We start from the raw sequence: 228,439 nt of genomic DNA on the forward strand, positions 1-228,439 counted from the left end.
CCTTTGGCGCGCCCTCGTCCACTTCGGGCAGCCTGATGCCGCGCTACTTCCTGCTGCAGGACGGCATCAACCCCGAAAAAGACTTCAAGACGGTGGCCTACTCCGGCGCGCATGACGCCACCGTGGCCTTTGTGGCCGCAGGCAAGGCCGAGGCCGGTGTGCTCAACACCTCGGTATGGGACAAGCTGGTCGAATCCAAAAAGGTGGACACCAGCAAGGTGCGCGTGTTTGCCACCACCCCCACCTACTTTGACTACAACTGGACCGTGCGCGGCGATCTGGATCCGGCCCTGGTCAAAAAGCTGACCGATGCCTTCCTGGCGCTGGACCCAAGCAAGCCCGAGCACAAGGCCATCATGGAGCTGCAACGCGCCTCCAAATTCATCCCCACCAAGCCGGAGAACTACGCAGGCACGGAAACCGCCGCCAAGTCGGCCGGCCTGCTGAAGTAAGCCGGTCTGCTGAAGTAAGCCGGTCTGGCTCCTTCCCCTATCGGGTGAAGGTGGGGATGGGGGCAGCTCCCAAGCCGCAGGCCCCCACCCCAACCCTCCCCCGAAAGGGGAGGAAGTTGATGACACATTGAGCTGCTACAGCCTTTCTGCACAAGCGCTGGCAGCTATTGTTTTCAGAGTATTCCATCCCATGAGCTTTACGCTGGACGATGTGGGCCTGACCCACGGCAACGGCTTCACCGCCCTCTCGGGCATCTACCTGTCGGCCGCCCAGGGTGAACACATCGCCCTCATCGGCCCTTCGGGCGCGGGCAAGACCTCGCTGCTCACCACCCTGGGCACGGGCCATCTGCCCACGGCCGGCCGCATGCAGCTGCTGGGCCAGGCCGTCAGCACCCAGCTCACGGCCCAACAATTCAAGACCTTGCGCAGCCGCATTGGCACGGTGCACCAGGCCGCTCCGATTCCGCTGCGCCAGCGCGTGGTCACGGCCGTGCTGGCCGGCAGGCTGGGGCAATGGCCGCTGTGGAAGGCCCTGGCCTCACTGGCCTATCCGCAAGACATTGCCGGCGCCCGCGAGGCCCTGGCCCGTGTGCAGCTGGAAGACAAGCTGTTTGCCCGCTGCGACCAACTTTCCGGCGGCCAGCTGCAGCGCGTGGGCATTGCCCGCGTGCTCTACCAGCAGGCCGAGCTGGTGCTGGCGGACGAGCCCGTCTCCGCGCTGGACCCGGCGCTGTCGCTGGCCACGGTGCAACTGCTGGTGCAAGAGGCCACGGCCCGCCAGGCCACGCTGGTGGCCAGCCTGCATGCGGTGGACCTGGCCCTGTCCTGCTTTCCCCGCATCGTCGGCCTGCGCGAGGGGTGCATGGTCTTTGACCTGCCCGCCGCCCAGGTGAGCCAGGCCCAGTTGCAAGCCCTGTACGCCCATGCCGATGGCAGCGCCCAGCCGCTGCCCACGCTGCAGCAGGGCGCGGTCGCCACAGCGTCCGCCCTGCCCATGGGGATGGCATGCCGTTGACCCCTTGGGCCGCAGCCACGCGCCGCCCCCCGCCCCATCACCGCGATCCGGCCGCGCGCGGGCGCCTCACCGGGCTGCTCATCGCCCTGGTGCTGCTGTGGCCGCTGCTGCAAACCTCGGGCTTTTCGCTGCAGCCGTTTTTCGATGCCAACAACTTCCGCGTCATAGCCGGGTTTCTGGCCGGCTTTCTGCCGCCCGAAACCGGCAGTGAATTCCTGGGCTATCTGGGCCAGGCCACGCTGGAGACTTTGGCCATTGCCACGGCCGGCATGGCCCTGGCCTTTGTGCTGGCCCTGCCCCTGTCCTATCTGGCCAGCAGTGCAGCGCGCGAGCGTGTCCGACTCAACCCCGTGGCACGCGGCCTGCTCACCGTGCTGCGCGGCATTCCCGAGCTGGTTTGGGCCCTGGTGTTTGTGCGCGTCTTCGGCCTGGGCCCGGCGGCCGGGGTGCTGGCTCTGGGCCTGACCTATGGCGGCATGCTGGCCAAGGTCTACGCCGAGATTCTGGAATCCACGCCCCCAGCACCCGCCCGCGCCCTGCGCGCAGCGGGTGCGGGCCGGCTGCAAGCCCTGCTCTACGGTCTGCTGCCCCAGGCGGCCAGGGAGCTGACCTCCTACACCGTCTACCGCTGGGAATGTGCCATCCGCGCCTCGGTGGTCATGGGCTTTGTGGGTGCGGGCGGCCTGGGCCAGCTGCTGTATTTCGAACTGTCACTTTTCCACTATGCGCAAGCCAGCACAGTGATTATTGCTATGCTTTTATTGAGTATCGCGGTGGACTGGGGCAGCGCCTGGCTGCGGCGGGCCATGCGCTGAACCGCACTATCCACGCTCGCTATACTGCGCCCCACTCTCGGCTTGTTTTTCGGTATGCGTATGAAAAAAGCATTATTTCGCCTGCTGGCCTGTGCGGCAGCGCTGGGCCTGACCGCCTGCAACAGCAACCCTCCCCGCCCCAATGTGCCCGCAGCGCCGGTGCAAGCCGGCACGGCGCCGGTGAAGATCGGGATTGCCCTGGGTGGCGGTGCCGCCAAGGGCTTTGCCCATATCGGTGTGATCAAGATGCTGGAGGCCAATGGCTTCACACCGGCCGTGGTCTCGGGCACCAGCGCCGGCAGCGTGGTGGGCGCCCTCTATGCCAGCGGCATGAATGCCTTTGAGCTGCAGGAAAAAGCCGTGGCCCTGGATGAATCCAAGATTCGCGACCTGCAGCTTTCCTCGGGCGGCCTGGTGCTGGGCCAGAAGCTGGAGGACTATGTCAACGAGCTGGTGCAGCGCAAGCCGCTGGAGCGCCTGGCCAAGCCCTTTGTGGCCGTGTCCACGCGCCTGGAAGACGGCGAGCGCACCGTCTTCGCCCGGGGCAATACCGGCCAGGCCGTGCGCGCCTCCAGCAGCATTCCCGGCGTGTTTCAGCCGGTCACCATCGGCAAGTACCACTATGTAGATGGCGGCATTGTCAGCCCCGTCCCCGTGGATGCGGCACGCCAGCTGGGCGCCGACATCGTGGTGGCCGTGGACATCTCCAACAAGGCCCGGGGCAAGACCCCGGAGAACATGCTGGGCGCACTGAACCAGTCCATTGCCATCATGGGCCAGAAACTGGGCCAGGCCGAGCTGGCGCGGGCCGACATCATCATCCACCCCAAGGTGCTGGACATTGGTGCGGCCGATTTCAGCCAGCGCGCGAATGCCATTGTGGAGGGCGAAAAAGCCGCCATGGCCGTGATGCCCCAGTTGCGCGAACGCGTGGCCAAGCTCCAGGCCGAACGCAGCAAGGCCGCCCAGTTGGCCCAGCAGCAAGCCAGCCAGGCCCAGCACCAAAGCTGCCTGGAGCAGCGCTCCAGCCTGCAGAAAATGGCCGGCATGGCGGGCCTGGACAGCAGCTGCCCCAAGCCTGAAGGCAAATAACAGCGACCACGGCGCAGCGGCAAGCAAGGCTGCCGTTGCGCACGCGCTCCCTGGCAAACACACGCAGCAGCCCCGAATGGGCTGTGTCGAGCTCGCGGCATCGGCAGCTTCCCGGCATTCACAGCGCTGTCATTCGCCGCTGGTAATTTGGACTGTCTGACGCCGCCCTGGCATGGGGGCAACCTGCCCGGCATGCCCCGCCCCATACCGCCCTCCGCCCTCCGCCCTCCGCCCTCCGCCCTCCGCCCTCCGCCCTCCGCCCAGGAGATGCCATGAATCCGTGGCTGGTTTTAACGCTCTCCATCGCCTCAGAGGTGGCAGGTACCCTGTTGCTCAAAGCATCGTACGGTCTCAGCCAATGGGCGCCGACTGCGGGAATGGGCCTGTGCTACGCGGCGGCCATCTGGCTGATGGGCCTTGCCAGCAAGCAAATGGAAATCGGCATGGCCTATGCCGTCTGGGCAGGGGCCGGCACAGCGCTGATTGCCCTTTTGGGTGTGGCACTTTTCAGTGAGAGCGCTTCATGGGGCAAGGCCCTGGGCGTGGGCTGCATTGTGCTGGGGGTGCTGTTGCTCCACCTGAACCAGGCGGCGCCTGCCTGAGCACCTTTCCAGCCCGCCAGCATCGCCAACACCAACCGCCAGCACGGTTGCGCCTTGATGCATCTGGCACAGGCGCTGGCCGCGCTGCTGCTGCCCGGCCGGTGCTAGTCCAGCAAAATCCACAACCACCAGCAGGCGACCAACAGGCCTGGCAGCATGGTGTCCAGGAGGCTGGTTTCGGCAATCGGTTCGTAGCTCATGCGGTCCTCCTCGCAAGAATGGGTAGGTCAGCACATGCTGCCCCCAGCCGCAGAGGCAGTGTGCAAGTCTTCTGTAGTAAATGTAGGTGTCTGCATCGGCATCACGCCGCAGCCTCTCCACCGCGAAAGAGATCAGCCCTGTGCCGCAGCGGCCTGGCGCACGGGGTGTGCAGCGGCCCACCGGTAGCAGCCCAGGGCCAAGGCCAACATGCCCATCTGCGTCAGCGCACAGGCAATGGCCGGATCCTGGCCGTAACCCACCAGCAGCGTGCCCAACGCCCCCATGGCCATCTGGGCAAAGCCATACAGGCCGGCGGCAGCGCCGGTGAGCCAGGGCACGGCCAGCAGCGCCCGCGCCAATGCGGCCGGGCTGGACAGGCCGGCGCCAAATGTCATCACCAGGGTGATGCCCGCCAGCATGGGGCCATCCAACCAGCCCGCCAGTTGCACCAGCAGCAGCAATGCGGCCATGGACAGGCTGATACCGCCGCCGACGAACAAAAAACGTTCGGCCGCATAACGTCCGCCCAGGCGCCGCGTGACCAGCGTGCCCAGGCTGGCGCCCACGATGGTCAGGGCCGCAAACCAGCCCACCATGGCAATCGGGTAGCCCAGCTGGCCATGCACGATATAGGGAGCCGTGGCCAGATAGGGGTAAAGCGCCGTGGTGGAGCAAGCGCCCCCCAGCATGAAACCGGCAAAGCGCGGCGTGCCCAGCAGGCTGCGATAGTCGCGCGCAATGCCGCCCACGGCCATGGGGCGGCGCTGGCGGTTGGTTTCCGGCAGCATGCGCCAGGTGCACCACACCATGGCCGAGCCCATGCACACCAGAAACAAATAAATGGAGCGCCAGCCCAGATGCTCGGCCAGGTAGGAGCCCACAATTGGCGCCAGCCCCGGCCCTACCAGGGTCAGCAGATTCAACAGCGCCAGGTCTTTGGTCACGCGATCGGGCGCCGCGATGTCGCGCACAATGGCGCGGCCCAGCGTGATGCCGGCCGCGCCCCCCAGGGCCTGCACCAGGCGCGCGCCCAGCAGCCAGGGCAGCGACGGCGCACACAGGGCCACCACGCTGGCCGACAGATACAGCCCCAGGCCCAGCAGCAGCGCGGGGCGCCGCCCCCAGGCATCCGACACCGGCCCATACACCAGCTGGCCCAGGGCCAGGCCAATCACATACCAGGTGATGGTTTGCTGCATGCTGGCCGGCTCGGCCTGCAAGGCCGCACCCGCCACAGGCAGCGCCGGCACAAAGATATGCATGGCCATGGTGCCGCTGAGCGTGACCAGTACCAGCAGCCACAGCGGTACACCCAAGGCCGATGGCCCGCCCTGTAGCCCGCCCTGTGGCCCTACCGGCTTTGCATGGGCTGCTCCCAGCTCGGGTGCCGCATGCCGGTTTTGCGTGCGCGGGTGCTCGCCCGTAGCCTCTCCCTCATTCAACTGCCGCATTGCTTGTGTTTTTTCTCCGTGGTGTGCTCGGGCCCGCCGGCACCGTGGTGCGGCCGCAGGGCTTGGCAGACAAGTTTGCAAGAAAACACCAGGCGCAGACTGTGCGCAGCACATCGCCCTGCGGCATGCAAGGGGTCGCTATCCACGCAGACAGGCGCGAGCGCGGGTGAGAACTTCCGAATCCGATCTGCGCCAACGGCATATACCGCAAGCGATGAATGCTCTGCTTTCAAGAGCAACCACCAAATGCGGCTCAGGATGCGGCATCTGCAGCCAGGCCCTTGGCCTGCAAGACCTGCACAGCGGCGTCGCGCTGCAGGCCGCCCTGCACGCTCACCTGAGGCTGGGCGCTGCCCAGCACCTGGGCGGCCGTGACAGGCAACACCGGCCCGCCCAGGGAGTGGGCAATGTCTTCGGTGCTGGCGGCATAGACCACGCGGCGCACGCCGGCCCAGAACAGCGCGCCGCTGCACATGGCGCAAGGCTCTCCGCTGGCGTGCACCGTGGCACCCTGCAAGGCCTGCGGACCCAGCTCGCGCTGCACCTGCTGAACCAGCACGGTCTCGGCATGGGCCATGCAGTCCTGTGTGCTGATCTGGGCATTGCGCGCCACCCAGAGCACCTGGCCGTCGGCGCTGGACAAGGTGGCACCAAAAGGCATGTCACCGGCCGCCAGGGCCTCGCGCGAGGCGGCGATGGCCAGGGCCATGGCATGGTGGTCGGCGGGGGAGAAAACAGCATCCATAGGGAATCACTCCGGTCATCAGGCTGTGCCCAAAGCCGCATCTTGGCATGCCGCCGGGCATGCCCAGCTGCACGGCCAGGCGAGACCGGAGCGCCGCCCCTGGCCCGCGCCCTTACTCGGGCGAGGCTTCTGCCCAGGCCAGCTGGCGCGAGGCGTTGGCGGGCTGCGCATGGGCCATGGAATAGGCCCCCGCACTGCCCTGCCCCTGGGCAGACAGCTGGAACACCGAAACCGCCTGCACCAGGTCTTGCGACTGGCGCTGCAGGCTGCTGGCTGCGGCGGCCATTTCCTCGACCAGGGCCGCGTTCTGCTGGGTGCTGTGGTCCATGGAGGTCACGGCCTCTTCCACCTGCGACACGCCCTGGCTTTGCTCGCTGCTGGCGGCGCTGATCTCGCCCATGATGTCGGTCACGCGGCGAATGCTGCCCACCACCTCGTTCATGGTGGCGCCGGCCTTGTCAACCAAGGCCGTGCCCTGGGAGACGCGCTGCACGCTGTCATCGATCAGCGCCTTGATTTCCTTGGCCGCATCGGCGCTGCGGCTGGCCAGGCTGCGCACCTCGGTGGCCACCACGGCAAAACCGCGTCCCTGCTCACCGGCTCGGGCGGCCTCCACGGCGGCATTCAGCGCCAGGATATTGGTCTGGAAGGCGATGGAATCAATCACGCCGATGATTTCGCTGATGCGGCGGCTGGCATCGTGAATGCCCTGCATGGTCTGCACCACCTCGCCCACCACCACGCCGCCCTGCTCGGCCACGGTGGAGGCCGCCATGGCCAGCGTATTGGCCTGGCGTGCGTTGTCGGCGTTGTGCCGCACCGTGGTGCTCAGCTCTTCCATGCTGGCGGCCGTCTGCTCCAGCGCGCTGGCCTGCTGCTCGGTACGGGCGCTCAGGTCCTGGTTGCCCTGGGCAATTTCAGCACTGGCATTCGCCACCGACTCCGCGCCCCCGCGCACATGGCCCACCACCTGGGCCAGATGGCTTTGCATGCGGTCCAGCGTGGCCATCAGCAGGCCCAGCTCGTCTTTGCGCTGCACCGTGATGCGCGAGGTGAGGTCGCCCTCTGCCACGCGCTGCGCCACCGCCGAGGCCTGCGCCAAAGGCTTGGTGATGGAGGACGACAGCCGCCATGCCACCCAGGCGCTCAAGACTACGCTCAGCAGGCCCAGCGCCAGCAGCAAGCGGCTGCTGGAGGCGCGATTGTCCTGAATGGCCTGCGCCAGCGCATTGACCTGCTGGCGCTGGTTGTCCAGCAATTCCTCCATCTTGCCGGCATAGGCCGCAGACTTGGGGATGAATTCCTTGTCCAGCAAGGCATTGGCCTCGGCCGTCTGCCCTTCTTTCTTCAGGCCAAAAATAGCGTCGCGGCCCTTGAGGTAAAAGCCCCGCTGCACGCCAATTTCCTGGAACAGCTGCTTTTCGGTGTCGGAGGACATCAGGGCCTCGACCGCTTTTTGCAACTCGGTGGAGCGCCTCGACGACTCCTTGGCGTCGGCGGCAAAAAAGTCGGCCAGTTCCGGATCGCTGCTGCGTGCCACCGCCACCGTCCGCGTAATGCCCGAGGCCAGATTGCGCGCCCAATCGCTGACCAGGCGCTCGGCCTGTATCGGCTTTTGCATCATGGTCTGGGTGGCCTCTGCCAGAGCGTTCAGACGCATGATGCTGATGCCTATGACCACCATGGACAGCAAGAGCATCAGTGCAAAACCAAGCGAAAGCCGCTTGGACACGGTGAGGGTGGTGAGCCGGGACATAAGACGCCTTTTCTTCAGAGCGTGTTCACGCTCTCAGGTAGCCAGTGAAAATCAACATGTTCTCGGAACGTTTTTTACGCGCTCAAGACTTGCTCGCTGGCTGAAGACCATAGCAAGTTCCCTCCTCGGCTAGGCTTGCATATAGCGCGTCGTTCTACCACTTATGGCGCCATCCCTGGCCTGCATTGCCCATTCCTTCAGAGCGTGTTCACGCTCCAGCACGGGCGCTGCCGGCCTTAGAACGTGTTCAATGTCTCTACGCAGGCGCGTTGGAACGCAATCGGGATGAGTTCGAAGCGATGGAGCGCAGCTTGCACCTGTGTGCAAGCAAGCTTCAGCGCGAAGAAATCGCCCGATTTCGCTCCAACCCGAAGGGCCAGTGGCTTTGCGGGCGGTCTACGGTGTTGCGAATCCTCGCAATAGCGCGGCTATTGCTGCGGTATCGCGCCTTGTATCCCATCCCGCAAAGACGCTGGCGCGCCGCGAGGAGACTTTGAACACGTTCTTAGAACGTGTTCAAAGTCTCTACGCAGGCTGAAGATGTGGCGCCACCGCGCCTCAAAACGCCTCAACCGGCATGTCCGCGCAGGTCATATCGCGGGCGTTGACCACGTTCAGCCAGGCAGTGATCTTGGGCAGCTCATAGTGGAAGAAATACTGGCAGGCGCGCATGCGGCCTGCGTTGGCCGCTATGGAAAGTGATGCATCGCGGGCCAGCACGCGCTGCGCCACATCCAGCCACACCCAGGCCAGCACCATATGGCCAAAGGCCTGCAGATAGGGCACGGCATTGGCCAGGGCCTGGCCGGCATGCTCGGTGGCCCAGGCCGCCTTGGTGGCAGCGCCCACCTCCTGCAAGGCCTTGGCCAGCTGGTTGGCATGGGCCGCCAGCTGCGGCTGCTGCAGCGCTTGCTGGATGGTGGCGTTGATGGTGGCCGCCAGCAGCTGCAGGCCGGCGCCGCCCTGCATGCGCACCTTGCGGCCCAGCAAGTCGGCCGCCTGAATGCCATGCGTGCCCTCGTGGATCATATTGAGGCGGTTGTCGCGCCAGTACTGCTCCACGGGAAAGTCGCGCGTATAGCCATAGCCCCCATGCACCTGGATGGCCAGGCTGTTGGCCTCCAGGCAGAACTCGCTGGGCCAGCTCTTGGCAATCGGCGTCAGCACCTCCAGCAGCAGCTGGGCGCGGGCCGCGTCCTCGGCCGTGCCGGTGCGGCCCTCGTCCACCAGGCGGGCGCAGTACAGGTTCAGCGCCAGCGCGCCCTCGCCATAGGCTTTTTGCGCCAGCAGCATGCGCTTGACATCGGCATGTTCGATGATGGCCACCTGGGGCTGGCTGGCGTCCTTGCCGCCCTCGCCCACGGGCCGGCCCTGGGGGCGGTTCCTGGCATAGTCCAGGCTGGCGTAGTAGCCCGCCAGGCCCAGCATGGTGGCCGCCATGCCAATGCCGATGCGGGCCTCGTTCATCATGTGGAACATGCATTTCAGCCCCTCGTGCGGGCGGCCCACCAAATAGCCTATGGCTCCGGCCCCGCCGCGCACAGCGTGCTTGCCTTCACCAAAGTTCAGCAGCGTGTTGGTGGTGCCACGCCAGCCCAGCTTGTGGTTGAGGCCAGCCAGGGCCACATCGTTGCGCTCGCCCGTCAAATTGCCTTCGCTGTCCACCAGCTGCTTGGGCACGATGAACAGCGAAATGCCCTTGACGCCGGGAATGGGCTTGCCATCCGGCCCGGGAATCTTGGCCAGCACCAGGTGGACGATGTTTTCCGTCAACTCATGGTCGCCGGCGCTGATCCACATCTTGTTGCCCTTGAGGCGGTAGCGCGGGCCCAGGGCATCGCTTTCAAAGTCCGCCCCATCGGGCAGGGCGCGGGTGCTGATGTCGCTCAGCGAGGAGCCGGCCTGCGGCTCCGACAGCGCCATGGTGCCGGCCCACAGGCCCTCCAGCTCCTTGACCGCAAACACCTGTTTTTGCCGCTCGCTGCCATGCACCAGCAGCAAATTGGCATTGGCGCTGGTCAGCAGATTCGAGCCCATGCTGACCGAGGCACAGGCAAAAAAGCTGTTGGCCGCAGCTTCCACCAGATAGGGCAGCTGCATGCCGCCCCACTGCGCATCCTTGCCCGCAGCCAGCATACCGGTGTCGGCATAGGCCTGGCGTGCGTCGTAGGTGCACTGCGGCAAGATGACTTTCTCGCCATCGAACTGGGGCTCTTGCGTGTCCACCGTGCGGTTGAAGGGCGCGTACTTCTCGCGCGCCAGGCGTTCGCAGGTGTCCAGCACCGCATCAAAGGTCTCGCGGCTGTGCTCGGCATAGCGCGTGCGGGCCGTCAGGCCGTCGGCCTGCAGCCAGTCGTAGACAAGGAAATCAAGCGTGGAGCGCAACTGGGACATGGCAATCAATGCAAACGCTGAAAGCACGGCATACGCAAAGCGCATGCGCAGCTACAGCTATGGTTTTTGGGTGGTGGTGAATGCCAGCGCAGGGATGGCACAGCCGCCACGGTAGTGCCTGTGCCCGGGCCGGGCTGTCACCTGCGCGCCGCAGGGGCAAAAGTGACAAGAGGGGTTGGCAGCAACGGCTGCGGCCTTGAGCGGGCCCATATGCTTATGCCGAAAAATGCTTGGGCGCAGGCTGCCTGAGGCTCTACCATAGCGCCCGCTGAGAGCCGTCTCTCACATGGGCAGGGGTTTTCCGACTGCCCTCGATGGCGCACCACCGCATCCACTTCGCGATAATCCCTCCATGCACGCCCTGCGCAACGCCCACCACCTCGCCCGCTGGGTGATGCTGTGGTTCGCCTTGACGCTGGGGGTGGCCATCGCGTCACCCTGGGTCAGCCCGCGCACCATGGAGCTGGTCTGCACCACCGGCGGCGTGATGAAGATGGTGGTGCTGAGCGACCAGGGCGAAGCCGTCACCAGTCTGCATTCCAGCCTGGATTGCCCGCTGTGCCTGGGGCTGGCGTTGCCGCCAGCATCCCACTGGAGCACAGCACCACAGCCTGTGCCCCTGGGTCCGACGCTGCAGCCCATTGTGGCCCGATACCTGCCCGCCGCCACCGGTGGGCCACTGCCGCCACGCGGACCGCCTGCGGCGGTGTAAAGCCTCTTTCGCTCTTCAGCAACACAAGAGTCTGCATGCCACATACGTGCAGGCAGGCTCTGCTTTACACCGCCCTCTCATGTCTTATTTCTCCCCGCTGGCAGCCGTCGCTGCACCAGCCCGCTTTGCCCTGCGCGCGCCGCGCAGGCCCGTGGCTCTGGCCATTTCCACCTTGCTGGCCTGCGCAGGCGAGCTGGCCTTGGCACAGAACACGGCCGGCACGGCGGCCGATGAGGCCCAGCTGCCCACCGTCCAGGTGCAGGCCAGCACGGACCAGCCCGATACGCCCAATGGCGTGCTCCCGCTCGACATCCCCAGCAGCACCGCCAGCCGCCTGGGTCTGAGCCTGCGCGAAACGCCCGCCGCCGTGACCGTGGTGGACCGCGCCACCATCGAGGCGCGTGGCGCCAGCAACACCCAGGAGATGCTCCAAAGCGTTCCCGGCATCACCGCCCACGACGCCCCCGGCAGCATAGGGGTGAGCTACCGGGGCTTCAGCGGCAGCTCGCTGAACCAGCTGTTCAATGGCATCAATGTGCAATACGGCATTGCCGCAAGACCGGTGGACAGCTGGATTTACGAGCAGATGGAGGCCATAGGCGGCGCCAGCAGCTTTCTGTATGGCGCAGGCGGTGTGGGTGGCACCATCAACTACATCACCAAGCTGGCACAGCGCCAGGACTTGACCGAAGCCCAGCTGCGCCTGGGCAGCTATGCCACCAAGGAGGCCTCTTTCGGCATCAACCGGCGCATTGCCGGCGATGGCAAAGGTGCTGGCAGCCATTACCTGCGGCTGGACCTCAACCACAAGGACGGCAACAGCTGGACCCAGGGCACACACAGCAAGGCCACCCAGCTGGCGGCCTCGCTGCTGTCGGATTTCGGTGGTGGTGTGAGCCACACATTGGCCTATGAATACCAGCATGAGCGTGTGGACAGGCCCTACTGGGGCACGCCGCTGCGCAACCCCGTGGGCGGCGCCCTGCAGATTGACGAGGGTACGCGCTTCAAAAACTACAACAGCCAGGACGGCATGTATGCCCAGAAGGTGCAATGGCTGCGCTCGCTGACGGACTGGCGTGTGAACGAGCAGCTGCAGTTCAAGAACACCTTCTACGCCTACAACGCGTTGCGCGACTATCGCAATGTGGAGGTCTACAAGTTCACGTCCGACAACAGCCAGGTGGTGCGCTCCTCCGCCCTGCTGCAACGCCACCAGCAGCGCCTGGTGGGCAACCGTATCGACGGCCAGTACCAGGGCCTGTTGGCCGGCCTGCGCAGCGACTGGTCTTTTGGCCTGGATGTCAGCCTGAACAAGCAGACCCGCTTCCCCAACAGCCTGTCTGGCACCGTGAGCACGGTCGACCCTTACGACTTCGACCCCGGGTATTTCTACGACACACCCGGCATGACGCCTGGCTTTCGCCCGGACCGCGAAAACAAGGTCACCACCATGGCCCTGTATGCCGAGAACCGCACCAGCCTCACACCCCGGCTGCACCTGGTCAGCGCCCTGCGCCATGAACGCATAGACCTAGAGCTGACCAACCGCCGCGACATCACCGCTACCAGCCCCGCCAGCTTCTCGCGCAGCTACCAGCCCACCACGGGGCGGCTGGCGCTGGTGTGGGATGTGGCCCCCGGCGCCAATCTGTATGCCCAGTACGCCACGGCCGCCGACCCACCTTCGGGCGTGCTGACCACGGCCTCGTTTGCCGATGTGCGCAACAACAGCGCACTGACCACGGGCCGCCAGCTGGAGCTGGGCAGCAAGCTGGACTTCTGGCAGGGCAAGGGCTCGGCCACCGTGGCGCTCTACCAGCTGCAGCGCAAGAACTTCTCCACGCAAGACCCGAGCAACACCAGCCAGACCCTGTTGGTGGGCCAGCAGACCTCACGCGGCCTGGAGCTGGCCATGGGCCTGCAGCCCACGCGCCAATGGTCGCTGCAGGGCAATGTGGCGCTGGTGGATGCGCAGTACGACGAGTACATGCAAAACGGTGTCTCGCTGGCCGGCAAAACGCCCACCAACACCCCGCGCGTGGTGGCCAATCTGTGGACCAGCTATACCGTGAACGCCCAGTGGCAGCTGAACGCCGGCCTGCGCCATGTGGGCAAGGTCTATGCCGACAACGCCAACACCCAGACCTGGGGCGCTTACACGCTGCTGGATCTGGGCCTGCGCTACCAGCTCAGCCGCAACGCCACGCTGACGGCCCGGGTGCGCAATGTGACGGACAAGGTCTACGCCCTGAATGTGGGCACCCAGGCCTATCTGGGCGCCCCTCGCACGGCGGAGCTGGCGCTGCGCCTGCGCTTTTGAGGGAGCGATCCATGCGCCATTCACTCAAGCGCTGGTGCTACCTCACCCACCGCTGGCTGGGCATTGGCCTGTGCCTGCTGTTTGCCATGTGGTTTGCCTCCGGCGTGGTGATGATGTACTCGGGCTACCCCAAGCTCACCGTACAGGAGCGGCTGCAGCACCTGCCTGCGCTGTCCGAATCCTCCACGCCCGAGGCGCTGCTGTCACCCCAGCAGTTGCTGGAGCGTGCAGGCTGGCAGCAGCCGGTACAGGCCCTGCGCCTGGCCAGGCTGCGCGGCGGCCAGCCCGTCTACCTGCTCATGCCCGTGGCCGACGCGGCCACCGCAACCGGCAGCAAACGCCGCCAGCCCAGCGCTGTGGTGCTGGATGCCCGCAGCGCCGCGCTGCTGCCACCCGCCGATGCCGATGTGGCCCTGGCCAGCGCCGCGGCCTGGGCCGGTGACGCCCAGGGACTGACCTATCTGGGCCAGTTGCAGGAGGACGCGCACACCCATTCGCGCGCCCTGGATGTACACCGGCCGCTGCACCGCGTGGCACTGGCTGATGGCAGCTGGCTGTATCTCTCCAGCCGCACGGGCGAGGTGGTGCGTGACGCCAGCCGCAGCGAACGCGGCTGGAACTATGCCGGCGCCTGGCTCCACTGGCTCTACCCGCTGCGTGGCGGCGTGCTGGACCGCTACTGGGCCGACATCGTCAACTGGCTGTCGATACTGGGCATTGCAGGGGCCATCACCGGCACGGTGGTGGGCATTCTGCGCTGGCGCTTTCGCGCGCCCTACCGCAGCGGCCGGCGCACGCCCTACCCCGGCCGGCTGATGCGCTGGCACCATGTCTGCGGCCTGCTGTTTGCGGCCATCACCCTGAGCTGGATCTTCAGCGGGCTAATGTCCATGAACCCCTGGCGCATCTTTAGCAGCGCCACTGCCCCTGTGCAGGCCGGTGCCCTGCATGGCGCAGCGCTCACCGGGCTGGAGGGCGGCACATCACCCCAGCAGTTGCTCCAGGCCGCAGGCCCTGGCACGCGGGAGCTGCGCTGGACCATGGTGCTGGGCCAGCCTGTGGTCATGGCCTATGGCAGCCTGCCCACACCCCAGCTGCTGGACGCCCAGGCCAGGCCTTATGCCGTGGATGCTGCGGCCTTGCGCAGCGCCATCCCCAGCCTGCTGCCCGCGCCCCTGGAACGCATAGAGACGCTGCAGACCTACGACTTCTACTACTACGCCCGGACCGCACACAGCATGACCGGGGGCGGGGACAAGCCGCTGCCTGTCTGGCGTGCGGTGTTTGGCGATGCCCAGCACACCTGGGTGCATATCGACCCGCACACCGGTGCGGTGCTGGACAGCCTGGACCGCCACCGCCGCACCAGCCGCTGGCTGTTTGCCCTGCTGCACAGCTGGGACTGGCTGCCGCTGCTGGAGCGCCGCCCCTTGTGGGATGCGCTGCTGATCACGCTGAGCCTGGGCGGCCTGCTGCTCAGCCTCAGCGGCGTGGTGATGGGCTGGCGCCGGCTGCGCACCAGCCTGCACATTCCCCGCCCTCTGCGCCCACCGCGCTCACGAAGGTGACTGTGGGGGCCAAGCACCGGGGCCGTCCTGGGGCTGCCCCGGTGCGAGAATGGCGCGGTTTGCGCCCCGCCTCCTCCACCGCGCCACCTGCACCAGCCATGCCCACGACCCACATCCTCTCTCGCTTTCCCTTCCACGCCCTGCGCGCCGGCGCACTGGCCGCGGCAACCTGGGCAACCACTGCCGGTGCAGCCCATGCACAAAGCCCAGCGACCGCCGCACCCATACCGGTGAAGGTCTTTATCGGCGCCATGTTCGAGATCGGCAAGAACACCGGCGACCGCGCCGGCGAGTTCCAGATGTGGTTTGAGCGCTACTGGAAAGATGCCCAGCCCATCACCGTCCCCGGCGCACTCGGCCCCGTGTTCTGCAACGCCGACGGCGTATGTGGCAGCGTGCTGGGCATGGGCAAGGTCAATTCCTCGGCCTCGGTACAGGCCATCGTGCTCAACCCGCAGTTCGATTTTTCCAAGGCCTATTACGTGATCTCCGGCGTGGCCGGCACGCCGCCAGCGCGCGGCACCATCGGGGATGTGACCTGGGGCAGCTGGCTGGTGGACTACGACCTGGGCCACCGCTGGGCACCGGAAGAAGGCAAACCCGGCGCGCCCGTATTCATGCCGCGCAAAGGCTATGAGGAATACCGCCGCTTCCAGCTCAATCCCACGCTGGTGCAGTGGGCCCTGCAACTGACAAGGGACAGCAAGCTGCAGGACTCGGAATCCGCCCAGCGCTACCGCCTGCGCTACCCCGAGGCCCAGGCACGCCGTGCGCCACATGTGGGCGTGGGCACGCATATGACGGGTGACACCTTCTTCCACGGCCCAGGTCTCTCGAAAGAGGCGCAATACATCGCCAAAAGCTATGGTGCAGATGACTATGTGGCCACGGAAATGGAAGCCGCCGCCATCGCCCTGGTGCTAGCCCGCACCCATGGCACCAGCCGCATCATGAGCCTGCGCGGCGCCGTCAACTTCGACCAGGGCAACCCCCAGGAAACCACACTGGCCCACCTGGACCCCGCGCCCGGCGAGACCGCAGGCGGCTTTGCCGAAACCGTGGCCAATATCACCCAGGTCGGCGCCATCATGGTCGACACCATCGTGCGCGACTGGACCCACTGGCAAAACGGCGTGCCTGCGCTGAAGCCATAAGAACGTGTTCAAAGCACTTTCACCACCGCATCCAGCACCCGCTGCCATGCCAACACCCCGCACCAGGCATGCCCTGCACGGGGTGTTTTGCTGTGGGGCTTGCACCAGCCCTTTCCCGCAAGGCCCTCTCGCCATCGCACCCCATGTTGCAGCGGGGTTGTGAGAAATCGAAAGTGTGCTGGTGGTCTGGGATAGCTTGGTCTAAAACAGCGACCTCAACATATCGCAGCTGAAGACACCGTGGAGGTTTGCTGAAGTGGGCTCGAAAATTCATGTGACTGCCATCATTGAAGACGGTGCCGTGATCGGTACAGATTGCGTCGTTGGGCCCTACTGCCATATCGGCAAGGATGTGCAACTGGGCGATGGCAACCTGCTTCACTCTCATGTATCGCTGATGGGGTCTACGGTCGCCGGCTCAGGCAACGAATTTTTTCCCTACGCATGCATCGGCGGGCGCACGGAAGACATGAAGTTCAAGCCAGGCGCCACGGCGTATGTCGAGATCGGCGATGGCAATGTCTTTCGTGAATATTGCACGGTCAATGCAGCCACCGATGATGGCGCGACAACGCGAATTGCCGACCACAACATGTTTCTATCAGACAGCCATGTGGGCCACGACTGCCAGATCGGCAGCCACATCGTACTGGGCTGCGGCTCCAAGCTGGCTGGGCATGTACACATCGATGACTGCGCCACTGTCAACGGCATGACCGGCGTCATACAGTTTGTGCGCCTGGGCAAATATGCGTTCATAGGCGCCACCAACAAAGTCACCAAAGACATCCTGCCCTTCATGATTGCGGAGGGTAATCCGTCAGTGATCCGCATCGTCAACACCATAGGACTCGAGCGCAAAGGTTTTGATGCCCCACGCATACGCCGAATCCAAAGTGCAATGCGCCAGCTGTCCAAATCGCCAGAGTCGCTGCAAGCGGCCGCGCAAGCCCTGCACGCAACGCACGCTGACGATGTGGACCTGCGCGAGATTGCCGAATTCATCGCTGGCTCACGCACAGGCATTGCCAAGATGGGTCATTGACCGCCACTGCGGCCCGCATTGGGCTGCCATGCCTCCAGCCGCTGAGCCCATGTGCTGCATCCCGAACGAATACAGGTATGCACCCTGTATGCGATTGGCAAGGGGAAATTCAGCCCCTGAACCTATCGAAAAACAAAATCAACCTTTGATAATTCATGCGCTATCTCCACATCGAACTGACGCCTGAAAAATTGAGCGAAGCATGGATAAATTGCAACATCAGACTTTTTCCAAGAACTGCAAAAAAAGCCCGCAAAGCGCGGGCTTTTTTATGGGTATCCAGATCAAACTCTGGCCCATTCAAAAACATCACATTCATTCGTGGGCTGCCATCTTTGAGTTTGTGTTGCTCTTTTTATGGTCTTTTCCCTGGCTAGCATCAGATTCTTTCTGTTTTTCTTTTTCAGCGCTGGAGGCATTTTTATCCCCAGAGCTGAAAAAATCAGTGACAGAATCCAGGAAGTTATGCCATTGAGAAAGCGGATGTTCAAACATATTCATCTCCAATTGCCTGCCAGGCACGGTTCTCAGAAAGGTCTGAATCCAGCAGGAGGTGCTGCCGGTTCCACAGACGACCAGTGTGGATTTTGGGGTGGGGAGTACCGAGGGTTTCTGCGTCGTCGCCATCCCATAAAAAATGACCTTCAACATCCGGCAATCCGGGTTTCCGGCTGCGAATGCTGTAAAAGGTGTTTTCTGTTAATTGCATATGGACCTCCGGTCCTTTACTCCAGTCAATACTGACCGGGTTTTTGCCATATTTTTTAGAATAAATGGATATTGGCAGCGAGACTGAGCCTGGTATAGGCTCAGGTGCGGAATAAAGAATCCGCTTCAGCTTCTGCGCTGCTTCAGGTTTTCCACCTGTACAACGCTTTGGAGCGCTTGTTGCCCCATAAAAACCGGGGATACTTCTTTCTGAAGCTGATGAACAAAATAACCACCAGGATTTTGAGGGTCTTTCATTCCTGTATGGACTTGCTAGAGCCCGCCAATGAGAGCGGCGGCTCTGCTGAGGATCGATATTCCAACTTCCGTCTCGTCACGGAAAAATCGACTGCCGATTTGCACACTACTCTCTTATGAGCACAAAAACCGTTTTTTGAAAAAAATTTACATCAATGTAGGCTTCGCGCTATAAAAATAGAAGCATTCTTTCAAGATAAACATTCGCTCTCTCGATTCTTGCTGGCCGTCGAAGCCTTGGTTCAAATTCCGGGCCGGGCGCGGCCTCAGCATAATGCCCCTGTTACTCGGCCGGTTTATCAAAAGGCATCGTGGCACCAGCCACGAATCCATGCCGGAAAAAGGGTGAGCCGCTGCCCAACGGTTAATGTGTTTCTGGCAATTTAAAGGCCGACACCATATGTGCCAGTTGCTCGGCTTCCTGGTTCAAGACCTGCGTCCGGGCAACGGCGTCGTCAATGAGCGCCGCGTTCTGCTGCACGGTGTTGTCCATCGCGGATACGGCCATCGTCATCTCGGCCAACCCTTTGCTCTGCTCTTCGCTGGAGACCCGGATATCGCCCATCAGCTGCCTTGCGTGGAGCACATTCTTGACCAGCCCTTGCAACGCTTCGCCCGCCTTGTGCACCTGGCGGCTGCCCACGCCCACATTCAAGGCGGATTCATCAATCAGGGCTTTGATTTCGCGTGCGGCCTGTGCGCTGCGCTGCGCCAGGGTTCTGACCTCCGATGCCACCACGGAAAACCCCCGGCCTGATTCACCTGCCCGGGCGGCCTCCACCGCGGCATTCAATGCCAGGATATTCGTTTGGAATGCGATGCTGTCGATGACAGAAATAATTTCGACCATCCTGCCAGAAGACAGGCTCACATTATTCATTGTCGAAATCACCTCCTGCATCAGGCCGCCACAGCCGCTGGCCGTTTGCGCGGTGCTTTCCACCAACTCATCCGCCTGGTGGGTGTTTTCCGTATTTTGGCGCACGGTTGCATTCAACTCTTCCATGGCGGCAGCGCTTTGCTCCAATGCGGCTGCCTGCTGCGTCACCCGCTCGGACAGCTCCGCATTATTTTCGGCCAGATTGGCCGTATTCCCGGCAACAACCTGGCTGCTATGGCGCACTGCCAGCAACATGGATGAAATCTTGTCGGCAAACAAATTGAATGCCTGTGCAATCGCAGAGATTTCATCCCCACCCCGCACCTCCATCCGGTGGGTCAGGTCACCGTCTCCCTGTGCAATATCGTCCAGTGCCTTGCGCGTGGCTTCCAGCCTTGTGATCAATCTGCGCGCCAACAGCCAGACGCCCAAGAGCAGCAGCGCCATGGTGGGCAGCAGCACTCCCAGCACATCCTGCATCATGGCTTTCGCCAGGCCGGTGATGCGGCTTTTCGGAGTGACCAGCCCAATCATCCAGCCCGTATCCGCCATAGGGAACAGCATCGCCTCCGAAGCGCCGTGCAGCAGTTGATCGTTGTCGAGGGGAATGCTGTCCACCTCTGCGGGAGCACCATGTGGTTTTTTCAGCCTGGCTGCAACCGGCCCAAGCCAGCCGTTCTGGGCGGCCAGTTCATCAAAGGTTTTGAATTTTTTGTTCTCGTCACCGGGAAAATAAATCAGCTGCCCCTGCCTGTCCGCCACAAAGGCGTAGCCACCGGTACGGTCGCCATACTGCTGCATGATGGTGGCAATGCTATCCAGCCGGATATCGGTGGTGGCAACACCCGCGAATCTTCCATCTTTTTGGTACGCCACGCTGCAGGTCACCATGTTCACGCCAGAAACCGGGTCTTGGTAAACATCAGACCACCAGCAGCTGTCTGCGATACGCTCACGGACATCTTGATACCAGCTTTCTTTGTGGTAATCCACCGTGGCGTCCATATTGTATTCATCGGAGAATATCAACGCTCCCGCCGCATTTCTGGCCCAGAAAAAGCTTCGCTTTTCAACCCCTGGGGTAAACGCACCGGGCTCCGGCCAGATACCGCCCCCGGTAATAATGGTGTTGCTGCCAATCAAATGCGGCGGAATATGGCGGTACAGCGTCTCCTCATTGGGCAGCACTTCGGCCAGTCGTGCCAGGCTGACGGTTTTTCCATCCGTGTGCGACAAAATGGTGCTGAGCCGGGCTGTCAGGCCTCTGCCGGTCTCCTCGATCAATGCGGTATTGACTTCCACCACCCGTGGCTGCCCGCGCCACAGCATGACAAAAACAATAATCGCCGTCGTGATGGCCAGCAGCAATACCCCCCCGATCGTCAGTCGCGGGGAGATTCGGGACGGATACCAGAACATATCAACCTCCTAGGAGCATGCTTGGAGTACCGAGTGGTATGGCTTGATGTGGTTTACGCGCCCGCCTGCGGTGTATGGGGCGGTTGGAGCGCACGGTCGCCCCCGTAATTTCCAGCACAAGCCAAGCCATAGCTAGGGGACAATCCCCTGCGTCGGCAGCCATGCCGCCGCCGCCCGATTACGGGCCCTGTTTTTTCCACCACCGCCATGCCCATCACCACCCGCCCCGCCCAAGCCACCGACCTCCCAGCCGTTGCGGCCTTGTTCGACCTCTACCGCCAGTTCTACCAACAGCCCGCCGACGCGGCCCTGGCGCTGGATTTCATTCAGCAGCGCTTTCACAAGGCCGAGTCCGTGATTCTGGTGGCCGAGTCTGCGGACCAGTTGCTGGGCTTTTGCCAGCTCTATCCCAGCTTTTGTTCGGTGGAGGCCCAACCCATTTACGTGCTCTACGACCTGTTTGTGCAACCCGCTGCCCGCCAGATGGGCGCCGGCCGCGCACTGCTGCTGGCCGCTGAGGTCCAAGCCCGCAGCCAAGGCAAGGCACGCATGGACCTGACCACGGCCAAGACCAACCTCAACGCACAGGCCCTGTACGAATCCTTGGGCTGGGTGCGGGACGAGGTGTTTTTTGCCTATAACCGCAGCATTGCCGCTACGGCCTGATGGGCCTGGTCAGCCTGCCCACAAGCACCATGCCCCGCCAGCGCAGGCCCTCTGCGGCCAGACCGGCCCGTCGCCCTTCTCACCGTCCTTATCCGCGTGCCCGTATCGCACAGGCCGCGCGCAGCGGCCTGCTGTTTGCGGCGGACACCATGGCCCACAGCCTGGACTTTGCCGCCGCTGCCCTGGGCCTGCAAGCAGCAACCCTGCGCTGCACCAGCCGCATGCTGGGAGTGGATGGACCTTTGCTATGGCAGCTGCACCAGGCCCACGGCCTGCATGGCCAGCTTGGCACCGCAGACCGCAACGGCCTGATAGCGGGCTACCGCAGCGGCCCACAGTTTGCGGCGGATATACCGAGCAGCAGCCTGGCCACAACGCCGCTGCGCTTGCCGGATGCGGAGCAAGCACTGGAGAGCCTGGTGGACAGCGGCGATATGCCAGCGCTGCATTGGGCCTACGCGGCTTTTGCCGAACATGCCAGCGACCTGGACCAGTACCTTTTTCTGGTCCACCAAACGAGCCCGTCGGCCTTGGTGTGCGCCATCAGCATCCAGCCCATTGTGCTGGACTGGATGAACCCTTATGAAAACATTGATTGCAGCCGCCCCTGGTTTAACGGCAGAACGCTGATCGTGCAGCGCCAGGACTTGCAGCTGCTGCAAGACATAGGCCACGGGCGCGATTGAGCATGTATCTCCGGGCTGAGAGCGGGAGGTGGGGAGTGCCCGGATTTTTTGCTTGTAACCGCCACATCTCCGCTGGATTGCTTCTCCCAATCAATTCGCTGTAAACGCTGATGCTGCAGCATGCAGCTGCTATCAAAATAAACCCTCCTCACTCTCGCCATGCAACGCCTTCCTTGCACCCGCTGTGGAGACTCCATCCACCCCGACACCGCCCAGCAAAACGCCGGCCTGTGCATGCCCTGCGTGCGCGGCAATCGGCTGAGCATCGAACAACGCAATGCGCAGCGCCAGCAACAGCGCGAGGAGGAGCGCGCCTACCGCGAATCCCCCGCCTACTGCTACTGGACTGCGCTGGTGCACCGCGTCTACGACGCTCCCGATGGATTCGATGCACTCCCGCATGGCGACAGGCTTTACTACCTCATCAACATCTTGCAAGGCGAGGTGCACAACGGCGGCTTCGAGCAGTTTTTCTCCAACTCCAGCGGCGACCGCTATGCAGAAACCGTGGCGGCGCTCACCGAGGTGGAAGACCATGCCAGCCTGCGACTGCTGCAGGCCGCCAAGCTCGCCCTCTTCGCCGACCACGAGGTGCCCACGGACCAGGCCGCGCGTTTTGACCTCATGCCCACGGCCGCCGAAGAGCACCCGGCCCACGAGGCCACATGGCAGGCCCTGGAGGCGCTGGACACCCAGTTCTACGCAGACAGCAGCAGCCTGGATGCGGCACTGGACAAGCTCGTCACCCACTACAAGCTGTACGCGCTGGCCTAAGAACGTGTTCAAAGATAGGTGCGGGCAGCCTGGCTTGGAATAGCAAGGTAAATCGGCCTTTATCACTGATGGATACAGCACATGCCGCTATCTATACGGAAGCAAAAACCATGATCACCCATATGGGCCTGGGTTGGTGACCGTGGCCGCATCGCAGCAGCACCTGTATTTTTTACCAGTATCATCTGGACATCACGGCCAGCCCCACAAACAGGCGCTGAGGCAGTGCCCTCCAGCCTCTCCAACCCCCGCTCTGCATCCTCTTCCGTGCCCTCCCCCCCACGCCAAGGCTTTATCCTGACCCGCAACTGGCGCGACACGCCAGCGGGCACCGAGATCGAGTACTGGCTGGCGACGGATTCCGGGCCTTTGAAAGTGCTGCTCACGGCCCAGACCTCGGTGGCCTTTGTCGAGGCCAGGCACCAGGAAACCGTGCAAGCCCAGCTGCGCAGCATGGCCGGCGTGGAATTGCGGCCGCTGGAACTCAAAAGCTTTCACCAACAGCCCGTGCTGGGGGTCTACGCCAAGCAGTTCCGCCAGTTGGGCCGGCTGGCACGCGCCCTGCAGCAGCAAGGGGTTTCGCTGCTCGAGGCCGATGTGCGCCCGCACGAGCGCTATCTGATGGAGCGCTTCATCACCGCAGGCGTTGTGCTGGAAGGCGGCCGCCTGGAAAACGCCGCGCTGCTGGACTGCAAGCTCTTGCCTGCACCCACTTTCAGGCCGGCGTTGAAGCTGGTGTCGCTGGACATTGAAACCAGCCAGCACCAGGAGCTGTATTCGATTGCCCTCGACGGCATGGCCGAGCGCGTGGTGTTCATGCTGGGCGAGCCACCTACAGAGCCCGTTGAAGCGGCAGAGCCCAGCGACGCTGCAGGGCCGCCGGGCTTTGCCCTGGTCTATTGCGAAAGCCGCAAGGCCATGATCAGCCAGCTCAACGACTGGTTTGTGCGCAATGACCCCGACGTCATCATCGGCTGGAACGTCATCCAGTTCGACCTGCGCGTGCTGCAAAAAACCGCCGACGACTGCGCCACGCCGCTGCTGCTGGGCCGGGGGCGCACGCCCATTGCCTGGCGCACCCACCCTGGCAAGCAAGGCTATCTGTTCGCCCCCATGCCAGGCCGGGCCGTGATCGATGGCATCGAAGCCCTGCGGGCAACCATGCGCAACTTCTCCTCTTTCAGCCTGGAAAACGTCTCGCAGGAGCTGCTGGGCGAAGGCAAGGAGATTGGCGACGAGTACGACAAGATGGCGGAGATCGAACGGCGCTACCAGCACGACAAGCCGGCGCTCGCCAGCTACAACATCCAAGACTGCGCGCTGGTGCTGCGCATCTTCGAGAAGGTCAAGCTGCTGCAATTTGCCATGGAACGCGCCCACACCACGGGCCTGCAGCTGGACCATTTTGGCGGCTCCATCGCCGCCTTCAGCCACCACTATCTGCCACGCATGCACCGCCAGGGCTATGTGGCGCCCAATGTGGGCGATGTGCTGGGCAAGTCCTCCCCCGGCGGCTATGTGATGGACTCCCGGCCCGGCTTTTATGACTCCGTGCTGGTGCTGGACTACAAAAGCCTCTACCCCTCCATCATCCGCACCTTTCTGGTAGACCCCGTGGGCCTGGCCGAGGGCATGCATGCCCCCGATCCGGAGCGACAGATCCGGGGGCCTGGCGGCATCCTGTTCTCCCGCGAAAAACATTGCCTTCCCGAAATCGTGACCACGCTGTGGCACGCCCGTGACAAGGCCAAGCGCGCGCGCAACGAGCCGCTGTCCCAGGCCCTCAAGCTGGTGATGAATTCCTTTGCCGGCGTGCTGGGTGCCTCGGAGTGCCGCTTCTTCAACCCTGCCCTGATTTCCGCCATCACCCTGCGCGGCCATGAGATGGTCAAGCGCACCCGCGATCTGGTGCAGCAGCGCGGCTACGAGGCTATTTACGGCGACACCGACTCCATCTTCATCTGGCTCAAGCGCACCCACAGCAACGAAGAAGCCCAAGCCGTCGCGGCCGAGCTGGTCCAGGACATCAATACCTGGTGGGCCCAAGGCCTGCGGCAGGAGCAGGACCTGGAAAGCTTTCTCGAAATCGAGTTCGACACCCACTACAAAAAATTCTTCATGCCCACCATCCGCGGCTCGGACGTGGGCAGCAAAAAACGCTATGCCGGCCTGAGCGTCGACGCGGCAGGCAAGGAAGCCATGGTCTACCGCGGCCTGGAAATGGCCCGCAGCGACTGGACACCACTGGCGCGCCAGTTTCAGGAAGGCCTGCTCTCCCGCGTCTTTCAAGGTGTTCCCTACCGGGACTATGTGATCGACTACGCCCAGGCCACGCTGGCCGGCCAGAAAGACGATTTGCTCATCTACCGCAAACGCCTGCGCCACCGCCTGAATGAATACGTCGCCAACCTCCCACCCCAGGTGCGCGCAGCCCGCATGGCCGACGCCCACAACGAGCGCCTGGGCCGCCCGCTGCAATACCAAAGCGGCGGCTGGATTCGCTATGTGATGACCCGCAACGGACCGGAGCCGCTGGAAGCACGGCGTTCTGCGATGGATTACCAGCACTATGTGGCCAAGCAACTTCAGCCGATTGCGGACTCGATCTTGCAGCCCCTGGGAGAGAGCTTTGCGGCGTTGGTATCGCCGCAAGGGGAGTTGTTTTAGCGGCACAGAGCGATAGACCTCGTTGGTCTATGCCGGGCCTTGGGAAAGTATCTGGTCGAGGTTCGCGATACCACGCCTTTCATTCAATCGATGTAGTTCAGCCAAGATGCCTTCGCGGCTCAATTTTTTCTTTCTCTCCTGGCTGGTCTTCGAGCGGCTGCAAATTTTTTGAGTTTCAGAAATTGTTGGAATTAAACCTGCAAGCATGGCATGAATTAACTCAGAAGGGATGTCCCATTCAACTTCGCTGGGCAGCGCATCCAACAACCAGTCGACGATAAAGATAACATGCCTTCGATTTGGCACATCTCCGTCATAGACATGAGCGAGTAAAGACCAGGCAAGAAATTGTGGGCCCGATCCTCTATATCCCCACCTATAACCTCCTATAGAGCCGAACAGGTCTCGACGAGGCTCTAACAGTTCTTGATTTCCAGTTTCCGAATTCTCAGTAATACACACCGCCACCCCTTCGATCCAACGAAATAGGTAGCGGGTTGAATAACCATGGTTCCGACCTGCATTGATCGTATTAAAGAATACTGTTCGAACTAATTGATTTGTCCTGTGTGCTTTCGTCTCCAAAATCCCCTTCTCAATGGAGTCCAATATTAATTTCGCTGGTAGATTTTTGCAGCTCTCGTATTTTTCACCAGCTCCAATATAAAGCTTGTATGCGGCCTTCTCTTCATCAAAAGGAAGAGAATTTACGATATCTTCTGCGGTAAAGAAATAACTGTGCCTTTCCTCTTTATCGTCTAGCATGTGACAAAGTAGAAAAAAATGCTTTGCAGGATTTCCGTCTGACTCCGTACAATAGTGCTGCTTGACGTAGGCAGATGATCCAACTTGAAGGAATTTTGACTGTACGATTCCGAGAATAAATAACTCAGGCTTTCGAGAGTCCATCGACTCAAGCGAGTCAGATCGTATTTGAACCAGAAAATCTCCGCCCTCAATATCCACAGAGCGCCAGAGATACCAGAAACGACGACTGAGTAACTCACCAGTTGCTGCCTCTCCCTGGCGACCATGGAACTGCTGAATTTCACCTGGAATTGGCACCACTTTCCCTAAAAGGATTTTTCATTACTTCGAGTTTTCCAGCTATCGTCAGCCAGACTAAGGGTTAGTCTGGCTGACATTGGCCAGTACGCGATCACAACACCTCAAACACCCCCGCCGCCCCCATGCCACCGCCTATGCACATGGTCACGCAGACGCGCTTGGCACCGCGGCGCTTGCCCTCGATGAGGGCGTGGCCGGTGAGGCGCTGGCCGCTGACGCCATAGGGGTGGCCCAGGGCGATGGCACCGCCGTTGACGTTGAGGCGGTCGGCCGGAATGCCCAGCTTGTCGCGGCAGTAGAGCACCTGCACGGCAAAGGCTTCGTTCAGCTCCCACAGATCGATGTCGTTCACCGTGAGGCCCAGCTTTTTCAGCACCTTGGGTACGGCAAACACCGGGCCAATGCCCATTTCATCGGGCTCGCAGCCGGCCACGGCAAAGCCCAGAAAGCGGCCCAGGGGTTTGAGCCCCTTCTTGGATGCGTAGTCCTCGCTGGTCAGCACGCAGGCGCCGGCGCCGTCAGAAAACTGGCTGGCATTGCCGGCGGTGATCAGGCCGCCGGGCAGCGCGCTGCGCAGGCCTGCGATGCCCTCCTTGGTCGTGCCTTCGCGTGTGCCTTCGTCGCGGCTGACGGTGACTTGCTTGGTGATCAGCCCCAGGGCCTTGTCGGCCACGCCCATCACGGTGGTGATGGGGGCGATCTCGGCGTCAAACAGGCCGGCGGCCTGGGCGGCGCAGGCTTTTTGCTGGCTGCCGGCGCCATATTCGTCCATGGCGTCGCGGCCAATGCCGTAGCGCTGGGCCACCTGCTCGGCCGTTTGCAGCATGGACCAGTAGATCTCGGGCTTCATCTTCATCAGCGCCGGGTCTTGGGCCATGTGGCGGTTGGCCTCTTGCTGCACGCAGGAGATGGACTCCAGGCCACCGGCCACTTGCACATCGCTCTCGCCGGCGATGATGCGCTGGGCCGCCAGGGCAATGGATTGCAGGCCCGAGGAGCAAAAGCGGTTGAGGGTGAAGCCCGAGGTGGTGACGGGCAGGCCGGCGCGCACTGCGATCAGGCGGGCCACATTGCCGCCGGTGGTGCCTTCGGGCAGGGCCGTGCCCATGATGACGTCGTCCACATCGGCGGCATCAATGCCGGCGCGTTGCACGGCGTGCTGCACGGCATGGGCGCCCAGCGTGGCGCCATAGGTCATGTTGAAGGAACCCTTCCAGCTCTTGGCCAGAGGGGTGCGTGCGGTGGAGACAATCACGGCGGAAGTCATATGGCAATCCTTTGCGCAAGGGGCAGCGGGCCAGGCAGAGGCTGGCGCGCTGCGCGATCATTCGGAAATGGCGGGCAGCCCGTGTTCAAGAAAAAGACTTGCCTTCGGCAGCCAGGCGCGCCAGCAGCGGCGCGGGCTGCCAGAACTTGGCGTCGTCATGCGGGTTCTGCGCAAAGCGCTCCATGGCACGCACCACGTTGCCCAGGCCGGTTTCGCTGGCGTAGTGCATGGGGCCACCGCGGTAGATGGGAAAGCCATAGCCAGTCAGGTACACCATGTCGATGTCGCCCGACTTGCCGGCAATGCCGTCTTCCAGAATATGGGCTCCCTCGTTGACCAGGGCGTAGACCAGGCGCTGCACGATTTCTTCGTCAGCAATCTTGCGCGGCGTGATGCCCAGCTCCTTGCGGTGGTCCTCGATCATCTTGACCACCAGCGCCGAGGGAATGGCGTCGCGCTTGCCTGCCTGGTAGTCATACCAGCCGGCGCCGGTCTTCTGGCCAAAGCGACCCAGCTCGCAGAGCTTGTCTGCCGTGCGGCTGTACTTCATGTCGGCGCGTTCCACGGCGCGGCGCTTGCGGATGGCCCAGCCGATGTCGTTGCCGGCCAGGTCGCCCATGCGGAACGGGCCCATGGCAAAGCCGAACTTCTCGGCCGCCTTGTCCACCTGCTGGGGCGTGGCGCCTTCGTCCAGCAAAAAGCCGGCCTGGCGCGAGTACTGCTCGATCATGCGGTTGCCGATAAAGCCATCGCACACGCCGGAGACCACGGCGGTCTTTTTGATCTTCTTGGCGATCTGCATCACCGTGGCCAGCACGTCCTTGGCCGTGGCCTTGCCGCGCACCACTTCCAGCAGCTTCATCACGTTGGCGGGGCTGAAAAAATGCATGCCCACCACGTCCTGCGGGCGCTTGGTGAAGGCCGCGATCTTGTCCACGTCCAGCGTGGAGGTGTTGGAGGCCAGAATGGCGCCGGGCTTGGCCACGGCATCCAACTGCTTGAACACGGTTTCCTTGACGCCCAGCTCCTCGAACACAGCCTCGATGATGAGGTCGCAATCCTTCAGCGCGTCATAGCTCAGCGTGGTGGACAGCAGCGCCATGCGCTGGGCGTATTTGTCTTCCTTGAGCTTGCCTTTTTTGACCTGGGCCTCGTAGTTCTTCTTGATCGTGGCTACGCCACGGTCCAGCGCTTCCTGCTTGGTTTCCAGAATCGTCACCGGAATACCGGCGTTCAAGAAGTTCATGCTGATGCCGCCGCCCATGGTGCCGGCGCCAATCACCCCTATCTTTTGAATAGCACGCACCGCAGTATCGGCGGGCACGTCAGCGATCTTTGATGCTGCACGCTCGGCCATGAACAGATGGCGCAGCGCGCGGGACTCGGGCGTCCACATCAGGTTTACGAACAGCTCGCGCTCATACTGCAGGCCGTCGGCAATTTTGCGCTTGGTGGCGGCTTCCACCGCGTCCACGCATTTCAGCGGTGCAGGGTAGTTCTTGGCCATGCCACCCACCATGTTGCGGGCAAAGCCAAAGTAGGCATCACCCAGCGGGTGCTTACAGGGCAGGTTGCGCACCAGGGGCAGCGGCTCGTTGCCTGCGGCGTGGCGCTCGCCCACTTCCTGGGCCAGGGCCAGGGCCTCAGCAGCCAGGCTCTCGGCCGATGCGGCCAGCTTGTCGAACAGCTTTTGGCCCGGGGCCTGGGCCAGCAGCTCGCTTTTCACGGCTTCGCCGCTGACGATCATGTTCAACGCGGCTTCGGGGCCCAGCACGCGCGGCAGGCGCTGCGTGCCGCCGGCGCCGGGCAGCAGGCCCAGCTTCACCTCGGGCAGGGCCACGCTGGTACCGGGGGCAACGATGCGGTAGTGGCAGCCCAGGGCCAGCTCCAGACCACCGCCCATGCACACGCTGTGGATGGCGGCCACCACGGGCTTGTTGCATTGCTCCAGCGCCGCAATCACGCTGTGCAGATTGGGTTCCTGAATCGATTGCTCGGTGCCGAACTCCTTGATGTCGGCGCCGCCCGAAAAGGCCTTGCCCGCACCGGTGATGACGATGGCCTGCACGCTGGCATCGGCCTGGGCCTGCTTGAGGCCATTCACCACAGCGCGGCGGGTGCTCAGCCCCAGCCCGTTGACGGGGGGATTGTTGAGCGTGATCACGGCCACTGCACCGTGGACCTTGTATTCAGCCGTCATGCCTGTGTCTCCTGTTTTGGAATGGAATAAAACGGTCGTTCGTTTTCCATTCTAGGAAGATGGTTGCTGCAAGGCCATGGTGGCAGCCCCCCAATCTGACACGCATGGGACAGGCTGCGCGCTGGCGCGCTTTCAGCGCAGCTGTTTTTGCAGCCGCGCCATCAGCTCCCAGGGCGCGGCATGCTGGGCCAAAGGCACGGGAAGCCGCAGCATGCTGCCCGGCACCTGGCGCGGCGAGAACAGCACGCCCGGCGCCAGCAGCAGGCCTTGCTCGGCCGCGCGGCGCGCCAGCAATTCGGAGTCCATGCCGCAGTCCGCCCAGACAAACATGCCGGCCAGAGGCTCTTGCGGCACCTGCCAGCCCAGCGCCTCCACCCGGCGCAGGCATTGGGCGCGCGCCTTGTCCACGCGCTCGCGCAGGCGCTCCACATGGCGGCGGTACTGGCCTTCGCTCAGGATGCGGTGTACCACCATCTCGCCCAGTTGGGCCGAGGTCAAACCCGCCAGCAGCTTCAAGTCCAGCAGTTGCTCGATGCGCTCGGCCTGGGCGGCGATATAGCCCACGCGCAGGCCCCCGGCCAGGGTCTTGGAATAGCCGCCCACCAGCAGCACGCGCTGCAGCCGGTCCAGCGCGGCCAGGCGCGTGGGCTGGCCGGGGTGAAAGTCGGCATAGGTGTCGTCTTCCACCAGTAAAAAATCATATTGCTCGGCAACCTTCAGCATGGCATGGGCCACGCCGGCCGACAGCGTCTGCCCCGTGGGGTTGTGCACTGCCGTGTTCACGATGAACAAACGCGGCCGGTGCTGGGCCGCCAGCGCCGCCAGCGCGGCAATGTCCGGCCCGTCCGGGCCGCGCGGCACACCCACCAGTTGGGCGCCCAAGGCCTGCAAATGGCCAAAAATCAAAAACCAGGCCGGGTCTTCCACCAACACCACATCGCCGGGGCGCACCAGCAAGCGTGTAATCAAGTCCAAACCATGGGTCACACCGGCCACCGTCAGCAGATTGCGTTCCGGGTGCACCGGCACATCCTGGGCCTGCAAATGGGCCGCAATCTGCTGGCGCAGCGGCGCATAGCCCTGAGGCAGGCCATAGCCCGACAGGCTGAGCCCGGCCGAGCGGCCCACGCTGCGTATGGCGCCGGTGAGCATCTCTGGCTCCAGCCACTGGGGCGGCAGCAGGCCAGCGCTGCCGGAAGACTCGGGAGCTGCGCCCTGCTGGAACATGGTGCGCAGCAGATAAGGCGTGTCTATCGCTCTGTCGGTAGGCCGATCCACCGCCGCCGAGGTCTGGGCGGGAAACGGCGTCTCCAGCGCATCCACCTTGCGCAGCGCGCTCACAAAAAAGCCAGCACCGCGGCGGGAATGGATGAGCGACTGCGCGGCCAGCCTGTCATAGGCCTGGACCACGGTATCGCGGCTCACACCGCTGTCCTCGGCCAACTGGCGTACCGAGGGCAGGCGCATGCCGGCGCGCAGGCCATGGCTGCGCACCAGGCCTTCCACATGCAGCGCCAGTTGCTCCACCAGGGGCACACCGCTGCCGCGCAAGGGCTGCCAATGCCAGGGGGCACTACGGGAAGCACGCGGCGCGGGCTTGGCCTCGGCGCCTACCTTGGGCTCGGACTCTGGAAGCGAGGAAAGTGTCATGGCAAAACCAGCAGGCCAGTTGATGAAGTGACATGATGAAGTGTACTGCTACTGTACTGATTTTTAGCCGCACAATGGCCACACCCTCCTTGTTTTACACACCACCATGGACGCCCTGGCCCCCACTCTGACCGTCGCCACCCTTGTGCCACTGGCCATGTTCTCCTTTGTCAGCTCCATCACCCCGGGGCCCAACAATGTGATGCTCACCGCCTCGGGCGCCACCTTTGGCTTTCGCCGCACCCTGCCCCATTTGCTGGGCATCAGCCTGGGTTGCGCCTTGATGATGCTGCTGGTGGGCTCCGGCCTGGGCTCGGCCTTCAGCACCTGGCCCTGGCTGTACACCCTGCTGCAAATAGTGGGTGGCGCCTATCTGCTGTGGCTGACCTGGAAGATCGCCCACGCCACCGGCGTGCAGCAGGGCCAGGCCGGCAGCAAGCCGTTTTCTTTCTGGCAGGCGGCCGCCTTTCAATGGGTGAATCCCAAGGCCTGGCTGATGACGGTGGGCATCATCGCCGCCTACACCCCGCAGGACAGCTTTGTGGCGAACTTGCTGCTGGCAACGGTGGTGCTGACGCTCATCAACCTCCCCTGTATCAGCGTCTGGGCCTTGTTCGGCAGCGCCGTGGGCCGGCTGCTGCGCACGCCCCAGGCACTGCGCTGGTTCAACTACGGCATGGCGTTTTTGCTGCTGCTGTCGCTCTACCCCATGGCCAAAGAATTACTCGGCTACTGAGCAAGACCGTGCGGGGGCTTCAATCCCAGCGCGTGCGCCACACGGCCCAGACGGTTCCCAGGCCATAGACCAGCATGCCGGCCGTGACCACCCAAAACAGCGACTGTGCCGTGGCACCGGCCTGCTGGGTCAGCCAGGCGCCCAGGCCCGCCACCACGGCCAGGCGGGCCGTGCCAGCCACGATGGGCCCCAGAATGCGCCCCGAGCCCAGGGCCGCAAAATACAGCGCCAAGCCCATGCCGAAGAAGGCAAAGCCCGGCCCCGCAATGCGCAGGTAGAGATCGGCATGCGCCAGCACCTGGGCGTCGGTGGTGAAAATGCCCGACCACAGCCGCGGCCACGCCACCACCACGGCGCCAATCCCCGCCAGCGTGAGGGCGGCCACCCCGCCCGCGGCCCAGGCCACCTGCCGGGCGCGCTGCACCTGGCCTGCGCCCATGGCCATGCCCACCATGGGCACCGATGCCACGCCCACGCCAAAGGCAATGGGGATCAGCAAAAATTCCAACCGCTGGCCTATGCCATAGCCCGCCAGCGCCTGCGGACCCAGCCGGGCCACCAGGCCGGTCATGACCAGGGCCGTCAGCACGGACTGCAGCGGTGACAAGCAGGCCAGCGCCCCCACGCGCAGAATGTCGCGAAACATGGGCCAGGACAGGCGCACACCGCGCCAGGGAAGGCGCAACCGCTGCTGCCCCCACTGGAGGTAGGCCAGCAGCACCAGCACGCCCGCCCCCATGGCCAGCAGATTGCCGATGGCCACGCCCGTCATGCCCCAGCGCGGAAACGGCCCCAAACCCAGGCCCAGGGCGCCACCCACCATGATTTGCAACGCAGCCGTCACGAACACCACGGTGGAAGGCACGCGCATATTGCCGGTGCCGCGCACCACCGATGCCAGGGTGTTGCACAGCCACACCAGCATGGCCCCGCTGAACAGCACCTGGCCATAGTGGCTGGCCACGGTCAGCACCTCGCCCCGGCCGCCCAGCCAGGCAAAGAACACCGGCCCCAGCCACACCAGCAATGCGGCATAGACCAGGCCCGCGCCAATCCCTATGACCACGGCATGCAAGGCCAGCGTGCCGGCCCTGACCTGATCGCCCGCGCCCAGCGCCCGGCTGATGGCCGAGGACACGCCGCCGCCCATGGCGCCGTTGCTCATCATCTGCGTGAGCATGGCAAACGGAAACACCAGGGCCATGGCCGCCAGCGGCACCAGCCCCAGCTGGCCCACGTAATAGGTCTCCGCCACACCCACCAGCATGGCCATCACCATGGCCAGCACATTGGGAACCGAGAGTTTGAGCAGCGTGGGCAGAATGCGGCCCTGCAACAGCGGCGAGACTGCGGCGGCCCTGCCTCCAGAAGCTGCGGCGGGTATCACCGCGCTCATGCAACGCTCCCTTCCGCTGCGGCCTGCAGGCGCTCCAGCATCAGGTCCACCACCTGCTCCAGCTGGGCCACCACCTCCTCCCCACAGACCGCACGCACCTGCTGCTGGGCCTTGCGCCAGTACTGCAGTCCCTGGCGAAAAGCCTGTTCGCCCGCAGCGGTCACCACCACGCAGCGGCTGCGGCCATCACTACCTGCCACCACCTCCACCAGCCCCTGGCCTTGCAGCGTCTGCAGATTGCGCGTGAGCGTGGTGCGATCGGTGTGCAGCAGCTCGGCCAGGCGCGTGACCGTCAACGGCTTTTGGCCGGCCTTATGGGCCCGGCGGGCCTGGACCAGCACATTGAACTGCGTGCCGCGCAAGCCGCTAGGGGCCAACATATCGTCATAGAACTGCGACATCTTGCGCGACAGGCTGCGCGCCGTGAAGCTGGTGCAGCGTGCATCGGGGGAACGTGGGGGCATGCGGGGTCTCCAGTGGCCACCTCGGCGCGCACAGGGCGGCAGCGGGCAGCTTGTTCTAGGAATACGTGTAGCTACACGCTATTCGAGCAGTGTAGTTACACGTATTGCATCGCGCTGTCCTGCACGCGACGCGGGGCAGGCGCCTGGCCATATCCGGGCCATATACAGGGCATATCCAGGCCTCTCAGTGCGACATAGGGCATGGCGCCAGCAGGCGCCGCCTGCGCCGGCCACCATTGCCGGTTCTTTGTTTGTCAGGTCTCCCGCTTTTTGCATGCACACCATCCGCCGCCTTGCCCCTGCCGACATGCCCGCTTTTCGCCAGCTGCGCCTGGCGGCCTTGCTGGATTCACCCACCGCCTTCAGCGCCACGGTGGACAGCGAGCAAAGCCTGAGCAACGAGCAGGTGCTGGCCCGCATGGATGGCCCTTCACACAGCGGCGTCTGGGGTGCCTGGAACGCCGCCCAGGTGCTGGTGGGTTGCGTAGGCCTGCTGCACCTGCCCCAGGCCAAGCTGCAGCACAAGGCTGCGCTGTACTCGGTCTATGTAGCACCCTGCGCACGAGGCCTTGGCCTGGGCAGGCGAATGCTCAAGGCCGTCATTGCCCACACCCGTGTGCTGACCAGCCTGCGCCAGCTGACCCTGGGCGTGACGGCTGGCAATATGGCCGCGCTGCGGCTCTACCAGTCGCTGGGCTTTACCGAATATGGCTGCGAACCCAGCGCGCTGTGCGTGGAAGGCCGCTGCCATGACGAAATCCTGATGCAGCTGCGTTTGCGCGACTGAGCCCGGCGCATCACCTCAAACCGCTGCGCCCCACACCAGGGTGGCGCAGCAGGCAGCGCAGAAGGTGTTTTGCCTCACACCTCCAACCATTCCTGGCGCACGCGCTCGTTGTCCAGCAGCTGCGCAGGCGTGCCGTCGTAGACGATGGCGCCATGGCCCATGACCAGGGCCCGGTCGGAGATGCGCAGCGCAATGGTGAGCTTTTGCTCGATCAGCAGCACCGACACCCCGCGCTCGCGCAGCCGGGCCAAGTAGTCGCCCACCAGCTCCACGATCTGGGGGGCCAGGCCTTCGGTGGGCTCGTCGATCAGCACCAGGTCCGGGTCCCCCATCAGCGTGCGGCACAGCGTCAGCATCTGCTGCTCGCCACCGGACATCACGCCCGCCTCGGTGTGCTGGCGCTCCTTGAGACGCGGGAACATGGCGTACATATCGTCCAGGCTCCAGCGGCTGCCCTTGCCCTTGCCTTTTTGGCCCAAGAGCAGGTTTTGCTGCACCGTCAGATTGGGAAACACATCCCGGCTCTCGGGCACATAGCCCAGGCCCAGCTGGGCAATCTCATAGGTCTTGCGCCCCGTCAGCGGCTGGCCCTTCCAGGTGATAGCGCCCTGCCAATCCACCAGCCCCATGATGGCCTTGGCCGTGGTGCTGCGCCCCGAACCGTTGCGGCCCAGCAGCGCCACGATTTCGCCCGGAGCGACCTGGAAATTCACGCCATGCAGCACATGGCTCTTACCGTAATAAGCGTGCAATTGCTCAATCTTCAGCATTTCAAATCACCCATTCCTATGATGTGCTGCTTCGTTTTGAGGCGCCCATACAGCGCTTCATGCTTTGTTGCTGGCCCTTGCCGTACCAAAGTACTGTCTGCGGGCCAGCGTCGCGCCTGAAGCGCTGTATGGGCGTTGTGGAGGTCAAACGAAGCCCCGCTGTGCTGCGCACGCTCGCTCCGGCCGACATGAAAGCAACCCGAAATTTCCCGGTCTTCCACAGCGGCATGCAGTGCCCCATTCGCCAGGACACCGCGCAAGGGCCGCCCCGCAGCGCCGGTGTCGTCCCCCTCCCGCGCGTAGCGCGAAGAGAGGGGGGAAGGCGCGCAGCGCCTCAGGGGGAGCATCAAATTCAGGGGGTGGCCCCCAGATACGCGGCCTGCACGCGCGGATCTGCCCGCACCCGCTCCGGCGTATCAAAGGCAATCACCTCGCCATAGACCACCACGGCAATGCGATCGGCCAGGCCAAACACCACGCCCATGTCATGCTCCACCGTCAGCAGCGTGCGGCCCTGGGTGACTTCGCGGATCAGCTCGATGAAGCGGCCGGTTTCGCTGCGGCTCATGCCGGCCGTGGGCTCGTCCAGCAGGATCACGCTGGCGCCTCCGCCAATGGTGATGCCGATTTCCAGCGCCCGCTGCTCGGCATAGGTCAGGTTGGTGGCCAGGGTGTCGCGGCGGCGCTCCAGCCGCAGCTGAACCAGCAACTGCTCGGCGCGGGCATTCACGTCCTGCATGCCCGACAGAAAGCGCAGAAAGTTGTAGCGCCAGCCCATGCTCCACAGCACGCTGCAGCGCAGGTTCTCGAACACGCTGAGCTTGGGGAAGATGTTGGTGATCTGAAAGCTGCGCGACAGACCGGCGCGGTTGATGGCAAACGGGGGCTTGCCGTCGATGCGCTGGCCATGCAGATAGATCTCACCGCTGCTGGGCGCAAACCGCCCGCTGATGAGGTTGAACAAGGTGCTCTTGCCCGCACCATTGGGGCCGATCACGGCCACGCGCTCGCCCGGGCGCACGGCCAGTTGGGCGCCACAGATGATCTCGGCCTTGCCAAAGCGCTTGCGCACATCGCGCAGCTCCAGCGCGTAGTTGCCGGCCTGGGTGGCGGTGTGCTGTGTCATACGCCCTCCCGCTGAATGATTTGTTCGATGTCGTCCTGCGCCTGCTCCCAGTCGCGCACAAACTGGCGGCGCACCAGCTCAAACAGAAACAGCCCGGTGAGCAGCAAGCCGCCCGCACCCAGCCAGCTGGCGGGCTTGCGCACATCCAGCACCATGCCGGCAAAGCGCAGGCTGTCGCCCAAGGCGGCATTGAGCTGCAGGTGGTAGACCATCTCGATCATGGCGGCCGCCCCCAGCAAGGCCGTCAAGGCCGTGCCCGCCAGCGCCAGATAGGCCGGCGCAATGCGCCCCAGCCTGCCGTACCTGGCCAGGCGAAAATTCATCATGATGAGACTGGCAATGCCGCCCGGGGCATACATCACCATGAAGAGGAACACCAGGCCCAGGTACAGCATCCAGGCCTTGGTCAGCTCGGACATGAGCACCATGGCCAGCACCATCAGCACGGCACCGATGATGGGGCCAAAGAAGAAGGTGGCCCCGCCCAGAAAGGTGAACAGCAGATAGGCTCCCGAGCGCAACATGCTCACGCTGTCGGCGGCGGTGACGATCTCGAAATTGATGGCCGCCAGCCCGCCCCCCACACCGGCAAAAAATCCGGCAATCACAAAGCCCATATAGCGCACGCGCTGGGGGTTGTAGCCCACAAAGGCCACGCGCTCGGGGTTGTCGCGCACGGCGTTGAGCATGCGGCCCAGCGGCGTGCCGGTGAAGGCAAACATGGCGGCCGTGCAGACCAGGCAGTAGGCGGCAATGAGGTAGTACACCTCGATGGCCGGGCCAAAGGTAATGCCCAGCAGCGGCGTTCCGTAGACGCGGTCGGTGGTGATGCCGCCCTCGCCGCCAAAGAAGCCCGGGAACATCAGCGCCATGGCCGCCACCAGCTCGCCCATGCCCAGGGTGATCATGGCAAAGGTGGTGCCGCTTTTGCGCGTGGTGACCCAACCCAGCAGCGCGGCAAAGAACATGCCGGCCAGGCCGCCCACCACGGGAATCAGCGGCAGCGCAATGGGCCAGCCGTCCTGGCTGGCCAGGTTCATGGCGTGGATGGCCACAAAGGCCCCCAGACCGGTGTAGACCGCATGCCCGAAGCTGAGCATGCCGCCCTGGCCCAGCAAGATGTTGTAGGACAGGCAAATGATGATGGCATAGCCCATCTGGCTGAGCAGGGTCAGCGCCAGGCTGCTGCTGAACACCAGAGGTGCCACCACCAGCAGCAGGGCAAACAGGCTCCAGACCAGGATGCGGCCTATGTTCAAGGGGCGAAATCGGTAGACAGCGCCGTCCCCATAAGCTGCGGCAGCTATCGCTTGAGGCGCATGTGACATGGTGGAAGCAGCAGGGTTCACGGCAGAGATGGCGGAGGAAGTGGGAGTGGATCGCTGCATGGTCTCAGTCCTCCCGCGTGCCCAGCAGGCCCTTGGGGCGGAAGATCAGCATCAGCACCAGGAACAGATAGGGCAATATGGGCGCCACCTGGGCCACGGTGAGGCTGAGCACCGGCCAGCCAAAGCTCTCGGGGGTGGCGGGCAAGCCCACCGCAGCCAGCAGGTCGGCCCCCGACCAGTCAATGGCCACGGCAAAGGTCTGCACCACGCCGATCAGGAGCGAGGCCAGAAAGGCCCCGGCCAGAGAGCCCAGGCCGCCCACCACCACCACCACAAAAATGATGGAGCCCACCGACATGGCCATGGCCGGCTCGGTGATGTAGGTGTTGCCACCGATCACCCCCGCCAGCCCGGCCAGTGCGCAGCCACCGCCAAACACCAGCATGAACACGCGCGGCACGTTGTGGCCCAGGGCCTCCACCATCTGCGGCTGCTTGAGCGCGGCCTGAATCACCATGCCGATGCGGGTGCGCGTCAGCAGCAGCCACACGGCCGCCAGCATGCACAGCGCCACCAGCATCACAAAGGAGCGTGACTTGGGAAACTGCGTGCCATACAGCGTAAAAAGCGGCCCCTGCAACTGCGGCGGCAGGCCATAGGGCACGGTGCCCCGGCCCCAGAGCAGCTGCACCACTTCCAGCACCAGGTAGGACAGGCCAAAGGTGACCAGCAGCTCCGGCACATGGCCGAACTGGTGCACCCGGCGCAGGCACAGCCGCTCGAACAGCGCGCCCAAGGCGCCCACCAGCAGCGGCGCAATGAACAGCGCCGGCCAAAAGCCGATGAGGCCCGAGAGCGTGTAGGCGAAATAGGCACCCAGCATGTAAAAGCTGGTGTGGGCGAAGTTCAGCACACCCATCATGCTGAAGATCAGCGTCAGGCCCGAGCTGAGCATGAACAGCAGCAAGCCGTAGCTCACGCCATTCAACAAGGAGATGGTGAAAAATTCCAGACTCATGACATCCAGTGGCCCGCGCCCGCTTGTGATTCACCGGCCCCCAGGAGCCGGTGTTGCCATGGACACAGCAGCCATTGCGGACTGCCGCGCCCCCGAGAAACCGCGCCCCATGGCGAGGGCGGTTGTCAGCTCGGCCGCTTCATCTGGCAGGACGTGGGCGTGCTGGCCACATAGGGCTCGAAATACTTCACCGGCGCAAAGGTGTAGCCGGTGTTTTCCGAGTCTATAGCGTATTTGCCCCCGGCTTTTTCCCAGCGGGTGATGAACAGCCCCTGCTGCAGCTGGTGGTCGGTTTTGCGCATTTCCACCTCGCCGTTGAAGCTGTTGAACTTCATGCCCTCCATCACGGCTGCCACCTTCACCGGCTCGGTGCTCTTGGCGCGGGCCATGGCCTCGCTGAGCATGGCAAAGCCGTGGTAGACGGAGGCGGTGTACATGTCCTCGTTGAATCGGGCCTTGAAGTCCTTGACGATCTTGTTGATCGGGCCTTCGACGTTCAGGTGGCCATAGCCCACCATATACACCTTGCCCGCAGCGGCCGCCCCCATGGCCGTGGGCGCGCCGGTGGCAACGCCGTAGTAGGTGTAGAACTTGACGTTGTTCAGCCCGGCGTCGTTGGCGGCCTTGATGAGCAGGGCCAGGTCCGAGCCCCAGTTGCCGGTGATGACGCTGTCCGCCCCCGACTGCTTGATCTTGGCGATATAGGGCGAGAAGTCACGCACCTGGGCCAGCGGCGCCATGTCGTCACCCACGATTTCCACATCCGGGCGCTTGCGCTTGAGCATCTCCTTGGCGTATTTGCTCACCTGGTGGCCGTGGGCATAGTTCTGGTTGATGAGGTAGACCTTTTTCACCTCGGCCTGGTCTTTGAGGTAGGTGGTCAGCGCCTCCATCTTCATGGAGGTGTCGGCATCCAGGCGGAAATGCCAGTAGCTGCATTTGCTGTTGGTGAGGTCGGGGTCCACGGCCGCGTAGTTCAGGTAGAGCACCTCCTTGCCCTTGTTGCGGGCGTTGTGCTTTTCCAGCGCGTCGATGATGGCCAGCGCCGGGCCCGAGCCATTGCCCTGCACCACATAGCGCACGCCCTGGTCCATGGCCGAGCGCAGTGCGCTGGCGGTCTCTTGCGGACTGAGCTTGTTGTCGATGGCGATGATTTCGAACTTCACACCGGCCGCATTCTTCTTGCTGAATTCCTCGGCCAGGAACTGCCAGCTCTTCATCTGGTTGCTGCCCAACGCCGCCATCAGGCCCGACAACGGGTCCAGCCAGGCGATCTTGACGGTCTCGCCCTGCTGGGCTGCAGCGCTGGCGGCAGCGGCCAGGGTCAGGGTGGCAAACGTGGTCTTCAACACAAACTGCATGTGGGTCTCCTGGGTGGACTGCGCGGAATGGACAAAGTGGTTTCAACCCGAAACAGACCCAAGCCTAGCCCCCCACATGCGGCCTGCATCCTGGGACTTCTACGGCAGGGAATGCCCCTTGTACCTTGCAGAAAAAAAGAGCACTCCCTGCAGATACCGCCAGGGTTTCAAGGCAGCTCCTGCCTGAAACCCCGCGCTTATCCGCACAGAGTGCTCTCGTTTTTCAAGGGCTGCGCCCGCTGCGCAGCCCAGGGGATTACAGCCCCGGCAGCTGGTAACCCGTCAGTTGCTCGCGCAGCCGGGTCTTGAGCATCTTGCCCGTGGCACCCAGGGGAATGGCGTCGACAAACACCACGTCGTCGGGGATTTGCCACTTGGCCGTCTTGCCCTCGAAGAAGGCCAGGATCTCCTCGCGCGAGACCTCGGCGCCGGCCTTTTTGGCCACCGCCACGATGGGGCGTTCATCCCATTTGGGATGGGGCATGCCAATGCAGGCCGCCATGGCCACGGCGGGGTGGCCCATGGCGATGTTCTCGATGTCGATGGAGCTGATCCACTCGCCGCCGGACTTGATCACGTCCTTGGTGCGGTCGGTGATCTGCATATAGCCATCGGGGTCTATGGTGGCCACGTCGCCCGTGGGGAACCAGCCCAGGCCCTCCTCGTCTTTCACCAGAGGGCTGCTGCCCTTGTAGTAGCTGTCCAGAATCCAGGGGCCGCGCACCAGCAGGTCGCCATAGGCCTTGCCGTCCCAGGGTTGGTCCTTGCCATCATGGTCAACGATGCGCATGTCCACGCCAAAAATCGGGCGGCCCTGTTTTTGCAGAATCTTGCGCTGCTGCTCCTTGGGCAGGGCCAAGTGCTTGTTCTTGAGCGTGCCCAGGGTGCCCAATGGGCTCATCTCGGTCATACCCCAGGCGTGCAGCACACGCACGCCATAGGTGTCTTCAAAGGCGTCGATCATGGCCGGCGGGCAGGCCGAGCCACCAATCACCGTGCGGTTGAGCTTGCTGAACTTCAGGCCGCCCTGCTGCATATGGGTCAGCAGCATCTGCCACACCGTGGGCACACCGGCGGCAAAGGTCACGCCCTCGGCCTCGATCAGCTCGTACAGCGATTTGCCATCCAGGGCCGGGCCGGGGAAGACCACCTTGGCACCGGTGAGCGCGGCCGAGTACGGCAGGCCCCAGGCGTTGACGTGGAACATGGGCACCACGGGCAGTACGGCGTCGCGCGCGGACAGGTTCATCACATCGGGCAGGGCCGCGCCATAGGCATGCAGCACGCTGGAGCGGTGGCTGTACAGCGCCGCCTTGGGGTTGCCCGTGGTGCCGCTGGTGTAGCACATGCTGGACGCCGTGTTCTCGTCCAGCTGCGGCCAGCGGTAATGCTTGGACTGGGAGCCAATCCAGGCCTCGTAGCTGACCAGGCCGGGAATGCCGCTGTCGGCTGGCAATTTGTCGGCATCGCACAGCGCCACCCAGTGCCGCACCATGGGGCAATGCGTGTGCACGGCCTGGATGATGGGCAAGAACGTCATGTCAAAGCACAGCACCTGGTCTTCGGCATGGTTGACGATCCAGGCGATCTGCTCGGGGTGCAGGCGCGGGTTGACGGTGTGCAGCACCCGGCCCGAGCCGCTGACGCCGAAATACATCTCCATGTGGCGGTAGCCGTTCCAGGCCAGGCTGGCCACACGGTCGCCATGGGCCAGCTTCAGGCCGTCCAGTGCGTTGGCCAGCTGCTTGGCGCGGGCCGTCAAATCACGGTAGGTATAGCGGTGGATGTCACCTTCCACGCGGCGCGAGACGATTTCTGCGTCGCCATGGAAACGGTTGGCGAATTCGATCAGCGAAGAGATCAGCAGCTGCTGGTCCTGCATCAAACCTTGCATACGGGGTGTACTCCTTGGGTCCGGTCGTCCGGTGTTTATGGCTTTTTCTTGCGAAGACATGGTAGCCCAGGCCGCATTGGGCGACTTTCCGTGCTTTCCAGCATGCATGCCTGACACCTGGGTGACGCATGTCTTACCCATCTCTGTGTGAAGCATTTGGTACAGATGCAGATACAGATGCAGGTGTAGCTACATGCGCGGCGCTGTGGCCCTGCACTGCTCCGGGCTTGCCCCGCCCCCTGCAAGGACAAGGCCAAGCTCCAACAATGGCCCCATGCATGCTTCTTCTTCGCCGTCTGCTGTCCCATCTGCCTGGCAGCCTTCCTGGCACAGCAACGGCTTTGCCAGCCTGGGCCCTGCCTTTCTGACCCGGTTGCAGCCCACGCCCCTGCCCCAGGCACAGCTGCTCACCCACAGCCCCGATCTGGCCGCGCAGCTGGGCATTCCTGCGGCCTGGCTGGCCAGTGATGCCGCCGCCCAGATGCTGACGGGCAACCAGTTGCTGCCCGGCAGCCAGCCCTATGCCAGCGTCTACAGCGGCCACCAATTTGGCGTCTGGGCCGGCCAGCTGGGTGACGGCCGCGCCATCATGCTGGGCGAGCTCCAGGATGGCAGTGACCCCGCTCAGGGCTGGGAGCTGCAGCTCAAGGGCGCAGGCCCCACGCCCTATTCGCGCCGGGGCGACGGCCGCGCTGTGCTGCGCTCCTCCATCCGCGAGTTTCTGTGCAGCGAGGCCATGCACGCCCTGGGCATTCCCACCACGCGGGCGCTCAGCCTCACATCCAGCCCGGCGCCGGTCTACCGCGAGGAGGTGGAAACCGCAGCCGTGGTCTGCCGCGCCGCGCCCAGCCTGATCCGCTTTGGCCATTTCGAGCATTTCGCCGCGCGTGACCAGCAGGCCGAGCTACGCCAGCTAGCCGATTACGTCATCGACCGCTACTACCCCGACTGCCGCAACGCAGGCACCCAGAGCAGAGGCAGCCCCTACGCCGCCCTGCTGCGCGCCGTGGCCGAGCGCACGGCCGAGATGCTGGCCCATTGGCAGGCCGTGGGCTTTTGCCACGGGGTGATGAACAGCGACAACATGTCCATCCTGGGCCTGACCATCGACTACGGCCCCTTCCAGTTTCTGGATGGCTTCAACCCCGGTCATATCTGCAACCACAGCGACACCCAGGGCCGCTACGCCTTTGGCCAGCAGCCGCAGATTGCCTACTGGAATCTGTTCTGCCTGGGCCAGGCCCTGCACCCTCTGATTGGCGAGGAAGACGCCACCGTGGCCGCCATCGAGGCCTACCGCCCCCACTTCAGCCAGGCCTTTGCCGCGCTGATGCGCCGCAAGCTGGGCCTGCCGGCGCTGGCGGCAAATTCGGACGAGAGCGCCGACCCGGCCACCGCCGTGGTGGGCCAGTTGCTGCAGCTGCTGGCCAGCGAGCGTGTGGACTACACCATCTTCTGGACCCGCTTGAGCGAGGCCGCAGCCAGCGCCAGCTACGATGCGGTGCAAGACCTGTTTGTGGATCACAGCGCCTGGCAGCGCTGGCTGCTCTCGTATCAGGAGCTTCTGCAGCGCCTGGGTGCTGCGCCAGACGCTGATTTGATGCAAAAATCCAACCCGCGCTTTGTGCTGCGCAACCACCTGGGCGAGCAAGTCATACGCGCCGCCCAGGCCGGCGATGCACAACCGCTGCGCCAGTTGCAGACCGTGCTCGCCACTCCTTACGACGCCCACCCGGCCCACAGCGACTGGGCGGGCTTTCCGCCCGACTGGGCTGCCTCCATCTCCATCAGTTGCTCCTCATGACCTACCCCATCCAGAAGACCGCTGCCGAATGGCAGGCCCTGCTGCAAGCCAAAAAGGCCGAGGCCGTGGCCTACGAGGTCACGCGCCATGCCGCCACCGAGCGCGCTTTTACCGGCAAGTACGAGCAGCATTGGGCCGACGGCAGCTACCACTGCATGTGCTGCGGCGCCAAGCTTTTTGATTCCGCCACCAAGTTCGACGCCGGCTGTGGCTGGCCCAGCTTCCACCAGGCCGAACCCGAGGCCATCACCGAAATCGTGGACCGCAGCCACGGCATGGTGCGCGTGGAAACCGTGTGCAGCCGCTGCGGCGCCCACCTGGGCCATGTGTTTGAAGATGGCCCCCAACCCACCGGCCTGCGCTATTGCATGAACTCCGCTTCTCTGGAATTCCTGGATGACAGCGAGCTGCCTCCCGAGCTGAAGCAAGGCTGAAGCCTGCCCCGCCCCGCCCTGCCCTGCCCACACCAAGCCAGCCATTGCAGCGCCGGCAAATCCCCGTCACGCATGAGACATGGCTGCAGGGCTTTTGGACTGTGGCATGCTGCAGTGTTTTGTAATGTGCCCCTCTGGCGCTCCCGCATCGTTTCATGAAACTGCTGCTCGACTTCTTCCCCATCATCCTGTTCTTTGTGGCCTTCAAGGTCTGGGGCATTTACACGGCCACGGCCGTGGCCATCGTAGCCACCGTGCTGCAGATCGGCTATTTGCGCTTCAAGACCGGCAAGGTCGAACCCATGCAATGGATCAGCCTGGGCGTGATCGTCTTATTCGGCGGATCTACGCTGCTGACGCACAGCGAAGCTGTCATTCAATGGGTGTCGCAATATGACGCGGCGACAGCAGAAACGCTGCACAGAAACAGTGAAAACTTCATCAAATGGAAGCCCACGGTGCTGTACTGGCTCATGGGCGGCGCACTGTTGGTGGGCCAGCTGTTCTTCAAGAAGAACTTCATCAAAAGCCTGATGGGCGCGCAAATGCAGCTGCCCGACGCAGCCTGGCGCGGCATGTGCTGGAGCTGGACCGGCTTCTTCGCCGCCATGGGCGTGCTCAATCTGTGGGTGGCCTATAACTTCGACACCGACACCTGGGTCAACTTCAAGCTGTTTGGCGGCATGGGGCTGATGCTGGTCTTTGTGCTGGGCCAGGCCCTTTATCTGAGCCGCCACATGAAGGACGCGACCTCCGACTCCAAGCAGGATCCGCAGCCATGAGCGCCCCGTCCTTTACCACCGCAGCGCTGGAGCAGCGCCTGCGCCAGCACCTGACGCCCACGCAGTTGGAAGTCATCGATGAAAGCCACCAGCATGCCGGCCACGCCGGCGCCAATGGCACGGGCTTTGGCACGCATTTTCGGGTGCGCATTGCCAGCCCGCTGTTTGATGGCAAGAGCCGCGTGACACGCCATAGGCTTGTGTATGATTCCCTGCAAGACTTGATGGACCAGGGCCTGCATGCCCTGGCCATCGAAGTGTTGTAGTTGCCGGCATTTCACCCTCCAAGCCCCGCTGCGCTGCCGGCCGGCGGGCTCATTTTTTTCCTTTGTGGAACCCGCATGAAAAAACAGCTCTTGTCCAGTCTTGTGACCGCGGCCCTGTTGGGCACGATGGCCTTTTCGGCATCGGCCCAGAACCTGGCCGTCGTCAACGGCAAGCCTGTGCCCAAGGAGCGCGCCGAAGTGCTCAAGCAGCAGCTGGAACGCTCCGGCCGCCCGGTGCCCGCCGAAATGGAAGACCAGATCAAGGATGAAGTGATCGCCCGCGAAATCTTCATGCAAGAAGCCAACCGCCGTGGCCTGGCTGCTTCGCCCGAGTACCGCCAGCAGATGGAACTGGCCCGCGAGACGATTCTGATCCGCGAGCTGTTCACCGACTTCCAGAAGAAGAACCCCGTCACCGACGCCGACATCAAGGCCGAGTACGACAAGTTCGCCTCTGCCAGCGAAGCCAAGGAATTCCACGCCGCCCACATCCTGGTGGAGTCGGAAGACCGCGCCAAGGCCATCATTGCCGAAGTCAAGGGCGGCAAGAAGTTTGAAGACATCGCCAAGAAGGAGTCCAAGGACCCCGGATCCGGCGCCCAAGGCGGCGACCTGGGCTGGGCCAATGCCTCCACTTATGTGCCCGAGTTCAACGAAGCCATGGTCAAGCTGGACAAGGGCCAGATGACCGATGCGCCGGTCAAGAGCCAGTTTGGCTGGCATGTGATCCGCGTGCTGGAAACCCGCCAGGCCCAGCTACCTGCGCTGGAAGAGGTCAAGCCCCAGATCGCCCAGCAACTGGAACAGCAAAAGCTGATGAAGTTCCAGGACGATCTGCGCGCCAAGGCCAAGATCCAGTAAGCAAGACTTCTTGCTCGCACAAAAACGCGGCCATGGTGCCGCGTTTTCTTTTGCCGCATTTTTTTGCCACGTTTGTGATGGGCTCCACGCAGCCGGCCCAACGGCGGCCCTGGCCGCCGCGCAGCTTTCTAGCATGCAGGCATGCGCACCACCCTCACCGCCTTGCTGGCCCTGCTGGTCCATGTCTTGCCGCTGCAGGCACAGGGGCAGACGATTTACCGCTGCGGCAACAGCTACTCCCAAACGCCTTGCGCCGGCGGCCATGCCGTGGACGATGTGCTCAGCACCTTGCATGGCAGCACCCAGGCCGCACCGGGCCAGGCCACGGTTTATCTGTGCCAGGGCCAGGGCGGCGGCCAGTTCTGGTCACACGCGCATTGCGCCCAGCACCAGGCGCTGATCGAGCGCATGGAAACCGTGCCCGCCAGCCTGCCCTGGCCACAACAGGTGCAGCAGGCCCAGCGCCAATGGGAGCAAGCCCTCAAGCTGACCGCCACCGCCACGCCAGGGCCGCACCCCGGCAGCCGGCGCGGCAGCGAAGCGGCCCATGCCAGCCGCGTGGCCCAGCAGTCCAGCCAGCGTGAAACCCGCCACGCTGCGGCCTGCAGCAAGCTCCAGGCCCGCATGGCGCAGCTGGACAGCCAGACCGCGAGCAGCGCCGCCAGCCAGGACAGGCAACGCAAGGCACGCCGCAAGGCGGAGGATGCCTACCGCCAACAAGGCTGCTAGAGCCGCTCACACAAGCCTCGATACGTCGTTGCTCAGCCTTGTCGTACCTCTGTACCTCTGTACCTCTGTACCTCTGTACCTCTGTACCTCTGTACCTCTGTACCTCTGTACCTCTGTACCTCTGTACCTCTGTACTGCCAGCGGCCTCACGCCTCGTCTCGACCGCAAACCTACGGTTTACTGGCTCATGGGAGCGGCTCTAAAACGCACTGCACCTGCCGTGTTCTGCCCTGCGGAGCAACCCGCGATTGCACTGACAAGGGCATTCCCCACTCGCGCATGCCATGCGCCTCTCCAGAATGGGGCTCCACCTGTTGAGGCTTTCTCTGGAGACACCATGCAGCTTTCGAAGATCACCTGGTGCGTTTGTTTGAGCCTGGGCTTTGGCCTCGGCCTGATGGCCACCAGCGGCGCACAGGCGCAGACCACGATGCGCATCAGCATCTCGGTGGCGCAGAACTCCCACCAGGGTGTGGCCATAGACACTTTTGCCAAGGAGGTGGAGCAGCGCACGGGTGGACGCTACAAGGTGCAGACCTTCTACAACGGCTCTCTGGGCGGCGAGCGTGAATCCATAGAGGCGGTGCAGCTGGGCACCCAGGAGCTGGCCTTCAGCTCCAGCGGCCCGGTGCCCAATTTCGTGCCCGAAACCAAGATCCTGGACGTGCCCTTTCTGTTCCGCGACAAGACCCATGCCCGCGCCGTGCTCGACGGCCCCATAGGCCAGGAGTTGCTGGCCAAGTTCGACAGCAAGGGCTTCAAGGCCCTGGCCTGGGCCGAGAACGGCTTCCGCCATGTCACCAACAGCAAGCGGGCGGTGAACACGCCCGAAGACCTCAAGGGCCTGAAGCTGCGCACCATGGAGAACCCGGTGCACATCCAGGCCTACAAGGCCCTGGGCATCATCACCACGCCCATGGCCTTTCCCGAGGTGTTCACCGCCCTGCAGCAGGGCACGGTGGATGGCCAGGAAAACCCCCTGCCCGTCATCACCTCGGCCAAGTTCGACCAAGTGCAAAAATACCTGTCGCTGACCGGCCATGTCTACTCGCCCTGCATTCTGGTGATGAACAAGGCCAGCTTCGACAAGCTCAGCGCGGCCGACAAGCAGGCTTTTGCCGAAGCCGCCAAAGTGGCCACCAAGGCCAACCGCGCCCGCGTGGACGAGGATGACGCCAAGGGCGTGGCCGAGTTGCGCGCCAAGGGTATGCAAGTGGTGGAGAACGTGGACAAGGCCAAGTTTGTGGCCGTGCTGGCCAAGACCAATGCCGAGTTTGAAAAGCAGTTCGGCAAGGCCAATATGGACCGCATCCGCGACTACAAGTGAGGACTGATGGCGGGGCACGGGGTCTTTCTTCCCTGTGCCCCGCCTGCTCTTTTTTCGCCCAGCGCCTCTGTTTTGATAGCTGCCCACGCAGACACGCCAAGCGCTTGCGACCTGTTTGACTGCACATCCATGAAAAACGCCCTGCTTTCCCTGGAGCGCTGGACCACGGCCTGCGCCATGGCCGGCGCCTGCGCCATGCTGGCCCTGGCCGCGCTGCTGGGCATGTTCCAGATCCTGATGCGCTTTGTACTGGAGCAGCCCGCAGAGTGGACCGAGGTGCTGATCCGCTTCAGCCTGATCTGGATGGTGTTTCTGGCCATTCCCATGGCCTTTCGCCAAGGTGCCATGGTCAGCGTGGATGTGCTGCACCGCTGGAGCCCGCCCCGTATACGCCGCCTGCTGGAATACCTGGTGTGCACGGCCTCGCTGCTGTTGATGGCGGTGCTGATGTACTGGGGCTGGGACTATGCCCAGCGCGGCAGCGTGCAAACCATGGCGGGGCTGGAATCGGTCTCCATGTTCTGGGCCTATGTGGCCGTGCCCGTGGGCGCCCTGTTCAGCGTGCCTGGGATTCTGGGCAATCTGCTCGATCCCCAACGCAACGAGCTGGAGACCGCGCAATGACCCCTGTGATGCTTCTCACCATGGTGGTCTGCTTTGCGCTGACCATCTCTGTGGCCGTCTCCATCGGCCTGGCCTCCATCTTCGGCATACAGGCCAGCGGCGCGCCCATGCTGATCTCGGCCAAGGAGATGTTCTCCGCCATCAACCGGTTTCCGCTGGCCGCCATTCCGTTTTTCATCCTGGCTGGCAATCTGATGGAAACCGGCGGCATTTCGCGCCGGTTGGTGGAGTTTGCCAAGAGCATTGTGGGCGGCGTGCAAGGCGGCCTGCCCATGACCTGCGTGCTTACCTGCATGATTTTTGCCGCGGTCTCGGGCTCGTCCGTGGCCACCACCTTTGCCATTGGCGCCATTTTGATTCCGGCCCTGATCAAGCATGGCTACCCCACCAGCTATGCGGCCGCGCTGCAGGCCACCAGCGCCGAGCTGGGCGTGATCATTCCGCCCTCCATCCCCATGATTCTGTACGGCGTCAGCGCCGAGGTCTCGATTGGCGAGCTCTTCATCGCCGGCTTTGGCCCCGGCATTTTGATCAGCCTGGCGCTGATGGCCTTTGTCTGGGCCTATTGCAAATACAAGGGCTGGGGCAAAAACGACGGCGTGGGTCGCATGCCTTTTGGCCGTGCCCTGCTGCAGGCCGGCTGGGCGCTGCTGATGCCCGTCATCATTCTGGGCGGCATTTACGGCGGGGTGTTCACGCCCACCGAGGCCTCGGCAGTGGCGGTCTTCTACGCCCTGGTGGTGGGCATGGGGATTTACCGCGAGATCAGGCCGCGCGATCTGTATGCCATCTTGCGCAAATCGGCCATGTCTTCGGCGGTGATCATGTTCATCATCGCCAACGCCGGCCTGTTTGCCTTTTTGATCACCCGCGCCGGCGTACCCGAGGCCATAGGCCATTGGCTGCAGCAGGTGCTGCAAAGCCCGGCCATGTTTTTGCTGGGGGTGAATGCGGCGCTGTTCATCATCGGCATGTTCATCGAAACCAGCGCCGCCATCATTGTGCTGGCCCCCATACTCGCCCCCGTGGCTGCGCATTTCGGTGTGGACCCGGTGCATTTTGGCCTGATCATGGTGGTGAATCTGGCCCTGGGCATGATCACCCCGCCCTTTGGCGTCAACCTGTTTGCGGCCTGCACGGTGGCCCGCATTTCGCTGGACCGCATCATTCACCACCTGCTGCCTTTTGTGGCGGTGATTTTGCTGTGCCTGATGGTGATTACCTATGTGCCTGGCATCTCCCTCGGCCTGCGTGATCTGGTTTATGGCAGATAACGCCAAGCAAGACTCTTCGTTTTCAGGCGCCCATACAGCGTCTCATGCGGTGTTGCTTGCCCTTGCCGTACAAATGTACTGTCATCGGGCGCGCGCCTAGCCTGAGACGCTGTCTGGGCGTTGGGGCTGTGTATTCCGCGCCCGCAGCGCTGCGGAGGCCCACTCCGGCACCCACTCCATCCCATCAGGATTTTTATGCTGGCGATGCCATCACGCCACGCACAGATCGGGTTGGCACAGCAAATGCTTCTGGATTTTTCCGCTGGTGGTCTTGGGCAGCTCCTGCACAAAGTGGTAGGCGCGTGGGCGCTTGTAGCCGGCCAGGCGATCGCCGTGAACCAGAAAGCCATCGAGCTGTTCGGCGGTGAGCGCCGCACCGGGCTTGGCCACCACATAGGCGGCCACCACCTGGCCCCAACGTGCGTCTTTCTCGCCCACCACCGCCGCTTCGAATACATCGGGGTGTTCGATCAAGGCGTCTTCCACCTCGCGCGGGTAGACGTTCTCGGCGCCGGAATTGATCATGTAGTCGATGCGGTCGCGTATCCACAGATAGCCGTCGCCATCGATATGACCCAGATCGCCCGTGTGGTACCAGCCATGGGCCAGGGCCTTGGCATTGGCCTCCGGGCGGTTCAGATAGCCAGCCATCATGCAGGGGCCTCGCACCAGGATTTCACCCACCTCGCCCACGGCGCAGGGCTCCAATGGGTCGCTGGGCGCACCGTCCTCACGCACGCGGGCCACCAGCAGGTCATGGTTCAACGAGGGCAGCCCGGCCGAGCCGGCGTGGCTCAGCTGTTCATGCGGGTACAGCACCGACATGCAAGGCCCCATCTCCGTGGTGCCAAAGACCTGCACCAGGCCCGAGCCCACCTGGCGCGTCCATTCGCGGATCAGGTGCGGGGCCATGGAGGCACCGCCGTATTCCACCAGCCGCAGCGATGTCAGCTGGCGCTGGGCCAGCGCGGGCTCGTTGAGCAGCATGGTGACCATGGTGGGCGCGGCAAAGAAAAACGTGACCTTTTCCTGCTCGATCAGGCGCAGGGCATCGGCCGCATCAAAGCGGCGCTGCAGCACCTGGGTGGCGCCCACCTGCAGCCGTGGCAAAAAGCTGGTGTGCAGCTCGGCCGTGTGATTGAGCGGCGCCAGGGACAGGCCCACATCCTCGCGGCGGAACTGCATCACCTGGTGCATCATGGCGTTGTGCGCCAGCTTGCTGCGGTGGGTGTGCAGCACGCCCTTGGGCCGGCCGGTGGTGCCGCTGGTGTACATCAGAATGCAGGGCTCATCCTCGCCCACCTGCACAGCGACCGGCGTCGCGGGCTGCGGGGCTGCCAACGCATCCAGGCGGGCCGTGGCAAAGCCGGGCGCCATATCCGGGTCGGCATAAATCCAGTGCGGCAGCTGCGGCAGCAGATCCCGGGCTTTTTCCACCACGGCCGCGCCCTCTTGCTCAAACACCAGGGCCTTGGCGCCACCGTCTTGCAAGATAAAGGCCAGCTCCTGGGCCGCCAGCCGATAGTTGATGGGATTGAAGATGGCGCCCAGCCGCGCCGCAGCCAGCAGGGTGAAGACAAAGGCCGGCGTGTTGTACAAAAACGCGGCCACCACATCGCCCCGGCCAATGCCCAGCTGCTGCAGGCCATGGGCATGGCGGTTGACTTCGGCGTCGAGCTGGGCATAGCTCCAGGCCCGGCGGCCCTGGGCATCCGAGACCACGATGGCCTCTTTGTGCGGCAGATAGCGCGCCGGCCAGGCCAGCGTATTGCCCAGTGTCAATGCACTGCGTTGGACCTGGCCTTGAGAAATTTTTTGTGTATTCACCAACTTCGTCTCCCTGAACTCTTCGAAATTGGTATCCGAGTATAGGGAGCGTTTCAGAGCGTTTGCATCTATGCATATGCCGACCGCCCCCCGCAAACACCCGGTAGGCGGCCGGCCAGCGCCCGGATATACTGCGCCGGATTCGTCAGGAGAGCGCACCCGGCCGCAGGCCCAGCTGGTGCCGCCGAAGGCGCAGGGGCAACCCCAAACGCTCAGGCAAAAGGACTGACAGCCGCCCGCCGCATTGCCTGCGGGCGTACCTTGTTGGAGAGAGACGCGGGTGGTGGCACCCCGTCCACCGAAGGAGCAACCCCAAGGCCCAGAGGCTGCGGGCGAATCTCTCAGGTAAAGCGGACAGCAGGGCCAGGCGCTGGTGGCAGAGCCACCGGCATTCCCATTGGCTTTGCATTCCACCTCCTTCATGACCGCTGCCACCACCGACTTGCTGACCACGCCGCTGCATGCCCTGCACCTTGAAAAGGGCGCGCGCATGGTGCCCTTTGCCGGTTATTCCATGCCGGTGCAATACCCCGCCGGCCTGATGGCCGAGCACAAACACACGCGCGAGGCGGCCGGCCTGTTCGATGTCTCCCACATGGGCCAGTTGCGCCTGGTGGGGCCGGACGCCGCCGCCGCACTGGAAGCCCTGATGCCCGTGGACGTGCAAGGCCTGGGCCTGCACAAGCAGCGCTATGGCCTGCTGCTCAACGAGGCCGGCGGCATTCTGGATGACCTGATGTTCGTCAACCGCGGCGAGGATCTGTTCCTCATCGTCAACGGCGCCTGCAAGCAGGCCGACATCGCCCATATCCAGCAGCACATAGGCCAGCGCTGCCAGGTCATCCCCATGCCCGAACAGGCCTTGCTGGCCCTGCAAGGCCCGCAGGCCGCGGCCGTGCTGCGCCGGGTGGCGCCTGCTGCGCTGGAGCTGGTGTTCATGACCGGCAAGGCCGTAGAGATTGCGGGCATCCCCTGCTACATCACCCGCAGCGGCTACACCGGCGAAGACGGTTTTGAAATCTCCGTGCCCGGCCAACAGGCCGAGTCCCTGGCCCGCTTGCTGCTGGCCCAGCCCGAGGTGGCGCCCATAGGCCTGGGCGCGCGCAACTCGCTGCGCCTGGAGGCCGGTCTGTGCCTGTATGGCAACGATATGGACACCGCAACCACGCCGGTGGAGGCCGCGCTAACCTGGGCCATTCAGAAAGTGCGCCGCAGCGGCGGTGCACGTGCCGGCGGTTTTCTGGGTGCCGATGCGGTGCTGGGCCAGCTCGATCACCCCAGCACCCTCACCCGCCGCCGCGTGGGCCTGATCGCCACCGAGCGCGTGCCTGTGCGCGAGCCGGCCGTGCTGGAAAACCTGGACGGCCAGCAGGTGGGCATCATCACCAGCGGCCTGCTCAGCCCCACACTGAACCAGCCCATTGCCCTGGGCTATGTGCAGCCCGACTATGCCGATGCCGACACCGAGCTGTTTGCCATGGTGCGCGGCAAGCCCGTGCCCATGAAGGTGGCGGCCACGCCATTTGTGCCTACCCGTTATCACCGCGGCTAACGCCCAAAGTACCCCAAAAAACCATAGCTGCCCATGCAGATGTGCTGCGCAACTGGCATAAAAACCTGCCGCAAAGCCTTGCTGCATGCGCTGCTGCCGCTACAGTCGCGTTCGACCTGTTCCCCCGCCCGCATGGTTGATGCGGTCGGTTTATGAGATTGCCAACTTCCCAACGGAGCCTGCCATGAGCATCAAGTTTTCCAAAGAGCATGAGTGGATCAACACCGCCGACACCAACGCCGCCGTGATCGGCATCACCGTCCACGCACAAGACGCGCTGGGTGATGTGGTGTTTGTGGACCTGCCCGAGGTCGGCGCCAGTTTCAATGCCGGTGATGTGGCCGGTGTGGTGGAGTCCGTCAAGGCCGCCGCCGATGTCTACATGCCCGTGACCGGTGAAATCGTGGAAGTCAACGAAGTCCTGCGCGCCGACCCTTCCCTGGCCAATACCGACCCGCTGGGCGCCGGCTGGTTCTTCAAGGTCAAGCTGGCCGATGTCTCGCAGCTGGATGGCCTGATGGAAGAGACCGCCTACAACGCTTTCGCCCAAAACAACTGAGCCGCATGATCGGCCCACACAAGGGCCGTTTTTGCATGCTCCCACAGTCACCATGCCTACCTCTTTGTATTTCGACGATCCCGACGAAGGCCTGTCACCCAGCACCAGCCACCCGGTTTTTGTGCGCGTGGCGGCCGACGATTTCTATTACGACTGCGGCGACGACTTCAGCCCCTTTGGCAACGATGACGGCAGCGACACCCTGGCCGCCTTGCAGGACTGGTACCAGGAGCAGGCCGGGGGCAAGCCTCCCCAGGTCATGGTGTTCTTGCGCCAGCATCTGAGCGACTGGGATCTGCCCGTGCCCGAAGACATGCTCTCGCGCGATGAAGCCGCCAAGGCCCAGTGGCTGGCCCAGGACGATATGCACCACCGCTATCTGCAGTCCGTCTGCCGCGCACGCGTGGCCGTGGCTTTTGGCCAGCTCAAGATTGCGGGCGCCATCGACGCCGATGTGCAGCAGCAAGCCCGGCTTGCCCTGGCCTGCCAGCAATGGCTGAACCAGGTGGCACGCCGCCAATACCCGGATTGGGAATACGCTGATCAGGACAGCCAGCGTCTGGCCCTGATGCATGGCGCGCTGGAGCACGCCAACGCGCCTTGAAAAAACCGGCCCTGCGCCACCCGGCACAGGGCCTTGCCATGCATGCCCCGCATGCAGCCCGCCAGTCACAGTGTTTGAGAACAGGTCCCTCCCATGCTGATGTCGCACCCCGCCCCCACCGCCTCACTTGCCTCGCTGGAAAACAGCGGCGAGTTCATTCCCCGCCATATAGCCATTTCGCCGCAGGACGAAGCCCATATGCTGTCCGTGATCGGCGAGGCCTCGCGCGAGGCGCTGATGGCCTCCATCGTGCCGGCCGCCATACGCCGCAGCCAGCCCATGCAGCTGCCGCCGGCCGTGACCGAGGCCCAGGCGCTGGCCGAACTCAAGGCATTGGCCGGGCAAAACCGCGTGCTCAAAAGCTTTATCGGCCAGGGCTACTACGGCACGCACACGCCGGGTGTGATCCTGCGCAACATCCTGGAGAACCCGGCCTGGTACACGGCCTACACGCCCTACCAGGCCGAGATTTCCCAGGGCCGTATGGAGGCCCTGGTGAACTTTCAGACCATGGTCTGCGACCTCACCGGCATGGACGTTGCCAATGCCTCCATGCTGGACGAAGCCACGGCCGCGGCCGAGGCCATGACGCTGGCCAAACGCTCCGTCAAATCCAAGAGTTCCACCTTGGTGATTGCCGGTGGCGTCCATCCCCAGACCCTGGAAGTCATACAGACCCGCGCCGCACCGCTGGACATCCGCGTGGTGGTGGCCCAGTCCAAGGCGGAATGGGACGCGGCACTGGCCGGCGAGCTGTTTGCCGCCCTGATCCAATACCCCGCCAGCAACGGCTGGCTGGTGGACTGGCAGGCCGATGTGCAGGCCATCCACGCCAAGCAGGCCGCCGCCATCTTCGCCACCGACCTGCTGGCCCTGACCCTGCTGACGCCGCCGGGTGAATGGGGCGCCGACATTGTGGTGGGCAGCAGCCAGCGCTTTGGCATGCCCATGGGCGCCGGCGGCCCGCACGCCGCCTTCATGGCCTGCCGCGACGCGTTCAAGCGCAGCCTGCCCGGCCGCCTGGTGGGCGTGAGTGTGGACGCCCATGGCCACAGCGCCTACCGCCTGGCCCTGCAAACCCGCGAGCAGCATATCCGCCGCGAAAAAGCCACGTCCAATATCTGCACGGCCCAGGTGCTGCCGGCGGTGATTGCCAGCATGTATGCCGTCTACCATGGCCCGCTAGGCCTCACGCGCATCGCCCGCCGCGTGGCCCGCCTCACCGCCATTTTGAGCCGTGGCCTGGCCCAGCTGGGCTTTGCCAACGGCCCTTTCGGCACGGCTTTTGACACCCTCAGCCTGCACACCCAGACAGCCACAGCCACCATCGCTGCACGTGCCATGGCCCAGGGCGCCAATCTGCGCAAAGTGGGGAGCGACTACCTGTGCATCAGCCTGGACGAGACCAGCACCCGCGCCGATGTGCAGCTGCTGTGGTCCATCTTTGCCAAGGACGGCCAGGCACTGCCCACCATAGAGGCCATGGACGAGGGCGCGCCCTCGCTGATCCCCGATGGCCTGCAGCGCAGCAGCAGCTTTTTGACCCACCCGGTGTTCAACACCCACCACTCCGAAACCGCCATGCTGCGCTATATCCGCAGCCTCTCGGACAAGGATTTGGCGCTGGACCGCAGCATGATCCCCCTGGGCTCGTGCACCATGAAGCTCAACGCCACCAGCGAGATGATTCCCATCACCTGGCCGGAGTTTGCCCATATCCACCCCTTTGCACCCGCAGACCAGCAGCAAGGCTATGCCCAGCTGGACGCCCAGCTGCGCGCCTGGCTGTGCCAGGCCACGGGCTACGCCGGCGTCAGCCTGCAGCCCAATGCCGGCAGCCAGGGTGAATACGCCGGCCTCCTGGCCATACGGGGCTGGCATGCCAGCCGGGGCGAATCCCACCGCAACATCTGCCTGATCCCCAGCAGCGCCCATGGCACCAACCCAGCCAGCGCCCAGATGGTGGGCATGCAGGTGGTGGTGACGGCCTGCGACGAACAGGGCAATGTGGACCTGGCCGACCTGCAGGCCAAGTGCGAGCAGCACAGCGCAAAATTAGCCTGCGTGATGATCACCTACCCCAGCACCCACGGCGTGTTCGAGACCCAGGTGAAGGAACTCTGCGCCCTGGTGCACCAGCACGGCGGCCGCGTCTATGTGGACGGCGCCAATATGAACGCCCTGGTCGGCGTGGCCGCGCCCGGCGAGTTTGGCGGCGATGTCAGCCACCTGAATCTGCACAAAACCTTTTGCATCCCCCACGGCGGTGGCGGCCCCGGCGTGGGCCCGGTCTGCGTGGTGGAGGACCTGGTGCCTTTTCTGCCCGGCCATGCCACGGGAGGTATTACTTCCAAGACGGGGGCCGTGAGCGCGGCGCCTCTCGGCAATGCGGCGGTGCTGCCCATCAGCTGGATGTATATCCGCATGATGGGCGCGCAAGGCCTGCAGGCCGCCACCGAAACGGCCATATTGAGCGCCAACTACATCAGCGCCCGCCTCAAGGACCACTTCCCCACGCTCTATGCCTCCAGCAATGGCCATGTGGCGCATGAGTGCATCCTGGACCTGCGCGGCCTCAAGGACAGCAGCGGCGTCATGGCCGAGGACGTGGCCAAGCGCCTGATCGACTATGGCTTTCACGCGCCCACGCTGTCCTTTCCCGTGGCCAATACGCTGATGGTGGAGCCCACCGAAAGCGAACCCCTGGCCGAAATCGAGCGCTTTATCGCGGCCATGATTGCCATCCGCGAGGAAATCCGCCAGATCGAGGCCGGCCGCTGGGACCGCGAGGACAACCCGCTGAAAAATGCCCCGCACACGGCCGAACAGGTGGTGGGCAATGACTGGGCCCATGGCTACAACCGTGAGACTGCGGCCTATCCGATCCCAGCCCTGCGCCGCAGCAAATACTGGAGCCCGGTGGGCCGTGTCGACAACGTCTACGGCGACCGCAACCTGTTTTGCAGCTGCGTGCCGGTGGGCGACTTATCCGAGTAAGCCACCCGCCCCTGCCGGGCTGCGCTTGTAGCGTTCCCGGCAAGGGGCTTACACTGCCCGTCCCTGTGGCCTTATGCGCTGCGGCAACTGACCACCGATGAGCCGCCCGGACCTTTCCTTTCTGCTGCACCACGAAGACCCCGACGCTGTACAGGATCTGCTGCCGGCGGCCCCGTCGATGGCACCCGCTCCCCCTCTGGCACCGAGCTTTCCCCATCTGGAAGCCTGGGAGGCACAGGACATCGACGAGGGCGACCCGCTGAGCGCCCTGATTGCCGAGCTGCGCAACTACCAGGCCGAGCTGGAAATCCAGAACAAGGTGCTGGACTACAGCCAGGCCGTGGCGGAAAGCGCCTCCGAGCGCTTCGAGGCCCTGTTCTCCAGCGTGCCCCTGCCCTTGCTGGTCATTGACGAGCACGATATGGTCATCCAGGCAAATGCCATGGCGCACACGGCCTTCCAGCCGCCCTCCCAGGACCGGCTGCTGGCCTGCTTCATGCCTTTTGTGAATCCGGTGGACACGGAGCGCGTCGAACGCGCCTTCCGCAATGCCCGCCACAACGGCCGCAGCGAAGTCCATGAGGTGCTGTTCGCCGTGGCCAGCGGCCAGACCATGCAGGGCGATCTGCACATTGCCTGCATCGAGATTCCCCAGCGCGAGGGGCCGGCCTCGGCCCAGTTCATGTGTGCCGTGGTCGACCAGGGCCCGCTGCTGGCCGAACGCCAAGCCCTGCAGGAGCGCAACACCCAGCTGCACGCCAGCGAGCGCCGGCTGGAAGCCGTGATCAACACCTCGCAAGATGCCATCATCTGCGTGGACAGCCAGCGGCGCATCACCGTCTTCAACCCCACGGCCGCCACGCTGTTTCTCTGCCCCATGCAAGAGGCGCTGAACAGCCCGCTGGAACGCTTTCTACCCGACGCGGCCCAGGCGCTGGAGCTGGCCCCGCTGACCACCCAGGCCGTGCTGGGCGAAATGGATGGCCGCACCGCCACCGGCCGCACGGTGCCAGTGGAGGTCAGCATCTCCTTCGAGCGCTATGGCGAGGGCGAGACCACCACGGTCTTCGCCCGCGACCTGTCCAGCCGCAAGCGCGCGGAAAGCCTGCGTGGCGAGCTGGAAGCGCAGCTGCGCGAATCGCACAAGATGCAGGCCCTGGGCACCATGGCCGGCGGCATCGCCCACGACTTCAACAACATCGTCGGCGCCATTCTGGGCAATGTGGAGCTGGCAATGGCCGACGCGGCCTCCAACCCCCAGCTGCAGGAAAGCCTGCACGAGATCGAAAAAGCCGGCAAGCGCGCCCGCGATCTGGTGCGTCAGATCCTGACCTTCAGCCGCAACCAGCCCCCGCAGCGCCACCCGGTGCGTGCGGGCGAGGTGCTGCGCGACACCGAGCGCCTGCTGCGCGTGTCGCTACCGCCCGCCATCGAGCTGCACACCCATATCGACGTCGACCTGCCCGCCCTGCTGGCCGACTCCACCCAGGTGGAGCAGGCCCTGTTCAACCTGGCCAGCAATGCCATCCACGCCATTGGCGAAGTGCGCGGCATGGTGCACATGGCGGCCACCCTGGCCGAGCCCGAGCCGCGCCTGTGCGAGCGCCTGGGCCTGCCGCCCGCCCCCTACATCACCTACACGGTGCAGGACAACGGGCCGGGCATGTCCACCAGCACGGTGCAGCGCATCTTCGAGCCTTTTTTCACCACCAAGCCCGTGGGCCAGGGCACCGGCCTGGGCCTGGCCGTGGTGCATGGCGTGATGCGCACCCACGGCGGCGCGGTCGACGTGCAAAGCCAGCCCGGCCTGGGCAGCCGCTTCACGCTGTTCTTCCCGGTGGCGCAAGGCATCAGCCTGCCCGAAGCCGCGCCCAAGGTGCGCCGCGCCTCCGTGGTGGCGCAAGCCCCCGCCCCCGCCGCCTGGCAAGCCAGCTGCCATGTGATGTATGTGGACGATGACGAGGCCATGGTCTTCCTGGTCAAGCGCCTGCTCAAACGCCGTGGCTACCAGGTCACCGGCTTTTGCGACCCGCACGAAGCCACCACCGCGCTGCACAACGACCCGCAGCGCTACCAGCTGCTGGTGACCGACTACAACATGCCGGGCTATTGCGGCGTGGACCTGGTGCGCGCCGCGCTGCAGATACGCCCTGACCTTCCCGTGGCCCTGGCCTCGGGCTATATCACCGCTGAAATCGAGCAGGAAGCCCTGGCCGCCGGCGCCAGAGCACTGATCCACAAGCCCAATGACGTGGAAGAGCTGTGTACCACGGTGGATCAGTTGTTGAAGTCTTCCCCCTGAGTCGCCTGCGGCGCCTTCCCCCTGAGGGGGACGACGGCCTTTGCTGCGGGGCGGCCCTTGCTGGCCGTCTCGCGCTTGGGCTGCGCCGGTTTTATATGCTGCGCCCTGGCTTCACTCCCTCGCCCCTCAGGGGAGAGGGCTGGGGTGAAGGGCAGTCCGAGGCGCAACCGGTGCACCGCACACCCTCTCCATCACTGTTTTTCTTGATCTCCCATGCTTCCCCCCTCCCCCGCAGCGCCGCTGCACTGCCTGTATGAAGACGCCTACCTGCTGGTGCTGGACAAGCCGGCCGGCCTGCTGTGTGTGCCCGGCAAGGGGCCGGACAAGCAGGACTGCCTGAGCGCCCGTGCCCAGGCGCGGTGGGCGGATGCCCTGGTCGTGCACCGTCTGGACATGGCGACTTCCGGCCTGGTGTTGATGGCGCGCAGCGTGGAAGTGCAGCGTGCACTGAGCCTGGCCTTCGAGCAGCGCCTGGTCCACAAGAGCTATGAGGCGGTGGTGGCCGGCATGCCCCAGGCCCAGCCCGGCCATTGGCAGCTGCTGGACGCGCCGATTGCTGCCGATTGGAGCCAACGCCCACTGCGCCATGTGGGCCCCGAAGGCAAGCCCAGCCAGACCCGCTGGTGCGTGCTGGGCCCCTGGGGCGATGCTGCCCATGGCGGTGGCCCGGCCACACGCCTGGCTCTGGAGCCCGTCACCGGCCGCACCCACCAGCTGCGGGTACATATGCAGCATCTGGTCCACCCCATGCTGGGCGATGCCCTGTACGCCCCGCCCGCGCTGGCGGCCGCCGTCCCACGCCTGCTGCTGCATGCCTGCCAGCTGCGCTTTGCCCATCCGGTGACGGGCGAGCTCCTGGATCTGCACAGCCCGGCCCCGTTTTAATCCTGCGCGCCGCCACAACCCAGGGTATTCACGGCCCTCTCAACCCTGCGCGGCACTCTGCTACTTGCGGCGCTGGCGCAGCAGTGCATCCCGCCGCAACGCAAGACTTCCAGCGCCACCACCTCCCCATGTACAAAAAACTGTAGCGTCGCAGTACATTCGCCACATTTACGCAATATTCCTGCAAATCAAAACCAGTACAGAACCGCTTCAGGCGCTACAAAGTTGAAAGCAGCGCATCCATAGGAATAAACCCCATTGTTGTAGGAGACCCGCCCGATAAGCTTTACAACTTGCCAATTTTCCCGCCTTGTATTTGGCACGGACATTGCAAACCATCAGCACGCTTTCTCGAACACTTCACCACAACAGAGAGGATTCCCATGCGCATTCCGTTCCGTATGCATACCTTCGCCTGCGCCCTCGGTCTTGCAGGCGCTGCCTTCCTGGGCACGGCCCACGCCCAGGCCATCAAGATCGCCCTGGTCATCCCCACGACCGGTCCTCTGACGCAATACGGTGACATGGTCAAGGAAGGTGCGACCACGGCCGTGGAAATGGCCAATGCCGCCGGCGGCATCAATGGCAAGAAGATCGAACTGGTGCCGGTGGACGACGCCTGCGAACCCAAGCAAGGCCCTGTGGCCGCCAACCGCGTGGTCAACAGCAAGATCGGCTATGTGATCGGCCCCGTCTGCTCCGGCGCATCGATTGCCGCCGCCCCCATCTACAACAACGAAGGTGTGGTCGTGGTCACCCCTTCTGCCACGTCGCCCGCGCTGACCGATGGCAAGAACTACCACTTCATCTTCCGCACCATCGGCCGTGACGACCAGCAAGGCCCGGCTGCCGCCAAGTTCATCATCGAACAGGCCAAGCCCAAGAAAGTCGCTGTTCTGCACGACAAGCAATCCTACGGCCAGGGCATTGCAGCCTCGGTGCGCGACGACCTGAAGAAGGCCAATGTACCCGTGGCCCTGTTCGAAGGCATCAATGCCGGCGACAGCGACTACTCCGCCGTCATCACCAAGCTCAAGGGCGCGGGCGTGGACTTTGTCTACTTCGGGGGCTACCACCCCGAAATGGGCCTGCTGCTGCGCCAGGCCGCCGAGCAAGGCCTGAAGGTCAAGATGATGGGCCCCGAAGGTGTGGGCAACCCCGAAGTCAACGCCATTGCCGGCAATGCCGTCGAAGGCATGCTGGTGACCCTGCCGGCCGACTTCTCTGCCAACCCCAAGAACGCCGCCGTGGTCAAGGCCTTCAAGGATGCCAAGCGCAATGCTTCGGGCGCCTTCCAGCTGACCTCGTTTGCCGCCGCCCAGACGCTGCTGGAAGGCATCAAGGCCGCGGGCGACAACCCCGCCAAGGTGGCCGACCACCTGCACAAGGCCACGATCGACACCGTGATCGGCCAGGCCTCCTGGGTCAAGCAAGGTGACCTGAAGTCCTTCGACTTCCAGGTCTTCCAGTGGCACAAGGACGGCAGCAAGACGCTGGCCAAGTAATCCACGCCAACCACTCGGGGCAGGACTGCCGCTTACCACCGGCTTCCTGCCCCGTTTCTTTAACCAGGGCCTCCCGCCATCACTGCCAGCGGCCCTCAACGGCGGAAAAGACAGCATGTCTGACTTGTTGCCCCAGCTGATACAACAGCTTTTCAACGGGCTCTCACTCGGAGCCATCTACGCCCTGATCGCCATCGGCTACACCATGGTCTACGGCATCATCGGTATGATCAATTTCGCCCATGGCGACATCTATATGCTGGGCGCCTATGTCGGCCTGGTCACCTTGTCGGCCGTGGGCACACAGGGCGCCCTGCCCATCTGGGCCATCATCGCCCTGATGCTGGTGGTCGCCGCCGTCATCACCGGCGTCTACGGCTTTGCCGTGGAACAGGTCGCCTACAAGCCCTTGCGCAACAGCCCGCGTCTGGTGGCCCTGATCTCGGCCATCGGCATGTCCATCTTCTTGCAGAACTGGGTGGCCCTGGGCCAGGGCGCGCGCGACATGGCCGTGCCTGCGCTGCTGCCCGGCGCCTTCAATTTCCACATGGGCAACAGCTTTGAAGTGTTCGTGCCCTATGCCCGCGTGCTGATCATCGTCGTGGCCGTGGTGCTGATGCTGCTGCTGACCCTCTACATCAAGCATTCCCGCATGGGCCGTGCCTCCCGCGCCTGCGCACAAGACATGCACATGGCCAGCATGCTGGGCATCAACACCAGCCGCGTGATCTCGTTCACCTTTGTGCTGGGCGCCATCCTGGCCGCCGTGGGCGGCGTCTTGATTGCGCTGGCCGTGGGCAAGCTCAACCCCTTCATCGGCTTTATCGCTGGCATCAAGGCCTTCACGGCTGCGGTGCTGGGCGGCATAGGCTCCATTCCCGGCGCCATGCTGGGCGGTGTGATCCTGGGCGTGGCCGAGACCTTTGCCGCAGCCTATATCTCGTCGGAATACAAGGACATCGTGGCCTTTGGCCTGCTGGTGCTGATCTTGCTCTTCCGCCCCACCGGCCTGCTGGGCAAACCTGAAGTGGAGAAAGTCTGATGCACCGCCTACGCCTTCAATTCGGGCCGGCGTTGCTGGCCACCGTCATCACCGCGCTGCTGATCATTCCCATCTTCGGCCTGCACCTGGAGCGCGCCGGCATGCGCACCTATCTGGTGGCGCAATGGGACTATGTGATCTGGGCCTGCGCCATCGTCTTTTGCTGGCAGCTGGTACGCCCCGCCCTGCGCGGCGCCACCCGCAGCTGGCGCCTGCCGGCCCTGCCCTCGGTGCCTGCACGCCACCGCAACGGCCTGTTCCTGGCCGCTTTGCTGTTTGCCGTGTCCTGGCCCTTCTTTGCCGGTCGCAGCGCGGTAGACATCGCCACCCTGGCCATGATTTATGTGATGCTGGGCCTGGGCCTGAACATCGTCGTGGGCTTTGCCGGCCTGCTGGACCTGGGCTTTGTGGGTTTTTACGCCGTTGGCGCCTACACCTACGCCTTGCTGTTTCACTGGGCGGGCTGGAGCTTCTGGCAGGCCCTGCCGCTGTCGGGTGCCATGGCGGCCCTGTTCGGCTTTGTCCTGGGCTTTCCGGTGCTGCGCCTGCGCGGTGACTATCTGGCCATCGTGACGCTGGGCTTTGGCGAAATCATCCGCCTGCTGCTGGTGAACCTGACCGACTGGACCGGTGGTCCGGACGGCATTTCCAGCATCCCCAAGCCCACCGTGATGGGCCTGCCCATGACGCGCTCGCCACTGACCGAGGACGGCACCACCTTCCACCAGTTCTTCGGCCTGGAGTTCAACTCCATGCACATGGTGATCTTTCTGTATTTGATGGCCTTGCTGCTGGCCGTGGTCACGCTGCTCATCAGCAACCGCTTGATTCGCATGCCGATAGGCCGCGCCTGGGAAGCCCTGCGCGAGGACGAGATCGCCTGCCGCTCGCTGGGACTCAACCCCATGAAGATCAAGCTCTCGGCCTTCACGCTGGGCGCCATGTTCGCCGGCTTTGGCGGCGCGTTCTTCGCGGCGCGCCAGGGCATCGTCAACCCCGAATCCTTCACCTTCATCGAGTCCGCGCTGATCCTGGCCATTGTGGTGCTGGGCGGCATGGGCTCGCAGCTGGGCGTGATCGTGGCCGCCATCTTGCTGACCGTGCTGCCCGAGCTGGCCCGCGAGTTCTCCGAATACCGCATGCTGATTTTTGGCCTGGTCATGATTTTGATGATGGTCTGGCGCCCCCAGGGCCTGCTGCCCATGAAGCGCCACCATGTGCAAGTGCCGGCATCCAAGCAAGGAGATGCCGCATGAACCCCATCCTGGAAGTCAAAAACCTGAGCATGCGCTTTGGCGGCCTGCTGGCCGTTGACGGCGTGGAGCTGTCGCTCAAGCCCAAGGAAATCTTCGCCATCATCGGCCCCAACGGCGCCGGCAAGACCACGGTGTTCAACTGCATCAGCGGCTTTTACAAGCCCTCCACCGGCCAGGTGGCGCTGGAGGGGCAGTCGATTGCCGGCCTGGGCAGCCACAGCGTGTCCCAGCGCGGCGTGGTGCGCACCTTCCAGAACGTGCGCCTGTTCAAGCGCATGACGGCACTGGAAAACCTGCTGGTGGCCCAGCATCGCCGCACCAGCGCTTCGGTGCTGGGTGGGCTGTTCAACACCAAGGCCTACCGCCAAAGCGAGCGTGACGCCATAGACCGCGCCCTGCACTGGCTGGACTTCATGGGCCTGCGCGAATTCGCCAACCGCGAGGCCGGCAACCTGGCCTATGGCCACCAACGCCGTCTGGAAATCGCCCGCTGCATGATCACCGCCCCCAAGGTGTTGATGCTGGACGAGCCCGCCGCCGGCCTGAATCCGCAGGAAAAGAAAGACCTGCAGGCCCTGATCGACCGGCTGCGCAACGAGCACGGCGTGGCCGTGCTGCTGATCGAGCATGACATGGGCCTGGTGATGGGCGTGTCCGAGCGCATCATGGTGATGGAATACGGCAAGCCCATTGCCGAAGGCACGCCCGAGGCCATACGCAACAACGAGCGGGTCATCAAGGCCTATCTGGGAGAGGCATGATGAGCAAGACCATGTTGGAGCTGGAGAAGGTCTCCACGCATTACGGCGCCATCTGCGCGGTGAACCAGGTCAGCCTCAAGGTGAACCAGGGTGAGATCGTCACCCTGATCGGCAGCAACGGCGCGGGCAAGACCTCGCTGTTGATGACGGTGTGCGGCAACCCGCGCGCCAGCAGCGGCACCATTCACTTTGAGGGCGAGGACATCACCTCGCTGCCCACCCACCACATCATGCGCCGCGGCATCGCCATCTCGCCCGAGGGCCGCCGCGTGTTCTCCGACCTCACCGTCACCGAGAACCTGCAAATGGGCGGCTTCTTTCTGAACAAGCAGGAAATCGAGGCCGGCAAGGAGCATGTCTTCAAGCTGTTCCCCCGCCTGCGTGAGCGTGCCAATCAGCGCTCGGGCACCATGTCCGGCGGCGAGCAGCAAATGCTGGCCATTGGCCGCGCGCTGATGAGCCAGCCGCGTTTGCTGCTGCTGGATGAACCCACGCTGGGCCTGGCCCCGCTGATCATTGCCCAGATCTTCGAGATCATCCAGATGATCCGCGCCGAGGGCGTGACCGTGTTCCTGGTGGAGCAAAACGCCAACCGCGCCCTACAAATTGCCGACCGCGGCTATGTGCTGGAAACCGGTTCCGTGGTGCTGGAAGACACGGGCGCCAATCTGCTGAAGAACGACCAGGTGCGCAAGGCGTATCTGGGCGGGTGAAAGAAAACGCCCCCTGAGCCGCTTCGCGTCTTCCCCCTCTCTGGCGCTATGCGCCGGAGGGGGACGGCACCGGCACCTAGTCGGGATACAAGGCGGCCCTTGCGCGGTGCCCTGGCGTGGGCAGCGCCAGTTTTGTGCGATGCGGGCAGTGCGTGCGGCGCACTGCTTTTTTTATGCCTGCAGAGCGCTGTCGGCCATAGCCTGCACCAGCTGGGCCTGGGTGCTGCGCGCCTGGCTCAGCTTGTCGCGCAGCTGCTGGCTCAGCGCTCGAGAACCTGGGGGTGATGCTGGATGTTCAGCGAGAAGGTGAGGCATACAGATAGATAGCAGCCTATGCACTCCCCTCAAGCGCCAGAACCGTTTTTGGCTAGCATATGCATCACAAGGCGAATCAGCACATCTTTGTGCGCGGGGTCGGACTCGGCCACCAGCAAGGCCAGCGCAGCCAGGCCCATGTCGTTGATCACGGGCTGGCCATCGGCCCCCAGCAAACGGCTGTTGCGGTGCAAAAAGTCCACAAACAAAAATGCGCCACTGCGCTTGTTGCCATCCGCAAACGGGTGGTTTTTGATGACGAAGTACAGCAGATGGGCCGCTTTGGCTTCGATGCTGGGGTAGGCAGGCTCTCCGAACACGGTTTGGTCCAGATTCCCCAGCAGAGCCGCCAGCCCATCTCCACGCTCCTTGGCAAACAGTTCCGTGGCATCGCCGCGCCGCATCAAATCGCCCTTGAGGCCTGCCAGTGCATGGCGCGCCTCACTCACCGTGGGCAGGCGGCCACCGGCCTCGGCGGCAGGCTCGGTGAGCAGGCCTTCGTCATAGCGCTGCAACCACAAAAAAGTGTCGGCATAGCGGGTGACGATATCGACCAGGCCACGCCCGGTCTCTACCGTCAGCTCGGGTGTTTGGGCGGCCTTGCGCACCAGCTCCAGTGCGGCGTGCAGCTCTGCAGCATTGGTTTCCAGCCTGTGGCGATTGAGGGTGTAGCCCCGTGTGAGATGCTCACGCAGCAGGCGGGAGGCCCATTGGCGAAACCTTGTGCCTTCTACCGAGTTCACCCGGTAGCCCACCGAGATGATGGCGTCGAGATTGAAATGCTCGACTTGATAGGTTTTGCCGTCCGCAGCAGTTGTTGCATTTTTTGCAACAACTGCCTCACGTTGCAGTTCTTCGCTCTGGAAAACGTTGCGCAAGTGTCGCGAGATCACGGATTTGTCCCGACCAAACAGGTCCGCAATCTGCTGCAAACTGAGCCAAATCGTGTCATCAGACAAGCGCACAGCCACTTCACCATTGGCGCTTTGGTAGATGGCTATGCGCGGGTTGTCGGTCGTGGTGGCACTCATGCCCTGCCCTCCAAGCTGTGTGGCAGCATGATTTTCATGCTGCTCACGCCGGACCTGGGCATCTTTTTGCAAGGCGATATATTGAACTTCGCACCAATATCGGCTTCGCTGAGCTGCTTCTTGTCCATGCCATCCCTATCTCTTTGAGCCACAGATTATGGCGGCGGCGCATTGGCTTCTACATATTGGTAATGCACTCCGCAGCCATGGGACCGGGCCTGTCCACCGCTTTTTTCCACGCCCGCAACTTTGCGGAATGCCGCACTGCAGCCGCTACCATCAGCCGCATGCAAAAACGCCCCCTCACCCTCCTCACCGGCGCCTCGCGCGGCATGGGCCTGGCCATGGCCGAGCAACTGCTGCAGCAAGGCCACCAGCTCATCACCATCGCACGCCAGCGCAATGCCGCGCTGGATGCGCTGGCCGCCCAGTTGAATGTGCCGCTGCAGCAGTGGCAGCATGACCTGGCCACGCCCGCCGCAGCCGCGGCCGCGCTGCGCGACTGGCTGCAAAGCCAGGACGCCACCCAGTTCACCAGCGCCACGCTGATCAACAACGCCGGCATGATTCCGCCCATTGCCCCACTGGCCCACAGCGATTGGAGCGCCGTTGCCAATGGCCTGCGCGTGGGACTGGAAGCGCCCATGCTGCTGACCAGCGCCTTTTTGCAGGCCTCCGAGGCCTGGACGCAGCCGCGCAAGGTGCTGAACATTTCCTCCGGCCTGGGCCGCCGCGCCATTGCCTCGCAAGCCACCTACTGCGCCGCCAAGGCGGGCATGGACATCTTCTCGGCCTCGGTGGCGCTGGACGAAGCAGCCAAGCCCCACGGTGCCCGCATCTGCTCGCTGGCACCCGGCGTGATCGACACCGATATGCAGGTGCAGCTGCGCAGCAGTGATGCCGGGCAGTTCCCGGATGTGGAGCGCTTTGCCCAGCTGCATGCCACGGGCAGCCTGACCTCGCCGCGCGATGCTGCAGCCCGCGTGCTGGCCTGGCTGGATCGACCCGACTTTGGCCAGGCCGTGGTGGCCGATGTGCGCCAAGCCTGAGCATCGTGGCATCCTGGCAATGGGGAAGCCGCACACCGCGACCTACCCCATCGCCATTCACGATGCAAAGCCAGCCGCCCTGCCACCACCACCGGCCAGGGCGGCAGCCAGTGTGCAGAGCCACCAAGCTGGGCTGAATCTATAGCCAGATATTCAGCCCGGCAACGCTCTCATAGCGAATCTCACGCCCTGCCCAGACTGTGGCTGCAAGGCCCCGCAGCCATGGCCCGCAAGGCGCATGCACTTTTGAGGTGCGCTTGCTCAGCACGCCGGGGAATGCGGGCTACTATTTGTTTTTCCCCACGCAACCGCGTGCCTTGTGGGCCTTGCAGTCTTTGCTCCCGATCGGAGAAAGGCCGCCAACCATTGCCATGCCGGCCACCCCGGCAGGCACAGCGCGCTGGAGCACGGGAGACGGCTTCGGCATTGCTGCCGGGGCGCAAGCGCTCCGAAACCCGGAGCAAACCCTCTTGATGGGCGGCCTATCCTTGCCCATCATCGAAACAGCCCACTCTGTGATGGCTCTGCCGTGCCCCCTGGCCACGGCAGTCCCGATCTGACCTTTGTCTCCGGAGCTTTTCCCCATGTTTCGCCAACTGATCACCTGCACTTCCATGGCCTTGGCCCTGGGCGCCACTGCCACCCATGCCTTTGCCCAAGGCGACGCCAAGGACTATCCAAGCAAGCCCGTGCGCCTGGTGATCCCCTTCCCACCGGGCGGCGGCACCGACATTCTCTCGCGCGTCATCGCCAACAAGCTGACCGAGACCACGGGCTGGGCCATCGTGCCCGAGAACAAGGGTGGCGCCGGCGGCACCATAGGCATCAGCGACGCCGTGAAGGCCCCTGCCACCGGCTATGACATGGTCATGGGCCAGAAGGACAATCTGATCCTGGGCCCCTATCTGTACAAAAGCCTGCCCTGGAACCCGGTCAAGGACCTGACGCCCGTGGCCCATGTGGCCTATACGCCCGTCATCATTGCCACCAGCGTGAACTCGCCCTACAAGTCGATTGCCGATGTGGTCAAGGCCGCCAAGGCCACGCCCGGCAAGATCACCTATGGCTCGCCTGGCAACGGCACCAGCATCCACATCGCCGGCCATATGTTTGAAAAGGCCGCTGGCATCGAGCTGACCCATGTGCCCTACAAGGGCTCCAACCCGGCGCTGATGGATGCCATTGCCGGCAATGTGGACCTGCTGGTGTCCTCCATTCCCTCGGCCATTGGCCAGATCAAGGCCGGCAAGCTGCGCCCGCTGGCCGTCACCTCGGCCAAGCGCTCCTCCTCGCTGCCCGACGTTCCCACCATGCAGGACGCCGGCATGAAGGGCTTTGATGTCAGCACCTGGTATGGCCTGTTCATGCCGGCCGGCACCCCCGCCCCCATCGTGCAGAAGATGAATGCCCAGGTGAACAAGCTGCTGGCCATGCCCGAGGTGAAGGAAGCCATTGCCGCCCAGGGCGCCGAGCCCCAGGCCATGTCCATCAAGGAATTTGATGCCATGTACAAGGCCGACTTCAGCGCCTCCAAGGCCCTGGTTGAAGCCTCGGGCGCCAAGATCCAGTAAACACGCCCCACCCCAGCGGAACCAGCGCCACGCTGGGGGTGAGCAAGGCGCTGGGGGCTGTTGCTGAACGAGGCATGCCCAGTGGCCGTCACGGCGGTCTTGGGAGGGGCGTGCCCCTTGAAACCCTACCCTCGGTTGCCACCATGGACATGCCATGCAAACGGGCGTGCAATACCGGGTCAGCGCGGCCCAGGTGCTACGCCCCATGTCAGCTGTCATGCCTGTGTCACCCGGACTGCGCACAGTCAGCCCTCTCACACCCACGGTGCGCACCATGAAACCCTTCTGCTTCAGTCTCGCTGTGGTGGCTGCGGCCACTGCCCTGTTTGCCTCGCCCGCTACCGCGCTCAACATCCTCATCACCAACGACGACGGACTGACCAGCAACGTCAAGGCGCTGTATGACACCCTCCGATCTGCCGGGCATGATGTGCTGGTGTCGCTGCCCTGCAGTCCGCAAAGCGGCCGCAGCGGCGCCATTGTCATGTACAGCAGCAGCACCATCGACGCGGAGGCAGACCCACAGATCCGCACCGAAAACGGCTGCCACAACGGCGCCGCCCCAGTGGGTGCGCCGGCAGCCGGCCCCTTTACCAAAGCGGGCTACACCCAGGGTGACTGGCACTATGTCCATGGCACACCGGTCACCGCCACTTTCTACGGCCTGGATATCGTGGGCAAGCAGCGTTGGGGCAAGGCCCCAGACCTCGTGCTCTCCGGCCCCAACGAGGGCCAGAATATTGGCGCGGTCATCATCCACTCGGGCACGGTTGCCAACGCACAGGCGGCCCTTGGCCGTGGCATTCCCGCCATGGCGCTGAGTGCCGATGCCGACACCGCCGACGACACCGGCCTGGCCAACCCGCGCTCCAAGCTGGTGGCCCAGCTGACCCTCCAACTGCTCGATCGGCTGATCGCCCAGCGCGGCAACGGCCCCTTGCTACCCCAGGGCATGGCCTTGAACGTGAACTTTCCCGCCTCGGTCACCAGCCATACCGCTTTTGCCTTTTCGCGCATAGGCAGCTACCAAGGCTACGAGATCGGCTTTAGCGTGGAGCGTGGCGTGTATGGCCTGAGCTTTGCACCCAACCGCAACAAGCCGACTTCCGAGCAAATGGAAGACGAGTCGGCCGTGGCGCGCCACAAGGTGGCGGTCTCGGCCATGCAGTTCGCCTATGAACAGCGCCCTGCCGCCCAGGAATGGCTGCGCCAGCGTCTGCAGTCGACCAGGTAATCGCCGCTCCCATACCTGTCCTGCCTCAGCCCATCGGGCAGCAGGCAGAAGAAAACCGCGATCAAACCGGCTTCTTGCACAGACATGCATTACATCAGCAGCTATGCTTTTGCAAGCACGCGGCAAGGCAGTCATGCTGATGGGCTCTCTTGGCTGTCAGCCTTGTCCGGGCTGATGATCCTCATCGGTGCTACCGTGGAGGGCTGCGCTTGGCAGGCTATTTTTTCGCAACAGAATGACGCTATGAGAACCTGGCAGTCCCTGAGGGTGGTGGTGCTGGCCTGCTGGGCGCTGGCATGGGTCTGCGCGCCTGCACAGGCGCGCGACGCATCGGATTACAGCACGCAGGAATTGGTGGAGGCCCTGACGCAGCGCCTGAGCAAGACGTTGCGTGCCGGCCCCACACGCGATGCGCCGGGCAATGATGCCGCCATCGTGCTGCTGGAGGGCAAGGCCCTGGCACTTCAGCCTCGGCTGCGCTCCGTTCCCGGCATGCGCGTGCTGACCCAGGCGCAGCTGGTGCAAGAGCAAAGAGCGGTGTTCCTCATCATCTCGCAGCTGGGCATGCAGGGGCCGGACATATTGATCGACTTTGAGACGCCCAGCAATGCCTCTTTCGGCACGCTGCGCGTGCAGGACCAGGCGGGTAAGTTGGTGTTCAAGAACGAAGACCGCTACCGCTCCAGCAGCGGCGCACGCGCCACCTATGCGCGCCTGTATGGCGGCCTCCCCTGCCGGGCTGGCTCCGAAATGGCCTACCACTTCGGCTACCGCCCCGGACCGGCCGGGGAATGCCCGGTGCAGCACTTTCCCAGCAGCGACTCTGCCTTCGACTGGTAATCCACAACATGCACTGCCGGCAGTGCATATAGCACCCGGCCGGTTTCATGGCAGCGGCTTTTCCCCGGCGCCGCAGTTCCATGCGGCCCCCAAGGCCTGCATCTGCTCGCCCAATGCGGCGCGCAAATCGCTGCGCATGGCATCACGCGTCAAGCGCTCCTCGGCATAGAGCGCAGCCCAATCCAGACCCACGCCCACTACAGCCCCTGCCACCGCGCCGGCGATGGCTCCGGCCGCAGTGCCCACACCGGGAACGACCGAACCTAGGGCCGCGCCCGCCACCGCCGCACCGGCCTTGCCCAGCCCTTGCTTGGCGGCAGCCTTGGCCAACACCTTGCTGGCGGCTTTCATCGAGGTCTTGGCCATGGCCTTGCCCGCCACCACAGCCGCAAAAGCGCCCGCGCCCGTTCCGGCCACCGCACTGGCCGTCAGGCGCTGTTGGGCCTGGCCCAGCAGTTGCACAGCGGGCAGCTCGGCCACCTCGGCACGCAGCAGGCATTGGCCGGCATCCAGCGCCAGGTGGTGGCGCTCCAGCGTCTGGGCCATGCGCTGCTGCGCCGTCTGCAATGCGGCGCTGTCCCGTGCGCTCTGCTGCTGCACAGAAGATAGCCAGGCCTCCAGCCCCGGTGTGGTTGACAGCGTGGCGGCCAGTTGGTCTTGCAAAAAGTCCTCCACATTGCCGGTCAGCAGGCGCAACATACGCCCCCATTCCGCACCCAGGCTGAAATACCAGTCCAGATAGCGCTCCACGGCCGCATCCATCTCTTGCTGCACGCCCTGCAAGCCCGTGCACAAGGCCGGCGTAGCCTGCATCTGCCCCAAGGCCTGCAAGGCAATCTGGCGCGTGGCCTCCAGCGTGCCCAGGCGGTAGCGCTGCTGGCCTATGCGCTCGCACTCCGGCATGCGCTGCAAGGCCAGCGGATTGGCATGCGTGCGCAGCCAGGCATCCACCTGAGCCGTGGTCTGTACCAGCACGCCGGCCAGCAGCACCCCCACCAGACCCAGCCACCATGCGGCCGCAGCCGACGGCCCCTTCCCGGCGCGCGCTGCGGGCCATGCATATCCCCGCACCGCACGGTTGCTGGCTGCGCCTTGCAGCACCTGGCCCAGACACAGCAGCACACCCACCGGGCCACACAGGGCCAGCAGCAACAGACGCAGCGCCGGCCCCTGCGGTAAATCAGCCATCGCCCCGCCCGCCACCTGCAGGGTGAGCAAGCTGTCCAGCCCCCAGCGCACCAGGCCCGAGGGTGCGGACTGAATGTGCGCCAAGGCGGCATCCAGTGCGGCCGGATCCATGCCGGGCGTCAGCGCCCTGCCCCAGTCGCTGCTGCGCGCCATGCCATACAGCCAGACACCGCCCAGCAGCAGCACCAGCAGCCAGCGGGCACCACGCTGGCTCCATGCCCAGGTCCAGCCCGGGCTGGCAAACTCCGAGGCCAGGCGGGCGTGCAGCCACATGCTCAACGCCGCATACAGCGCCGGCGCCAGGGCCAGCAGCCCCCATTCCCAGGCGGACAAAAACCAGGCCTGCCACAGCGTGACGCTACACAGCAGCAAGCTGCCCGCCAGGGCTTTGCAGGCTGGCCACCAGCCCCCGGCCAGCCAGCGCCCCAGATGCCCCTGCGGCGCAAACTGCAGCCGCCGCAGCTGCTTGCCCAGCATCAGCGCCAGCCACATGCCCCAGGCAGGCAGCGCCAGCAAGGCCACGATGGCCAGCAGCCAGGCCCAGGGCGGTAAATCGGTCAAAAAATAGCGCACGCACCAGAGCAGCGCCAACCACAACCAACCCGCCATGGCACAGCGCAGCGCGCTGCGCCAGGGGAAGGCGCCAGCGGCCGAGCCAGGCAGCACATCGGCACTGCGCCCACCCGGTGCGGCTGCGGGCTGGGTCATGGTGCGGCGGTATCGGCCGTGGAGGTGGCACCGCGTGTAGCGGCCGGAATGCCGCGGGCCACACGGGCGTTGTAGACCGTCAACCGGGACAGGCCCAGTTGGGCGGCTACCTTGGCATCCGATGCCGTGCCCAACAAAGCCACGGCCTCTGCCGTCCAGTCAAAAGTGGTCGGCGCCCCTGTCGCCGCCGCAATGCCCAACTCGGTGCGCTTGGCCACCACGCTGGCCTTGCTGATGCCCAGTTGCTGGGCCAGGGCCGCATCCGGCCGGGTGCCCAGCAGGGCTATGGCCTCAGGCGTCCATTGGAAATGGCCAAAGGCCGGAATGCCCAGCGCGTTGCGCTTGAGGTTGACTGTCTTGGCCGATGTGCCCCAGCGCTCGGCCAGCACAGCATCTTTTTCCCGGCCCAGTTGGGCCAGCATTTCATCCGTCCATTGCAATGCAGCCTTGCCCATGCGGTGTCCATTCTTTTTCAGCGCTTTTTGTGCACATCCTGCCAGCGCAGCATATCGCTGATGCGGGCGGCCTTGGCCTCGTCAAAGCCCAGGTGCTGCACACGCTCTGCCGGATTGGCCCAGGTGCCGAACAGCAGATCCCAGAGGGGCAGGCCGTAGTTCTGGGCATGGTGGCCGTACTGGTGGTGCACGGTGTGCATCTCGGGCCGCTGGACAAAGTAGCCCAGCCAGCGCGGCGTGCGGATGTCGGCATGCAAAAACAGATCGAATGCCCCGGTCAGGCCAATGGCAAAAGCCGCTGCCAGCGGGCTGGCGCCCAGCACCCAATAGCTGGAAAGCGCACTCATCAGCACGGCCGCCGCCGTGTCCATGGGGTGGGCGTAAAAAGCGGTCAGCGCCTCCACCCGTGGTGCGCTGTGGTGCAACTGGTGAAAGATGCGCCACAACCCATCAAAGCGGTGCGTGGCGCGGTGCCACCAGTAAAAGACAAAGCTGGTAAGCCCGAAGCTGGCCAGCCCCACCAGCGGTGCGGGCCAGCGCCCTCCCACATCGAACAGCGCCACCGAGCGAATATGTTCGGCAAACACATGGCCCACCAACAAGGTCACGGCCAGCGTGGCCACCCCCAGCAGGGTGGACATCAGCAACCAGCGCCGATCGCAATGGTTGCGCGACGCAGGCGCCACCACCTCGCGGGTAAAAATGCCCACAAACAGCAGCGCCAACAAGGGATAGGCCGCAAATTCCCACATGTTCCGAATATGCCTCTCAGTGAATCAAGCGCTGCACGCTACCGGGTAGCCCCGCACAAAAAGGGTGGGGAAACCAGGCTAAGGGCATGACGTACAAAACTGGCGCGTCCCCAACAAGGGCACCGCGCAAGGGCCGCCCCGCCGCGCTGGTGCCGTCCCCCTCCATCGCGTAGCGATAGAGAGGGGGAAGACGCGAAGCGGCTCAGGGGGTGCTTCAGATCAAAGATGCCCCCAGTAGATCAACGCATCGCGCCCTTCCACCGACAGCGACACCTCGGCACCCACGGGCAGCAGCACCTTGGTGGCCACATGGCCAAAGGGCAGGCCTTGCAGCACCGGGCATTTGACTTGCATGCGCAACCAGTCGATCACAGTCTGCAGCTTGAAGCCCTTGTCATGGCTGTTGAGCTTGAATTCCGTGAACTGCCCCAGCACCACGGCTTTTTGCTTGGCCAGCACACCGGACAGCAGCAGCTGGGTCAGCATGCGCTCTATCTTGTAAGGCGGCTCGGCCACGTCTTCGAGAAACAGAATGCCGCCTTCCACCTGGGGAAAGTAAGGCGTGCCCAGCAAGCTGGTCAGCACGCAGAGATTGCCCCCCCACAAGGTGGCGCCACCGGGCACATAAAAGTCCTTGAGCTGGGGCTTGCCATTGGGCAACACGCCAATCTTGGGCATATGCCAGCCCGCACCCTCGCCCTGGCCGCTGAGCAAGTCGGCAAAGCAGTCCAGCATGATGTCGTCCACCTCGGCGCCGTCCTTGGTGTCCACACCGAAGTCGGCATTCAGCACCGGGCCGGCCCAGGTGGTGGCGCCGGTCTGGGCCAGCATGGCCAGCTGGAAGGCGGTGAAGTCGCTCAGGCCCACAAACTGCGTGCCCTTGGCAATGGCCTTGGCCACGGTCTTGTACTGGATGCCCGGCAGGATGCGCGTGAGGCCATAGCCGCCGCGCGAGACCAGCGCCACATCGGCGCCGCTGGCGGCCGCACGGTGGATGGCGGCCAATCGGGTGGCGTCGTCACCGGCAAAGCGCTGGCTGCTGGCCAGGGCATCGGGGTCAATCTCCACCTGGTGGCCCATGGCCTCCAGGCGCTTTACGCCGCGCTTGAAAGCTGCCTTGTCGCGCACCGCGCCCGAGGGCGAATACACATAGATATGCTTGGGACCATGGCTGTGGTCGTGGCCGCAGCAGCTGCCATCCGCCGTGTGCACATGGTCGGCGTGCTCATGATCCTCGTGGTGGGCACCATGGCCGTGATCGTGCGCATGGTCATGGGTGCAATGTTCCAGACCGCAATCCTGTGGAGCGGCGGCAGCGGTCGAAGCGTTTTTCTTGCTGGGGGATTTGCGGTTGGTGGCCAAAGCTTGTCCGCACCGCAAGCCTGCGGCGCGCTCCGTAGATGGAAGAAATCAAGACCCATGGACTGGGCAAGCGGCCTGCAGGCTGGGCCTGCAGGCTATGGGCAGAAGTATTCCACAGCGCGGCGCGCACCGTTGGCGGCGGCCGCGGCACCCCAGCTCAGATCGGGGTTGCATTGCCAGGCATCTGGGTGCTGCGCCAGGGCCGGCAAGGCCTGCAGCCAGGCCGCGTGCAAAGCCTTGGCGTTGCACAAGGGCTGGAGGGGGACGGCATCCGGGGTGCTGCCAATCCAGCAGCGGCCCTGCGCCAGCCAACCCTCCAGCAGCGCGCAGGGAATGGCGGGCCGCTTTGATTGCAGCTGCGGCGCGGCCTGCAACGCGGCACGGTGGCCGGCCGCCGCGAAAGGGGCATCCAAGGCCGCCTGCTCGGCCGCCGTGGGCGCCAGCCCCCAGGCCTGCTGCAGCTGCGCGCCCACAGGCCACTGCGGCTTGCGCCCGGCCTGCTGCTGCCATTGCATCCAGGGTTGGGGCAGTACGGATGCCGGCCCTGGCCAGACATCGTGCAGCCAGGCACCGGCAAAACGCTCCGGTAACTGCTGGGCCACGGCCAGGCCCAGCTGTGCAGCATCGCCCTGGCCCACCAGCACGGCATTCTCTACGCTCAAGCCCTGCAACCATTCGGCCAGCAACTGCTGCTGCCAGGCCGCGTCATGGGCCTGGGGCTTCTTGGGTTGGTCGCTGCGGCCGTAGCCCGGCAGATCGGGCACCAGCACGCGGTGGCCGGCGGCCAACCAGACCGGAATCAAATGGCGAAACACATAGCCCCAGCCCGGGCTGGCAGCCAGGCACAGCCAGGTCTGCGGGGCCTGGCGTGGGCCTTCATCCACGGCGGCCAACCGCAGTCCGCGGCCACTGGGCAGATCGCTGCGGTAATGCGGCTGCCAGGGCCAGCCGGGCAAATCCGTGAATGCTGCGTCAGAGTTGCGCAGCGCGGTGTCGGGCAACGGGTGAGGCGTGGCCGCCTTGCGGGCCTGGCGGCGCTGCTGAAAAAACCGGGCCAGCAGCGCCCCGCATTCCTGCGCCAGCACGCCGCGCACCACCTCGGTCTGGTGGTTGATGGCCGCATGGCCAAACACATTCAGCACCGAGCCGGCCGCGCCGGTCTTGGGCTCGGCCGCGCCATACACCACCCGGGCCAGGCGGGCATGCAGCATGGCGCCGCTGCACATGGTGCAAGGCTCCAGGGTCACATAGAGCGTGCAGCCATCGAGCCGGTAATTGCCCACAGCGCGCGCGGCAGCGCGCAGCGCCAGCACCTCGGCATGGGCCGTGGGGTCGTCGCTGGCAATGGGGGTGTTGCAGCCCTCGCCCACAATCTGGCCGTCTTTGACCACCACGGCACCCACGGGCACTTCGCCCGCGTCCGCGGCCTGCTGCGCCAGGCGCAGGGCGTGGCGCATCCAATGCTGGTCTTGCTCGCTTGGCGTCATAAGGTCTTGGTCAAAATTTCAGCCTTATTCTCGCAGGCCTTTTGCACCGGCATAGGCTCCAGCGCAGGTCATTGGGGCGCTACAATCCGCGCCATGTCGCGTGCAACCCTGAGACTTTCTCGGCGGAGCGCATTGCTGCTGCTGATCATGGTGGCGCAACTGCTGATTCCGCTGCTGCACGGCCACTTCGGAACCCCGAACCAAGATGGCCTGCATGTGCACCAGACGCCTTCGAGAATGGCTGATTCTCATTTCCAGCCACAGGCTGTCCAAGCCGCTGCCCAGGATTTGCTGGGGCTCCAGGCCTTGCCCGCCGAGACAGAGCCTTTTGAAGTCGATGTGCAAGATGCGCTGCAACCCCTGAGCCTGCTGCCCATGCCGCTGCTGGCCGTCATCGGCCTGACCCTGCTGACCGTGGGCCTGCGCGCCGCACATATGCGCTGCATTACCCCCCGCCCCACGCCACGCCCCGAACCCGCTCGCAGGGTGTCCCTCTGGCGTGGCCGCGTGATACGGCCGTCTCCGGCCCAAGCCCCTCCCCTGTTTTCCTGAGCTCCCTCAGCCTTTCACAGGCTGTCCAAGCTCCATGCTCTTGCATGGAGTGGCATCCGTGCGCCTGCACGGATGACTTCCCTTTTTTCTCCGGAGTCAGGAATGTTCTTCCCACAATGGCTGTTGGCTGGCGCACTCGCGCTGCCAGCCGCAGGCATGGCCGCCGAGGCCCTGTCCTTGTCCCCCGAACAGGCGCGCACGCTGGGCGTGCGCTTTCAAACCCTCACCGCCGCGGCCGCACTGGAACTCTCGGCCCATGCCCGCGTGGTGCTGCGGCCCGATGCCCAGGCCGTGATCGCTGCCCCTTATGCCGGCGCCGTGCCGCGTCTGCTGGTGGCCCTGGGCCAGTCTGTGCGCGCCGGCCAGGCCGTGGCAGCTTTTGCCAGCCCCCAGTTCTATGAAGCCCGGCGGGCGCTGGCCGAAGCCGAGTCCCAGGCACGCCTGGCCCGGCAATCCCTGGCCCGCGACCAATCGCTGTATGACGAGGGCATCATCGCCGCCAGCCGCTGGCAAGCCACCCAGGCGCGCGCAACCGAAGCCACCGCCATGGCCCAGGCCAGAAGGGCCGAGCTCACCGCCAGCGGCCTGCAACTCGCCGGCAACGAGACCCTGCTGCTGGCGCCCCGCGCCGGCGTGGTGACCGAAGTGCTGGTGCAGCCCGGCGCCCGTGTGGAGGCATCGGCGCCGCTGCTGCGCGTGGCCGACCCCAAGGCCCTGGAGCTGGACCTTTTGCTGGGCCGTGAAGTGCCGCTGCCCCGCGTGGGCGACCGCGTGCAGGTCAGCACCCGCAATGCCATAGGCCAGGTGGCGGGCATGGCGCCCGTGGGCGATGGCTCGGCCGGCATGCGCGTGCGTGTGGCGCTGAGCCAAACGGGCGCGCTGCGCCTGGGCGAAAGCGTGACCGCCACGCTGCAGCTGGCCCAAGACAAAGCCGACAACAAGGCCCAGCCCACCGCAGGCGAACGCCAACGCATCCCGGCGGCGGCCTTGGTGCACTGGCAGGGCCAGACCGGCGTGTTCCTGGCCACAGACCAAGGCGTGCACTTTGCCCCGCTGGCCGTGGAGGCCAGCGACGAGGCCACAGCCGTGGTGCGCGGCGCACTGCCTCCCCAGGCCCGCATTGCCGTGACCGGCATTGCCGCGCTCAAGGGCTTGCTGGCTGGAGGTGAGTGATGCTGGCCAGGCTGATTGATTTTTCGCTGCGCCAACGCGCCCTGGTGCTGCTGGCCGCCCTGGCCTTGGCGCTTGCCGGTGCCTGGGCCTATGTGCAGCTGCCCATCGATGCCTTTCCCGACATCTCGCCCACCCAGGTGAAGGTGATTCTGAAAGTGCCGGGCATGACGCCCGAAGAGGTGGAGCAGCGCGTCTCCACTCCCGTGGAGCAGGAGTTGTTGGGCCTGCCGCACAAGACCATGGTGCGCTCGGTGTCCAAATATGGCATCAGCGATGTGACCGTGGACTTTGCCGAAGGCACGGACGCCTACTGGGCCCGCCAGCAGGTGTCCGAGCGCCTGGCCGGCATACAGCGCGAGCTGCCGGCCACGGCCGAAGGCGGGCTGGCCCCCATCACCACACCGCTGGGTGAGATGTTCATGTTCACCATCGAGGGCGATGGCTACACGCTGGCCGAGCGCCGGCGCGTGCTCGACTGGGTGATACGCCCTGCCCTGCGCTCCGTGCCAGGGGTGGCCGATGTGAACGCCCTGGGTGGCGCGGTGTGCAGCTACGAGGTGGTGCCCGACCCGGCCCGGCTGCGTGCGCGCAGCGTGACGCTGGAGCAGCTGCGCCAGGCCCTGGAGGCCAACAACCGCAATGACGGTGCGGGCCGGCTGGACCGCGGCGAAGAGCATTGGGTGGTGCGCGTGGAAGGCGGTGTGCGCGGACTCGACGATTTGCGCGCCATCGTGGTCATACCGGCCCAGGGCGACCGCGTCGCCGCCACCGTGGGCGATGTGGCCACGGTGCGCCTGGGCGAGGCCACGCGCAACGGCGCCGTCAGCCGTGACGGGCAAGGCGAAGCCGTGCAAGGCCTGGTGCTGGGACTGCGCGGCGTGGATGCGCGCAGCCTGGTCGATGCCGTGCAAACCCGTTTGAGCGAGCTGGCACCGCGCCTGCCTGAGGGCATGCACACCCAGGTGTTCTACAACCGGGGCGAGCTGGTCTCGCGCGCGGCGGGCACCGTGGTGCGCGCCCTGGTCGAAGCCAGTGTGCTGGTGGTGGTCACGCTGTATCTGTTCCTGGGTGGCCTGCGCGCCGCCCTGGTGGTGGCGGCTACGCTGCCGCTGTCCATGCTGGCCACTTTCCTGCTGATGCGCTATGTGGGCCTGACGGCCAATCTGATGAGCCTGGGCGGCCTGGCCATTGCGCTGGGCATGTTGGTGGACGCCTCGGTGGTGGTGGTGGAGAACATCGAGCGCACCCTGAGCTACGCGGGCGATGAGCTGCCCGGCAGCACGCAGCCGGTGGACCGCCTGGCCTTGATCCAGCACGCGGTCGCAGCCGTCTCCGCGCCCATGCTGGCCGGCGTGTCCATCATCGCCATCGTCTTTCTGCCCCTGCTCACGCTGCAGGGGCTGGAGGGCAAATTGTTCGCCCCGGTGGCGCTGACCATTGTGCTGGCCCTGGGCGCTTCGGTACTGATTGCCTTTACCGTGGTGCCGGCCCTGGCCTCGTTGCTGCTGCGCGCCCATGCCAGCGATGCACCCTGGCTGGTGCGCAGGCTCAACCGAGGCTTTGCGCTGCTGCAGGACTGGAGCCTGGCACACCGGCGCACGGTGTTCGGCCTGGCCGCGTTGGCACTGGCCGGCGCGACGGCCCTCTACCTGTCCGTGGGCAAGACCTTTATGCCCACCATGGACGAGGGCGACCTCATCGTGCAGTTGCAAAAAGCGCCGTCGATTTCGCTGGCCGCCTCGCTGGACATGGACCAGCGTGTGCAGCAGGCCTTGCTCCAGGAGGTACCGGAAATCCACTCCATTGTGGCGCGCACGGGCTCTGACGATCTGGGCCTGGACCCCATGGGCCTCAACGAAAGCGACGCCTTTCTGGTGCTCAAGCCCCGTGCCACATGGCGCGGCAGCAAGGAGGACATTGCCGACGCCATACGCCGCGTGCTCGAAGGCTTTCCCGGACTGATCTATGGCTTTACCCAGCCCATCGAAATGCGGGTGTCCGAGATGCTGACCGGCGCACGCGGCGACGTGGCCATCAAGATCTTTGGCAGCGACCTGGCCCAGATCGACGCGGCCGCCCAGTCCATTGCCGCCCGCATGCGCGCCGTGCCGGGCGCGGCCGAAGTGATTGCCCCCAGCAACAGCGGCGTGCAATACCTGCAGCTGGTGCTCAACCGCGCCGCGCTGGGCCAGGCCGGTTTTTCCGGCGATGCCCTGCAGGCCCAGCTACGCGCCCTGGTCGAGGGTGAGCACCTGGGCATCGTCCCCGAAGGCATGGTGCGCACCCCGTTGATTCTGCGCGGCGGCGCGGCGCTGCGCCATTCGCCCGAAGGCCTTGCCGGCCTGCTGGTCACTGCCCCCGATGGCAGCAGCTGGCCGCTGAGTTCGCTGGCCACGCTGGCGGCGCAAGACGGCCCGGTGCGCATAGACCACGAGGACGGCGCCCGTTTTGCCGTGGTGCAGGTCAATGTCGAGGGACGTGACCTGGCCGGCTTTGTGCAAGAGGCCCAGGCTTCCGTGGCTCAGGATGCCAGCCTCAAGGAGCTGCGCATTGTCTGGGGCGGCCAGTTCGAGAACCAGCAGCGTGCAACCGCACGCCTGGCCCTGGTAGTGCCGCTGGCGCTGGCGGCCATTTTTGTGCTGCTGGTGATCACCTTCCGCTCGCCACGGCAGGCGGTGCTGGTGATTGCCAACATCCCGTTTGCCCTGGTGGGCGGCATGGCGGCGCTGCGTGTGGCGGGCGAATACCTGTCGGTGCCGGCCTCGGTGGGCTTCATCGCCCTCTTGGGCATTGCCGTGCTCAACGGCGTGGTGCTGGTCTCGCATTTCAACGCCCTGATGGCGTCGGGCATGGCGCTGGCCCAGGCCGTGCACCAGGGCGTTCGCGACCGCTTGCGGCCGGTGCTGATGACGGCCTGCATCACCGCCCTGGGCATGGTGCCCCTGCTGCTGGCCAGCGGCCCGGGCTCGGAAATCCAGCGCCCACTGGCCGTGGTGGTGGCCGGCGGCCTGCTCAGCTCCACCGCGCTGACCTTGCTGCTGCTGCCGCTGCTGTTCGAGCGTTTCGGCCTGCCCCGCACGGCCAAGGAGATTCAAAAATGAGAGCTACCCACGCTTTAACCCCAAGGTTTACAGGCGGTTTTCATCAAAAATCGCTGTATTCCGCCCTGGCCTTCTCCGCCCTGCTGTTGGCGGGCCCAGCCCAGGCCCAGCACTATCTGCCGCCCGAGTCGGCGGTGCGCCAGGCCGTGGCGCAGTCGCCCGCCGTACAGGCCGCCGATGCGCTGCTGCGCGGCAGCCTGGCCAGGGCCGATGGCCTGCGCGCCGGCCCGCATGAAACCGTGGTGCGTGCCAGCGGCCAGCGCCGCTGGGTGCGCGATGGTTCTGGTGAGCGCTTTGCCGAGGGCCAGATTGCCGTGGAGCGCCCACTGCGCCTGTGGGGCAAGTCCGAGGCCGATGCCGCGCTGGCCGATGCCACCCAGACCACAGGCCGCGTGGCCGCGCAAGACGCCCGCCATGAAGCCGCGCGCCAGTTGCTGGCCCTGTGGTTTGCCAGGCTGCGCGCCGGCCTGGCGCGCCAGGCCGCACAGGACAATGCCCATGCCGCTGCCGAGCTGGCCCGCATCGCCGAGCGCCGCCTGCGCGCCGGCGATGCTGCCCTGCTGGAGGCCGAGCTGGCCAGGGCCGAGCAGGCCCGCATGCAAGCCGGCCTGGCCGTGGCACAGGCCCAGGAGCAGGCGGCCCAGGCCGAGCTGCAGGCCCGCTTTCCCGGCCTGTGCGCTGTGCCCTGCACGCCCGACCTGGCGACCACCACCCTGCCCGAGCTGCCGGACGAATCCCCCGCCGATTCGGCAGCCCCGCTGCGCCAGCGCTTCATCACGCACAGCCATGAATACCTGCTGGCCCAGGCGGAGGAGGCCCTCGCTCTGCAGCAGGCCAAGCGCAGCGATCTGGAGCGCCGCCCCGACCCCACGGTAGGCCTGTTCGCCACCAGCGAACGCGGCGGTGCCGAGCGCATTGCCGGCGTCAGCTTCAGCCTGCCGCTGGGATCGGTGCATCGCAAGGCCCAGGCGGATGCCGCCCTGGCCGATGCCGACGCTGCCCTGTCACGCCGCCTGGCTGCTGCGCAGCGCCTGGGCGCGGAGTTTGATGTGCTGTGGAACCAGCAGGCCGGCAAGCGTGCCGCCGCCCAGGCCCAGGCCCAGTCGGCCGCGCTGCAGCGCAGTGCTGCCGAGCGCACGCTGCGCGCCTGGCGTGCGGGCGAGACCAGCCTGGCCGAGCTGCTGGCCGTGCGCCGCATGCTGGCCGATGCACAACTGACCGAGCGCCTGGCACACAGCGAGGCGCTGGAGCTCAGCAGCCGCCTGCGGCTGGATCTGCACGCGCTCTGGGACTTTGACGAAGACTGAGTCCAAAGCGGCCCGGGGTACACAGCGCCCCGGGCTGGCTGTCTATGGCTTCGGCAGATAGACCTCTTTCCACAGTTTGACCTTGCCCTCGGTGTCAAAGCGCATCAGCAGCATGGCGATGAAGTGCTCCTGACGCCCATCGGTGTGATTGATTTGCACCGCCATGTCGAACAGCACGCTGTCCCCGTCGGCCACGGTGTGCAGCACCTGGTATTCAATCCCCTGCATGCCGGACTTCATGCCGTTCAGAAAATCCAGATAGGCCTGCCGGTCCGCCGCATAGTGGCGCCCATTGGGCTCCACCACAAAGCGCTCACCAAAGCATTGCGCCACATCGGCCACGGTCAGCTGCGTGTCATGCCTCAGGTTTTTGCGGTTCCAGTCCAGCACGGCCCGTGCCAGTTGTAGATGGGTTTCTCGTTGGGTAAGCATGCGCCCAGCATAAAGCGGGTGCACAGACATCTACCCCAAACGCCTTATTTTTCTACGCCACGGCGGCTGCCCGCCCTGCCTGCCACGCCCAAAAAAAAGAGGCGCCGCAAGGCGCCTCATCAAGCTTATTGAAAGGGGACAACAAGCACACAGACACAAGGACAGCATTGGGGCTGGAGCATCTCCTCCCTCCCTGGCTCTTTGGACTGAAGGCAAGGCCAGCAGTCCAAAGCCCCCGGGCACTCCCTTGGGCGTCCAACTCCCCGCTGCCCTTGCAGATCTGGTTCCTGTTGTGCTGCCCCGACTGGCAGCGCTTGTCACTGTAGAAGCTTTAAACCGGCTTGCACATCACTGTAATTAGGTATTTTTTCCCCAAAAAGAGTAGCCAATGAAGCTTTACGGCAGGAATTTGAGGAAAGTCTGAATCGCTGCCGCGTTCACCAGGTCGATAAAGAAGGCGCCCACCATGGGCACGATGAGAAAGGCCTTGTGCGAAGGGCCGTACTGGTTGGTGATGGCCTGCATATTGGCCACGGCCGTCGGGGTGGCCCCCATGCCAAAGCCGCAATGGCCGGCCGACAGCACGGCCGCGTCGTAATCGCTCCCCATCACGCGGAAGGTGACAAAGGCCGCGTACAGCCCCATGACCACGGCCTGGGCCGCCAGAATGACCACCAGCGGGCCTGCCAGGCCGGACAGCTCCCACAGCTTGAGCGACAGCAAGGCCATTGCCAGGTAGATGGACAGGGCCGCGTTGCCAAACACATCGATGGCGCGGTCAAACACCTCGAAGCGAAAGACATAGTCCAGCGCATTGCGGATCAGCACGCCACCGCCCAAGGCCCAGACAAAAGTGGGCAGCTGCAGCGCCGAGCCGGCGGTGAGCTTTTGCATCAGCTCGGCAAAGGCCAGGCAGCCGGCAAACAGGGCCAGGGTTTCGATGGCGGCGTCGGCCGTGATCAAGCGGGTCTTGTGTGGAAACTCGAAGTTGGGCGTCAGATGGTCGACACCAGCCAGGGCCTGGTCTTCGTCCTTGGGGCCTTGCAGCTTGTGGCGCTGAATCAGCCACTTGGCCAGCGGGCCACCAATCAGTCCCCCCATCACCAGGCCAAAGGTGGCGCAGGCAATGCCCAGCGTGGTGGCACCTTGCACGCCATGGTCGTTTTCCAGCACCGCGCCCCAGGCGCCAGCCGTGCCATGCCCGCCCACCAGGGTGATGGAGCCGGCAATCAGGCCAATCAGCGGGTCCAGCCCCAGCATGGAAGCCAGGGCAATGCCCACGCCGTTTTGCACCACGATGAAGACCACGATCACCAGCAAAAACACCACCAGGCCCATGCCACCGGCACGCAGCTTGGCAAAGTTGGCACTCAGGCCAATGGAGGAGAAGAACACCAGCATGAACGCGGTCTGCAGGCTGCCGTCAAAGGACAGGCGATAGCCCGTGAAAACATTGAGTGCATAAATCAACACCGCCGCCACCAGGCCGCCCGCCACAGGCTCGGGGATGTTGAAATCGCTCAGCCAGCGCAGCTTCTGCACCAAAAGCTTGCCAACCAGCAGCACCAGCGCTGCGAGGATCAGGGTGAAATATGTGCTGAAGTGAATGTCCATATGGGAGTCTTTCTGAGGAGCAACGCCGCGCGACAGTGCCCAAAGCACCCGTCGCACGGCCCCATGCACGGCCGCCAGGGCGCAATCCGCGAGGGAGGCGGAGTATTCACTAACAAAGAATAACCCCTAGTAACCATCGTGAATTTTACCCATCCCGTATCGCCAAACGCGATGACAAACCCCGCTGGCTGCACGCCCACAGGCGGGGAATGCCCCTTTCACTCCCTGGGCATGAGGCTGCGCAAAGGGATCTTCCACATGAAGTCTGGGCCCCGCAAGGCGCCTTCAAAGCGGTCCAGCGCGGTCATGGCTGCTCTCGCAACTGGGCCCGCGCGGCCATCAGCGCAAAGCCCAGCAGATTGAGGCCGCGCCACTGCCGGGGCTGCTCCGCCGCCGGATTGGCTGCGCCCAGGCCAATGCCCCAGATGCGGTCGCGGGGACTGGCCTCGACCAGGACGCGCTCGCCCGTGGCCAGCAGAAAATCGCGCATCCCCGGGTTCTGGCCAAACTTGGCCACATTGCCGCGCACCACGATGTCAAAGCGCGCTGCATTCCAGCGGGCCTCGTCAAAATGGCGCACGCCTCGGCCCAGGGCCTTGGCTGCCGCTGGCGAGGCCGCCGCCAGCACGGCCACGCGAGCCTCCTCATCGCCAAACATGCGGGCCTTTTCGGCCATCATGAAATGCTCGGCCGTGGCAAAACGGTCCCCTTCCACGCTGAAGGGCGCATGAAACCACTGGCTCAAACAGCCCTTGCCTACAGAGCCATTTTTTTCGGGCTGGTGGCCCCAAAAGCACAGATATTTGGGGCGGAGACCGGTGTCAAGCTGGGCCACCAGATCGCCCACGGTGTAGATGTTGTTCTTGTTCATTTTGGAGTTCTTTCAGTTTCTTATTGCGGCTGGTTTTCCAGCCACCAATCAACAAATTCAGCCAAGTAACCATGGGTGGAATCAATGGCCTGCATGCCAGGCCCCGTATTCGGGCTGCCTTGCGGCTCGCGCAAAACCAACGCTTTGTGGATATGCGCAGACACGCCCTGGAAATAAGGCAGGTAGTCGTCCACAAAGGCCGCAGGTGCCAACTCGGCCAAGGCCCGGGCCTTGGGGCTGATGCTGGAGCCACCGGGGACTGCGCCGCTGGTGGCAATCACCCGGCCTATGGGAAAGCCCAACTGGCTGAGGTTGTCCTGGCGCGCCTGCGCAAATTCGGGCTTGAGGGCGGAGACGCAGACCAGCTCCCAGCCCGCGGCCACCAGGCGGTGACAGGCTTGTACGGCACCGGCCATGGCGGGCACGCTGGACCAGAAATCCCGGTCAAAGCTGGCGCGAAAGCGCTGCAGTGGCTCGCCTTCCAGATGCTGCACATCCCAGCGGTCCACTGCCCAGTAGGCCTGAGCATTCTTCAGTGCGGGGGCAAGGCCAAAGGCACGTTCCCAGGCTGCGGCATAGGCCAGGTTGTAGTTGAGCAGCACGCCATCGGCATCCAGCGCTATTGTTTTTGAGAGCTTCATGTGGTGATTTTGGCCAGATAGCCCACGGGCACGGCATCCACCAGCCACACGCCGTTGTCGGAGCAGTAAAAGACATGGCCGTCGGCCGCCATGCGTGCGGCATCCACCCGCAGCAAGGCCAGCTTGCCATGGCGGCGCCCCACGGTGCTGGCAACCTCTACGCTGGCCGAAAGATGCACATGGTGCCGGTTCTGCCGCGTCAGGCCCTGTTGAAAGATGGCGTCCAAAAAGCGCGTGGCCGTGCCGTGATAGAGCTCGGCCGGCGGCTGCCGAGGTGTCAACGCCAGCTCCACGGCAATGGAATGCCCCTGGTTGGCCCGAATGCGGCTGCCGTCTTCGCTGAAGGCAAAGCGCTGCTTGTTGTCCGCCGCCACCACGGCCTGCAATTCCGAAAGGCTCATGCTGCGCCTGGAGCGCGCCAGGCAGGAGAGCAGCTCCTGGGTCTGCGCCCAGCCTGCGTCATCGAGCTTCAGGCCAATTGTCTGCGGGCTGTGGCGCAGCACCAGGCTGAGGAATTTGCTGCGGACGGTAGTGATGTTGTTCTTGTTGTTCATATTGTTTTTTTGAATGGAATTAGGGAGAAAGTGGCGGGCTCTGAAAGCTTTGGTGCTGGCCCTTTATATAAGTTGCCCTAAACAACTTATGCAAGTTGTACAATACAACCCATACAAGACCGCGTCAAGCATTTTTTGTTTGCCCCATGAAAAACAACGCCCCCGCATCTCCCGCCATTCCCGATTTCCCACGCCCCTACACCACGGTGGATGTGGTCATCTTCACGGTGATGGATGCGGCCTTGCAGGTGCTGCTGGTGCAACGCCCTGCCGAGGCGCAAGACCCCTTCCCGGCGCTCTGGGCCTTGCCCGGCGGTTTTGTGAACGTCGATCTGGACGCCGACCTGGAGGCCTGCGCACGCCGCAAGCTCAAGGAAAAAACGGCCGTGGACAGCCCCTATCTGGAGCAGCTGGGCAGCTGGGGGGGCAAGGCCCGCGACCCGCGCGGCTGGTCGGCCACCCATGTGTATTTCGCCCTCATCCCGGCCCAGCACCTGACGCTCACCAAGGGAGCCAATGCGGCGGATGTGGCCTGGTTCGAGGTGGATGCGCTGCTGGCCGATAGCCAGTTGGCCTTTGACCACAGCACCATCTTGCACACCGCCGTGGAGCGTTTGCGCGCCAAGGTGGAATACACCTCGCTGCCGGCTTTTTTGCTGCCCGAGCCCTTCACCCTGCCCCAGCTGCAGCAGACCTATGAGACCGTGCTGGGCCGGCCCGTGGACAAAAGCGGCTTTCGCACACGCATGCTGGCCGCGCAGTTTCTGCAGGAGGCCGGCCATGTCGACGGCAGCTCCAACCGGCCGGCCATGGGCTACAAGCTTTCGGACCGTAGTGCGCCCGTGGTGTTTCCCCGCACCTTCAGCCCACGTGCAGGGGGCTGATGGCAATCAGTCACCGGGGATAGCCCCCGACTGTACGCACGCCCTGGGCTCCTGGGATAATCCGCGCCCTATGTCCCTCCTGCCCCACCAGCTCGAACTCCTCTCCCCGGCCCGCGATGCCGATATCGGCATTGAAGCCATCAACCATGGGGCCGACGCCGTCTACATCGGCGGCCCGGCCTTTGGTGCGCGCGCCACGGCGGGCAACGACATCCGCGATCTGGAGCGGCTGATCCAGCATGCCCACCGCTTTGGCAGCCGCATCTTTGTCACGCTCAACACCATCTTGCGCGATGACGAGCTGGAGGGCGCACGCCAGATGGCCTGGCAGATCTACAACGCCGGCGCTGATGCGCTCATCATCCAGGACATGGGCCTGCTGGAGCTGGATCTGCCGCCGATTCAGCTGCATGCCTCCACCCAGACCGATATCCGCACGCCCGAAAAAGCGCGTTTTCTGCAGGATGCCGGCCTGTCCCAAATCGTGGTGGCCCGCGAGATGGACCTGAAGCAGATTGCCGCCGTGCGCGCCGCCACCGACCCGGCGCGCACCACCATTGAATTCTTTGTGCATGGCGCACTGTGCGTGGCCTATTCGGGCCAGTGCTACATCACCCACGCGCACACCGGCCGCAGCGCCAACCGCGGCGACTGCAACCAGGCCTGCCGCCTGCCCTATGAGGTGATGGACGACAAGGGCCGCATCATCGCCCACGAAAAGCATGTGCTGTCGATGAAGGACAACAACCAGAGCGACAACCTGCGCGCCCTGATCGATGCCGGCGTGCGCAGCTTCAAGATCGAGGGCCGCTACAAGGACATGGGCTATGTGAAGAACATCACCGCCCACTACCGCAAGCTGCTGGACGAGATCATCGAAGAGCGCGAGTTCTCCGAGCAGCCGCTGGCGCGCTCGTCTTCGGGACGCACCACGTTCAGCTTCGAGCCCGATCCCGACCAGAACTTCAACCGCGAGTTCACCGACTACTTCGTCAACGGCCGCAAGGACGACATCGGCGCCTTCGACACCCCCAAGACTCCGGGCCGCGCCATTGGCTGGGTGACGCAGGTGGGAGATAAATGGTTCGAGATCGAGGCCAGCGACAAGGCCACCGAGCTGCACAACGGTGACGGCCTGTGCTACTACGATCTGCAAAAAGAGCTGGTGGGCGTGCACATCAACCGTGCCGAATGCATACATGCCAAGAAAGGCATCTGGCGCGTCTTCCCCAAAAACGAGATCGCCAGCTTCAAGGACTTGCGCAAAGGCCTGGAGATCAACCGCAACCGCGATATGGACTGGGTGCGCATGCTGGACAAGAAGTCCAGCGACCGCCGCATCGCCCTGTGGGCCGAGTTCCACGAAACCACTGACGGCTTTGCGCTGACGCTGACCGACGAAGACGGCTTCAGCGCCACCGCCACCATTGCCCAGGAACACCAGAGCGCCACCGACGCCGCCAAGGCCGAGGCCACGCTGCGCGAGCAACTGGGCCGCTTTGGCGCCAGCATCTTCGCGGTCAACGACATCGCACTCAAGCTGTCCCAGCCCTGGTTTGTGCCGGCGTCCAGCCTGAACCAGCTGCGCCGCGATGCCCTGGCCGCACTCGAAGCCGCCCGCGCCGACGGCCTGGTGCGCCTGCCCCGCGCCAAGCCCGTGGAGCCGCCCGCGCCCTTCCCCGAAGACACGCTCACTTATCTGGCCAATGTCTTCAACCAAAAGGCCCATGACTTCTATGTCAAGCATGGCGTGAAGGTGATTGATGCGGCCTACGAAGCGAAGGAAGAAGAAGGCGAAGTCTCGCTGATGATCACCAAGCACTGTGTGCGCTTTTCCATGAGCCTGTGCCCCAAGCAGGCCAAGGGTGTGATTGGCGTCAAGGGCACCATCAAGGCCGAGCCGCTGCAGCTCATCAACGGCAAGGAAAAGCTCACGCTGCGCTTTGACTGCAAGCCCTGCGAGATGCATGTGGTGGGCAAGATGAAGAAGTCGGTGATGAACCAGCATGCCAAGGAGATGCTGGAGCAGCCTCTGCAGTTCTATCGCACGAGGCCTCTCACCCCCCCCTGAGGCGCTTCGCGCCTTCCCCCCGCTCTCGCATCGCACAGCGATGCGGGCAGGGGGACGACAGCCTCGCTGCGGGGCGGCCCTTGCTCGCTGTCCCTGAGCTAGGCCGCGCCTGATCTTGCGCCCTACCCTGAATCAGGCACCGGCTTTTGCAGAGCATCACCCGGGGTGGCGCCAGGCGATACGCAGCGCACCTGGTCTACTCCCTCGCCCCTTCGGGGAGAGGGTTGGGGTGAGGGGCTGGCAGCCTGCAGTGCCTGCACTGCATCCATGCCTGGACTGCGCCATGACGCCCCGGGATGGATCCAGCCACGTCCTGTCATGGCCCCTACAATCCCCGTTTTTTGTCCTCTGGGTTTGCCATGCACATTCTGATTGTTGAAGACAGCTCCCTGGTGGCCAGCGGCATCAAGGCAGGGCTGGAGCTGCATGGTTTTACCTGCGACATTGCCGCCAGCCAGTCGCTGGCTGAACAGCATCTGGCCTCCTGCCATTTCGATGCCTGTGTGCTGGACCTGGGCCTGCCCGATGGAGATGGCCTCCAGCTGCTGCGCAAATGGCGGGCTGCCGGCCAGGATTTGCCGGTGCTGATCCTGACCGCACGCGGCACCATGCAGGACAAGGTGGCCGGTTTTCAGACCGGCACCGACGACTATCTGACCAAGCCCTTTGACCTGCAGGAGCTGGTCATGCGCCTGCACGCCCTGTTGCGCCGCGCTGGAGGCCGGGCCACCGACCTGGTGGCCCTGGGCGACTGTCAGGTCAACGCCAGCACCGGCGATGTGCTGTGCGGCGGTGAGCGCGTGGAACTGTCGCGCCGCGAATGGGCGCTGCTGTCGGCCCTGCTGCAGTCCAAGGGTCGGGTGCTCAGCCTGGCCCAGCTGCATGACAGCCTGTATGGCTTCGATCTGGAAGTGGGCAGCAACACGGTGAACGTGCATGTGCACCACCTGCGCAAAAAGCTGGGCAGCGACATCATCGACACCGTGCGCGGCGTGGGCTTTCGCCTGGGTGCGCGCTACTGCGGCCCCAGCGCATGAGCCGCGGCACGGCCAAGAAAAGCCTGCGCCTGCGCCTGGTGCTGGGCCTGAGCCTGACGCTGTGCCTGCTGTGGGGCAGCATCGCGGCCTGGATGTTCGGCCATATGCAAAGTGAGCTGCGCAGCATGCTGGATGATCGCTTGATCGCTTCGTCCAAGACCGTGGCCAGCATCGTGCAGCAGTTCCAGCCCGCGCAGACCGAGGCCATCCACATGGCCAACCAGTCGGCCCTGACCTCGGTGATCGGCCGCGACGGCGTGGCCTGCGAGGTCAGCCTGGTGCGCAGCGAGGTGGAAATCCTGCCCCTGGCCAAGACCCACAACAGCCCCAACTTCACGCCCCTGACCCAGACCGGTTTTGGCCGCATTGAAAAAGGCGGCAAGATCTGGCGCACCTATGTGCTGGAAGAAAACGGCATACGCATTGCCATGGCCGACCGGCTGGACGTGCGCGAGCAGCTGATCCAGTCCTTTGTCTACACCCTGGTGCTGCCCTTTGTGCTGGCCTTGCTGGGCGGCCTGCTGCTGACCTGGTGGATTTGCACCCTGGGCCTGGAGCCGCTGCGCCGCCTGCAGGCCGAGCTGCGCCAGCGCCCGCCGCAAAACGCCACGCCCATACAGACGGGCCGAGACACCAAGGAGCTGGCCCCGCTGGTGGACAGTCTGAACCAGCTGCTGGGCCGCATGGATGCCGCCATCGAGCATGAACGCCGCTGGACTTCCGACGCCGCCCACGAGCTGCGCACCCCGCTGACGGCCATCAAAACCCATGTGCAGGTGGCCCAGCTGGTGCTGGAGCGCGGCCAGGCCTGCACCCAGCCGGCCCAGGCAGCCCAGGCCCTGACCCAGGCCAGCGAAGGCATAGACCATTTGCACGCCACCTTGGAGCAGTTGCTGCAACTCGCCCGGGTGGAAACCGCCGAGTCCGGTGCCGCCCCCGTCACCTGCGGCACTGGCATGGCTGAAGCCTTTGACCTGGCCTGCCGCCAGTCGCAGCAGCGCGCGGCCAAGTCCGGTCTGTCGGCCCAGCTGGACACGGTGGTGGGCAGCGCCATCACCCAAGGCAGCCCCTGGACATTGCCCGTGGCCCCCGCCCTGCTGACCTGCGCCATCACCAACCTGACCGACAACGCCCTGCGCCACCACCAGGGCCCAGCGCCGGTGCATGCCCTGCTGGACATAGAAGCCAGCACCGCAGCCAACGCTGACAGCGCTGCCGCCCCTGGCGACTGGGAGCTGGTCGTGCGCGTGCAGGATCGGGGCCCGGGCATGAGCGAGCAGGAATGTGCCCAGGCCTTGCAGCGCTTCTGGCGCAAGCACACCCATACCCCTGGCAGCGGTCTGGGCCTGACCATCGTGCAGCGCATTGCCGAGAGTGCGGGCGGAAGGCTGTTGCTGCGCCCCAGTCCACCGGGGCAGGCCACAGGTTTGGTGGTGGAGCTGCGCCTGCCGCTGCGACAAAACGCCGCTTGAGCGGCGGCGCCCCGGTCATGGAGCCCTGGCGTGGGCAGTCACCGCTTTGTGCATCGTGGATGCCGCGCAGCGCCATGGCTCACTGCCCGCCTTGACGCCAAGACAGGGCTACAAAGCGCTTCATGGCGGCACCAGGCGCTATCAAACTTACGAATCACGCACAAAAAAGCCAGCACCGTGGCGCTGGCTTTCGGGGTGACGGAGGCGCTTGCGCCCTGCTTTCAAACTCAGGGCAGCTTGCCGTCGCGCAGCAAGGCCTGGACCAGGGCCACCCAGTAGCGCATGCCCAGGGGCAGGTTGGCGTCGTTGAAGTCGTACTGGGGGTTGTGCAGCGAGGCACTATCCTCGCCATTGCCCAGCCAGATATAGACACCTGGGCAGGCCTGGGCCATGAAGGCGAAGTCTTCCGAAGCCATGCTGGGCTGCATGTCACGGCGTACCTGGCCTTGGCCCAGCACATCGTTCAGCACCTGGGCACAGACCTCAGCGTGCTGCGCATGGTTGATGGTGGCGGGGTAGCTGACGCGATAGTCCAGCTGCGCCTCCAGACCATGCAGGGCGCAGGTGGCGGCAATGGCGTCGCGCAGGCGCTGCTCGATGCGTGCGCGCTGGGCCATGTCAAAGCAGCGCACGGTGCCGCGCAGCTTGACCTGCTCGGGCAGCACGTTGTAGGTGTCGCCGGCATTGAAGCTGGTCACGCTCAGCACGGCGGGCTTGTGCACCTCCTGCTCGCGCGCAATCAGTGCGGGCAAATGGGTCACCAGCTGGCAGGCGGCCAGCAGCGTGTCCTTGCCCAGATGGGGCATGGCACCGTGACAGCCCTTGCCGGTCAGCGTCAGGTCAAAAATATCAAAAGCTGCCATCACCGCGCCGGCATGCACGGCCGCCGTGCCCACGGGCAGGCCGGGCCAGTTGTGCATGCTGTAGACGGCCTGCATGGGAAAGCGGGTGAACAGGCCGTCTTCGATCATGGCCCGCGCCCCACCCTCGTTCTCCTCGGCGGGCTGGAAGATGAAGTACACAGTGCCGGCAAAGTCCGGGCTCGCGGCCAGCGCCTTGGCCGCGCCCAGCAGCATGCTGGTGTGGCCGTCATGGCCGCAGGCATGCATGCGCCCGGCATGCTCGGAGGCATGTGCGCAGCCGCTGCGCTCCTGCACATGCAGGGCGTCCATATCAGCACGCAGGCCAATGCTGGGGCCATCGCCCCGCAGGCCCTGGAGTACTGCCACCACGCCGGTGCCGGCCAGGCCGGTATGCACCGCAAGGCCAAAGCTGCTCAGCAGCTCGGCCACGCGGGCACTGGTGCGAAATTCCTGGAAGGCGGTTTCAGGATGGCGGTGAAAGTCATGGCGCCAGGCTTGCAGCTCTTGCTGGCCCGGCCATTGGATGGTGTTCATGGCGCAGTCCTCAAGCCATCACAGCGTGTGCACAAAAGTCTGGGCGATCATGGTGGCGGCCAGAAACACGCCGGCGTTGGCCAGCAGCGACACCACCACAATGCGCCAGCCCAGGCGGCGGAAGGCCGGGATGTCCTTGGCCAGCGACAGGCCGGCAAAGGTCAGCATGGGCGTGATCATGGCCAGAAAGCTGACCTTGCCCGTCAGGGCTGCCACCTCGGCCGCATAAGGCGTGTGCGGAAAGGTCAGCGCCATGGCGATAAAGGAAATCCAGCACACGGCGGGCAGCTTGCGCTTGGTGCCCACATAGATCAGGTCACCCACCAGCACGGCCAGGATGATGATGAGCACACCGGGCAGCGCAGCAAGCATCGGCACGCCATAGCCAATGCGGTTGCCGATCAGCACCATGGCGCCCACCAGCAGCCAGGACGCCAGGCGCATGCCCAGGCCCAGCACCGGGGCGTGGACCACAGCCTCGGATGCATTGGGTACAGCGGCCGCCTTGGCGTCTTCCACCACCTGGGCCTTGCGCTTGCTGCCCAGGATGGGCTCCAGCACGCGGTAGGCGTAGACCGCCACCGGCAGCGAAATGAACAGCGTCAAATAGGTGCCCACGGTGGTGGCAATCAGATTGGCAGCCGCTGCAAACGTGGCCACCTGGTCGGCCATTTCGGGGTGCTGGGCCGCAATCGCGCCCACGGCGGCTGCCGTCATGCTGCCCGAGCCCACGCCGGCGCCCATGCCCAGGGCCAGCGGGTGGAAGATGTTCAGGCTGGAGACAAAGCCCGCCAGCAGCGAGATGAAGATGGCGCCCACCAGGGTGCCGGTGATGTATTCGGCCAGCACGCCACGGCCTTCGGGTGAATCCATGCCAAAGCGCTCGCCGATGATGGCCAGGCCGGGCTCACGGCCTATGGAAAACGTGGCGCCCACGGCCTCGCGCTTGATACCCAGCAGCAGCGCCACCGGCATGCCCAGCATGATGCAACCCACCAGATTGCCCAGCTCCTGCAGCACCAGGCCCCAGCCCACCTGGGCCAGCTGCGGCAGCGAACCGCCCACCAGCAGGCCCAGCTTGGCGATGAACAAAAACAGAGCCGACGACAAAATGGCCGCCGCCAGATGCTGGCTGTGCAGGCTGAGCCGCAGGGGCGCCGGCACGCGCTTGGCGCACAGGCCCAGCACCAGGCCAATCAGCAGCGCCCAGATCATGGGCAGCAACACCACCTTGCCCACGCCCAGGCTGATGGACAGCGGACCCAGCCATTCGGACAAGGCGGCAATCACCAGCGCCAGCGCAAAGATTTGCACCACGCTGCCCATGTTCATCGCTGCCTTGGAAGGCCGCATCGCTGTCGTCATCGGAGTCTTTCTCAGCGCCAGCGCACAAGGCCGCGACGCCGTGGATTGGAGGAAATGGCGGGGTCCAGCCAGCACCCCGGCCCACCTATACGGGCGCCGAATATAGCAATGCACTTATTGCATGCAATTTATTTTTCTGTTCTAAAAAAAAGAACACTAGTATCAGTACGTATCACCGCATCCCCTCCTCCGACGCCTATGCAAGCCTTTCAAGACTCCCGTGCCCGCTATCTTTTTGAGGCGGTAACCTGTGGCTCCGTGCGCGCCGCAGCCGAAAAGCTGTCCATCGTGCCCTCGGCCGTCAGCCGCCAGATCAGCCTCTTGGAGGAGGAATTAGGCCTGGTCCTGCTGGAGCGCCACCGCACCGGCGTGGTGCCCACCGAGGCCGGCCAGCTCATCCTGGCCTACCACCGCCAGCAGACCGCCCACCAGCACGACATGCTGGCCAAGGTGGACGCGCTGCGCGGCCTGCACAGCGGCAGCGTGAGCGTGGTCAGCGGCGAAGGCTTTGCGCAGGAGCTGATGGAGGGGCCCATACGCCAGTTTCGCCAGCAGCACCCGGGGGTGAGCGTGTCGCTGGAGATTTACGGCACCACCGAAATCATGCGCCGCGTGCGCGAGGACGCGGCCGAGATCGGCCTGGTCTACTACCCGCCGGCCGACAGCCACATCACCGCACGCGGTACCGCGCGCCAGCCCATGCATGCCATCGTCCACCCCCAGCACCCGCTGGCCGATGTGCCCCAGACCACGCTGCAGGCGCTGACGCAGTGGCCCATCGCCCTGCTGCAAGGCGTGTACGGCATACGCCAGCTGGTGGAATACGCCGAGCAGGCGGACAAGATCCGCCTCTCCCCGGCCCTGACCAGCAATCTGATCAGCGTGCTCACCCGCTTTGTCACCACCGGCCAGGGCGTGAGCCTGCTGCCGCCCTGCGCCATCACCGCCGAGCTGGCCCAGGGCAGCGTGCGCGCCATCCCCGTGGACAACGCCGCCTTCCAGGACGCGGAGATGCAGCTCATCACCCGCACCGGGCGCTATCTGTCACCCGCTGCCAACCGTTTTTTGCAGTACTGCATGCAGGGGCTGCAGGCTTTTCACACCAAGCCGGCCGAGCAGGAATAGGCATTCAACAGGCCTGCAGAGCGCTCAGTCATTGCATAGAGCGCTCTGCTTTCAGGAGCCCAACAAGAAAAAACCAGCCTCCAGGGGCTGGTTTCGATGCGGCGCGCGCGGCGCTTCACGCCGCACGGGATGGGTCCATTCACTTCGCCATGCAGTCCGCTTGCGCCAGCGTGGGGTAATCGTTGTAGCCCGTGGCGTCGGGGCTGTAGATGGTGGCTGCGTTCAGCGCATTCAGCTCGGCGCCCTGCACCAGGCGCGCCGGCAGGTCAGGGTTGGCGATAAAGGCGCGGCCAAAGGCCACGGCATCGGCTGCACCGCTGGCCAGCACGGCCTCGGCCTGTGCGGCCGTGAAGCCGTCGTTGGCAATAAAGGTGCCATGGAAGGCCTTGCGCATATGCTGGCCAATGGGCAGCACGCCATCCACCAGCGACTCGCGCGAAAAGATAAAGCCCAGCTTGCGCGCGGCGATCTGCTCGGCCACATAGGTGAACAGCGCCACCGGATTGCTGTCGTGCATGCTGTGCGTGTTGCTCATGGGATTCAGGTGCACGCCGATGCGCTCGGCCGGCCATTCCTGGGCCAGGGCATCCAAGGTCTCCAGCAGAAAACGCGCACGGTTTTCCATGCTGCCGCCGTACTGGTCCATGCGCTGGTTGCTGCCGTCGTGCAGAAACTGGTCGAACAAATAGCCGTTGGCGGCATGCACTTCAATGAAGTCAAAGCCTGCTGCCTTGGCATTGCGTGCGGCCTGTACAAAGTCCTGCACGATGCCGGCGATCTCGGCCGTCTCCAGCGCGCGCGGCACGGCATAGGGGCGCTTGGGGCGCAGCACATTCACCTCGCCCTCAGCCGCAATGGCGCTGGGTGCCACGGGCAGTTGGCCATCCAGCAACTCGGGGTCGGAGATGCGGCCCACATGCCACAGCTGCAGCGCAATGCGGCCGCCTTCGGCGTGCACGGCCTCGGTCACACGCTTCCAGCCCGCGACCTGCTCGTCCGACCAGATGCCCGGCGTATGGGGATAACCCACGCCCATGGGCGTGACCGAGGTGGCCTCGGTCAGAATCAGGCCCGCAGCGGCGCGCTGGCGGTAATGCGCCACCTGCAAATCACCGGGTGCACGGCCCTGGAAGGCCCGCATGCGGGTCAGCGGGGCCATCACCACGCGGTTGGACAGAGTGATGGAGCCAATGTGAAAGGGCTTGGAGAATTGGGACATGGGAAGATGCGGACAGTGGACAAACAGCTTGAAGAAAACGGTCCGGCACGGGGTCGGGCCACAGATAAACGCCGTGAAATGTGAGGCATCACACGCTGCGGTCTGCTGCAGATAGTGACGGCGCAGCCGGCTTCAAGCCCCTGCCGGCACAGATTCCGCACCTCGGCTCTGCGCCAATGTGCAAGTTGTACGCTTATGGCTTTTGGTTTTCAGACAAAGGCCCTCTCTTGACCGACTCCACCCTGCCCGCTTGCCCCCAGTGCGGCCTGGACAACACCTATCCCGACGGTGAGCTGCTGATCTGCCCCGACTGCGCCCACGAGTGGTCGGCCCATGCCCCTGCCAGCGACGAAGACAGCGGCCCCCGCATCATCAAGGACGCCCATGGCACGCCACTGGCCGACGGCGACAGCGTGCTGCTGGTCAAGGACTTGAAGGTCAAGGGCAGCTCTACCGTCATCAAGAAAAGCACCAAGATCAAGGGCATACGCCTGGTGTATGACAACGGCGACCACGACGTGGACTGCAAGACCGAGCAAGGTCCGTTCATTCTCAAGTCGGAGTTTCTGAAAAAGGCCTGAGCGCCTGGGCCTGCTTACACGGCGGCCCACATACCCAAAGCGTATTTACATAGCTGTAAAGCTTTGTTGTCGGCAAGCCCCATGGCTTTGGATACTGCAAGTCCTCCACATAGAACCGGACTTGCACCATGCTCAAGCGCGACTTTCTCCGCACTTCCGCCGCCTTTTTACTCCCCGCAGCTGCCGGCACTTTCTCCTCCCTGAGCGGCGCTGCCACGGCCGCCTTGCCTACCACCCCATCGGTGATCCGCGTCGGCATTCGCGGCGGCATAGGCGAAGAGATCTGGGCCGAAGTGGCCAAGGCAGCCAAGGCCAAGGGCCTGGATGTGCAACTGGTGGTGTTGGGCGGTGCCGTCAGCCCCAATGAGGCGCTGAACAACGGCGACCTGGAGGCCAATGCCTTCCAGCACCTGCCCTTTCTGCAAGACCAGGTGCGCCAGCGCGGCTACCAGATCGTGTCGGCGGGCAACACGCTGATTGCGCCCATTGCCTTTTACTCCCGCAAGCACAAGTCGCTGAAAGCCCTGCCCGCCAAGGCACGCGTGGGCATTCCCAACGACCCCAGCAACCAGACGCGGGCGCTGGTGATCTTGCGCGACCACGGCCTGATTCAGCTGCGAGAGGGTTTCGATCCTTTCTCCAGCACGGCGGGCCTGGCCGACATCACGGCCAATCCGCGCCAGCTGCAGCTGGTGGAGGCGGCCTCCAATGTGCTGGCCCGCTCCATCCCTGATCTGGACGCCACGGCCGTCATCAACACCTTTGCCTACCAGGTGGGCCTGATCGCCACCCGCGACGGCATCGCCGTGGAAAGTCGCGAGCACAACCCCTACGTCAACATCATTGCGGTGCGCAGCAAGGACCAGGCTGCACCCTGGGTCAAGACGCTGGTGGACGCTTTTCAGACCGACGCCATACGCCGCTTCATCGAGACCCAATACCAAGGCACGCTGATTCCGGCGTTCTGATTCCCTGCATGACCCAATCCCCTCCTACGGTGCCTGGGGCACCGCATATTGTTTTTGACGGCGTGGCCAAGACCTATGCGGGCCGCAGCGGCCAGGTGCAAGCGCTGTCGGCCGTGGATTGCGAGATCCGCCACGGCGAGGTCTTCGGCATCATCGGCCGCAGCGGCGCCGGCAAGTCCACGCTGCTGCGCACCATCAACGCGCTGGAGCTGCCCACCCAGGGCCGGGTGCAGGTCCATGGCGTGGACCCGGCCCAGCTGGACGAAGACGCCCTGGTCGCGCTGCGCCGGCGCATTGGCATGATTTTTCAGCATTTCAATCTGCTGTCTGCCAAGACCGTGCGCGAGAACGTGGCCCTGCCGCTGCGCGTGGCCGGCGAGCGCCCTGCCATCATCAAGACCCGGGTGGACGCGCTGCTGCACCTGGTGGGCCTGGCCGACAAGGGCGATGTCTACCCCGCCCAGCTCTCCGGCGGACAAAAGCAGCGCGTGGGCATTGCCCGGGCACTGGTGCATGACCCCGAGGTGCTGCTGTGCGACGAGGCCACCAGCGCCCTGGACCCCGAGACCACGCAGTCGATTCTGGCCCTGCTGCGTGACATCAACCGCCAGCTCGGCCTGACCGTGGTGCTGATCACCCACGACATGGCGGTGATACGCGCCATCTGCGACCGCGTGCTGGTACTGGACCAGGGCCAGGTGCAGGAGATGGGCGAGGTCTGGCGCGTATTTGGCGCCCCCCAGGCCGCCGCCACCCGGGCGCTGTTGCAGCCGCTGCAGCAAGGCCTGCCCCCCGATCTGCAGGGTCAGTTGCAGCCGGCCCCCACAGGCCCGGCAGACCGCGCCGTATTCAGTCTGCGCTTTGCCGGCGAGCAACACCCGCAAGGCCTGCCGCTGCAGGCGCTGGCAGCCGTCCAGGCCAGGCTGCTGCACGGCGGGCTGGACCGTTTGCGCGGCCATCCGCTGGGACAGTTGCTGCTGTCCGTTCCCGCAGCTCCGCTGCCTTCGCTTGACCATCTGCGCCAATCCACCGGCGCCGACCACCTGGAGCTTTTGGGCTATGTCCGCGCCAATTGACAAATACCTGCAGGCCTTTGCCGAAACCCTGTTGATGGTCGCTGCCTCCTCGCTGATCGCCCTCAGCCTGGGCCTGGTGCTGGCCGTGGTGCTCACCGTCTCCGGGCCGCGGGGCCTCTACGCACGGCCCCGCTTTTACCGGGGGCTGTCGGTCACGGTGAACATCTTCCGCGCCATCCCCTTCATCATCTTGCTGGTGGCCTTGCTGCCGGTCACACGCAGCATTGTGGGCACCACACTGGGCACCTGGGCCGCCGTGGTGCCGCTGTCGGTGAACCTGATTCCCTTCTACGCCCGCATTGCCCAGGTCAGCCTGAACGATGTGGACCCCGGCCTGGTCGAGGCCGCCCGTGCCATGGGCTGCAAGCGCTGGCATATCGTGCGCCATGTTCTGCTGCCCGAAGCCCTGCCAGGCATCATCGGCGGCATGACGGTGAGCGTGATCGCCATGGTCAACGCCTCGGCCATGGCCGGCGCCGTGGGCGCCGGCGGCCTGGGCGATCTGGCCATTCGCTATGGCTACGAGCGCTACGAGACGCGGGTGATGTTCGAAGTCATCGTGATGCTGGTGGCCCTGGTGTCCATCGTGCAGTTCGCCGGAGAGTCGCTGGCGCGCAGGGTCAACCACCGCCGTTGAGCCTTGCCCCTCTTCTTATTCTGCTCAAAACCGCTTCAAACGCTGACACCATCAGCGCTGACAGCTCATCTATCCATAGCTTTCACCGCCTGCCCGCTGCGCAAGGGCGACGGCCACGGTATTTTTTATATATCTTTTGATTATTAAAAAGTAAATAAACATTTATTGTGTTTATATAAAAGCTTTTTTATAGTGGCCCTCACCCGCTCCATGGCGTGGCAGCAGGGCTTGCATTCCCACCGCAAGGTGGTGTGTGCACTGGCCACCAGCGCCATGGGCCAGCCCTGCTGGGGCGCCGCGCGGCCCTGCAGACAGCGCCGGACTGCACCAGGCCGCAACAGGTCACCACATCCTGGGCATGCCGATCTATGAACATCACCACCATCCACCATGTCCATTTCCACTTCCCGCCCCAGTCCCGGGAAGAGGTCCGATTTTTCTATGCCACGGTGCTGGGCGCCCAGGAGCGGCACAGCCCCGAGCGCAAGCAGCTGCTGCAGTTCGAGCTGGGCCAGCAGCTGCTGTGCTTCACCCCCCACAGCCAGGCGCCCCGGCATGGCGCTGCCCAGCATGTGGCCTTCAATGTGCAGGACATAGACGACCTCAAGCACCGCCTGCATGCCTTTGACCAGGTGTTTATCGCCAACCATTCCGCCCTGCAGACCCAGCAGGTCTATGTGAAAGACCCGGCTGGCAACCAGCTGGAGTTTCTTGAATACCCCGCCTGACCACGCTCTGCCGCGCACGACGCTTTCACCATGAACTTTCAGCAACTGCGCTCCATCCGCGAAGCCGCACGCCACAACTACAACCTGACCGAGGTCGCCGCGGCGCTCTTCACCTCCCAGCCCGCCATCAGCCGGCAAATCCGCGAGCTGGAAGAGGAGCTGGGCATAGAGATCTTCACCCGCGCCGGCAAGCGCCTGACCGGCCTGACCGCGCCCGGCCAGACCCTGCTGCCCATCGTGGAACGGCTGCTGCTGGAGGCCGGCAACCTCAAGAGCGCCAGCCGTGACTTCAAGGAAAAAGACAGCGGCGTTTTCTTTGTAGCTGCCACCCATTCCCAGGCCCGTTACGCCCTGCCCGCCGTGGTGCGGGACTTTCGCCAGATGTACCCCGGCGTCACCTTGCACCTGCGCCAGGGCTCGCCACAGCAGATTGCCGACATGCTGCTCACCGGCGCGGCCGATATCGGCGTGGCCACCGAGGCCCTAGCCGATTACGAGCAACTGGTCACCCTGCCCGGCTATCGCTGGTCACACAGCGTGATCGTGCCGCCGGGCCACCCCTTGCTGCAGCAAAACCAGCCCGTGTCGCTGGAAGACCTGGCGGCCCATCCCATCATCACCTACGAGCATGGATTTACCGGGCGTGCGCACATTGACGAGGCCTTTTCCCGCGAAGGCCTGGCGCCGGAAATCGTGCTCACCGCCATGGACGCCGATGTGATCAAAACCTATGTGGAGCTGGGCATGGGCATTGGCATCGTCGCCTCCATCGCCTTTGACCCCGAGCGCGACCGGCTGCTGCACGCCATAGACGCCCGCCACCTGTTTGAAGTCAACCTCACCCGCATCGCCCTGCGCCGCGGCATCTGGCTGCGCGACTACGCCTACCGCTTCATTGAAAGCTTTGTGCCCACGCTGACCCCGGAGGTGGTGCGCGAGAAGCTGAATGAGGGCTTGGAACGCTGAGCTTTTTCGGGCAGCCCCTCACCCTGGCCCTCTCCCGCAAGCGGGCGAGGGAGAAAAGCCAGTGGCACAGCGCACAAAACTGGCGCGCCCCAAGTCAGCAGACAGCGAGCAAGGGCCGCCCCTTACGCTCCGCTGTCGTCCTCCTGCCCGCATCGCGCAGCGAGCGAAGAGCGGGGGGAAGGCGCGCAGCGCCTCAGGGGGTGTTTCATTCACCGATGCACCCGCCCGCCCCGCACATAGCCCAGCGGCTCGGCATCCATGCGCCGCAGAATACGGGTCAGAGCGTCTTCTGCTGCAGCAGCCTCCTCCTCTTTGCTGTCCGTGGTGCGGCACAGCAGATCCTCATCGCTCCAGCTTCCGGCATCACGGTTGTTGCGTGCCCGCAGCCAGCCGGCCTTGTCGGCCAGCAGCTGCACATTGCCCAGGGTCTCATTGCTTCCTGCTTGCACCCAGCCCAGCGCCTGCTGCGCCACCGTCCCAGAGGTGACCACGCAGTCCACCTGCTCCGGAATCGCGCGCACTGCCATGCCTGGCGGCGGCAGCCACAGCGTCACCATGCGTGGATCGGGCAATAGGTCCTGCGGATGGGGCGTGCTGGCCAACCGCAGCCGCTGGCCCTGCCAGTCGCTGACCTGTTGCTTGTCCGGCCGGTGGCAGCGCAGCGGCATATCGGGCAGGGCAACGGGCTGGCCCCAGTTGCCGCTGACCCGCAGCAGCTCGCCCGCAGCCTGGGCACGCAAAAAATGCAGCAAGGCCCAGCTCTGCTCCAGCGTCAGCTGTTCGGCAAAACCGGGCATGGTCTGCCTGCCCTCGCGGTCCTGCAGGCCATGGCGCACGGCATGCAGCAGCTCGCCATCGGCGCGGCGCCACAGCAAGGGGCCGACAAAGCTCGGCGGCCATACGGGCTGCCGGGCCGCATCCACCCCCTGGCCGTTGCCGGCCGCGCCATGGCAGTGCAGGCACAGGCGCTGGTAATGCCCCGCGCCCTGAACAATGGCCGCATCGGAAAAAGGCAGGGGGTTGCGGTGAAAGCTGGAGGGCATGGCAGGTGCAAGCAACAGCTGCGGCGCGGGCCAGGGTGCCAGCAGCACGGCGGCCAGCGCCCCCAGCAGCAGCCAGGGCCGGCCACGCCGCCACCCGCAGGCCAACAGCAGCAGGACCACGGCAAGCGCCAGCGCCACCAGGCTCCAGAGCAACTGGCGCGCCAACCCCAAGTCCAGCAGCAGGTTTTCGCCGGCCATGCGCTGCGCCCAGGGCCAGGCGGGCTGGCCATCTACCTCGGCCACCAGGCCCAGCACATACAGCAGTTGCAGCAAGCCGGTCTGTGTGCGGTGCAGCCCCTCCAGCAGCCAGAACAACCAGGGCGCGTCTGATATCCGCTCAGGCATCAGGCCGCGTCGCTCAGGCCAAGGTATTGCAGCGCCTGCTGGCGCAGGGCCACAAAACCAGGCTGCGTGCGATGGCGGGGATAGGGCAAGTCCACCTTCAGCTCCGCCACCAGGCGCGCCGGCCGGTGCGAGAACACCAGCACGCGGTTGGCCAGGAACAAGGCCTCCTCGACATCGTGGGTGACCAGCAGCACCGAAAAGCCCGCGCGCTGCCACAGCTTGAGTAGCTCGGCCTGCATGGACAGCCGGGTCAGCGAGTCCAGCTTGCCCAGGGGCTCGTCCAGAATCAGCAACTGAGGCTCGTTGACCAGGGCTCTGGCCAGGGCCGCGCGCTGGCCATGCCGCCCGAGAGCTGGTGGGGGTAGCTGTCCGCAAACTCGGACAGGCCCACCAGCGCCAGCGCCTCGTCCACACGGCCCAGTTGGTCCTTGGCCACCTTGCGCGCCTGCAGGCCCAGGGCCACGTTGTCGCGCACCGTGCGCCAGGGAAACAGCGTGGGATCTTGAAACACCACAATGCGCGAGGGATCGGGCCGCACAATGGGCTGACCGTCCTGGGTGATGTGGCCGCTGGCGGGCGCTTCCAGCCCGGCCACCAGGCGCAGCAGCGTGGACTTGCCGCAACCACTGGGCCCCAGCAAGGCCACAAATTCACCCGGCTGCACCTGCAGGCTGACCTGGTCCAGCACCGGCAGCGGCCCTCCTCCAGCCTGCTCGAAATGGTGGGACACCTGGGCAATGTCTATGCGCGCCCCTGTGGATGGATTTGCCTGCGAAATCGCCCGTGCAGGCGCTTGCAGACTGCGTGCGATGCTCACCATTTCACAGTCCCTTTCTGCCAGCCCAGCAGGCGGTCACGCAGCGCAAACAGCAAGGTGATCAGGCCCGAGCACAGCGCTGCCATCACCAGCAGCGCGCCATACATATTGGCGTAGGCGGCCCAGCCCTGGGCCCATTGCAAATACCAGCCCAGGCCGGCCTTTACCCCCATCATCTCGGCCGTGATCAGCACCGAGAACGAGGCACCCAGGCCCATGAACAGGCCCACAAACACCTGGGGCAAGGCGGCCGGAATGGCCACCCGCAGCACCAGAAACCACTCGGAAGCGCCCAGCGTGCGGGCCACGTCGTAATAGCTTTTGCTGACATTGGCCACGCCCGACCAGGTGAGCACCGCCACCGGGAAGAAGGTGGCCAAGGCAATCAAAAATACCGCCGCGCTATAGCTGCTGGGCGCAAAAAAGAAGGCCAGCGGCAGCAGGGCCGAGGCCGGCACCGGCCCCAGAAAGCGCAGCAGCGGATGCACCCAGTAACCCGCTACCCGCGACCAGCCCACCCAGACGCCGGTGGCAAAGCCCACCACGCTGCCGATGGCGATGCCATTCACCAGCAGGCGCAGCGAATGCGCCACCGACAGGCCCAGCCGGGGCGCATCGTCCAGATAGACCTCGATCAGGCTTTGCGGCGGGGCAAAAAACGGCGGTGGCAACAAACCCAGCTTGGCCGTCACCAGCTCCCACAGTGCCAACAGCACGGGGGCGGCAATCAGCCAGGCGCCGGCAGGACGCAGCCCGCGCAGCAGCCGCCCCAGACGCGCTCCCACCACGGCCACCAAGGCCAGCGCCACAGCCACCAGCGCGCTGAGCAGGGCAAACTCCGTGGTGTAGGCCCAGTCGCTGAAACCGATTTCCCGGTTGGGCCACAGCCAGGTCAAGGCCCCCAGCAGCAGCCAGGCCAGGGCTGCGAACAGCCCCTGGCGCCACAGGCCGGAGCCTGGCACAGACTGCGCAATGTGCTCTGCAACCGGCAGGGCCGCTGCCGGGCTGGCAAGCTGCGCCTGCAGCCCCAATGCAACTGGAGCGCCACTCATGACAGCACATCCTGGGCGATATGGCGCGCAAAGCGGGCCGGGTCGGTGCTCTTTTTCAGAATGCCGGCCGTGCGGAAATCCGCGGCAAAGTCCCGCACCTCATCGTGCAGGCGACCGCCATGCGGATGGTGCTTGTAGGTCAGCTCGGCAATCAGGCGCTGCAGATCGGGCAGCTCGAACTTGGGCGTGTATTTGGCAAAAATCCTGGCGGCCTCGTTCGGGTTCTCGGCCACATAGTCCGAGGCCTGGGCCAGGGCCCGCACCACGGCGGCAGCGCTCTTGCGGTCTTCACGCACAAACTTGGCGCCCGCGCCCAGCACGCAGCAAATCTTCTCGGCGTACTCGCCCTTGGCGCTGTTGCCCAGCTCAGTGAACACACCGGGGTTGCGTTTTTCGATCAGGTAGAGGTTGGGGTCGCCATCGGCAATGGCATGGATCTCCCCCTTTTTCACCGCCACATCCAGCAGATCGGGTGGGTAGACGCGCCACTCCACGTCCTTGTCGATATCCAGCCCTCTCTTGGCCAGGTGAATACCGTAGAACTGCTTGGCCGGGCTGTTCAGATCGGACACCCCAATCACCTTGCCCTTGAGGCTTTTCACATCCTGGCCCACACCGGCGGCATTCACGCCCACCAGGCGCAGGCAGCCGCCGTGCACGCTGCCCACAATCTTTGCGTCCAGGCCTGCCTCCAGCGGCTTGATCCAGCGGTGGATCAGGCCCACGCCCACCTCGGCCTTGCCGGTGGCCAGGGCCTCGAGCAGCTGGTCGGCCGAGCCCGACCAGTTCAGCACCTCCACCTGCAAACCGTTTTTCTCAAAAAAACCGCGCTCCAGCGCAATCGGCACCGGCACCTGGCAAAAGCTGGCCTGGCTCCAGGCCAGGGTGATCTTGCGCGGCTGCGAATGCACCGCCAGCGGCAGCAGGCCCGTGGCCCCCACGGCAGCGGTGGCGGCAGCGGCACCCAGAAAGTGGCGGCGCTCCCATGCGCGGCCTGCGGTCAAACCAAGTTGCTTCATCTCGTCCCTCCAGAACACTGTGAAAAGTGGGGCAACGATAGGTCGGCATGCACAGCGGGGCCAAGTGACGAATCCGCGCATGCATATGCAAAAACTGGCGCAGATACTGGCGCACAGACGGGCACCCGCCCCCTATGCACAGCGCGCATATGCAAGCACAAAAAACTTCGTAGCCGGCGCGGGCCGCTTGTTTGAGCATGGAGGCATTCCAACTGCATCCCAGGGAGGCACCGCATGAGCCTGAACGATTACCTCAACCACAAACGCCGCGCCGTGCTGGCGCGTGAGCAACGCATTGCCGAGGGCCAAGCCCAGGCCACGGCCTTGCATGCCCATGTCAGCGCCGAAGGCCGCAGCGGCATACGCCGCCTGCGCATCCGCGAGCACCAGGTCATCAGCGACAGCCCTTATGACTTTGCCGGCTTCAACCTGGGCCCGTCCTCGCCCGAGCTGCAGCTGGGCGTGCTGGGCAGCTGCGTCACGCATATCTTTGAGATCCAGGCTGCGCTGCTGCAGGTGCCGCTGGACAGCGTGGAGGTCGATGTGCACGGCAGCATAGACCCGCGCGGCGGCCGCCCCGGCCATGAGTCCACCCCCATCTGGCCGCATGACATTCGCTACGAGGTGCAGGTGCGCTCCAGCGCCACGGATGCCGAGCTGCAGACCCTGTTCGCCGCCGTGGAAAAAACCTGCCCCATTCTGAATCTGCTGCGCAACCCGCAAACCATCACCGGCACCCTGGTGCGGGCCGCAGCGCCAGCTACCGCCTCGCAGGCCGGCGCTCTTCACGAGGCGCAGCCCGCATGAGCCAAGCCCCCTCTCCCACCGCCCCGGCCGCCACACTGCCGCCGCTTCCAGCCTGGCAGCCCGACACCTTGGTGCTGCATGCCGGCTACAACGGGCTGGAGCACCAGCGCAGCGCCGCCGTACCCATCTACCAGACCAGCTCGTTTCTGTTCGAGGACGCACAGCAAGGCGCCGAGCTGTTTGACCTGGTGCAGGAAGGCCATGTCTACGCCCGCACCGGCAACCCCACGCAGGCCGTGCTGGAGCAGCGCATCGGCCAACTTGAAGGGGGCACGGCGGCACTGGCCGTGGCCTCGGGCATGGCCGCCATCGACATCGCTCTGGCCACGCTGGCCCAGGCGGGCGAGCATGTGGTGCTGGCCTCCACCCTCTACGGCGGCAGCCACAACCTGTTGGTGCATGTGCTGAAAGGCCGGGGCATTGCCAGCACCGTGGTGGCCCGTGGCGACAGCCAGGCCCTGCACGCGGCCATCACGGCGCAAACCAAGGCCGTGTTTCTGGAGTCTGTGGGCAATCCCTCGGGCGATGTCGCCGACCTGAGCGCGATTACTGCCCTGGCCCATGCCCGGGGTGTGGCCGTGGTGGTGGACAACACCTGCGCCACGCCCTTGCTGATCCAGCCGTTTGCGCATGGCGCCGATGTGGTGGTGCACTCCGCCACCAAATACATAGGCGGCCATGGCGCTGTCATCGGCGGCCTGATTGTGGATGGTGGCCGCTTTGACTGGAACGCCCAGCAGGCCCGCTACCCACAGCTGACGCGCCCGGACCCGGCCTTTCACCAGGTGGTGTTCAGCGAGCGCTACCCCGATGCGCCTCTGGTGGCGCGCGCACGCTGCGTCATGCTGCGCAACGCCGGGGCCACGCTGGCCGCACATTCGGCTTTTTTGTTGCTGCAGGGACTGGAGACACTGGCCTTGCGCATGGAGCGCATCAGCCGCAACACCCGCACGGTGCTGGACTGGTTGCAGACCCAGCCGCTGGTGACGCGCATCCACCATGTGGGCCACCCCAGCCATCCCGACCACGCCCATGCCCAGCGCTATCTGCGCGGCGGTCTGCTGCCCGGCCTGCTGTCCTTCGAGCTGCGCGGTGCCCGGGCTGCAGCCCAGCGTTTTTACGACGCGCTGCAGCTGTTTCAACGCCTGGTCAACATTGGCGACAGCAAGTCCCTGGCGGCCATCCCGGCAGAGACCACCCACCATCTGCTCAGCGATGCCGAGCTGGCACGCGCCGGCATTGCGCCTGGCCTGGTGCGCCTGTCGATCGGCATAGAGCACCCCGATGACCTGCTGGCCGATCTGCGCCAGGCTTTCCACCACGCTGCCGCCGCCCCTCCTGCAGGCTCCGCCCATGTGCAGGCTGCAGACAGCTCTCACCCCATCCCGTCTGAAGTTCCCCTGGAGTCTTTATGAGTGCCACAGCACCCACGTTCCACCCCGTCTCACCGTCCTCCCACGCACCGGTCAATGCACTGCCCGTCATCAACCTGGCCGAGCTGGGCGATGGCGTGCAGCACACGCCGGCCCATGCCCGGCTGGCACGCATTGCGCGCGACATCGGTTTTTTCTACCTGGAGGGGCATGGCATAGAGAGCGCACAAATCGCGCAGCTGGAGGACATTTCCCGCCAGTTCTTTGCCCTGCCTGCCGAGGCCAAGCAAGGCATTGCCATCCACCAGACCCGGCATTTCCGTGGCTATACCGGTGTGGGCGGTGAAATCACCCGCCTGCAACCTGATCTGCGCGAGCAGATCGACTTTGGCGAGGAGCTGCCCGCCGTGGAGACGGGCCCGGACACGCCCAGCTGGTGGGGTTTGCAAGGCCCCAACCAGTGGCCGGATGCATTGCCTGCGCTGCAGCCCCAGATCCTGTCCTGGCTGGAGCACACACGCGATGTAGCCCAGCGCCTGCTGCAGGCCTTTTTGGTGGCGCTGGAGCAGCCGGCCACGGCCTTGAATCGTCTGGTGGCACCACCGCACAACCACCGCATGAAGATCATTCACTACCCGGGCCAGGCCCAGGGCCAGTCCGACCAGGGCGTGGGCGCCCACAAGGACGGCGGCCTGCTGACCCTGCTGCTGCAGGATGAGGTGGGCGGCCTGCAGGTGCAGACCCCGCAGGGTTGGCTGGATGTGCCACCGCGCAAGAACGCCTTTGTCGTGAACATTGGCGAAATGCTGGAGCTGGCCACCAATGGCTATCTGCGCGCCAATGTGCACCGCGTGCTGTCGCCCCGCCCCGGCGTCAGCCGCTATTCGATTGCCTACTTCTTCTCGCCCAGCCTGCATGCCCAGGAAGTGCCCCTGCTGGACCTGCCCCCGCATCTGGCGCAGCAGGCGCGTGGCCCGGAAAGCGACCCGCACAACCCCTTGTTCACCCACATCGGCACCAATGCGCTCAAGGGCCGGATTCGCTCCCACCTGGATGTGGCCCAGCGTTTTTATACCGACATCCCCCAGCCCTCAGAACGTGTTCAAGGTCTCTACGCAGGCGTGAGGAAGCCCTGAACACGTTCTAAACGCCACGAACGCCAAAACGCCGCAAAAGTCAGCTACAATCGCAGACTTTACGGAGCGTAGCGCAGCCTGGTAGCGCATCTGCTTTGGGAGCAGAGGGTCGCGAGTTCGAATCCCGCCGCTCCGACCAAAGACTCAAGGACTTAGCCTCTAAAGGGCTAAGTCCTTTTTTCGTTGCAAAGGCCTGCATTCCATCGCACGCTTCGCCGTACTGGCTTTCGTTCGACCGCGAATCAATCGTCCGCAGCAGGCCCGTGCCAGCTTGCGCCTGGACTGCCAAGGAGCTGAACCATGAACCAAGCACTCGTGAGCGTGCTTTCTCAGCAAGAAGCCGAGTTGCATCGCCCCGAAGTTCGGGCTGATGTGCAAAGAGTCAAAACCCTGCTGCATGCCGAGTTTGAAGAAATTGGCCGATCCGGACAGCGCCATACGCTCCACGCCGTCCTGGCCGCCCTCCAGAACGAGACACTGCCACACGAGATTGCCGCCGATGCCTATGTAGCGACAGAGATCAGCACCGGCGTTGCACTGCTGACCTACCGGTCGGCCTATCGGCAAAAAGATGGTGCTTTGACGCAGCACACATTGCGCTCATCGCTGTGGGTGCGGGTCGAGGGACATTGGCAGTTGCGCCATCACCAAGGCACCCCGACCATTCACGTTTGGTAGAGCGGCCCACCGCGCTTCGCACGCCGATGGAAATGCCAAGGCCAAAGTGCACAAATGCGGCAAATAGGGCGCAAGGCTCAAAACAAAAAAGATACCGGAGGCCCAAAAAGACAAAAGGGGTTAGCCCATAGAGCTAACCCCTCGAATCATTGGTCGGAGCGGCGGGATTCGAACTCGCGACCCTCTGCTCCCAAAGCAGATGCGCTACCAGGCTGCGCTACGCTCCGACAAGCTGTTGATTATATGCGCTTGTCACGCGGTTTTTGGCTTCGTTGGTGCTGCATCCACTTTTTTATGCAGCATCCCATGCTTTAGCGCGAGCTGCTGGGGCCTGGACCCCGGCCTGCCAGGTGGCGGAAGGTGATCCGGCCCTTGGTCAGGTCATAGGGCGACATCTCCAGCGACACCTTGTCGCCCGCCAGAATGCGGATGTGGTGCTTGCGCATCTTGCCGCCGGTGTAGGCGATCAGTTGGTGACCGTTCTCCAGAGTCACCCGGAAACGCGAGTCGGGCAGCACTTCGGTCACCGACCCTTGCATTTCAATCAGTTCTTCTTTAGCCATTTTTAAAAGCTCTCAATTCAATCTGCGTCTGTGGCCGCCCATGCAAGGCGGGTCACAGCCACCTGCCAGGCCATGCCAACACGGCCTCTTCTTTCTTCAGACAGGCGCCAACCACGGCGCAGACCGGGCGGCATGCGCCCAAGCTCCTGGCACCAAGCCAACCGGGCAAGGCAGAGCACTGCTTGAGGAAAATCGTGAAATTGTACTTGTGACGCCAGGCGCTGTCCTTTGCTGCACGCGCTCTTTTTTCACAGCCGGGCGGGCGGTGCAGCGGCAGCTGTCTGGCATAGAACACGCTTGCCCGCTCAGCCACCCGAGCCTATGGTTTTGCTCAGGGTGCGCACCAGATCGGTCTGCGTGACGATGCCCACCAACCGCTGCTGCCCATCGACGATGGGAATGTGGTGGTGGTTTCCAGCCTCTGAAAACAAAGGGATCAGCGCCGTCACCAGGCTTTCCTCCTCGGCCACCTGCACTGTTTGCGACATGATGTCGGCCACCACGCCCTGGCTGTTCGAGCGCCAGGACACCAGCTGTTTGAGGCGCTGCCCCAGGCCGTCGCGCACATCCAACTGGGCCAGGCGCATGAAGTCGGAGACAGAGACGATGCCTTGCACTTGGTGTTGCGCATCCACAACAGGCAGGGCTTTGACCTGCTCTTGCTTCATCAGCGCCCAGGCCTCCTTCAGTGGCACACCGGGCTCCACCGCAAACACCGGCCGCGACATGATGTCCGCACAACGCAGCTCGCCCAGGGTGCGCTGGAACGCGGCCTTGCCCGCCATGTGCAGCAGCCCTTCCAGATCGGCGCGGCTGATGTCCAGCACCTGGTTGTAGTGCGACAGGGCCGCATCCAGGTCGGACGAGGTAAAGCGTGCATGCGCCCCGTCCACGCCCTTGTGGCTGTGCTGCGGATGGGGGTAGCGCTTGCCCGTGAGGGTGTTGTAGAGCACGGCGCACAGCACCAGCAGCACCACATTGAACAGCACCGGAAAGGCCACCAGCGCCACGCCGTCGGCATGCTCCAGCACCACAAAGGCGGCAAAGCCGGCGCCCGGAGGGTGCATGCAGCGCAGCGGCACCATCAGCAAAATACTCAGGCCCACGGCCAAGGCGGCCGCCACGGCCAGATCGGGCACCAGGCGCTGGCACGCGGCCCCCGCCAGAGCGGACACCACCGTGCCGCCCAACACCGGCCAGGGCTGGGCCATGGGACTGGCCGGCATGCCAAACAACAGCACCGCGCTGGCGCCCAGCGATGACACCAGCCAGGTGCTGCCGGGCACCGCTATCCACCAGCGCGACAACACTCCCGTGACCAGCAAGCCCAGCGCCACCCCCAGGGCCATGCGCAGCAGCTCCTTCGCATCAATGCGCACGGGCGCCGGCCAGAAATTGCGCAGCCACAAGGCCCAGCGCGTCAGCTGGGCATGCTGGGCCCCCAATGGGGTGGGCGACATCTCTGCCGCCTCCAGTGCTTTCGGCAAAGCAGGTGGCACTGCAGCCGCAGGCTTCGTGGGGGCTTCTTGCTCAGACATCAACAAATACCCCGCAGCAGGCGCGTGTTTTCGCATAAGACATGATGAAAATCATAGCAACCGCCGCGTAGCCTTGCGCACGGCACCGATAGAATCGCGCCCATACCGGCCTCGCGCCCCACACTCTCTGTCCCACCGCCCTCTTCTGGAGCTCTCCCTCAGTGTCCGACCGCCTTGCCGTACTTCCGCAATACCTGCTGCCCAAGCAGGCTCTCACCATGCTCATGGGCCGCTTGGCCACCAAGCAGGCCGGCTCGCTCACGACATCGGTGATCCGCTGGTTCATACAGCGCTACCAGGTCAATATGCAGGAGGCGGCAAATCCGGACCCTGCGGCCTACGCCACGTTCAACGAGTTCTTCACCCGCCCGCTGCGCGAAGGTGCCCGCCCGCTGAGTGACAGCCGCTGGATTTGCCCGGTCGATGGCGCGGTGAGCCAGATCGGCCCGATTGCGGGCGACCAGATCTTTCAGGCCAAGGGCCACCACTATTCCAGCCAGGCACTGCTGGGAGGCGATGCAGCCCTGGCACGCCAGTTCGACAACGGCCATTTCGCCACCATCTACCTCAGCCCGCGCGACTACCACCGCATCCACATGCCGCAGACCGGCAGGCTGCTGCGCATGGTCTATGTGCCGGGCGATCTGTTCTCGGTCAACCCCACCACGGCGCGTGGCGTGCCCGGCCTGTTCGCCCGCAATGAGCGCGTGGTCTGCATCTTTGAAGGCGAATCCGGTCCGTTTGCCCTGGTGCTGGTGGGTGCCACCGTGGTGGGCAGCATGGCCACCGTGTGGCATGGCGTGGTCAACCCGCCGCGCAGCCCGGACATCCGCAGCTGGAGCTACGAGGACCAGCAGATCACGCTGCAAAAAGGCGAGGAAATGGGCCGCTTTTTGCTGGGCTCCACCGTCGTGATGCTGATGCCAAATGATGCGCTGAAAGCCTTCAACAGCGGCTGGAATGCCGCCACGCCGGTGCGCCTGGGTGAACCCATGGCGGATTGACAGCGACACCCCGCCGCCACGGAGAAAACACAACGCGCAGACTGCTTGAGGCAGCCTGCGCGTTTTTTCAATGGCGGAATGGAATCCTGACTTCCGCTGCCTGCCGGCAGCGGGCCTGAAAAGCTCAGCGGGCGCGAAGGCCAATAGAAAGTTGAGCTGGGTTTACAGAAACCAGTTCAGCACTTCGGGGCGGCGCTCGGTGGTGAATATGGTGGGGGTGAGTGTCAGGCGCTCGGGCTTGACCGGGTCGTCACGACCCACCAGATGCACCACCATTTCGCGACGGCGCAGCACTACATGGCTGACGGTCTCGGAGCGGCCTGCATGCATGACACGCACGCCGGGCTTGAACACCGGCATCTGGAAGGTGTGACCGCGCGTTGTGGCGGCCTGCTGGCCGTCGGCCTGACCTGGGTTGATGACCAACATGGCATTCCTTTTTTCAGATGTGATGCCAAGCTATCGGCAGCTTTTTGCCAAAGTTTAGGAATTGTTTTCCAACATGCGGCCGGGGCCTTGTCGCGCCCCACAGTCTCCTGTTGCACAGACGCTGCCAGCCTTTTCCCCCACAATGGCCGGCTTGCCTGCTTGCACCCACGCCTTTTCATGCCCCGCCCGCGCTTTCTCCCCGACAACTTCACTCTGATGCTGATGGCCACCGTGGCCCTGGCCAGCTTTCTTCCTGCTTCGGGCACGCCTGCGCAATGGCTGGGCAAAGCCACCAGCGCCGTGATCGTGCTGCTGTTCTTTCTGCACGGCGCCAAGCTGTCTCGCCCGGCTATTTTGGCGGGCATAGGCCATTGGCGGCTGCACCTGGTGGTGACCGCCATCACGTTCGTGGCCTTCCCTATTCTGGGCTGGGCCTTGCGCCCGCTGCTGCAGCCCCTGGTCACACCAGATCTGTACCTGGGCATTTTGTTTCTGTGCACCGTCCCCGCCACCGTGCAATCGGCCATCGCACTGACGGCACTGGCCCGGGGCAATATGCCGGCCTCCATCTGCAGCGCCTCGGGCTCCACCTTGCTGGGCATTTTGTTCACCCCCCTGCTGGTGGGCCTGCTGCTGCAGCTGAATGCCACGGCCTCCGACCCGCTGGCAGCCATTGGCAAGATTGCCCTGCAGCTGCTGCTGCCCTTTGTCGTCGGCCATCTGATGCGCCCCTGGGTCGCCCCTGTGATCCAGTGGATGGGAAGCTCCATCAAGATCGTGGACCAGGGCTCCATCTTGCTGGTGGTGTATTCGGCCTTCAGCGGCGCCGTGGTGGCAGGCCTGTGGGCGCAAATGCCGCTGCCAGCCATGGCGGGCCTGCTCGTGGTGTGCGGCCTGCTGCTGGCCTGCTCCATGGGCCTGTGCGTCTTCGCCGCCCGGCGCCTGGGGTTTTCCACGGAAGACGAAATCGCCATCTTGTTTTGCGGCGCCCAGAAAAGCCTGGTCAGCGGCGTGCCCATGGCCAAGATTTTGTTTCCCGCCAGCATGGTCGGCAGCATCGTGCTGCCCTTGATGCTGTTTCACCCCCTGCAGTTGATGGTGTCCGCCGTGATTGCGGGCCGTTATGCCCGTCGCCAGGCCCAGAACAGCGCCGTGGCGCACAGCGACTGAACACCTGAAACGGCCACGCCAGGTGGCCAGCAGCGAGAGCGCCTCCCCCCTGGCGCAGGCGCTGGCAGGGCGGGACAGGCCTGCAGATGGCGGCCTCGTCAGCAAGATTGCCATGTTTTCGCGGGGCAATGCATGACCAATGGCCTGCAGATGCTCAGGTTTTCATAGCAGCTTGGCAAAGGCTTGCCCGTAGAATAAAAAAGCCCATGCCCCTGATCTCACTCGTCCTCCTGCCCTTCATCGGCAGCCTGATGGCTGCGGTGCTGCCCGCCAACGCGCGCAATACCGAGTCCACACTGGCTGGCCTGATCGCCCTGACCTGCTTTGTGCAGGCCGCATTGTTCTTTCCGGAAATCGCCCATGGCGGTGTGTTGCGCCAGGAGATTCCCTGGCTGCCTACGCTGGGACTGAACTTTGTGGTGCGCATGGACGGCTTCGCCTGGATGTTCTGCATGCTGGTGCTGGGCATTGGCGCGCTGGTGGTGCTCTACGCCCGCTACTACATGTCGCCGGCCGACCCGGTGCCGCGCTTTTTCTCCTTCTTCCTGGCCTTTATGGGGGCCATGACCGGGGTGGTGCTGTCGGGCAATGTGATTCAGCTGGCCTTTTTCTGGGAGCTGACCAGCCTGTTTTCGTTCTTGCTGATCGGCTACTGGCACCACCGCCAGGACGCGCGCCGCGGCGCGCGCATGGCGCTCACCGTGACCGGCACGGGTGGCCTGTGCATGTTGGCCGGCATGATTTTGCTGGGCCATATCGTGGGCAGCTATGAGCTGGACAATATTCTGGCCGCCGCCCAACAGGTGCGCGACCACGCACTGTATGTGCCCACGCTGCTGCTGATTTTGCTAGGCGCCTTCACCAAGAGCGCGCAGTTCCCCTTCCAGTTCTGGTTGCCCCACGCCATGGCGGCCCCGACACCGGTTTCGGCCTATCTGCACTCGGCCACCATGGTCAAGGCCGGCGTGTTTTTGCTGGCGCGGCTGTGGCCTGTGCTCAGTGGCACGGATGAATGGTTTTGGCTGGTCAGTGGCGCCGGTGCGACCACGCTGCTGCTGGGCGGTTATCTGGCCATGTTCCAGCATGACCTCAAGGGGCTGCTGGCCTATTCCACCATCTCGCACCTGGGCCTCATCACCTTGCTGCTGGGCATGAACAGCCCACTGGCCGCCGTGGCCGCCGTGTTCCACATCATGAACCACGCCACCTTCAAGGCCTCGTTGTTCATGGCGGCCGGCATTCTCGACCACGAATCCGGCACGCGTGACATCCGGCGCCTGTCCGGCCTGCGGCGCATGATGCCCGTCACCGCCACCCTGGCCTGCGTGGCCAGTGCGGCCATGGCCGGCGTGCCCCTGCTCAACGGCTTTCTGTCCAAGGAAATGTTCTTTGCCGAAACCGTGTTTGTGGACGCGGCCCACTGGGTGCGCATTGTCCTGCCGGTCATGGCCACGCTGGCGGGCATTTTCAGCGTGGCGTATTCGCTGCGCTTCACCATCGATGTGTTCTTCGGCCCCAAGGCCACCGACCTGCCGCGCAAGCCCCATGAGCCGCCCCACTGGATGCGGGTGCCGGTCGAGCTGCTGGTGCTGGCCTGCCTGGTGGTGGGCATCTTCCCGGCCTGGTCGGTCGCTCCTTTTCTGAATGCGGCCGCCACACCCGTGGTGGGCGGCAGCTTGCCCGAGTTCAGTCTGGCCATCTGGCATGGCTTTACCACCCCGCTGATCATGAGCATCGTGGCCTTGATCGGGGGCATCACGCTCTACACCGCGCTGCGCGTGCTGCGCCAGCATGGCAGCATCGATGACGGTGTGCCCGTGCTGCAAGGCCTGAGCGGCAAGCGCATCTTCGAGAACCTGCTGGCCCGCGTCAGCCTGCTGGCCAAGCACCTGCGCCGCGCCCTCACCACCCAGCGCCTGCAGTGGCAAATGCTGTGGCTGGTGTCGCTGGCCGTGCTCGCTGGCGTGCTGCCGCTGTGGGCGCGCGGGCTGGAGCTGGGCGGACGCACGCCGCTGCCCCTGTCACCGGCCTTTGTGCTGCTGTGGACCATTGGCTGCCTGTGCGCCCTGGGCGCGGCCTGGAAGGCCAAATACCACCGGATGGCGGCGCTTATCATGCTGGGTGGTGCCGGCCTGTGCGTGGTGCTGACCTTCCTCTGGTTCTCTGCCCCCGACCTGGCCCTGACCCAGTTGGTGGTGGAAGTCGTGACCACCATCCTCATCCTGCTGGGCCTGCGCTGGCTGCCCAAGCGCGACAAGAATCTGCACATCCCTGCGCTGTCCACCGAGCTGCGTGCCCGCAGCCGTCGCCTGCGCGATCTGCTGCTGTCCCTGGCGGCCGGCGGCGGCATGGCCTGGCTGGCCTTTGCCATGATGAGCCGCCCCTTCTCGCAAAGCACCTCCACCTTCTTCCTGGAACGCGCCGTGCCCGAGGGCGGCGGCAGCAACGTGGTGAACGTGATGCTGGTGGACTTCCGCGGCTTCGACACCTTTGGCGAAATCGTGGTGCTGGGCGTGGTGGCACTGACGGTGTATGCGCTGCTGCGGCGCTTCCGCCCTGCACGCGAGACCATGGATCTGCCCGAGCAACAGCGCTTTTTGGCGGGTGACCTGCAAACCGACTTGCTCAACCCCCGCAATGCCAGCGACACGGCCGTGGGCTATCTGATGGCGCCCGCCGTGCTGGTGCGTCTGCTGCTGCCTTTTGCCACGCTGGTGGCGGTCTACATCTTTTTGCGCGGCCACAACGAGCCCGGCGGCGGCTTTGTGGCCGGTCTGGTGTTCTCGGTGGCGCTGCTGATGCAGTACGTGGTCTCCGGCACGCAATGGGTGGAAGCGCATATGCCGCTGTTCCCGCGCCGCTGGATTGCGGCGGGTCTGCTGTTCGCTTTGGGCACAGGCCTGGGCGCCATCTATGCCGGCTACCCCTTCCTGACCAGCCACACCTTCCACTTCACCTTGCCCGTGGTGGGGGCCATCCACCTGGCCAGTGCCACCTTCTTTGATATCGGGGTGTTTGCGCTGGTGGTGGGCTCCACCTTGCTGATCCTCACGGCCATTGCCCACCAATCGGTGCGCGGCCACCGTTACCACGCACGTTTGATGGAAGAACAAGAACAAGCCGAAACCGCGGCCACCATTGCCGCCCTGAAGGAAGGGATTCGCTGATGGAAATCGTGCTGACCATCACCATCGGTGTGCTCACCGGATCGGGCGTGTGGCTGCTGCTGCGCCCGCGAACCTTCCAGGTCATCATCGGCCTGTCGCTGTTGTCATACGCCGTGAATCTGTTCATCTTCAGCATGACCCGCGAGGGCCTGGCCATCGACAAGGAGCCAGTCATGCAGCCCGGTGTGGCCGAGACACTGGCCAGCTATGCCGACCCCATGCCCCAGGCTCTGGTGCTCACGGCCATCGTGATCGGCTTTGCCATGACGGCGCTGTTCCTGGTGGTGCTGCTGGCCCTGCGCGGCATGTCCGGCACCGACCATGTGGACGGCATCAACTCCCGTGACGAGCAGGAGATGCCGTAATGCTGCAGTGGCTGAATTCTCTGATGCCGCACCTGATGCTGGCGCCCATTTTGCTGCCCATGTTCACCGCAGCGCTGATGCTGCTGCTGCGCGAGGAGTTCCTGCGCACCAAGGTGGCATTGAACATCGCCTCCACCGCCCTGGGGCTGGTGGCATCCATGGCCTTGCTGGGCTGGACCGACGACCACAACAGCGCCAGCAGCATGGGGGTGTACCTCGCCGCCAACTGGCAGGCGCCCTTCGGCATTGTGCTGGCCCTGGATCGGCTGTCCGCCATGATGCTGGTGCTGACCTATACCGTGGCCCTGGCAGCGTGCCTGTTCGCCATGGCACGCTGGCACAAGGCCGGGGTGCACTTTCACCCCCTGTTCCAGTTCCAGCTGATGGGCCTGTCGGGCGCCTTTCTGACGGCCGACCTGTTCAATCTGTTCGTGTTCTTCGAGATCATGCTGGCCGCCTCCTACGGACTGCTGCTGCATGGCTCGGGCCGGCTGCGCGTGCAGTCGGGCCTGCACTACATTGCCGTCAACCTGGCAGCCTCCTCGCTGTTCCTGGTGGGTGTGTCCATGCTCTACGGCATCACCGGCACGCTGAACATGGCCGACCTGGCCCAGGCCATCCCCCAGGTCCACCCCGCCGACCGGGGACTGCTGCACACCGCAGCCGCCATTTTGGCCGTGGCCTTTTTGATCAAGGCAGCGGTCTGGCCGCTGAACTTCTGGCTGGTGCCTGCCTATAGTGCGGCCTCCGCCCCGGTGGGTGCGCTGTTTGCGCTGATGACCAAGGTGGGCGTCTACACCTTGCTGCGCCTGTGGACGCTGTTGTTCTCCAGCGAGGCCGGAGACTCCGCCCTCTTTGGCGGCCAGTGGCTCACCATTGCCGGCATGCTGACCATGGCCTATGGTGCCTTTGGCATGCTCAGCTCCCAGCGCCTGACCTATCTGGCCGGCTACGCCGCCATCCTGTCCTCGGGCACGCTGCTGGCCGCCACCGGCTTTGGCCAGAATATGCTCACCGCAGGCCTGCTGTATTACCTGCCCAGCTCCACGCTGGCCGTGGCCATGCTCTTTATGCTGGCCGACATCATGGACCGCTGGCGCAACGCGGGGGCCAGCCGCGTGGACATCGACGACGAGGATGCCCCCTTCCTCAATCCAGAGCTGGTGCCGACCGAATCCATGAACCTGGACGAGCATGAAGAGGTGCTGATCGGCCGCGTCATTCCCGCGGCGGCCGCCTTCCTGGGCATTGCCTTCATCCTGTGCACGCTGGTGGTGACCGGCCTGCCGCCGCTGTCCGGTTTCATCGGCAAATTCGCCATGCTGACCACCCTGGTCAACCCCGTGGGCCTGGGCCAGTCGGCCGGCTACCAGGCCGGCACGCTGGGCTGGGTGCTGGTGGCCCTGCTGATTACCACCGGCCTGTGCGCTCTGGTGGCGCTGACACGCGCCGGCATCCGCCATTTCTGGGCCACCCACGGCCGCGCCACCCCCGAGCTGCGGATTGTGGAAGGCCTGCCGATTGCGGCCCTGATGGCCTTGTGCGTGGTGCTCACCCTGCAGGCCCACACCGTGATGGAGTTCACCCAGAACGCGGCCAATGCCCTGCACTCGCCCTCCACCTACATCCGCGCCGTGATGCAGCAGCGCCCCGTGCCCAATCCCGTGCCTGCTGCTGCCGCACCCGCTGTCCCCGCATTTACGCCTTCCGCCATCGTGGTGCCCACCGCAGAGGCCGCCCCATGAAGCACATTCTTCCCGCACCGCTGCTGTCGGTGATTTTGTTCGTGGTCTGGCTGCTGCTCAACCGCTCGTTCAGCGCAGGCCATCTGGTGCTGGCCGCCGTGCTGGGCATTGCCATTCCGCTGCTCACGCGCGGACTGCGTCCGCTGCCCGTGCGCATACGCCACCCCTGGACGGTGATCAAGCTGGCAAGCACCGTGGTCAAGGACACCACCATTTCCAATCTGGCGGTGCTGCGCCTGCTGCTGCGCCCCGCAAAACGCCAGCATCCTCCGGGCTTTGTGCATATTCCGCTGGATATGCGCGACCCCAATGCCCTGGCCGTGCTGGCCATGATCGTCTGCATCACCCCCGGCACAGCCTGGGCGGAGCTCTCGCGTGACCGCTCCATGCTGATGCTGCATGTGCTGGAGGTGGACGACGCCGCCAAGATCGCTGCCCATGTCAAGCGCTGCTACGAGCGCCCCCTGATGGAGATTTTCGAATGAGCCTGTGGCTGACCTATGCGCTCACCCTGGCGCTGTTTCTGCTGGCCGTGGCCATGGTCTGCTGCCTGCTGCGCCTGCTCAAAGGGCCCTCTGCGCAAGACCGCGTGCTGGCCCTGGACTGCATGTACATCAACGGCATGCTCTTGATGCTGGTGCTGGGCATTACCTATGGCTCCAGCGCCTACTTCGAGGCGGCCTTGCTGATTGCGCTGTTCGGCTGCGTCAGCTCCACCGCCATGGCCAAGTTCCTGCTGCGCGGCGAGGTGATCGAATGAGTGATGTCATGCTCCCACTGTGGGCCCAGGTGGCCATTGGCGTGCTGGCAGTCTGCGGCGCACTGGTTGCGCTGATGGGCTCGCTGGGGCTGCTGCAACTGAAGACGTATTACGAGCGTGTGCATGCGCCCTCCATCGTGGCCACGCTGGGCTGCTGGCTGATCATGTGGGCCTCCATCATCTTCTTCTCGGTCTCCAACCATGGCTTTGCAGCCCACCCGCTGCTGATTGCGGTGTTCATCGCCGTGACCGTGCCCATCACCACCATTTTTCTGATGCGCGCTGCCCTGTTCCGCGACCGACGTGCCGGTCGCAACGTGCCGCCCAGTGTCAGCGGCCTGGTGCGCAACGAACCCCTGACCGAAGAAGAAGCCGCCAGCGCTATCAAAGACTGAGCGCATGATGCGCTCTGCATCTGCGCCAAAGCACTTTTTCACCTGAAGTTCGCAGACCCGACACCCTCGGGCCCTCATTGCGCCAGTGCGGCTGCCATCCCACCGCGTGCCTGCGCCACACCGGCCTGTCTTGCACCCTCTACACTGGCGGGCATGCAACAAGTTCTTGCCATCTGCCTGGGCGCCTGCCTGGGCGCCCTGTCCCGCTGGAAGCTGGGCCTGTGGCTCAGCGTCCCGGGCGCCCTGCCCTGGGGCACCTTGGCAGCCAATGCCATTGGCGGCTATCTGATCGGCGTGTGCGTGGCGTTCTTCCAGACCCACTCTGGCATAGACCCCGTATGGCGGCTGCTGCTGGTCACCGGTTTCCTGGGCGCACTGACCACTTTCTCCAGCTTCTCGGCCGAGGTGGTGGAACTGCTGCAGCAAGGCCGCTGGAGCATGGCCGCCGGCTGGGCTGCTACGCACCTGGCGGTATCGCTGCTGCTGACCATCGCGGGCATCGCCACGGTGAGGTAACGCTTGCGCCAGAGCATGCCCATACCGCCCAGTCAAAGAATTCCGCGCAGTTGCTGCAGAGGGGCTTGCAGTTCTGCGAAGATGCCCTTCTTGATCACGGAGTTTTCTGGAAATCTATGGACGCATCGCTCTCCCTGCACGACCGCTCTTTGGCTGAATCCCTGGCTGATCTGGAAGCCCCCACCCAGGTTGCCGACAGCGTGGATCTCACCCAACCCGACGCCCACCGCCTTGCGTTTGCCGATCCCGAATTCATGGCCCGCCGGGAAACCCGGGGCATACGCTTCCAGCTGGAAATGCTCAAGCCCGATATCGGCCAGTCCGAGTTCGGCATCGAACACACCGTGGTGGTGTATGGCAGCGCCCGCTTTGCTGCACCCGAAGCCGCGGCCCAGCAGTTGCAAGAAGCCAAAGCCAGCGGCGATGCGCAGCGCATTGCCAAGGCCGGGCAGGCCGTGCGCAACGCCCATCGCTACGACCAGGCCCGCGCCTTCGCCAAGCTGGTGGCCGAGCACAGCCTGCGCCAGCCCCAGGACCAGCGCATGTACATCTGCACCGGTGGCGGCCCCGGCATCATGGAAGCCGCCAACCGCGGCGCCCATGAAGCCGGTGCGCCCAATGTGGGCCTGAACATCCTGCTGCCGCACGAGCAATCGGGCAACCGTTTCATCACGCCGGGCCTGAGCTTCAAGTTCCACTACTTCGCCCTGCGCAAGATGCACTTCATGATGCGTGCCAAGGCGCTGGTGGCCTTCCCTGGCGGCTTCGGCACCATGGACGAGCTGTTTGAGGTACTGACCCTGGTGCAAACCACCAAGGTCAAACCCGTGCCCATCATCTTGTTCGACTCGGCCTTCTGGAAAAAGCTCTACAACTTCGACATGCTGGTCGAGGAAGGCATGATCTCGGCCAAGGACCTGGAGCTGTTCCACTACGTGGACGACCCAGCCCAGGCTTGGGACATCATCAAGAAGTTCTACAACCTGCCGGACTGAGGTTTTTCTTCTTTTCTGCCAAGCCCGTGAGCCACCAAGCCACGGGCTTTTTTACTGCTTGGTCCAGCTACATCTTTGCCATACTCTGGCTTGCTTGTACCCACGCCGTAAAAATCGGCGCGGCCCACGCCAGGGCACCGCGCAAGGGCCGCCTTGTATCCCGATTAGGCGCTGGTGCCGTCCCCCTCCACGCGTAGCGATAGAGAGGGGGAAGATGCGCAGCGGCTCAGGGGGTGCTTACATGCTCCGGCAAATCATCCCGCCCAATCAGCCAGGGCAGGCGCGCGCTGCCGCCCACCACGGCGCCCACGGCCCAGAACAGTGCCGACACACCGACCACCGCGCCCAGGGTGCCGAACAGCATGGGCATGACCACGCTGGAGCCGTTGATGGCCATCATGCGCAGGCCCAGGGCCTCACCGTGGCGCTGGGGTGGCGTGATCTGGTGGATCATGCTCATCACCATGGGCTGGACCGAGCCCAGCACCAGGCCCAGCAGCACCGAACAGGCCCCCATGCTCCAGGCCCCCGGCATCAGCGGATAGAGCATGAACAGCAGCGCCGCCAGCACCATGGCGGTGAACACCACCTGCCATTCGCTGATGCGTTCGGACAGCAAAGGCACCAGCAGGCGGATGGCGGCGGCGGCAATGGCAAACGCGCCCAGGATGGAGCCGATCACCGAGGCCGACAGCCCACGCTCGTGGCCCAAAATGGGCACGACAAAGGTGTGCACATCCCAGCAGGACGACAGCGCCCAGTTCATCAGCAGCAGGCGGCGAAAGCCCCGGTTCTGGAACAGATCCCAGGCCGTGGCCTGCTGGGCCGCAGCGGGTGCCGCGTCCTGTGGCGACTCCTGCACCGTGCGCGACAGCAGCCAGGCCGCCAGTGGCAGCAGGGCCAGCAGCACAAAGGCGGCGCGAAAACCCGTGGTGCTGGCGGCCTGGCCACCGGCATAGTCAATCAGCAGGCCGGCCGCAAACGGCCCCAGAAAATTGGACACCGCCGGGCCAATCGCCAGCCAGCTGAACACCTTGCGCAGCTGGGTCTTGTCATGTGCGCTGCGCCCCACATGGCGCTGCAGCGCGATGATGGCCGCGCCCGAGGCGCCCCCGGTCAGCAAGGCCGCCGCGCACAGCACGGGGTAGAGGGGAAAGACCGCAGCCGCGCCGGCGCCCAGCATGGCGGCCGCCACACTCCAGGCCAGCGGGCGTTTGAGGCCATGGCGGTCGGCATAGCGGCCGGCAGGCAGGGACAGAAACACCTGGGTCAGGGCAAACAAGGCCAGCAAAAAGCCCACGGCGGCGGCCGAATAGCCTTCGCGCAGCGCCAGCAAGGGGGTGGCCATGCGCATGCCCGTCATACAGGCATGGATGGAAATTTGCGCCCCAATCAGGCGCAGCAAGGCAGCATTCACGCGTTCACATCCTCATCATCCAGTCCTGCTCCGCCCGGCTGCGCAGGCGCTTCTCCAGGCGGCAATGCAGCAACCGCCATGGCGGCCCCCAGGGCATCTGCCCCTGGCGCAGGCAGCTCCTGCACGCCGCGCAGCCTGCGCTGTATGGCGCGGGTGCGCACATCCACCTGCTCAAAGCGGCGGGCGGCGGCATCAATCGATTTGCGCGTGGCCTCCACCACCTCACCAAACTTGGCGAACTCGGTCTTGACCTGGCCCAGCACCGCCCAGACCTCGGAGGAACGCTGCTCGATGGCAAGGGTCTTGAAGCCCATTTGCAGACTGCTGAGCATGGCCGCCAGATTGGCCGGCCCCGTCACCACCACGCGGCTGTCGTTTTGCAGGGCCTCGACCAGACCGGGCCGGCGCAGCACCTCGGCAAAAAGGCTTTCGCTGGGCAGATACATCACGGCAAAGTCCGTGGTGTGGGGCGGTGCCAGGTATTTGGCGGCGATTTTTTTGGCCTCGGCACGGATGGAGGATTCAAAGGCATTGCCGGCCGCGGCCACCTGGGCGCGCTCACCGGCGTCCAGCGCATCCTGCAGGCGCTGGTAATGCTCCACCGGGTATTTGGCGTCGATGGGCAGCCACACTGGCGCGTCGTCCACCCCGCCCTGGCCCGGAAGGCGGATGGCGAACTCCACCAGCTCGTCGCTGCCCGGCAAAGTCTTCACGTTCTTGGCGTACTGGGCGGGCGTGAGCACGTTGTCGATGATGGCGCCCAGTTGCACCTCGCCCCAGGTGCCACGGGTCTTCACATTGGTCATCACGCGCTTCAAATCACCCACGCTGCCGGCCAGGGTCTGCATCTCGCCCAGGCCTTTGTGCACCTGCTCCAGCCGGTCGCTGACCAGCTTGAAGGACTCGCCCAGGCGCTGCTCCAGCGTCTCATGCAGCTTCTCGTCCACCGTGCGGCGCATGGCTTCGAGCTTGTCGGCGTTGTCGGTCTGTATGGCCGCCAGCCGCTCGTTGAGCGTGCCGCGCAACTGCTCGGCGCTGTGCAGATTGCCCTGCTGCAGCCGGTGCAGCTGCTGGGCCAGGGCCTCTTGCAGCTGCTGAAAATGCTGCTGCAGCTCCTGGCGGCTGGCCCGGGCCTCGGCCAGGCTTTGGGCCATGCGCCCTTCCACCAACTTGCGCAGGCTGTCGCTGGCGGCCTGCTGGTGCTGGTTCAGGTGGTGAGAGAGGCCCAGCAACTGCTGGGTCATATGCTCCAGCGCGCCGTCGCTCTTGGCCAGGGCCAGCTGGGTCTGCTGCGCGGCTTGCTGCAAGGCCTGCAGCGGCTGGGCCAGGCCGGCATCCACACCGCCGCTACGCGGGCGCAACACCAGCCACAGCTGCAGCAGCAACACCGCCAGCAGCAGCCCCAAGGCCAACCAGATCATCCATGTCTGCAGCACAAGCGCTCCTTACCTAAAAACAATAGCTATCTCTGCAGCATTTTCGCCAGTTGCAGATAACAACAGCATCCAAAGTGGCGCTGTATCTGCACAGAAAGCTCACTTTTTCTCAGGCACTGCTGCCAGCCGGAGCGGGCCTGAGCAGCCCAGCAGGCGTGGCACCAAAGCCCACAACGGCCAGGCAGCGCTTCAGGCGCGGCGTCTCGCCCGCAGACAGTATGTCGGCGAGCAACAAAGCATGAGGCGCTGCATGGCCGCCTCAACACGAGGCGGCAGCGAGCCGCAAGGCGAGGACATTCCGCCAATCGCGCTCACTGCACCAAGGTCGCGGCTTCATGCCGCACCCCGAAATTGCACGCAAGTTTTTCAAGACCAGCGTGGTGCTCGGGCTGTGGCGTTGGGCTGGTTGACGGGGGTCAGCGGCGCCTTACCTCCCAGCACGGCCACCAGGTTGTCCGCCGCCAACTGCGCCATGGCGCGGCGCGTGCCCATGGTGGCGCTGGCGATATGCGGGGTCAGCACCACATTCGGCACAGTGAGCAGATTGGGGTGGACAGCGGGCTCGCCCTCAAACACATCCAGGCCGGCGGCCGCAATGGTCTTGGCGCGCAGGGCCTGGGCCAGGGCCGCATCGTCCACAATGCCGCCGCGGGCGATATTGATCAGCGTGGCCGTGGGCTTCATCTGCGCCAGCTCGGCCGCGCCAATGGTGTGGCGGTTTTCGGGCGTGAAGGGCAACACCAGCACCACATGGTCGGCGGTCTGCAGCAACTCGCCCTTGCCCACATAGCGGGCCTTGCATTCGGCCTCCAGCGCAGGCGTGAGACGGGAGCGGTTGTGGTAGATCACCTGCATGCCAAAGCCATGGGCGCCACGTCTGGCAATGCCCTGGCCTATGCGACCCATGCCGATGATGCCCAGCGTGCTGCCATGCACCTCGGCGCCGGCAAACAGGTCATAGCGCCATTCCTTCCACAGTCCGGCACGCAGGTAATGCTCGCTTTCGGTGATACGACGGGCCGTAGCCATCAACAGCGCAAAGCCGAAGTCGGCCGTGGTCTCGGTCAGCACATCGGGGGCATTGGTGGCCTGCACGCCGGCCGCCGTGATGGCGGGCACATCGAAGTTGTTATAGCCCACGGCCATGTTGGAGACCACCTTGAGCTGGGGGCAAGCGGCCAGCAGCGCGGCATTGATGGTCTGCGAGCCCGTGGTCAGCACGCCGTCCTTGCCCTGCAGCTGGCGGGCCAGTTCTTCGGGGCTCCACTGCACGTCCTCCTGGTTGGCCTGCACATCGAAATGCTGGCGCAAAAAGTCCACCACTTCGGGCGAGATGGCACGGGCAATCAGAATGCGGGGGGCTGGCATGGCGGGGGAGTCTCCATTGGGGTTGTGTGGTTCAAATCCGCGCCGGCATCAAGCCTGCGGCGCGGTCGTGGCGGCATCCGCACGACCTTGCTCCAAGGCTTTGCGGCTGCTGTGTATCCAGGTCCACAGCGCCCGCTCCACTTCGGAGGGCGAGCGCTCGTTGGGGGGCCAGCGGCGCTGGCAGGTGTGCATACAGCTGTCGAGCTGCCACAGCACTTCGCGGTGAATCAGGCCCAGCTCGGCCGCGCTGTCGGGCATTTGCGCCAGGATGCGCTGCCAGTCCTCCTGGGGGCGTGGGTGGGCACCGGACTCGGCCAACGACACTTCCAGCGCACGCATGCGGGTGTCCATCCACATCAGCGCGCGGCTACCGGTCTGTGCCTGCCATTGCGCGGGCAGCACGCGCTTGCAGGAGGCCCAGTAACGCAGCACGGTGGCCACGGTCTGGCAGTCGCGCAGCACATCGTCCGGTGACACCGCAGGCGCCGTGCTGCTGGCGTGCTGCAGCAAGCTGAGCACCGAGGCCACATGCTCGGCGGGATAGCGGCCTGCATGCAGGCGCAGCATCAGCGACAGGCGCTGCCCAGCTGCGGCCAGGTATTTGCCAAAAAAGGCGGACACCACTTCGGCCACCATCAGCACGCGGCCCATGGGCGATATGGCATCGCCCATCAGATGGCGTGGGTAGCCGCTGCCATCCATGCATTCATGGTGTTCCAGCACCGCGTCTTCCACACTGAAGGGGTAGGCCCCCATGGCCTGCACCACCATGGAGCCGGTGATGGAGTGCGCCGCCAGCTGGGCGCGCTCGCGGTCGGAAAGCTGGTAGTTCGCATCCGTCCAGACGTTGGACATATAGAGCATGCCCACATCGTGCAGCAGAGCGGCCGCTGCCAGCCTGGCGCACTGCCCCTCTTCCCAGCCGGCGCGAATGCCCAGGAACAAGGCCACCATGGCCATCAGCAGGCTGTGCTCGAACAGCGCGGGCAGTTGGTCCTGCATCAACGTCATCTTGAAGCGTGCCTGCGCCGGCCAGTGCATCAGCCGCAAGGCCCGGCCCAGCAAAGCACCTTCGGTGCCCAGCTCGGCGGCCAGCAAACGGCCCAGGGGGTGCTCCTCCATCAGGCGCATCACCTCCGCATACAGCGCGGTGATGTCCACCGGATCGCTGACCGTGAGCTGCGCATCCAGCGGGGCAGGCAGGCGGTGCGCGCCCAGCAGCTGCAGCAAATTGCCATCCAGCACGCGGCCAGGCTCCAGCAAAGGCACGCCCAGCGCCGAGACCACGGGCTCCGCCACCACCACCTCGCGCCGCGCTGCCATGCGCGCTACGGCGTTCAGATAGTGGCGATTGCTGTGTAGCGATGCCATGGCCGTGGCCAAGGTGTCTGCGTCATCTAGCGCACTGCCCATACACACTCTCTTGCTGCATTCCACTTGCTGCGTTGCATTGCCATGGATGCGCCAGCACATCCATGGTTTCTTCGGCTCAGTACCAGATGAAGGTCATCACCACGAACAGCGGCAGCAAAATGCCGAACGACCAGGCCATATAGCCAAAGAAGCTGGGCATGCGCACGCCACGGTCTTCGGCAATGGCCTTGACCATCAGATTGGGGGCGTTGCCGATATAGGTGTTGGCGCCCATGAACACGGCGCCGGCCGAAATAGCCCCCAGCGTGGCCGCCATGCTGGTCATCAGCAGCTGGGCATCGCCTCCGGCCGTGTTGAAGAACACCAGGTAAGTGGGTGCATTGTCCAGGAAGGACGAGAGCGCACCTGTCGCCCAGAAGTACATGGCGGGATTGGGCGAGCCGTCCGGGTTGGTCACGGCCCGCACGATGGCGCCGAATGGGCCATCCGTGCCGGCCTTGAGCATGGCAATGACGGGGATGATGGTCAAAAAGATGCCAGCAAACAGCTTGGCCACCTCCTGCATGGGGCCCCAGCTAAACTGGTTGCGCTCGTGCACGGCGCGTGGCGTCAGCACCAGGGACAGCAGGGTCACCACGATCAGACCCACATCGCGCACCAGGCCCGGCAGGCCCACCTGGGTACCGGCCAGATCAAAGAAGGTCTCCGAACGCCACATGCCGCTGAGCAGCACCAGGGCCACGACCACGCCCAGCAACAAGAAGTTGAGCTTGCCGTCAAAGCCCAGCTGGGTGGGCGTGGCGTTGTCGGGTGTGGGGTCCACCAGGCGACGCTCGCCATCGCGGCGGCTCAGCCAGCTGTCCAGTGCAAAAAAGATGGCCAGCAGCACGCCCACCAGGAACAGGGTTTCGGGGAAGAGCTGGCGCAGCGTCCAGCTAAAGTCCACGCCCTTCAAAAAGCCCAGGAACAGCGGCGGATCTCCCAGCGGCGTGAGCGAGCCGCCAGCGTTGGAGACGATGAAGATGAAGAACACCACCACATGGGCCACATGCTTGCGGTTGTCATTGGCGCGAATCAGCGGGCGAATCAGCAGCATGGACGCTCCCGTGGTGCCCATAAAGCTGGCCAGCACCGCGCCCACCGCCAAAATCCCGGTGTTCAGCAGCGGCGTGCCATGCAGATTGCCGCGGATATAGATGCCGCCGGCCACGGTGTAGAGCGCGGTCAGCAAGATCACAAAGGGCAGGTATTCGGCCACCAGCGCATGCACCAGGTTCACCAGGGCCGCATGGCCTCCAAAGACGGCGGCAAAGGGCAGCAAAAATGCCAGCGCCCAGGCGGCGGTGACCTTGCCGAAATGGTGGTGCCAGAAGCTGGGCGCCAGCAGCGGCATCAGCGCAATCGACAGCAAGATACCGGCAAAAGGCACACCCCAGAGCACGGACAGCGTGGCGCCATCGATGTCGGCCGCCATGGCAGCGCCGGGCAGCAGGGCCAGCGATATCAGCACAGCGGTACTGCGTGAAAGCTTCATGGGGGAGTCTCCTTGTTCTGATGAGGCCAGGCGCCGCTCATGCAACGTGGGCAATGTCAAACACCTGGCGCAGATAGGCCAGGTATTTCTCGTCCTCACACATGCTTTTGCCGGGCGTGTCGGACAGCTTGGCCACGGGCTGTCCGTTGCAGCGTGTCATTTTGATCACGATCTGCAGCGGCTCATAGCCCAAGTCATTGGTCAGATTGGTGCCAATGCCAAAGGCCAGCAGGCAGCGGCCGTGAAAGCGCCGGTACAGCTCTATGGTGCGTGGAATGGTCAGCGCGTCGCTGAAGATCAGCGTCTTGGTCAGCGGGTCCACGCGGTTGGCGCGGTAATGCGCCAGCAGGCGCTCGCCCCAGGCAAAGGGGTCGCCGCTGTCGTGGCGGGCACCGTCGAAAAGCTTGCAGAAATACTGGTCGAAGTCGCGCAAAAAGGCGCTCATGCCATACACATCGGACAGGGCGATGCCCAGGTCGCCCCGGTATTCACGCGCCCAGGATTCAAAGCCGTAGATCTGGCTGTCGCGTAGCCGGGGGCCCAGGGCCTGGCAGGCCTGCAGGTATTCATGTGCCATGGTGCCCAGGGGCAAGATGCCCAGCTGCTTGGCAAACAGCACATTGCTGGTGCCGGCAAACTGGCCAGGCCCGTGGCCGGGTGCCGGCCGCTGCTCGCCCGCGCCCAGGTCGCTGCACAGAGTGCGCAACACCTCCTCATGCCAGCCGCGGGAAAAGCGCCGGCGCGTGCCGTAGTCGGCAATCTTCAGATGCTCCAGACTGTCCCCGCGCATCTGGCCGATCTTGGCCTGCAGACGCTCTCGGCCTTCGCTCCAGTCGGGCTGGGGCTGGGTATTGCGGAAATACACCTCGTTGACGATGGCCAGCACCGGGATCTCGAAAAGAATGGTGTGCAGCCAGGGCCCCTGGATGGTGATGTCGATCTCGCCACTGGCCCGTGGCGTGAGCTCGATGTATTTTTCATTGAGGCGAAACAGCCCCAGAAAATCCACGAAATCGCTCTTGATATAGCGCAGCGAGCGCAGGTAGTCGAGCTCATCCTGCGCAAAGCCCAGGCTGCAGAGATGGCGGATTTCAGCGCGTATCTCTTCCACATAGGGGGCCAGTTGCACGCCGGGGTTGCGGCACTTGAACTTGTACTCCACCGTGGCACCCGGGAACTGGTGCAGCACGACCTGCATCATCGTGAACTTGTACAGATCGGTGTCGAGCAGGCTGTGGATGATCATGAAAAGGCTGCCGCGCGGCGGCGCGATCGAGGCGAAAGGGCAAGTGTAGGCCAAGCCGTCCGCTGCACCGCCCAAATTCCCTACCCACAAACCCATGGCCCAAACGGGCTTGCAAGCAGATGTAGCGCACTGCGGCAGCTATCAAAAAGACTGCAGGGGCGGACAACAAGCCAGGCCCACACCGGAGCACAAGGACTCAGGAAACCGCCAATGCTTCCAGCACAGCGCGCAGGGCTTCGGGCAAGGGCTTGGGCCGGCGCGTGGCGGCATCCACATAGACATGGACAAAGTGGCCGGCCGCGGCCGTGCTGTCGCTGCCCTCGGCAAAAATACCCACCTCATAGCGCACGCTGCTGCCGCCCAGACGGGCCACGCGAATGCCGGCCTCCACTTTTTGCGGATAGGCCAGCGATGCAAAATAGTTGCACTGCGTCTCCACCACCAAGCCTATGGTGTCGCCGCCCTGAAAGTCCAGCACGCCCTGCGCTATCAGATGGGCGTTCACGGCGGTGTCGAACCAGCTGTAATAGATGACGTTGTTCACATGGCCGTAGACATCGTTGTCCGACCAGCGCGTGGTGATGGGAAGAAAGACGCGGTAGCTGCTGCGCAGCTGGGCCTCGGGGCGGACCGAGGTGCGGGGAGATGGCGAAGAAGTCATGGCCGGCATTGTGGCGCCGTGGACAACGCCGTCTATCGGGGCAAACATGGCCGCCACGCGGCCATCCATCCGGGCACTGTGGGCAAAAACACGCCTGGAAGCAAATTATTTGATGCAGCGCAACAAAAACACTTGCACGAAAACTGGCACTGCATAGAATTGCCGATGCTGCAGCGCAACATTATCTGCCGCAAGTACGACGCAATTGGCCAGCGTATTGGCCACACCCAACCGGAGAACCACTATGTCCCTGACCGCTGACCAAATCCTGAGCGCACAAAAAACCAACTTCGAGACCCTGTTTGGTCTGACCGCCAAGGCCTTCGAAGGCGTGGAAAAGCTGGTGGAGCTGAACATCACCGCCACCCGCGCAGCACTGACCGAAGCTTCCAGCCACACCCAGTCGCTGCTGAGCGCCAAGGATGCACAGGAACTGCTGTCCCTGCAGGCCAACCTGTTCCAGCCCCTGGCCGAGAAGACCGCTGCCTACAACCGCCACCTGTACAACATCGCTTCGGCCACCAGCAGCGAATTCACCAAGGCTTTTGAAGAAAAGGCCGGCGAACTGCAAAAGAACTTCACCAACCTGGTGGACAGCACCGCCAAGAACGCTCCCGCCGGTTCCGAAACCGCTGTGGCCGTGATGAAGAGCGCCGTGTCTGCCGCCACCAACGCCTTTGACAGCATGCAAAAGGCCGTCAAGCAAGCCTCCGACATGGCCGAAGCCAACATCAACGCCGTGGCCAGCACCGCAGCCAACGCTGCCCAAGCCTCCACCACCCGCAAGCGTTGATCCACAAAGCAACACTTCCGAAGTGGTCATTGGCAAACTCTAGGGTATTCCCTATAATCACGCCATCGTCTTGATCACTTCCGCTTCAAGACACCAGTTGTCTCCTTGGATCCTCTCGAAACCCCCGTTTCTTGGATCCTTTTAAAGCCCGGTTTCTGACCGGGCTTTTTTTTTCGCCCGCTCTCCGCCCGCACTGTTGCACCCACGGGACAGCGACCGAAGCAACCGTCCCTGCATAATTGACGTTTACGTCAACCAAGTACACAGGAGACACCATGGACATTCAAGGCAAGGTTTTCATCGTCACCGGCGGGGCATCCGGTCTGGGCGAAGGCACGGCACGCATGCTGGCAGCCAAGGGCGGCAAGGTCGTCATTGCCGACATGCAACAAGACAAGGGTGAGGCCGTGGCCCAATCCATTGGCGGCGCTTTCGTGCGCTGCGATGTCAGCAACGAGGCCGATGGCCAGGCCGTGGTCGACAAGGCCGTCTCGCTGGGCAAGCTGATGGGCCTAGTCAACTGCGCTGGCGTGGCACCTGCCGAGAAAACCGTGGGCAAGAACGGTGCCCACAATTTGGCGCTCTACCAGAAGGTGATCACCGTGAACCTGGTGGGCAGCTTCAACATGATCCGCCTGGCGGCCGCCGCCATGTCGGCCAACGCCCCCGAAAGCACGGGCGAGCGCGGCGTACTGATCTCCACCGCCAGCGTGGCTGCCTATGACGGCCAGATGGGCCAGGCAGCCTATGCTGCCTCCAAGGGCGGCGTGGTGGGCATGACCTTGCCCATCGCCCGTGACCTGGCCCGCAACGGCATCCGCAATATGACGATTGCCCCCGGCATCTTCGGCACACCCATGCTGTTTGGCATGCCCCAGGAAGTGCAGGACGCACTGGCCGCCGGCGTGCCCTTCCCCAGCCGCCTGGGCACTCCAGAGGACTACGCCAAGCTGGCCTGCCATATCTTTGAGAACGATATGCTCAACGGTGAAGTGATTCGCCTGGATGGTGCAATCCGCTTAGCCCCGCGTTGAAAACTGCACCCCACAAGCAAAAAGCCAACCTACAGGTTGGCTTTTTTCCATGCATCGCGAAACTGCACGACGAGGCATCCAATGTGGATGGCATGCCGGAGCGGGCTTGGCAAGCACAGTGGGCCTTGATGCACAACCCCAACGGACGACTTGCCCATCCTTATGGATGCTGTTATTCCGGCTTGAGACTCGGTTGGTCTTCCTGGGGCGTGGCCGAATGGTTGCGACTCTTGAGCGCCGGGGCAAAGCTGATTTCCGGATTCTTCAAGGTCTTGTTGATCTCCACGCCCTTGCGGTAGTAGTCCTCATCCACCACGGGATCGGGGTTCTGCACCGCAATCCAGAACGTGGCGCAAGCGGCCACCACCACGATGGCGGGGCCGGCGATCACCAGCCACACATGGGGAAACGTCCACCAGGGCTTGCTGGGTTGTTGCATGGCGGGTTGTTGCATGGCGGTTTGTGCGCTTGCTGCTGTCATGGTCATCACTCTTTTCTTCTGGCGCACCAGGCGCCCTTGATTGGAAACAGCAGGGGATGTGACGCCCCTGCCCCAGGTTTAGCGCGGCACGATGAAGACCGACTTCTCGCTCACCTTGCCCTGGCCGCTGACCGCATCAATGTCGAACAGCAGCGCATGCGAGCCTGTGCCAGCCGCACCGTACGGGATCTGCACCCGCACGGCCACGCCCCGTGTTTCGGCCGGCAGCACCTGCACTTCGGTTTCCGATGCTACCTCGGCACCGTCCAGACCATGCACGCGAATGCTGTATGTCTGAGGAGATTCCGTGGCATTCATCACCTGCAGGCGGTAGACGTTCTCCAGCTTGCCACCAGCCACAATGCGGGCCAGCGAGGCACGGTCACGGATCACGTCCACCTTCAGCGGCTGGCGCATCGACATGCTCACCACCATGGCCACGGCCAGTGCCAGCAAGATACTGGAATAGATCAGCACACGCGGGCGCAGCACACGGCGCAGGATCTGCGCGTGCTTCCAGCCCTTGGCCACACCGTTTTGGGTGGTCAGGCGGATCAGGCCACGCGGGTAGTGCATGTTGTCCATGATGCTGTTGCACGCGTCGATGCACAGGCCACAGCCAATGCACTCGTATTGCAGACCATCGCGAATATCGATGCCCACGGGGCAGACCTGCACGCACAGCTTGCAGTCAATGCAGTCGCCCAGGCCTTGTGCCTGGTAGTCGATGCCTTTTTTGCGCGGGCCACGGCTCTCGCCGCGCACCGGGTCGTAGCTGACGATCAGCGTGTCCTTGTCGAACATGGCGCTTTGAAAGCGCGCGTAAGGGCACATGTATTTGCACACCTGCTCGCGCATATAGCCGGCATTGCCATAGGTGGCAAAGCCATAGAACAGCACCCAGAAGATCTGCCAGCCACCCTGCAGGGCCAGCAACTCCACACCCAGCTCGCGGATGGGCACGAAATAGCCCACAAAGGTGAAGCCGGTCCACAGCGCCACGGCAATCCACACCAGCTGCGTGCAACTCTTCTTCCAGAGCTTTTCAAAGGTCCAGCCGCCCTGGTCCAGGCGGATACGGGCACTGCGGTCACCTTCGATCTTCTGCTCTATCCACATGAAGATTTCGGTGTACACGGTCTGCGGACAGCTGAAGCCGCACCACAGCCGCCCCGCCACCGCGGTAAATAGGAACAGCGCCAAGGCGCTCAGAATCAACAGCCCCGTCAGGTAGATGAAGTCCTGCGGGTACAGCACCAGGCCGAAGAGGTAGAACCTGCGTGCACCCAGGTCAAACAGCACCATCTGGCGCTGTCCCCATTCCAGCCACGGCAGGCCATAAAACACCAGTTGGGTCAGCACCACCAGCGCCCAGCGCCAGCGCATGAAGACGCCGCGGATGGAGCGGGGATAAATGCGCTTGTGCGCTTCATAGAAGCTGCGCGTTTCGGTCGGTTCCGGCTGAATGGGGATGACCTTCTTGGGGGTCTTCTCCTCGTTAACAGAAGTCATGGGGCAACTTTCTTTCTTAGAACATCTTCAATGCCTCTACGCAGGCGCGCCGCGAGGAAACGTTGAACATGTTCTCAACTCACCAATGAAAAAAGGCGGCACTCTCATGCCGCCTCGTTCATCAAACGGATCAGTTAGCCGATCCCTGCTTGTTGGAGAAACTCCAGACATAGGCCGTCAGCACATTGATCTGTGCAGGCGTGAGCTTGGCTTCCTGGGCAGGCATCTGGTTCATCTTGCCGTTCGTGATCATGTCCACGATGGCTTGTTCACCCCAGCCATGCAGCCAGTTGTCGTCGGTCAGGTTGGGAGCACCCAGCATCTGATTGCCCTTGCCGTCTGCACCGTGGCAGGCTGCGCAAATCATGAACTTGGACTTGCCCAGCGAGGCCTTCAGCGAGTCGTGCGGGCTGTTCGACAGGCTCAGCACGTAGTGGGCCAGGTTGCGCACATCTTCCGGCGTACCCACGGCCTCTGCCTGGGGCGGCATCATGCCGATGCGACCCTTGGCAATGGTTTCGTGGATTTGCTCAGGCGCGCCACCGTGCAGCCAGTCTCCGTCCGTGAGGTTGGGGAAGCCCTTGCTGCCGCGTGCGTCAGAGCCGTGGCACTGGGCGCAGTTGTTCATGAACAAACGCTCGCCAATGGCCATGGCCTTGTCGTCCTTGGCAATGTCCTGCGTGGTCATGGTCGTGAAGCGGGCATACAGAGGCTCTAGCGCCTCGTTGGCCTTTTCCATTTCCTTTTCATAGGCGCCGATCTGGCTCCACTGCAGCTTGCCGGCGTACGAACCCATACCGGGATAGACAACCAAATACAGCAGGCTGAAGACGATGGTGATGACGAACATCCACATCCACCAACGTGGCATGGGGTTGTTCAGCTCGCGCAGGTCTTCGTCCCACACGTGCCCGGTCGTGTTGTCATTGTCAGACACCACCCGTTTGCGGGCAGTGAGCACCAGCAAAAGCAGGCAAGCCAAGATGCCTACCAGGGTGATACCAGCGACATAGACCGACCAGAAATTGTTTACGAAATCGCTCATGGGATGTTCTCGTTCTGGTGGAGAAATCAGTCTTGATCAAAAGGCAGCATGGCTGCCTCATCAAATCGGGCCTGGTTGCGGCGGGCATACGCCCACCACCAAATGCCCAGGAAACACGCCAACGACGCCAGCGTGGCCAGGATGCGCATGGTGGTGATATCCATATACAGCCCCCTTACTTCAGCGCGGTGCCCAGACCTTGCAGATAGGCCACGACAGCCTCCAGCTCGGTCTTGCCCTTGACTTGCTCTGCAGCGCCGGCGATTTCCTCGTCGGTGTAGGGCACGCCTACCTTGCGCAGCGCGCTCATGCGCTGGGCCACGACGGTGTCATCCACCATGCTCTTTTCCAACCAGGAGTAGGCAGGCATGTTGGACTCGGGCACCACATCGCGGGGGTTGTTCAAGTGCACGCGATGCCATTCATCGCTGTACTTGCCACCCACACGGTGCAGGTCGGGACCGGTACGCTTGGAGCCCCACTGGAAGGGGTGGTCGTACACGAACTCACCCGCCACCGAGTAGTGGCCGTAGCGCATGGTCTCGGCGCGGAAGGGGCGAATCATCTGCGAGTGGCAGTTGTAGCAACCTTCGCGCAGATAGACGTCGCGGCCCATCAGCTGCAGGGGTGGGTAGGGCTTGACGCCCTCCACCGCCTCCGTCGTGGACTTCTGGAAGAACAGCGGCACGATTTCCACCAGGCCACCCACCGCCACCACCAGCAAGATCAGAACGATCAAGAGGAAGTTGTTGGTTTCCACCTTCTCGTGGGTAAAGCCTTTGTTATTAGATGCAGACATATTGGTTCCTCAAACTCAGGCGTGAGCGGGGTTCACGGTGACCACGGGCACCTTGACGGCGCGACCCGACATGGCGGTCATCCAGACGTTCCAAGCCATCACCAGCATGCCGGCCAGGTACAAGAGACCACCCACCACACGGATCACGTAGAAGGGATAGGTCGCCTTCACGCTTTCCACAAAGGTGTAGGTCAACGTGCCGTCGGCATTGATGGCGCGCCACATCAGGCCCTGCATCACACCGGCAATCCACATCGCGGCGATGTAGAGCACGATGCCGATGGTGGCCATCCAGAAGTGCAGCTCAATGGCGGGCACGGAGTGCATTTTTTCGCGGCCAAACAGGCGCGGCACCAGGTAGTACAGCGAGCCCATGGTGATCAGACCCACCCAGCCCAGCGCACCAGAGTGCACGTGGCCCACGGTCCAGTCGGTGTAGTGCGACAGCGCGTTCACGGTCTTGATGGCCATCATCGGGCCTTCGAAAGTGGACATGCCGTAGAACGACAGGGACACGATCAGGAAGCGCAGGATGGGGTCGTCGCGCAGCTTGTGCCAGGCGCCCGACAGGGTCATCACACCGTTGATCATGCCGCCCCAGCTGGGAGCCAACAGAATCAGCGAGAACACCATGCCCACGGACTGGGTCCAGTCAGGCAGCGCGGTGTAGTGCAGGTGGTGAGGACCGGCCCACATGTAGGTGAAGATCAGGGCCCAGAAGTGCACGATCGACAGGCGATACGAGTACACGGGGCGGCCAGCCTGCTTGGGCACGAAGTAATACATCATGCCCAGGAAGCCTGCGGTCAGGAAGAAGCCCACGGCATTGTGGCCATACCACCACTGCACCATGGCGTCCTGCACACCGGCATAGGCCGAGTAGCTCTTCATCCAGCCAGCAGGAATCGAGGCGCTGTTCACAATGTGCAGCAGGGCCACAGCAATGATGAAGGCACCGAAGAACCAGTTGGCCACATAAATGTGCTTGACCTTGCGGATACCGATGGTGCCGAAGAAGACGATGGCATAAGCCACCCACACCACGGCGATCAGAATGTCGATAGGCCACTCCAGCTCGGCGTATTCCTTGCCCTGGGTGTAACCCATGGGCAGCGAAATCGCAGCAGCCAGAATCACCAGTTGCCAACCCCAGAAGGTGAAGGTCGCCAGCTTAGGCAGGAACAGCGCTGTGTGGCAGGTTCGCTGCACCACGTAGTAGCTGGTCGCAAAAAGCGCCGAACCACCAAACGCAAAAATCACCGCATTGGTATGCAGTGGACGCAAACGGCCAAAACTCAGCCAGGGAATACCGAAGTTGAGTTCAGGCCAGGCCAGCTGGGACGCGACAAGCACGCCCACAGCCATACCAACCACCCCCCATACCACGGCCATGATAGAAAACTGCCGTACAACAGAATCGTTGTAGTGGGCAGTATTGATTTTTAGAGAATCCATCGGGCACCTCTTAATTAGCACTGAAAGTGTTCATTGAATCGTTTTTTTGAGTGTTGACGATCATCAATCGTCTCGAAGAATGCGCTCGCCCTCCTGCTCCACGCTTTCGAACTGCCCTCGGTAGACTGCCCACCACAAGGCCGCCAAGATCGCCAGCACCAACACCACAGACAGCGGCACCAGCAAATACAAAATATCCATTACCGCACTCCCAGAAGCGGGGCCGCGCCAGCGGCGTCGTCCCCTTGGCGGACGGCAGCACCGCCCTGCCCCTGCTGCCCTGCGGCCACAGGCAAAGGCTTGGCCAGGCGTGCCGCATTGAGCACCACCAGCAGCGAGCTCAGCGCCATGCCCAGACCCGCCAGCCAGGCTGGCATCCAGCCCATCACCGCCAGCGGAATGCTGACGGCGTTGTACGCCGCGGCCCAGGCCAGGTTCTGGCGCACGATGCGCATGGTTTTGCGGGCCAGCAGCACGCTTTGCGCAATCAGGCCCAAGTCATCGCCCAGCACCACAAAGTCCGAGCGCGACTGCGCCAGCGGCACGGCGCGGCCAAAGGCAAAAGACACATGGGCCCCCGCCAGCACCGGGCCATCATTCAAACCATCACCCACCATGGCCACACGGCGGCCCTGGGCCTGCAAAGCCTGCAGGGCCTCCAATTTGTCCTGGGGTGTGCATTCGCTGCGCGCATGGGCAATGCCAGCGGCCTGGGCCATGTGTTGCACGGCGGCATCGCGGTCACCAGAAAGCAGGTGCAGCGTCATGCCCGCCTGGCCCAGCGCAGCCACCACGGCTCGGGCCTCGGGGCGCAGGCCTTCGCTCAGGCGCACACTGGCCCAGGGAAGCAGGCCCGCTTCGGTCTCTTCGGCCAGGTACACGCGCTGCAGCCCATCCACGGCCTGGTCCTGGCCCGCAAAGCGCCAGGAACCCAGGCGCAGCACATGCACGGCGCCTTGCGCATCCAGCAGCTGGGCGCGCAAGCCGGCGCCCGCGGTTTCTTCCACGCTTTGCAGCTGCCAGGCCACTGCTGGCGCTGCCAACCCTTGCGCAGCCAGCGCCAGCGCCCGTGACACCGGGTGGGCCGACTGCCCGCCCAACAGGCCGGCAAGTGCCAGTGCGGCATCGGCCGATGCCGCGGGGCTACCGGGAGCCAGGTCCACACCCATGATTTGCATACCGTCCTGCGTCAGCGTGCCGGTTTTGTCGAACACCAGGGTGTCTGCCTCGGCCAGCGATTCCAGGGCCTGCAGATTGCGCACCAGCACACCCTGCCGGGCCATAGATCCTGCAGCCGACAGCATGGCCACCGGCGTGGCCAGTGACAGTGCGCAAGGGCAGGTCACAATCAAAATGGCCACCGCCACCATCATGGCGTGGCTGGGGTTGCTGGGCCACCAGTACAGGCCAGCTGCCAGCGCAGCCAGCATCACCACCAGCAAAAACGGCTTGGCCACGCGATCGGCCAGCTGCGCCAGGCGCGGCTTTTGCAGCGCGGCGCTTTCCATCAGGTCCACGATCTGGGCAAAACGGGTCTGGCCGCCCACCACATCCACGGCCACTTCCACCGGATTGCCCAGGTTGTAGCTGCCTGCGGTCACGGCATCACCCTCGGCCTTGCGCACCGGTGTGGATTCGCCCGTCAACAGGGCCTCATCGGCATGGGTCTGGCCCTGGACCACCACACCATCGGCGGGAAAGGCCTCGCCCGCCAGCACCCGCACCACATCACCGGCCTGCAGGCGGCGCACGGCCACGCGCTCCCAGCCGCCCTCTGCCAGGCGCCGCTCCACGCTGTCGGGCAGGCGGTTCATCACGGCTTCCAGGGCACCCGCTGTTTTGTCGCGCAGACGCAGCTCCAGCCAGCGCCCGGACAGCAGGAAGAAGGCGAACATGGTCAGCGAGTCGTAGAAGACTTCTTTGCCAAAAGGACCATCCGGGTCGAAGGTCCCCATGGAGCTCACCACAAAGGTGATCAGCATGCCCACGGCCACAGGCAGGTCCATGCTGATGCTGCGCGTGCGCAGATCACGCCAGGCGCTGCGGAAAAATGGCCCGCAGGCAAAGAGAATCACGGGAATGCTGATGACCCAGGAGGCCCAGCGCAGCAGGGTTTCCATCTCCTGCGTCAGATCGCCCGGCCTGGCCTCGTAGGCAGGCCATGCGTACATCATCACCTGCATCATGCAAAAACCTGCCACCAGCCAACGCCACAGTGCACGGCGGTTTTCGGCCTGGCGCAGCTCGCGGGCATGCGCGTCGCGCGCGGGGAGCACGCCGTAACCCACCTGCTGGATGGCCGCCATCCACTGCGAGGGGCGTACCTGCTCCGGATCCCATTGCACCTTGGCACGGTGGGTGGCACCGCTGACATCGGCGCGCTGCACGCCTGGTACGGCGTTCAGCGCCGCCTCGATGGTCAGCGCGCAGGTGGCGCAGTGCATGCCGTCGAGCACCACATGCGACTCCCATAGCGGAACTTGCAAGGGGTCGACGACCTCGGTTTGAGCGCGGTCATGGGACGCAGCAGCAGGACGCCCGAACGAGCCCCACTCCAACGGATCATCGAGCAGCGAAACACTGCCAGAGTCATCCAGGCGGCCCGAATCAAGCGCAACCCGCTCGCGCGCCCGCGATGGACTCAGGGTTTCGTGGGACATGGCTGAAGCGTAACGGGCGCGATGATGAACGTATTGATGTGCATCAAGATCGATGCCAGCAACCGCTCTAAGCTTTGACCTGTCCGCTTGCAAATTAGGAGATAACACATGTACGAACGCATTCTGGTTGCCACCGACGGCTCCCCTCTTTCCGACAAAGCCGTGGCCAACGCCCTGGCCCTGGCCAAGCTCTGCGGCGCCACCGTGGTGGCGCTCAAGGTGGTCCCGCGCTATCCCCGCAGCTATCTGGAGGGTGGCGTGACGGTGGACAACACCGAGATCAAGCGCATCGAAGCCAAATGGTCCGAGCTGGCACAGGCCATGCTGGACAAGGTCAAGGAAGAAGGCCAAGCCGTGGGCGTGAAGGTCAAGACCAGCATCGCCAAGTCGGACCTGGTGGCCGAAGCCATCATGTCGGCCGCCACCAAGCAAAAAGCGGATCTAATCGTCATGGCCTCGCATGGCCGCAAGGGTCTGAAGCGCCTGTTGCTGGGCAGCGAAACACAGCATGTTCTCACGCACTCGGAGATTCCAGTACTGGTGCTGCGCTAAGCCGCTGCAGCCCACTCGGCTGCTAATGCTGGCTTAATCCCGGCAGGGCCTGATGGCGCTGCCCACGCATGGCGGCGCTTGAGGCGCCGCTTTGCTTTTAAGAGCACCCACAGCGCACCCCATATACGCTAGCGCCCATATAGCCCCAAAGCACGCGGCGCCGACTCCCGCTCTCACAGCGCCGAGAAAACCAACGCAGCCCCTGGCATGAGCAGCCTCCACCCACGGAGCTTTCTGTCTGCGTGTAAAGACCTGGGCTGACTCCAGAAACCACCAAAGCCGACACGCCCCATGTCAGAGGCACCACGCAAGGGCCGCCCCGACGCGTTGGTGCCGTCCCCCAGGGGGGGGATCAGAAAACCGCCGTACGCTTTTCCAGGAAGGCCGCAATGCCTTCACGGTGCTCGCGTGAGTCGGCATAGGCATAGGGCTGCGCCACAGCCTGGGCACCACCGGCCGCAATGGCGCGCAGCGCCTGCTTGTTCAGCCTTGCCGCCTGGGGCGAAAGCTGGGCCACGCGCTCGGCCGTGCGCTGCACCTCGGCCTCCAGTTGTGGCGCATCCACCACGCTGCCGATAAAACCCTGCTGCGCCATTTCAGCCGCATTGAACACAGCAGCCTCCAGCAGCATGCGCCGCGCCAGCATGCTGCCCAGCTCGCGCCCCACCAGCTCCAGCTCGCGCGGCGCCATGGGAAAGCCCAGCTTGGCAATGGGCGCGCCAAACTTGGCCTGCGCCGTGGCCAGACGCAGGTCACAGCAGCTGGCCATCTCCACGCCCGCCCCCATGCAGGCGCCGCGTATGGAGGCAATCAAGGGCACCGGGCAATCCAGCATGGCCTGCAACCCGCCCCATACCTCGGCCTCGTGAAAATGAGCGAGTGCAGCGGCATCAAAGCGAAAGCCCGGGTACTCGGCAATGTCGCCGCCGGCGCAAAAAGCCTCGCCCTCACCCTGCACCACCACGCAGCGTAGGTCAGGGCGCCGGGACAGCTCGGTGAACACCGTCTTCAGCTGCACCCACATGCCGCGCGACATGGCGTTGAGTTTTCCGTCGTGCTGCACGGTGACGCGGTAAATGCCTGCATGCGCGGGCTGCGCGCTCCAGGGCTGCAGCGTGATGTGTCCAGTCATGGGAGATATCCAGAAAGATCGAACGGCCACCGAGGTGGCCCAAGTGACACCGCAAGAAGATGCTTCACGGCCGCGCAGCAGCGCCGGTCTGGCGCACGATGCCGGCCCAGTGCTTCATTTCCTCTTGCAAGAAACGGGCGAAGTCCGCCCCGTACAAACCGGGCCAGCGCGTGCCCACGGCCTGCCAAGCCTGACGCACCGCAGGCGCCTGGGACATGGAGCGAAACACCTCGATCAGCTGGGCCTGCACGGCCTGGGGCGTGGCCTTGGGCGCGAAGATGCCATACCAGGCCAGGGTCTGAAAATCCGTCAGCCCCAGCTCGCGTGCGGTGGGCACATCGGGCAGCAACGGCGAACGCTCGGCGCTGGTGACAAAGGCCGCACGCAGCCGGTCGGCCTGCAGATGCGGCAGGGCCGAACCCAGGCCATCGATCATCAGCTCCGCATTGCCCTGGATCACATCCAGCATGGCCGGCCCGGACCCCTTGTAGGGCACATGCTCCAGCAAGGCTCCGGTTTCATGCTTGAACCATTCCCCCACCACATGGTTGGATGAGCCCACGCCCGCCGACGCATAGCGGTAACGCTGGGGCCTGCGCCGCAGCTCGGCCAGCAGCTCGGGCCAGCTGCGGGTGTTCAGACGGCGCGGATTGACCAGCAACACCAGCGGCATTTCGGCCACCAGGGCCAGGGGCGCAAAGTCCTCGTACAAATCCACATCCAGCTGCAGCAGCAAGGCACGGGAGACCAGCATGCTGGAGCCCCCCATCAGCAGATGCAGGCCATCGGCCGGTGCCTTGGCCACATAGCCCGCCCCCGCCGTGCCGCCCGCACCACCGCGGTATTCCAGGCGCATGGCCTGGGATGTTTCCTTGCGGAACTGGCGCACCAGCGTCTTGGCCAACAAGGCCGAATTGCCCCCGGCCGGAAAGGGCACGGTCAGCTCCAGCTCACCCGGCGGAATGCGGCCGGCAGCCGCTGGCCTCTGCACCCAGGCAGGCAGGGCCATACCCAGACCGGCAGCCCCCAGCAGCGCACCCATCTGCCTACGCTGCATCGGTGCTCCCAAATGCCCCGTCGGCACAGCGCGCAGGCACCCACAGGGTTGCCTGCAGTGCCGCAAGCACCTGCTTGCAACCCCGCCGTCTAAAACCGGCGCGCCTCCATGCGAAAGACACCGCGCAAGGGCCGCCCCGCCGCGCTGGTGTCGTCCCCCTGGGGGGAAGGCGCCACAGGCGACTCAGGGGGGAGCTCATTTCATCTTGCACAACGCCTCCATCTCACCCGAGAGCGGCAGCTTGCCCTCGGCCAGCATCGCGCGGTGCTTGTCCAGACGCTTCAAGTCATAGAGGTAGTTGACCATCAAGCCAAAGGACTGCTTCAGCCCCTTGTTCGAGGGGTCGCCCCCCCAGTTCAGCCGCTCCACGCGGGCGCCATTGCCCAGGTGAAAACGCGCCACGGGGTCTAGCGGGCGGCCTTCTTTCAGCTCCCGCCCCAGGTATTGGGCGGCACACCAGCTCAGGGCCTTGCGCAGCACGGCGTCTTCCTTCCATTCCAGGGCGCCGTCGGCAGCGGCCACCAGATCGGCCACCTTGACGGGGGCCTGTGTCTTCAAGGCCTTGGCCACTTCCTGGTGGCGTTTCTCGTCCCATTGCGAAAGCAGCTTGTCGCCCTGCTTGTTCAGCCAGCCACGCAGGCCCGGGATGGGCGAGAGGGTGGCGAAATGCTTGAGCTTGGGGAACTCCTGCAGCAAGGTTTCCACCACATGCTTGATCAGCGAATTGCCAAAACTCACACCCCGCAACCCGGTCTGGGTGTTGCTGATGGAGTAGAAAATGGCCGTGGTGGCCTTGGCCAGGTCTTCGGGTGCGGCATGCTCGTCCAGCAGCGGCGTGATGCCGGCGGCCATATGGTCGAGCAGTGCCACCTCCACAAAAATCAGCGGCTCGTTGGGCAATCGGGGATGGAAGAAGCCATAGCAGCGGCGATCGCAGTCCAGGCGGTTCTTCAGATCGGCCCAGCTGCGGATGTCGTGCACGGCCTCGTACTGGATCAGCTTTTCCAGCAGCGAGGCCGGGGAGTCCCAACTCAGCCGGCGCAGCTCCAGAAACGCCATATCAAACCAGGTGGCAAACAGCGACTCCAGCTCGGCATCCAGCACCACAAAGCGCTTGTCGGCCTTGGGCAGGGCCAGCAGTTCGGCACGCAGGTCGACCAGAAAACGCATGCCCCCTTCGGGCACGGAAAAACGCTGCAGCAGCCGGGTGCGCTCCGACACCAGCGCACGGCGCAATGCGATCTCGGCCTGCGCCTGCTCACCCGGCGACTCGGCCTTCTCACATTGCGCAAGGGCAGCATCCAGGCGCTGGGCATCCGGGCCAAACAGCTCGCACAGCAGCTGCCACAGGTCCTGGCGCTGTGCTGCGGTGGCCGTGGCATACCAGACCATCACTTCCTTGGCATGGCGCGCGCCCTCCACCTCGCTGACCCGCTCGTTGGCGGCGGCACGCAAGTCCTCCAGCAATTTGCGCAGCACATGTGGGGGATTGGCTTCGGCGCCACGGCGCAGCGTGGACTTCAGTCGCTGCGCCAGCGGGCGTATCGCCTTGCTCGCTTCCTCTGCAGGGCTGGCCTGTTGGGAGTTACGCAGCAGGGACATGCTGCGGGCAAACCATTCGGAAGCAACGTTCATGAAGAGGATCCTGCAATCAGGGTCGGCCACCATGCGGGCCGAACCACCCGAAAAAAAGAGGCTGCAGCAGCGCTGCGGCCACTATGGCAAAGATAGCATCTTATGCAGACCGCAAGCCCTTCGCAGGCCTCACTCGCCGAAAATCTGTCGCCAATCTGTCACAGTGACTGCGGCAGCGGCTGGCTGCGTTGCGACCACAGCCACAGCGCCGCACCCCCAGCCACCATGGGCACGCAAAGCCACTGGCCCATGCTCATGCCCAGCGACAGCAGGCCCAGATAGTCATCGGGCTCACGGAAGTACTCGGCCACAAAGCGCAGCAGGCCATAACCCATCAAAAACACCGCAGCCACCTGGCCCTGGCGATGCTCCTTGCGGGCATACAGCCACAGCAGCACGAACAGCAGCAAGCCCTCTAGCAAAAACTGGTAGATCTGCGAAGGATGGCGCGGCTGCAGCGAGCCGCTTTGCGGGAACACCATGGCCCAGGGCAGCTCGGGGCTGGCAAAACGACCCCACAGCTCGCCATTGATGAAGTTGCCGACACGCCCGGCCGCCAGGCCCGTGGGCACACAGGGCGCCACAAAGTCGGCCACCTGCAGCCAGTGGCGCTTGCGCGAATGGGCGAACCACAGCATGGTGGCCACAACCCCCAGCAGGCCGCCGTGAAAGCTCATGCCGCCTTCCCACACATAAAAAATCTGCAGCGGGTTGGCCAGATAAAAACCGGGCTTGTAGAACAGGCAGTAACCCAGGCGCCCGCCCACGATCACCCCCAGCACGCCCAAGAACAAGATGTCTTCCACATCCTTGCGCGTCCAGGCCGTCACCACCGCCATGCGGCTGAAAGGCGGGTGGCGCAGGCGGCGCGTGCCCAGCCACAGAAACAGGCCAAAAGCAGCCAGGTAAGTCAGGCCATACCAGTGGATGGCCAGCGACCCCACTTGCAGGGCCACGGGATTGATCTGGGGATACATCAGCATGGCGTTCATTGTGCCGCAGGCCTGGCTGGCACCCCGGTCAGATGCCCTCTTCTTTTGCGCCCCATTCCCCACAAAATGGCAGAAAAGGTGGGGACAATGTCCTTGCTGCCACCGCCCTTGCGCCGCACACTGGCGCCATGCCAGCCGCACCCACCACTGCCGCCACCACCCCATCCGCACCGGCCCGCTCGCGCCAGCGGCGCGGCGCAGCACCCGGCGCCCGCCCCAGCAGCGGGCAGCACCAGGTGGTGTGCCTGCTCTACCCCGGGGTGATGAGCCTGGATGTCACCGGCCCCATGCAGGTGTTTGCCACGGCCAACGACGAGCGCGGTCGCCACGGCCTGCCGCCCTTCTACCAGCTGGTATTTGCGGCCGAGGCTGCCGGCCCTGTGCGCAGCAGCGCCGGCCTGGGGCTGCACGCCGAGCAGGCCTGGAATGCCGTGGTGCTGCACCCCGCCACCACCGTGCTGGTGCCTGGAGGCGATGGAGCCGACGCCGCCGCCGCCCACCTGGGACTGCGGCACTGGCTGACCCAGGCCGCCCCCCAGGTGCAGCGCATGGGCTCGGTCTGCTCCGGTGCCCTGGTGCTGGCCCAGGCCGGCCTGCTCGATGGCGTGCATGCCACCACCCACTGGCTGCGGCTGAAACAGCTGCAGCGCTGCTGCCCGGACAGCCCTATCGATGGTGACTGCCTGCACACCTATGACGCCCACCACCCCGTGCAGTCGCGGCGCTTTACCTCGGCAGGCGTGACTGCGGGCATAGACCTGGCCCTGGCCTTGGTGGAGGCTGATCTGGGCCGTCCCCTGGCCCTGTCCGTGGCCCGCCATCTGGTGATGTTTATGCGCCGCCCCGGTGGCCAGGCCCAGTTCAGCCCCCTGCTCTCGCCCGAGACCACGCAGGCTCCGCGCCTGGCGCAGTTGCTGGAATGGATTCCCGGCCAGTTGGCCGATGACCTGGGGGTGGAGCGCCTGGCCGCCCAGGCCTGCCTCCCCCCACGCACCCTGGCCCGGGTCTTTCAGCGCGAGCTGGGCACCACGCCGGCCCGCTATGTGGAACGCGTGCGCCTGGCCGCCGCCAGCCAATTGCTCAGCCAGCGACAGGCCTCGGTCAGCACCGTGGCGCGCCTGTGCGGCTTTGGCCACGCCGAAACCCTGAGACGCAGCTTTCAGCGCCATCTGGCCATCAGCCCCCAGGCCTTTGCCCAGCGCTTTGGCACCGGATAGCCACAACGATTTTTCTGACCTCTGATTAGCAACTGCCCGCCTGAAAGCAGGCGGTTGAGGCCGCTGCATTCGTTTCCCGTGCCTGCCGGAGCGGGCCCGAGCAGCGCAGCGGGCCCTAAACCCCACCCCACAACGCCAAACGAATCACCCACTCACATCTCACCAAAATGCTGATACGCCAACACCCTTCGCTTGCCGTGCTCAGTCTGGGCCAGGCCCTGTACTGGAGCTGCTCCATCATCGGCATCACCCTCACCGGCCTGGTCGGCCAGCAGCTCGCCCCCTGGCCACAGCTGGCCACCGCGCCGCTGGCCCTGCTGGTGGCGGGCAGCCTGCTGACCGTGGGGCCCATGGCCCGCTGGATGGCCCGCATCGGCACGCGCCGGGCGCTGCAGCGCGGGGCCTTGCTGGGCATGGCCGGCGGCCTGACCAGCACCGCGGGCATCCAGCTGAACAGCTTTGCCCTGTTCAGCCTGGGCGTGCTGCTGGTGGGCGCTTATCAGGCCTCGGCCGGCTATTACCGTTTTGCGGCACTGGAAGGCGTGGCCACCGGCGACCAGGGCCGGGCCACAGCCTGGGTGGTGGCCGGCGGCATTGCCGCCGCCCTGCTGGCGCCCACGCTGGCACTGCACAGCCGCCACCTGCTGGGCGCAACATTTGGCGGCGCCTACCTGGCCCTGGCCGGTCTGGCTGCGCTGGCCTGCATCCTGCTGCAAGCACTGCCGGGGCCTGCAGCGCATACAGCGCCCAAACCGGCTGCAATGCAGAACCCCGGCGCACAGAACGCTCCTAAAACAAAAGCAGCCGCCACCCGCCGCGCGCTGTGGCAGCGCCCTGCCCTGCGCCAGGCCTTGCTGCTGACGGCCTGCGGCCATGGGCTGATGATTCTGGTGATGAATGCCACGCCGCTGGCCATGCATGGCTGCGGCCATGACTTGCAGAGCGCGGCCATGGTGATCCAGTGGCATGTGCTGGGCATGTTTTTGCCCTCGCTGGTGGCCGGCCCGGCAGTCGACCGTTTTGGCCCGGCGCGCGTGGCCTTGTGCGGCGTGCTGCTGCTGGCTGCCAGCGCGCTGTGGGCGCTCAGCGGGACGGAGATCACGCAGTTTCTGCCCAGCTCGCTGCTGCTGGGTGCGGGCTGGAATCTGGTGCTGCTGGCCGGCACCAATTTGCTCACCCGCGCCCACCTGCCAGCCGAGCGCCCCCTGGCCCAGCCCATGATGGAATGGAGCAACAGCGCCATGGCCGCACTGATGTCCATGGGCTCGGGCCTGCTGGTGCAGACTCTGGGCTGGCAGGCCATCAACTGGGCCATGTTGCCGGTGCTGACCGCCATGCTGTGGTGTCTGCGCCCAGCCCCCAAGCTGCAGGCGCTGGCGCGCTGAGTACAAACACTCCAATGCGAATACGAGTGCGTTGCGCCCGCATGCAGTACGGATTTGCGCGGGAATTTCGGTCCGCGCATTTGGGCATGCGGCGCAGACACGGGATACTCGGGCCATCATCCACTTCACAGAACTACAACATGCAAGGCCAACCCGAAGTCATTGAATGCCTGAAAGAACTGCTGCGCGGCGAGCTGGCCGCACGGGACCAGTACTTCATCCACTCGCGCCAGTACGAAGACCAGGGCTTTGCCCGCCTGTACGAGCGCATCGGCCATGAGATGGAAGAAGAGACGCAGCACGCCGACGTGATCCTGCGCCGCATTCTGTTTCTGGGTGGCAAGCCCGATATGCGTCCCCACGCCTTCGAGCCCGGTGACACCGTGGAAGCCATGCTGCGCAAGGACCTGGCCGTGGAATACCAGGTGCGCGACAACCTGCGCGCCGCCATGGCCCTGTGCGAGCGCCATGCCGACTACCAAAGCCGCGACCTGCTGCTGGCCCAGCTCAAGGACACCGAAGAAGACCACGCCTACTGGCTGGAAAAGCAGCTGGGCCTGATCGAGAAGATCGGCCTGCCCAATTACCTGCAAAGCCAGATGGGCCCGGCCGCTTAAGGCCTGCCACCAAGCGGGTCACATCGACCTCTGCACACGCTCCTCCGGGAGCGTTTTTTATGTCCACGCCAGGGGCAATCACTTATTTATCAATAGCTGTCTACGCTGAGTAGATCAGCGTAGACAGCTATTTTGCTGCCCAAGTTCTAGGGCGTGTCTTCCAGCACCTTGTCCTGCAACACCAGCTGGCGCACCTGTGCCGTGGTGTCTTCCACCATGCGCTGCAGCTGCAGGGCCGATCCTCCCAGGGGCTGTACGCCCAGCTGCTCCAGCCGGGTGCGCAGCGCACTGTGCTGCAAGGCCTGGTTGATGGCGGTGTTCAAGCGCTGCAGCACGGCCTGGGGAGTGCCGGCCGGCGCCACCAGGCCCAGCCAGGTGATGGCCAGGCGGTTGAGCGCCGCATGGCCCAGTTCGGCCAGCGTAGGCACTTGCGGCAAGGCCGGCAGGCGCTGCGCGGAAGCCACGGCCAGCGGCTGCAGCAGGCCCTGGGCAATGAAGCTGGCCGAGGACGGGTACTGGTCGCTCAGCACCTGGGTATCACCCGCCAGCACGCTTTGCACCACCGGGCCCATGCCCTTGTAGGGGATGTGGCGCAGCCGCAGGCCCAGCTCGCGGTTGAGTGCGGCCAGGATCAAATGTCCGGCCGAGCCCACGCCGGAAGAGCCCACGGCCCAGCGATCGCCCTGGACCCGTGCCGCGCGCACCAGCCCCTCGAAGTTCGCCACACCCAGCGTAGGCCTGACCGAGAAAACCGAGGCAATCGATGCCAGCGGCGCCACCATGGCCAGGTCCTGCAAGGGGTTCACGCGCAGCTGGGGCAACACCACGGGGTTGACGGCCAAGGTGCTGATGCTGCCCAGGCCCAGGGTGTAGCCATCGGCCGCGGCGCGGGCCACGGCTTCGGCGCCCAGCATGCCGCCGGCACCGGCCTTGTTCTCCACCACCACGGCCTGGCCCAGCGGCGCCTGCAGAGCATCGGCCAGCAAGCGGGCCACGATGTCGGCCGAGCCACCTGGCGCAAAGGGCACGATGAGCTTCAGCGGCCGCGTGGGGAAGCGCCCCGCTCCTGCGGCCAGGGCACTGCCCGCCACCCCGCCGGCTGCGGCCCACATCCCCATGTGCTGCAGCCACTGTCTGCGCGTTCCCCGGCCTGTCATGGCTTTGCGCCTTCCTTTGCTGAAAGCCGCATTATCGGTAGCCTGCAAAGCCTTTTTTTCATAGCAGGCTGTGTAGCAAACACAAGGGGTTGAAGGCTATAACACCTGATTAGATACTTGTCTCAGGCACTGTTGTGAAGTGATGTTCCAAAGCCGGGAGTTCGCCCCGGCGGGCGAGCTCCTTTCTTGCTCGTGCAAGAAAGGAGCCAAAGAACACGCCCCTGCTATCCCCGTCCCCAGCGCTGTCGCGCTGGGGCAACCTGCGTCACCCAACACACAGGGCCTGCCGCAGAACTCTCTGCGCGCTTGCAGCGCTCCGCTTGAACAGCCGCGGCAAGTCAGTCTACGAAGCATGGCTGTCCTACGGCAGCCATGCGGCCCTGTGTGCTGCGCGCCGCAGGCGTGTATAGAAGGGGAACAACCGCAGCGCCAGCAGTGTGACGAAGCGACAGACATTGAGGGTTCAGAGATAAGGTTCACCAACGGCGCAGCCCACGCAAGGCCGGTATCCGGTTCCCGCCTTCCCCCTTTTGCCCATGGCTCGGCGCGCAGAGCGCGGGGCGGGCAGCTGTGCCATAGGACACAGCTGCTTCGTGGTCTGACTTGCCGCAGCATGTTTGAGCAGAGCGGCATAGCCGCGCCGCGAGTTCTGCGGCACCGCCCTGGGATCGAGCACCGAGCTTGCCCGCAGCGAAGCGCAGGGACATGGGCAGTAGGGGCGGTTTCTTTTGCTTCCGTTTTCTTGAGCGTTCAAGAAAATGAAGTCGCCTGCCGGGGCGAGTCCCGGCCTCAGAATGTCACGTACGAACAGCAGCACAATTCGTCGTGAAGCTTCATCTGAGGTATGTGGCTAATCAGGCTATAACACCTTCAACCCCTTGGTATACCTGTACAAACAGCTCCTGAATCAGGAGCCATCAACAGCGGTCGCGCGCAGCGCTCAATCGTCCAGCAGCGACAGATCGCGCACGGCGCCGGTATCGGCACTGGTCACCAACTTGGCATAGGCCTTGAGCGCGGCCGAGACCTTGCGTGGGCGCGGCTGGGCCGGCTTCCAGCCCTTGGCGTTTTGCGCTTCGCGGCGGCGGGCCAGCTCTTCGTCGCTGACCAGCATATTGATGCTGCGATTGGGAATGTCGATGCGGATGCGGTCGCCGTTTTGCACCAAACCGATGGCGCCACCGGCTGCCGCTTCGGGCGAGCAGTGGCCGATGGACAGGCCGGATGTGCCGCCGGAAAAGCGGCCATCGGTCAGCAGCGCGCAGGCCTTGCCCAGGCCCTTGGACTTGATGTAGCTGGTGGGGTAGAGCATTTCCTGCATGCCGGGGCCGCCCTTGGGGCCTTCGTAGCGCACGATGACCACATCGCCGGCCTTGACCTTGTCGGCCAGGATGTTGGCCACGGCCTCGTCCTGCGACTCCACCACATGGGCCGGGCCTTCAAACACCAAGATGGATTCGTCCACGCCGGCCGACTTCACCACACAGCCTTTTTCGGCGATGTTGCCGAACAGCACGGCCAGGCCGCCTTCCTTGCTGAAGGCATGCTCGTAAGAACGTATGCAGCCCTCGGCGCGGTCCAGGTCCAGGCTGGGCCAGCGGGTGCTCTGACTGAATGCCACCTGCGTGGGAATGCCTGCAGGGCCGGCCAGGTAGAAGTGCTTCACCGCTTCGTCTTGCGTAACAGTGATGTCCCACTGCGCCAGCGCCTCGGCCATGGTCTTGGCGTGCACGGTGGGCACATCGGTGTGCAGCTTGCCGGCGCGGGCCAGCTCGCCCAGGATGGCCATGATGCCGCCCGCGCGGTGCACGTCTTCGATGTGATACTTCTGGGTATTGGGCGCCACCTTGCACAGCTGGGGCACGACGCGCGAGAGGCGGTCGATGTCGGCCATGGTGAAGTCAATACCTGCCTCCTGGGCAATAGCCAGCAGGTGCAAGATGGTGTTGGTGGAGCCGCCCATGGCGATGTCCAGCGTGATGCAGTTCTCAAAGGCCTTGAAGCCCACGGAACGCGGCAGCACGGAGTCGTCGTCCTGCTCGTAATGCTGGCGGGCCAGCTCCACGATGCGGCGGCCGGCGCGCAAAAACAGCTGCTCGCGGTCGGCGTGGGTGGCCACCACCGTGCCATTGCCGGGCAGGGACAGACCCAGGGCCTCGGTCAGGCAGTTCATGGAATTGGCGGTGAACATGCCCGAGCAGGAACCGCAGGTGGGGCAGGCCGAGCGCTCAACCTGGGCCACCTGCTCGTCGGTGTAATTGGTGTCAGCAGCAATCACCATCGCATCCACCAGGTCCAGCTTCTTGAACTCGATCACATTGGTGGCGGGATTGGCCAGCTTGGTCTTGCCCGCTTCCATGGGGCCACCAGAGACAAAGATCACCGGAATGTTCAGGCGCATGGCAGCCATCAGCATGCCGGGCGTGATCTTGTCGCAGTTGGAGATGCACACCAGCGCGTCGGCGCAGTGGGCATTGACCATGTACTCCACCGAGTCGGCGATCAGATCGCGGCTGGGCAGCGAATACAGCATGCCGTCATGGCCCATGGCAATGCCGTCGTCCACGGCAATGGTGTTGAACTCCTTGGCCACACCACCGGCTTTTTCGATCTCGCGCGCCACCAGCTGGCCCATGTCCTTCAAATGGACGTGGCCGGGCACGAACTGGGTGAAGGAATTCGCGATGGCGATGATGGGCTTGTCGAAGTCGCCATCTTTCATGCCAGTGGCACGCCACAGGGCGCGGGCACCGGCCATGTTGCGGCCACCGGTGGAGGTTTTGGAGCGGTATGCGGGCATGGGGTGAATGTCTTGGTCTGAAGAGAACGTTTCATTATGCCCACGCTGGGCCACATGGGTGTCCATGGAAGAGCAGCCCTGCACAGCGCATGCCGTATGGCCCCGAAGCCAACGCTAGCGCACCGCCCCATTTCCAGCCGCGTCCTTTGGACGCACCGGGCGTAAAAGATGGCTGCGCTTGGGTTCTCGGGCATTTGCAGCTGGCAACGGGCCCAAACCAGGCCAGCCAATGCCGTCGCCGATGGCGAATACGCTCCTTCCGCAACGGCAGCAACAGCGGGGACCCGCATGTTTGCGACAAGACACGGCAAGCACATGCTTACCTTCTGTTTCCGGCAACCGGCCGGACCGCCCCCTCTACAATGCAGCGACAAAAACACCCTACCCCCTGAAGGAATCCGAGATGTTCAAGCCCTTGGTTGCATGTGCCCTCGCCATTGCCGCCGCAGCCACCGTAACACCGGCCATGGCCGATCTGGCCCTGGCCAAATCCAAGAACTGCATGGCCTGCCACGCCACAGACAAAAAGCTGGTGGGCCCGTCCTACCAGGATGTGGCCACCAAGTACAGCGGTCAAAAAGATGCCGTGAACCAGCTGGCCACCAAGATCACCAAGGGCGGCAGCGGCGTCTGGGGCCCTGTTCCCATGCCTGCCAACACACAGGTGAATGAGGCCGACGCCAAGAAGCTGGCGGCCTGGATTCTGACCCTCAAGTGATGCAGCGTTGGCAGCGCCAGGCGCTGCCGCTTTGCCCCCTGCCCCGGCCGCCCTGTCTTTGCAGCGCGGCTTTTTTCGGACCGGGGATTTCCAGGGTTTAGGCGGGTGTGCTGCCGCTTTCAGCGCCAGAGCCTCGGGTGCGCAGCTGCTGCTCCAGCTGGCCCACATAGGCGGCCGTGGAGTTGTCGCTTTCCTGGGCGCGGGCCTTGAACTGCTCTTCCAGCGCGTCCATGCGCTGCAGCAGTTGCTGCTGCGCTTCCTGGTGGCGCAGCTCCAGCACGGTGCGCAGCTCGGTGAAGCGCGAGGCCTCGGCCTTGTCGGCCAGCTCGCGCTGGGCCAGCATTTCCTTGTTGTGGCGGCGGGTCTCCATCAACACCGAGCCTTGCAGCGCCAGCACATAGGCCACAAAGAACACGGCCAGCAGGCTGGTCAGGCACAGCATGATCAGACCCAGCGGCGCCTCCACCACGGTGAAGCCCAGGGAGATGGCGTTTGGCTGGCCCAGCACCTGCCAGTTCATCGTGGCGAGGAAGACGATCAGCAGCACGATCAAGGTCAACAGAGCGGTTCTTGCTTTCATAGGATTCTCCAGTTGGCAGCGCATGCAGCGCAGATGACACATGGCCGCTGCCTGCCCAATGCAGCGTTTGTAACCCAAGACAGAGGCAAGCTTGGCGGGAACATGGTTCGCCCTTGACTCCGCTTGATTTTTGCTTGCATTGGCGCATAAAAAAAGCCACCGCTGACAGCGGTGGCATCTGGCAGTTGCCCTGCGGGCGCCCTGGCTTCGCCCAGGGCAGAGCCCCTTTCAGGGGGATGGCAGCGGGCACTGCCTTCTGGAATCCGTTGGTTTTAGCCCACTGTTCCGAAACGAAGGGATCTGGTGAACACATCACATTGCTGCGCAATATGCGTGTTCCCCGAATCCAACCAGGGCTCTGCCCTCGCACCTTACGGTGCGCCCTGGATCAATGGGTCTTCGCCAATTGCGCCGGAATTGCAGGGTTCTGGTGAACACATCCAGGGCTACGCCCCCGCGCCTTTCGGCGCGTCTTGGATCAATTGGTCTTCGCCAATTGATCTAGGATGGCTGGATTCTCCAAAGTGCTGGTGTCTTGGGTGATGGCTTCGCCCTTGGCAATGGAGCGCAGCAGGCGGCGCATGATCTTGCCGCTGCGGGTCTTGGGCAGGTTCTCGCCAAAGCGGATGTCCTTGGGCTTGGCAATGGGGCCAATTTCCTTGGCCACCCAGTTGCGCAGCTCGTTGGCCAGGGCCTTGGCTTCTTCGCCGTGGGGCACGGGGCGCTTCAGGACCACAAAGGCGCAGATGGCCTCGCCGGTCAGGTCGTCGGGGCGGCCCACCACGGCGGCTTCGGCCACCAAATCGGTCTTGGCCACCAGGGCGGATTCGATCTCCATGGTGCCCATGCGGTGGCCGGAGACGTTCAGCACGTCGTCGATGCGACCGGTGATGCGGAAGTAACCGCGGTCGGCACTGCGCACGGCGCCGTCGCCAGCCAGGTAGTAGCCCTTGAGTTCTTCGGGAAAATAGCTTTTCTTGAAGCGCTCGGGGTCGCCCCAGATGTTGCGAATCATGCTGGGCCAGGGCTTTTTCACCACCAGAATGCCACCAGCGCCGTCCGGCATGTCATGGCCTGCTTCGTCCACGATGGCCGCGGTGATGCCAGGCAGGGGCAATGTGCACGAGCCGGGCACCAGCGGCGTGGCGCCGGGCAGCGGAGTGATCATGTGGCCGCCGTTTTCGGTCTGCCAGAAGGTGTCCACGATGGGGCAACGCTCGCCGCCGATGTTTTTGTAGTACCACATCCAGGCTTCGGGGTTGATGGGCTCGCCCACCGATCCCAGGATGCGCAGGCTGGACAGGTTCCAGTTCTTGGGATGCACCTTCTCGTCGGAGTCTGCCGCCTTGATCAGCGAGCGGATGGCCGTGGGCGCGGTGTAGAACACCGTGCAGCCGTGGCGCTCGATCATGTCCCAGAAGCGGCCGGCATGCGGATAGGTGGGCACGCCCTCGAACACGATCTGCGTGGCACCGGCAGACAGCGGGCCGTAGGCCACATAGGTGTGGCCGGTGATCCAGCCGATGTCGGCCGTGCACCAGAACACATCGCTGTCCTGCATGTCGAAGGTCCAGTTCACCGTCTGGCGCGCCCACAGCATGTAGCCGCCGGTGCTGTGCTGCACGCCCTTGGGCTTGCCGGTGGAGCCACTGGTATAGAGGATGAACAGTGGGTGCTCGGCATTCACCGCCACGGGTGCGCAGCTGCTGGACTGGCCTGCCAGCGCATCGGTGAAAGTGATGTCACGGCCCGCCACCATGGCGCAGGCCGTGGGCGTGCGCTCATAGACCAGCACGGTCTTCACGGCGTCGCAGCCACCCAGGGCAATCGCGTCATCCACGATGGCCTTCAGCGGCAGCTCCTTGCCGCCGCGCATCTGGTAGTTGGCCGTCACCACAGCCACAGCGCCCACGTCGACGATGCGCTCGTGCACCGCCTTGGCCGAAAAGCCACCAAACACCACCGAATGCGTGGCGCCAATGCGCGCGCAAGCCTGCATGGCCACCACACCTTCAATGGTCATGGGCATGTAGATCAGCACGCGGTCGCCCTTTTGCACGCCACGCGCCTTGAGCGCGTTGGCGAACTGGCTCACACGGGCCAGCAGCTCTTTGTAAGTGACCTTGGTGACCTCGCCGCCATCGGCCTCAAAAATAATGGCCGTCTTGTTTTCGACCGGCGTACCCATGTGCTTGTCCAGGCAGTTGGCGCTGGCGTTGAGCTCGCCATCGGCAAACCACTTGAAGAAGGGGGCGTTGCTGTCATCCAGGATCTGGGTGAATGGCTTGCTCCAGACCACGTTCTCGCGCGCCAGGCGGGCCCAATAGCCCTCATAGTCTTTTTCAGCCTCGGCGCACAGCGCCTCGTAAGCAGCCATGCCGCCCACACGGGCGCTTTGCTGCGTGGCCTCGGATGGGGGGAAAACGCGGTTTTCCACCAGCACGGATTCGATAGCGTTTGAAGGTGCGTTCATGGTCTTGTCTCCTTGCACTCGTTGCGTATGTTTGCGGCGTACTGTCATATCGGGCACTTACATACCACTGACTCGGCCTGCGGCTCAGCCAATGTAGCCCGCAAATCCCCGGGGCTTTGCCCTCGGTTTTCCACATTTCCAGGCATAGAATGCGCGCCCTCTTGCGCTTTGGCGCAACGCATTCCCTTAACTTTTTGCATGTTTTTGCACCATGGCCCACGCTGACCCGACACCCGAGTCTCCCGCTCCTGCCCCCACGCCCGTGGCCCTGCGCCCCCTGCCCACGCTGATTTTTGCCAGCCGCTGGCTGCAGCTGCCGCTGTATCTGGGACTGATCGCGGCCCAGGCCGTCTATGTCTGGCATTTTCTGATCGAGCTGTGGCATTTGATCGAAGCCGCTTTCGGCAGCCAGACGGCGCTGCAGGCGCTGATCACCAACATCGGCTACAAGCCAGACGCTCCGATCACCGGCCTGAACGAGACCATCATCATGCTGGTGGTGCTGGCCCTGATCGACGTGGTGATGATCTCCAACCTCTTGATCATGGTGATCGTTGGAGGTTATGAGACCTTTGTCAGCCGCCTGGGCCTGGACAGCCACCCCGACCAACCCGAGTGGCTGGACCATGTGAACGCCTCGGTGCTCAAGGTCAAGCTGGCCCTGTCCATCATCGGCATCAGCTCCATCCATCTCCTCAAGAGCTTTATCAACGCCGGCAACTACGAGGTGCAGGTGCTGATGTGGCAGAGCATCATTCACGCCCTGTTCCTGCTTAGCGCGCTGGCGATTGCCTATACCGACAAGCTGACCCACAGCCATCATTGAGCCCCCTGAGGCGCTGCGCGCCTTCCCCCCGAGGGGGACGACACCAGCGCGGCGGGGCGGCCCTTGCGCGGTGTTTCTGACATGGCGGCGCGCCAGTTTTTTGCTGCTCTGGGTAAAACCAGAGCGCTGAAGCACCACGGAAATCTCACTGGGCACGCCTTGGCCAGTGGACAGCGCCAGCTGTGCAGCCCGTGTGTGACGCACAGCACTCTGGACCACTAACTCAATACCGGACATACCGCGCTACAAGACGTCAAAGCTTGCCCGCAGGCTGGCGCCCACACCCTCCGCAACCCCGGCCACCGCAAGGTGCCGGGGTTGCTGTTTTTTCGTCGCTTTTAGATGGTGCTGCACCCACGATGCCAACGGTTGCTGCAGGCAGGCGCGGCCAGCCGGCAAACAAATATTGACATCCACATAGCAAATAGTTATAATTTCGCATCCATTAACAACCTGCCATGCAGGTAATCCACCTCTTTTTGACTGCAGGTGGAGTGACTCAGGCGCGCAGCGCTGCCACGCAGCCTCTGCCGCCACAGGCCGAATTCCGGCCCTGATGCACGGACTCTCACCGAAACGCCAGGCCCAGCGCCCGGCGTCTCCTCCGAGGGAAGACATGCAGCGAATCTCTTCGCTGCCGCACCTTCCCCCTTGCGGCCCTTGCGCACCTCTTGCGTGCCATCCGGGCCCTGTCTACGTCCCGCTTTTTCAGCGGCGCAACGGGTTGTCACCCCACTGCGCCAGCGCATCGGGCTCCACGATTCGGCTTCGCGTGTAGGCCGCCATGGCTATGCCCATGGCGCGGCTGCACTGTGTTCCAGCTCCAACAACAACAAGGGAGAGCAACCAGTGGCCAAACAAATCCGTATCGAGCATGTCTTCAAAGTCTTCGGCGACCAGCCCCAGACGGCGCTCGACCTGGTGCAACAGGGTCTGTCCAAGCAGGACATCCTGGAACGCACAGGCCAATCCATCGGCGTCTTTGACGCCCACTTCACCATCGAGGCCGGCGAGGTCTTTGTCATCATGGGCCTGTCGGGCTCGGGCAAATCCACGCTGGTGCGCCTGCTCAACCGCCTGATCGAGCCCACGGCCGGCCAGATCGTGGTCGACGGCGAAGACATCAACAAGCTCAACGACCGCAAGCTGCGCGCCCTGCGCCGCAAGGACATCTCCATGGTGTTCCAGTCGTTTGCGCTGATGCCGCACATGACCGTGCTGGACAACACGGCCTTCGGCCTGGAGTTGGCCGGCGTGGACAAGGCCACCCGCCAACAGGCAGCGCAGGAAGCGCTGGAGCAGGTGGGCCTGGGCGCCTGGGGCGCCAGCTACCCGGACGCCCTGTCCGGCGGCATGCAGCAGCGCGTGGGCCTGGCCCGCGCTCTGGCGTCCGACCCCTCCATCTTGCTGATGGACGAGGCCTTCTCGGCCCTGGACCCCATCATCCGCACCGAGATGCAGTCCGAAATCCTGCGCCTGCAGGAGATCAAGCGCCGCACCGTGGTCTTCATCTCCCACGACCTGGACGAGGCCATGCGCATCGGCGACCGTATCGCCATCATGAAGGACGGCCAGGTGGTGCAAGTGGGCACGCCGGACGAAATCCTGCGCAGCCCGGCCGACGACTATGTGCGCAGCTTTGTGCGCGGCGTGGACGCGGCCTCGGTCTTCAAGGCCGCAGACATCGCCCGCCAGGCCATGACCATCGTCTCCGAGCACAACGACCGTGGCTGCCGCGCTGCGCTGCGCCTGCTGGAAGACTCCGACCGCGACTACGCCTATGTGGTCAACAGCCGCAAGCGCTATATGGGTGTGGTGTCCTCGCAATCGCTGCGCGATGTGCTGCAGAACCACCAGGGCATGCTGGGCCTGCGCCACGCCTTCATCCCCAACGCCGTGCCCCTGGCCAGCCACACGCCGGTGGCCGATTTGTTCGGCCCCGTCGCGGCCGTGCCCTTCCCCCTGCCCGTGGTGGATGAGGACGGCAAGTTCCTGGGCGTGGTCAGCCGCACCACCATGCTCAAGTTCCTGGACCGCGACACGCCTCCGGTGCCACCTCCGCAAATTGAGGTTCCCCCCATCCAGCTGAACCCTCAGTTCCCCGCCCATGCCGTGGAACCCGCCGTCGCCCAGCAAGCCATCTCGTCGGATGCGCCCGCTGCGCCTGCCCGCAACCAACCCTGAATACCGCATGAGTGAACTGAACACATCTACCCCTGTACTGGACGATCCCTGGGCAGCCTCCTCGGCGCCTGAAACCCCCACCACCACGGCGCCCGCCGAGGCTGCGGCCGGCATGGATGACCCCTGGGCTGCCAGCAGCCAGCCTGCCGATGGCGCAGACCAAGCCACCGACCCCTGGGGCGGCAGCGCCGCTGCCGATACCCCCGGCAGCGATGCCAGCTGGCTGGACGCGGCCCCCGCGCCGGCCACCACCGATGACGGTGGTCTGGCCGGCCTGTGGCACCAGATCAGCACCGAAGGCCTGCCCGTGCAGGACTCCATCAACCAGGGCCTGAATTGGGTGGTGGAGCATTTCCGCCCCTTCTTCCAGGCCGTGCGCGCCCCCATTGATGCCACGCTCAGCGGCGTGACCGATGCCCTGCTGGCCATTCCCATGGTCTTGCTGGTGGCGCTGGTCGCCTTGCTGGCCTGGCAATTCACCAACCGCAAGCTGGCCATAGGCTCGGCCATTGCCCTGCTGTTCGTGGCGGCGCTGGGTATCTGGTCCGAGGCCATGGTCACCCTGGCCCTGGTGCTGACCTCGCTGCTGTTTTGCGTGCTCATCGGCCTGCCGGTGGGTATCTTGCTGGCCAGCAGCGACTGTGCCCAACGCTGGATGCGCCCGCTGCTGGACGCCATGCAGACCACGCCGGCCTTTGTCTACCTGGTGCCGGTGGTGATGCTGTTCGGCATTGGCAACGTGCCCGGCGTGATCGTGACCATCGTGTTCGCACTGCCGCCGCTGATTCGCCTTACCAACCTGGGCATACGCCAGGTGCGCCCCGACCTGATCGAGGCCAGCCGCGCCTACGGCGCCTCGCCCTGGCAACTGCTGTGGAAGGTGCAACTGCCGCTGGCCATGCCCTCCATCATGACGGGTATCAACCAGGCACTGATGCTGTCGCTGTCCATGGTGGTCATCGCCTCCATGATCGCCGTCGGCGGTCTGGGCCAGATGGTGCTCCGCGGCATTGGCCGCCTGGACATGGGCCTGGCCACCGTGGGCGGCCTGGGCATTGTGCTGATGGCCATCGTGCTGGACCGCATCACCCAGGGCATGGGCCAACGCGAACGCGGCGGCCAACCCTGGTGGCACACCGGCCCGGCCGGTGCCGTCACCCGCCTGCTGCGCCCTGCGGCTTCGCAAGCACCGCTGCCCCCCCAGTAATTGGCCTGCTGGCCACCCCCTTTTGCTGCACGGCCACAGGGCCGTGCGCAATCCCCCAGACCGCTGACAGGAAAGGAATCTCCCAGATGACCCACTACACCGCAGCCACCACCCCGACCACTCACCGCCGCACGCCCGGCACTTACTGGCAGCGCGCCTGCGCCGTCGCAGCCGGCCTGGCCATGGCAGGCAGCATGACCCTGGCCGCCGATAACGGCCAGTTGCCCGGCAAGGGCGTGAGCGTGCAACCGCTCAAGAGCTCGATTGCCGAAGAGAGCTTTCAGACCCTGCTGGTGATGAAGGCCTTGCAGCAGCTGGGCTATGACGTGCAACCCATGAAGGAAGTGGAATACCCCACCGCCCACATCGCGCTGGCCAATGGTGACGCCACCTTCATGGCCAACCACTGGAACCCGCTGCATGCCGACTACTACAAGAATGCCGGCGGCGACGCCAAGCTCTACCGCCAGGGCGTGTACTCAGCCAACGCGGCCCAGGGCTATCTGATCGACAAGAAGACGGCTGACGCCCACCAGATCACCAACATCGCCCAGCTGCAAAAGCCCGAGATCGCCAAGCTGTTCGACACCGATGGCGACGGCAAGGCCGACCTGACCGGCTGCACACCCGGCTGGGGTTGCGAGGCCATGATCGAGCACCACCTCACCGCCTACAAGCTGCGGGACACCGTCACCCACAAGCAAGGCACTTACTCGGCGCTGATGGCCGACACCATCACCCGCTTCAAGGCCGGCAAGCCGGTGCTGTACTACACCTGGACCCCGTACTGGGTGAGCAATGTGCTCAAGCCCGGCCGCGATGTGGTCTGGCTGGAAGTGCCCTTCTCCGCCCTCCCCGGCGAGCAAAAGGGCACGGACACCAAGTTGGCCAATGGCAAGAACTACGGCTTCATCGCCAACAGCCAGCAAATCGTGGCCAACAAGGCCTGGGCTGACAAAAACCCAGCGGCCGCCAAGCTGTTTGCCGTGATGCAGCTGCCCGTGTCCGACATCAACGCCCAGAACTACATGATGAGCCAGGGCCAGAACAAGACCGCCGACATCGAGCGCCATATCAACGGCTGGATCAAGGCCCACCAGAAGACCTACGACGGCTGGATTGACCAGGCCCTGGCGGCCGCCAAGCAGCCCTGACCCACAGGCATGCACAACGGCGACCGTCTTGACGGTCGCCGTTTTTTATCGCCCGCATGACAACGGGCCCACACAACAATCAGGAGGGACAAAAATGGACAAGACTTTGCACACCACGGCGCAGCCCCATCGCGCACAGGCCGACAACGCCCGACGCCAGCTGCTGCTGGGCGCTGTGGCCACAGCCGCTTTGGGCATGGGTGCCGGCCTGGGCCACGGCGCCGCCTGGGCTGCGGGCCAGCCCGGCGATGCGCTGCCAGGCAAGGGCATTACCGTGCTGCCGGTCAAAAGCGCATTGGCCGAAGAGAATTTTCAAACCCTGCTGGTGATGCGGGCGCTGGAGCGGCTGGGCTACACCGTCAAACCCTGGGAAGAGCTGGACTATCCCCTGATCCACGTGGCCGTGGCCAACGGTGACGCCACCTTCATGGCTAACCACTGGAACCCGCACCACGCCGAGTTCTACAAGCAGGCCGGCGGCGACGCCAAGCTCTCGCGCAAGGGCGTCTACGCAGCCGGTGCGGCCCAGGGCTATATGATCGACAAGAAGACGGCCGATGCCCATGGCATCACCCACCTCGACCAGCTCAAGGACCCCAAGCTGGCCGCACTCTTCGACATCGATGGTGACGGCAAGGCCAATCTGATCGGCCCCAACGCGGGCTGGGGCGGCGAGGCCGTGGTGGCCCACCAGATCAAAGCCTTTGGCCTGCAGGGCACCGTCAGCTACACCCAGGGCAATTACCCGGCGCTGATTGCCGATACGCTGGCACGCTTCAAGGCCGGCAAGCCCGTGCTGTATTACGCCTGGACGCCCTACTGGCTCAGCAATGTGCTGCGCCCGGGCCAGGAAGTCATCTGGCTGCAGGTGCCGTTTTCTTCCATGCCAGGCGTGCAGGCGGGCATGGACACCAAACTGCCCAATGGCCGCAACTACGGTTTCCCGCTGAACAACGAGTACATCGTGGCCAACAAGGTCTGGGTGGAAAAGCACCCGGCCGCAGGCAAGTTGTTTGAGATCATGGAAATTCCGCTGAACGACATCAGCCAGCAAAACCGCTTGCTCCATGACGGCCAGAGCAAGCCGGCGGACATTGAGCGCCATGTCAACAGCTGGATCAAGGCCCACCAGAAAATCTTTGATGGCTGGATTGCCCAGGCCCTGGCCGCCCGCTGAGGACTACGGCGATTACGGTAAAAACCAGCGCTCGCATAGACTGCAAGCGCTGGTCTAGCTATCGATAAAGAAGCGGCCCCAGATGGGGCCGTTTTGCATGGTGGCCTGGAGCCCCGCGCTGAGGGTTTAGGGCTTGGCCGCCTCGGCCTGCAGCTGGGCCAGCAGCTTGCCCTTGGCATCCAGCAATTCCAGCCGGTCACCATGCACGCGCCAGCCTGCCGTGTGCTCCAGCACCTTGAGCAACCCGGATTCGGTGCGGGCCGCCGCCCCTTGGCAGGCCATGCGGGTGGTCGCAACCTGGCCGAACTGCAGGCGCTCGCCCTGCTGACTCCAGCTGCCCATCAGGCGGTTGCAGCCGCCGCTGCCGGCCAACCTGCCCTGCGCCAGCAGGTTCAACTGGGCGGACTGGCCCTGGCGGGGCACGGCCTTGCCATGCAAGGTCAGCAGCTTCCAGTGGGTGTTCTCCAGCGTGGAGGCAGGCGCAGCAACTTGTGCGGTGTCTGCTGTGCCCGCTGTACTCGGTGCATCGGCAACCTTGGCGCTTGCCGCCTCGGCAGCGGCTGCAGGCACCACGGCGCCGGCCTTTTCCACCGCCTGCGAGGGGGCTGGCTGGTCTGCTGCACCCGACCGGCCCTGCCAGCCGCTGGCACAGGTGGAAGCACTGGACAGAGAGACAAAGCGCTCCACCCGCAGCATCAGCTGCTTGCGCCCTTGCTGGGCCAGCACCGGATCTGCAAAAGGCTGCTCCAGCACCTTGCCATCCACCGTGGCCAGCATGGACACGGCCGGGCCGCCGCTGCGCGAGGCCATGTAGGCATTTTCCAGCAAGACGTTGTCGCCCTCCATCAAGACCGGCACGGTCTGGCCGGTGCGGCAGTCCTGAAAGCGGCCGGCATCGGCCTGGTAGGTGTACAGGCCCTGCCAGCGCTCTGTCTGCACGCTGGGGCGCAGCACAGGCGTGGGCGGGGCAACGCTGGCCGCAGCGGCGCTGCCCGCATCCTTGCCACGCCATTGGGCCCATTTCTGGGAAACCGTGGTGCACCCTGCCAGGCCGGCCACGGCCAGAGCGCAGGCGGCCAGGCGCCAGAGTGAGGAATGCATGGATGCCTTGTATGGGTGCTGGGATGGGTGTTGCATGCCCGAACGGTAGCAGAGCCCGGCCCCCACAGGGCCTTGGCCGGCCAGGCAAAGCCCTTCACGCCACTCATGCATTGGGGCCTGGACCGCTCCCCCAAACCAGGCCCGCCGCCGGCTGCCAGTGCGGCCGCATGCCAAGATCAACGGCTGCGCAGACGCATGCCGGCATGGCCCAATGCACTCGAGCCCCTGCGTTGCACCCATAATCTCGCCATTTCCCCAAGAGCACATCCATGAGCCAAGAGAATCCCAACGTCGTTCAAGGCACCGAGGAACTTCTCCTCAGCCTGTGCAACTCCGTCACCCGCGTACTGAATGTGGCCACCAACAGCCAGGTGCAGTACTCCGGTGTGGTGCAACGCATCCAGAAGACCTACCTCAAACCCGACATCGGCTGCTTTGTGCTGTTCGACGGCGGCTTCTCGGGGCTGGTCATCATCAATCTCTCGGCCGCATCGGCCATGGAGCTCTACCGCAACTACCTGCTGAACATGGGCTTGTCGGAAAGCGATCTGGCCACCAGCTACACCTCAGACGAGGTCAGCAATGTGATGGGCGAGCTGATGAACCAGGTGGTGGGCGACTTCACCGGCAAGGTGCGCCGCGAGCTGCAAACCCACATCACGCAGAACCAGCCCAAGATGCTGGTGCTGAACAAACAGGTGCAGCTCTCCGTGGACGCCAACCTGGACAACCCCGAGGCCCGGCGCGTGACCTTCTACACCGCGGCCAACAACATCTTCTATCTGGAGCTGGCCGTGGACCGCACGGAGTTCATCACGCTGCGTGACTTCGAGCCGGAAGATGCCCTGGACCCCGACGCCATCATGGCAGCGGCCGGCTCGCCGGCAGCCCCTGCCTCGGCCAGCGCGGCTGCCAGCGACAGCGACGCAGAAACCGCTGCCCTGCTCAAGTCCCTGGGCATGTAAGCCCTGCGCGGGCTGTATGCCCGACGCTCTCTGAATCGAAGCGCCTTGTGTAGATGCACCAAGGTTTTCAGCATGGAAACACCTGATTAGCGACATCCTCAGATGAAGCTCCACTACGAATTGCACTGCTGCGCGGACATGACGTTCTGAGGCCGGGTCTCGCCCCGGCGGGCGACTTCATTTTCTTGAACGCTCAAGAAAACGGAAGCAAAAGAAACCGCCCCTACTGCCCATGTCCCTGCGCTTCGCTCCGGGCAAGCTCGGTGCTCAATCCCAAGGCGGTGCCGCAGAACTCGCGGCGCGGCGTGGCCGCTCTGCTCAAACATGCTGCGGCAAGCTTGACCACGAAGCAGCTGTGTCCTGCGGCACAGCTGCCCGCCCCGGGCTCTGCGCGCCGAGCCATGGGCAAAAGGGGTGGGAGAAAAGCGGATACGGGAACCGAATACCTGCCCTGCGTAGGCTGCGCTATTGGCGAACCTTATCTCCAAACCCTCGAGACCTGCTGCTTCGTCACACTGCTGGCACTGCGGTTGTTCCCCTTCTATACACGCCTGCGGCGCACAGCACACAGGGCTGCATGGCTGCCGTAGGACAGCCATGCTTCGTCAACTGACTTGCCGCGGCTGTTCGAGCGGAGCGCTGTAAGCGCAAAGCGAGTTCTGCGGCAGGCCCTGGGTGTTGGGTGACGCAGGTTGCCCCGGCGCGACAGCGCTGGGGTCGGGGATAGCAGGGGCGCATTCTTCGCCTACCTTCTTGTGCGAGCAAGAAGGTAGGTCGCCCGCCGGGGCGAGTCCCGGCTTCGGAACATCACTTCACAACAGTGTCTGAGACAAGTATCTAATCAGGCGTAACCACACTGGAAATGCCCAGTTTTCTACACAAGGCGCTTTCTTTTTGCGAGCGCTGCCAGGGCAGCGCTGCAGCTTACAGATTCCCCACCATGTCCTTGGCCACCACCCACTGGTCAAACTGCTCGGCCGTCACATGGCCGCTGGCGATGGCGGCCTCGCGCAGGCTCGTGCCCTCCTTGTGCGCCTTCTTGGCGATGAAGGCGGCCTTGTCGTAGCCGATGTGGGTGTTCAGCGCCGTCACCAGCATCAGCGAGCGGCCCACCAGCTCGGCAATGCGCTCGCGGTTGGGCTCTATGCCCACGGCGCAGTGGTCGTTGAAGCTCACCATGCCATCGGCCAGCAGGCGCACGCTTTGCAGGAAGTTGTGAGCCACCAGCGGGCGGAATACATTCAGCTCGAAGTTGCCCGAGGCACCGCCGAAATTGATGGCCACATCGTTGCCAAAGACCTGGGCGGCCAGCATGGTCACGGCCTCGGACTGCGTGGGATTGACCTTGCCCGGCATGATGGACGAGCCCGGCTCGTTCTCAGGAATGGACAACTCACCCAGGCCGCTGCGCGGGCCGCTGGCCAGCCAGCGCACATCGTTGGCAATCTTCATCATGCTGGCGGCCACTGTCTTGAGCGCACCATGGGCGCTGACCAGGGCGTCGCAGCTGCCCAGCGACTCGAACTTGTTGGGCGAGGTCACAAAGGGGTAGCCGGTGAGCTGGGCCAGCTCGGCCGCCACGCCTTCGGCATAGCCCTTGGGCGCGTTCAGCCCCGTGCCCACGGCCGTGCCACCCAGGGCCAGCTCGTACAGATGCGGCAGCGCGGCGCGCACATGGCGCTCACCATGGGCCAGTTGGGCCACCCAGCCGGAGATTTCCTGGCCCAGCGTCAGCGGCGTAGCGTCCTGCAAATGGGTGCGGCCGATCTTGACGATGTCGGCAAAGGCCTCGCTCTTGGCCTGCAGCGTGGCGCGCAGCTTGGCCATGGCCGGCAGCAGTTTTTGCTCGATGGCGGTGACGGCCGCCACATGCATGGCCGTGGGGTAGACGTCGTTGCTGGACTGGCTTTTGTTCACATCGTCGTTGGGGTGCACCAGGCGCGCCTCGCCGCGCTCACCCCCGAGGATTTCGCTGGCGCGATTGGCCAGCACCTCGTTGACGTTCATATTCGTCTGCGTGCCCGAGCCGGTCTGCCACACCACCAGCGGGAATTCATCCGGGTGCTGGTCGGCAATCACCTCGTCGGCGGCGGCATTGATGGCTTTGGACTTCTTCGCGTCCAGCAGGCCCAGGGCGTGGTTGACGCTGGCCGAGGCCTTTTTCACCCGGGCCAGCGCATGGATGATTTCACGCGGCTGCTGCTCGCCGCTGATGTCGAAGTTCTGCAGCGAACGCTGCGTCTGCGCACCCCACAGCTTGTCTGCGGGCACGGCGATGGGGCCGAAAGTGTCTTTTTCCTGGCGGGTGGCATGGGTCATGCAAAAAAGCTCCTGGTGCATTCAGCACCGCAAAAGGTTCACAACATGCTGCAGTCGTGGGTGGGTCCTAGCACTTGTTTGCCTGCCTGAACTGCAGCGGCCATTGTCGCCAAAGCTGCAGGGCCTGCAGCCGATACGGCCAACCCCACCACCGGCCAGCGGGTTTCCTCGCCTCAAAAAAAGAGCACCTCACGCGCATGGCTGCAGCGTGAAGTGCCGAAACACCTGGGCAGATGACCCCCGTCATCCGCAAATCCTTCTTGGCGCTGCGACCGCAGTCGGGCTGCGGTTCGGCGCGTCGCTGCGGCCTCCCTTCAGCCAGGCACCCCAAAAAAGCGTTGGCTGCGCTGCAGCACCGCGGCGCGTTCGCTGTCCACCATGACCATGTGGTAGCTGTTGCTCAGTGGCAGCACCTCGACCGTGCCGGCCAGATGGCGGCGCAGATAGCGGGCCGAGCGCATGCTGGTAATTTCATCCTCGCGCGCATGCACCACCAGGGTCTGGCAGCGAATCTCTCCCAGTCTTGCCACCAGGTGGCGGCGCAGGCGATCGACCTCGCGCACACAGGCCAGCGGGATATAGGCGTAGTGAAACTTTTCCTCGCGCTCAAAGCGCTGCTGTATGGCCCGGCGAATGCGCGGGTTCTTGATGCCATAGGGCTCGCATTCCGGCACCCGCATGCGGCGCGCCAGGGCCGGCAGCCAATACACCAGATGCCGCAGCCAGGCCTTTTTGGGAATGCTCCAGCCATCCAGAAACAAGGGCGGCGCATACAGGGCCAGCTTGCCCTCGTGCTGCTCCTGTCTTGCCACCTCCAGGGCCACCAGCGCACCCAGGCACACGCCGGCCAGGTGCACCTGGCCATGCGCGGCCTGCAGCCCCCGGTACTCGGCACGCATGGCGCCCACCCAGTCCTGCCATTGGCAGCGCAGCAAATCCTGGGGGCTTATGCCATGGCCGGGCAGCAGCGGGCTGCGGGCGTGGACCTGGCCGGCCTGCAGCATCTTGCCCAGAGCCCCCAGGTCGTATTCGGTTCCGCCCAGACCATGGATCAGCAAGGCCGCAGCCTGCGGTTTTTTCTCTTCGTTCACGCTTTCACCTCCTGCCGGCATGCAGCAGATCTCACCCACGCGACAGCGCAATATGCGTTGTGTCATGGCGCGGCATGGTTGCGAATCTGGCTGAACCGCCTCTGAACAGCTGCTGCAGTGCCGGCAGGCACAGGCCAGCCACCGCACCACGGCACGGCCCAGGCATGGCACACACCAAGGCAAACCACGGCATGCAGCGCTTTCTCACGGCTTTGCGCGTCAACCACGGGCTTTTCGGGCAGCGCTACAACCCTGCGACACCACATTACGGTTTGGCAAGCACGGCATCAACAGCCTGCCCATGCCGCGGCACAGAGCCAGGGCCTGCCAAGCCCTGCGGATCCAAGTCCTGTGCACCCAAGTCCTATATAAGACTTGTAGGTTTTAGCGTACAAGCACAGGCGCTTGCGCCGATAATCCCGGGGTGACCCGCGGGCAGCTGCGGCCGCATACAACAACCGAGAAGCTTCACGATGACGACATCCATCCGCCAGCAGGACCTGATCGATTCGATCGCCGGCGCCCTGCAGTACATCAGCTACTACCACACGCCCGACTTCATCCAGCACCTCGCCCGTGCCTACGAGCGCGAGCAAAGCCCTGCGGCCAAGGATGCGATGGCGCAAATCCTGACCAACTCCAAGATGAGCGCCACCGGCCAGCGCCCCATCTGCCAGGACACCGGCATCGTCAACGTGTTCCTGAAGGTGGGCATGGACATCAAGTGGGAAGGCTTCACCATGGGCCTGGAAGACGCCATCAACGAAGGCGTGCGCCGTGGCTACAACCACCCCGACAACACGCTGCGCGCGTCTGTGGTGGCCGACCCCCAGTTCAAGCGCAAGAACACCAAGGACAACACCCCAGCCGTGATCAATGTGCAGATCGTGCCCGGCAACAAGGTGGATGTGACCGTGGCCGCCAAGGGCGGCGGCTCGGAAAACAAGTCCAAGATGATCATGATGAACCCCAGCGACAACCTGGTCGACTGGGTGCTCAAGACCGTGCCCACCATGGGCGCGGGCTGGTGCCCGCCCGGCATGCTGGGCATTGGCATTGGCGGCACGGCCGAAAAGGCGGTGCTGCTGGCCAAGGAAAGCCTGATGGAAGACCTGAACATGTACGAGCTGCAGCAAAAAGCTGCCAGCGGTGCAGAGCTCGATGACGTGGAAAAACTGCGCCTGGAGCTGTTCGAGAAGATCAACGCCCTGGGCATTGGCGCCCAAGGCCTGGGCGGCCTGACCACGGTGCTGGACGTCAAGATCAATATGTACCCCACGCACGCGGCCTCCAAGCCCGTGGCCATGATCCCCAACTGCGCGGCCACCCGCCACGCCCACTTCGTCATGGACGGCTCCGGCCCGGTGTACCTGGATCCGCCTTCCCTGGATGTCTGGCCCAAGATCGACTGGGCGCCCGACTACAACAAGTCCAAGAAGGTTGACCTCAACAATCTGACCAAGGAAGAAGTGGCCAGCTGGAAGCCCGGCGACACCTTGCTCCTGAACGGCAAGATGCTCACCGGCCGCGATGCCGCCCACAAGCGCATCCAGGACATGCTGGCCAAGGGCGAAAAGCTGCCCGTGGACTTCACCAACCGCGTGATCTACTACGTGGGCCCCGTGGACCCCGTGCGTGACGAGGCCGTCGGCCCCGCAGGCCCCACCACCGCCACCCGCATGGACAAGTTCACCGACATGATGCTGTCCCAGACCGGCCTGATCGCCATGATCGGCAAGTCCGAGCGCGGCCCGGTGGCCATCGAAGCCATCAAAAACCACAAGTCGGCCTATCTGATGGCCGTGGGTGGTGCTGCCTACCTGGTCTCCAAGGCCATCAAGCACGCCAAGGTGGTGGGCTTTGAAGACCTGGGCATGGAAGCCATCTATGAGTTCGACGTGGTCGACATGCCCGTCACCGTGGCCGTGGATGCCGGCGGCACCAGCGCCCATATCACCGGGCCCGCAGTCTGGAAGGAAAAGATTGCCACCGGTGAATTCAAAGGCATTGGCGTGGCCGCAGCCTAAAGCCATGGCATAGCCCTTGCGCAAAACCGCCCTCGGGCGGTTTTGTTTTGTGCACAGCATTGCCCTCTGCCTGGCAGCAGCACCGGCCAGCCTATCCGGCCCACGATAATGCCGCGATCAGCACCGAGCCCGTTCGGCTGCACTGCCCAGAGAGACCTCGCATGACACACACGGAAATCGCCGAGATGCAACGCATCTTCACCAGCCGCCTGGACACGCTAGCCCATATCCTGGATGTGGCAGAAAAACAGCTGACGGACATGGATGCCGCACTGCAAGAGCGCCTGGCGCCCGATATGTTTCCGCTGGGCACGCAAATCGCCTTCGCCTGCAATCAGCCACTGGGCTTTGCGCAGTGGTGCCAGGGCCTGCCCATCCAGAATCTGAACCCCGATGTGCCCTCTCTGGCCCTGGCTCGCGCCCATATCCGCGACACCAAGGCCATGCTCGCCGACATCCAGGTGGACGACAGCCAACTGGACAAGATCAAGCGCACGGGCCTGGGTCCAGGCATGTACTGCGAGACCTCGGGCCGCTTCTACGTGAGCGACTACCTGATCCCGAATTTCTACTTTCACATCGCCACCACCTACGCCATCTTGCGTAAGCTCGGCGTGCCGCTGGGCAAGGCCGACTTCATGGCCTTTTTGCTGCCCCATGTGCAGCGCGAGGCATGAGCGCCGCGGCGCACGCAGCCATGCGCTGCCGGCCCTGAGGTAGAAGCATCTCCATGCACCCCAAAGCCCTGGCCCTGGTGCGCCAACGCGCACTTGCGCCCTTGATGAATCAGACCAAATGGACCGAGCTGACCCAGGCCCTGGACCAAGTGGGTGACAACGGCCCCCGGGTCTCCATCAAGTACATAGACCGCGAGACGGTGGATGGCCCCAGCCATATCCACTGGCAGGAGTTTCTCCTGCAAGGCAGCGAATGGTGTGAGTGGATGGACATCCACAGCTGCGAGCCGGTGCACCGCGGCCAACTGCTCCCACCCGGCGAGCGGGACCACTGCCAGGAAATCCTGCAGACCCTGAAACAGGTGGGCGTGCCCTTCAGCCTGCAAGCAAAGGGGTTCAGAGTCTGGGCCTATGTGGATGGCGGGCAGCCGCCAGAGCTGGTGCGCTGAGCACCGATGCGCACGGTGTCTGCGTGCATTTATGAACAAAGAGCCTTCTAACGCTTATCCAGTCTTCTTAGAGCGTGTTCACGATCTCCTCGCGGCGCGCCAGTGTCTTTGCGGGATGGGATACAAGGCGCGACACCGCAGCAATAGCCGTGCTATTGCGAGGATTCGCAACGACGTAGACCGCCCGCAAAGGCACTGGCCCTTCGGGTTGAAGCGAAATCGGGCGATTTCTTCGCGCTGGAGCTTGCTTGCACCTCGGTGCAAGCTGCGCCCCATCGGCTCGAACTCCTCCCGATTGCGCTCCAACGCGCCTGCGTAGAGATCGTGAACACGCTCTTAGGCAGCTCTCTTTTTCAAAGCACCCCTTTCCATCAGGCCTCCCGGACTGCCTGGCATGCAAAGCATCAAATGCTCATGCCACCATCGGCCATGAACACCGCACCGGTGCAAAAGCTGCTGGCATCGCTGGCCAAGAACAGCATCAGCTCGGCGATTTCTTCGGCCCGGCCATGGCGCCCAAGGGCGATGGCGCCATCGAGCATGCGACCTGCGTCGTGCCCCAGCACGCGGCTCAGGCGCTGCTCTATATCTTGCTGGAACGCGTTGTCTATGGGCCCAGGCGCCAGGGCGTTGACCCGTATGCCACGCGCTGCAGCCTCCTTGGCAGCCACGCGCATCAGGCCTATCAGCCCATGCTTTGAGGCCGCATAGGCGCAGATGCCGGGATCGGCCGTGACCCCCACCACGCTGGACACCACAATGACGCTGCCGCCCTGGCCCATGCGGGGCAGGCCGTGCTTGCAGGCCAGAAAACTGCCCAGCACATTGACGCGCATGACGCGCTCGAACTGGGCCGTGTCATACGCCGTGATGGGGACGATGTCACCGTTGATGCCAGCATTGCAGACCAGCACATCCAGCCGCCCCCAGCGGCCCAGGGCCGCCTCCACATAGGCCCGGGTTTGCACCTCATCGGCCACATCGGCCGCGTGCGTGGCCACATGCGCTGCGAACGTGCCGAGCTGCGCCTGGGCAGCCTGCAGCAAGGCCGGACTCTGGTCCACCAGCAACACCCGCGCCCCATGGGCCAACAGCTTGCGCGCCCCCGCCACCCCCAGGCTGCCGCCCCCACCGGTGATGATGCATACCTTGTCCTGCAACACAGTCATATTGCTTCTCCATCACGCTGCTCTCCAGCACATGCATCCCACGCACTGCGCCCTGCCAGCCGCATCCCCGACACCAGTCCTCCGCCGCACAAAACTGGCACAGCCTATAGGCCAGAGACACCGTGCAAGGGCTGCCCCGCAGCGCTGGTGTCGTCCCCCCTGCCCGCATCGCTCTGCGATGCGAAAGCGGGGGGAAGGCGCAAAGCGCCTCAGGGGGGGTCATATGCTCACTGGCGGCGGCCCCCAATAACGCCCTGCCCCGCCCTCCGGCCCGGGCAGCAGATGCTTGGGAATGCGCCCGTGCACGCCCTTGACGCCATCCACCAGCTGGGTGATTTCAAAATCCACAACCAGGCTGCTCAGGGCATAGGCCTCGGCCACACCCAGCCTCGCAGCCCATTGCAAAATACCCACGCTGCGCGCCACTGCCTGGGTGGCGGCGAGGTTCAGGTCCGCATCCAGGCCCAGCACCAGATAGTCGTCCTCGGTCTCGGCCAGCGGGCCGATCAGCAGCCGGCGCTGGTGCAGCACAAACCTCAGCTCGCAATGCATGGCGCATTCCAGCGCCGTGAGATTGGCCTCGCCATGGGCTTGCAGGCCATGGCCGTCGCCGGTGTAGAACAGCCCACCCGCCACCTGCACGGGCAGATAAAGCCTGGCGCCGGGCCGCAAATCCTTCAGGTCCAGATTGCCGCCAAACAGGCCCGGCGGAATGGATGACACCGGCGCGGTGGGCGACACACCCATGATGCCCATGAAGGGGGCCAGCGGCAGATCCAGCCCCGGCTTGAAGCAAGCGCTTTGCCCATCCGCATGGATGGGCATAAGCCTGCGCCAGGGCGCGGTCAGCAGCTGCGGCAGGCTGCCCGCGCCCGGCCGGCTGAAGTTGATCCCGTACAAAGGGGCCCGGGGCGCCACGGACAACACCTCCACGGCCAGCACATCGCCGGGCATGGCGCCCTCCACCCAGATCGGGCCGGTCAGCACATGGGGGCCAGGCCCCTTCTCCACCGTCCGCAAGATGGCCAGCAGCTCCAGCACCGCCCCCTCCGGCGCTATGCCCTGGGAGAGCAGCCAGGGCGCGACATCCTGCTCGGGCAGGCCGGCGGCATTGACCGTGTCTATGCCCACCCGGTCACCGCTGGCAATGTGCAGCACCGGCCGGGCATGGGGCGTCAACCAGCCCCGCACCACGGTCTCGGGGCTGCAAGCCAGGTGATGCAGCACGCTCATACGCCCACCCCCAGATAGGCCGCCTGGACGGCGGGGTCCCGCGCCAGCTCGCGGGCCGCACCGCAGCCCAGCACCCGGCCGTTCCCCAGCAAATAGGCGCGCTCGGCAATGGCCAGGCTTTTCTTGGCGTTCTGCTCGACCATGAGCACGCCCATGCCCTGGCTGGCGATATGCCGGATCGCCTTGAACAGCTCGCCACTCAACAAGGGCGACAGCCCCAGCGAGGGCTCGTCCAGCAGCAGCAAACGAGGGCAGGACATAAGGGCACGGCCTATGGCCACCATTTGCTGCTCGCCCCCGCTCATGGTGGCTACAGCCTGGCCCAGGCGTTGGCCCAGCCGGGGAAAAAGGGCCAACACCCGCTCCAGGCTTTGGGCCTGGCTGGACCTGGCACGCCGGGCATAGGCGCCCAACGCCAGGTTCTCCCGCACGCTGAGCGCACCAAATATGCCCCGCCCCTCGGGCACCAGGGCGATGCCGGCCTCCACCACCTCATGGGGCTGCAGCTGCAGCAAGTCGATGCTTTCAAGGCGCAGGCTGCTGCCGGGCTCGGGCTCCACCAGGCGGGCAATGGCCTGCAGCAGCGTGGACTTGCCCGCGCCATTGGCACCCAGCATGGCCACCAGCTCGCCCGCCCCCACCTGCAGGTCCACGCCATCCAGTGCGCGGTGGTGACCGTAGCGCACGCTGACGGCATGCAGCTCAAGCATCTTCGTCTCCCAGATAGGCCGCCACCACCTCGGGCAAGGCCAGCACCTCTGCAGGCCGGCCTTCGGCAATCCTGGCGCCCGCATTCATGACCACCACGCGGCTGCACAGCCCGCGTATGGCATGCATGACATGCTCGACCATGAGCATGCTCAGGCCCTCGTCACGCAGCGAGGCCAGCAGCCCCATGCCCTCTTGCAGCTCCGTGGGGTTGAGTCCGGCCAGCCATTCGTCCAGCAGCAGCAGGCTGGGACTCAGGCTCAGCGCCCGGGCCAGCTCCAGCTTTTTCTGGTTGATATAGGTGAGCTCGGCGGCGGCCGCATCGGCCCAGCCCGCAAGGCCTACGCGCTCCAACAGTTGTAGCGCACGCGGCACTGCCTCGCGGCCCCAGACCGGGCGGGCACCAAAGGCCAGGCCGGCTTTCACGTTCTCCAGACAGTTCATGGAGCCCAGAACCCGCACCAATTGAAAGGTGCGCGCCATACCCAGGCGTGCAATGGCATGGGCAGGCAGGCGGCGAATGTCATGCCCGTCAAACCACAGCCTGCCCGTGCGAACAGGCAAGGCACCCGAGAGCAGGTTCATGACCGTGGTTTTGCCCGAGCCATTGGGCCCGATCAGCCCCAGGATCTCGCCGCGGCACAGCTCGAAGCTCAGCCCGTCGACCGCCACCAGCCCGCCAAAACGGCAGCCCAGGCCTTGAACCTGCAGCAGAGGACTCATGCCGGCCCTCCTCTTGCCACTCTATCGAACCAACCCAGCACGCCCTTGGGCAGCAGGTACACGATGAGCAAAAAGCTCAGGCCCAGCAAGATGCTGTAGTGGTTGGGAAAGCTGGTCCACAAATACTCGAACAACAGCACCAGGGGAAACACGCCCAGCAGCGGCCCGTGCAACCGACTCGCCCCACCCAGCAAGGCCATGATCAGGGTCTGGAACGACACCATGGGGTTGAAAGCGATGTTGGGATCTATATAGGTCCAGCGCGGCGCCATCACCGCGCCCGCAAGCCCCATGAAGACCGCGCTGAATGCGAACACCAGCAGCTTGGCACGCGTGGTGTTGACGCCGCAGTGGCGGGCCACAAGCTCGTCGTCCCCCATCATGCGCATGGCCAGGCCCAGCCTGGAGCGCACCAGCCACCAGCCCAGCACAAACAAAAGCAGGGTCAGGGCGCACAGCTGCCAGAGGATCTGGGCCTGGCTGATATCGAGAAACACATAGCGTCCCACCGACCCCGACACATTCGCCTCATACCAGATCACGAACTGGCGTATGAACTCGGCCAGGCCAAAACTGAAGATCACAAAATACACGCCATGCAGGCGCAAGGTGGCCAGCCCCACGAAGGCCGCCACCAGGGCGCAGGCCAGGGCCGCACAGGCCAGCACCCAGGGCCAGGCCATATCGCCGCCAAGCACGGCCACCACATAGGAGCCCAGGCCGAAAAAAGCCGCCGTGGCCAGGGACACATGACCACCGCTGCCCGAGAACAAGGCCCAGGCCGTGGCCAGCACCACGTACATCAGCAAGTTGATGGCCATGGACACCGCATAGCCGCTGTCCACCCAGGGCAGCAATGGCAAAACGGCCAACGCCCCCAGCACCAGCAAGCCGAGCACCACACCCCAGGCCTGGCCCCGCCTCATGCCGCTGCCCCTTTGAACAAGCCCGTGGGCCGTAGCATCAGCAAGCCCAGAAACAGCGCAAAGGTCGCCACCAAGGTCAGCCCCGGTGCAATAAAGGTGGCCACTAGGCTCTCGGTCAGCCCCAGCACCAGGCCCGCCACCAGGCAGCCGGCCAGGCTACCCACGCCGCCCATGATGACCACGATCAAGGCCTTCATGGTGAAGACCACGCCCATGCTGACATTGAAGGTCAGAAACATGCTCACCAGCACGCCGCTGGCGGCCACCATGGTCCCGCCCAGGGCAAAGGCCATGGCCGCTGCGGCGCGCACGTCGATGGCCACGAGCTGGGCCGCTTGCGGGGAGACGGACACGGCGCGCAAGGCCGTTCCGTAGCGGCTGCGATGCAAAAAAGCGTAGAGCAGGCTGCCCAGCAGCAAGGCGAAGCCCAGGGCCAGCAGACGGTTCAAGGCCAGGGGCGTTCCCAGCACCACGACCACCTGGCCCAGATAGGCATAGTTGACGTAATTGCCGCCGAACAGCGCCAGCACCAGGCCCTCGATCACGAACAGCAGACCGAAGCTGAGCAAAATGCTGTCCACCTCCAGCGCGCTGCGGCTCTTGGCCCGGCGCACCAGCGGCATGAGCAGGATGCGGTAGAGCAGCCAGTTGCAGGCAAAGGCCAGAGGCGGCAGCAGCAGCAGGCTCAGCAAGGGACTGAGCCCATGGCGGGCAAACAGCCAGAACGCAGCAAACGCGGAGGCGATCAGAAACTGACCATAGGCCAGATTCATGATGCGCGCCACGCCGTACTGCAGGCCCAGCCCCATGGCGATCAGGGCATACATGCCCCCCAGGGTCAGGCCATTGAGCAGCGCATCGAGCAAGGGCATGGGCAATCCTTCCAATGTTCTGGGCGGGTGCCGTCAAGGCTTCCAGGGCGGCTTGGGCGTGTGTATGGGTTTGACGCCTATGGCCTGGTCGGGCGCCACGGGCTGGAAGACCCCGTCCTGCCACTGGCCTACGAGCGAGGCCTCGGACCAGATGCGATTCTTGAGCCTGAACTTGCCGATCACGGTGTCGAAAACGCCGGTGCGGATATCGAGCGACACGGTTTTGCGGTCCACCGATCGGGTGTGGGCAATCGCCTGCGCCAGCACCTGCAACGTGGCATAGGTCACGGCGCTGCCGTTGTAGTCGGCCTCCTGCTTGAACATCTGGCGATGGCGCTCCCGGTAGGCCCGCGTGACGGGCAGCTCGGCGCTGACACCGCCCAGGCCCAGCACGCCCTGGGCATTCGCGCCCAGTCTTTCCTTGAACACCGGGAACGCCGTGCCTATGGCCGTGTAGAAGACCTTGGGATTGAAGCCCACTGCGCGTGCCTGGTCGTTCAGGGCCAGTGTGTCGGGCGGGTAGCTGAAGGCCAGAAAGACATCGGGCTGGCGGCGTTTGACCTCGCTGAGAGTGGACTGGAACTCCTGGGTTCCCATGGGATAGCTGCTCTCATAGACCAGCTGGAAGCCGGCCTTGACCAGGGCCTCGCGGCCGGCCTTGACCATTTCTATGCCGAACTGGTCGGCCACATTGACCACGGCCACCTTGCCCTGGATCTGGCCCTCGGTGCGCATCTTGCTCAGCAGATCGACCACCCCTTTGGCATAGTCGCTGGAAGTCAACGTGAAAAAGAAGATGTTCTGCCAGCGATCGCGCAGCTCGGGCATGCGGTCCGAGATCATGGTCGTGGCCAGATGCGGATAGCCATAGCGGTCCAGAATGGGCCCCACGGCCAGGTTCATGGCCGTGCCCCAGGGCGGCAGCACAAAGTCCACCTTGTCGTGGCTGATCAATCGCTCCACGGCGCGCACGGCCTCTTCGGAGCTGCTGCGGTCGTCGTACTCGAAGAACTTGACGGGAATCTTCTTGCCCCCGACTTCAAGGCCACCCGCTTTTTCCAGGTCGGCCTTCCACATCTCGTAGTTGGGAATCACCGTCGTGCTGGCGCCACCGGCATAGCTCCCGGTTCTGGAAATCGCCCAGCCTATGCGGATCTCCTGGGGCAGATCCTGGGCCCGGCCAGGGCTGGCACAGCCGAGGACAGCGACCACGGCCAGCAGCCAGGTCTTAAAGTTTTTGTGTTTCATCTTGCCTCCTGATGGGCTGAAAAAGCCCTGGGATGCCCGGTCCTAACGAAACAGGGTCTGCAGCCGGGCTGCCCCCAGGCCCACGGAGTCGTAATGCGTGCGGCACATGGCGATGTAGTCATGGACATCGAAATAGCCGTCGGCATTGCCATGCTTGTCCAGCCAGATCAAGGGCCCTTTGACGATGAACAGCACGCGCATGGCCTCGGCATGTTCATGGGCGACCAGGGTGTGGCCCTCCCCCGGTGACTCGTAGACAAAATCGCCACGGGTTGCGACCCAGTCATGCTCCAGATAGCTCCACTGGCCGGAGATGGTGTAGGCAAACACTTCATGCGGGTGGTAGTGGCGATTCACCAACCCGGCACTGGTGGCCTGCAAGATGTCGCACCACATATTGCGCTCGGGAGAGATCCACAGCGGGCGCGAAGTCACGGTCTCGGTGAAAGGGACGTACATGCGCATGTCGTCCGTGGCCGCGTTGGGAATGTAGGCCTCCCGCTGGGTGTCCGGTTTGAACACATGCGCGATGGCGGGAATGCTTCTCCAGAACTCCTGACCCGGTGCCTTGGCGACCATGGCAACTCCTGTAATGAGCAGCTATGGCATGGAATTCTAGAAGTGCGCCCTCTTCGTTTTTTGTGCCGGACGGACCCGGTGTTGCTCCAAAAGAGACCAGGCCGCGCAAATCACATCAGGGCCTTCCCGCAAGAAGGCTTTGCCTGTAGTCGCTGGGGCTCATCTGGAAATAGCGCCTGAACACACGAGAGAAATGCGACTGGCTGGCAAAGCCCAGCCGGCATGACAAATCCCCCAGCGACAGGGCTCGTCCCAGATGGCGCTGCATTTCCTGCTCGGCGCGCAGCGCACGCTGGCGCCAGATCCAGTCGGCCGTGCTCGAGTCGTTGTGCGCAAAAATGCGGTTCAGATGCCTGACCGAAATACCCAGTGCCAGAGCGACTTCGGCCGCATCGAGCTCGACCTGGTCCAGGTGGTCCTGGATATAGACCTCGGCCTGCTGCAAGCGCCAGCGCCAGGCCTCGTTGCCTTCGGCCTCCAGCGGGCGCTGGCACGCCAGCAGATGCAAGGCCGCGCGGCAGCGCAGGCATACCGCGTCCACCGATTCCAGCGCGGGATTTTGCAAAAACCCCAGCACGGCCGATTTGAGCTCCACGGCCATCTGGGACCATCCAGAGCCAAAGCGGTCCACCTTGATGGCCTTGTCAGGCCTTTGGCTGTAGCCCTGGCCCAGCAGGCTGGCGGCATCGCATTCGACCACCACTTGGTGCATGGCCGTGGCAAAGCCATAGAGATAGCAGCGGTCTGTGGAGTAGACGACCACATCGCCTGCCTCCAGGGCCAGGCAGTCCTCGCCCTGCAGAAAAAAAGCGCGCCCCTGCAGCAGCAGACAGGCGAAGATAGAGTCCTTGGGGTGGGTTTTGAGCATGTCCCTGGGACGCTCGATCACATGCTGGTTGCCATGAATCTCGGTCAGTTGCACCGGCCCCAGGTCGTAGTGCCGCTTGCGCACCAAAAGCCCCTCCTCGGCATGGGTCGTGCACCTGAGGCCTACGAGACCAGATGCGTTTTGCGCCTCCCAATAGGCAATGCGGTCTTGCACTGCAAGTGCATGCGTGCATGCCTGACCATGGGGAAAAAGCAGTTGCACCATATCAAGCCACACCTTTGACGAAGTCAAATAAGGGGAAGGCAATGGGAGAGGCAGGAGCCGCAAGCATCTTAGAAAATGCGCAATCCCCCAGGCTGGAAGTGGCTAAGCCCTGCACGCAGGCAAAGCAGGCAGCGCCCCCAGCCGCAGAACCAAGGAGTCAGAGCCATGGATACATGGATGCACGAGCACATCGAACAGCTTACGGCCACCCATGGCAGCGTCCCGCCGCCCTGGGCGGTCTTCAATGTCCACCCCTACAGCATTGGCTGGCGCATGGGCGCAGGCGAATCGCACCTCATGCTGTGGTCCGCGTGGTGGCCGCAGCAGGCACTGACGTAAGACCAGAAGATCGCCTACTTTCGCCAATGGCCGCCACCACCTTGCTGGCTGCCATTTCTGCTTGAAGCCATCTGGGGTGTGAACAGCCTGGACGAAGAGGACGCTACCCTGGACCGCTACTTTGAGCGCAGCAGCGCCCTGGGCTTTGGCGGCCGTAAGGAGTACGAGGCCGACCTCGACGACCCCAAGTGGCTGGAAGATGAGGAAGAAATTTGAGCCACCAAGCGCAGAGCCCATTAGAGTGTGTTCACGATCTCTACGCAGACGCGTTGGAGCGCAATCGGGATGAGTTCGAGTCGATGGAGCGCGGCTTGCACCGGGGTGCAAGCAAGCCACAGCGCGAAGAAATCGCCCGATTTCGCTCCAACCCTCGGGCCAGTGCCTTTGCGGGCGGTCTACTGTGTTGCGAATCCTCGCAATAGCGTGGCTATTGCTGCGGTATCGCGCCTTGTATCCCATCCCGCAAAGACACTGGCGCGCCGCGAGGAGATCGTGAACACGCTCTTAGGATTTGCGAACTTGGACGCGGTTCAAAAACACCCTATACAAAAGGAGATGGGCATGAAGGGAAGCTGTCTGTGCGGAGCGATTGAAGTCACCACCCCGGATCAAAAAGAGGTCGGACTGTGCCACTGCAGCATGTGTCGGCGCTGGACCGGGGGACCCATGCACGCGGTGCACTGCGGCAGCGATGTGCAATTCAAGGGAGAGGCGCCCACGGCCTATCGCTCCTCGGATTGGGCCGAGCGCGGGTTTTGCGCCCGCTGCGGCACCCATTTGTTCTACCGACTGCTGCCAGCCAATGACTATGTGCTGCCGGCCGGGCTGTTTCAGGAGCAGGCGTTTTCGCTGGCCACCGAAATCTTTGTCGATGAAAAGCCAGCCTACTACGCACTGAGCGACAGCACCCACAAGATGACGGGGCAGCAGGTGTTTGAGCAGTACGCACCAGGCACATAAGGCTGGCGCCAGAGCATGCAAGCCCAATCGCCTGATTAGATACTTGTCTCAGGCACTGTTGTGAAGTGATGTTCCGAAGCCGGGAGTTCGCCCCGGCGGGCGAGCTCCTTTCTTGCTCGTGCAAGAAAGGAGCCAAAGAACACGCCCCTGCTATCCCCGTCCCCAGCGCTGTCGCGCCGGGGCAACCTGCGTCACCCATCACACAGGGCCTGCCGCAGAACTCTCTGCGCGCTTACAGCGCTCCGCTCGAACAGCCGCGGCAAGTCAGTTGACGAAGCATGGCTGTCCTACGGCAGCCATGCGGCCCTGTGTGCTGTGCGCCGCAGGCGTGTATAGAAGGGGAACAACCGCAGTGCCAGCAGTGTGACGAAGCACCGGGCATTGAGGGTTTAGAGATAGGGTTCGCCAGCAGCGCCGTCCACGCAGGGCCGGTATTCGGTTCCCGCCTTCCCCCTTTTGCCTATGGCTCGGCGCGCAGAGCCCGGGGCAGGCAGCTGTGCCGCAGGACACAGCTGCTTCGTGGTCAAGCTTGCCGCAGCATGTTTGAGCGGCGCGGCTCTGCCGCAAAGCGAGTTCTGCGCCGCCGCCCTGGGATCGAGCACCGAGCTTGCCCGCAGCGAAGCGCAGGGACATGGGCGGTAGGGGCGGTTTCTTTTGCTTCCGTTTTAACAAAATGAAGTCGCCTGCCGGGGCGAGTCCCGGCCTCAGAATGTCACGTACGAACAGCAGCACAATTCGTCGTGAAGCTTCATCTGAGGTATGTGGCTAATTAGGCCCAATCACGCCAAAATGCCCACACACAGAGCGTGATTAGCTCCTTTTTTAGTAGCACCCACAGAGCAGCGAAGCGTGCATAGCCGCAACCCCCAACACAGCCCTTGGACAGGCTGTGGCACTATCAGCCTGTCCACCACGACCTGAGCAATTGCCATGCATTCTTCCAACGCTATTCTCTGGCCTGTTTTTGCGCTGGCTTTCTGGACCCTGTGCATGCTGCTGCTTGTGGCCCTGCGCCGCGCGCGCTCCGGCATCCACCCTCGTGAATACGCGCTGGGCGATTCGCCCAAGGCCGAGCAGGCCGTGACGCTGGCCAACCGCAACTACATGAATTTGCTGGAGTTGCCGGTGCTGTTCTACGTGGCCTGTCTGATGGCCTATGTCTCAGGCACTGCCAGCGGCGTGCTGCTGGCGCTGGCCTGGGCCTATGTGCTGCTGCGTGTGCTGCACAGCCTGGTACATGTCAGCTACAACAAGGTGGTGCACCGGTTTGTGGTGTTTGTTGCCAGCAATCTGGTGCTGACGCTGCTGTGGATCTGGCTGGGACTGCATGTGTTGGCCAGCCGCAGCGCTGGCTGACAGCCTGCCCGCGCGCCAGGCAAGCCTGGCCAGTTTCTGCCGATGGATGTCTGCCTCGGCGCCCTCGCCCTGCCCACTTCCACGTCCATTTTTCAAACCATGGCTGCCATCTTTGCATTCACCTGCTCCTGCTGTGAGCAGGTACACGAGGGCTCGCCCAGCTTCGGCTTTGCTGCGCCCACGCCCTATACCCGGCTGACGGAGGACGAGCAATCCCGGATCGCGGAGCTGAGCGAGGACCTGTGCGTGATCCGCCACCCCGAAGGCACGCAGTACTTTGTGCGCGCCATTCTGGAAGTGCCGATTCACGGCGTGGAGGAGCCTTTTCTGTGGGGCGTGTGGGTGTCGGCCAGCGCCAGCAGCTTCCAGCGCTATGTGGACAGCTATGAGCACCCGCCAGAGGACAAAGGATTCTTTGGCTGGCTCAGCAACCACATCGGTCTCTACCCCACGGACCAATCCCGCCCGGCCGATGTGTGGATACAAACCGATGGCACCCGCCCGCAGGTGGTGTTGCACCGCAGCCGGGATGGCACAGACAGCGATGCCCTGGTGATCGACCAACACCAAGGTATCAGCATCGCCCGCGCGCAGGAGCTGGCAGAGCAGGCCATGCACGGTCAGCCATCGCAACGCAAGACAGCTGACGGCAGCTGACAAACCGGAAAAGCGAAAACAGGCAAGAACCGGCGCACACCATGCTTTCGCGACAAGGGTGCCACGCCTAGTGAATGCACGCAGCCCAACCCGCCTGCACTGCTACTTGGCCAGCGAACGCACAATGCCCTTTGTGGCCATCAGCGTCAGGTCGCCGCCCAGCGTGGGATCATGAAAAGGGGCATAGGCATGCATGCCCTCAAATATTGCGGGCTCTGGCGTGCGCAGGCGGTAAAACTCCACCCAGCCACTGGAGCGGCCTGGCTTACCCACCTCCTGCGGCACACCGGCCTGCTCGGCAAACCAGGAAGCATCGCTCCAGCCTTCGGCCACACGACGCGCCAATCGGTCGATGGCATGATGGTTGTCGCCATACCAGTCTTCACCTCGCAGCCGCGCCAGCTCCGCCATCAACACCAGCGGCGCCAACGCATAATCGTGGTAGTGCAGCGCACGCCGGCCACGCGTCATCTCAAAGGGCAAGCGCCCATCGGGCTGTATGGCCTGCACGCCGCTGCGAAATGCCTCATGCCCTGCACGCCACAGTGCGTCGTTGCCGGTGACCAGACCCGTGGCCAGCACGCCCAGACCACCCCAGTAATAGTGGTTGTTGCGGCGATGTTTGGCATCATCCCAGTACGCCAGATTGGCCACCGCCAGCTGCTGCAGCCAGGGCTCAATCACCGCCCGCTGCGCCGCATCGGCCTGGTCATGCACCTTCAAGTAAGCCAGGGCCACGGCATCCAGCATCCACTGGCGCATGTAGTAGGGCTGATCGTTGTTCACCCGGATCATGCGGCCTTGCATGGCCCCGTCGCGGGCCCAGGCTGCCAGCCATTGCAGCGTGCATGCGGCTGGCAGGCGTTCACCGCTGCGCAGATAGTCATCGCTCCAGCGTGCCACCTTGGCCGCAAAGCCATTCAGTCCTGCGACAGCCTGCTGACTCTCCCGTTTGAGCTCCGGGTCAATGACGGAGTAAGCCTTGTCGATGTAGTAGCCGATAGCGCGGATATCAGGCTGGCCCGGCGGCGCTGCCTCACAGGATTGCGCATGGACCGACACGGCCCCCACGCCACCCAGCAAGCCCGTAGCCAGCGCCAACAGCAGCCGACGAGAAAGGACTGAGCCACTCCGACACCGATCAAACAGCCATTGCATTCAAGGCTCCACGCAGCACACATCGCCACGACCAAGGCATACGATAGCCATCTCTTTCAGTGTTTTTCCGTAAGAGATGCAGCTTCTTGCAGCCTCATTTGCATAGAGGCCTGAGCAGCTAAACCACAGCAGCGCTGAACGGCTCGGGCCGGCGTGCAAGCAGATGAGACAGCCTTTGAAGACCTGCCTGCAAGCGTCCACGGTCCTTGATGCTGCCCAAAGAGATCCGAATGGCATTCACGGATCCGCTGCCCGTGGCGAATGCCTCCGCCGGTGTGACTGCAATGCCCTCGCTGTCGGCTGCACGCGCAAGCTGTGAGGAGCTCCAATAGCCCGGCAGCTCCAGCCATACATGCAGGCCGTCTCCAGCGCCGCTGTAGCGCCCCGCCAGAACATCCCTGGCCATCCGGTGGCGCAGGCGCGCCTCCTTGCGTACGCCTTCCATCAATCCGTCAGCCGAACCGTCAAGAATCCACTGCGTAGCCAATGCAGCCGTCAGAGGAGCGACCATCAACGCAAATGATCTGAGCGCGACCAGAAAGCGTTCGCGCTCGTGCGGGTCACGCAGGAGCACGAAGGCGACACGCAAGCCGGGCGTCAGGCATTTCGACAGGGTGGAGATGTAGTACACATGTTCCGGGGCAAACGCGGCAATAGGTGGCGGTGGGGCATCGGCAAGAAGCCAGTAGGGATCGTCCTCGACGATGCGTATATTGCAGCGCTTCGCGATGGTGGCGAGCTCCTTGCGCCGGTGTTCCGGCATGGTGATGGCAGTCGGGTTCTGTAATGTCGGATTGAGGTAGACCAGCCCAGGCTTGTGCTGGCGGCAGGCTTGCTCCAGCATCTCAGGCAGCATCCCGTGCTGGTCCGCTTCCACCGCAAGGATGCGCCGACCGAATTGGGTCGCTGCGGTACGCAGGCCGGGATAAGTTGTTGGCTCGGTCAGGATCACATCGCCAGGCTCCGTCAGCGCAAGAATCAATGCGGCAATCGCCGCCTGCGCCCCCGGACAGACAAGCAGTTGCACTGAATCCAGATATCCAAACATCGGCGCAAGCCATTGGGCCCCAGCCTTGCGGTCAGAGTCGCTTCCCCCGCCCAAGTGGTAGGTCATCAGCAACTCGGTATCTGCCCTCATCAATACTTGAGACAAGCCTTGTTTCAGCATGTCGTCGAAGTCCACGCCATCCGGTGGAGGGGGTCTATTCATGCTCAAATCGAGAACTGAGGTCAGTTCGACTTTCGGTGCCGCGACATAAGTGCCTCGAGCGCCACGCCCCTCCAACAAGTGGCGGCGTCTGGCTTCGTCGTATGCGCGCGTGATCGTCGTCAGGTCGACGTCCAGCCGTGCTGCCAAACGGCGCTGCGGAGGTAGGCGGTCACCCGCTTTCAACGATCCGTCTGCCACCGCTGCCTGCAAGGCATCCGCAATCTGCAAAAAACGTGGTCCACCCTGCACGGCCAATCGCGGCAACCAGATTGGCGAATTTTCATCTTGCATGGTTTTCAAGGGCGATTTTTTACCTCAATGTATGGAAATTGCTTTTAAGTAGTATGTCCCAGAACGTGCAGCAACATCGCCCTTGTATGGCTGTCGCTGACGTTTTCGCATCCCTCATCTGGGAGGTGGTGCGCACAATAGACAGTGTCAAGTCATAGGCTGGAAATTCTCAAAATGATCGATTGGGTCCCTGTAGTCTTCGTTACGTTCAAAGTTCTCATGTTCGTCACGTGCATGTTCTTCGCCATCAAGTGGCATTACGACCAGGGGAAGAAGGGTGCGGACAGACGCGCACTGCTACGCACGGGCGGCAAGGTGGCGGCCATCTTCATGCTCGCCCTCCTGGCCGTGGTGCTCTTCACCTTCGGCCTTGCCAAGACGCTCGGCATGGACTTGAACCTCCCATAAGGGCAAGACTGGTAGCGCTGGCAAAATTTTGTGTCCGCAGACAATCCATCGCGGGCGAGAGCCTGCTTGTCCGCACACAGGATGACAAGCACGAAGTCCCGCAAGAACTGCTGGCCCAGCCTGTTGGCCGACGACAAGAAATCTGAAGACTTTGTTGGCGAGAGCGGCCTACTCAAGCCACTGACCAGGCTGCTGGTGGGGAAGCCCTGAACGCAGAACTGACCGAGCACCCGGGTCACGAGCGCCATGAGGCCATGGCCAGCACCAGCGGCCGCCACGGCAGCTTCGGGCCCCATCCATTCCCAAGCACCGGCCCCCAGGAACAGCTTCAACGACAAAACCATCTCGCTGCAGGCTCCCCTAGGAAGGACGGGGCGCGAGATTCTGAGCCACCTCCCCCTTAGAGATGTACGGCGCCGAGGCCTCACCCAGCCTCATCTCATTGGTGACGGACGCCGTCAGCAACGACGTCAAGGCTTGGCTGCCACCCTCGCCCGCCATGAAGCGCTGGAAGACCTCAAGCTTGAACTCCGTTGTGCACGTCTTCATGCGGCTCCTTGAAGTTTGTCCAGCTTCTGGGGCCGCTCATATGCAGGGAGATTCCGTTTTTTCCTGACACGCTCCCGAGACAAGTCCTACTTGCGCACTGTATTCACCTGAAACGAAAGTAAGGACGTGAAACCACCCTTGCCGATGCCGGTGCAGCCCGAACCAAAGCAGAGCATCTACACCATGGGTGCTGCGCTTTGATTTTCACCGGGCCTGGGGGGCTCCTCTTAAATCCTCTCTTCTCTTTCCCCAGGCTGCCGCAAGGCACCGGCTTTTTCTTCCTTGTGAGTCGCTTCGTGCGACCTTGCCCACCCAGCCCACGCTCGGTGGGCTTTTCTTTGGGAGGAAAGACCATGAGCAGACGTTTTCGCAGCAACTTTGGCCGCCTGTGCGACGCGGCTACCGAGCGCAAGCGCGCCGACGACACCGAAGGCAGCGACCTCGATGGATTACCGCCAGCAGCAAACGCTTTGAGCGCCTCTCCCAAACTGCTGGGCCTGCGCCCCGAGCTGGAAAAGAAGATTGAAGCCGCACGGGCCCAGGCCCTGGCCAAGTACCGCAACCCGAAAACCGGTGCCATATGGGCCGGGCGCGACAAGAAGCCCGTGTGGATTCGCAGCCCCAACCGCGCAGCATTTCTGATTGCCCAAGCCAAATAACAGAGACATGAGTGCAGGCCCAGATCAGCCCTTATTTTCTCAAGGTGACCATCAATATGGATACCCATCAGATAACCAAAACAAAATTTATAGGAAAAATCCTATTTATCATCTCTTAAATATAGCGATAATAAGAAACTATGAATACTTATATATATCAAAAAGAATTATTAGATGGAATCAAGAATTTCACAAAAATTCTTATTGCATCTATATTATTTTTGATAATCACCACTCCCTTGCATGCGCAAACCAATACATGCCAAAGAAATACTGATTTTTCCGGCTCCGCCTGGGTTACACAGCCGTCAGGTTCTGAGTTCAGAAATGGCCAGGTGATAGCATCGACAAGAGGTGCAGTAACTTATTATGTTCCGCACGACCGAAACACCGTAATACTTGATGGAAGAAGCTGGAATATTGCCACAAGCCAATATTCTGTCATGGATCTACCCAAAACACCTGGGGCTGGTGTCCGCATAAAGTGGGGTGGATACTGGATTCATGGCGCTTATCAGTTCATCCATTCATATCTAGCACCAGCAGGCACTTTGTTATCAAAAAATTCTAATCAAAATCTAACGCGAGGAAAATCCAGCAAGTCCTCATATATAATCACATTTTACTATGATTATGAAATAGTAGTAACTGATAATAAATTATATAAAGGAGGAAAATTAATTATTGAAAGCACAGGAAGGGCTTTTGCATACACATCACACTCAAATGGAATCGGGTCACCTGCACCATGCATAGGCGGAACGCTTGATCTTTTGGAGGCAATAAAGGTGGGCACCACTCTGCCAGAGCTTCCAGATCCACCTACACCAACTTGTGCATCGGCTGATTTGGCACAAGTTGCCAAACTGAAACCCATTATTGCCTCTCAAGTCGCGCCCTATAGCAGCAACAGGAGTGGCGGCACGGCCGGTGAAGTGGAGTTCCAACTCATTGGCAGAAGATGCCCCAAAGGCACAACGATCAAAGCTTATTTCACAGACAATCGTTCGCCATCCAGCACCAACAATTATCTCAATTCCTCCCACTCTGATATTGGGGTGAGGCTTTATCATAAACAGAGTCAGACCCCCATACAGTTTGGACCGGCCCCATTGGGCTCCACTCTGCCATCGCGGCCCGCGGTGATAGAAGGACCTGTGACCATCACAACTACAGACATGTTCATACCCATCACTGCACAATATGTGCAGCTCCCCAGTGTGGCAGCCGGAGATGTAAAAGCAGGCAGCATGAAAGCCGCAGCCACAGTGACCTTTGTATACGATTAATCAAAGTAGTCTGCAAGAGGAACAATTTAAATTCGGGCACTGAGGCAAATAGAAGTCAAGGCCGCCCTTTAGATACATCAAACCGGACAGTGAATTTTGGCAACAATGCGCATGATTCATAAAAATAGAGGGAATGGATGTCCAAGAGAAATAAGCCGTGTCTCGTCTGCTACGGCACAGGGATTGCTTTGCTCCATGGCGGTGAAAAAATCCCGCGCAAGCACTGCTCCAGACAAGCGCACGCAGCGGGCCGCTTGTCTTTGAAGGCCTTGCTTAAGAAGCTCCGTCACACCACCAGCGATGCAGCCACCAGCTCAGACAAACCGACATAAGCCCTCGATCCCGCTTGCGCGACAACAAGCTCCTCAGCCAGAACCAGCCCCGCCAAGTCGGGGCTTTTTTATTGCCAGCAGCACGCCCTATGTACCCAGCACTCACCGGTCCGCCGAGCAGATCAAGACCTGGCTGGGGCACATGCAGGGAATCACGGCCCAAGTTGCAGTGCAATACGTTGATGTCGAGCGCTCCGACTCACCACGACGTGCCGACATTCAGCCCCATACGGGGAGACCTGTTGCACAGGCTAGGCAAGATCCAGCTGGCACGTGGCGCGGATTGCCGCTATGTTTTACCCACACGCGACAACAACACCTCTACCCAGCGCGGATTCAAAACCCTTTGACAGCGGTGCGTAACGCTGGCCCTGAAAGAAAAGGTGATGTGCCTGAAGGCAGGTTCATATTCCGCGACCTGCGGGCGTATGACGTGGCGATGCGCAAAAGGCAGCGCGCTCGCCTGCCAGAAAGGTACACAAACCCTGCCGTGACAGCCGCTGCGCATACGCGCGCCAAGGAGGTTGAGCGGAACGCTCTCTGAGCGCAAATCCAACCGCTGGAACAAAAAACAAAACCCGCTAGGCTTTTTATAGCGCTAGCGGGTTTGCTTATTTGGGGTGGCTGATGGGGCTCGAACCCACGACAACAGGAATCACAATCCTGGACTCTACCAACTGAGCTACAGCCACCGGAAGAGGTTTGCCAAGGAATGAATCCTTGGGGTTTCCTTGTCAGCATGCATCCCAAAAAGAAATGACATGGTGAAAGGAGAAAAACTGGGGTGGCTGATGGGGCTCGAACCCACGACAACAGGAATCACAATCCTGGACTCTACCAACTGAGCTACAGCCACCGTAAGAGAACGCTATTGTAGCCCGGTTTTCAGAGCCTCCAGAGAGATTCTGAAAACTTTTCTCCACCTCAGGGGCGCGGCACCTTGATCTGCACCTTGAAGCGCTTCTTCAGCATTTCGTAGTACGCAGCTCCTTCAGCCGAAGACCACAGCTGCACGTACTGCTGCGCAGCCTGGCTGGAGAAGTCCGCATTCTTGTGCTCGCTGGGCATCACCTTGTTGACCTTGACCACGGCATAGCCGGCTTGACCCAGCGACACGCCGGTCCATGCTGCGGCATCGCCTTGAACCGGCGCCACCAGCGCAGCATCGATCACTTCACGCGGCAGACCCTTGGGGTCATTGCGCGAGATCACCTGTGCTGCGGCCAGGCCCTGTGCCTTGCTGGCATCAGCCTTCCATTCGGCCAGCTTTTGCTCGCCTTGCTTCTTGGCTGCATCCGCGGCCTTGTCGGCCACCCACAGGCGCTTGACGTCGGCTTCAACGGTAGTGAAGGCTTCGGTGTGCGCAGCTTCGTAGCGCGTGATGCGGCCGGCCACCATCTGGCTGGTGCCAAATTCCACGGCCTCGGTGTTGCGCTTGGACTCCAGCGAATCGGGGGCAAACAAGGTCTGCAGGAAGCGGGCATTGGCCAAAGGACCTTCCACGCCCGGCTGCGGATTGCGCTGCACATTGCTGGCCTTTTGCACCTTCAGGCCCAGCTTCTCGGCCACAGGCTGCAGGCTGTCCGCCTGCTCATACACCAGGTTGGAGAAGGTATCGGCCACTTCGGCGTACTTGCGCTGGGCTTGTTGCTGCTGCAGCTCCTCCACAATCTTGGGGCGCAGCTGTTCATAGCTGGGCACCGGTGGCTGCTTCACATCGGTCACCTGGATGATGTGGTAGCCAAAATCGCTCTCCACCACATCGCTGATGGCGCCCTTGGTCAGGCTGAAAGCGGCTTGCTCGAACGCCGGCACCATGGCACCACGGGCAAAGAAGCCCAGGTCACCGCCTTGCGCGGCCGAGCCCGGATCTTGCGACTCCTTCTTCGCCACTTCGGCAAAGCTGTCGGGCTTGGCACGCACTTCGGCCAGCAGGGCTTCGGCCTTGGCTTTCGCCTTGGCACGTTCTTCGGCACTGGCTGACTGGGGTGCGTTGATCAGGATGTGGCTGGCGCGGCGCTCTTCTTGTACACCGGCCAGACGCTGTGCGTTTTCCTTGTAATAGGTACGCACATCGTCTTCGTTGAGTTGAATGCCTTGCTTGACCGTGTTCAGATCCAGCACCACATATTCGATGTCGGCCTGCTCGGGCTTGCGGAACTGCGCCTGCTGGGCCTCATAGAAAGCCTTGAGCTCATCCGCAGAAGGCGTGAGGCCAGCCTTGTACTGGTTGGCATCCAACATGGCCACCTGGATTTCACGGCGCTGAAGCACCGCGTTCATGGCTACATCGGTGGCAGCGGCCGTGGTGAACGCGCTGTTCATCACGCTGCCCATGACCTGGTTCAGCGCCAGTTCACGGCGCAGATTGGCCTCGAAGCCTTCGGGCGTCAGACCTTGCGACGCCACCAGTGCGCGGTAGCCATCGGCATCCAGGCTGCCATCGGGCTTGCGCAGGGAAGCAATCGCCGGAATACCCTGCAACGTACGCACCAATTGGGCGTCGCTGGTGGTCAGGTGCATTTTTTGCGCTGCAGCGACGATCACGCGGTCCCGCACCATGCGCTCCAGCGTGGCGTACTTGGCCTCGTCGGAATCCAGCAGCTTGGGGTCCAGGCCGGGCATTTCCGCACGCATGCGGTCGCTTTCCACGCGGTGGGCATTGTCCCAATCGGCCTGCGTGATGTCCTGACCATCCACACGCGCCACCGTGGGGCTGGAGGCGGTGAAGTAGTTTTGATCGATACCGACAAAAACGAACGAGGGAATGATCAGCAGGAACAGCAAGATCATCACAATCTTGGAGTTCTTGCGGATGGATTCGAGCATAGTCAAACTTTCTGAAGCTGCTGCAGATGCAAGAAAAAAGGCGAACCATTCGGCCCGCCTTGACCCGCCTGCATGTTTTTGCACGAAACATGCGGCGAAAGGGAATCACCGTCGCAAGGCCTGATTGCGACCACCAGGGCAGCAAACAGGTAAGCCGGCCCATTCTACTTGAGGCATTGCCCCTGCCCAACACTGGCACCCGCTGCACATGGGGTGAAGCCTGGCCACTGGCGAGCAAGGGCATAAAAAAAGGGCCTGGATTACTCCAGACCCTTTGTTTGCGAGGATTTGATGGTGGGTCCTGACGGTCTCGAACCGCCGACCTACTCCGTGTAAAGGAGCCGCTCTACCAACTGAGCTAAGGACCCCATCGAAACCTGTAATTAGTTCAGCGCGTCCTTCAGGGCCTTGCCTGGACGGAATTTAGGCACCTTGGCAGCCTTGATCTTGATGGAAGCACCGGTGCGGGGGTTGCGACCGGTACGTGCAGCACGCTTGCCAACGGCAAAGGTACCGAAGCCCACCAGAGAGACAGTGCCACCCTTCTTCAGGGTCTTCTTGACCGCATCGATGGTCGATTCCAGAGCACGCGCAGCGGCGGCCTTGGAAATGTCGGCATTGGTAGCGATGTGCTCAATCAGTTCTGTCTTATTCACAAGATGCCTCTCGAGAAATTGGGTTAAACATCGTGAAAGCCTGACGCTGTAGCAGCACAAGCAGGCTTTACTGTTTTGCACAGCACCGGGCGTGATTCCACGCGGGTGGCGCTGTATTGGCGAGATTCTAGACGGATTTACAGGCCTGAATTTCCAAGCGCTGTGTTTTTTCCCAAAAAGACCCACGCGTGACTTTCCGCATTGACAAAGCGGGCGGCCAACAGAAATCCGCCACGCCCCCAATACAGCCTCCCGCCGGGCCGCGCCATGGAGGCAGTCGCAGGGGCCTACCGCTATAAAAAAAAGAGCCACCCCAGCAGATAGCACCTGCTGTGCAGCCCTTTTTGTTCATGTATTTGCTTATTTCTCAACGCGGGCGCGGATCTCCGGCACGGCTTTTTGCAGGTAATACACCATGCTCCACACCGTCAGAATAGCCGCTGCCCAGATCAGCCAACGGCCCCAGTAGCCCGTATCCACCCCCCACACCGTACCGTCATAGAGCAAAAAGGGAATCGCCACCATCTGCACCGTGGTCTTGACCTTGCCGATCATGTGCACCGCCACGCTCTTGCCGGCGCCGATATGGGCCATCCACTCGCGCAGCGCAGAGATGGCAATCTCACGGCCGATGATGATCAGCGCCACAAACACATCGGCCCGCTGCAGGTGCACCAGCACCAGCAACGCGGCGCAGACCAGGAACTTGTCGGCCACCGGGTCCAGAAAGGCACCAAAGGACGAGGTCTGGTTCAGGCGGCGAGCCAGAAAGCCATCCAGCCAGTCGGTGGCAGCGAAGACGATGAACATCACGGCGGCAATCAGATTGCGGGTGCCGGGATCAAAGGGCGCGTAGAACACTCCGACGATCAAGGGAATCGCGACGATGCGCGTCCACGTCATCACAGTGGGGATGGTGAAAAACATGGGCCGATTGTGGCATGGCCCGGCCATCGGCAGCAGCGTAGCAACCACATGCACCCGTCCGGCCTGCAACTTGCCACCGTCGCGCGCAACATTGGTTGCGAAGCGAAACGCTTGCCGCACGCAGGCGCAAGCCGGCGCCCGGCATCGGCTGGCCAGAACAGGCTTAGAACGTGTTCACGTTCTTAGAGTGGCTAACACCACCGATCCACGAAGCGCGCGCAGATGATCGCTGCCGCCAATTTCAGCAGCGCTTCGTGGATATCCAGCCGTCGTTCAAAGCGGATTCGCAGCTTGCCAAAGCCTGCAAACCAGCTGTGCGTCCTCTCCACCACCCACCGGTGTTTGCCCAGCCACTCGCTGCTCTCAATGCCTCGTCTGGCAATTCGGCCCATGATGCCCCGCTGCCTCAGATGGGCTCGGCATCGCTTGAAGTCGTAGCCTTTGTCGGCGTGCAGCTTTGCCGGTCTTCTACGGGGACGTCCTGGCAGGCCAGCAATCGCAGGAATCGCGTCCACGCACCTCTCGAACATCTTGGAGTCGTGCCGGTTCGCGCCGCTGACCAAGATCACCAGCGGGATGCCTCTGGCGTCTACAACGATGTGTCGCTTGGAGCCGAGCTTGCCTCTGTCCGTGGGGTTTGGGCCCGTTTCCTGGCCCCCCGGGGGCTTGGTACCGAGGAGCCATCAATGCTGGCCCGGCTCCAATCGATTTGGTCATGTTCACGCAAGCGAGTCAGCATGGCTTGGTGCAGCTGCTCCCAGACACCAGCGGCGTTCCAGTCGCGCAGGCGCCGCCAGCAAGTCATGCCGCTGCCATAGCCCAGAGATTGGGGAAGGTCTTCCCATGGAATGCCTGTTTGCAGCACGAACAAGATACCGTTGAGGGCAGCTTCATCGCTGATTGCGAGTTTGCGCGCACCGCCTTTGGCAGAAGGCACGAAGGCTGGGATCAGGGGTTGTAGCTGTCGCCACAGTTCTTTGCTTACGGGTCGTCGTGCCATAAGGGCAGCGAGCATAACCGCTCTGCGAGGCCCTCTGGAGAAGTGGCGTTAGCCACTCTTAGAACGTGTTCAAAGTCTCGCCAGATGTGAGAAGCTCGCAGGATGAGAAAAGGCTACCCCAGCGATATCAAGCGCGAGCAGTTCGAAGTGATCCGGCCAATGCTGGAGAGTGCGCGCAAAAGGACGGCCCCACGCAAGGTGGAGCTTTACGAGGTGTTCTGCGCCGTGCTGTATCTGCTGCGCACGGGCTGCCAGTGGCGAGCGCTGCCCAGCGACTTTCCCAAGTGGCGCACGGTGCATTCGTACTGGGCGATCTGGAGCGAGCCCCGCGAGGAAGGCAGCCTGCTGGAGCAGGCTTTAAAAAAATCAGGTTGGCGCGGCCCGCGAGAAACTGGGGCGCAACGCATGCAGCGCGTTCTTGATTGTGGACGCGCAGAGCGTGAAGAACACGGACACGGCGGGGCTGAAGGGCTATGACGCGGGCAAGAAGGTCTGTGGGATCAAGCGCCACATTGCGGTGGACACGCAGGGGCTGCCACATGCCATTGCGGTGACCACGGCCGAGGTAACGGACCGCAAAGGTGCCCTGCAGGCCCTGCAGCGCTGTAAGCGGACGTTGGGGCGAGTGCAAGGCGTGCTGTGCGACAGCGGCTACGTGGGCCAGCCCTTTGCGCAGGGCGTACAAGAGATTCTGGGCGAGCACGTGACGGTGCAAATCGCCAAGAGGAGCGAGATGCACAGCTTTAAGGTCATGCCCAAGCGCTGGGTAGTGGAGCGCAGCTTCGCCTGGCTGGAGAAGAACAGAAGGTTATGGAAAAACTGCGAGCGTTGGCTCAACACCAGCTTGCAGTTCGTCCATCTGGCGTTCTTGGGGCTCTTGCTCAGGAGACTTTGAACACGCTCTTAGTGCAAGGCGCGGTAAATGTCTTCGGCCAGCGCGGCCGAGATGCCGTCCACCGTCATCAGGTCTTCCACGCTGGCGTCCTGCACGCCGCGCACCCCGCCAAAGCGCTGCAGCAGGCGTGCGCGCTTCTTGGGGCCCACACCGGGGATTTCTTCCAGGCTGCTGCTGCCGGTGCGCACCTTGGCGCGGGCCGCACGCATGCCGGTGATGGCAAAGCGGTGGGCCTCATCGCGAATCTGTGCCACCAGCATCAGCGCAGCGGAGTCATGGCCCAGGTAGACCTTGGGCCTGCCATCGGCAAACACCAGCTCTTCCAGGCCCACCTTGCGGCCCTCGCCTTTCTCCACACCTACGATGCGTGACAAGTCCAAGCCCAAGGCCGTGAACACCTCGCGCGCCATGCTGACCTGGCCCTTGCCGCCATCCACCAGCACCAGGTCGGGCAGGCGCGGCGCCCCGGCGGGCAGCTCCGCGCCACCGGCCTCGGCCAGGGCCTGCGCCACGGGCTGGTAGCGGCGCGTGAGCACCTGGCGCATGGCGGCATAGTCGTCGCCCGGCGTGATGCCGTGGATGTTGAAGCGCCGGTATTCGCTACTTTGCATCTTGTGGTGGTGGAACACCACGCAAGATGCCTGGGTGTTCTCACCCGCGGTGTGGGAGATGTCAAAGCATTCGATGGCCAGGCTCTCCAGCCCCTCCTGGGGCAGGTCCAGGGCCTCGGCCAGGGCGCGGGTGCGGGCCTGCTGCGAGCCCTCTTCGGACAGCAGCCGCGCCAGCTGGATGGCCGCGTTTTGCAGGGCCATATCGAGCCAGATGCGGCGCTGGCCGCGCGGTTGGTGCTGGCTGCTCACCTTGTAGCCGGCCTGCTGCGACAAGGCCTGGGCCAGTTGCAGATCCAGGGCCTCGCTGACCAGCAGCACCGGTGGCACGGCCACGTCGATGTAATGCTGGGCCACAAAGGCTTCCAGCACCCGCAACTCCACCGACTGGCGCTGCTCGGCGCCGTCTTCCGTGGCGTACACGCCCATGGCGTCATCCAGCTGGCTGGGGAAGTAGGCCCGGTCGCCCAGATGGCGGCCACCGCGCACCATGGCCAGGTTCACGCAGGCGCGTCCGCCCTGCACCTTGACGGCCAGGATGTCCACATCGCGGTCGTCTGCCGTCTCGATGGCCTGCTGGTGCAGCACGGTGGACAGGGCCGAAATCTGGTTGCGCACCTCGGCCGCCAGCTCAAACTCCAGCTTGTCGGAATGCCCCATCATGCGCTGCTCCATGGTCTTGAGCAGGGCATCGGTTTCGCCGCGCAGCATGGCCTCGGCGTTGCGCACATCCAGGGCATAGGCCTCGGGTGAGATCAAGTCCACGCAGGGCCCGCTGCAGCGCTTGATCTGGTAGAGCAAGCAAGGCCGGGAGCGGTTGGCAAACACCGTGTCCTCGCAGGTGCGCAGGCGGAAGACTTTTTGCAGCAGCTGTATGGTTTCCTTCACCGCCCAGGCACTGGGGTAAGGGCCAAAGTAACGGTGGCGCTTGTCCACGCTGCCCCGGTAATAGGCCATGCGAGGGAACTGCTGGCCGGGCGCACTGCCCTGTCCGTCCTTGCCCGCCAGACCGGTGATCTTCAGATAGGGATAGCTTTTGTCGTCCCTGAACAGAATGTTGTACTTGGGGTGCTGGGTCTTGATGAGGTTGTTTTCCAGCAGCAAGGCCTCGGCCTCGGAGCGCACCACCGTGGTGTCCAGGCGGACGATCTTGCTGACCATATGGCCTATGCGCGTGCCGCCATGGTCTTTCTGGAAATAACTGCCCACACGCCGCTTGAGGTTGCGGGCCTTGCCCACATAGAGCAAGGTGTCCGCCGCATCAAAGTAGCGGTAAACGCCCGGCAGCGCGGGCAGGCTGGCCACCTGGGCCAGGAGTTCGGCAGAGTGCACGTCAGAAGCCATAGCCTCTATTGTGCTGCGGCCTGGTGCCGCCCCGCACCAGGCGGGCCGCACTACCGAAAAAAGAGCTGCCGCTGTATATGGGGATTGCAGCTGCAGCTCTTTTGACCATAAAACCCGCCCACCCGCACCGGAACGCCGCACGGATGGCGGGCGAATCCTGCGCTTACTCGGCCTGGATATTGGCGGACTTCACCACCGTCGCCCAGCTCTTCAGATCGCTGGCCACCATGGCGCCCAGGGCCTTGGGCGCCATATAGTCGGCCATGGCGCCCTGCTCCTCGGCCTTTTTCTTGAATGCCGGGTCTTGCACCACCTGCTTCACATCGGCGGCCAGCTTGTCGATCACGGGCTGGGGCGTGCCCGCCGGGGCAAACAGCGCAAACCACGAAGTGGCGTTGACACCGGGCAAGCCCACTTCGGCCGTGGTGGGCACATGGGGCAGGCTGGGCAGGCGCTCCTTGCCGGTCACCGCCAGCACCTTGAGCTTGCCGCTTTGGATATGGGCCATGAAAGGTGGGGCCGTGCCAAAGGTCAGGTCCACCTGGCCGCCCAGCAAATCCTGCAGCGCCGGGCCTGTGCCCTTGTAGGGCACGTGCACCATTTGAATGCCCGCCTGCTGCTCCAGCATGGCGCCGGTCACATGCTGCAGCGAGCCATTGCCCGAGGACGCATAGTTCAGTTTGCCCACATGGGCCTTGGCGTAGGCTACCAGCTCCTTCATGTCCTTGACCGGCAAATCACCGCGCACCACGATGATTTGCGGCGCCGAGACCAGGCCGGCCACGGGCACAAAATCGCTTTGCTGCCAAGCCTGGCTCTTGCTCAGATGGGGCGAGATCACGTGAAAGCCCGAGTACTGCATCAGCAAGGTGTAGCCGTCGGCCGGGGCGCGTTTGACCTGGGCTGCGGCCAGATTGCCGTTGCCACCGCCCTTGTTTTCCACCACCACACTCTGGCCGATGACGGGCGCCAGCGCCTGGGCCACCATGCGCCCCGACAAGTCAGTAGTGCCACCGGCCGAGGCCGGCACGATGAAGGTAATGGCCTTGTTGGGATAGGCCTGGGCCCAGCTGGCGGCGGGCAAGGCCAGCGCCACAGCGGCTGCCAGGGCTGCGCCATGCAGGCGGCGGCGGGTGGTGAATGTGGTGTGCATCAAAGTCTCCTTGGGTTGATTGCCTGTCGGCTTGTTATAGGGATGCGCCCGCCCCCTGCGGGCTCCCTGCTGCTGGAAAAAACTCCATGCCGCGCAGCCCGCGCCTTGCCCCCGCAAAACCCGCCGCTGCATCGCATGCGCTCTGACCGCTGCGCTCAGCCCTTGGCCAGGGCGCGCTCGCGGATCTCCTGAAAATTCGCCGGCGGCGCATGCAGCGCCCAGCGCGGCCCGGCCTTGGCAATCTGACTGGGAATGTCGTGACCGATCAAGGCCGGCAAGGACTGGGCCGCAGCCACCACGGCCTCCAGGTCCACGCCGGTGTCATAGCCCATCAGCGCCAGCGCATGGACGATGTCCTCGGTGCAGGCATTGCCGGAGGCTCCTGGCGCATAGGGGCAGCCGCCCAGGCCACCTATGGATGCATCAAAACGGTCGGCGCCAGCAGCTATGGATGCCAGCACATTGGCCAGCGCCATGCCGCGCGTATTGTGAAAGTGCAGCGTCAGCCCCAGCTGCGGCCAACGCTCCTTGCAGGCGGCCACCAACGCCAGCACCTGGCTGGGATAGGCCATGCCCGTGGTGTCGCACAGCGTCACGCCCTGCACGCCCAGATCGGCAAAGCGCTGCACCCAGGCCAGCACCTCGGCCTGCGGCACCTCGCCCTCCATGGGGCAGCCAAAGCAGCAGGACAGCGAAACATTCACCGCCACCGCAGCCTGCTGCGCCGTAGCCACCACCTGCTGCAGAGCCGCAAACGACTGGCTGCGCTGCATGCGCAGATTGCAGAGGTTGTGGGTTTCGCTGACCGACATCACCAGATTCAGCTCGTCGGTGCGGGCATCGATGGCGCGCTCGGCGCCACGCACATTGGGCACCAGGGCGGTGTAGATGGTGCCGGGGCGGCGCTCTATCTCGCGCATCACGATCTCGCCATCGCGCAGCGCCGGAATCGCCGTGGGCGAGACAAAGGCCGTGACCTCGATCTTGGACAGCCCTGCCGCCGACAGCGCATTCACCAGCGCAATCTTGTCGGCCGTGGGCACAAAGGCCTGCTCCATCTGCAGCCCGTCGCGCGTACCCACCTCATTCATATAGATGCGGCGGCCCGCCCCCTGCCATACGTTCACCGCGCTCATTGAATGATCCCCTTGGCACGCAGCTGGGCAATCTGCTCACTGCTCAAACCCACTTCGGCCAGCACGGCATCGGTGTCGTCACCCACATGGGGGGCGCTACTGCGCACCGTGCCGGGCGTGCGTGAGAGCTTGGGCACCACGCCCGGCACTTCCACCTCATGCCCATCACGGGTGCGCTGGGTCAGAATCATCTCGCGGGCACGGTAATGCGGGTCTTCGGCAATGTCCTTGGCGGTATAGACCTTGCCGGCCGGCACGCGGGCTGCGGCCAGTTGGTCCATCACCTGCTGCACGCTCTGGCCCTGGGTCCAGGCGCCAATCACCGCATCGATTTCAGTCACCCGGGCCACACGGCCGGCGTTATCGGCCAGCTGTGGGTCGTCGGCCAAATCCTGTCGGCCAATCGTGGCCATCAAGCGTTTGAAAATGGAGTCGCCATTGCCGGCCACCAGCACCCAACCGTCCTGGCAGGGATAGGCATTCGACGGTGCAATGCCCGGCAGCGCACTGCCCGCGGCCTCACGCACGGCGCCAAAGGCGCTGTATTCGGGCAGCAGGCTTTCCATCACATTGAACACGGCCTCGTGCAGGGCCACATCGATGACCTGGCCTGGCCCGCCCTGCACCTTGCGGTGGTACAGCGCCATCATCACGCCGATCACCCCATGCAGGGCCGCCAGCGTGTCGCCAATCGACACGCCCACGCGCACCGGCACGCGACCGGGCTCGGCCGTCAGATGGCGCAGGCCGCCCATGGCTTCGCCGATCACACCAAAGCCCGGCAGATCGCGGTAGGGGCCGGTCTGGCCATAGCCGGAGATGCGCAAAATCACCAGACCGGGGTTGATGGCATGCAGCTGCTCGGGCGCCATGCCCCAGCCCTCCAGCGTGCCGGGGCGGAAGTTCTCCACCAGCACATCGGCCTCGGCAATCAGCTGGCGTGCCAGCTGCTGGGCCTCGGCCTGGCGCAGGTCCAGCGCCACCGAGCGCTTGTTGCGCGACTGCACCTGCCACCACACCGAGGTGCCGTCTTGAATCAGCCGCCAGTTGCGTAGCGGGTCGCCCGCGCCAGGGGCTTCGATCTTCACCACATCGGCGCCGAACTCGCCCAGGGTCTTGCCGCAAAAAGGCCCGGCAATCAGTTGCCCCATTTCCACCACTTTCACCCCTTGCAGCGCGCGCGGCGTGGCGGTCTGGGTGGCGGGGTCGCGTATCCATTGTGTTGTGGACATAGCTCTTTGTCTCCATTCCATGGCCCTTATCGCAAGGCCTGTCACCAGCCATCTTGCCGCCAGAGCCATGGCGTGCAAAACGCTGAAATGCGAAGCTGCCATCGCATTTGGGCATAGCCAAAGCCACCCACGGGATAATGGCCGCCCAGTTCTCCCCGCCTTATGAAACTCGACCCCGTCACCCTGCGCCTGTTTGTGGCCGTCATGGAAGAAAGCGCCATCGCCCGTGCTGCCGCGCGCGAGCATATTGCGCCCTCGGCCGCCAGCCGCCGCCTGGCCGATCTGGAGGCCCAGTTGCAGGTGGAGCTGTTCACCCGCAGCAACCGCGGCAGCCAGCCCACGGCAGCGGCCTATGCGCTCTTGAACATGGCGCGCAGCGTGCTCAATGAGCTGGACGGCATTGCCACGCAAATCAAGGACTACGGCCGTGACCACGGCAGCGGCCTGCGCGGCCATGTGCGCGTGGTGGCGAACATCTCGGCCATCACCCAGTTTCTGCCGGCGCAGCTGCAGCGTTTTCTGGCCCAGCACCCCCAGGTGGATGTGCGTCTGCAGGAGCGGGTGAGCACCGACATCGCCCGCGCCGTGGCCGACAACGAGGCCGATATCGGCCTGCTCAATGCCGGCAGCTATGGCGAAAAACTCAGCCTGCGCCCCTACCGGTGCGACCGGCTCACCGTGGTCGTGCCCCTGGGCCATGCCCTGGTGCGACGGCGCAGCGTGCGCCTGGCCGAGTTGGTGCAATACGACTGGGTGGGCATGCATGCCGGCAGCGCACTCAACCATCTGGTCACCCGTGCCGCAGCCGACCAGGGTCTGCAGCTGCGGCTGCGCATGAAGGTCACGGGCTATGACGCCCTGTGCCTGATGGTGGCCTCCGGCCTGGGCATTGGCATACTGCCCGAGGGCAGCGCCCGCCTCTACCTGGGCGCACTGCCGCTGCGCAGCATTCGTCTGCAAGAGCCCTGGGCCGAGCGCCAGCTGATGCTGTGCGTGCGCGCCACCGAGGCCCTGCCCCCCGTCACCCAGCTGCTGGCCACGCATTTGTGCCAGCCGGCCACCGATTGAAACCTGTCCATGCTTGCCTTCTTCCCCCTGCCCCTCGAGGCCCATGACTCTGTTGCAGCCCCCCGTCGCAGCTGGGATATTTTTTGCCAGGTCATAGACAACTTTGGCGATGTGGGCGTGTGCTGGCGCGCCGCGGCCGAGCTGGTGGCGCGCGGCCAGACCGTGCGGCTGTGGATGGACGATGCCAGCGCCCTGCAGTGGATGGCGCCCACGCCCCATCCCGCCGGCCTGACGGTGCATGCCTGGCCCACGCAGCTCGGCGATGCGCTCACAGACATTGGCGCTGGTGTGGGCGATGTGGTGGTCGAGGCCTTTGGCTGCGAAATCCCCGCACCCTTTGTGCAGGCCATTGCCGACCGGGCTGCGGCCGGGCAGGCGCCGGTGTGGATCAATCTGGAATACCTGTCCGCCGAAGACTATGTGGCGCGCTGCCACCGCCTGCCCTCGCGTTTGATGAGCGGGCCGGCCGCCGGGCTGACACGCTGGTTTTTCTACCCCGGTTTTACGGCCGACACCGGCGGCCTGCTGGCCGAGCAAGACCTGCCCACACGCCAGGCCGCGTTCGATCGCGCGGGCTGGCGCACGGCCCGCGGGCTGCAGGCCGGCGACTACGCCATCAGCCTGTTTTGCTACGAGCCCCCGGCCCTGGCCGAGCTGCTGGCCCAGTTGCAACCCGGCCCGCACAGTGCCGAATGGCAGCCACGGCTGCTGCTCACCCCCGGCCGCGCCACAGCCGCCGTCGACGCGGCCATGCAGGCCCAGCCAGACTTCAAAAACATAGCTAGCCATGTCCTGTCCATCTGCCCGCAGCCGCAGTTTGACGAAATGCTCTGGGCCTGCGACCTGAACCTGGTGCGCGGCGAAGATTCGCTGGTCCGGGCGCTGTGGGCCGGCCAGCCCATGGTCTGGCATATCTACCCCCAGCATGACAACGCCCACCATGCCAAGCTCAACGCCTTTCTGGACTGGCTGCAGGCCCCTGGGTCTTTACGGTCTTTCCACCATGCCTGGAATGGCATGGCGGCCCCGAGCACCCTACCCCTTCTCACGCCCCAGCTGCTGCGCGAATGGCAGGCCTGCATGCTTGCGGCGCGTCAAAGATTGCGTGCCCAGACCGGGCTGATCGGCCAGCTGCTGCAGTTCGTGGCGGAAAAAAGCTAAAATCACGCTTTTGCCTCTTCGGCCCGTCCCTCATGGCTTTTCATGCGGCGGACTGCAGCCGTAGGATGCTCCCGCCGCGGAACATGCGGCAGGCCCTTCGCCATGGAATGCCATGGACGCTCTTGCCTGCTGCGTAGAGCGGCTTCACCCTCAGCAAGACAGCTATGAAAATCGCTCAAGAAATCCGCGCCGGCAACGTGATCATGTTCGGCAAGGACCCCATGATCGTTCTGAAGACCGAATACGCCCGTGGCGGCCGTGGCGCTGCCACCGTGCGCATGAAGCTCAAGAGCCTGATCGGCAACTTCGGCACGGAAAACGTGTTCAAGGCCGACGACAAGATCGACAACGTGATCCTGGACAAGAAGGACTGCACCTACTCCTACTTCGCTGACCCGATGTATGTGTGGATGGACCCCGAATTCAACCAGTACGAAGTCGAAGCCGAAAACATGGCCGACGCTCTGAACTACCTGGAAGACGGCATGACCGCCGAAGTGGTGTTCTATGACGGCAAGGCCATCTCGGTCGAACTGCCCACCACCATCGTGCGCGAAATCACCTGGACCGAGCCAGCCGTGAAGGGTGACACCTCCGGCAAGGTGCTCAAGCCCGCCAAGATCGCTACCGGTTTTGAAGTGGCTGTGCCCCTGTTCGTGGCCCAGGAAGACAAGATCGAAATCGACACCCGCACCGGCGAATACCGCAAGCGCGTGTAATGGTGCCGCAGCCCCGGCTGCGCTCCATGCAAAAAGGCTTCCCATGGGAAGCCTTTTTTGTGTCTGCGTCTCTGCGCAAGGGCCACGCCCTAGCCCAATGCGTCGGTCGCAGCGGCAGCAGGCTCCGAAGAAGACTCCACCAGGGCCTTGACCGCAATCGACTGCAGATGCCGCAATGCGCGGCGCTGCTGCAGCACGCGCCACACATTGAACACCACCAGCACCGCGATCAGCGCGAGCAAAAACACGGCCTTGCCGCTCCACGCCCACAGGCCCACAAATACCAGCGGCGGAATGATTTCAACGGCCAGCCTCGGGGCCAGGCTGCCGCCTGCCAGGCGCTGGTAACGTTCCAGCAGCGTACGTTCGGCATGTGTCAAAGAAGCCAAAGGCATGTGTCCAGTTTCCCTTCCATGAGGAGCACGCCATGCGCTTGGCTGCTGACTCTGCACTTTATATCACCTGGATATCCAGATACAGAGTGCGCAGGCTGCTCTCTTTTTTGAATGACGGTCGCTGGCGACTCAATCCACCTTGGCACCCGAAGCCTTGACCACTGGCGCCCAGTTGGCCACTTCGCTGCGGATAAAACTGCCGAACTGCGCCGGTGTGTTGTGCTCTGCCACGGCGCCCAGCTTGGCGTAAGCCTCTTTGACCTCGGGCTTGTCGAAGGCCGCGTTCATGGCCTTGTTGAGCTTGTCCACGATGGGCTTGGGCGTGCCCTTGGGGGCGATCAGGCCAAACCAGCTGCTGACGTCAAAACGCTCCACACCGCTTTCCTCCAGGGTGGGCAGATCGGGAGCCGAGGGTGAGCGCGTCTTCGTGGTCACGGCCAGGGCCTTGAGCTTGCCGCCCTGCACCTGGGGCCAGGCCGAGGGCATGTTGTCGAACATGAACTGCACCTGGTTGCCCATCAAATCGGTCAAGGCCGGGGCGCTGCCCTTGTAGGGCACATGCTGGGTCTGCAGGCCGGTGCGCACCTTGAACAGCTCGGCCGCCATGTGGATGGAGGTGCCGCTACCCGAGGAGGCATAGGACACCTTGTCGTTGTTGGCCTTGGCCCAGGCGATCAGCTCCTTCACATTCTTGGCCGGCACGCTGGGGTGGACCACCAGCACATTGGGCACCTTGGCGCCCAGGGCCACGGCCTCGAAGTCACGGTTCAGGTCGAACTTCACATTCGGGTAGAGCGTCTGATTGATGGCGCTGGTCACGGCCACAAACAGCAGGGTGTAGCCATCGGGCTGGGCGGCGGCCACCAGGTCGGTGGCGATATTGCTGCCGCCGCCGGGCTTGTTGTCCACCATAAAGGTCTGGCCCAGGGCCTGTGTCAGCTCCTTGGCCATGATGCGCGCCACCACGTCGGTGGTGCCACCGGCCGAAAAGCCCACCACGATGCGCACGGGCTTGGCGGGATAGGTGCCGCTGGCCTGGCTCTGCGCCTGAGCGGGCAGTTGCAGGCCCAGCGCCCCCACAGCCAGCAGACCGGCAGCCGCCTGGATGAGATGGCGGCGTGCGCCGGAAGCCGAGGTGCGAGCGGTGAAAGAGGTTGCGGTGGCCATAGGGGGAAAGTCTCCTGTCGTTTTTTATGGAAAAGCCGGCGCCCCCCCGCGTATTCAGGGCTGACTGCCGGCCCCGCAAATCTAGACCCAAGCCTTACGCCCCACCACTGGGACTTGTCCCCGCTGGCTGTGCCTTGCGCGACAACGAGCTGACCGCACTCGCCTGGCGAGCAAAAGCCTGGAAACGCTTATTCCATCTGCACAGAGAGCTCTTTTTTCAGGAGTCTTCAGAATGCAGAACCCCGCAGCGGCGCATAAAAAAGGCTTCCCGAAGGAAGCCTTGTGCGGTGCATGCCGGCCTGCAGGCCGGCAGCAAAGACCTTACTTGAGGGCCTTGTAGCGGAAGCGCTTGGGCTGCGCGCCCTCTTCGCCCAGACGCTTTTTCTTGTCGGCCTCGTACTCCTGGTAGTTGCCGTCGAAGAACACCCATTGCGAGTCGCCTTCGGCCGCCAGGATGTGGGTGGCAATACGGTCGAGGAACCAGCGGTCGTGGGAGATGACCATCACGGTACCGGCGTATTCCAGCAGCGCGTCTTCCAGCGCACGCAGGGTTTCCACGTCCAAGTCGTTGGAGGGTTCGTCCAGCATCAGCACGTTGCCGCCCTGGATCAGGGTCTTGGCCAGGTGCAGACGGCCGCGCTCACCACCGGAGAGGTTGCCGACCTTCTTTTGCTGGTCCTGGCCGTTGAAGTTGAAGCGACCGCAGTAGGCGCGCGAGGCCATCTGGAACTTGCCGATGTTCAGCATGTCCAGGCCGCCCGAGACGTCTTCCCACACGGTTTTTTCGTTGGCCAGCGCATCGCGGTGCTGGTCGACGAAAGCCATCTTCACGGTCGAGCCGATGTCCACGGTGCCGGAATCGGGCTGTTCCTTGCCGGCAATCAGCTTGAACAAGGTCGACTTACCGGCGCCGTTGGGGCCGATGATGCCGACGATGGCGCCAGCAGGCACATTCATGCTCAGGTTGTCGATCAGCAGACGGTCGCCAAAGGCCTTGGAGACGTTGGTGAACTCAATGACCTTGCTGCCCAGACGCTCGGCCACAGGAATGAAGATTTCCTGGGTTTCGTTGCGGCGCTGGTATTCGTAATCGCTCAGCTCTTCGAAGCGGGCAATACGTGCCTTGGACTTGGCCTGGCGGCCCTTGGCGTTCTGGCGCACCCATTCCAACTCCTTCTTCAAGGCCTTGGCGCGGGCTTCTTCACCCTTTTGTTCTGCTTCCAGGCGGTTGCCCTTCTGGATCAGCCAGTCGGAGTAATTGCCCTTGTAGGGAATGCCGTGGCCACGGTCAAGTTCCAAAATCCACTCGGCCGCGTTGTCCAGGAAGTAGCGATCGTGGGTGATGGCCACCACGGTGCCGCTGAAGCGGTGCAGAAAATGCTCCAGCCACTCCACCGATTCGGCGTCCAAGTGGTTGGTGGGCTCGTCCAGCAACAGCATGTCGGGCTTGGACAGCAGCAACTTGCACAGGGCCACGCGGCGCTTTTCACCACCGGAGAGCTGGCCCACGATGGCGTCCCAGGCCGGCAGGCGCAGCGCGTCGGCGGCAATTTCCAGCTGGTGCTCGGAGTCGGTGCCGGCAGCGGCAATGATGGCTTCCAGCTCGCCCTGCTCCTTGGCCAGGGCGTCGAAGTCAGCGTCCTCTTCGGCGTAGGCCGCATACACCTCTTCCAGGCGGGCCTTGGCGTTGTTCACCTCGGCCATGGCTTCTTCCACGGCCTGGCGCACGGTGTGATCAGGGTTGAGCTGGGGTTCCTGCGGCAGATAGCCGATGGACAACCCTGCCATTGGAATGGCTTCGCCTTCGAACTCCTTGTCCACGCCCGCCATGATCTTCAGCAGCGAAGACTTTCCCGAGCCGTTCAAGCCCAGCACGCCAATCTTGGCACCCGGGAAGAAACTGAGCGAAATGTCCTTCAAGATCTGGCGCTTGGGGGGCACAGTCTTGGTCAGGTGGTTCATCGAAAAGACGTATTGAGCCATGGATATGTGAGAAAAAAGTCCGTTTTTTGGTGAGAAAACTGGGCAACCGGTGGTTGCTCCCCAACGCTGATTATCGACGCATGCGACAATATGCATAGCCAAGGGCTCCAGTTGCCCCTGGCATCAGCATTTCAGCTGGGGACGACGGACGCTGCTCCAGGCTCCCATTCCTTTGAAATCATCTGCCTAAGACTGGCCCGGCAACCACCGCAGGTTGCCCCGACAGGCTGATACCCAGCGCCCCGGACGGGCGTATCGACAACAATGACATTTGAAGAACTGAACCTGGCACCCGCCATTGTCAAAGCGGTGCTTGAACAGGGTTATGAGAACCCAACGCCTATCCAGGCCCAGGCCATTCCGGCCGTGCTGACCGGCCAGGATCTGCTGGCCGGCGCCCAAACGGGCACCGGCAAGACCGCCGCCTTCTCTCTGCCCATGCTGCACCGCCTGACACAAGGCGGCACGCAGGCTCCGGCCGGAGGTATCCGTGGTCTGGTGCTTTCGCCCACCCGTGAGCTGGCCGCCCAGATCGAAGAGAACCTGAGCGCCTACTCCAAATACCTGGGCGTGAAGTCCACCGTCATCTTTGGCGGCGTGGGCATCAAGCCCCAGGTCGACCGCATCCGCAAGGGCGTGGACATTCTGGTGGCCACCCCTGGCCGCCTGCTGGACCTGCAGCAGCAAGGTCTGGTGGATCTGTCCCAGGTCGAAATCCTGGTGCTGGACGAAGCCGACCGCATGCTGGACATGGGCTTCATCCACGACGTCAAGAAGGTGCTGGCCCTGGTGCCCAAGAACAAGCAAAGCCTGCTGTTCTCGGCCACCTTCAGCGATGACATCCGCGAGCTGGCCAACTCCCTGCTCAAGAACCCCCAGTCCATCCAGGTCACGCCCAGCAACACCACGGTGCAACGCATCACCCAGGTGATCCACCCCGTGGGCCGTGGCAAGAAAAAAGAAGTGCTGCTGCACATCATCCGCGAGCACGACTGGAGCCAGGTGCTGGTCTTCACCCGCACCAAGTTCGGCGCCAACAACGTGGCCGACTACCTGACCAAGCATGGCGTCAGCGCCATGGCGCTGCACGGCAACAAGAGCCAAAGCGCCCGTACCCAGGCCCTGGCCGGCTTCAAGACCGGTGAGCTGCGCGCCCTGGTGGCCACCGACATCGCTGCCCGTGGCATCGACATCGACGAGCTGCCACACGTGGTGAACTACGAAATCCCCAACGTGCCCGAAGACTATGTGCACCGCATCGGCCGCACGGGCCGTGCCGGCCGCGAAGGCCATGCCGTCAGCCTGGTGTGCATGGACGAAGAAGGTTTCATGATGGAGATCGAGCGCTTCACCAAGCAGGAGATCCCGGTGCAAGTGCTGGAAGGCTTTGGCCCCGAAGAAAACGAAAGGGCTGAACCCATCGCCATGGGCCGCCAGACCATCTGGGGCGGCGCCGGCAAGCCCCCCAGCCGCGACGTCATGCAGGCAGCAGCCAAGGCTGCACGCCAGGAAATGATGGACCGCATCCGCACCAACAAGGTCGCCCAAGGCGATCGTGGCGCCAGCAAGGGCAAGGGTCCACGCCCCGCCCAAGCCGGCCAGGGCGCAGCCGTCGGTGAAGACGGACAACGCCGCAGCGGCAACGGCGGCAACCGCCGTGGTGGCAACGAGCAGGGCCGTGCACCCCGTCCCGAATTCGCGGGCGATGCCGACAGCCAGCAACGCCGCAACGGCCAGGGCTTCAACCGCTCGCGCCAGCGCCCCTCGCGCGATACACCGCGCGCCGATGGTCCCCGTGGCGATGCACCTCGTGGTGACTACCCACGCGACGGCATGCGCGATGCACCCCGCAGCCAGCCACAACGCCAAACCCGTGATGGCTATGAAGGCCCGAGCCGTTTTGACGACCAACCGCCTCGCGCCAATGCCCACCTGGGCACCCATGTGGGCGTGATCCGCAATGCCGCACCCCGTGGCAACAGCGGTGGCAATGGCGGCCAGCCTGATCCGATGCGCACCAGCGTGGACAGCATGGCCGACCGTGGCCGTCGTGGCGGCTTCGGCGGCGGCGGCAACCGCCGTGGTGGCAACAGCGGTGGTGGTGGTGGCGGCGGTTTTGGTGGCGGCAACGGCGGTGGCAACAACCGCCGTGGCGGCGGCTTCAACCGCTAAACCACTCCCGCCAGGCAGGTCCAGCACCTGCCTGCGCGGCGCAGCCACGGCCTGGGCTGCGCCTGCGGGCAGCAAGCGACTTTGTTCGCCTGCTCCCCTGTGCGTACGCCCAACCCGGTCTGGCTAGCAGCTAACATGCCGAGCATCCGTGCTCCGCGCACGCAGCCTTCGCAGACCGAGACTTGAGATATTGCACACCATGACCAGGCCCTCCTCTTTCGCTTTTTCCTCCTCTCAGGATGGCTCGCAAGCCTGCGGCATCCGCATGCAGTGGCTGAGTGCGCTGGGCGCTGCCGCCGTACTGGCCGGCTGCTCCAGCACGGCCTTGCCACCCTGGGTTCCCGGCGTCCCCACTGCACGCGCACCATCGCCTGCCGTCACGCCCGTTGCCGACACCACGCAACAAACCGCGCGCACCACGCCGGTTGCACCCAACACCGCCCTGGAAGCCCTGCCCTACGCAGGTGAAGTGGCCGTGCGCTTTCCTGACCCATCCGTGCGCTACCAAACGCCGGGCCTGGAAAACGGCCGCCGCAGCTTCACCACCAATGTCGAGTTGAACGCCCTGCTGCAAAAGCTCTCCACCGACACATTGGGCCAGCCTGTGCGCCTGGCCCAGATCAATGCCGGCACCAGCCAGCAAGGCCAGAGCATTTCGGCTCTGGTCGCCACCCAAGGTGAAGGCGTCAACCCCGGCGCGCTGGATGAAACCGGCCGCCCCACACTGCTCATCGTCGCCGGCCAGCAAGGCACAGACGCTGCGCCCACCGAGGCCGTACTGGTGCTGGCCAAGGAGCTGGCATCCGGCGGCCTGCTGCACCCGCTGCTGGCCAAGTCCAACGTCATTCTGGTGCCCCGCGCCAACCCCGACGGCTTTGACAACAGCACATCGGCCACAGCCAATGGCACGGCACTGACCGAAGACCACCTGCTGCTGCAGACCCCGGAAGCCCGCGCCCTGGCCAAGCTGGTGCGCGACTACCGCCCCAGCGTTGTGATCGACGCCCAGGAATTTCCCGCCATCCAACCTACGCTGGCGCAATTCGGCGCACTGCGCGCCGAAGACGCAGGCCTGCAATATGGCTACAGCCCCAATGTGCACGAGTTCATTGCCAAGGCCGAGCGCGAATGGCTGTACCGCCCAGTCACGGCCAGCCTGACCCAGGCCGGCCAGCGGGTGGACTGGGCCTACAGCGCCAGCAGCAGCGACAAAACGCTGCGCATGGCCAGCCCCGCGCCCACCAGCTTGCACAATCTCTCGGCGCTGAAGAACATCCCCAGCCTGAACGTGCAAAGCCGTGGCGCCGACCTGCAGCGCACCCACATCCAGCGCCGCGTTCACACCCTGGTCACGGCGCTGAGCACCGCGCTGAATGACACCATCACCCGCAGCGCTGATCTGAACAAGGTGCAGTCCTTCGTCGCACGCGACGTCGCCTCGCATGCCTGCAGCGGCCAACTCGCCGTCGCCGCACAAGCCCTGCAGACCCAGCGCGAAGTGCCCATGCTGAACCCGCAAACCGGCGCCGACCAACCCGTGCGCGCCACCTGGATATCGGCCACGGAGCTACGCACCACGCTGCAGCGCCCCCGTGCCTGCGGCTACTGGCTGTCCGCGCAAAGCGAGCCAGCCGTGGAACGCCTGCGCCTGCTGGGCGTGCAAGTACAGCGCGTGGCCGAGCAAGCCCCCGTGCTGTCCGATGGCTACACCCGCACCGATGGCAAGATGACCGTCTCGCGCAATGCCATCGACGCCACGCCCGGCAGCTACTACATCAGCCTGAACCAGTCCCAGGCCAATGTGGCCGCTGCGGCACTGGAGCCTGACACACCCTATAGCTACGTCAGCCAGGGCGTGATCCCCAGCCTGGGCGATCTGGCCCGGGTCATGGCCCCCACCAGCCTGGTGTTTGAAGAAGAGGATTGAGCCTTCGCTGCCTGCCCCGCATCAGTCCGGCGAAGCCTGGAAAGCTGCCGGGGCAAGGTATGATTCGCATCTTTATGGCTGCCTGTAGCTCAACCGGATAGAGCAATTGCCTTCTAAGCAATAGGTCGGGGGTTCGAGTCCCTCCAGGCAGGCCAATTAAGACTCCACAGGAGTCCATAGAAATCCAAAACCCCGCATGCCTATTGGGCTTGCGGGGTTTTTTGTTTCCATAGCCGTCCACAGGCATCCGCCCCCATCTAGGCAATTTGACGGTACTTTTGACGGTACTTTTTGGGTTACAAACCCGAGATACCGTCACATGGACTTTTTCGATGCCACTCACAGACACTTTCGTTCGCACCGTAAAACACGCATGCAAGCCGGCCGGCGAAAGCTATGCGGACGGTGGAGGCCTGTATCTGCTGGTCAAAGCGGCCGGCAAGTACTGGCGCATGGACTACCGCTATGGCGGAAAACGCAAAACCCTCGCGCTGGGCGTTTATCCAGCAGTTACCCTGGCCCAGGCTCGCCGCCGCCGCGATGAAGCCAAGGTGCATTTGGCCGATGGCACCGACCCAGCCTTGGTCAAGCAAGCGCAGAAACTTGCCCTGGCCACCGCCGACGAGCACAGCTTTGAGGCAGTGGCGCGTGAATTCCATTTCACCAAGCAGTCAGCCTGGAGCGACTCTTATGCAGAGAAATGGCTGCGCCTCATGGCTAAAGACTTGTTCCCTCACGTTGGGCGGATGCAGTTGCCGGACATTACGGCGCCCCTGCTTTTGGGTGTGCTGCGCAAGGTAGAAAAGCGAGGCGCACGCGAAACAGCCCACACCTTGCGGCAAACAGCCGGGCAGGTGTTCCGCTACGGTATCCAGACAGGCCGATGCGAACGCAACCCCGTCACCGACCTGCAAGGCGCACTGCAGCCCGTGCTCGTGAAGCATATGGCCGCCGTACTCGAGCCAGATCAAGTGGGGGAGCTGCTGCGGGCATTCGACACCTATGAAGGTCAGCGCACCACCAAAGCAGCCCTTCAGCTATCCGCCCTTCTCTTTCAACGACCTGGCAACATCCGCTCCATGGAATGGAGTTGGATCGATTTGGATGTGGCCATGCTCACCATTCCATCCATGGCCATGAAACGCACCAAGCTGCACAAGCTCAATGGCCGCCCTCACCTTGTGCCGCTGGCACCTCAAGCCATCGCAGTTTTCCAGCAACTAAAGCCATTCACAGGGAGAGGAAAGTACGTTTTTCCAAGCCTGCTGACCGGCGAACGCCCCATGAGCGAAAACACGGTGAACACGGCCCTACGGCGTCTTGGCTACAGCGGCGATGAAATGACCGCGCATGGTTTCCGAGCCATGGCCCGTACTCTGGTCGGGGAGCGCCTGCCAGGCATACCGCACGACGTAGTGGAGGCCCAACTGGCACATGGAAAGTCCGGGCCGCTGGGAGCGGCCTACGACCGAGCCGAATACATGGAACAACGCCGCGCCCTCATGCGTACATGGGCGGATTACTTGGATCGATTGCGACTGACCCTATCCAACCAGCGCCAAGCCTGAAAAAAACCGCCTTCATGGCGGTTTTTTTACGCGCCAAATACCACTGCACCTGCTTCTCGGCCCGACTTCATCAGCTATGGCATTCCCAAAAGCTGCTGTAGAAGTCGCCGCCACATGATGGTTTGCTGGAGCCATAGCCGTCCACACAAGACCATAGGGACATGACAACGACAACCCAAGCTCACTTCATGTCCACCACGCCCCAACCTTCCCAGACCATTGGCCGCAGCTACCGCGAGCGCCTCTTACGCATTGCCGATGTGTGTTTTCTGACGGGCCTGGGCCGCAGCACCGTATATGCCAAAGTCAAAGAGCGCCAGTTTCCCCAGCCGGTGAAGCTGCACGGCACCTGCGTGGCCTGGAAAGAAACCGAGGTGGACAGCTGGATCAATGAACGCCCCTCGGCCGATGCTGCAACCCCCGTGCCTGTGGCCGCGCCCGCAGCAGTGATGCCCACGGCACACACTCGCCGGCGCACTCGCAAGGAGGCCTGAGCCATGCGCATGCTGTTCCGCTGTCCCCATTGCCAGTCACGCGCTGCGATTCGTACCAGCAGAGAGGTGTCTCCTTTGCTGCGCGAGCTGCTGATGGCTTGCCAGGACGCTGAATGTGGCCACACCTTCATCGTGCATGCTGAAGCCGTGCGCACAATCTCGCCTTCAGCCAAGCCAGGCTCAGATGTGCACCTCCCCATCAGTGATAAAACCCGCGAGCTGATCGCACAGCACTCCAGCATGACAGGCCAGATCAAGCCTTATGCAGCGCTGCCCGCCCCGGTGCCTCCCGAACGCCCCATGCAGCATGGGGCTGACCACCGCCTGCACCGCTGCCTCTAGCCCGCCCAAGGCCTTCCATCATTGCCCCACCGTGTGCTAAAGTAGTCGCAAGCCGAGAGGCCCGGTGCTTGAAAACACCTTGTTAGTAGCGTTTGCAACCCCCATCGATAAGCGGGGTTTTGTCATGTCCAATTTTTGGGAATTGGTGCGTGTATTCGCGCCAGCTCCTGCATTTTTTGGGCGAGATGGGCCTACCCGCGAGGGCGGCCGCACGGCTACTGACGTGTTTTCAACATCTCGTCCACCCTCTGCGCTTGAAAACGCAAACGGTGGTTCTCTGTGATCCAGTAGGAAACCAGACCATGACCACATTCGGTTCGATCAGCCGCCGTGCTGTATCGCCCACCCCGGGCACCTCTGACCCCATCCAATTGCACGCTGAAGCGCACAACGCGCTGAGCATGGCGCTGCACTACCTCAACAAGCCCCAAGCCAATCTGCCTGGTGCACGCCGCAAGGCCGTGCAAGCTCTGGCGGCCCTGCGTGGCCTTGATCTGAGCCTGGAGAGGTAAGCCCATGATGACCCATACAAACGCTGCCTTGATGGCAGTGCAGGCGCAGCCTTGCCTGTTGAATGTGCAGGAAGGCGTGGAAGAGCTGCAAAGTGCCCGGTCTGCGCTGCGCGCCCTCACCCAGTTGGTGAGCGTCTGCGCTGGGCCACAACGCTCCAGCCTGCCTGTAGCGGCTCATGACCTGGCACAGCTGCTGAACGTGGTTGATGCCGAGATTGCACGTTGCACCCGCGCGCTGGCCACATCGGTGGATGCTGTGCGCATGGCACAGGAAGGCGGTGCGGCATGAGCGATCTTCTGCACGACATTGCCCAGCGCCTGCAGGCCGACTACGAGTTCAAGCCCACCGCCGATGGCAAGCATTTGCGCAAAGGCCGCTGCCCCAGTTGCAGCAGCAAAAGCCTGTGGACTTATGCCGCCAGCCCCTGGGTGGTGCGCTGCGAGCGCCTGAACCACTGCGGCTACGAGGCCCACGCCAAGGAGTTATACAGCGACCTTTTCGAGAGCTGGAGCGACCGCGCCCGGGCCGTGGAAGAGCGCAAGCCCGAGGCCGAGCGCAACCCCTATGCGGCGGCCGATGCCTACCTGCAGCAGGCCCGGGGTTTTGACCTTTCCCGCATTCGAGGTCTGTACACCCAGGAGCAATACTTCGATCAACGCGCAGACAAAGGTCGGGGCGCTGGTACGGCCACCGTGCGCTTTGCCGTGGCCGGCACCTGGTGGGAGCGCCTGATCGACAGGCCTGCCCGCTTTGGTAAGAAGAAGGCCAATTTCAAGTACGGCGGCAGCTATGGCGGGCAGTGGTGGGCCATGCCGCATTTGAGCTTTGCGGCCCCCAATCCGGCCCAGCCGGATGCACCCGTACCGCCCCAAGAGCTGTGGCTGGTGGAGGGCATCTTCGACGCCGTTGCCCTCGCCCACCACGGCATCGCCGCTGTGGCGCTGATGAGCTGCAACAACTACCCAGCGCAAGCACTGGAGGCCATCCGCACGCAGATTCAGCGCGAGGGCCAGCAGGTGGCACTGCCCCGGCTAGTGTTCGCCCTGGATGGCGACAAGGCCGGGCGCGAATACACGCTGCGCCATGTGCGCCGGGCCAAGGCCGATGGCTGGAAATGCACCGCCGCCCAGATCCCCCAGCGCGGCAGCGCCAAGCTCGACTGGAACGATCTGCACCTGCGCGAGCGCCTGGAAGAAAAAGACCTGCAGGAATATCTGCACCAGGGCGCCTTGCTGGTGGCTGAATCTGCACTGGACAAGGCTTTGCTGATCTACCAGCACACCGGCCGCACCGAGTTCGACCTCGACCACGGCAGCCGCCTTTTCTGGTTCAAGCTCGACCTGGCGGCCTACAGCAAGGCCAAGGACGATTTGGAGAAAGGCCAGGAAGAAGGCGCACCCTTCATGTCCGAGCTCGAGCTGCGCAATAAGGCCATCGAGCAATCGGCCGTGCTGCAGCCCATTGCCAACTGCCAGCCCCGGGCGCTGTACTACCAGCGCAACGAAGTCACGCAGGAGGCCTGGTATTACTTCAGCATCACCCAGCCCCACGAAAGCCGCCCCGTCAAAGGCACGTTCACTGCCGGGCATCTGACCTCGGCCAGCGAGTTCAAAAAACAGCTGCTGCACCTGGCACCCGGTGCCATCTACAGCGGCTCCAGCGCCCAGCTGGAACGCATGATGCTGCGCCAACTCGACCACATCAAAGTGGTGCAGACAGTGGACTTTGTGGGCTACAGCGCAGCCCACAAAACCTATCTGCTGGGCGAGCATGCTGTGCACGATGGCCAGGTGCTCACCGCCAACGAAGAGGACTATTTCGAGATCGGAAAGCTCAGCATCAAAAGCCTGCAACGTTCCATCCAACTGCGTATCAGCCAGGATGCGGAAGCCCAGGACAAGCGCTGGCCACAGCACCTGTGGGCGGCGTTTGGTGCCCCAGGCTATGTGGCCCTGGCCTACTGGTTTGCCAGCCTGTTTGCCGAGCAAATCCGGGCCGAGCAAATGTCGTTTCCATTTCTGGAAATCGTGGGTGAACCCGGCAGCGGCAAGACGACGTTGATCCAGTTTTTATGGAAGCTCTTCGGGCGGGACTACGAAGGGTTCGACCCCAGCAAATCCACGGCGGCCGGGCGCATGCGCACCTTTACCCAGGTGAGCAATTTGCCCATCGTGTTGATCGAGAGCGACCGCGAGACCAAGACCGGCAACAGCGCCCATGTGAAGAGCTTTGACTGGGACGAATTGAAGGACGCCTACAACGGCCGCAGCGTGCGCACGACCGGCGTGCGCACCGGAGGCAATGAGACCTACGAGCCGCCGTTTAGAGCCAGCATCGTCATCAGCCAAAACAACCAGGTGCAAGCCAGCCAGGCCATCATGGAGCGTATCTGCCACATGACTTTCACCACCAAAGGCCATACCAAGGACAGCTTTGCCAGCGCCAAGCAGTTGGAGACCTACGAGATGGAGCAGCTCAGCGGTTTTCTGCTGGCCTGCCTACGCCGTGAGGGTGAAGTGCTGGAGACCTTCAAGACCGAGACCGATGGGGCCACCAGCTGGTTGCTACAGCAAGAGGGCGTGCACAAGCCGCGCATTGCCAAGAACCATGCCCAGCTGCTGGTAGGCGTCATGGCCATGGCCCGGCTGCTGCGCATGAGCGAAGCCCAGTTTGAGGCTGTGCGCTCCTGCATCCTGGCCATGGCCCAGGAACGGCAACGGGCCATCAGCGCCGACCACCCGCTGGTGCAGGAGTTTTGGGAGGCCTTCGACTACCTCGACAGCATTCCCCTGGCCACCACGCACGGGCCACAGCACACACCACGCTTGAACCACAGCCGTGACAAGCAGTTGATAGCCGTGAACCTCAATGAGTTTGTGGAGATGGCCAGCCTGCACCGCCAGCAGGTGCCGCCCATGGCCGAACTGAAAAAGGTACTGCGCACCAGCAAGACACGGCGGTTTGTGGATGCCAGCCGCGTGGTCAACAGCAGCATCAAGAGCCGCGGTGCCAGCGATGAGCTGGGCAAGGCCGTGCGTTGTTGGGTGTTTGAGGTGGGTGGATGAGGAAGGCCGCACCAGCGGGGGCTGCCACCATGGCCGGCCCCTGAATAGTGCCGCCTGCGCCGAGATAAACCAGGCCCACGGAATAAGAGCAAGACAAAACATTTGCACGGGAGCACAGCGATGCAGAACCACCTACATACAACCACATCGATTACCACGGTCAACAGCCAAGCGACAGGGCCTGCACTCAGTACCCATGGTGGTCAGATCACAGCAACCAGCCTGCAGGTGGCTGAGCATTTTGGAAAGCGTCACGCCGACGTGATCCGTGCCATTCGCAACCTGGGCTGCAGCGAGGAATTCGGGCTGCGCAATTTTGCGTTGGTAATCACGGAGTTCGTGAACGGTAAGGGTGGCGTCCAAAAGGCGCCCGCCTACCAAATCACCCGCGATGGCTTTGCCATGCTGGCCATGGGCTTCACCGGCAAGGAGGCCATGCGCTGGAAGGAGGCCTATATCTCTACCTTCAACGCCATGGAAGCCAAGCAGCGTGCGCTGTACGTGGAGCCGCTTCTGAGTGACAAGGAATTCAGGCGCGGTATCACCCTACGCCAACGGCTGACACTGCAGGAGCAAAGCCGAAAACTGCAGTCCTTGATAGAGGCAGAGACAGTCCCCGCAGCACGGCGCAACCTGTACTGGCAACTGCGCCAAGTGAATGACGCCCTGGGCGTGCCTACCGAAAACGTCGTGCAGTTGCTGGGTGCCGATGCTCCGCTGCTGCCAGTTGCAGAAGGGCCTGCAGGCACGGCCTAAAGCCTGTGCACTCCGCCCCGGACACGGGGCTTTTTGCTGTCCGCAGCTTGTGTGGCCACGTGCATGGTCAGATGCCCATAAAGATCAGGCTTTGAGGCCGCGAAGGGCCTAGAGGCACTTTCGCCAGAATTCCGGTGAGGGGTCGGGAAAACTGTAATCTGTGTAATCAGAGCAATTGCTCACATGGGAGCCCGCAACCAGCAACGGTTTAAAAGAAAAGTAGAGAGTAACTTTTTTGTAATCCAGCGTAATCAGATTACAAAAGTCAAAGTAATCGATCTGATGGCACCAGATCAACAAAAACAACAACTTAGAAGCTGGGCGTAATCTGGATTACGGTAGATTACAGAACACTGTAACCTCGAAAACCTAGCATCCATGCGGGTTGGCGTGCGGTTAGAAGGGCCGATTACGCAGATTACAGTTTTCCCGACCCCATCCATAGAGTGGCTGCTAGCAGCAGGCTCATGTGCAGAACCACTACGACATATCCCAATTCACTCTGAGGAATCGAGTTTCAGCCCGGCTGCTCACGATAAATCTTTCATGCATCTACAGCCTTAAATAAAAATTAATTCAAATTTAAATTTGAACTGCAATACCTCGCCTTATGGAAATTTTCAGCATCACTTATCAACTATCATTAGCTATTTTTTATCAAAACCTCTAAATTTGATTTTTTCTATAAATGCTTCTCTGAAGATAAAAAGCATCTTCATCTCGTTCACTCAATGCCTTATTGCGCACAGCAAATACAAAAGAAAATATTGCAGAACGTGTTAGCTGCAATATTCTCTTCAAATTCATAATAAATTCTTCCTCTCTGATAAAAACAATATTCTCCATAAAATCATATGACTTATAAACATCGCTAGGTGTATCCGATTTATGGATAACAACAAATTCATGCTCCAAATCATTTCTCAATTGTTTTAGAAATGACCATTCTCCATCTCTTCGTTCATTTAAATCTGTGGCAATACTATACAAAGCTAAGAGGCCAGGGTTTTTATGTTTATTGAACTTATCTCGTCTATCTTCCCGGTCAAGCTGCCAAAAGCTTTGGAAATATACCGTCCGATTAGAAGGGTAAACATCAAATAGCTCGCAAACCGCAATAGCAATTTTATCCAAAATACCAAAACACGACCGAAAGGCTGTTCTTAACCTTTCTACATCCAGCCCCAGTAGTTCATCATTAAATAGCTCAGAAAAACATGAATCCTGAGGTAGTTCATAATCTTTTCCATTTGAAACGCACTCAAAATACAAATGACAAGCAAATGAGAATTCTGATTTCAATCGATTGAGAACCATTTCCATCGGAATAATAAAATCACCAGTTACTCCTCTGGCAGTTGGAATAGTCAAATCATCTCTAGAACTTCCTACGCAAGAGCAGTACAAGCCATGCTCTGATAGGCTTAAATTATTTTTAAGGCAAAATTTCCTATAATCACTTAGATTTTCATATTCTGATTTTGTTTTCTCAAAATCATGCAAATCCAATTCAATACCTATATACTTACACTCTTTGTCAATTTTATTTTCAATAAACTTAGATTTCTCCTTATAATTTTTCATCCATTGAGGTGGTACTTGTCGCGAAGAGAGTACTTTCTCATATCCATTTTTTATCTGTTCAAGCATCTGAATCGAATATGTATGCGATACCTGATTTAGTACCAAAAGAGTTTCAGACCTATTTATCCATGATTGAGGAATATCAAGATCTAATAAATTAACGGAATCATAGCACTCAAGCGCTTCAGCAATACGGAATTGCTGCTTGAGGGAGTTTCCCAAATTCACAATATAAGTAGGATCGGCTTGGCCAAAATTATGTTTCTCAGAAATTTTTATTGCTCGCCATAAGTCTGTTTTTATATCAACAAGTTGTTCAATATTTGAAAATGAATGATTGAAAGGATCTTTTTCAACTATTAAATTAGATTTTGCATTGCTTAAATTATAAAAATACGCATCTTCGCCGATTTGATCTACTATTTCATCCTTGAATTTTTCCAATATGCTCAATCCTTTTTTCGACGATTCAACGCAAGGCTTCATATGCCCAATGTCAATAAATATACAAGCGGCTCTAGCTATTATTTTGAAAAAAATATCGCCTTTATCAAAGCAATTTATAAAATTTATATAAATAGCCTCAACTCCTGAAAAGGCCTCATCAAAATATCCTTGATCAATTAACTCGTCTAATCTAATGAACTCTTTAGCTAAACTTTCTAATTTCATAGAACCTACTTTCCATTTTGTATATATTTCAATATTTATATAAATAATCAGTCTTGTTTAAAGGCAGTATCTTTAATTGTATTTAAAACGCCTAGAATATTTGCTTTCAGCGAAAATAAAACAAATACACAAAAACTCATCCAATAATAAAAAGCATTTATTTTTTATTAAAATATCTGCTTCCTAAAATCGGATGATGCACCACTCTACTGGTCCTCAGATACGAGAGAGTAGATATATTCCCCTCTAAGCACAGGTGTTTAACCAAAATGAGTCTCCCGATGGCAGTTTGGACACAGGGCTAATGCATTGTCAGGGTGATCAATACCGCCATCGACCAGCCGCACCTTGTGGTGAACTTCCAAATATGGCTCATTATTGGTAGCCCTTAGAAAAGGGGCGAAGGCCTGGCACTGCTCACAGAAGCCTCGCGCACGCAGAAGGACAGCAGCCACAACGACTGGATTGCGCTTAAATACCTTAGTTTGAGCGTAGTAGAAACTGGGAGGCTCACGTGGAACTTCAGTGAGTTGTTGTTGCAAATTCAGCGGATCTGCCAGCCACTTGCACACCTCAGCATCCAGAAACGCTTCTTGGTCTGCAACATGATCGACGATGCTTGATACATCGGGCTGACATTTCCTACAGAGTCCTGAGAAACTCGGTGCTCCATAGCGGGCCATCCATGCCAAAAGACTATTAAGATCAGTCGAGCAAATCTTGATATAGCCATGACCTGTAAATGCATCCTCACGTGCATCTCTCTTGTACTGTGTGACAGTAGTACAAGTAGCGGTATGCAGCAGCATGTAAGCAGCCCTTGGCTTTCGCTCCGTATTTAAAACGAACCCATCAGGATGCCTAGTGACCCAAGCAAGATAGTCTGCTTCGCGCTGAATGAACTCTTCGAAACTGCTGGACACACTGTCTCCCTCTTTTTGACTGCAACCTCTTTTCAGCAGTTGTCCCGGAGCACGGGCATCAAAGGGCTTGATCGCGATCCAACACAACTGCGCTTGAACTAACAAGCACGATCGTGCTTGTAGACGAATTTTGCCCGACGAGACAAGCTCCCAGATGCTCTCCAAATCAGGTGGCCATCGGTTTAGCTTTCTGCCCAATACAACTCGGTAAAGCAGGCAGTGCCAGCACAGTGCCTCTCGCATGTGGCAGCTAGAAATTTCTCACAATAAAAATGCAGAGAGAATTTCGCCGCAAAGCTGGGCCTGGCACGGATTAGCTGTTCCGAGCAAATCGTAATTTGCGCCTCATGGAGGGAAGAGATGCGCCACAGAGTTGAGGCGCCAATACAGGTGCATGCACTGGCGTTGACTATCGCTGCTACGACATACACCTAAATTCAACACTTCCCGTCATATCCCGTCGGCTGAACACGGCTCCCTCCGTCGCTCATAGCCTCATCCCACACGCCTCGTGCGACCTCCGACGGCACCGTCAAAAGCGGCACATTTAGCCCGGGGGCGCGGCGGGGTCTCGACGGCGCGCTGGCGGTCTTGATGGGTGTGGCTGCCGGCGCTTCTGGCCTGCTGCCTAGTGATGGGGGGAGGCTGAGGGGTCTAGCGCCGGTGCTGCTGGCAAGCCATAGGAGGCCCCGAGAGGGCTTTCTTTTTTGGGAGCGATGGAGGGGTGTCTATTCGTCCGCGCGCGCGGCCCTGCACAGCCATCGCTGCTGGAACCATCCACGGGCCGACGCTCTGCTGCTTGAGTGAAGCTGATGCTGGGTTATCTATGCAGCCCTGGCGCAGCCAATGACATGGCCACGGCAGCCAGTGCACTGGACGACAGCTGCTCAGCCTGCTGTGGAGGACGCCGCCACATGCGCATGTTCTTTCTCCTTGGTTGTCCACACGGCACCATACGGAAGCATAGGAACAACCCAAGGAAGTCACCGCATGACAGAAACCCAAGCCCGGCAAACATTCACTGCAGCGCAGCTGAAGTTGGAGCAAGCCTTCACGGAATTCAACAAGGCAAAAGGGGCCCTGGAATCCATCACTGGACAGCGAGCCGCCATGAATACCCCGCTGATCAATGCCTTCAGCCAGATCGCAGGGGCTGCAGACGGTCCCGTGCTGGCTGATTACTGATCCAAGGGAGCACACATGAACTACGACATTCAAGGCAAGATCGCCGAAACCAAGTTGGCCTATGAAGCTGCGCTGGTCAAGCTGGAGGCAGCCCGCAGCACCTACGACCAGGGGCCAAAGGCCGAGCTGGCGTCAGCGCTGGAGCAGCAAGAAAAAATGGTGGCCAAGATCGCCACCTGCCGTGCAAATGCAAAGGCTGCAGAAGCAGAGTTCAAACAGGCTTTTGAGGCCGCCGGGTATGAACGCACAACAGCAGTACGCCAGGCGCTGAACCGCAAAAACGATGCAGTAGCTATGGCTGAAGAGCTTGAAATTGCCCAGGGCAATGTACGAAATCATCTCGACAGCCTGCTGCTGGATGCAAGCCCGAAAGCCGCTACCTTGCGCAGCGCGTACCGAAGCACCAAGGAGGCTTATGGCCGATGGAAGGCCTACGATGCCATGGGCGAATCGGCAGGCGCACTGAAAGGCGCCATCGCGCTGGCGGCTTACACCATCCCCCACAGTAGCGATAGCCTTGGCCGCCTTGCGTTCTCCTCCTCCGATGCACAGGAAGAGCTTCGACGCAGCCTCGCCTTTATTTGGGATGGACTGCTGCAAATGGCATTCGAAGGCCAGGAGCAGCCGGCCTTGCCCTTTGCACAAGCGGACATTTCACCGCTGAAGACCTCTGACTTGTTGACGCCTTGCCAAGCACACATAGCCCGGCGCAAAGCGCAAACAGCGGCTGATTGATCAAGGGGTTAAGGGACAGTTTTTCAAGTGACGGTACTTTTGACGGTACTTTTCAACAACCAAAACCCCAACCCCCTTATTTCATGCGCCTTCTGGGCCATCATTCGAGTCCCTCCAGGGAGTCTCAGAAGCTCTCAAAACCCGCATGCCTTCTAGGCCTGCGGGTTTTTCTTTGTATCTAGGTATCTCGCGTAGCCACCGACATACCCACAAAATGTTGGTACTTTTGTTGGTACTTCACCTAGCAACAGCCTCAGATACCAACAACGGAAAGCTGTGTGGCCAACGCCTCCTGTGCAATATCACGCTTCATATTCAGCCGAATAGGCCCCGTGATGTCGCACTGTTTGGCGCTTCCCATGCTGCAAAGCTTGGTCAAAATGTCCGTCGCTGCCTTCTGGCTTGGCGAAGAACCGGCAGGTGTTTTTTGAGCAAGGCAGCACCTCCATACAAGGGACCAAATGCAATGAGACTAGATTCCGTGGGCGCAGGCCTCAACGCCAATCAACGACTGCAGCCCCCAGCAGCACAAGGTGCGGGACCAGTCTCGTTCTCTGCGGCGCTATCGGCCGCACAAAGCAATAACGAGGCACCGAAGGCCCCGCAAACCACCAGTGGCGAATGGACCTGGACCGAGAGTGAGGAAGGTATTTCTCATGCCATCGGGCCGGATGGCCGTGAGTGGAGAAAGCTTGACCTCGACAAGCTGATGACCCCTGAAGACAAGCTGCTGACTGGATGGCCGACATCCCACGACGCGAAGGCACAAGAAATTGCCATGTTCATTGCCATGGACCGTGCGGATGGATATTTGAAAGGCCCTGTCACCCCAGATTACCTGCTGGGCAACAGCTCCAAGGGTCTGGTGGGCTTGGCCGAGCGCAGCCCCACCTTGTCGCGCGCCGACCTGGATGGCCTGCTCAAACAAC

At 63.5% G+C, this 228,439-nt stretch carries 200 protein-coding genes, 6 tRNA genes, 4 pseudogenes and 2 riboswitches (2 of these 212 only partly in view); of the genes and pseudogenes, 114 read left to right on the forward strand and 96 right to left on the reverse strand.

The features are described 5' to 3' along the window. From ACA027_RS12850 to ACA027_RS12870, 5 genes and pseudogenes are all read left to right on the forward strand, one after another. A protein-coding gene (locus ACA027_RS12850) for a putative selenate ABC transporter substrate-binding protein (RefSeq protein ID WP_370678618.1) crosses the window boundary here: on the forward strand, positions 1-452 show its 3' portion. The gene continues 433 nt to the left of window position 1, outside the view; only the last 452 of its 885 coding nucleotides appear in the window; its start codon lies off the left edge, out of view; the stop codon is at positions 450-452. Between the two features lie 190 nt (positions 453-642). Beyond that, complete coding sequence (locus ACA027_RS12855) at positions 643-1,470, forward strand: phosphonate ABC transporter ATP-binding protein (protein ID WP_370678619.1); 828 nt, start codon at positions 643-645, stop codon at positions 1,468-1,470. Then, positions 1,461-2,279, forward strand: a pseudogene (phnE, locus tag ACA027_RS12860) (phosphonate ABC transporter, permease protein PhnE); the annotation flags it as partial. The gene ACA027_RS12855 and the pseudogene phnE, both read left to right, overlap by 10 nt. A gap of 60 nt (positions 2,280-2,339) precedes the next feature. Further along, positions 2,340-3,377 carry a patatin-like phospholipase family protein gene (locus ACA027_RS12865; RefSeq protein ID WP_370678620.1) on the forward strand — a complete coding sequence of 346 codons (1,038 nt, stop codon included), beginning with the start codon at positions 2,340-2,342 and terminating at the stop codon, positions 3,375-3,377. A gap of 272 nt (positions 3,378-3,649) precedes the next feature. Next, positions 3,650-3,979 (forward strand): multidrug efflux SMR transporter, encoded by a 330-nt coding sequence (locus tag ACA027_RS12870; protein WP_370678621.1) that lies wholly within the window; start codon positions 3,650-3,652, stop codon positions 3,977-3,979. 332 nt (positions 3,980-4,311) lie between these two features. Here the strand turns inward: ACA027_RS12870 and ACA027_RS12875 are convergent, their stop codons facing one another. The 4 genes from ACA027_RS12875 to ACA027_RS12890 form a co-directional block, all read right to left on the reverse strand. Continuing rightward, a complete protein-coding gene (locus tag ACA027_RS12875) occupies positions 4,312-5,631 on the reverse strand; it encodes a multidrug effflux MFS transporter (protein ID WP_370678622.1) in 1,320 nt (439 codons plus the stop codon). A gap of 253 nt (positions 5,632-5,884) precedes the next feature. After that, a complete protein-coding gene (locus ACA027_RS12880) occupies positions 5,885-6,376 on the reverse strand; it encodes a nucleoside deaminase (RefSeq protein ID WP_370678623.1) in 492 nt (163 codons plus the stop codon). 112 nt (positions 6,377-6,488) lie between these two features. Beyond that, complete coding sequence (locus ACA027_RS12885; protein ID WP_370678624.1) at positions 6,489-8,132, reverse strand: methyl-accepting chemotaxis protein; 1,644 nt, start codon at positions 8,130-8,132, stop codon at positions 6,489-6,491. Between the two features lie 558 nt (positions 8,133-8,690). Next, positions 8,691-10,526: an acyl-CoA dehydrogenase gene (locus ACA027_RS12890; RefSeq protein ID WP_370678625.1), complete on the reverse strand. Its 1,836-nt coding sequence runs from the start codon at positions 10,524-10,526 to the stop codon at positions 8,691-8,693. A 352-nt stretch (positions 10,527-10,878) separates the two neighbouring features. On the opposite strand from ACA027_RS12890, the gene ACA027_RS12895 reads away from it, so the two are divergent. The 5 genes from ACA027_RS12895 to lpxA all read left to right on the forward strand — a co-directional run bounded on the left by ACA027_RS12895 (position 10,879) and on the right by lpxA (position 17,328). Beyond that, positions 10,879-11,238 (forward strand): DUF2946 domain-containing protein, encoded by a 360-nt coding sequence (locus ACA027_RS12895; protein WP_370678626.1) that lies wholly within the window; start codon positions 10,879-10,881, stop codon positions 11,236-11,238. Between the two features lie 79 nt (positions 11,239-11,317). Next, on the forward strand, positions 11,318-13,561 hold the full coding sequence (locus ACA027_RS12900; RefSeq protein WP_370678627.1) for a TonB-dependent receptor: 2,244 nt from the start codon (positions 11,318-11,320) through the stop codon (positions 13,559-13,561). A gap of 11 nt (positions 13,562-13,572) precedes the next feature. After that, positions 13,573-15,129 (forward strand): PepSY domain-containing protein, encoded by a 1,557-nt coding sequence (locus tag ACA027_RS12905; RefSeq protein ID WP_370678628.1) that lies wholly within the window; start codon positions 13,573-13,575, stop codon positions 15,127-15,129. 98 nt (positions 15,130-15,227) lie between these two features. Beyond that, on the forward strand, positions 15,228-16,283 hold the full coding sequence (locus ACA027_RS12910; protein ID WP_370678629.1) for a purine nucleoside permease: 1,056 nt from the start codon (positions 15,228-15,230) through the stop codon (positions 16,281-16,283). A gap of 274 nt (positions 16,284-16,557) precedes the next feature. After that, positions 16,558-17,328 carry an acyl-ACP--UDP-N-acetylglucosamine O-acyltransferase gene (gene lpxA / locus ACA027_RS12915; RefSeq protein WP_370678630.1) on the forward strand — a complete coding sequence of 257 codons (771 nt, stop codon included), beginning with the start codon at positions 16,558-16,560 and terminating at the stop codon, positions 17,326-17,328. A gap of 315 nt (positions 17,329-17,643) precedes the next feature. Here lpxA and ACA027_RS12920 read toward each other — a convergent pair whose 3' ends face one another. From ACA027_RS12920 to ACA027_RS12935, 4 genes are all read right to left on the reverse strand, one after another. After that, positions 17,644-17,823: a hypothetical protein gene (locus ACA027_RS12920; RefSeq protein ID WP_370678631.1), complete on the reverse strand. Its 180-nt coding sequence runs from the start codon at positions 17,821-17,823 to the stop codon at positions 17,644-17,646. Further along, positions 17,816-18,037, reverse strand: coding sequence for a hypothetical protein (locus ACA027_RS12925; RefSeq protein ID WP_370678632.1), 222 nt, complete (start codon positions 18,035-18,037; stop codon positions 17,816-17,818). Before ACA027_RS12925 ends, ACA027_RS12920 begins: the two co-directional genes overlap by 8 nt. A gap of 125 nt (positions 18,038-18,162) precedes the next feature. Further along, the gene (locus tag ACA027_RS12930; RefSeq protein ID WP_370678633.1) at positions 18,163-18,294 is read right to left on the reverse strand and encodes a hypothetical protein; all 132 of its coding nucleotides are present in this window, start codon (positions 18,292-18,294) and stop codon (positions 18,163-18,165) included. 364 nt (positions 18,295-18,658) lie between these two features. Further along, positions 18,659-20,593 carry a methyl-accepting chemotaxis protein gene (locus ACA027_RS12935; RefSeq protein ID WP_370678634.1) on the reverse strand — a complete coding sequence of 645 codons (1,935 nt, stop codon included), beginning with the start codon at positions 20,591-20,593 and terminating at the stop codon, positions 18,659-18,661. Between the two features lie 207 nt (positions 20,594-20,800). Here ACA027_RS12935 and ACA027_RS12940 point away from each other — a divergent pair, with 207 nt between their 5' ends. The 4 genes from ACA027_RS12940 (at position 20,801) to ACA027_RS12955 (ending at position 25,386) form a co-directional block, all read left to right on the forward strand. Then, positions 20,801-21,259 (forward strand): N-acetyltransferase family protein, encoded by a 459-nt coding sequence (locus ACA027_RS12940; protein ID WP_370678635.1) that lies wholly within the window; start codon positions 20,801-20,803, stop codon positions 21,257-21,259. A 29-nt stretch (positions 21,260-21,288) separates the two neighbouring features. Beyond that, positions 21,289-21,945, forward strand: coding sequence for a hypothetical protein (locus tag ACA027_RS12945; RefSeq protein WP_370678636.1), 657 nt, complete (start codon positions 21,289-21,291; stop codon positions 21,943-21,945). Between the two features lie 159 nt (positions 21,946-22,104). Then, complete coding sequence (locus tag ACA027_RS12950; RefSeq protein WP_370678637.1) at positions 22,105-22,719, forward strand: DUF4375 domain-containing protein; 615 nt, start codon at positions 22,105-22,107, stop codon at positions 22,717-22,719. A gap of 267 nt (positions 22,720-22,986) precedes the next feature. Beyond that, positions 22,987-25,386: a DNA polymerase II gene (locus ACA027_RS12955; protein ID WP_370678638.1), complete on the forward strand. Its 2,400-nt coding sequence runs from the start codon at positions 22,987-22,989 to the stop codon at positions 25,384-25,386. A gap of 27 nt (positions 25,387-25,413) precedes the next feature. Here the strand turns inward: ACA027_RS12955 and ACA027_RS12960 are convergent, their stop codons facing one another. From ACA027_RS12960 to ACA027_RS12975, 4 genes are all read right to left on the reverse strand, one after another. Next, positions 25,414-26,451 (reverse strand): DUF6166 domain-containing protein, encoded by a 1,038-nt coding sequence (locus ACA027_RS12960; protein ID WP_370678639.1) that lies wholly within the window; start codon positions 26,449-26,451, stop codon positions 25,414-25,416. A 94-nt stretch (positions 26,452-26,545) separates the two neighbouring features. After that, positions 26,546-27,721: an acetyl-CoA C-acyltransferase gene (locus ACA027_RS12965; RefSeq protein ID WP_370678640.1), complete on the reverse strand. Its 1,176-nt coding sequence runs from the start codon at positions 27,719-27,721 to the stop codon at positions 26,546-26,548. Positions 27,722-27,806: 85 nt separating this feature from the next. Next, a complete protein-coding gene (locus ACA027_RS12970; protein ID WP_370678641.1) occupies positions 27,807-29,921 on the reverse strand; it encodes a 3-hydroxyacyl-CoA dehydrogenase NAD-binding domain-containing protein in 2,115 nt (704 codons plus the stop codon). 132 nt (positions 29,922-30,053) lie between these two features. Continuing rightward, positions 30,054-31,571, reverse strand: coding sequence for a PLP-dependent aminotransferase family protein (locus ACA027_RS12975; protein WP_370678642.1), 1,518 nt, complete (start codon positions 31,569-31,571; stop codon positions 30,054-30,056). A gap of 106 nt (positions 31,572-31,677) precedes the next feature. Between ACA027_RS12975 and ACA027_RS12980 the strand changes: the two genes are divergently transcribed. Next, entirely contained in the window at positions 31,678-32,307 is a 630-nt protein-coding gene (locus tag ACA027_RS12980) for a LysE family translocator (RefSeq protein ID WP_370678643.1), read from the forward strand. Between the two features lie 19 nt (positions 32,308-32,326). On the opposite strand, the gene ACA027_RS12985 is transcribed toward ACA027_RS12980, so the two are convergent. Then, a complete protein-coding gene (locus tag ACA027_RS12985; RefSeq protein WP_370678644.1) occupies positions 32,327-33,703 on the reverse strand; it encodes an MATE family efflux transporter in 1,377 nt (458 codons plus the stop codon). Next, positions 33,700-34,167 (reverse strand): MarR family winged helix-turn-helix transcriptional regulator, encoded by a 468-nt coding sequence (locus ACA027_RS12990; RefSeq protein ID WP_370678645.1) that lies wholly within the window; start codon positions 34,165-34,167, stop codon positions 33,700-33,702. Before ACA027_RS12990 ends, ACA027_RS12985 begins: the two co-directional genes overlap by 4 nt. 274 nt (positions 34,168-34,441) lie before the next feature. On the opposite strand from ACA027_RS12990, the gene ACA027_RS12995 reads away from it, so the two are divergent. Continuing rightward, a complete protein-coding gene (locus ACA027_RS12995) occupies positions 34,442-34,954 on the forward strand; it encodes an N-acetyltransferase family protein (protein ID WP_370678646.1) in 513 nt (170 codons plus the stop codon). A 74-nt stretch (positions 34,955-35,028) separates the two neighbouring features. On the opposite strand, the gene ACA027_RS13000 is transcribed toward ACA027_RS12995, so the two are convergent. The 6 genes from ACA027_RS13000 to ACA027_RS13025 all read right to left on the reverse strand — a co-directional run bounded on the left by ACA027_RS13000 (position 35,029) and on the right by ACA027_RS13025 (position 42,451). Beyond that, positions 35,029-35,724, reverse strand: a complete 696-nt coding sequence (locus ACA027_RS13000) for an ABC transporter ATP-binding protein (RefSeq protein WP_370678647.1) — start codon at positions 35,722-35,724, stop codon at positions 35,029-35,031. A 352-nt stretch (positions 35,725-36,076) separates the two neighbouring features. After that, positions 36,077-36,850 carry an ABC transporter ATP-binding protein gene (locus tag ACA027_RS13005; RefSeq protein ID WP_370678648.1) on the reverse strand — a complete coding sequence of 258 codons (774 nt, stop codon included), beginning with the start codon at positions 36,848-36,850 and terminating at the stop codon, positions 36,077-36,079. Further along, positions 36,847-38,178, reverse strand: a complete 1,332-nt coding sequence (locus ACA027_RS13010) for a branched-chain amino acid ABC transporter permease (RefSeq protein WP_370682580.1) — start codon at positions 38,176-38,178, stop codon at positions 36,847-36,849. The genes ACA027_RS13005 and ACA027_RS13010 overlap by 4 nt, the downstream gene beginning before the upstream one ends. 64 nt (positions 38,179-38,242) lie before the next feature. Then, positions 38,243-39,196, reverse strand: a complete 954-nt coding sequence (locus ACA027_RS13015) for a branched-chain amino acid ABC transporter permease (protein ID WP_370678649.1) — start codon at positions 39,194-39,196, stop codon at positions 38,243-38,245. A gap of 125 nt (positions 39,197-39,321) precedes the next feature. After that, entirely contained in the window at positions 39,322-40,557 is a 1,236-nt protein-coding gene (locus ACA027_RS13020; RefSeq protein WP_370678650.1) for a branched-chain amino acid ABC transporter substrate-binding protein, read from the reverse strand. Between the two features lie 256 nt (positions 40,558-40,813). Beyond that, on the reverse strand, positions 40,814-42,451 hold the full coding sequence (locus ACA027_RS13025) for a 3-(methylthio)propionyl-CoA ligase (RefSeq protein ID WP_370678651.1): 1,638 nt from the start codon (positions 42,449-42,451) through the stop codon (positions 40,814-40,816). Positions 42,452-42,725: 274 nt separating this feature from the next. Here ACA027_RS13025 and ACA027_RS13030 point away from each other — a divergent pair, with 274 nt between their 5' ends. The 9 genes from ACA027_RS13030 to ACA027_RS13070 all read left to right on the forward strand — a co-directional run bounded on the left by ACA027_RS13030 (position 42,726) and on the right by ACA027_RS13070 (position 50,552). Then, positions 42,726-44,255, forward strand: a complete 1,530-nt coding sequence (locus ACA027_RS13030) for a YdiU family protein (RefSeq protein WP_370678652.1) — start codon at positions 42,726-42,728, stop codon at positions 44,253-44,255. After that, positions 44,252-44,689, forward strand: coding sequence for a peptide-methionine (R)-S-oxide reductase MsrB (gene msrB, locus ACA027_RS13035; protein WP_370678653.1), 438 nt, complete (start codon positions 44,252-44,254; stop codon positions 44,687-44,689). The genes ACA027_RS13030 and msrB overlap by 4 nt, the downstream gene beginning before the upstream one ends. Before the next feature lie 155 nt (positions 44,690-44,844). Then, positions 44,845-45,471, forward strand: coding sequence for an inner membrane-spanning protein YciB (locus ACA027_RS13040; RefSeq protein WP_370678654.1), 627 nt, complete (start codon positions 44,845-44,847; stop codon positions 45,469-45,471). Continuing rightward, on the forward strand, positions 45,468-45,737 hold the full coding sequence (locus tag ACA027_RS13045) for a BolA family protein (protein WP_370678655.1): 270 nt from the start codon (positions 45,468-45,470) through the stop codon (positions 45,735-45,737). The genes ACA027_RS13040 and ACA027_RS13045 overlap by 4 nt, the downstream gene beginning before the upstream one ends. Before the next feature lie 75 nt (positions 45,738-45,812). Then, positions 45,813-46,598: a peptidylprolyl isomerase gene (locus ACA027_RS13050; protein ID WP_370678656.1), complete on the forward strand. Its 786-nt coding sequence runs from the start codon at positions 45,813-45,815 to the stop codon at positions 46,596-46,598. Between the two features lie 141 nt (positions 46,599-46,739). Continuing rightward, positions 46,740-47,327 (forward strand): hypothetical protein, encoded by a 588-nt coding sequence (locus ACA027_RS13055; protein ID WP_370678657.1) that lies wholly within the window; start codon positions 46,740-46,742, stop codon positions 47,325-47,327. 337 nt (positions 47,328-47,664) lie between these two features. Continuing rightward, entirely contained in the window at positions 47,665-48,654 is a 990-nt protein-coding gene (locus ACA027_RS13060) for a TRAP transporter substrate-binding protein (RefSeq protein ID WP_370678658.1), read from the forward strand. A gap of 129 nt (positions 48,655-48,783) precedes the next feature. After that, positions 48,784-49,278: a TRAP transporter small permease gene (locus tag ACA027_RS13065; protein WP_370678659.1), complete on the forward strand. Its 495-nt coding sequence runs from the start codon at positions 48,784-48,786 to the stop codon at positions 49,276-49,278. Next, positions 49,275-50,552: a TRAP transporter large permease gene (locus tag ACA027_RS13070; protein ID WP_370678660.1), complete on the forward strand. Its 1,278-nt coding sequence runs from the start codon at positions 49,275-49,277 to the stop codon at positions 50,550-50,552. The genes ACA027_RS13065 and ACA027_RS13070 overlap by 4 nt, the downstream gene beginning before the upstream one ends. Before the next feature lie 210 nt (positions 50,553-50,762). Here ACA027_RS13070 and ACA027_RS13075 read toward each other — a convergent pair whose 3' ends face one another. Next, on the reverse strand, positions 50,763-52,379 hold the full coding sequence (locus ACA027_RS13075; protein WP_370678661.1) for a fatty acid--CoA ligase: 1,617 nt from the start codon (positions 52,377-52,379) through the stop codon (positions 50,763-50,765). Positions 52,380-52,515: 136 nt separating this feature from the next. Continuing rightward, positions 52,516-52,613: riboswitch (glycine riboswitch) on the forward strand. A 20-nt stretch (positions 52,614-52,633) separates the two neighbouring features. Then, positions 52,634-52,747: riboswitch (glycine riboswitch) on the forward strand. 53 nt (positions 52,748-52,800) lie between these two features. On the opposite strand from ACA027_RS13075, the gene gcvT reads away from it, so the two are divergent. The 11 genes from gcvT (at position 52,801) to ACA027_RS13130 (ending at position 66,555) form a co-directional block, all read left to right on the forward strand. Further along, on the forward strand, positions 52,801-53,931 hold the full coding sequence (gene gcvT / locus ACA027_RS13080; protein ID WP_370678662.1) for a glycine cleavage system aminomethyltransferase GcvT: 1,131 nt from the start codon (positions 52,801-52,803) through the stop codon (positions 53,929-53,931). 184 nt (positions 53,932-54,115) lie between these two features. Next, positions 54,116-54,490, forward strand: coding sequence for a glycine cleavage system protein GcvH (gene gcvH, locus ACA027_RS13085; protein ID WP_370678663.1), 375 nt, complete (start codon positions 54,116-54,118; stop codon positions 54,488-54,490). 52 nt (positions 54,491-54,542) lie between these two features. Beyond that, on the forward strand, positions 54,543-55,094 hold the full coding sequence (locus ACA027_RS13090) for a MolR family transcriptional regulator (protein WP_370678664.1): 552 nt from the start codon (positions 54,543-54,545) through the stop codon (positions 55,092-55,094). A 93-nt stretch (positions 55,095-55,187) separates the two neighbouring features. Beyond that, positions 55,188-58,091, forward strand: coding sequence for an aminomethyl-transferring glycine dehydrogenase (gene gcvP / locus ACA027_RS13095; protein ID WP_370678665.1), 2,904 nt, complete (start codon positions 55,188-55,190; stop codon positions 58,089-58,091). 97 nt (positions 58,092-58,188) lie between these two features. Further along, the gene (locus ACA027_RS13100) at positions 58,189-60,393 is read left to right on the forward strand and encodes an ATP-binding protein (RefSeq protein ID WP_370678666.1); all 2,205 of its coding nucleotides are present in this window, start codon (positions 58,189-58,191) and stop codon (positions 60,391-60,393) included. Positions 60,394-60,606: 213 nt separating this feature from the next. Beyond that, positions 60,607-61,278 carry an RluA family pseudouridine synthase gene (locus ACA027_RS13105; protein WP_370678667.1) on the forward strand — a complete coding sequence of 224 codons (672 nt, stop codon included), beginning with the start codon at positions 60,607-60,609 and terminating at the stop codon, positions 61,276-61,278. 383 nt (positions 61,279-61,661) lie between these two features. Beyond that, complete coding sequence (locus ACA027_RS13110; RefSeq protein WP_370678668.1) at positions 61,662-62,783, forward strand: branched-chain amino acid ABC transporter substrate-binding protein; 1,122 nt, start codon at positions 61,662-61,664, stop codon at positions 62,781-62,783. A gap of 115 nt (positions 62,784-62,898) precedes the next feature. Continuing rightward, positions 62,899-63,825: a high-affinity branched-chain amino acid ABC transporter permease LivH gene (gene livH, locus ACA027_RS13115; RefSeq protein WP_370678669.1), complete on the forward strand. Its 927-nt coding sequence runs from the start codon at positions 62,899-62,901 to the stop codon at positions 63,823-63,825. Next, positions 63,825-65,081 (forward strand): high-affinity branched-chain amino acid ABC transporter permease LivM, encoded by a 1,257-nt coding sequence (locus ACA027_RS13120; RefSeq protein ID WP_370678670.1) that lies wholly within the window; start codon positions 63,825-63,827, stop codon positions 65,079-65,081. Before livH ends, ACA027_RS13120 begins: the two co-directional genes overlap by 1 nt. After that, positions 65,078-65,842, forward strand: coding sequence for a high-affinity branched-chain amino acid ABC transporter ATP-binding protein LivG (gene livG / locus ACA027_RS13125; RefSeq protein ID WP_370678671.1), 765 nt, complete (start codon positions 65,078-65,080; stop codon positions 65,840-65,842). The genes ACA027_RS13120 and livG overlap by 4 nt, the downstream gene beginning before the upstream one ends. Before the next feature lie 11 nt (positions 65,843-65,853). Continuing rightward, positions 65,854-66,555 (forward strand): ABC transporter ATP-binding protein, encoded by a 702-nt coding sequence (locus ACA027_RS13130; RefSeq protein ID WP_370682581.1) that lies wholly within the window; start codon positions 65,854-65,856, stop codon positions 66,553-66,555. 344 nt (positions 66,556-66,899) lie between these two features. On the opposite strand, the gene rhuM is transcribed toward ACA027_RS13130, so the two are convergent. Further along, on the reverse strand, positions 66,900-67,901 hold the full coding sequence (rhuM, locus tag ACA027_RS13135) for a RhuM family protein (protein ID WP_370678672.1): 1,002 nt from the start codon (positions 67,899-67,901) through the stop codon (positions 66,900-66,902). Positions 67,902-68,188: 287 nt separating this feature from the next. Here rhuM and ACA027_RS13140 point away from each other — a divergent pair, with 287 nt between their 5' ends. The 4 genes from ACA027_RS13140 to ACA027_RS13155 all read left to right on the forward strand — a co-directional run bounded on the left by ACA027_RS13140 (position 68,189) and on the right by ACA027_RS13155 (position 72,595). Then, entirely contained in the window at positions 68,189-68,950 is a 762-nt protein-coding gene (locus tag ACA027_RS13140; protein WP_370682582.1) for an SDR family NAD(P)-dependent oxidoreductase, read from the forward strand. A 584-nt stretch (positions 68,951-69,534) separates the two neighbouring features. Continuing rightward, positions 69,535-70,521 (forward strand): Bug family tripartite tricarboxylate transporter substrate binding protein, encoded by a 987-nt coding sequence (locus ACA027_RS13145; RefSeq protein ID WP_370678673.1) that lies wholly within the window; start codon positions 69,535-69,537, stop codon positions 70,519-70,521. 274 nt (positions 70,522-70,795) lie between these two features. Next, positions 70,796-71,755, forward strand: coding sequence for a 5'/3'-nucleotidase SurE (locus ACA027_RS13150; protein WP_370678674.1), 960 nt, complete (start codon positions 70,796-70,798; stop codon positions 71,753-71,755). A 243-nt stretch (positions 71,756-71,998) separates the two neighbouring features. Beyond that, the gene (locus ACA027_RS13155) at positions 71,999-72,595 is read left to right on the forward strand and encodes a hypothetical protein (RefSeq protein ID WP_370678675.1); all 597 of its coding nucleotides are present in this window, start codon (positions 71,999-72,001) and stop codon (positions 72,593-72,595) included. 45 nt (positions 72,596-72,640) lie between these two features. Here ACA027_RS13155 and ACA027_RS13160 read toward each other — a convergent pair whose 3' ends face one another. From ACA027_RS13160 to tadA, 5 genes are all read right to left on the reverse strand, one after another. After that, positions 72,641-74,491, reverse strand: coding sequence for a hypothetical protein (locus ACA027_RS13160; RefSeq protein ID WP_370678676.1), 1,851 nt, complete (start codon positions 74,489-74,491; stop codon positions 72,641-72,643). Next, positions 74,488-74,946 carry a hypothetical protein gene (locus ACA027_RS13165; protein WP_370678677.1) on the reverse strand — a complete coding sequence of 153 codons (459 nt, stop codon included), beginning with the start codon at positions 74,944-74,946 and terminating at the stop codon, positions 74,488-74,490. The genes ACA027_RS13160 and ACA027_RS13165 overlap by 4 nt, the downstream gene beginning before the upstream one ends. A 17-nt stretch (positions 74,947-74,963) precedes the next feature. After that, on the reverse strand, positions 74,964-75,698 hold the full coding sequence (locus tag ACA027_RS13170; RefSeq protein ID WP_370678678.1) for a sterol desaturase family protein: 735 nt from the start codon (positions 75,696-75,698) through the stop codon (positions 74,964-74,966). 219 nt (positions 75,699-75,917) lie between these two features. Then, positions 75,918-76,910: an LD-carboxypeptidase gene (locus ACA027_RS13175; RefSeq protein ID WP_370682583.1), complete on the reverse strand. Its 993-nt coding sequence runs from the start codon at positions 76,908-76,910 to the stop codon at positions 75,918-75,920. A gap of 245 nt (positions 76,911-77,155) precedes the next feature. Beyond that, on the reverse strand, positions 77,156-78,547 hold the full coding sequence (gene tadA / locus ACA027_RS13180; protein WP_370678679.1) for a tRNA adenosine(34) deaminase TadA: 1,392 nt from the start codon (positions 78,545-78,547) through the stop codon (positions 77,156-77,158). Positions 78,548-78,640: 93 nt separating this feature from the next. Here tadA and ACA027_RS13185 point away from each other — a divergent pair, with 93 nt between their 5' ends. From ACA027_RS13185 to ACA027_RS13200, 4 genes are all read left to right on the forward strand, one after another. Continuing rightward, on the forward strand, positions 78,641-79,099 hold the full coding sequence (locus ACA027_RS13185; protein WP_370678680.1) for a hypothetical protein: 459 nt from the start codon (positions 78,641-78,643) through the stop codon (positions 79,097-79,099). Between the two features lie 102 nt (positions 79,100-79,201). Next, on the forward strand, positions 79,202-80,272 hold the full coding sequence (locus tag ACA027_RS13190; protein WP_370678681.1) for an efflux RND transporter periplasmic adaptor subunit: 1,071 nt from the start codon (positions 79,202-79,204) through the stop codon (positions 80,270-80,272). Further along, positions 80,272-83,373 carry an efflux RND transporter permease subunit gene (locus ACA027_RS13195; protein ID WP_370678682.1) on the forward strand — a complete coding sequence of 1,034 codons (3,102 nt, stop codon included), beginning with the start codon at positions 80,272-80,274 and terminating at the stop codon, positions 83,371-83,373. Before ACA027_RS13190 ends, ACA027_RS13195 begins: the two co-directional genes overlap by 1 nt. After that, positions 83,370-84,680: a TolC family protein gene (locus ACA027_RS13200; RefSeq protein WP_370678683.1), complete on the forward strand. Its 1,311-nt coding sequence runs from the start codon at positions 83,370-83,372 to the stop codon at positions 84,678-84,680. The genes ACA027_RS13195 and ACA027_RS13200 overlap by 4 nt, the downstream gene beginning before the upstream one ends. Before the next feature lie 42 nt (positions 84,681-84,722). Here the strand turns inward: ACA027_RS13200 and ACA027_RS13205 are convergent, their stop codons facing one another. The 5 genes from ACA027_RS13205 to ACA027_RS13225 form a co-directional block, all read right to left on the reverse strand. Beyond that, positions 84,723-85,112: a nuclear transport factor 2 family protein gene (locus tag ACA027_RS13205; RefSeq protein WP_370678684.1), complete on the reverse strand. Its 390-nt coding sequence runs from the start codon at positions 85,110-85,112 to the stop codon at positions 84,723-84,725. Positions 85,113-85,508: 396 nt separating this feature from the next. Next, the gene (gltS, locus tag ACA027_RS13210; protein ID WP_370678685.1) at positions 85,509-86,726 is read right to left on the reverse strand and encodes a sodium/glutamate symporter; all 1,218 of its coding nucleotides are present in this window, start codon (positions 86,724-86,726) and stop codon (positions 85,509-85,511) included. Between the two features lie 304 nt (positions 86,727-87,030). Continuing rightward, entirely contained in the window at positions 87,031-87,597 is a 567-nt protein-coding gene (locus ACA027_RS13215; protein ID WP_370678686.1) for an NADAR family protein, read from the reverse strand. A gap of 20 nt (positions 87,598-87,617) precedes the next feature. Continuing rightward, positions 87,618-88,238, reverse strand: coding sequence for an HAD family hydrolase (locus tag ACA027_RS13220; protein ID WP_370678687.1), 621 nt, complete (start codon positions 88,236-88,238; stop codon positions 87,618-87,620). Beyond that, a complete protein-coding gene (locus tag ACA027_RS13225) occupies positions 88,235-88,792 on the reverse strand; it encodes an RNA 2'-phosphotransferase (protein ID WP_370678688.1) in 558 nt (185 codons plus the stop codon). The genes ACA027_RS13220 and ACA027_RS13225 overlap by 4 nt, the downstream gene beginning before the upstream one ends. A gap of 146 nt (positions 88,793-88,938) precedes the next feature. Between ACA027_RS13225 and ACA027_RS13230 the strand changes: the two genes are divergently transcribed. The 4 genes from ACA027_RS13230 (at position 88,939) to ACA027_RS13245 (ending at position 94,256) form a co-directional block, all read left to right on the forward strand. Continuing rightward, positions 88,939-89,676: an NUDIX domain-containing protein gene (locus ACA027_RS13230; protein WP_370678689.1), complete on the forward strand. Its 738-nt coding sequence runs from the start codon at positions 88,939-88,941 to the stop codon at positions 89,674-89,676. A gap of 70 nt (positions 89,677-89,746) precedes the next feature. Further along, positions 89,747-91,747: a U32 family peptidase gene (locus tag ACA027_RS13235; protein WP_370678690.1), complete on the forward strand. Its 2,001-nt coding sequence runs from the start codon at positions 89,747-89,749 to the stop codon at positions 91,745-91,747. A 359-nt stretch (positions 91,748-92,106) separates the two neighbouring features. Then, on the forward strand, positions 92,107-92,784 hold the full coding sequence (locus tag ACA027_RS13240; protein ID WP_370678691.1) for a response regulator: 678 nt from the start codon (positions 92,107-92,109) through the stop codon (positions 92,782-92,784). Further along, entirely contained in the window at positions 92,781-94,256 is a 1,476-nt protein-coding gene (locus tag ACA027_RS13245) for an ATP-binding protein (protein ID WP_370678692.1), read from the forward strand. Before ACA027_RS13240 ends, ACA027_RS13245 begins: the two co-directional genes overlap by 4 nt. Before the next feature lie 227 nt (positions 94,257-94,483). Here ACA027_RS13245 and ACA027_RS13250 read toward each other — a convergent pair whose 3' ends face one another. Beyond that, positions 94,484-95,653: a M20 aminoacylase family protein gene (locus tag ACA027_RS13250; protein WP_370678693.1), complete on the reverse strand. Its 1,170-nt coding sequence runs from the start codon at positions 95,651-95,653 to the stop codon at positions 94,484-94,486. 18 nt (positions 95,654-95,671) lie between these two features. Continuing rightward, positions 95,672-97,018 carry a DUF3100 domain-containing protein gene (locus ACA027_RS13255; RefSeq protein WP_370678694.1) on the reverse strand — a complete coding sequence of 449 codons (1,347 nt, stop codon included), beginning with the start codon at positions 97,016-97,018 and terminating at the stop codon, positions 95,672-95,674. Between the two features lie 198 nt (positions 97,019-97,216). Here ACA027_RS13255 and ACA027_RS13260 point away from each other — a divergent pair, with 198 nt between their 5' ends. Further along, positions 97,217-98,143, forward strand: a complete 927-nt coding sequence (locus ACA027_RS13260; protein ID WP_370678695.1) for a LysR substrate-binding domain-containing protein — start codon at positions 97,217-97,219, stop codon at positions 98,141-98,143. A gap of 139 nt (positions 98,144-98,282) precedes the next feature. Here the strand turns inward: ACA027_RS13260 and ACA027_RS13265 are convergent, their stop codons facing one another. Then, a complete protein-coding gene (locus ACA027_RS13265; protein WP_370678696.1) occupies positions 98,283-99,362 on the reverse strand; it encodes an alkene reductase in 1,080 nt (359 codons plus the stop codon). Positions 99,363-99,538: 176 nt separating this feature from the next. Here ACA027_RS13265 and ACA027_RS13270 point away from each other — a divergent pair, with 176 nt between their 5' ends. The 6 genes from ACA027_RS13270 to ACA027_RS13295 all read left to right on the forward strand — a co-directional run bounded on the left by ACA027_RS13270 (position 99,539) and on the right by ACA027_RS13295 (position 104,318). Continuing rightward, entirely contained in the window at positions 99,539-99,943 is a 405-nt protein-coding gene (locus ACA027_RS13270; RefSeq protein ID WP_370678697.1) for a zinc ribbon domain-containing protein YjdM, read from the forward strand. Positions 99,944-100,071: 128 nt separating this feature from the next. Further along, the gene (locus ACA027_RS13275; RefSeq protein WP_370678698.1) at positions 100,072-100,911 is read left to right on the forward strand and encodes a MetQ/NlpA family ABC transporter substrate-binding protein; all 840 of its coding nucleotides are present in this window, start codon (positions 100,072-100,074) and stop codon (positions 100,909-100,911) included. An 8-nt stretch (positions 100,912-100,919) separates the two neighbouring features. Beyond that, complete coding sequence (locus tag ACA027_RS13280) at positions 100,920-101,987, forward strand: methionine ABC transporter ATP-binding protein (RefSeq protein WP_370678699.1); 1,068 nt, start codon at positions 100,920-100,922, stop codon at positions 101,985-101,987. Further along, positions 101,971-102,624, forward strand: coding sequence for a methionine ABC transporter permease (locus ACA027_RS13285; protein WP_370678700.1), 654 nt, complete (start codon positions 101,971-101,973; stop codon positions 102,622-102,624). The genes ACA027_RS13280 and ACA027_RS13285 overlap by 17 nt, the downstream gene beginning before the upstream one ends. Positions 102,625-102,992: 368 nt before the next feature. After that, entirely contained in the window at positions 102,993-103,352 is a 360-nt protein-coding gene (locus ACA027_RS13290) for a VOC family protein (protein WP_370678701.1), read from the forward strand. Positions 103,353-103,382: 30 nt separating this feature from the next. Then, a complete protein-coding gene (locus tag ACA027_RS13295) occupies positions 103,383-104,318 on the forward strand; it encodes a CysB family HTH-type transcriptional regulator (RefSeq protein ID WP_370678702.1) in 936 nt (311 codons plus the stop codon). 209 nt (positions 104,319-104,527) lie between these two features. Here ACA027_RS13295 and ACA027_RS13300 read toward each other — a convergent pair whose 3' ends face one another. The 4 genes and pseudogenes from ACA027_RS13300 to ACA027_RS13315 all read right to left on the reverse strand — a co-directional run bounded on the left by ACA027_RS13300 (position 104,528) and on the right by ACA027_RS13315 (position 108,594). After that, a complete protein-coding gene (locus ACA027_RS13300) occupies positions 104,528-105,706 on the reverse strand; it encodes a cytochrome c (protein WP_370678703.1) in 1,179 nt (392 codons plus the stop codon). After that, positions 105,706-106,526, reverse strand: a pseudogene (locus tag ACA027_RS13305) (ABC transporter ATP-binding protein). Before ACA027_RS13305 ends, ACA027_RS13300 begins: the two are co-directional and overlap by 1 nt. Next, positions 106,520-107,575, reverse strand: coding sequence for an ABC transporter permease (locus ACA027_RS13310; RefSeq protein WP_370678704.1), 1,056 nt, complete (start codon positions 107,573-107,575; stop codon positions 106,520-106,522). Before ACA027_RS13310 ends, ACA027_RS13305 begins: the two are co-directional and overlap by 7 nt. Further along, positions 107,572-108,594, reverse strand: a complete 1,023-nt coding sequence (locus ACA027_RS13315; RefSeq protein ID WP_370678705.1) for an ABC transporter substrate-binding protein — start codon at positions 108,592-108,594, stop codon at positions 107,572-107,574. The genes ACA027_RS13310 and ACA027_RS13315 overlap by 4 nt, the downstream gene beginning before the upstream one ends. Positions 108,595-108,828: 234 nt before the next feature. Between ACA027_RS13315 and ACA027_RS13320 the strand changes: the two genes are divergently transcribed. The 5 genes from ACA027_RS13320 (at position 108,829) to ACA027_RS13340 (ending at position 112,588) form a co-directional block, all read left to right on the forward strand. After that, positions 108,829-109,401, forward strand: a complete 573-nt coding sequence (locus tag ACA027_RS13320) for an OsmC family protein (protein WP_370678706.1) — start codon at positions 108,829-108,831, stop codon at positions 109,399-109,401. Then, positions 109,398-110,816, forward strand: coding sequence for an O-acetylhomoserine aminocarboxypropyltransferase/cysteine synthase family protein (locus ACA027_RS13325; RefSeq protein ID WP_370678707.1), 1,419 nt, complete (start codon positions 109,398-109,400; stop codon positions 110,814-110,816). Before ACA027_RS13320 ends, ACA027_RS13325 begins: the two co-directional genes overlap by 4 nt. After that, the gene (locus ACA027_RS13330) at positions 110,813-111,910 is read left to right on the forward strand and encodes an isopenicillin N synthase family dioxygenase (RefSeq protein ID WP_370678708.1); all 1,098 of its coding nucleotides are present in this window, start codon (positions 110,813-110,815) and stop codon (positions 111,908-111,910) included. The genes ACA027_RS13325 and ACA027_RS13330 overlap by 4 nt, the downstream gene beginning before the upstream one ends. A gap of 62 nt (positions 111,911-111,972) precedes the next feature. Then, a tRNA-Pro gene (locus ACA027_RS13335) sits at positions 111,973-112,049 on the forward strand. A gap of 161 nt (positions 112,050-112,210) precedes the next feature. After that, entirely contained in the window at positions 112,211-112,588 is a 378-nt protein-coding gene (locus ACA027_RS13340; protein ID WP_370678709.1) for a DUF4440 domain-containing protein, read from the forward strand. A gap of 150 nt (positions 112,589-112,738) precedes the next feature. Here the strand turns inward: ACA027_RS13340 and ACA027_RS13345 are convergent. From ACA027_RS13345 to ACA027_RS13355, 3 genes are all read right to left on the reverse strand, one after another. Continuing rightward, positions 112,739-112,815, reverse strand: a tRNA-Pro gene (locus tag ACA027_RS13345). Positions 112,816-112,899: 84 nt separating this feature from the next. Next, positions 112,900-113,151 carry a translation initiation factor IF-1 gene (gene infA, locus ACA027_RS13350; protein ID WP_370678710.1) on the reverse strand — a complete coding sequence of 84 codons (252 nt, stop codon included), beginning with the start codon at positions 113,149-113,151 and terminating at the stop codon, positions 112,900-112,902. A 305-nt stretch (positions 113,152-113,456) separates the two neighbouring features. After that, on the reverse strand, positions 113,457-114,611 hold the full coding sequence (locus ACA027_RS13355; protein ID WP_370678711.1) for an HPP family protein: 1,155 nt from the start codon (positions 114,609-114,611) through the stop codon (positions 113,457-113,459). Positions 114,612-114,850: 239 nt separating this feature from the next. Between ACA027_RS13355 and asd the strand changes: the two genes are divergently transcribed. Continuing rightward, positions 114,851-115,693 carry an archaetidylserine decarboxylase gene (gene asd, locus ACA027_RS13360; protein ID WP_370678712.1) on the forward strand — a complete coding sequence of 281 codons (843 nt, stop codon included), beginning with the start codon at positions 114,851-114,853 and terminating at the stop codon, positions 115,691-115,693. Between the two features lie 162 nt (positions 115,694-115,855). On the opposite strand, the gene ACA027_RS13365 is transcribed toward asd, so the two are convergent. Next, positions 115,856-116,122: a hypothetical protein gene (locus ACA027_RS13365; RefSeq protein ID WP_370678713.1), complete on the reverse strand. Its 267-nt coding sequence runs from the start codon at positions 116,120-116,122 to the stop codon at positions 115,856-115,858. Positions 116,123-116,299: 177 nt separating this feature from the next. Between ACA027_RS13365 and ACA027_RS13370 the strand changes: the two genes are divergently transcribed. The 9 genes from ACA027_RS13370 to ACA027_RS13410 all read left to right on the forward strand — a co-directional run bounded on the left by ACA027_RS13370 (position 116,300) and on the right by ACA027_RS13410 (position 125,235). Beyond that, positions 116,300-117,292 (forward strand): bile acid:sodium symporter family protein, encoded by a 993-nt coding sequence (locus ACA027_RS13370; protein WP_370678714.1) that lies wholly within the window; start codon positions 116,300-116,302, stop codon positions 117,290-117,292. A gap of 206 nt (positions 117,293-117,498) precedes the next feature. Beyond that, the gene (locus tag ACA027_RS13375; protein ID WP_370678715.1) at positions 117,499-120,459 is read left to right on the forward strand and encodes a monovalent cation/H+ antiporter subunit A; all 2,961 of its coding nucleotides are present in this window, start codon (positions 117,499-117,501) and stop codon (positions 120,457-120,459) included. Next, positions 120,459-120,824, forward strand: coding sequence for a Na+/H+ antiporter subunit C (locus ACA027_RS13380; protein WP_370678716.1), 366 nt, complete (start codon positions 120,459-120,461; stop codon positions 120,822-120,824). The genes ACA027_RS13375 and ACA027_RS13380 overlap by 1 nt, the downstream gene beginning before the upstream one ends. Further along, positions 120,824-122,569 carry a monovalent cation/H+ antiporter subunit D gene (locus ACA027_RS13385; protein ID WP_370678717.1) on the forward strand — a complete coding sequence of 582 codons (1,746 nt, stop codon included), beginning with the start codon at positions 120,824-120,826 and terminating at the stop codon, positions 122,567-122,569. The genes ACA027_RS13380 and ACA027_RS13385 overlap by 1 nt, the downstream gene beginning before the upstream one ends. After that, a complete protein-coding gene (locus ACA027_RS13390; protein ID WP_370678718.1) occupies positions 122,566-123,054 on the forward strand; it encodes a Na+/H+ antiporter subunit E in 489 nt (162 codons plus the stop codon). The genes ACA027_RS13385 and ACA027_RS13390 overlap by 4 nt, the downstream gene beginning before the upstream one ends. Beyond that, the gene (locus tag ACA027_RS13395) at positions 123,051-123,329 is read left to right on the forward strand and encodes a K+/H+ antiporter subunit F (RefSeq protein ID WP_370678719.1); all 279 of its coding nucleotides are present in this window, start codon (positions 123,051-123,053) and stop codon (positions 123,327-123,329) included. The genes ACA027_RS13390 and ACA027_RS13395 overlap by 4 nt, the downstream gene beginning before the upstream one ends. Next, positions 123,326-123,724, forward strand: a complete 399-nt coding sequence (gene mnhG, locus ACA027_RS13400) for a monovalent cation/H(+) antiporter subunit G (protein WP_370678720.1) — start codon at positions 123,326-123,328, stop codon at positions 123,722-123,724. The genes ACA027_RS13395 and mnhG overlap by 4 nt, the downstream gene beginning before the upstream one ends. Positions 123,725-123,877: 153 nt before the next feature. Further along, positions 123,878-124,240, forward strand: coding sequence for a fluoride efflux transporter CrcB (gene crcB, locus ACA027_RS13405; protein ID WP_370678721.1), 363 nt, complete (start codon positions 123,878-123,880; stop codon positions 124,238-124,240). A gap of 116 nt (positions 124,241-124,356) precedes the next feature. Further along, positions 124,357-125,235 carry a TIGR00730 family Rossman fold protein gene (locus tag ACA027_RS13410; RefSeq protein ID WP_370678722.1) on the forward strand — a complete coding sequence of 293 codons (879 nt, stop codon included), beginning with the start codon at positions 124,357-124,359 and terminating at the stop codon, positions 125,233-125,235. 226 nt (positions 125,236-125,461) lie between these two features. Here the strand turns inward: ACA027_RS13410 and ACA027_RS13415 are convergent, their stop codons facing one another. From ACA027_RS13415 to ACA027_RS13445, 7 genes are all read right to left on the reverse strand, one after another. After that, a complete protein-coding gene (locus ACA027_RS13415) occupies positions 125,462-126,652 on the reverse strand; it encodes an MFS transporter (protein WP_370678723.1) in 1,191 nt (396 codons plus the stop codon). Next, positions 126,649-128,073: a DNA recombination protein RmuC gene (locus tag ACA027_RS13420; RefSeq protein WP_370682584.1), complete on the reverse strand. Its 1,425-nt coding sequence runs from the start codon at positions 128,071-128,073 to the stop codon at positions 126,649-126,651. Before ACA027_RS13420 ends, ACA027_RS13415 begins: the two co-directional genes overlap by 4 nt. A 381-nt stretch (positions 128,074-128,454) precedes the next feature. Further along, on the reverse strand, positions 128,455-129,456 hold the full coding sequence (locus ACA027_RS13425; RefSeq protein ID WP_370678724.1) for a 2-hydroxyacid dehydrogenase: 1,002 nt from the start codon (positions 129,454-129,456) through the stop codon (positions 128,455-128,457). 48 nt (positions 129,457-129,504) lie between these two features. Then, positions 129,505-130,869: an HD-GYP domain-containing protein gene (locus ACA027_RS13430; protein ID WP_370678725.1), complete on the reverse strand. Its 1,365-nt coding sequence runs from the start codon at positions 130,867-130,869 to the stop codon at positions 129,505-129,507. Between the two features lie 76 nt (positions 130,870-130,945). Further along, positions 130,946-132,364 (reverse strand): sodium:proton antiporter, encoded by a 1,419-nt coding sequence (locus ACA027_RS13435; protein WP_370678726.1) that lies wholly within the window; start codon positions 132,362-132,364, stop codon positions 130,946-130,948. A gap of 37 nt (positions 132,365-132,401) precedes the next feature. Continuing rightward, complete coding sequence (pncB, locus tag ACA027_RS13440; protein ID WP_370678727.1) at positions 132,402-133,610, reverse strand: nicotinate phosphoribosyltransferase; 1,209 nt, start codon at positions 133,608-133,610, stop codon at positions 132,402-132,404. Positions 133,611-133,806: 196 nt separating this feature from the next. Then, positions 133,807-134,280 (reverse strand): acyl-CoA thioesterase, encoded by a 474-nt coding sequence (locus ACA027_RS13445; RefSeq protein WP_370678728.1) that lies wholly within the window; start codon positions 134,278-134,280, stop codon positions 133,807-133,809. Between the two features lie 9 nt (positions 134,281-134,289). On the opposite strand from ACA027_RS13445, the gene ACA027_RS13450 reads away from it, so the two are divergent. The 3 genes from ACA027_RS13450 to ACA027_RS13460 all read left to right on the forward strand — a co-directional run bounded on the left by ACA027_RS13450 (position 134,290) and on the right by ACA027_RS13460 (position 136,098). After that, positions 134,290-134,532: a hypothetical protein gene (locus ACA027_RS13450; protein ID WP_370678729.1), complete on the forward strand. Its 243-nt coding sequence runs from the start codon at positions 134,290-134,292 to the stop codon at positions 134,530-134,532. Beyond that, positions 134,516-135,064: a phasin family protein gene (locus ACA027_RS13455; RefSeq protein ID WP_370678730.1), complete on the forward strand. Its 549-nt coding sequence runs from the start codon at positions 134,516-134,518 to the stop codon at positions 135,062-135,064. The genes ACA027_RS13450 and ACA027_RS13455 overlap by 17 nt, the downstream gene beginning before the upstream one ends. Before the next feature lie 275 nt (positions 135,065-135,339). Further along, positions 135,340-136,098, forward strand: a complete 759-nt coding sequence (locus tag ACA027_RS13460; RefSeq protein WP_370678731.1) for a 3-hydroxyacyl-CoA dehydrogenase — start codon at positions 135,340-135,342, stop codon at positions 136,096-136,098. A gap of 172 nt (positions 136,099-136,270) precedes the next feature. On the opposite strand, the gene ACA027_RS13465 is transcribed toward ACA027_RS13460, so the two are convergent. From ACA027_RS13465 to ACA027_RS13500, 8 genes are all read right to left on the reverse strand, one after another. After that, positions 136,271-136,579, reverse strand: coding sequence for a FixH family protein (locus ACA027_RS13465; protein ID WP_370678732.1), 309 nt, complete (start codon positions 136,577-136,579; stop codon positions 136,271-136,273). A gap of 78 nt (positions 136,580-136,657) precedes the next feature. Further along, positions 136,658-138,091 carry a cytochrome c oxidase accessory protein CcoG gene (ccoG, locus tag ACA027_RS13470; protein WP_370678733.1) on the reverse strand — a complete coding sequence of 478 codons (1,434 nt, stop codon included), beginning with the start codon at positions 138,089-138,091 and terminating at the stop codon, positions 136,658-136,660. Between the two features lie 130 nt (positions 138,092-138,221). Further along, entirely contained in the window at positions 138,222-139,136 is a 915-nt protein-coding gene (ccoP, locus tag ACA027_RS13475; RefSeq protein ID WP_370678734.1) for a cytochrome-c oxidase, cbb3-type subunit III, read from the reverse strand. Between the two features lie 26 nt (positions 139,137-139,162). Further along, positions 139,163-139,300, reverse strand: coding sequence for a cbb3-type cytochrome oxidase subunit 3 (locus ACA027_RS13480; RefSeq protein ID WP_370678735.1), 138 nt, complete (start codon positions 139,298-139,300; stop codon positions 139,163-139,165). An 11-nt stretch (positions 139,301-139,311) separates the two neighbouring features. After that, complete coding sequence (gene ccoO / locus ACA027_RS13485; protein WP_370678736.1) at positions 139,312-139,935, reverse strand: cytochrome-c oxidase, cbb3-type subunit II; 624 nt, start codon at positions 139,933-139,935, stop codon at positions 139,312-139,314. A gap of 15 nt (positions 139,936-139,950) precedes the next feature. Continuing rightward, positions 139,951-141,390, reverse strand: a complete 1,440-nt coding sequence (gene ccoN, locus ACA027_RS13490) for a cytochrome-c oxidase, cbb3-type subunit I (RefSeq protein ID WP_370678737.1) — start codon at positions 141,388-141,390, stop codon at positions 139,951-139,953. A gap of 63 nt (positions 141,391-141,453) precedes the next feature. Beyond that, positions 141,454-141,591, reverse strand: a complete 138-nt coding sequence (ccoS, locus tag ACA027_RS13495) for a cbb3-type cytochrome oxidase assembly protein CcoS (RefSeq protein WP_370678738.1) — start codon at positions 141,589-141,591, stop codon at positions 141,454-141,456. After that, positions 141,591-144,050: a heavy metal translocating P-type ATPase gene (locus tag ACA027_RS13500; RefSeq protein WP_370678739.1), complete on the reverse strand. Its 2,460-nt coding sequence runs from the start codon at positions 144,048-144,050 to the stop codon at positions 141,591-141,593. Before ACA027_RS13500 ends, ccoS begins: the two co-directional genes overlap by 1 nt. A gap of 108 nt (positions 144,051-144,158) precedes the next feature. Between ACA027_RS13500 and ACA027_RS13505 the strand changes: the two genes are divergently transcribed. Further along, on the forward strand, positions 144,159-144,602 hold the full coding sequence (locus ACA027_RS13505) for a universal stress protein (protein WP_370678740.1): 444 nt from the start codon (positions 144,159-144,161) through the stop codon (positions 144,600-144,602). A 352-nt stretch (positions 144,603-144,954) separates the two neighbouring features. Here ACA027_RS13505 and ACA027_RS13510 read toward each other — a convergent pair whose 3' ends face one another. The 4 genes from ACA027_RS13510 to lgt form a co-directional block, all read right to left on the reverse strand. Beyond that, positions 144,955-145,734 carry an enoyl-CoA hydratase/isomerase family protein gene (locus tag ACA027_RS13510; RefSeq protein ID WP_370678741.1) on the reverse strand — a complete coding sequence of 260 codons (780 nt, stop codon included), beginning with the start codon at positions 145,732-145,734 and terminating at the stop codon, positions 144,955-144,957. A gap of 64 nt (positions 145,735-145,798) precedes the next feature. Continuing rightward, complete coding sequence (locus tag ACA027_RS13515) at positions 145,799-146,791, reverse strand: Bug family tripartite tricarboxylate transporter substrate binding protein (protein WP_370678742.1); 993 nt, start codon at positions 146,789-146,791, stop codon at positions 145,799-145,801. Positions 146,792-146,986: 195 nt separating this feature from the next. After that, complete coding sequence (locus ACA027_RS13520) at positions 146,987-148,426, reverse strand: malonyl-CoA decarboxylase (protein ID WP_370678743.1); 1,440 nt, start codon at positions 148,424-148,426, stop codon at positions 146,987-146,989. A gap of 158 nt (positions 148,427-148,584) precedes the next feature. Then, the gene (gene lgt / locus ACA027_RS13525; RefSeq protein ID WP_370678744.1) at positions 148,585-149,409 is read right to left on the reverse strand and encodes a prolipoprotein diacylglyceryl transferase; all 825 of its coding nucleotides are present in this window, start codon (positions 149,407-149,409) and stop codon (positions 148,585-148,587) included. A 137-nt stretch (positions 149,410-149,546) separates the two neighbouring features. Between lgt and ACA027_RS13530 the strand changes: the two genes are divergently transcribed. The 3 genes from ACA027_RS13530 (at position 149,547) to bfr (ending at position 152,637) form a co-directional block, all read left to right on the forward strand. Next, entirely contained in the window at positions 149,547-150,635 is a 1,089-nt protein-coding gene (locus ACA027_RS13530) for a GlxA family transcriptional regulator (RefSeq protein WP_370678745.1), read from the forward strand. A 167-nt stretch (positions 150,636-150,802) separates the two neighbouring features. Then, entirely contained in the window at positions 150,803-152,020 is a 1,218-nt protein-coding gene (locus ACA027_RS13535) for an MFS transporter (protein ID WP_370678746.1), read from the forward strand. Positions 152,021-152,160: 140 nt separating this feature from the next. Next, positions 152,161-152,637: a bacterioferritin gene (gene bfr, locus ACA027_RS13540; protein WP_370678747.1), complete on the forward strand. Its 477-nt coding sequence runs from the start codon at positions 152,161-152,163 to the stop codon at positions 152,635-152,637. 146 nt (positions 152,638-152,783) lie between these two features. Here the strand turns inward: bfr and ACA027_RS13545 are convergent, their stop codons facing one another. Continuing rightward, positions 152,784-153,794, reverse strand: a complete 1,011-nt coding sequence (locus ACA027_RS13545) for a Bug family tripartite tricarboxylate transporter substrate binding protein (RefSeq protein ID WP_370678748.1) — start codon at positions 153,792-153,794, stop codon at positions 152,784-152,786. Positions 153,795-154,734: 940 nt separating this feature from the next. Continuing rightward, a complete protein-coding gene (gene ilvD / locus ACA027_RS13550; RefSeq protein ID WP_370678749.1) occupies positions 154,735-156,594 on the reverse strand; it encodes a dihydroxy-acid dehydratase in 1,860 nt (619 codons plus the stop codon). A gap of 403 nt (positions 156,595-156,997) precedes the next feature. Here ilvD and ACA027_RS13555 point away from each other — a divergent pair, with 403 nt between their 5' ends. After that, complete coding sequence (locus ACA027_RS13555) at positions 156,998-157,312, forward strand: c-type cytochrome (protein ID WP_370678750.1); 315 nt, start codon at positions 156,998-157,000, stop codon at positions 157,310-157,312. Positions 157,313-157,409: 97 nt separating this feature from the next. Here ACA027_RS13555 and ACA027_RS13560 read toward each other — a convergent pair whose 3' ends face one another. Next, a complete protein-coding gene (locus tag ACA027_RS13560; protein ID WP_370678751.1) occupies positions 157,410-157,892 on the reverse strand; it encodes a LapA family protein in 483 nt (160 codons plus the stop codon). Positions 157,893-158,370: 478 nt separating this feature from the next. Beyond that, complete coding sequence (acs, locus tag ACA027_RS13565) at positions 158,371-160,365, reverse strand: acetate--CoA ligase (RefSeq protein ID WP_370678752.1); 1,995 nt, start codon at positions 160,363-160,365, stop codon at positions 158,371-158,373. Positions 160,366-160,576: 211 nt separating this feature from the next. Between acs and ACA027_RS13570 the strand changes: the two genes are divergently transcribed. The 5 genes from ACA027_RS13570 to proX (ACA027_RS13590) all read left to right on the forward strand — a co-directional run bounded on the left by ACA027_RS13570 (position 160,577) and on the right by proX (ACA027_RS13590) (position 166,913). Then, positions 160,577-161,191, forward strand: a complete 615-nt coding sequence (locus ACA027_RS13570) for a TIGR00645 family protein (RefSeq protein ID WP_370678753.1) — start codon at positions 160,577-160,579, stop codon at positions 161,189-161,191. Between the two features lie 849 nt (positions 161,192-162,040). Then, complete coding sequence (proV, locus tag ACA027_RS13575; RefSeq protein WP_370678754.1) at positions 162,041-163,375, forward strand: glycine betaine/L-proline ABC transporter ATP-binding protein ProV; 1,335 nt, start codon at positions 162,041-162,043, stop codon at positions 163,373-163,375. A gap of 7 nt (positions 163,376-163,382) precedes the next feature. Then, positions 163,383-164,582: a glycine betaine/L-proline ABC transporter permease ProW gene (gene proW, locus ACA027_RS13580; RefSeq protein WP_370678755.1), complete on the forward strand. Its 1,200-nt coding sequence runs from the start codon at positions 163,383-163,385 to the stop codon at positions 164,580-164,582. 182 nt (positions 164,583-164,764) lie between these two features. After that, the gene (gene proX, locus ACA027_RS13585) at positions 164,765-165,736 is read left to right on the forward strand and encodes a glycine betaine/L-proline ABC transporter substrate-binding protein ProX (RefSeq protein WP_370682585.1); all 972 of its coding nucleotides are present in this window, start codon (positions 164,765-164,767) and stop codon (positions 165,734-165,736) included. Positions 165,737-165,830: 94 nt separating this feature from the next. Continuing rightward, entirely contained in the window at positions 165,831-166,913 is a 1,083-nt protein-coding gene (gene proX, locus ACA027_RS13590; RefSeq protein WP_370678756.1) for a glycine betaine/L-proline ABC transporter substrate-binding protein ProX, read from the forward strand. Between the two features lie 126 nt (positions 166,914-167,039). Here proX (ACA027_RS13590) and ACA027_RS13595 read toward each other — a convergent pair whose 3' ends face one another. After that, on the reverse strand, positions 167,040-168,014 hold the full coding sequence (locus ACA027_RS13595; protein WP_370678757.1) for an META domain-containing protein: 975 nt from the start codon (positions 168,012-168,014) through the stop codon (positions 167,040-167,042). Between the two features lie 269 nt (positions 168,015-168,283). Here ACA027_RS13595 and ACA027_RS13600 point away from each other — a divergent pair, with 269 nt between their 5' ends. Continuing rightward, the gene (locus ACA027_RS13600; RefSeq protein ID WP_370678758.1) at positions 168,284-168,979 is read left to right on the forward strand and encodes a DUF3334 family protein; all 696 of its coding nucleotides are present in this window, start codon (positions 168,284-168,286) and stop codon (positions 168,977-168,979) included. A 924-nt stretch (positions 168,980-169,903) separates the two neighbouring features. On the opposite strand, the gene fumC is transcribed toward ACA027_RS13600, so the two are convergent. Next, a complete protein-coding gene (gene fumC / locus ACA027_RS13605) occupies positions 169,904-171,298 on the reverse strand; it encodes a class II fumarate hydratase (RefSeq protein WP_370678759.1) in 1,395 nt (464 codons plus the stop codon). Positions 171,299-171,612: 314 nt separating this feature from the next. Continuing rightward, the gene (locus tag ACA027_RS13610; RefSeq protein WP_370678760.1) at positions 171,613-172,389 is read right to left on the reverse strand and encodes an alpha/beta hydrolase; all 777 of its coding nucleotides are present in this window, start codon (positions 172,387-172,389) and stop codon (positions 171,613-171,615) included. 473 nt (positions 172,390-172,862) lie between these two features. Here ACA027_RS13610 and ACA027_RS13615 point away from each other — a divergent pair, with 473 nt between their 5' ends. The 3 genes from ACA027_RS13615 to ACA027_RS13625 all read left to right on the forward strand — a co-directional run bounded on the left by ACA027_RS13615 (position 172,863) and on the right by ACA027_RS13625 (position 175,542). Beyond that, positions 172,863-174,416, forward strand: a complete 1,554-nt coding sequence (locus ACA027_RS13615) for a fumarate hydratase (protein WP_370678761.1) — start codon at positions 172,863-172,865, stop codon at positions 174,414-174,416. Positions 174,417-174,577: 161 nt separating this feature from the next. Next, positions 174,578-175,093 (forward strand): DUF1993 domain-containing protein, encoded by a 516-nt coding sequence (locus ACA027_RS13620; RefSeq protein WP_370678762.1) that lies wholly within the window; start codon positions 174,578-174,580, stop codon positions 175,091-175,093. A 53-nt stretch (positions 175,094-175,146) separates the two neighbouring features. Further along, a complete protein-coding gene (locus ACA027_RS13625; RefSeq protein WP_370678763.1) occupies positions 175,147-175,542 on the forward strand; it encodes a DUF6678 family protein in 396 nt (131 codons plus the stop codon). Between the two features lie 404 nt (positions 175,543-175,946). Here ACA027_RS13625 and ACA027_RS13630 read toward each other — a convergent pair whose 3' ends face one another. The 9 genes from ACA027_RS13630 to ACA027_RS13670 form a co-directional block, all read right to left on the reverse strand. After that, positions 175,947-176,711, reverse strand: coding sequence for an SDR family NAD(P)-dependent oxidoreductase (locus ACA027_RS13630; RefSeq protein ID WP_370678764.1), 765 nt, complete (start codon positions 176,709-176,711; stop codon positions 175,947-175,949). A 219-nt stretch (positions 176,712-176,930) separates the two neighbouring features. Continuing rightward, positions 176,931-177,944, reverse strand: a complete 1,014-nt coding sequence (locus tag ACA027_RS13635; protein ID WP_370678765.1) for an acetamidase/formamidase family protein — start codon at positions 177,942-177,944, stop codon at positions 176,931-176,933. Further along, positions 177,941-178,654, reverse strand: coding sequence for an ABC transporter ATP-binding protein (locus ACA027_RS13640; protein ID WP_370678766.1), 714 nt, complete (start codon positions 178,652-178,654; stop codon positions 177,941-177,943). The genes ACA027_RS13635 and ACA027_RS13640 overlap by 4 nt, the downstream gene beginning before the upstream one ends. Next, the gene (locus ACA027_RS13645; protein WP_370678767.1) at positions 178,647-179,375 is read right to left on the reverse strand and encodes an ABC transporter ATP-binding protein; all 729 of its coding nucleotides are present in this window, start codon (positions 179,373-179,375) and stop codon (positions 178,647-178,649) included. Before ACA027_RS13645 ends, ACA027_RS13640 begins: the two co-directional genes overlap by 8 nt. After that, positions 179,372-180,301 (reverse strand): branched-chain amino acid ABC transporter permease, encoded by a 930-nt coding sequence (locus tag ACA027_RS13650; protein WP_370678768.1) that lies wholly within the window; start codon positions 180,299-180,301, stop codon positions 179,372-179,374. Before ACA027_RS13650 ends, ACA027_RS13645 begins: the two co-directional genes overlap by 4 nt. Beyond that, positions 180,298-181,173, reverse strand: coding sequence for a branched-chain amino acid ABC transporter permease (locus ACA027_RS13655; RefSeq protein WP_370678769.1), 876 nt, complete (start codon positions 181,171-181,173; stop codon positions 180,298-180,300). The genes ACA027_RS13650 and ACA027_RS13655 overlap by 4 nt, the downstream gene beginning before the upstream one ends. 33 nt (positions 181,174-181,206) lie before the next feature. Further along, on the reverse strand, positions 181,207-182,421 hold the full coding sequence (locus tag ACA027_RS13660; protein ID WP_370678770.1) for an amino acid ABC transporter substrate-binding protein: 1,215 nt from the start codon (positions 182,419-182,421) through the stop codon (positions 181,207-181,209). 42 nt (positions 182,422-182,463) lie between these two features. Further along, on the reverse strand, positions 182,464-183,000 hold the full coding sequence (locus tag ACA027_RS13665) for a 2,4'-dihydroxyacetophenone dioxygenase family protein (RefSeq protein ID WP_370678771.1): 537 nt from the start codon (positions 182,998-183,000) through the stop codon (positions 182,464-182,466). Positions 183,001-183,115: 115 nt separating this feature from the next. Then, a complete protein-coding gene (locus tag ACA027_RS13670) occupies positions 183,116-184,093 on the reverse strand; it encodes an AraC family transcriptional regulator (protein WP_370678772.1) in 978 nt (325 codons plus the stop codon). A gap of 165 nt (positions 184,094-184,258) precedes the next feature. On the opposite strand from ACA027_RS13670, the gene ACA027_RS13675 reads away from it, so the two are divergent. The 5 genes from ACA027_RS13675 to ACA027_RS13695 all read left to right on the forward strand — a co-directional run bounded on the left by ACA027_RS13675 (position 184,259) and on the right by ACA027_RS13695 (position 187,405). After that, positions 184,259-184,432, forward strand: coding sequence for a hypothetical protein (locus tag ACA027_RS13675; protein WP_370678773.1), 174 nt, complete (start codon positions 184,259-184,261; stop codon positions 184,430-184,432). A gap of 78 nt (positions 184,433-184,510) precedes the next feature. Continuing rightward, positions 184,511-184,648, forward strand: a complete 138-nt coding sequence (locus ACA027_RS13680) for a hypothetical protein (RefSeq protein WP_370678774.1) — start codon at positions 184,511-184,513, stop codon at positions 184,646-184,648. 450 nt (positions 184,649-185,098) lie between these two features. After that, entirely contained in the window at positions 185,099-185,392 is a 294-nt protein-coding gene (locus ACA027_RS13685; protein WP_370678775.1) for a GFA family protein, read from the forward strand. 930 nt (positions 185,393-186,322) lie between these two features. Then, entirely contained in the window at positions 186,323-186,748 is a 426-nt protein-coding gene (locus ACA027_RS13690; protein WP_370678776.1) for an MAPEG family protein, read from the forward strand. Positions 186,749-186,847: 99 nt separating this feature from the next. Next, positions 186,848-187,405, forward strand: coding sequence for a DUF2199 domain-containing protein (locus ACA027_RS13695; RefSeq protein WP_370678777.1), 558 nt, complete (start codon positions 186,848-186,850; stop codon positions 187,403-187,405). Between the two features lie 102 nt (positions 187,406-187,507). On the opposite strand, the gene ACA027_RS13700 is transcribed toward ACA027_RS13695, so the two are convergent. After that, positions 187,508-188,506, reverse strand: a complete 999-nt coding sequence (locus tag ACA027_RS13700; RefSeq protein WP_370678778.1) for an alginate lyase family protein — start codon at positions 188,504-188,506, stop codon at positions 187,508-187,510. A gap of 175 nt (positions 188,507-188,681) precedes the next feature. After that, positions 188,682-190,064 (reverse strand): PLP-dependent aminotransferase family protein, encoded by a 1,383-nt coding sequence (locus tag ACA027_RS13705; RefSeq protein ID WP_370682586.1) that lies wholly within the window; start codon positions 190,062-190,064, stop codon positions 188,682-188,684. Positions 190,065-190,238: 174 nt separating this feature from the next. Between ACA027_RS13705 and ACA027_RS13710 the strand changes: the two genes are divergently transcribed. From ACA027_RS13710 to ACA027_RS13725, 4 genes and pseudogenes are all read left to right on the forward strand, one after another. Next, positions 190,239-190,472 (forward strand): hypothetical protein, encoded by a 234-nt coding sequence (locus ACA027_RS13710; RefSeq protein ID WP_370678779.1) that lies wholly within the window; start codon positions 190,239-190,241, stop codon positions 190,470-190,472. 62 nt (positions 190,473-190,534) lie between these two features. Then, positions 190,535-190,959: pseudogene (locus ACA027_RS13715) on the forward strand (IS256 family transposase); the annotation flags it as partial. Between the two features lie 415 nt (positions 190,960-191,374). Further along, a complete protein-coding gene (locus tag ACA027_RS13720; protein ID WP_370678780.1) occupies positions 191,375-191,680 on the forward strand; it encodes an H-NS family nucleoid-associated regulatory protein in 306 nt (101 codons plus the stop codon). 140 nt (positions 191,681-191,820) lie between these two features. Continuing rightward, on the forward strand, positions 191,821-192,969 hold the full coding sequence (locus ACA027_RS13725) for a fimbrial protein (protein WP_370678781.1): 1,149 nt from the start codon (positions 191,821-191,823) through the stop codon (positions 192,967-192,969). A gap of 948 nt (positions 192,970-193,917) precedes the next feature. On the opposite strand, the gene ACA027_RS13730 is transcribed toward ACA027_RS13725, so the two are convergent. The 7 genes from ACA027_RS13730 to ACA027_RS13760 all read right to left on the reverse strand — a co-directional run bounded on the left by ACA027_RS13730 (position 193,918) and on the right by ACA027_RS13760 (position 198,713). Beyond that, a tRNA-His gene (locus ACA027_RS13730) sits at positions 193,918-193,993 on the reverse strand. An 88-nt stretch (positions 193,994-194,081) separates the two neighbouring features. Then, positions 194,082-194,157 (reverse strand) — tRNA-His (locus ACA027_RS13735). Positions 194,158-194,225: 68 nt separating this feature from the next. Beyond that, entirely contained in the window at positions 194,226-196,130 is a 1,905-nt protein-coding gene (locus ACA027_RS13740; protein ID WP_370678782.1) for a SurA N-terminal domain-containing protein, read from the reverse strand. Positions 196,131-196,422: 292 nt separating this feature from the next. After that, positions 196,423-196,498: transfer RNA gene (locus ACA027_RS13745), tRNA-Val, on the reverse strand. 15 nt (positions 196,499-196,513) lie between these two features. Beyond that, positions 196,514-196,786, reverse strand: coding sequence for an HU family DNA-binding protein (locus ACA027_RS13750; RefSeq protein WP_370678783.1), 273 nt, complete (start codon positions 196,784-196,786; stop codon positions 196,514-196,516). 360 nt (positions 196,787-197,146) lie between these two features. Then, positions 197,147-197,713: a CDP-diacylglycerol--glycerol-3-phosphate 3-phosphatidyltransferase gene (gene pgsA, locus ACA027_RS13755; RefSeq protein WP_370678784.1), complete on the reverse strand. Its 567-nt coding sequence runs from the start codon at positions 197,711-197,713 to the stop codon at positions 197,147-197,149. Between the two features lie 191 nt (positions 197,714-197,904). Beyond that, positions 197,905-198,713 (reverse strand): IS5 family transposase gene (locus ACA027_RS13760; protein ID WP_370678785.1). Its coding sequence is split into 2 segments (ribosomal slippage): positions 197,905-198,383 and positions 198,383-198,713, totalling 810 coding nucleotides; the frame shifts between segments, so codons are not numbered across the junction. Between the two features lie 102 nt (positions 198,714-198,815). Here ACA027_RS13760 and ACA027_RS13765 point away from each other — a divergent pair. Next, a protein-coding gene (locus tag ACA027_RS13765; RefSeq protein ID WP_370678786.1) for an IS5 family transposase occupies positions 198,816-199,608 on the forward strand; the annotation gives its coding sequence in 2 pieces (ribosomal slippage) (positions 198,816-199,075 and positions 199,074-199,608; 795 coding nt in all). Positions 199,609-199,616: 8 nt separating this feature from the next. Here the strand turns inward: ACA027_RS13765 and uvrC are convergent. The 4 genes from uvrC to ACA027_RS13785 all read right to left on the reverse strand — a co-directional run bounded on the left by uvrC (position 199,617) and on the right by ACA027_RS13785 (position 205,081). After that, positions 199,617-201,560, reverse strand: coding sequence for an excinuclease ABC subunit UvrC (gene uvrC, locus ACA027_RS13770; RefSeq protein ID WP_370678787.1), 1,944 nt, complete (start codon positions 201,558-201,560; stop codon positions 199,617-199,619). A gap of 163 nt (positions 201,561-201,723) precedes the next feature. Then, a complete protein-coding gene (locus ACA027_RS13775; RefSeq protein WP_370678788.1) occupies positions 201,724-202,713 on the reverse strand; it encodes a Bug family tripartite tricarboxylate transporter substrate binding protein in 990 nt (329 codons plus the stop codon). A 155-nt stretch (positions 202,714-202,868) separates the two neighbouring features. Further along, positions 202,869-203,849, reverse strand: coding sequence for a hydroxymethylglutaryl-CoA lyase (locus ACA027_RS13780; protein WP_370678789.1), 981 nt, complete (start codon positions 203,847-203,849; stop codon positions 202,869-202,871). Continuing rightward, the gene (locus tag ACA027_RS13785) at positions 203,846-205,081 is read right to left on the reverse strand and encodes a CaiB/BaiF CoA transferase family protein (RefSeq protein WP_370678790.1); all 1,236 of its coding nucleotides are present in this window, start codon (positions 205,079-205,081) and stop codon (positions 203,846-203,848) included. The genes ACA027_RS13780 and ACA027_RS13785 overlap by 4 nt, the downstream gene beginning before the upstream one ends. 162 nt (positions 205,082-205,243) lie before the next feature. On the opposite strand from ACA027_RS13785, the gene ACA027_RS13790 reads away from it, so the two are divergent. From ACA027_RS13790 to efp, 3 genes are all read left to right on the forward strand, one after another. Next, on the forward strand, positions 205,244-206,149 hold the full coding sequence (locus tag ACA027_RS13790) for a LysR family transcriptional regulator (RefSeq protein ID WP_370678791.1): 906 nt from the start codon (positions 205,244-205,246) through the stop codon (positions 206,147-206,149). Between the two features lie 9 nt (positions 206,150-206,158). Continuing rightward, positions 206,159-207,310 (forward strand): elongation factor P maturation arginine rhamnosyltransferase EarP, encoded by a 1,152-nt coding sequence (gene earP / locus ACA027_RS13795; protein WP_370678792.1) that lies wholly within the window; start codon positions 206,159-206,161, stop codon positions 207,308-207,310. Between the two features lie 164 nt (positions 207,311-207,474). Next, positions 207,475-208,029 carry an elongation factor P gene (gene efp / locus ACA027_RS13800; protein ID WP_370678793.1) on the forward strand — a complete coding sequence of 185 codons (555 nt, stop codon included), beginning with the start codon at positions 207,475-207,477 and terminating at the stop codon, positions 208,027-208,029. Positions 208,030-208,118: 89 nt separating this feature from the next. Here the strand turns inward: efp and ACA027_RS13805 are convergent, their stop codons facing one another. From ACA027_RS13805 to ettA, 3 genes are all read right to left on the reverse strand, one after another. Continuing rightward, positions 208,119-208,424 (reverse strand): hypothetical protein, encoded by a 306-nt coding sequence (locus tag ACA027_RS13805; RefSeq protein ID WP_370678794.1) that lies wholly within the window; start codon positions 208,422-208,424, stop codon positions 208,119-208,121. A gap of 129 nt (positions 208,425-208,553) precedes the next feature. Further along, entirely contained in the window at positions 208,554-209,591 is a 1,038-nt protein-coding gene (locus ACA027_RS13810) for a Bug family tripartite tricarboxylate transporter substrate binding protein (RefSeq protein WP_370678795.1), read from the reverse strand. Positions 209,592-209,912: 321 nt separating this feature from the next. Beyond that, on the reverse strand, positions 209,913-211,574 hold the full coding sequence (gene ettA / locus ACA027_RS13815) for an energy-dependent translational throttle protein EttA (RefSeq protein ID WP_370678796.1): 1,662 nt from the start codon (positions 211,572-211,574) through the stop codon (positions 209,913-209,915). Positions 211,575-211,838: 264 nt separating this feature from the next. Between ettA and ACA027_RS13820 the strand changes: the two genes are divergently transcribed. The 11 genes and pseudogenes from ACA027_RS13820 (at position 211,839) to ACA027_RS13870 (ending at position 222,411) form a co-directional block, all read left to right on the forward strand. Beyond that, on the forward strand, positions 211,839-213,746 hold the full coding sequence (locus ACA027_RS13820) for a DEAD/DEAH box helicase (protein ID WP_370678797.1): 1,908 nt from the start codon (positions 211,839-211,841) through the stop codon (positions 213,744-213,746). A 199-nt stretch (positions 213,747-213,945) separates the two neighbouring features. Continuing rightward, the gene (locus ACA027_RS13825) at positions 213,946-215,673 is read left to right on the forward strand and encodes a M14 family zinc carboxypeptidase (protein WP_370678798.1); all 1,728 of its coding nucleotides are present in this window, start codon (positions 213,946-213,948) and stop codon (positions 215,671-215,673) included. Between the two features lie 78 nt (positions 215,674-215,751). After that, positions 215,752-215,828, forward strand: a tRNA-Arg gene (locus ACA027_RS13830). A gap of 177 nt (positions 215,829-216,005) precedes the next feature. Further along, positions 216,006-217,241, forward strand: a complete 1,236-nt coding sequence (locus tag ACA027_RS13835) for a tyrosine-type recombinase/integrase (protein ID WP_370678799.1) — start codon at positions 216,006-216,008, stop codon at positions 217,239-217,241. Positions 217,242-217,429: 188 nt separating this feature from the next. Further along, complete coding sequence (locus ACA027_RS13840) at positions 217,430-217,735, forward strand: helix-turn-helix transcriptional regulator (protein WP_370678800.1); 306 nt, start codon at positions 217,430-217,432, stop codon at positions 217,733-217,735. A 9-nt stretch (positions 217,736-217,744) separates the two neighbouring features. Continuing rightward, a pseudogene (locus tag ACA027_RS13845) lies at positions 217,745-217,834 on the forward strand (ogr/Delta-like zinc finger family protein); the annotation flags it as partial. 87 nt (positions 217,835-217,921) lie between these two features. Continuing rightward, on the forward strand, positions 217,922-218,077 hold the full coding sequence (locus ACA027_RS13850; RefSeq protein ID WP_370682668.1) for a hypothetical protein: 156 nt from the start codon (positions 217,922-217,924) through the stop codon (positions 218,075-218,077). A 302-nt stretch (positions 218,078-218,379) separates the two neighbouring features. After that, the gene (locus ACA027_RS13855) at positions 218,380-218,589 is read left to right on the forward strand and encodes a hypothetical protein (RefSeq protein ID WP_370678801.1); all 210 of its coding nucleotides are present in this window, start codon (positions 218,380-218,382) and stop codon (positions 218,587-218,589) included. A 4-nt stretch (positions 218,590-218,593) separates the two neighbouring features. Continuing rightward, on the forward strand, positions 218,594-218,878 hold the full coding sequence (locus tag ACA027_RS13860; protein WP_370678802.1) for a hypothetical protein: 285 nt from the start codon (positions 218,594-218,596) through the stop codon (positions 218,876-218,878). Further along, on the forward strand, positions 218,875-221,655 hold the full coding sequence (locus tag ACA027_RS13865) for a toprim domain-containing protein (RefSeq protein WP_370678803.1): 2,781 nt from the start codon (positions 218,875-218,877) through the stop codon (positions 221,653-221,655). The genes ACA027_RS13860 and ACA027_RS13865 overlap by 4 nt, the downstream gene beginning before the upstream one ends. Positions 221,656-221,775: 120 nt before the next feature. Then, positions 221,776-222,411, forward strand: a complete 636-nt coding sequence (locus tag ACA027_RS13870; protein WP_370678804.1) for a Rha family transcriptional regulator — start codon at positions 221,776-221,778, stop codon at positions 222,409-222,411. Positions 222,412-223,077: 666 nt separating this feature from the next. Here ACA027_RS13870 and ACA027_RS13875 read toward each other — a convergent pair. Both ACA027_RS13875 and ACA027_RS13880 read right to left on the reverse strand, forming a co-directional pair. Continuing rightward, positions 223,078-224,667 (reverse strand): LA2681 family HEPN domain-containing protein, encoded by a 1,590-nt coding sequence (locus ACA027_RS13875; RefSeq protein ID WP_370678805.1) that lies wholly within the window; start codon positions 224,665-224,667, stop codon positions 223,078-223,080. 260 nt (positions 224,668-224,927) lie between these two features. Then, positions 224,928-225,695: an HNH endonuclease gene (locus ACA027_RS13880; RefSeq protein WP_370678806.1), complete on the reverse strand. Its 768-nt coding sequence runs from the start codon at positions 225,693-225,695 to the stop codon at positions 224,928-224,930. An 885-nt stretch (positions 225,696-226,580) separates the two neighbouring features. On the opposite strand from ACA027_RS13880, the gene ACA027_RS13885 reads away from it, so the two are divergent. From ACA027_RS13885 to ACA027_RS13895, 3 genes are all read left to right on the forward strand, one after another. Next, on the forward strand, positions 226,581-226,775 hold the full coding sequence (locus ACA027_RS13885) for a hypothetical protein (RefSeq protein ID WP_370678807.1): 195 nt from the start codon (positions 226,581-226,583) through the stop codon (positions 226,773-226,775). 15 nt (positions 226,776-226,790) lie between these two features. Next, the gene (locus tag ACA027_RS13890; RefSeq protein ID WP_370678808.1) at positions 226,791-227,510 is read left to right on the forward strand and encodes a hypothetical protein; all 720 of its coding nucleotides are present in this window, start codon (positions 226,791-226,793) and stop codon (positions 227,508-227,510) included. A gap of 481 nt (positions 227,511-227,991) precedes the next feature. Beyond that, positions 227,992-228,439: the 5' portion of a hypothetical protein gene (locus tag ACA027_RS13895; protein WP_370678809.1), read on the forward strand. It continues 8 nt past the right edge of the window; 448 of the gene's 456 nt are visible here — the first part of the coding sequence; its start codon is at positions 227,992-227,994; its stop codon lies beyond the right edge, outside the window.

Origin of the sequence: Comamonas sp. GB3 AK4-5, from assembly GCF_041320665.1 — a bacterium.
Classification (GTDB): domain Bacteria; phylum Pseudomonadota; class Gammaproteobacteria; order Burkholderiales; family Burkholderiaceae_C; genus Comamonas.

Bases quoted from the DNA above. Each gene is read 5' to 3' on its own strand.
- ACA027_RS12855 (WP_370678619.1), top strand. From the start codon at position 643: ATGAGCTTTACGCTGGACGATGTGGGCCTGACCCACGGCAACGGCTTC.
- ACA027_RS12865 (WP_370678620.1), top strand. From the start codon at position 2,340: ATGCGTATGAAAAAAGCATTATTTCGCCTGCTGGCCTGTGCGGCAGCG.
- ACA027_RS12870 (WP_370678621.1), top strand. From the start codon at position 3,650: ATGAATCCGTGGCTGGTTTTAACGCTCTCCATCGCCTCAGAGGTGGCA.
- ACA027_RS12875 (WP_370678622.1), bottom strand. From the start codon at position 5,631: ATGCGGCAGTTGAATGAGGGAGAGGCTACGGGCGAGCACCCGCGCACG.
- ACA027_RS12880 (WP_370678623.1), bottom strand. From the start codon at position 6,376: ATGGATGCTGTTTTCTCCCCCGCCGACCACCATGCCATGGCCCTGGCC.
- ACA027_RS12885 (WP_370678624.1), bottom strand. From the start codon at position 8,132: ATGTCCCGGCTCACCACCCTCACCGTGTCCAAGCGGCTTTCGCTTGGT.
- ACA027_RS12890 (WP_370678625.1), bottom strand. From the start codon at position 10,526: ATGTCCCAGTTGCGCTCCACGCTTGATTTCCTTGTCTACGACTGGCTG.
- ACA027_RS12895 (WP_370678626.1), top strand. From the start codon at position 10,879: ATGCACGCCCTGCGCAACGCCCACCACCTCGCCCGCTGGGTGATGCTG.
- ACA027_RS12900 (WP_370678627.1), top strand. From the start codon at position 11,318: ATGTCTTATTTCTCCCCGCTGGCAGCCGTCGCTGCACCAGCCCGCTTT.
- ACA027_RS12905 (WP_370678628.1), top strand. From the start codon at position 13,573: ATGCGCCATTCACTCAAGCGCTGGTGCTACCTCACCCACCGCTGGCTG.
- ACA027_RS12910 (WP_370678629.1), top strand. From the start codon at position 15,228: ATGCCCACGACCCACATCCTCTCTCGCTTTCCCTTCCACGCCCTGCGC.
- ACA027_RS12920 (WP_370678631.1), bottom strand. From the start codon at position 17,823: ATGTTTGAACATCCGCTTTCTCAATGGCATAACTTCCTGGATTCTGTC.
- ACA027_RS12925 (WP_370678632.1), bottom strand. From the start codon at position 18,037: ATGCAATTAACAGAAAACACCTTTTACAGCATTCGCAGCCGGAAACCC.
- ACA027_RS12930 (WP_370678633.1), bottom strand. From the start codon at position 18,294: ATGAAAGACCCTCAAAATCCTGGTGGTTATTTTGTTCATCAGCTTCAG.
- ACA027_RS12935 (WP_370678634.1), bottom strand. From the start codon at position 20,593: ATGTTCTGGTATCCGTCCCGAATCTCCCCGCGACTGACGATCGGGGGG.
- ACA027_RS12940 (WP_370678635.1), top strand. From the start codon at position 20,801: ATGCCCATCACCACCCGCCCCGCCCAAGCCACCGACCTCCCAGCCGTT.
- ACA027_RS12945 (WP_370678636.1), top strand. From the start codon at position 21,289: ATGCCCCGCCAGCGCAGGCCCTCTGCGGCCAGACCGGCCCGTCGCCCT.
- ACA027_RS12950 (WP_370678637.1), top strand. From the start codon at position 22,105: ATGCAACGCCTTCCTTGCACCCGCTGTGGAGACTCCATCCACCCCGAC.
- ACA027_RS12965 (WP_370678640.1), bottom strand. From the start codon at position 27,721: ATGACTTCCGCCGTGATTGTCTCCACCGCACGCACCCCTCTGGCCAAG.
- ACA027_RS12970 (WP_370678641.1), bottom strand. From the start codon at position 29,921: ATGACGGCTGAATACAAGGTCCACGGTGCAGTGGCCGTGATCACGCTC.
- ACA027_RS12975 (WP_370678642.1), bottom strand. From the start codon at position 31,571: ATGACACTTTCCTCGCTTCCAGAGTCCGAGCCCAAGGTAGGCGCCGAG.
- ACA027_RS12980 (WP_370678643.1), top strand. From the start codon at position 31,678: ATGGACGCCCTGGCCCCCACTCTGACCGTCGCCACCCTTGTGCCACTG.
- ACA027_RS12985 (WP_370678644.1), bottom strand. From the start codon at position 33,703: ATGAGCGCGGTGATACCCGCCGCAGCTTCTGGAGGCAGGGCCGCCGCA.
- ACA027_RS12990 (WP_370678645.1), bottom strand. From the start codon at position 34,167: ATGCCCCCACGTTCCCCCGATGCACGCTGCACCAGCTTCACGGCGCGC.
- ACA027_RS12995 (WP_370678646.1), top strand. From the start codon at position 34,442: ATGCACACCATCCGCCGCCTTGCCCCTGCCGACATGCCCGCTTTTCGC.
- ACA027_RS13000 (WP_370678647.1), bottom strand. From the start codon at position 35,724: ATGCTGAAGATTGAGCAATTGCACGCTTATTACGGTAAGAGCCATGTG.
- ACA027_RS13005 (WP_370678648.1), bottom strand. From the start codon at position 36,850: ATGACACAGCACACCGCCACCCAGGCCGGCAACTACGCGCTGGAGCTG.
- ACA027_RS13010 (WP_370682580.1), bottom strand. From the start codon at position 38,178: ATGTCACATGCGCCTCAAGCGATAGCTGCCGCAGCTTATGGGGACGGC.
- ACA027_RS13015 (WP_370678649.1), bottom strand. From the start codon at position 39,196: ATGAGTCTGGAATTTTTCACCATCTCCTTGTTGAATGGCGTGAGCTAC.
- ACA027_RS13020 (WP_370678650.1), bottom strand. From the start codon at position 40,557: ATGCAGTTTGTGTTGAAGACCACGTTTGCCACCCTGACCCTGGCCGCT.
- ACA027_RS13025 (WP_370678651.1), bottom strand. From the start codon at position 42,451: ATGCAAGGTTTGATGCAGGACCAGCAGCTGCTGATCTCTTCGCTGATC.
- ACA027_RS13030 (WP_370678652.1), top strand. From the start codon at position 42,726: ATGCATGCTTCTTCTTCGCCGTCTGCTGTCCCATCTGCCTGGCAGCCT.
- msrB (WP_370678653.1), top strand. From the start codon at position 44,252: ATGACCTACCCCATCCAGAAGACCGCTGCCGAATGGCAGGCCCTGCTG.
- ACA027_RS13040 (WP_370678654.1), top strand. From the start codon at position 44,845: ATGAAACTGCTGCTCGACTTCTTCCCCATCATCCTGTTCTTTGTGGCC.
- ACA027_RS13045 (WP_370678655.1), top strand. From the start codon at position 45,468: ATGAGCGCCCCGTCCTTTACCACCGCAGCGCTGGAGCAGCGCCTGCGC.
- ACA027_RS13050 (WP_370678656.1), top strand. From the start codon at position 45,813: ATGAAAAAACAGCTCTTGTCCAGTCTTGTGACCGCGGCCCTGTTGGGC.
- ACA027_RS13055 (WP_370678657.1), top strand. From the start codon at position 46,740: ATGCGCACCACCCTCACCGCCTTGCTGGCCCTGCTGGTCCATGTCTTG.
- ACA027_RS13060 (WP_370678658.1), top strand. From the start codon at position 47,665: ATGCAGCTTTCGAAGATCACCTGGTGCGTTTGTTTGAGCCTGGGCTTT.
- ACA027_RS13065 (WP_370678659.1), top strand. From the start codon at position 48,784: ATGAAAAACGCCCTGCTTTCCCTGGAGCGCTGGACCACGGCCTGCGCC.
- ACA027_RS13070 (WP_370678660.1), top strand. From the start codon at position 49,275: ATGACCCCTGTGATGCTTCTCACCATGGTGGTCTGCTTTGCGCTGACC.
- gcvT (WP_370678662.1), top strand. From the start codon at position 52,801: ATGACCGCTGCCACCACCGACTTGCTGACCACGCCGCTGCATGCCCTG.
- gcvH (WP_370678663.1), top strand. From the start codon at position 54,116: ATGAGCATCAAGTTTTCCAAAGAGCATGAGTGGATCAACACCGCCGAC.
- ACA027_RS13090 (WP_370678664.1), top strand. From the start codon at position 54,543: ATGCCTACCTCTTTGTATTTCGACGATCCCGACGAAGGCCTGTCACCC.
- gcvP (WP_370678665.1), top strand. From the start codon at position 55,188: ATGCTGATGTCGCACCCCGCCCCCACCGCCTCACTTGCCTCGCTGGAA.
- ACA027_RS13100 (WP_370678666.1), top strand. From the start codon at position 58,189: ATGAGCCGCCCGGACCTTTCCTTTCTGCTGCACCACGAAGACCCCGAC.
- ACA027_RS13105 (WP_370678667.1), top strand. From the start codon at position 60,607: ATGCTTCCCCCCTCCCCCGCAGCGCCGCTGCACTGCCTGTATGAAGAC.
- ACA027_RS13110 (WP_370678668.1), top strand. From the start codon at position 61,662: ATGCGCATTCCGTTCCGTATGCATACCTTCGCCTGCGCCCTCGGTCTT.
- livH (WP_370678669.1), top strand. From the start codon at position 62,899: ATGTCTGACTTGTTGCCCCAGCTGATACAACAGCTTTTCAACGGGCTC.
- ACA027_RS13120 (WP_370678670.1), top strand. From the start codon at position 63,825: ATGCACCGCCTACGCCTTCAATTCGGGCCGGCGTTGCTGGCCACCGTC.
- livG (WP_370678671.1), top strand. From the start codon at position 65,078: ATGAACCCCATCCTGGAAGTCAAAAACCTGAGCATGCGCTTTGGCGGC.
- ACA027_RS13130 (WP_370682581.1), top strand. From the start codon at position 65,854: ATGTTGGAGCTGGAGAAGGTCTCCACGCATTACGGCGCCATCTGCGCG.
- rhuM (WP_370678672.1), bottom strand. From the start codon at position 67,901: ATGAGTGCCACCACGACCGACAACCCGCGCATAGCCATCTACCAAAGC.
- ACA027_RS13140 (WP_370682582.1), top strand. From the start codon at position 68,189: ATGCAAAAACGCCCCCTCACCCTCCTCACCGGCGCCTCGCGCGGCATG.
- ACA027_RS13145 (WP_370678673.1), top strand. From the start codon at position 69,535: ATGTTTCGCCAACTGATCACCTGCACTTCCATGGCCTTGGCCCTGGGC.
- ACA027_RS13150 (WP_370678674.1), top strand. From the start codon at position 70,796: ATGAAACCCTTCTGCTTCAGTCTCGCTGTGGTGGCTGCGGCCACTGCC.
- ACA027_RS13155 (WP_370678675.1), top strand. From the start codon at position 71,999: ATGAGAACCTGGCAGTCCCTGAGGGTGGTGGTGCTGGCCTGCTGGGCG.
- ACA027_RS13160 (WP_370678676.1), bottom strand. From the start codon at position 74,491: ATGACCCAGCCCGCAGCCGCACCGGGTGGGCGCAGTGCCGATGTGCTG.
- ACA027_RS13165 (WP_370678677.1), bottom strand. From the start codon at position 74,946: ATGGGCAAGGCTGCATTGCAATGGACGGATGAAATGCTGGCCCAACTG.
- ACA027_RS13170 (WP_370678678.1), bottom strand. From the start codon at position 75,698: ATGTGGGAATTTGCGGCCTATCCCTTGTTGGCGCTGCTGTTTGTGGGC.
- tadA (WP_370678679.1), bottom strand. From the start codon at position 78,547: ATGACGCCAAGCGAGCAAGACCAGCATTGGATGCGCCACGCCCTGCGC.
- ACA027_RS13185 (WP_370678680.1), top strand. From the start codon at position 78,641: ATGTCGCGTGCAACCCTGAGACTTTCTCGGCGGAGCGCATTGCTGCTG.
- ACA027_RS13190 (WP_370678681.1), top strand. From the start codon at position 79,202: ATGTTCTTCCCACAATGGCTGTTGGCTGGCGCACTCGCGCTGCCAGCC.
- ACA027_RS13195 (WP_370678682.1), top strand. From the start codon at position 80,272: ATGCTGGCCAGGCTGATTGATTTTTCGCTGCGCCAACGCGCCCTGGTG.
- ACA027_RS13200 (WP_370678683.1), top strand. From the start codon at position 83,370: ATGAGAGCTACCCACGCTTTAACCCCAAGGTTTACAGGCGGTTTTCAT.
- ACA027_RS13205 (WP_370678684.1), bottom strand. From the start codon at position 85,112: ATGCTTACCCAACGAGAAACCCATCTACAACTGGCACGGGCCGTGCTG.
- gltS (WP_370678685.1), bottom strand. From the start codon at position 86,726: ATGGACATTCACTTCAGCACATATTTCACCCTGATCCTCGCAGCGCTG.
- ACA027_RS13215 (WP_370678686.1), bottom strand. From the start codon at position 87,597: ATGAACAAGAACAACATCTACACCGTGGGCGATCTGGTGGCCCAGCTT.
- ACA027_RS13220 (WP_370678687.1), bottom strand. From the start codon at position 88,238: ATGAAGCTCTCAAAAACAATAGCGCTGGATGCCGATGGCGTGCTGCTC.
- ACA027_RS13225 (WP_370678688.1), bottom strand. From the start codon at position 88,792: ATGAACAACAAGAACAACATCACTACCGTCCGCAGCAAATTCCTCAGC.
- ACA027_RS13230 (WP_370678689.1), top strand. From the start codon at position 88,939: ATGAAAAACAACGCCCCCGCATCTCCCGCCATTCCCGATTTCCCACGC.
- ACA027_RS13235 (WP_370678690.1), top strand. From the start codon at position 89,747: ATGTCCCTCCTGCCCCACCAGCTCGAACTCCTCTCCCCGGCCCGCGAT.
- ACA027_RS13240 (WP_370678691.1), top strand. From the start codon at position 92,107: ATGCACATTCTGATTGTTGAAGACAGCTCCCTGGTGGCCAGCGGCATC.
- ACA027_RS13245 (WP_370678692.1), top strand. From the start codon at position 92,781: ATGAGCCGCGGCACGGCCAAGAAAAGCCTGCGCCTGCGCCTGGTGCTG.
- ACA027_RS13250 (WP_370678693.1), bottom strand. From the start codon at position 95,653: ATGAACACCATCCAATGGCCGGGCCAGCAAGAGCTGCAAGCCTGGCGC.
- ACA027_RS13255 (WP_370678694.1), bottom strand. From the start codon at position 97,018: ATGACGACAGCGATGCGGCCTTCCAAGGCAGCGATGAACATGGGCAGC.
- ACA027_RS13260 (WP_370678695.1), top strand. From the start codon at position 97,217: ATGCAAGCCTTTCAAGACTCCCGTGCCCGCTATCTTTTTGAGGCGGTA.
- ACA027_RS13265 (WP_370678696.1), bottom strand. From the start codon at position 99,362: ATGTCCCAATTCTCCAAGCCCTTTCACATTGGCTCCATCACTCTGTCC.
- ACA027_RS13270 (WP_370678697.1), top strand. From the start codon at position 99,539: ATGTGCAAGTTGTACGCTTATGGCTTTTGGTTTTCAGACAAAGGCCCT.
- ACA027_RS13275 (WP_370678698.1), top strand. From the start codon at position 100,072: ATGCTCAAGCGCGACTTTCTCCGCACTTCCGCCGCCTTTTTACTCCCC.
- ACA027_RS13280 (WP_370678699.1), top strand. From the start codon at position 100,920: ATGACCCAATCCCCTCCTACGGTGCCTGGGGCACCGCATATTGTTTTT.
- ACA027_RS13285 (WP_370678700.1), top strand. From the start codon at position 101,971: ATGTCCGCGCCAATTGACAAATACCTGCAGGCCTTTGCCGAAACCCTG.
- ACA027_RS13290 (WP_370678701.1), top strand. From the start codon at position 102,993: ATGAACATCACCACCATCCACCATGTCCATTTCCACTTCCCGCCCCAG.
- ACA027_RS13295 (WP_370678702.1), top strand. From the start codon at position 103,383: ATGAACTTTCAGCAACTGCGCTCCATCCGCGAAGCCGCACGCCACAAC.
- ACA027_RS13300 (WP_370678703.1), bottom strand. From the start codon at position 105,706: ATGCCTGAGCGGATATCAGACGCGCCCTGGTTGTTCTGGCTGCTGGAG.
- ACA027_RS13310 (WP_370678704.1), bottom strand. From the start codon at position 107,575: ATGAGTGGCGCTCCAGTTGCATTGGGGCTGCAGGCGCAGCTTGCCAGC.
- ACA027_RS13315 (WP_370678705.1), bottom strand. From the start codon at position 108,594: ATGAAGCAACTTGGTTTGACCGCAGGCCGCGCATGGGAGCGCCGCCAC.
- ACA027_RS13320 (WP_370678706.1), top strand. From the start codon at position 108,829: ATGAGCCTGAACGATTACCTCAACCACAAACGCCGCGCCGTGCTGGCG.
- ACA027_RS13325 (WP_370678707.1), top strand. From the start codon at position 109,398: ATGAGCCAAGCCCCCTCTCCCACCGCCCCGGCCGCCACACTGCCGCCG.
- ACA027_RS13330 (WP_370678708.1), top strand. From the start codon at position 110,813: ATGAGTGCCACAGCACCCACGTTCCACCCCGTCTCACCGTCCTCCCAC.
- ACA027_RS13340 (WP_370678709.1), top strand. From the start codon at position 112,211: ATGAACCAAGCACTCGTGAGCGTGCTTTCTCAGCAAGAAGCCGAGTTG.
- infA (WP_370678710.1), bottom strand. From the start codon at position 113,151: ATGGCTAAAGAAGAACTGATTGAAATGCAAGGGTCGGTGACCGAAGTG.
- ACA027_RS13355 (WP_370678711.1), bottom strand. From the start codon at position 114,611: ATGTCGCCCACCCCATTGGGGGCCCAGCATGCCCAGCTGACGCGCTGG.
- ACA027_RS13365 (WP_370678713.1), bottom strand. From the start codon at position 116,122: ATGTTGGTCATCAACCCAGGTCAGGCCGACGGCCAGCAGGCCGCCACA.
- ACA027_RS13370 (WP_370678714.1), top strand. From the start codon at position 116,300: ATGCCCCGCCCGCGCTTTCTCCCCGACAACTTCACTCTGATGCTGATG.
- ACA027_RS13375 (WP_370678715.1), top strand. From the start codon at position 117,499: ATGCCCCTGATCTCACTCGTCCTCCTGCCCTTCATCGGCAGCCTGATG.
- ACA027_RS13380 (WP_370678716.1), top strand. From the start codon at position 120,459: ATGGAAATCGTGCTGACCATCACCATCGGTGTGCTCACCGGATCGGGC.
- ACA027_RS13385 (WP_370678717.1), top strand. From the start codon at position 120,824: ATGCTGCAGTGGCTGAATTCTCTGATGCCGCACCTGATGCTGGCGCCC.
- ACA027_RS13390 (WP_370678718.1), top strand. From the start codon at position 122,566: ATGAAGCACATTCTTCCCGCACCGCTGCTGTCGGTGATTTTGTTCGTG.
- ACA027_RS13395 (WP_370678719.1), top strand. From the start codon at position 123,051: ATGAGCCTGTGGCTGACCTATGCGCTCACCCTGGCGCTGTTTCTGCTG.
- mnhG (WP_370678720.1), top strand. From the start codon at position 123,326: ATGAGTGATGTCATGCTCCCACTGTGGGCCCAGGTGGCCATTGGCGTG.
- crcB (WP_370678721.1), top strand. From the start codon at position 123,878: ATGCAACAAGTTCTTGCCATCTGCCTGGGCGCCTGCCTGGGCGCCCTG.
- ACA027_RS13410 (WP_370678722.1), top strand. From the start codon at position 124,357: ATGGACGCATCGCTCTCCCTGCACGACCGCTCTTTGGCTGAATCCCTG.
- ACA027_RS13420 (WP_370682584.1), bottom strand. From the start codon at position 128,073: ATGATCTGGTTGGCCTTGGGGCTGCTGCTGGCGGTGTTGCTGCTGCAG.
- ACA027_RS13425 (WP_370678724.1), bottom strand. From the start codon at position 129,456: ATGCCAGCCCCCCGCATTCTGATTGCCCGTGCCATCTCGCCCGAAGTG.
- ACA027_RS13430 (WP_370678725.1), bottom strand. From the start codon at position 130,869: ATGGGCAGTGCGCTAGATGACGCAGACACCTTGGCCACGGCCATGGCA.
- ACA027_RS13435 (WP_370678726.1), bottom strand. From the start codon at position 132,364: ATGAAGCTTTCACGCAGTACCGCTGTGCTGATATCGCTGGCCCTGCTG.
- pncB (WP_370678727.1), bottom strand. From the start codon at position 133,610: ATGATCATCCACAGCCTGCTCGACACCGATCTGTACAAGTTCACGATG.
- ACA027_RS13445 (WP_370678728.1), bottom strand. From the start codon at position 134,280: ATGCCGGCCATGACTTCTTCGCCATCTCCCCGCACCTCGGTCCGCCCC.
- ACA027_RS13455 (WP_370678730.1), top strand. From the start codon at position 134,516: ATGTCCCTGACCGCTGACCAAATCCTGAGCGCACAAAAAACCAACTTC.
- ACA027_RS13460 (WP_370678731.1), top strand. From the start codon at position 135,340: ATGGACATTCAAGGCAAGGTTTTCATCGTCACCGGCGGGGCATCCGGT.
- ACA027_RS13465 (WP_370678732.1), bottom strand. From the start codon at position 136,579: ATGACAGCAGCAAGCGCACAAACCGCCATGCAACAACCCGCCATGCAA.
- ccoG (WP_370678733.1), bottom strand. From the start codon at position 138,091: ATGACTTCTGTTAACGAGGAGAAGACCCCCAAGAAGGTCATCCCCATT.
- ccoP (WP_370678734.1), bottom strand. From the start codon at position 139,136: ATGAGCGATTTCGTAAACAATTTCTGGTCGGTCTATGTCGCTGGTATC.
- ACA027_RS13480 (WP_370678735.1), bottom strand. From the start codon at position 139,300: ATGGATATCACCACCATGCGCATCCTGGCCACGCTGGCGTCGTTGGCG.
- ccoO (WP_370678736.1), bottom strand. From the start codon at position 139,935: ATGTCTGCATCTAATAACAAAGGCTTTACCCACGAGAAGGTGGAAACC.
- ccoN (WP_370678737.1), bottom strand. From the start codon at position 141,390: ATGGATTCTCTAAAAATCAATACTGCCCACTACAACGATTCTGTTGTA.
- ccoS (WP_370678738.1), bottom strand. From the start codon at position 141,591: ATGGATATTTTGTATTTGCTGGTGCCGCTGTCTGTGGTGTTGGTGCTG.
- ACA027_RS13500 (WP_370678739.1), bottom strand. From the start codon at position 144,050: ATGTCCCACGAAACCCTGAGTCCATCGCGGGCGCGCGAGCGGGTTGCG.
- ACA027_RS13505 (WP_370678740.1), top strand. From the start codon at position 144,159: ATGTACGAACGCATTCTGGTTGCCACCGACGGCTCCCCTCTTTCCGAC.
- ACA027_RS13510 (WP_370678741.1), bottom strand. From the start codon at position 145,734: ATGACTGGACACATCACGCTGCAGCCCTGGAGCGCGCAGCCCGCGCAT.
- ACA027_RS13515 (WP_370678742.1), bottom strand. From the start codon at position 146,791: ATGCAGCGTAGGCAGATGGGTGCGCTGCTGGGGGCTGCCGGTCTGGGT.
- ACA027_RS13520 (WP_370678743.1), bottom strand. From the start codon at position 148,426: ATGAACGTTGCTTCCGAATGGTTTGCCCGCAGCATGTCCCTGCTGCGT.
- lgt (WP_370678744.1), bottom strand. From the start codon at position 149,409: ATGCTGATGTATCCCCAGATCAATCCCGTGGCCCTGCAAGTGGGGTCG.
- ACA027_RS13530 (WP_370678745.1), top strand. From the start codon at position 149,547: ATGCCAGCCGCACCCACCACTGCCGCCACCACCCCATCCGCACCGGCC.
- ACA027_RS13535 (WP_370678746.1), top strand. From the start codon at position 150,803: ATGCTGATACGCCAACACCCTTCGCTTGCCGTGCTCAGTCTGGGCCAG.
- bfr (WP_370678747.1), top strand. From the start codon at position 152,161: ATGCAAGGCCAACCCGAAGTCATTGAATGCCTGAAAGAACTGCTGCGC.
- ACA027_RS13545 (WP_370678748.1), bottom strand. From the start codon at position 153,794: ATGACAGGCCGGGGAACGCGCAGACAGTGGCTGCAGCACATGGGGATG.
- ilvD (WP_370678749.1), bottom strand. From the start codon at position 156,594: ATGCCCGCATACCGCTCCAAAACCTCCACCGGTGGCCGCAACATGGCC.
- ACA027_RS13555 (WP_370678750.1), top strand. From the start codon at position 156,998: ATGTTCAAGCCCTTGGTTGCATGTGCCCTCGCCATTGCCGCCGCAGCC.
- ACA027_RS13560 (WP_370678751.1), bottom strand. From the start codon at position 157,892: ATGAAAGCAAGAACCGCTCTGTTGACCTTGATCGTGCTGCTGATCGTC.
- acs (WP_370678752.1), bottom strand. From the start codon at position 160,365: ATGAACGCACCTTCAAACGCTATCGAATCCGTGCTGGTGGAAAACCGC.
- ACA027_RS13570 (WP_370678753.1), top strand. From the start codon at position 160,577: ATGGCCCACGCTGACCCGACACCCGAGTCTCCCGCTCCTGCCCCCACG.
- proW (WP_370678755.1), top strand. From the start codon at position 163,383: ATGAGTGAACTGAACACATCTACCCCTGTACTGGACGATCCCTGGGCA.
- proX (WP_370682585.1), top strand. From the start codon at position 164,765: ATGGCAGGCAGCATGACCCTGGCCGCCGATAACGGCCAGTTGCCCGGC.
- proX (WP_370678756.1), top strand. From the start codon at position 165,831: ATGGACAAGACTTTGCACACCACGGCGCAGCCCCATCGCGCACAGGCC.
- ACA027_RS13595 (WP_370678757.1), bottom strand. From the start codon at position 168,014: ATGCATTCCTCACTCTGGCGCCTGGCCGCCTGCGCTCTGGCCGTGGCC.
- ACA027_RS13600 (WP_370678758.1), top strand. From the start codon at position 168,284: ATGAGCCAAGAGAATCCCAACGTCGTTCAAGGCACCGAGGAACTTCTC.
- fumC (WP_370678759.1), bottom strand. From the start codon at position 171,298: ATGACCCATGCCACCCGCCAGGAAAAAGACACTTTCGGCCCCATCGCC.
- ACA027_RS13615 (WP_370678761.1), top strand. From the start codon at position 172,863: ATGACGACATCCATCCGCCAGCAGGACCTGATCGATTCGATCGCCGGC.
- ACA027_RS13620 (WP_370678762.1), top strand. From the start codon at position 174,578: ATGACACACACGGAAATCGCCGAGATGCAACGCATCTTCACCAGCCGC.
- ACA027_RS13625 (WP_370678763.1), top strand. From the start codon at position 175,147: ATGCACCCCAAAGCCCTGGCCCTGGTGCGCCAACGCGCACTTGCGCCC.
- ACA027_RS13630 (WP_370678764.1), bottom strand. From the start codon at position 176,711: ATGACTGTGTTGCAGGACAAGGTATGCATCATCACCGGTGGGGGCGGC.
- ACA027_RS13635 (WP_370678765.1), bottom strand. From the start codon at position 177,944: ATGAGCGTGCTGCATCACCTGGCTTGCAGCCCCGAGACCGTGGTGCGG.
- ACA027_RS13640 (WP_370678766.1), bottom strand. From the start codon at position 178,654: ATGCTTGAGCTGCATGCCGTCAGCGTGCGCTACGGTCACCACCGCGCA.
- ACA027_RS13645 (WP_370678767.1), bottom strand. From the start codon at position 179,375: ATGAGTCCTCTGCTGCAGGTTCAAGGCCTGGGCTGCCGTTTTGGCGGG.
- ACA027_RS13650 (WP_370678768.1), bottom strand. From the start codon at position 180,301: ATGAGGCGGGGCCAGGCCTGGGGTGTGGTGCTCGGCTTGCTGGTGCTG.
- ACA027_RS13655 (WP_370678769.1), bottom strand. From the start codon at position 181,173: ATGCCCTTGCTCGATGCGCTGCTCAATGGCCTGACCCTGGGGGGCATG.
- ACA027_RS13660 (WP_370678770.1), bottom strand. From the start codon at position 182,421: ATGAAACACAAAAACTTTAAGACCTGGCTGCTGGCCGTGGTCGCTGTC.
- ACA027_RS13665 (WP_370678771.1), bottom strand. From the start codon at position 183,000: ATGGTCGCCAAGGCACCGGGTCAGGAGTTCTGGAGAAGCATTCCCGCC.
- ACA027_RS13670 (WP_370678772.1), bottom strand. From the start codon at position 184,093: ATGGTGCAACTGCTTTTTCCCCATGGTCAGGCATGCACGCATGCACTT.
- ACA027_RS13675 (WP_370678773.1), top strand. From the start codon at position 184,259: ATGGATACATGGATGCACGAGCACATCGAACAGCTTACGGCCACCCAT.
- ACA027_RS13685 (WP_370678775.1), top strand. From the start codon at position 185,099: ATGCACGCGGTGCACTGCGGCAGCGATGTGCAATTCAAGGGAGAGGCG.
- ACA027_RS13690 (WP_370678776.1), top strand. From the start codon at position 186,323: ATGCATTCTTCCAACGCTATTCTCTGGCCTGTTTTTGCGCTGGCTTTC.
- ACA027_RS13695 (WP_370678777.1), top strand. From the start codon at position 186,848: ATGGCTGCCATCTTTGCATTCACCTGCTCCTGCTGTGAGCAGGTACAC.
- ACA027_RS13705 (WP_370682586.1), bottom strand. From the start codon at position 190,064: ATGCAAGATGAAAATTCGCCAATCTGGTTGCCGCGATTGGCCGTGCAG.
- ACA027_RS13710 (WP_370678779.1), top strand. From the start codon at position 190,239: ATGATCGATTGGGTCCCTGTAGTCTTCGTTACGTTCAAAGTTCTCATG.
- ACA027_RS13720 (WP_370678780.1), top strand. From the start codon at position 191,375: ATGAGCAGACGTTTTCGCAGCAACTTTGGCCGCCTGTGCGACGCGGCT.
- ACA027_RS13725 (WP_370678781.1), top strand. From the start codon at position 191,821: ATGAATACTTATATATATCAAAAAGAATTATTAGATGGAATCAAGAAT.
- ACA027_RS13740 (WP_370678782.1), bottom strand. From the start codon at position 196,130: ATGCTCGAATCCATCCGCAAGAACTCCAAGATTGTGATGATCTTGCTG.
- pgsA (WP_370678784.1), bottom strand. From the start codon at position 197,713: ATGTTTTTCACCATCCCCACTGTGATGACGTGGACGCGCATCGTCGCG.
- uvrC (WP_370678787.1), bottom strand. From the start codon at position 201,560: ATGGCTTCTGACGTGCACTCTGCCGAACTCCTGGCCCAGGTGGCCAGC.
- ACA027_RS13775 (WP_370678788.1), bottom strand. From the start codon at position 202,713: ATGCACACCACATTCACCACCCGCCGCCGCCTGCATGGCGCAGCCCTG.
- ACA027_RS13780 (WP_370678789.1), bottom strand. From the start codon at position 203,849: ATGAGCGCGGTGAACGTATGGCAGGGGGCGGGCCGCCGCATCTATATG.
- ACA027_RS13785 (WP_370678790.1), bottom strand. From the start codon at position 205,081: ATGTCCACAACACAATGGATACGCGACCCCGCCACCCAGACCGCCACG.
- ACA027_RS13790 (WP_370678791.1), top strand. From the start codon at position 205,244: ATGAAACTCGACCCCGTCACCCTGCGCCTGTTTGTGGCCGTCATGGAA.
- earP (WP_370678792.1), top strand. From the start codon at position 206,159: ATGCTTGCCTTCTTCCCCCTGCCCCTCGAGGCCCATGACTCTGTTGCA.
- efp (WP_370678793.1), top strand. From the start codon at position 207,475: ATGAAAATCGCTCAAGAAATCCGCGCCGGCAACGTGATCATGTTCGGC.
- ACA027_RS13805 (WP_370678794.1), bottom strand. From the start codon at position 208,424: ATGCCTTTGGCTTCTTTGACACATGCCGAACGTACGCTGCTGGAACGT.
- ACA027_RS13810 (WP_370678795.1), bottom strand. From the start codon at position 209,591: ATGGCCACCGCAACCTCTTTCACCGCTCGCACCTCGGCTTCCGGCGCA.
- ettA (WP_370678796.1), bottom strand. From the start codon at position 211,574: ATGGCTCAATACGTCTTTTCGATGAACCACCTGACCAAGACTGTGCCC.
- ACA027_RS13820 (WP_370678797.1), top strand. From the start codon at position 211,839: ATGACATTTGAAGAACTGAACCTGGCACCCGCCATTGTCAAAGCGGTG.
- ACA027_RS13825 (WP_370678798.1), top strand. From the start codon at position 213,946: ATGACCAGGCCCTCCTCTTTCGCTTTTTCCTCCTCTCAGGATGGCTCG.
- ACA027_RS13835 (WP_370678799.1), top strand. From the start codon at position 216,006: ATGCCACTCACAGACACTTTCGTTCGCACCGTAAAACACGCATGCAAG.
- ACA027_RS13840 (WP_370678800.1), top strand. From the start codon at position 217,430: ATGTCCACCACGCCCCAACCTTCCCAGACCATTGGCCGCAGCTACCGC.
- ACA027_RS13855 (WP_370678801.1), top strand. From the start codon at position 218,380: ATGACCACATTCGGTTCGATCAGCCGCCGTGCTGTATCGCCCACCCCG.
- ACA027_RS13860 (WP_370678802.1), top strand. From the start codon at position 218,594: ATGATGACCCATACAAACGCTGCCTTGATGGCAGTGCAGGCGCAGCCT.
- ACA027_RS13865 (WP_370678803.1), top strand. From the start codon at position 218,875: ATGAGCGATCTTCTGCACGACATTGCCCAGCGCCTGCAGGCCGACTAC.
- ACA027_RS13870 (WP_370678804.1), top strand. From the start codon at position 221,776: ATGCAGAACCACCTACATACAACCACATCGATTACCACGGTCAACAGC.
- ACA027_RS13875 (WP_370678805.1), bottom strand. From the start codon at position 224,667: ATGAAATTAGAAAGTTTAGCTAAAGAGTTCATTAGATTAGACGAGTTA.
- ACA027_RS13885 (WP_370678807.1), top strand. From the start codon at position 226,581: ATGACAGAAACCCAAGCCCGGCAAACATTCACTGCAGCGCAGCTGAAG.
- ACA027_RS13890 (WP_370678808.1), top strand. From the start codon at position 226,791: ATGAACTACGACATTCAAGGCAAGATCGCCGAAACCAAGTTGGCCTAT.